We start from the raw sequence: 230,686 nt of genomic DNA on the forward strand, positions 1-230,686 counted from the left end.
TGGGACACCTGCCTCGCTATGCCAGAAATTCGGTGGTTGCGTCGTTCTCAGGTCAGCGCGGGTCGCCAGCCTGCACGCCGGCGCGGTACCGGCGCTGCTTGCAATACGGTCAGCACCGGCACGCCGATCGCGGAGATCAGGTCCTCCGTCGACCGCACGCGACGGTTGCGCAGCTCCAGCACCAGCGCCATCGCGATGCCGATCAGCAGGCCGATGATGCCGCCCATGCCGGTGCTCGCCACGACATTGGGGGCCGCCGGGAAGGTGGGCGGTTCGGCACGCGTCAGCACGACGATGTTGGTCTGCTGCGTCTGGCTTTCGAGGTTGCTCTGCGCCAGCCGTTGGGTGACGACGTCATACAGCCTCTGGGCTGCCTCGACGTCGCGCTGGAGCACGGCGATCTGGTCCTGCTTGCCGCGCAGTTGCAGCACGCGACGACGCTGCGCCTCGAGTGCGCCGCGCACCTCGGCCTCGCGGCTCTGGTTCACCCGGTTGGCCGCGCCGATGGAGCTCGCCACGCGTTGCGTCTCGGTCGCCAGGCGCGAACGCACGGCGGCGAGTTCCGCCTCGTTGCGACGACGCTCCGGGTGGTTGGCGCCGTAACGCGATGCGATCTGGTCACGCTCCGCTTCCAGGCGGGACATTTCTGCCTTGAGGCTCTGCACCAGGCTGTTGCCGACGACTTCCGGCAAGGAGTCCGGCGAAGCGCTTTCACGCTGGCGCGAGCTGGTATCGGTGCGCTGCGCCTGCACGGCGCTCAGCTGGCTGGACAGTTCGTTGAGACGCGCATTCTCGATGTCGAGACGTTCGTCGGCAGTCGCCACGATGCCGTTCTCGCGCTGGAAGGCGGACAGGCGTTGCTGGGCTTCCTCCAGGTTGGTCTTCAGCGTGCGGGTGCGCTCGTCGAACCACACGGCGTACTGCCGGGCCGGCTCCACCTTCAGTTCGAGGTTGACGTCGATGTAGGCCTGCGCGAAGGCATTCGCCACGGCAGCCGCGAACTTCGGATCGTTGGCGGTGAATGCGATGCTGATGACGCTGCTTTCCCGCGAGGGGCTCACGCGCAGCTTGCTCTTGAGCATCTGCACCAGCCACATGTCGATGCTGCCTTCGCTGCCGGTCGCCTTGTCCCATTGCTCGCGGATGTCCGGAGACTGCGCGAGCTTCAGGGCCTGCACCACCTTCAGCGCCACGCGGTCGCTGTTGATGATGTCGATCTGCGTGGGGATGTAGCCCGGCAGCAACTGCGCCGACAGCGCCGTGCCGGACACCGGGTCCGCACCCTTGATGTCCACCACCACGGCGGAACTGGCGACGTAGGTCTTGGGCAGGCTCAGCGCGTACAGCGCCGCCGTCACGGTGACGATGGCGGCCACGCCGATGATCAACCATCGCCAGGCCCGCAACATTTGAATGATCTGCTGGATGCTCATGTTTCAGTCCGCTCCGCTCAGAACAGCGCTTCCTTGACGTAGATGACGTCGTTTGCCTGCAAGGGATCGTCGAGGGACGGCGTCAGCACCTGCACCTTGCTGCCCGCTCCGCGACGGTGGATGACGAGGCCGCGAGGCGTTCCCCGCGCAGAGATCCCGCCGCCGGTGGCCAGGCCCTGCATGACGCTCATGGCGCGCTCCAGCCGGTAGGCTCCGGCGCGCTGGACCTCGCCGTAGATGTAGAAGACGGGTGCGCGGTCGACGAAGATCACGTCGCCGCCACTGAGCACCTCGTCCGCCTCGACGCCCTGCTGGAACATCACGGGCAGGTCGATGAGCTTGGAACTGCGCTTGCCGTTGCGGGTGGTGATGAGGGTCACCACGTCCGAGCCGGTGGTCGCCACGCCGCCGGCGTTTGCCAGCATGTCCGACACACGGGTGCTGGCCTTCTCGATCGGATAGCGGCCCGGCCGGTTGACCTGCCCCAGCACCGCGATCTGGTTGCCGCGCATGGATACCGGCAGGATGGTCACCTGCGGCTGCAGGACAAGATTGCCTTCGCGCAGGAGCTTGCCGATATGCGCCTCGGCTTCCTGCACCGACAGGCCTCCGACTTGCACTGCGCCGAGCAAGGGGAAACTGATGACGCCCGTCTCGGAGACGCGGGCCTCGGTCGTCAGGTCCGGGTTGCGGAACACGGTAATGCGTACGACGTCGCTGGCACTCAGGCGGTATTCGTCCGTGGCGGCGACGTCAGCCGCCTTCGCCGGCAGCATCAGGCCGCTGCACAGCAGGCAGAGCGTCAGGATCACACGCGACAGCGTCTGGGTCATGGATCTTCGTCCTCTCTCGTTGTCTCTTGTCTGTTATTCGTTCCAGCGACGGGCGCCTTCAATCAAGCACCCGTCACCGCTGGCGTCTCGACGCCTTTGTTCCACTGCCACTACTGCCACTACCGCCACTACTGCCACCACAGGCACTGCCAACGCAGTTGCCACTTTTCAACGCAAACCGAGCGCCGCCTTTTCCACCGCGACAGGCGCCGTCACATCGCTTGGCGTCGCGGGCCGCAGGCTCGGCGCTGTCCTGGCGAACTCGCCCACGTATTCGATCCTGGCCTGCTCACGCAGGCGCTTCAGCTCCGCTTCCGTCGTCTCGAGCTTCGCGCGGTTGACGAGGAACTGCTGGATGTAGGCAGCCGCCGAATCGAAAGGAAGTGGCTGCTTGTAGCTCGCATTCATGCTCACCACGGTGGCGCCCTGCCCCACCGGCATGACCATGAGTTCGCCGTCCTTCATCGCGACGAAACGCGGCAAGGCCTCCATCGGGATCTGCTCGGCCGGCCGTACGTTGCTGGCGGCCGTGAAGGCAAACCGCTCGGCCCGCAACCAGCTGGCGACTTCGCCGAGATCCCGGGCATGCGCGACCTTCTGCTCCAGCGCCGCGAAATTGCCATCCAGCTGGGGCACGAGCAGTTCGCTGAAGTTGAACACCCTGCGGCGCTCGAACAGGTCGGGGTGGCTCTCGTAGTACTCGCGGACGGTGGCGGTGTCGGGTCTGGCGACCTGGCCCGTGATGCGCTCGGCATACGCGCGCACCAGCACCTCGCGACGGGCGGCCTCCAGGGCCTGCAGCACGCGCGGGTCGCGATCCAGTTTCTTTTCTACCGCCTGCGCCAGCAGCAGTTCCTGGTCGATGAGGCGATCGAGCGCGCCGGAGAGCGCGACCTTCTTCTGTTCCGGTCCCATGGCCGGTGCCCGGGACAGGACGTGGTTGAGTTGATGAACGGAGATTTCGCGGGAATCGACCTTGGCTGCCACCTGCGACGCGGGAACCGCATCGGCTCCCTGCTTTCCGCAGGCAACAAGGGAGGCTGCCAGCGCTACGAGCGCCAGGCACTTGGGTACATCAGGGGACATGACGGCTTCTCCACGGCACCGAACCGCCGCACACGGGCACAAGTGCGCTGCACCTGCGCCCGCAAAAAGCTATGCAGGCAGCTCGGGCCTAGAAAGGATCACGAGAGACGGCGCCTGACCACCAGACCGATCATGCCCAGCCCAGCCAGGAACATGAGGTAGGTCTCGGCCTCTGGCACCGCCGCGGCGATGGTCGAAGTGAAGTTGGTGCCGCCAAGCGAGAAGCCCTGCAGCGAGTAGTAGTAGGAGCCCGGGGCCAACGAGGCAAAGGAGTAGCTGTTGCCGGCCGTGTCCTGGCTGAACAGGTAGCCGCCACGCATCACGTCTGCGGCGCCGTCACCGAACACGCCCGAGAACAGGCTCACGATGCCCAGCCCCAGGAAGTTGCTGTAGGCCGTGGACACGATGTCGGACGAGGACAGCAGCTCGAAGGAGTAGATCTCCGACATCAGCCCGCCGTCCAGTGAGGCAGATTCAAACGAGTTGTGCTGCCCCCAACTCACGGCCTGTGCATTGAGACTGGCGCCTGCGGTGAGGCCGACCGCAACCAGAACCGCAAAGAACCTGTTCGCGAATTTCTTGGTAATCATGGCAGTACTCCTGAACTCTTTGTTATTAAGGGGGAGGCGCGATTCAAATCGCTGCTCGATTTTGTGCAAGAAACATGCCGAAGCACTATCAACTATCGATCCGGCACGATCTCCAACTGCAAAATGATGCGTCGCAACATCAATCAGGCAAACGAATGAAGCACTTGGCGCCTGGTCCAGTCTTTTATACGGAGCAAGCGTTACAGCGGTGCTTCAGCAAATAGGTACTCACGCTGCCGGCCCGTCTGCACCAAACCATGCTGCCTCGCACCAATCTGATGATGCGGGATCTGTCATTTCTGAAAAATCCGGCAGATGGCGTCTGAACTGTCTCGCCGGCAGGGCTTGATGACCCGATCAGCACAGCGAGGCATTCGACACCGGGCAACCTCCGGTCTCTGGAGGCAGGGCCGCAACTCTCTAACCAAGCATTGCACAACAGCCGGGCCGGATTATGTAGGTTTTTTCCTACAGTTCGTCCTCGCCATCCTACAAACAGCACACCGGCATCACAAGCAGGACAGTTTTTCTATATCTATCAATGCTATAGGTGCATGGCAAACACATCTATCCCGACGAACGGTCCGCGCTTCGTGCCGGGCCCGTATGGTATCCCGTAATTCACTTGTTGCGACGCACACATAATATGTTGTGGCTCGGCGACACCTTCCGGGAATCGCTATCCATTTATTCTTCAAGGCATTCACAACAAACAGAACGGCCGCGGTTATTTATATGTCGCCGAATGGCGACACCCCTGCAGGCGCGTGGTGAAACGTGGCACCCGTTCCGAAACCCTCACCAATGCTGGCGATCAGAGTTTTTTTATGCGCACATAGTTTGTATTTATGAATATAAGGCTTACAGAAACCTGACGATTAACAGGCTCCTCCGATACCGAAACACCGACCGTCCAGGCATAGAACTTTTTGAGGCCGATATATATCTGTACGCTGACACCAGTCATTCCGCTTTTTTGCTACTCTGGAAATGTGGCAGCGCAGCACATGCAGCCGAAGCAGATCCTGAAGCAGGTACGAAAATGCAGAGCACAATCGACAGACGCCCCCTGATCTCCCGCAGCAGCTTCTCCACGGCCAGCCTGGTGGAGTCCTTCCTGGACCCGGTGATCGTGATCGGCTTGTTGTTCATCTCGGCTGCGGTGCATGGCACCGAGGTGGATGCCGCTTACATCCTGCTGGGCCTGCTGTGTTTCCTGCTGACCTTCCCCGGCAGCCGCCACCTGCGCGAGTCACCGACCCGCATGGTGGTGGGCACGCTGATGGACTGGAGCCTGGTTGCGGGACTGTTGCTGGTATTCGGTTTTGCCAGCGACTACATCGATTTCTACCCGATGCCTGTCGTGGTGACCTGGATGGTTGCGGTGCCGCTGGCGCTGATCGGCGCCAACCTCACCATGCGTCGCGTGCTGCCCCGCTACCTGGCGATGGAGGGCAACCAGAAGCACGCCATCATCGTCGGCTGCAACGAGTCGGGCGTCAGGCTAGCCGGGAGCTTCGCGCAGGATCCGATGCTGGGCGTGCGCATGCTGGGCTTCTTCGACGACCGCACGCGTGACCGCCTGCCCGGCATCGGCACCAACTCCCTGCTCGGTTCCCTGAGCGACCTGGCCGACTACGTGAAGCTGCATCGCGTCGACCACATCTATCTGGCATTGCCGATGGCGAGCCAGCCGCGAATCCTGAAATTGCTGGACGGGCTGAAGGACACGACGACGTCGATCTTCTTCGTCCCGGACATCTTCGTGACCGACCTCATCCAGGGACGCATGGACACTATCCACGGCGTGCCGGTGGTGGCCGTCTGCGAGACGCCGTTCACCGGTTTCAACGGCGTGCTGAAGCGTGGTTCCGACATCGTGCTGTCGGCGCTGATCCTGGCCATGATCTCGCCCGTGCTGGTAGCCTGCGCCATCGGCGTGAAGCGCTCCTCGCCGGGCCCGCTGATCTTCAAGCAGCGTCGCTACGGCCTCGATGGCAAGGAGATCATCGTCTACAAGTTCCGCTCCATGAGCGTCTGCGAGGACGGGTCGGTGGTGACGCAAGCCAAGAAGGGCGACCAGCGCGTCACCCCCTTCGGTGCGTTCATCCGCCGGACCTCGCTGGACGAACTGCCGCAGTTCGTGAACGTGCTGCAGGGACGCATGAGCATCGTGGGCCCGCGCCCCCACGCGGTGGCCCACAACGAGATGTACCGCAAGCTGATCAAGGGCTACATGGTGCGTCACAAGGTGAAGCCGGGCATCACCGGCTGGGCGCAGGTGAACGGTGCGCGCGGCGAGACCGAGACGGTCGAGAAGATGGAAGAGCGCATCGCCTTCGACCTGGAGTACCTGCGCAACTGGTCGCTCGCCCTGGACATCAGGATCATCCTGAAGACCGTGCTGGTGGCGTTCAACGATCGTCACGCCTACTGAGCGCCCTTGCTCCGCTACGCGTGCAGCGCCGTCGACAGTGGCGGCACAGCGCTTCACCCATCAGCGCCGCAACCCCAACAAAAAGGGCCGCAAGCTATGTTGCGACCCTTTCGACGAACCCGGAACTGTTGCGTACCTGGCGTACGCCCTCCCGGTTCAGGCCAGGGCGAAACTGCTCTTGGCAGCCGTCTGCAGACGCGGCTGGGTACGGTCCGTCTGGCTGCGGATAAGGCTGACGATCTGCTCACGGAACCAGCGGCATTCATCCGCATGGTGGCTACGTTCATGCCACAGCAGGTAGAAGGACATGCGCGGGAAGCTGATCGGCACTTCCTGGATCGACAGCGGCATCAGCCGGGCCGCGTGTTCGGCGAACATGCGCGGACTCGTGAACACCATGTCGGTCTGCAGCAGCATCGCCGGAACGAGGCTGAAGTACGGCACTTGCGCCACCACGTTGCGCTTCAGGCGCTCACGGGCGAGGTGCAGGTCGATCACGCCGCGGCGTCCCACCGAGTACGGCGTGGGAATCACGTGATCCGCTTCGAGATAGGCCTGCAGCGACAGCGGGCGACGCGTCAGCGGGTGATCCTTGCGCATCACGCAGACGATGTCGTCCTCGAACAGCGGCGCCATGCGGAGTTGCTCCGGCGGTTGCGGCCAGTTGGCGACAACCACGTCGTACTCGCCGGACTCCAGCGCCTCGGCGAAGTCATGGTCGGCGCCGAGGGAGTGGAACACGACCTGCGCCTGCGGCGACAGCTGGCGGAAGCGCGCGACGATCTCGGCCATCAGGCCGGCGTGAAGGTAGTCGGGCGTCGCGATGTTGAACACGCGACGCGACTGGGCCGGGTTGAAGCGCACCTGGCGCACGGCGATCGCCTCGATCTGCGACAGCGCGATCTTCACCGGCTCCAGCAGGCCCATGCCGCGCTCGGTCGGCGTCATGCCGTTGCGGCTGCGCACCAGCAACTGGTCGCCGGTGATGTCGCGCAAGCGGCGCAGCGCGGTGCTGACCGCGGGCTGGGACTGGTTGAGCTTGATCGCTGCCCGCGACACGCTGCACTCGGTCAGCAGCGCGTGCAGGACCCGCAGGAGATGAACATCTATGGATTCCCAGCCGGAGAGATTGGCCATCGTTAGCCTCACGTTCTTGTTGAATAACGTATATCAAGCAAACTCCGCACCATGCACCACAATAGTCTGACTTTGCGGCAAAAGCTGCCGCGCAGTCCCTACGGCCAGCACCATTGCAGGGCGTCTTTCGAGGCAAAATGCCTGCGTTGGGGCATTGATATGCGGCTACGCAATGTGTGTCCGGCATACTTTTCGCGTAGACGTGGAAGACAACATCCAGAGCATCTCCGGTTTCATGGCTGCCCTGCGCAACCAAAGGCCTGCGCCCGGCGTCCACTGCTGGATACCGGCGGCGCGATAGCCGCAATGGAACGGAAGGCAGCGGGGCCATCCCGCGCAACTGGCTGACGCAAGCTCTACCCCCGAACTACAACAGGAGAAAACGATGGCAAAAGCAATGATCCTGGCCGCAGGCCAGGGCACCCGCGTGAGACCGCTCACCAAGGACATTCCCAAGCCGATGATTCCCATCCTCGGCAAGCCGGTGCTGGAGTACATCATCGAGCACCTGGCGCGCTACGGCGTGAAGGAGATCATGATCAACGTGGCCTTCATGCACCAGAAGATCGAGGAGTACTTCGGCAACGGCCATCGCTGGGGCGTGGAGATCGGCTACTCCTACGAAGGCGCCTACGAACACGGCGACATCCTGCCCCGGCCCAAGGGTTCGGCCGGCGGCATGAAGCACATCCAGGACAACAGCGGCTTCTTCGACGAGACGACGCTGGTGCTGTGCGGTGACGCCATCATCGACCTCGACATCGGCGCAGCCCTGCACGAGCACCATTCCAAGAAGGCCATCGCCAGCGTGGTGGGCCTGGAGGTGCCGCTGGAGCAGGTGGTGAACTACGGCATCGTGGTGGGCGACGAACAGGGTCGCATCCAGTCCTTCCAGGAGAAGCCGAAGCCCGAGCAGGCGAAGTCCACCCTGGCCTCCACCGGCATCTACATCTTCGAACCCGCCGTGCTGGACCTCGTGCCGCCCGGCAAGGTCTACGACATCGGCGGCGAGCTGTTCCCCGCGCTGGTTGAAAAGCAGCTGCCCTTCTACGTGCAGAAGCGCTTCTTCAACTGGATCGACATCGGCCGCGTCACCGACTACTGGTCGGTCCTGCAGCGCGTGCTGCGTGGCGAAGTCGCGCAGATGGACATGCCGGGCAAAGAAATCCGCCCCGGCGTCTGGGTCGGCCTCAACACCCACGTCGACTTCGACAAGGTGCACATCGAAGGACCCGTCTACCTCGGTTCGAGCACGAAGGTGGAGCCGGGCGCCACCATCATCGGCCCGTCGTGGATCGGCCATGGCTCGCACATCCGCAGCGGTGCCACGGTGGAGCGCAGCGTGCTGTTCGAATACACCCGCGTGGGCGAAGGCATGCACTTCGCCGACATGGTGATGTCGCCGCGCTACTGCGTCGACAAGGATGGCGAGACCATCTACGTCGGCGACGACCGCTGCCCGCTGCGCTGGGGCGACGCACGCGCCTGAGCGCGGCACCACCGCGGCCGGACGTTTCCGGTGGACGACGCGCACACGCCACGACAGATCACTGTCGTGGCGTTTTTCATTGCCCCGCCGTTCAGGCAGCAGCCGCTGGCAGGGTTGCCAGCAAGGCCGCGCAACGTGCAGCGATGAACTCGCGCAACAGCCCCACCGCCGGTGACAGCAGGCGCCGGTCCGGGCTCACCAGGTACAACGGCGTCGGCTCCGTCTCCCACTCCGGACACAGGGCCACCAGGCGCCCGGCCGCCAGGTCGCCGGCCACGTCCAGCGCCGACTTGTAGGTCACGCCCTGCCCCGCTATCGCCCAGTGCCGCACCACGTGACCGTCGTTCGCCACCTGGCTCGCGCGCACCCGCACGCTGATCCGCTCCTCGCCACGCATGAAATTCCAGCGGTCGTGCACTTCATCGCCGAACATGAAGCACAGGCAGTCGTGATGCTGGGCCTGCGCTAGTTCGCGCGGATCGGACGGCGCGCCGTATGCCGCGATGTAAGCCGGTGAGGCGCACAGCACGCGACGGTTCCGTGTGGCCAGCGGAAGCGCCACGAGGCTGGAATCCGGCGGCTCGCCGTAGCGCAGCGCGATGTCCACCGGCTCGCGGTACACATCGGCCATGCGGTCGGACAGCATCAGCCTGAAACGCACCTCGGGGTACTGCAGACGGAATTCGTCCAGCCAGGGCAGCAGCACATGACGTCCGAAGTCCGAGGGTGCGGCAATCTGCAGGCTGCCCCGCACGGCACGGCGTCCGGTCGCCAGCTCTTCCTGTCCATCGCGCAAGGCCGTCAGCGCGATGCGGCAGTAGTCCAGGAAGCGCTCGCCGGCCGGTGTCAGCCGCAGGCTGCGCGTGGAGCGCACGAGCAATGGCGTCTGCAACTCGGCCTCCAGCCGCTTCAGGGAAGCGCTGGCGGCGGCAGGCGTGATGTCCAGGGCACGCGCGGTGGCGGACAGGCTGCCGCTTTCCACCGTGCGCACGAAGATGTCCAGATCCTGCAGGGCTTTCATTATCAAAAATCCGTTGAAAACGGATTCAATCTAGCGCCCGTTTTTCTTGTTGTCATGAAAATCCATCATGGCACCACCGTCCCGCCCTCCCACATCACCCCAAACCAGGAGCCCCGAATCATGAAAGCCGTTGCCTACCAGCAGTCCCTTCCCGTCGAGAGTGCCGAATCCCTCATCGACACCCTGCTGCCCGACCCGGTGGCTCAGGGCCGCGACCTGCTGGTGGAGGTGCAGGCCATCGCGGTGAATCCCGTGGATACCAAGGTGCGCCGCGGCGTCGCCCCGGAACCCGGCCAATGGAAGCTGCTGGGCTGGGACGCCGTCGGCGTGGTGCGCGCCGTGGGCGAGCAGGTCAGCCTGTTCAAGCCCGGCGACCGCGTGTGGTACGCCGGCTCCATCACCCGGCCCGGCGCCAACAGCCAGCTTCACCTGGTGGACGAGCGCATCGTCGGCCACGCCTCGGCCACGCTGAGCAATGCCGAGGCGGTCGCCCTGCCACTCACCACCATCACCGCCTGGGAACTGCTGTTCGACCGCTTCGGCGTCGCGCCGGGCAAGCAGGTCAGCGACGACGCCCTGCTGGTGATCGGCGCCGCGGGGGGCGTGGGTTCCATCCTCGTCCAGCTCGCCCGCCGCCTCACCGGCCTGACCATCATCGGCACCGCCTCGCGGCCGGAGACGGCAAGCTGGGTGCGCGAGCTCGGTGCCCACCACGTGATCGACCATCACCAGCCGCTGGCACCGCAACTGCAGGCGCTGGGCATCGCCGGCGTGCGCTACGCCGCCAGCCTCACCAACACCGCGGCCAACCTGCCGCAACTGGTGGAGGTGATCGCGCCGCAGGGCAAGCTCGGCGTGATCGACGACGCCCCCACGCTGGACGTGATGCCGCTGAAGCGCAAGGCCATCTCCTTCCACTGGGAGCTGATGTTCACCCGCTCGATGTTCGAAACGCCGGACATGATCGGCCAGCACCGCCTGCTGGAGGAAGTGGCCGCGCTGGTGGACGCCGGCGTCATCCGTACGACGCTGGGCGAGCACTACGGCACGATCAACGCCGCCAACCTGCGCCGCGCCCACGCGCTGATCGAATCCGGCAAGGCACGCGGCAAGATCGTGCTGGAAGGCTGGGCCTGAGCCACGAACCCCGCAGCAAGCGCGGGGTCGAACCTGTCCCTGCCATGGAGGCCCTGCCTTCATCGCAATTCCGCCATCCACGGAGGGACATCCCATGACAGGCATCAGCGAGGACGAAGAGCAGATCCGGCAACTCAAGCAGGCCATGACACTCGCGCTCCGGCGGAAGGACGTCGAAGGCGTCATGGCCTGCTTCGCGCCGCAGACGGTCATGTACCTGCTGGACCCGCCCCTGCGGCTGCGCACGGGCGTCAATGCGCCGGGCGAAAGCGGCATCAGGGCATGGTTCGATTCCTTCGACGGCCCGCTGGGCTACGAATACATCGAACTGGAAATCACCTGCGCGGAGGCAGTGGCCTTCTGCCACGGCCTGGACCGCATCAGCGGCAAGCGTAACGATGGCTCGCAGACGGACGTGTGGGTACGCGAGACGCTGGGCCTGCGCAAGACGGCCGGCCGCTGGCTGATCACCCACCAGCACCAGTCGGTGCCGCTCTACATGGATGGCAGCGAGCGCGCGGCGCTGGATCTCGAACCCTGAGACCAGACCGGTACCGACTACCGGTTCGAGCCCGGCTTCCGGCGCATCGGTAGCGTCACCGCGCCGTCTCAGTACAAGCTGCGCTGCACCCGCGCCGGCAGCTCGACGTCGTAGGCCACGCCGTCGAAGCCCTCGCTCAGCGCAGCCAGCACCTGGCCGGCACTGGGCAACGCGTCGCGCGGCACCTGTGCATCCGCGTCCCACAGGCGGGAACGCACCAGCGCGCGCGAGCACTGGAAGAACACCGTCTCGATGTCGATCAGCAACGCGGTGCGTGGCAACTGCCCGCCCATCTCGCACCGCTGCAGCAGCGCCGGGTCGGTGCTGATGCGGGCACGGCCATTCACCCGCAGCGTCTCGCGCACCCCCGGCACCATGAACAGCAAGGCCACCCGCGGATCGGCGAGGATGTTGCGCAGGCTGTCCAGCCGGTTGTTGCCACGGCGGTCCGGCAACAGCAGCGTGTGCGCATCCAGCACCTGCACGAAGCCCGGCGCATCGCCGCGCGGGGAGGCATCCAGTCCCCCCGGCCCGGCGGTGGCCAGCACCGCGAACGGCGCTGCCTCGACGAAACGCTGATACACCGGATGCAGGTACGCCACTTCCTTGCTCAGCGAAGCGCCCGCCGCCTTCGCATACAGCGATTCCAGCGCGGCCAGGTCGTCGATCCGGTACGCCTCGTCGCCCCAGGGTGTCGCCTGCGCCTGCTTCCCGACCGCCGCCACCTCCGCCTGTTCGGCCGCGGCCCGCACCACCTCTTCGTCCATTCCGTCGTCCCCTGCAGATCGTCGATACGTCCGGATGATGTTACGGCAGCCGCGGCCGGCGGCGTGCCACCCTGCAAATGTCTTTTTTCCGCAACCAGTCCTTAACACTGCATCCCTAACATCGCCGCCCATTACGTTTCGATAGGGGGTGTGCGATGACCGCCATCCAGGTCACCGGTCTGTCCAAGACATTCGGCAAGCGCAAGGCGCTGAACGATGTATCCCTGCAGGTCGGCGCGGGCGAGATGGTTGCGCTGATCGGCGCATCCGGCTCAGGCAAGTCCACGCTGCTGCGTCACCTGTCCGGCTTCGTCGGCAGCGATCCCGTGGCAGGCGCCACCGTGCACATGAACGGCAAGCTGGTGCAGAAGGACGGCCGCGTCGTGCGCGACATCCGCCGCCTGCGTACCGACATCGGCTTCGTGTTCCAGCAGTTCAATCTCGTGGGTCGCCTGACGCTGCTGACCAACGTGCTGACCGGCCAGCTGCATCGCGTGCCGCTGCACCGCTCGCTGTTCAAGCTGTTTTCCCGCGAGGAACGCGCGGCCGGGCTCAAGGCTCTCGCCGAAGTAGGTCTAGACGACTATGCCTTTCAACGAGCGTCCACGCTGTCCGGCGGCCAGCAGCAGCGTGCCGCGATTGCACGCGCGCTGATCCAGGGCGCCAAGGTGCTGCTGGCGGACGAGCCCATCGCCTCGCTGGACCCGGAGTCCTCGCGCAAAGTCATGGAGAACCTGGCCCGCGTGAACCGTGACCACGGTTGCGCGGTGCTGGTGTCGCTGCACCAGGTGGACATCGCCATCAAGTACTGCCCGCGCGTCGTCGCCATGCGCGACGGCCGCGTCGTCTTCGACGGCCCCTCCGCACAACTCACGCCGGCCTTCCTGCGCGAGCTGTACGGCAGCGAAGCCGCGGAGGAGCTGATGACCCCGCATGCAGCCCCGCAGGGCGAGCCGTCGATAGACCCCTACCCCGGCACGCACGCCATGCCGGCCGCGGCCTGAACGAAGCACCAGACCATCCACCGCCCCACCCGCCTTTTCAAGGAGAGCACCATGCTGCGCAAGATCCTCACTGCCTCGCTGGCGACACTGTCGCTGGCCACCCTCGCGCTGCCCGCCGCAGCCCAGGAAATCAACTTCGGCATCATCTCGACCGAAGCCGCCAGCCACCTGCGTGCCGACTGGGAACCGATCCTGGCCGACATGGAGAAGAAGACCGGCTACAAGGTGAAAGCCTTCTTCGCCAACGACTACACCGGCATCATCGAAGGCATGCGCTTCGGCAAGGTGCAGGTCGCATTCATGGGCAACAAGTCGGGCATGGAAACGGTCGACCGCGCCAACGGCGAAGTCTTCGCGCAGCTCACCTACGCCGATGGCTCGCCGGGCTACTGGTCGCTGCTGATCACGCACAAGGACAGCCCCTACAAGACCGTCGACGACGTGCTGAAGCGCGGCAAGGACATCAACTACGGCGCCGGCGACCCGCAATCGACGTCCGGCACGCTGGTGCCCGGCTACTACCTGTACGCGCTCAACGGCATCGAGCCGAAGACCCACTACAAGTCGATGCGCGTCGGCAACCACGAGACCAACCTGATGGCCACCTCCGCCAAGCAGGTCGACGTCGCCATCACCAACACCGAGGTGTGGACCAAGTTCCAGAACCGCGAGCCGGAGAAGGCCGCCAACATCCGCATCCTGTGGAAGTCGCCGCTGATCGCCGCCGATCCCATGCTGTGGCGCAAGGACCTGCCGGCCGACATGAAGGCCAAGGTGAAGGGCTTTTTCATGGCCTATGGCCGTGGCGACAGCGCCGAAGCCAAGCGCGAACTGGCCAACATGAACAAGCTGACCTTCGGCACCTTCAACGACTCCAGCAACGCCCAGCTGGTGCCCTTCCGCCAGCTCGAACTGTTCAAGGACAAGGCCAAGCTGGAAGCCGACGCCAACATGGACGCTGCCACCAAGCAGGCCAAGCTGGCCGAGATCAACAAGCAGCTCGCCGACCTGAACGGCCAGCTCGCCGCCGCCAAGTAAGTCCCTCGGCAAGCTTCATCTGCCGCGCCTCGTAGCACGCCACACCGCTGCCCGCCTGGCGTGTCCCCGCTGACACGCCAGGCGCGGCGCGAACGGACCTTCATCATGAACACCACTTCCGCCCCCCGCCCCTTCGATGCCAGCGGCGGCCAGCCGCGCACCAGCGTGCTCACGCTGCTGGTCTGGGGCCTCGTACTCGGCGCATTCGCCTGGGCCTGGCAGGGCGCCGACATCCGTCCCGGCGCGCTGTTCGCCGACTCCGCCAACATGGCCGAGTTCGCCGCCGACTTCTTCCCGCCGGACTTCACGGACTGGCGGGTGTATGTGGAAGAAATGATCGTCACCGTGCACATCGCCATGTGGGGCACACTGCTGGCGGTCGTCTGCGCCGTGCCCTTCGGCCTGCTGTGCTCCGCCAACATCGTGCCACCCTGGGTGTACCAGCCAGTGCGCCGCCTGATGGATGCCGCGCGCGCCATCAACGAGATGGTGTTCGCCATGCTGTTCATCGTCGCCGTCGGCCTCGGTCCCTTCGCCGGCGTGCTGGCGCTGTGGGTGCACACCACCGGCGTGCTGGCCAAGCTGTTCTCCGAAGCGGTGGAGTCCATCGACCCGCGGCCGGTGGAAGGCATCCGCGCCACCGGCGCCAGCGCGCTGGAGGAAATCGTCTACGGCGTCATCCCCCAGGTCATCCCGCTGTGGGTGTCGTACACGCTGTACCGCTTCGAATCCAACGTGCGCTCCGCCTCGGTGGTCGGCATGGTGGGCGCCGGCGGCATCGGCGTGATCCTCTACGAAGTGATCCGCAGCTTCGAATACGCCCACACCTGCGCGGTGATGCTGATCATCATCGCCTTCGTGACCGGCATCGACCTGCTCTCCTCGCGCATCCGCAAGGCCCTGCTATGAAAACCCCGCACACACTGAGCGCCGACGCCATCCAGTCGCTGTTCGAGCGCCATGGCGCCGCGTGGTACGGCGGCGAAGCCATGTCGCAACTGGAGCACGCACTGCAGTGCGCCCAGTTGGCCGAACAGGCTGGCGAGCCGCCGGCGCAGATCGTCGCAGCCCTGCTGCACGACCTCGGCCACCTCCTCATCGAGGAGAGCCATCTGGAGGACAAGCGCCACCAGGAACTGGTGGTGCCCGGCCTCAATGCCCTGGGTGATGCCGTCGTGCAACCCATCCGCCTGCACGTCGCCGCCAAGCGCTACCTGTGCGCGGTCGATGCGGACTACTGGGCTTCGCTGTCGCCTGCCTCGAAGCATTCGCTGGAACTGCAGGGCGGCATCTACGACACCGAGCAGGCCTGCGCCTTCATCGCCCAGCCCTACGCGGAAGAGGCCGTGCGCCTGCGTCGCTACGACGACCTCGCCAAGACACCGGGCCTGCCCACGCCGGACTTCGCCCACTACCGCCGCCTCATTGAAGCGCTTGGCGAAGCCCAGGACCGCTCCGTACGCGAGGCCCTGCCGCATGCCTGACCCCAGCCCGCTCACGCTGCGCCCCGTCACGGAAGAAGAGCTTCCCATTCTCGCCGGCTTCCTCGGCGAAATCGACGACCAGCCGCCGATGCCGCTGGAGCGAGCCCGCGCCGTGCTGGCGCGCATCGCGCAGCACCCGGACTACACGGTGTACCTCGCCGAGCACGAAGGCGGGATCGTCGGCACCATCAGCATGATCGTCTTCCCGGTGTTCTCCCGCGGGGGCAGCAGCGAGGCGATCGTGGAGGCCGTGGTCATCGGTGCGGCGCATCGCGGCAAGGGGCTTGGCCGCCTGATGATCGAGGAGACGATGCGCATGGCGCGCGACAAGGGCTGCTACAAGCTGGCGCTGTCCAGCAACCTGCGCCGCCTGGACGCGCATCGCTTCTACGACGGCATGAGCTTCGTGCGGCACGGGGTCAGCTTCAGCACCGAAGTCTGACCCAGCCGTCGATGGACACGTCGGCGAAGGCGTTCAGAATTTCGGCGCCGCGTCCGGATCGACCTTCGCACAACTCGCGTTGAAGTCGGCGAATCCACTGCTGACGGTCATCTGGCCGCTGACGCGGTCGATCTTCACCTTCGGCCGGTTGAGCAGGTTGAAGCGCACCCCACCGGTGATCTCCTTGTCACCGACGAAGGGCTCGCTCAGCACGTACCAGGCATCCTTGCCATCGCTCAGCGGCGGCACCAGTTGCTGCGGAAACTTCATCCGCACCGTGTCGCCGGACAACTCCACCTGCGCAGCGCCGGTGAAGGGCTTGCGCACGGTGGTCGAGCCCGAGGAGCTCTTCTCGAACTTGTGGCTCTCGTAGCTGTACTCCTGCGAATTGGTGATCTGCGTGTCGGACACCGATCCGCTGCCGTTGCACAGCAGCGTGGTTGCCGCGCGCGCCGGCATGCCGGCGATGGCCATCAGGAGGACTGCGACGGCGAACAGTTTTCCGGGGCGGGTCATGGGCATCTCCCTGTCTGCACCCCGCGACGCGAAGGCGGGGTGTCTGCCGCTAAGGCAGGCGGCAAGGCCGCAGGTTCCGCGGAGGGCGCTGGCAGTTGAGCCAGCGCAAGGAATGGAAGCGCACAGGGCAGGCACGCGCCCGCCCGCTCACCCCGCGATCAGCAATGCGCGGAGCTGCGGCTTAGCCAGTCGGAGAGTTCGGACACCGCGTCGCCCAGCGCACCGTCGTTGGCGATCAGCTTGTCCACCGGTGCATCCGCCAGGCCGGCGTTGCGACGCAGGCGTTCCACGATCTCATCGTGCGTCTCGCGCCCACGACCCGCCAGGCGCGCCGCGATGGTCTCGGGCGCGGCGGTGATACACACGGCGCGAAGTTGCGGAAAACGCCGGCGTGCTTCCGGCAGGTAGGCACGCGAACCATTGACCAGCACGGTGAGCCCCTGCGCCAGCCACAGTTCGATCTCCACGCCGACGCCGTAGTGCAGGCCGTGCCCCTGCCAGTGCAACGCGAAGCAACCGGCCTGCGCACGCAGCAGGAACTCCGCCTCGCTCAGCGCGATGTGGTTCTCGCTGTTGTCGCGCGGCAGCCGGGTGATGTAGCGATGGGCGATGACGACGCGGTCTTCCGGCCGCAGGGCGCTGCGCAGACGGGCCAGCACGCTGTCCTTGCCTGCGCCGGACGGGCCGACGACATAGACCAGCCGCCCGCTCACGAGGACCACCCCGCAAAGCGCGTGACGCTGCCGTCGAAACCGTAGCGCGCCGCGTAGCGGAAGTCCGCGCCCGGCGAGGGCTCCACGAACAGGGCCAGCGCGTCGAAGCGCAACGTCTCTTCGGCAAACGCGCGTGTCGCCACGGCCAGCGACGCCTGCACCGCAGCCAGTTCTTCCGTCGGCAAGGCGTCGGTCAGGGTCATGTGGAAACGGAATTCTTCCATCACGTACGGGTAGCCCCACTGCTGCAACAACGCATCCTGCCGCTCGCTGAGGCCGGCGCCGCGACGCCGCTGCAGCTCCGCCTCATCCGGCGGCGCGCGCAGGCCATCCAGCTCGCGCACGCAGGCCGCGGCCACGGCGGCGGTCTGTCCGGCGGCGTCTTCGGTAGTCGGACGCCAGGCCAGGAAGCGATGCAGGCTGGCCAGCTCCACCGTGAAATCGAAAGGCACCATGCCAGTGGCAAGGGCATGCAAGGCAGCGTCCACATCAGCCAGCGTGCGGCCTTCGCGCAGACGGAACGGCGGTTTCAAGGTGGCATGCAGGCCGTAACGGCGCGCCTGCTGCGCGATGACGCCTTGCCTCGCGGGATCAATGTCTGCAACGCGGTGCGCATCGAGCGCCGCACCGCTCACCGGATCGCGTCCCAGCCAGCGGCAACCGAAATCCCAATGCGCACTCTGCTGTGACGGTACGTAGTACACCGCGACGCGGTGCGGCACAACGGTGTCAGCCATGCAGGCGGCTTCCTTCACTGAGGTAGACCAGTCGCCCCGCCGACAAGGTGGCAACGAGACGCGGCTGTGCCGGCACACGCGGGTCGATCACCAGCAGGTCGGCACGCTTGCCGGCGGCAATCTCGCCACGGTCCTGCAAGGCGAGCGCCTGGGCCGGATTGCGCGACACGAGCTGCCAGGCCTGCGCCAGCGACAGCAGCCCCAGTTCGGCGAGCCTGAAGGCGGCGAACAGCGGTGCGGGGTAGTAGTAGTCGGACGCCAGGATGGAACACAGGCCGTCGCCCGCCAGCGTGGCGGCACTCGGCGCGCCGACGTGGCTACCGCCGCGCAGCACATTGGGCCCGCCACAGACCACCGGCGTGTTGCGCGTGCGGGCCATCTCGGCCACGTCGCGCGTCAGCGGGAACTCCGAGATGTGGCAGTGCAGGTCGTCGAAGTACTCGCGCACGGTCACGTCCGTATCATCGTGCGAGGCCATCGGCACGCCGTAGCGCCGCGCCTTCGCGGCCAGGCGCTTGATTGCCAGCGGCACTTCGCCGGCACGCTCCGCCGCCGACTCCATGCGCGCCAGGAAGCCCTCCACGTCCGTCTCGGCGCGATCGGCGTACTCCTTCATCTTGCCCAGGTTGGCCTGCTTCTTCCGCATGCCCGGCAGGTGATCGTTGAAGGCCAGCACGCCGACCTTGCCGGCTTCCATCCAGTGAGCGACGTCCGCCTCGCCGGCAAGGTTGTGGCATTCGAAGCGGATGTGCGCGCGATGCTCCACCAGGAAGTGCGTCTGCAGGCGTTCCATCGATTCGAAGAGCTGCAACGCGGTGTCACGCCCGCGCAGCCCGCCTTCCCAGGAATAGGTGATGCCGTGGAAGGCGGTGGTGATGCCATTGGCGGCGAGCTGGCGGTCGGTGTCCATCATCGCCACGTCCAGCGGAAAGCGCACGCCGGGTCGCGGCATGATCTGGCGTTCGAAGGCGTCACCATGGAAGTCCACGATGCCGGGCAGGACCAGGCAATCCGTCGTATCCAGCCAGCGCGCCGTGGTGCCCTGCGCGTCGGTGAGCAATTCTCCATCCAGGTGCAGCGGCTCCCGCGCCCAATGACCGTCGGCATGGAGATGGCTGCCGCCTTTGAGCGTGACGACGACGGGTGATGCAGACGACGAGGAGGATGCTGGAGTCATGGAGCGCTTATCCGCAGGTAACGATGGTGATCAGCCTAACGCAGCAGCTTTACAGATTCGTGTAGACGTCTACATCCGGACGCCGCGGATCGCCTCAGTCCGCCTCAGTCCCTCAGTCCACCTCGCAGCGAAGTCGTATCGGCAAGCCGCCCACGCTTCGCACCGCATCGAGAAGATCACCCTCCCCCGCATGATCCGGCGAAAAGCGCCTGAGCCTGATCCGCCCGCCGGCATGCAGGTGCAATACATGGTGATCCGGTCCGTCGCTGTCCGTGTCGACGATCCACTCGGCAACGTCGTTCCACGGAATGAACATCTCTCCGGTTGCGTCGGCGATCCACAACACGGCCAAGGAGTCCGGTACGCCCTGCACCGACAGCAACGTGTGGCGGGCGACGAGCACTCCCTCCACCCTCATTTCGATCCAGTCCTTGCCGCGGGAGAAGCGTACGGGCGGATCGAAGGCTGGTGCCCCTTCGGCCGGGATGAGGCGTCCGGCCCTCCACTCCTCTGCAATGTGAGGCGGCAAACGTCGCCACGCGGCCCAGCGCGATGTCGCGATCGCCACCAGCCCCAGCAATGGAAGCACTGCGACCCACATGCCGATGGCAAGCCCGGGAACGGCAACTTTCCCGTGAATGGCGAAGCCCACGAATGGACTGGACAGCAGCCCGAATACACACAGCATCAGCCAGCCCACTGGCGTCTGCGCGTGCTTCGGGAGTGCGGTGCGGCGGTAACCAGTAGAGGCCATCAGACCGTGCGGACGCTCAAGGAAATCTCACGACACTCACGATATCCATCATCGGGCCGACCCCGAGTGCCGGAGATCGGACCACGGCAGACATCCGGCTGCGTGCCCGCAGGATGGTTACTCACCGGCCATGCTCACGGCTGGCTCGGGTCGAAGACGAACTGCACCCAGTCGCCGGAGAAACTGGCCACCGAGAATTGCAGCGGCTCGCCATCCGGACCGAGGTTCACGGACTCCACGTGCAGCACCGGCCGGCTGCGCGGCTGCGCCAGCACGCGCGCGGTTTCCTCGTCCGGCAGGCGCGCGGTCACCTTGGTGGCGGCGCGGGTGTAGTCGGCGATGTCGAAATCCTTCAGTGCCTGGGTGATCGACCCGGTTTCGCGCACGCGTTCGCCGATGCCCGGGAAGCGCGCCGCTTCGAAATAGCTCTCCGCCAGGTTGATCGGACGACCTTCCGCCTTGCCGACCGTCACCACCTTCACCACCCGTGCACCGCGGCGCAGGCCGAGCGCCTTCGCCACCTCCGCGGGGGCCGGCAGCTCACCGCTGCGCAGCAGCTCCATGGACGGCGCCAGGCCGACGCTCTCCAGGTTCTGCGAAAAGCGCGTGCGACGACCGATGGTGTAGTCGATGGCGTAGTCCTGCACGAAGGTGCCGCGACCCTGCTCCACGCGGATCAGGCCGCCGCGCTCCAGTACACCCAGTGCGCGGCGCACGGTGTGACGGTTGACGCCGAAACGCTCGGCCAGCTCCGTCTCGTTGGGCAGACGCTCGCCCGGCGCGAACACCTGCTTCTTGATGTCCTCGGCGATCGCCGCTTCGATCTGGCGCCACACGGCCACGCCATTGCCTCTTTCCAGACTCATGTCTTCTGTCTTTCATCGAAATGAAGCCGCAAGAATACGAACGCTTCACGAAAGTTTCATGTACGCCACGCAAAATGCGACCGCACGCTGAATCCGGTTTATGCTTTGCGCTAAATCGTATAGACGACTATATCAATCAACAGGATTCGTCGCTACATGAATGAAGCCCTCGAACAACGGCGCAGCCAGCTTGGCCTGCTCGCCCGCAGCCCCCAGGCGGACATCGCCGGACACCTCGCCAGTCTCGGCGAAACGCCTGCCTGGCGCTGGTTGCGCAAGCCGGAAACCGGCATGGTCATGCTGCGCGGCCGCGTCGGCGGCACCGGTGCGCAGTTCAACATCGGCGAAGCGACGGTCACCCGCTGCGCGCTGCGCCTGAACGACGGCACGGTGGGCGTCGGCTACGTGCGTGGCCGCAGCGCCAGGCACGCGGAGCTCATCGCGCTGTGCGACGCCCTGCTGCAACAACCCGCCCTGGCCGCGCGCGTCGCATCCACCGTGCTGGCGCCGCTGGCCGAGGCGGAACGCCAGCGTCATGCGCAGCGCGCCGCGGAAGTCGCGGGCAGCAAGGTGGATTTCTTCACCCTGGTACGCGGAGAAGACAAATGAGCCAGCCGACCATGAACCCATCGTCCATGAACCTCTCCTCCACCTCCCCGCTCGATCTGTCCCGCATGCAGCCCGGCCTGGCTGACCCGGTGCACGACGCGCAACGCTGCTTCCGCACCGTGCTGGAAGCCCTGTCGCATCCCGGTCGCCTGCACACGCTGCCGGTGGACGTCGAGCACCCGGCCGGCCTGTCGCCGGCGCAGGCGGCCATCCTGCTGGCGCTGGCCGACTACGACACGCCCGTGTGGCTGCCGCTCGCCAGCCGCAACGGCGACGCCGGCCGCTACCTGCGCTTCCATTGCGGATGCCCGCTGGTCGATACGCAACAGGGCACGCCGATCGATGCCCCGATTGGTGTCCGGATTGATGCCCCGATCGATGCCCCGATTGATGCCCAATTCGTCGTCCTCGACGGCCTGTCCACGCTGCCGGCGCTGGATACGCTGCGCCTGGGGGACCCTGCCTACCCGGACCGTTCCGCCACCGTGCTGGTGGACGTCCCTGCCCTGCAAGCAGACGGTCCCCTCAAACTGCGCGGCCCCGGCATCCGCGACACACAGGCACTCGGCGTGGCGGGCTGGACGCCAGCCACCAGCGCCTGGCTCGCTGACAACCACGCGCGCTTCCCGCTGGGCGCGGACCTGATCCTGAGCTGTGGTGACCGCATCGTCGGCTTGCCGCGCACTACTCTCGTCGAGGTGTGACATGTACGTAGCCGTCAAAGGTGGCGAGCGCGCCATCGCCCACTCTCAGCGCCTGCTGGCGCAGGCACGGCGTGGCGACACCACGCAGCCGGAACTGTCCATCACGCAGATCAGGCAGCAGATGCGGCTGGCGGTCGCCCGCGTGATGACCGAGGGCTCGCTGTACGACGAGGACCTCGCCGCGCTGGCCATCAAGCAGGCCGCCGGCGACCTGATGGAAGCCATCTTCCTGCTGCGCGCCTACCGCACCACCCTGCCGCGCCTGGGCGACAGCCTGCCGCTGGACACCGGCCGCATGCGCATCGAGCGACGCATCTCCGCGACCTTCAAGGATGTGCCCGGCGGCCAGGTGCTGGGCCCGACCTACGACTACACCCAACGCCTGCTGGACTTCGCCCTGCTGGCGGATGCGGCGGGCAACGACGAAGTGCCGGCAGGCACACAGCCTGGCGAAGCACTGGTCGCCCCGCGCGTGACCGATCTCCTCGCCCGTGAAGGCCTGCTGGAGACCGAACTGCGCGACGAGGAAGACCCCGCGCCCACCGACCTCACCCGCACACCGCTGCTGTTCCCGGCCGATCGCGCCACGCGCCTGCAGAACCTCGCGCGCGGCGACGAGGGCTTCCTGCTGTCCATGGGCTACTCCACGCAGCGCGGCTACGCCACCACCCACCCCTTCGCCGCGGAGATCCGCCACGGCGCCGTGCCGGTGGAGCTGTACGTGGAGGAACTGGGCTGCAGCGTCGAGATCGGCGAGGTGATGCTGACGGAATGCCAGCTCATCACCGAGTTCGAAGGCGGCGCCGAGGCGCCGCCGCAGTTCACGCGCGGCTACGGCGTGAGCTTCGGCCACGGCGAGCGCAAGGCGATGGCGATGGCGCTGGTGGATCGCTCGCTGCGCGCCGGCGAGTTTGGCGAGGACACCACGCTGCCGGCCAACGATGCGGAGTTCGTGCTGTACCACAGTGACAACGTGGAAGCCTCCGGCTTCGTCCAGCACTTGAAGCTGCCGCACTACGTCGATTTCCAGACCAACCTGGAACTGCTGCGCCGCCTGCGCGCGGAGTGGGACGCCGGCGGTGAGCCCCGTTCTGCGGCCGCCGCGGCGGCCGACCATGAAGAGGAGAGCGAAGAATGAACGCCCCCCACCCCGTCACCGACGAACTGCTGCAACCCGGCTACAACTTCGCCTACCTCGACGAACATACCAAGCGCATGATCCGCCGCGCGCTGCTGAAGGCGGTGGCGATCCCCGGCTACCAGGTGCCCTTCGGCGGCCGCGAAATGCCGCTGCCCTACGGCTGGGGCACCGGTGGCATCCAGGTCACCGCCGCCATCATCGGCCGCGACGACACCCTGAAGGTCATCGACCAGGGCGCCGACGACACCACCAACGCGGTGAACATCCGCAGCTTCTTCCGCAAGGTGACCGGCGTCGCCACCACCGAGAAGACGCGCGAGGCCAGCATCATCCAGACCCGCCACCGCGTGCCAGAAACCCCGCTCGCCGAAGGCCAGACGATGGTGTACCAGGTGCCCATCCCGGAGCCGCTGCGCTGGCTGGAACCGCGCGAGACCGAGACGCGCACCATGCATGCGCTGTCGGAATACGGCGTCATGCACGTCAAGCTGTACGAGGACATCGTGCGCCACGGCCGCATCGCCACCACCTACGACTACCCGGTGATCGTGAACGAGCGCTACCTGATGCGGCCCTCGCCCATCCCCAAGTTCGACAACCCGAAACTGGACATGAGCCCTGCCCTGCAGCTCTTCGGCGCCGGCCGCGAGAAGCGCGTCTACGCCGTGCCGCCTTACACCCGCGTGCGCTCGCTGGACTTCGACGACCATCCCTTCGCGGTGGAACGCTGGTCGCAGCCCTGCGCGCTGTGCGGTTCCACTCACTCCTACCTCGACGAGATCATCCTCGACGACCAGGGCCAGCGCATGTTCGTCTGCTCCGACACCGAGTACTGCCACACGCGGCAGGAGGAAGGCCACCGCGGCACGCAGAGCGACACCGGCAAGGAGGTGGCAGCATGAACATGAGCCTGAAGCACGCCACGCCCCTGTTGCAGGTGCGCGACCTCGCCAAACGTTATGGCCGGCGCATCGGTTGCGAGCACATCGACTTCGACCTCTACCCCGGCGAGGTGCTGTGCATCGTCGGCGAATCCGGCTCCGGCAAGTCCACCCTGCTCAACACCCTGGCCTTCCAGTTGCGGCCGGACGAAGGCAGCGTGCGCTACGACCTGAAGGATCGCGGCGCCACCGATCTCGCCACGCTGACCGACGCGCAACTGCGCGAACTGTGGCGCACCGACTGGGGCTTCGTGCGGCAGAACCCGCGCGACGGCCTGCGCATGCGCGTCAGCGCCGGTGCCAACATCGGCGAACGCCTGATGGCCGTGGGTCAGCGCCATTACGGCGACATCCGCGACACCGCGCTCGCCTGGCTGAACAAGGTGGAGATCGACGCCAGCCGCCTGGACGACGCCCCCACCGCCTTCTCCGGTGGCATGCAGCAGCGCCTGCAGATCGCCCGCAACCTCGTCACCCAGCCGCGCCTGGTGTTCATGGACGAGCCCACCGCCGGCCTGGACGTATCGGTGCAGGCGCGCTTCCTCGACCTGCTGCGCAGTCTCGTCGCCGAACTGGGGCTGGCCGTCATCCTCGTGACGCACGACCTCGCGGTGGCCCGCCTGCTCGCCCACCGGCTGATCGTCATGCGCCAGGGCCGCATCGTGGAGACCGGCCTCACCGACCAGGTACTGGACGACCCACAGCATCCCTACACGCAGTTGCTGGTGTCGTCGGTACTGGCGGCTTAGTCGCAAGCCCCACCACCTCGCCGTCATTCCTGCGAAGGCAGGAATCCAGCGACGTTGAAGTAACGGAAAGAAAGACACTGGATTCCTGCCTTCGCAGGAATGACGATCTGAACGAGAGTCCTGTCATGCAGAAACCACCCATCCTGAAAGTCGACGCCCTGTCCAAGCACTTCGTGCTGCACACCCAGGGCGGCGTGCGCATCCCCGTGCTGGACCGCGTGTCCTTCGAGGTCGCCGCCGGCGAATGCCTGGTGCTCGACGGCCCGTCCGGTGCCGGCAAGAGCACGCTGCTGCGCTGCCTGTTCGCCAACTACCTGCCGGTCAGTGGCAGCGTGCAAGTACTGGATGCGCACGGCCAGCATGTAGACCTCGCCGGCGCCACGCCGCAGACCATCCTGGAATTGCGCCGCACCCGCGTGTCTTACGTCAGCCAGTTCCTGCGCGTCATTCCCCGCGTCGCCGCGCTGGACATCGTCGCCGAGCCGCTGCAGGCACTGGGCGTGACGCAGGCGGAAGCCCGGGAGCGCGCCGCGGCCCTGCTGGCGCGGCTGAACCTGCCGGAGCGCCTGTGGCACCTGCCCCCGGCGACCTTCTCCGGTGGCGAGCAGCAGCGCGTGAACATCGCGCGCGGCTTCATCGCCGACAAGCCGCTGCTGCTGCTGGACGAACCCACCGCCTCGCTGGACGCGACCAACCGGCAGGTGGTCATCAACCTGATCCGCGAAGCCTGCGCGCGCGGCACCGCCGTGGTCGGCATCTTCCACGACGCCGAAGTACGCGATGCCGTCGCCACCCGCCGCCTCACCGTCGCCCCGGCACTGGCCGTGGCAGCCTGACCAACGGAAAGCACGATGAAACAGTACTTCTACAACGCCCGCGTCGTCCTGCCGGACCAGGTGCTGGACCGCGCAGCCGTCCTCGTCGAGGACGGCATCATCCGCGCCATCTCGCCCGAGTCCGGCGGCGATGCGCAGCCGGTCGACCTGCGTGGCCAGTGGCTGCTTCCCGGCATGGTGGACCTGCACTGCGATGCCATCGAGAAGGAAGCCGAACCGCGCGCGAAGGTGATGTTCCCGCTGGACTTCGCCTGCCTGCAGGTGGACCGCCGCAATGCCGCCGCCGGCATCACCACGCCCTACCATGCACTGTCCTTCGCCAACACCGAATGGGGCGTGCGCAACAACGACACCGCGGCCGAACTGGTGCGCGAGGTCAAACGGCTGCAATCGCAGCTGCTGGTCGACAACCGCATCCACCTGCGCTACGAGATCACCGACGCGACGGCCTTGCCGATCATCATGGAGTTGCTGGACGAAGGCAGCGTGGATCTCCTGTCGATCATGGACCACACGCCCGGCCAGGGGCAGTTCAAGCACCTGGACGCCTACGTGGCCTACATGATGGGCAACCACGGCAGCAGCCGCGAGGAAGCGCTGCAAAACGCGCAGGACAAGATGGCCGCGCGGCAGGACGCCGACGACCGCGTGTTCGCCATCATGGAGCGCGCGAAGTCGCTGGGCATTCCCACTGCCAGTCACGACGACGACGATCCGCAGCGCGTCGCCACCATGAAGGGCCTGGGCGCCAGCATGAGCGAGTTCCCGATCAATCTCGAAACCGCGCGCGCCGCACACCAGCAAGGCCTGCCGACCATCCTCGGTGCGCCCAACGTGATGCGCGGGCGCAGCCAGTCCGGCTCCATGCGCGCGGTGGATGCCATCGTCGCCGGCGTCGCCGACTGCCTGTGCGCCGACTACGCACCGGCCACCATGCTCGCCGCGCTGTTCACCTTGCTGAAGCAGGAGGTGCTGCCGATGCACGAGGCCATGAAGCTCGTCGCCGGCAATCCGGCCCGCGCCGCCGGCCTGCATGACCGCGGCGAGATTGTCGTCGGCAAGCGTGCCGACCTGGTGGCCGTGACGGAAACCGGTGGCCTGCCGATGGCGACGGGCACCTGGGTGGCCGGCCGCCGCGCCTACGCCGCCGACTACCCGCAACACGGGTGAGCACGCCGGCCGCAGCCTTGCTGTGGCGCGTGGTGCCCGCGCTGGGCATCACGCAGATCGTCGGCTGGGGCAGCCTGTACTACAGCGTGGCGGTGCTCGCCGCGCCGATGGCGGAGAGCCTGGGCGTCGCGCAGTCGCTGGTGTTCGGCGCGTTCTCGCTGGCGCTGGTCGTGTCGGGAATGGCCGCGCCGCTGGCGGGACGCGCGATCGACCGCCTGGGTGGCCGCCGCGTGCTAGCAGCCGGGTCAGCCGTCGGTGCCCTCGCGCTGGCGGTGATCGCGCTGGCGGATTCGGTGGCGGTGTTCCTTGGCGGCTGGGCACTCGCGGGACTCGCGATGGCCGCCTGTCTCTACGACGCAGCCTTTCCGGCGCTGTCGCAGCTGGCGGGCACGCATTACCGCCGCGCGCTCACCGCGCTCACGCTGTTCGGCGGGCTCGCCAGCACCGTCTTCTGGCCGCTGGCCTGGGCGCTTCACGAAGCCTGGGGCTGGCGCAGCGCGCTGGGCGGCTTCGCCCTGCTGCACCTGCTGGTGTGCCTGCCGTTGCATCGCTGGGCACTGCCTGCCGCCACGCCGTCGGTGCCGACCCCGGGCAAGGCGGAGACGACGGAGACGACGGAGACGATTGCCCCCACGGCACCTCGCGGTCTCGTCTGGCTGGGTCTGGCGCTGTCCGGCAACGCCTTCGTGTTCTCGGCGATCGGCGCCCACGTGGTGGGCGCGCTGGGCATGGCCACCGGTGTCGCCAGCGAAGCCGTCTGGATCGCCGCGCTGATCGGCCCGATGCAGGTGGGCGGGCGCATCGTGGAGTTCCTGTTCGCCAGCCGCTGGAGTGCGATACGCGTCGGCGTCGCCGCGCTGTCGGCCACCGTGCTGGGCATGTTGCTGCTGTGGCAGGCGGGCAGCGCGGCCTGGGTGCCGATGCTCTTCGCCGTCTGCTACGGCGCCGCCAACGGTGTCATGACCATCGTGCGTGGCACGGTGCCGGCCGAGCTTTACGGCCGCGAGGCCTACGGGCAACTGATGGGGCGCCTGGCGCAACCCGCTTTCTTCGCCAAGGCGGCCGCGCCGCTGGCGGTGTCACTGCTGCTGGGCAGCGGTGCCAGCTACGCCGACATGGCGCTCGCGCTGGCCCTGCTGTCGGCGCTGGCCCTGGGCGCCTACGGCATGGCGGTAAGGATGCAACGCGGTCTGCAGGGGCAACCCGGGGGCGCGGCCGTCACACGCTGAGACGGGCGTGCATCACCGGGCCCGCCGGGCGCCGCGCTCGTACCAGTCCTTGCTGCGGTTGACGATGCGCACCACCAGCAGCATCACCGGCACTTCGATCAGCACGCCGACCACGGTAGCCAGCGCCGCGCCAGACTCGAAGCCGAACAGGCCGATGGCCGCCGCCACCGCCAGCTCGAAGAAATTGGACGCGCCGATCAGCGCCGAGGGGCAGGCCACGCTGTGCTTCTCACCCAGCCTGCGGTTGAGCCAGTAGGCCAGGCCGGCGTTGAAGAACACCTGGATGAGGATGGGCACCGCCAGCAGGGCAATGACCAGCGGCTGCGCCAGGATGGCACGGCCCTGGAAGGCGAACAGCAACACCAGCGTCGCCAGCAGCGCGGCGATGGACCACGGGCCGATGCGCGACATGACGGCATCGAAGTAGCCCTGCCCCTTCGCGAGCAGCGCGCGCCGCAGCAGTTGCGCAATGATCACCGGCAGCACGATGTACAACAGCACCGAGGTGAGCAGCGTGTCCCACGGCACCGTGATGCTGGAGATGCCCAGCAACAGGCCGACGACGGGTGCGAAGGCGAACACCATGATCGTGTCGTTGAGCGCCACCTGCGACAGCGTGAACAACGGGTCACCATTCGTGAGCCGGCTCCACACGAAGACCATCGCGGTGCACGGCGCCGCCGCCAGCAGGACAAGGCCGGCGATGTAGCTGTCGATCTGATCGGCCGGCAGCCAGGGCGCGAACAGTCCGCGAATGAACAACCAGCCAAGCACCGCCATCGTGAACGGCTTGACCAGCCAGTTGATGAACAGCGTGACGCCGATGCCACGCACATGCGCGCGCACTTCATGCAGTGCGCCGAAGTTCACCTTCATCAGCATGGGGATGATCATCACCCAGATGAGCAGGCCCACCGGCAAGTTGACGCGTGCGTATTCCATGCGCCCGATGGACTGGAACAGCGCCGGCAACATCTGCCCCAGGCCGACGCCGAGCAGGATGCACAGGAACACCCAGACGCTGAGATAGCGCTCGAAAAAACCGATGCCGGGCGTACCGGTGGGTGCTGCGTCGAGGACTTCACATTGCGCGGACATCTGCATGCACTCGGTCGCGTGAATCTGTTGGAATAGTCGGTTTCCTGACCCGGTTGCGTGGCTCAGTTGTGTGGCTCAGTTACGTGAAATCTCGCGCAGCGCGGTCTGCAACGCCGCATCACTCATCGTTTCCAGCGGCAATTGCAGCAACTGCAGCATGCGGTAGCCGATGGCCTGCCGCGTCAGTTCGAAAGCAGCACGCTTGCCGGCCTCGCCGCTTTCCGCATGCGACGGATCCGGGTAGCCCCAATGCACCCTGACCGGACTGCCCGGCCACACCGGGCAGCTCTCCGATGCCGCGCTGTCGCACACCGTGACCACCACCCGCATGACGGGTGAATCCGGTGTCGCGAAGGCGTCCCAGCTCTTGCTGTGGTAGCCGGCGGTATCCACGCCGGCATTGGCCAGCACTTCCAGCGCGAAGGGGTTGAGACGGCCGCTGGGTGCGCTGCCGGCACTATGGGCACGCACGTCACGCCCCATGCGCCGCGCCCAGTGGTTGAGCATGCCCTCGGACAACACGCTGCGTGCCGAGTTGTGGGTACACAGGATGAGGACGTGGATGGTCATGTCCGCGCCTCAGCAGCACGAGGTCGCAGGCGGGGCAGCCGGCTTGACGGGGATGCCCAGCGGTTTGCCGCGCACCGGCGGCGTGCAGCCACCGCTGTTGGCGGAACCGCCGACGACGTCGTTGAAGGTCGGGATGTCGCCCAGCGTATGGAAGTGCTCCCAGGCCACGCCCTGCGGATCGGTCACCCAGTGTTTGTCGGAGCGCGAATAGCAGCAGCCCGTCCCTTGCTGCGAGCGCGTCGCGAGATCGGCCGCCTCGAAGCGCGCCTGCAGCGCATCGAGCTCCTCGGCGCCGTCCACCTGGATGCCGAGATGGTCCAGCCCCGGCTTCGCACCCCGCGCCGAGATGGCGAAGTTGATGCGCGGCTCGTCCAGCATCCACTTGGCGTAGTCGGCGTGCTGCACCGTCGGCGCCTGGGCGAACAACCGGCTGTAGAAGTCGACGTTGTGGGCCAGGTCGGCCACGGCAATGTGGATGTGCAGGCGCTTCATGACGATTGTTCTCCAGGAGGGCAGCAGGACGTCACCGGCAGGCAGGGATTGCCGCCGCAACAGTTGTCGGTGAGGTAGCGCAGCAGTTCGTCCATCGTGGCGAACTGCGCGCTGTAGTAGATGAAGCGCCCTTCCTGCCGCGAGGCGATCAGCCCGGCGCGGCTGAGCTCCTTGAGGTGGAAGGACAGGGTGGCATTGGGCACTTCCAGCCGGGTGGCGATGGCGCCTGCGGCGAGGCCGGCAGGGCCGGCCTGGATCAACAGGCGGAACAGGGCAAGGCGCGTTTCCTGCGCGAGGGCGGCCAGCGCGGCCACGACTTGGGAGGCATCCATGAGGTCGACAATACGATATTTCCAACAATATGGAAATTAAGGTTTGATGACGAGCACCCGGCCCTGGGGCGGACATGCCATCGGCGGGGTGATGCGTGCCCTGCCGCTGGCAGGTTCAGTCCGTATCGTCGGCAGCCGGAGGCGCGACGCGCAGGACTTCTTCCAGCGAGGTGAGGCCGGCGGCGATCTTCAGGGCGCCGGAGATACGCAGGGGCTTCATGCCCTCGCGGATGGCCTGCAGGCGGATCGCCGACAGCTCGGCGCCGTTCTGCACCAGCTTGCGTATGGCGGCCGACATCAGCAGCGTCTCGTAGATGCCCATGCGGCCCATGTAGCCGGTGTTGCGGCATTCCAGGCAACCCACCGGGCGGTGGATCTGCTCGGGCACAACGGACTTGAAGGGCGCCACCATCTGGTTCCAGGCGACCGTTTCCTCCGGAGTGATCGGCCCGGGTTTCTTACAGTGCGGACACAGCGTGCGCACCAGGCGCTGGCCCATCACGCCCAGCAACGTGGCGTTCATCAGGTAGGGCGGCAGGCCCAGGTCCTTCATGCGGGTCAGTGCAGACGGCGCGTCGTTGGTGTGCAGCGTGGACAACACGAGGTGGCCGGTCAGCGATGCCTGGATCGCCATCTGCGCGGTTTCGAGGTCACGGATCTCACCCACCATGATGATGTCGGGGTCCTGCCGCAGCAGGGCGCGCACGCCTTCGGCGAAACCGAGGTCGATGGACGCCTGCGCCTGCATCTGGTTGAAGGCCGGCTCCACCATCTCGATCGGGTCCTCGATGGTGCAGACGTTGACCTCCGGCGTGGCCAGCAGCTTCAGCGTGGAGTACAGCGTGGTGGTCTTGCCGGAGCCCGTGGGACCGGTGACGAGGATGATGCCGTTGGGCTGGCCGGTCATGCCGTTCCAGCGCTGCTGGTCCTCGTCGGTGAAGCCCATGTCGGCGAAGCTGCGCACCAGCACTTCGGGGTCGAAGATGCGCATCACCAGCTTCTCGCCGAAGGCGGTGGGCAGCGTGGACAGGCGCAGCTCCACTTCGCTGCCGTCGGACGCGCGCGTCTTGATGCGGCCGTCCTGTGGCCGGCGCTTCTCCACGATGTCCATGCGACCGAGGATCTTGATGCGGCTGGTCATCGCGGCCACCACGCTCATCGGCAGCTGGTACACCTGGTGCAGCACGCCGTCGATGCGGAAGCGCACCAGGCCCACGTCGCGACGGGGCTCGATGTGGATGTCGGAGGCGCGCTGGTCGAAAGCGTACTGCCACAACCAGTCCACGATGCGCACGATGTGCTGCTCGTTGGCATCGAACTGCTTGTTCATCTCCGACAGCTCGACGAGCTGCTCGAAGTTGTTGAGCGTCGCGGTTTTCTCGGCCTGGGTGGCGTTCTTCACCGAACGGGCCAGGTTGTAGAACTCGATCTGCAGGTGCTCGATGTCCACCGGGTTGGCGAACACGCGGCGGATCGGCTTCTTGACCACCGGCTGCAGCTCGCGCTCCCACTCGCGCACGAAAGGCTCGGCGGTGGCGATCACCACCTCGTGGTCGCTGACCGACACCGGCATGATTTTCTGGCGCGCCGCGTAGGCGCTGGGCATCACCTCGGTGACCGCCGCGAAGTTGATCTTCAGCGGGTCGATGTGCATGTACTGCATGCCCAGCTTGCCGGCCAGCCACTCGGTCAGCACTTCCGCATGCAGCACCTTGTGCGGCGCCACCGCAGCGCGCAACTTGTGGTTGCCGACGATGGTCAGCGGATGCACCCCGGGCTTGTGCTGATGGCGCTCGGCCAGCACGGCCTCGGCCTCCTCGCGCGTCACGAGGTGATCTTCCAGCAGGTACTGCAGGACGTTCTTCAGGCTGAGGGGACGGTCCGGGCCGCCGGCAGCCGTGGCGTCGCCACGCGGCGGATGATGGGCAAGGCTGGACATGGGGCTCCTGCGCGGGATGCGGCAGCGCCCACTGTAGCCCAGCCCGCCATCACGAGGAACTGTCTGGCTGCGGCAACACAGGTAAACCGCGATGGACGGCGTCGGCGGCCTTCAGCGGTTCAGAAGCTGACGGCGATCCCCAGCGACCAGCCCGACACCCCGTCGCCCATCACGTGCCGAATCAGCATGCGCGTACGCGTCACGATGATGTCATAGGCACTGCTGTCGAACTCGATGCCGACACCCAGCGACACCAGCCGGTTGAAGCCCAGCTCCGTCACGTCGCCACCGAGGAAGTCGGAGTAGGCGCCCTCCAGCACGTAGCGCAGCGGCCGGTCCATCACCGTCGCCCCGGTGGGGGCGCGCCAGCGCGACCAGATGCTGAGGCTCTGCGCGGTGGAGTAGGCCTCCATGGCCTTGTTCTCGCTGAAGCTCTTCAGGCGGATGTTGGTGTAGCGGATCTCCAGGTCGATCTCGCGGTCCGGTCTCACCTGCTCCCAGTCCAGCATCAGCGAACCGCCCAGACCCCCGGCACTCATGTGGCCGTCGTCGAGGAAGTTCAGCTGCGTGTTCGTACGGTTCTCGATGTACCACTTGGCGATCGACAGGTCGCTGCTGACATAGCCGAGCGTGAAGTTGAAGATCGGACGCAGCACCCACTCGTCGGCAATGCGGAAGTCCCAGCCGATGCCGCCTGTACCGGTGACCGAGTTCCACTTGGTCGGCAGGTCGCGCGTCTGGATGCCGTCCGTGACGACGAAGCGCGGGTCGTAGCGGGCGTAGGCCGCGTTGCCCTCCATGTACAGGGGCGTCGTGCGGCTGATGGTGAAGCCACCGCCGAACTGCGTCATCGCCAGGCCGGGGCTACCCGTGCTGCCGTTGTTGATCGACAGCGAACTGGTGGTGACATCCGGCGTCACGGTGTAGGCCATCAGGCCCAGCAGGGCATCCGCATGTCCCGCCACGTTGGCCCCGATGACCCTGGGAGCCTCCTGTGCGTGCGCCTGGGCCAGCATGGCGCACAGGGATGCGACGACGAACCTTAGCCCGACCCTTCGCGTCAGGCACCCATCGGCGCGCCCAGATGCCGCGTCCGCAATACACTCCGCGGCCGTCAAGGCAGCCGCCACGCAGGTAGTCGCCCCCGGCTCTCCCGAACGCTGCGTCATAGTCCCCCCTGTCAGTACCCGCCCTGCCCCGAGGGCGGATACTGAGCATTATCATGCTATTTGGGATTCAGGTCCGCATCCTTCCAGTACTTGCGCCCCGCCGCCGCACCGCCGGCCGACAGGCCTGTCTTGGTCATAGGATAGATGTCGATCTTGTCGCTGACATTGCCGCCCTTCTCCGCCGTGCCGCCCTTGCCTTCGACGCCGGCCGAGGCCCCGCCGCTGCCGGTCAGCTCCCAGCCCTTGTCGACGAAGGCCTCCAGGGTCTGGCGGTCCTTGAACACCAGCACTTCGCGGTAGTCCTTGATGCTGATGTCAAGGCCGGCCGACACCTGGCCCATGTTCATGTAGGTGTCCTTCTTCGTGGCGGTGTTGTGCACCAGGCCCTTGCCGCCAGCGCCGCCCACCAGCAGGCTGACGCCGAAGCTGGAGAAGCAGCCGTAGCCGGCGGACTTGGCGATCTGCTCCTTCGCACCCGGTTTGGCCTTGTACAGCGTCGCCAGTGCCTCGTCGCACATGCTGCGCACCTCCGCGCGCTCCTTGGCCGCATCAGCGGCTTGCGCCGCTCCCATGGGCAGCGCCAGGACTCCCATGGCCGCGACCGTGGCGGCCGCTTTCGGATTTATCGTGAACATTGCATCGCTCCTCGTCACCGCAGCGCCTCGACGCGCCGGCTGCGAGAGCCGGACGCGCGCCGCGGGCCTGCGTGTCCCGTGGCGGAAGCGGCACGCCGATGCGCCGCCTGCTTCCGTTTTAGTCCACCGTTGTGACAAGTCGATCAGCACTGTCCTACAGGACGCCATGCTGCAGGCGAGGCCGGGCACGGCCAGACCACCGGAATACCGGCCGCCACGACGGCCGGATGCCGCCCGGTAGCACGCCAGAAGGCGGCTGGCGCGGGCGATGCGCCTCGGCAGCAGAAGGTGCCGACGGGAGGTTCCGACGGGAAGTAATGGCTCCCCGGATTCAGTGCACCGCGCTGATGAAGCTTTGCAGCTCCGGCGTCTGCGGGTTGGCGAAAAGCTCCTTGGGCGGGCCCATTTCATGCACGCGGCCCTCGTACATGAACACCAGCTTGTCGCCGACATCGCGTGCGAAGCGCATCTCGTGGGTGACCATGATCAGCGTCATGCCCTCGGCAGCGAGTTGCTTCACCACCGCCAGCACTTCGTTGACCAGCTCCGGGTCCAGCGCGGAGGTGATCTCGTCGCACAGCAGCACCTTGGGCTGCATGGCCAGGGCACGGGCAATCGCCACGCGCTGCTGCTGACCGCCGGAGAGCTGGTCGGGAAACGCATCGAACTTGTGGTCGAGGCCGACCTTCTTGAGCATCTGCCGCGCAATCGCCTCGCAGTCCGCCAGCGGCGTCTTCTTGACCACCTGCGGCGCCAGCATCACGTTCTGTCCGGCGGTGAGATGCGGAAACAGGTTGAACTGCTGGAACACCATGCCGACCTTCTGGCGCAGCGCGCGCAGGTCGGTCTGGCCGGCATGCAGCTTCTCGCCCGCCACCTCCACCAGGCCGTCCTCGAAGGTCTCCAGTCCGTTGATGGAGCGCAGCAGGGTGCTCTTGCCCGAGCCGCTGCGGCCGATGATGGCCACCACCTCGCCCTCCTTGATGCGCAGGTCGATGCCTTTCAGCACATGGTTGCTGCCGAAGTGCTTGTGCAGGCCGTCGATGCGGACGAACGAAGCGTCAATGTGCGCTGCCATGGAATTTCCTTTCGAGGCTGGCCGCATACAGCGACAGCGGATAACAGAGGATGAAGTAGCCCGCGGCCACCAGGCCGTAGACCAGGAAGGGCTGGAAGGTGGCGTTGGCGAGTGAGCCGCCGGTCTTGGTGAGCTCGGTGAAGCCGATGATGGAGGTCACCGCCGTGCCCTTCACCACCTGCACCGAGAAGCCCACCGTCGGGGCGACCGCGATGCGCAGCGCCTGCGGCAGCACCACGTAGCGCATCTGCTGCAGCCAGCTCATCGCCAGGCTGGCCGAAGCCTCCCACTGGCCTTTCGGGATCGCCTCCACGCAACCACGCCAGATCTCGGCGAGGTAGGCGCTGGTGAAGAAGGTGAGGCCGATGGCGGCCGCCAGCCAGGCCGGTACATCGATGCCCGCCAGCGAGATGCCGAAGAACACCAGGAACAGCTGCATCAGCAGCGGCGTGCCCTGGAAGAACTCGATGTAGCCGCGCATGGACTTGCGCAGCCAGGGCGTGTGACCCATGCGCCCGGCCAGCACCAGCAAGCCGACGATGCCGCCGAGCACGAAGGCGGTGACCGACAGGCCGAGGGTCCACAGCGCACCGAACATCAGGTTGCGCACGATGTCCCAGGTGGTGAATTCCATCATCATGCTGCGACCCTCCTGCGTGACACGAAGCGCTCGCCGAACTTCGCCAGCAGCCAGCGCACGAAGTACGCCAGCATCAGGTACAGCAGGGCGGTGACGACGTAGGTCTCGAAGGCGCGGAAGTTGCGCGACTGGATGAAGTTGGCCGCGAAGGTCAGCTCCTCCGCCGCGATCTGCGAACACACCGAGGAGCCCAGCATCACGATGATGATCTGGCTCTGCAGCGCCGGCCAAACCTTGCCCAGCGCCGGGCGCAGCACCACGTGCAGGAAGATCTGCGCACGCGTCATCGCCAGCGAGGCGGCGGCTTCGATCTGGCCGCGCGGCGTCGCCTGGATGCCGGCGCGGATGATCTCCGTGGAATAGGCGCCGAGGTTCAGCACCATCGCCAGGATGGCCGCGGTCCATTCGCTGAGCGACACGCCCAGTGCGGGCAGGCCGAAGAAGATGAAGAACAGCTGGACGAGGAATGGCGTATTGCGGATCGCCTCTACGTACACGCCGAAGATGTAGTTGAAGGGCTTGAGCTTCCAGGCCCGCGACACTGCCCCCAGCACGCCGAGGCCGACGCCGAGCACCGCGCCGATGGCGGTCAGCCCCAGCGTGCTCGCCGCCCCCGTGGCGAGCTGGCCGGCATACTCGCCGACCGCGAGAAAATCGAACTGATAGGCCATGGGCCCTCCCTGTTCATTCTTGTCTCTACACAGCGCCGGGCCGCTCACACGTCAGCGGGCGTGGCGCAATCGCTGCAAGCACTGGTCCCTCTGAAGTCGCCGGGCAGCACAGGCACGACGCGGGATCGCGCGGAGCGCAACGGCGAGGATGTCTGGGCGCGTGGCGCGACTCGGTTGCAAGCCTGGCAGCCGCTCGTCGTGGCGAGCAGCACAGGGAACCGCGCGTCCGCGGTGACGGAAGCGGGTCGCGATTCGCTGGTTACTTTCTTGCCGCGTAGCAGGAACGTAACTCGCCCGCCGGGCCGAACTCCCGGCAAAGGCCTTGCACCCAGCTCCTCACCATCGCGCGAGCCGTGGCAACACCCGCGCTTACAGGTCCGTCGGCAGCGGGTTCTTCAGCCACCGGGTGGCGATCTTGTTCAGCTCGCCATCCTTCTTGGCCTTGACTATGGTGGCGTTCACCGCGGCCACCAGGGCAGCCTCACCCTTGTTGGCGCCGACGAAGCACGGGGACTGCTTGATGATGAACTTGGTGGCCAGCGGGCGCAGCTTGGTGCGCTCGTTGAGTGCTGCCGCCACGACGTTGCCGGTCGCTGCCAGCTGGGTCTGGCCCGACAGGTAGGCGGAGATCGTCGAGTTGTTGTCCTCGAAGCGCTTGATGGTGGCGGTGGCCGGCGCGATCTTGGACAGCTCCAGGTCCTCCACCGAGCCGCGGGTCACGGCGATGGTCTTGCCGGCAAGGTCGGCCGCGCTGGTGACCTTCATGTCGCTGGGGCCGAACACGCCGTTGAAGAACGGCGCGTAGGCTTCGGAGAAATCGATGACCTTCTCGCGATCCGGATTCTTGCCCAGGCTGGAGATCACCAGGTCGGCGCGGCCGGTGGTCACGAAGGGAATGCGGTTGGCGCTGGTCACCGGCACCAGCTCCAGCTTCACGCCGAGATCCTTCGCGATCAGCGTGGCCATGTCGATGTCGTAGCCCTGCGGCTTCATGTCGGTGCCCACGGTGCCGAACGGCGGGAAATCCGTCGGCACGGCGATGCGGATCACGCCCGCCTTCTTCACGTTGTCGAGGACGTCTGCATGGGCCGGCGTGCTGACGACCACGCCCAGCGACAGCGCGGACACCGAGAGGAATTGAAGGATGCTGCGACGGTTCATGTTGATGCTCCTGTAGAAAACACGGGTCCCTTGTGGGACAAGATTCGGGGTTCGGTGACGGGCATGTCGAAGGCCAGCCCCACCCGCGCGGCAGCGCGCTCGATGTGGTGGCCCATGGCAGCCTCGGCGGCCGCGGCGTCGCGGGCCTGGATGGCGCGCAGCACTGCGCGGTGTTCTTCAGCGGGTGCCCACACGCTTTCGATGTCTGCGAAAGGCAGGCGCAGGCTGTAGGCGATGGGGGCTTCCATGGAGCGGATCACCGCGCTCAGCATCGGGTTGCCGGACAGGGCGGCGATGCCCAGGTGGAACGCCAGGTCCGCTTCCGACGCGGCGACCAGGTCCTGCGCGTGCAACGCGGCTTCCATCGCCGCCTGCGTGGCCGCCAGTTGCGCGACGGCCTCGTCGCTGCCCGTGCTGGCTGCCAGCGCCGCCGCCGGCGGCTCGACGATGGCGCGGAACTGGAACATCTCGCGCGGCGTGGCCTGCAGGCCACCGAACACGCTGGCGGCAATCGCGGTGCCGTCCCTCGTCTCGCCGGCACTCACGAACACACCCTTGCCCGGTTGCGAACGCAGCAGGCCCAGTGCCTCCAGCGTGGACACTGCCTCGCGCAGCGCCGCGCGGCTGATCCCCAGCGTCGCCGCGAGTTGTCGCTGCCCCGGCAGGGCGCTTCCCGCCGGCAGCGTTCCGTCGAGGATCTGCTGCTGAAGGCTCTGCGCGGCAATGGAAGACAGGCGTGGCATCGGGGCTGCGGGCTACGTGAAGCAAGTGATGCGAAGTCAGGCCGCCGGCAGGACAACTGGTCGAACCGGTCAGACCTGTCGTTCCCTTAGCAGAGGCCGTGCCACGCACGCGCCTGCATGCCGCAAAGCCGCGCCACTACGCGCTCCGCGCCCCTGCTCCGGTTGCGGCCAGGCGAAGCCCGGACGCCTGACCAGCGCGTCATCGCCCTGAAGTGGGGACGACGCGTGCAACCCCTGCATCGCTTTGGTGAAATCGGCCCGCGCCGAGGGGCAGCGCGGACGCATACCCGCCATACGCCGGAATGCGTAGCCGGACTCGTATGATTGTTTCAATAATCGTCATACCATTCCGCCGGCCGGTGCCTGCACCGCCGCCGGATCTCACCCCTCTCATATCAGCCCTCCCCCTTCCCGCCCCCGGTTCCCTCATCCCGACGACCATGTCCCTCCGCTTCCTGTCGCTCCTCCTTGCCACCACCTTCAGCCTCTCCGCCCCTGTCGCTCTCCACGCAGCCCCGAGGACCACGCTGGTGCTGGCCGTCTCCGGTGAGCCGGCCTACGGCTACGACCCGGTGAAAGGCTGGGGCCGCTACGGCAACACCCTGTTCCAGTCCACACTGCTGAAGCGCGACGCGAAACTGAACATCGTGGGTGACTTGGCCACCGAGTGGAAAGCGTCGGCCGACCGCAAGCTGTGGACGGTGAAGCTGCGCGAGGATGTGAAGTTCTCCGACGGCAGGCCGCTCACCGCCGAGGACGTGGCCTTCACCTTCGAGACCACCCGCAAGGAAGCCGGCACCGTCGACCTCACGGTGCTGGAGAGCGTGCGCGCCGTCGATGCCCGCAGCGTCGAGTTCCGCCTCACCCAGCCGCGCGTCACCTTCCTGAACATGATGGTCACCCTGGGCATCGTGCCGAAGCACGCCTACGGTCCCGACTACGGCCAGAAGCCCATCGGCTCCGGCCCCTTCCGCCTGGTGTCCTGGGCACAGGGCCAGCAACTGATCATCGAGCCGAACCCCAACCATCACGGCAGCAAGCCGGCCTTCACGCGCATCACCTTCCTGTTCACCAAGGAAGACGCCACCTACGCCGCCGCCCGTGCCGGCCAGCTGGACCTCGCCGCCGTGCCCGCCACGCTGGCCGCCAACGTGCCGCCCAACATGAAGCGGGTGGCGGTCGACACCGTGGACAACCGTGGCCTGCTGTTCCCCATGCAACCTGCCAAGGGCGAGAAGACACCCAACGGTGCGACCATCGGCAACGACGTGACCGCGGACCTCGCCATCCGCCAGGCGGTGAACCTGTCGCTGGATCGCAAGGCACTGGCCGCCGGCGTGCTCAACGGCTTCGGCTCGCCCGCCTGGGGCCCGGCCGACGGCCTGCCCTGGGACAACCCGGAGCAACGCCTGCCGGACACCAACCCGGCCGCTGCGCGCGAGCTGCTGCTGAGAGCTGGCTGGAAACCGAGTACCAGCGCGAGTACCAGCGCCAACGCATCCGGCGCGCTGGAAAAGGACGGCGTCATTGCCCGTTTCACCATCGTCTACCCGGCCAGCGACGGCACGCGCCAGGCACTGGCGCTGGCTGCGGCGGACATGATCCGCAAGTCCGGCATCCAGGTGGATGTGGCCGGCAAGGCCTGGGACGAGATCAAGCTGCTGGCCCACAGCAACGTGGTGGTGTTCGGCTGGGGCAGCCACGACCCGCAGGAGATCTACAACCTGTTCTCGGCGGGCGCGTCGGGCAAGGGCTACTTCAACGCCGGCTACTACCGCAATGCCACCGTCAACGCCAACCTGGAGAAGGCCCAGCAGGCCGCCAGCCTGCAGGAGTCGCTGCCGCACTGGCGTGCCGCCGCCTGGGACGGCAAGACCGGCTTCGGCATGAAGGGCGACGCCACCTGGGCCTGGCTGGTGAACCTGGACCATGTGTACTTCGTGAATCCCTGCCTGGACATCGGCCCCCGCCAGATCGAGCCACACGGCCACGGCTTCCCGGTGACCTGGAACCTGCAGGACTGGCGCTGGACCTGCAACTGAGCATGAACACTGGAACACGCGCGAAACGATGAACGCGGCATTCTCCTGGCGCGCCTTCGCGCTGCGGCGTGCCCTGCGCCTGGCCATCCTGCTGCCGCTGGTGGCCCTGTGTGCCTTCCTGCTCGTCAGCGCCTCACCCATCGACCCGGTGGGCGCGCTGGTGGGTGCGGAAGTCATGCACGTCGGCGTCGAGCAGCAGGCTGCCATCGCGCACAAGTGGGGGCTGGACCAGCCGCCAGCGGAGCGCTTCCTGCGCTGGTTCGGCAATGCGCTGCAGGGCGACCTCGGCCGCTCGATGATCTTCGATGACGAAGTCATCGACGTGATCGGCGAGCGCCTCCTCGCATCGCTGGCGCTGATGGCGCTGGCCTGGACACTCTCCGGCCTCATCGGTTTCGGGCTGGGCATCCTCGCCGGCGCGCTGGAAGGCAGCCTGTGGGACCGCCTGATCCGCGGCTATGCCTTCGTGCTGGCCAGCGCGCCCACCTTCTGGATCGCCATCCTGCTGCTGCTCTTCTTCGCGGTGCAGCTCGGCTGGGCGCCGTTCTGCTGCGCAGCGCCGCCCGGCGTGCTGCCGGACGAGGCGACGCTGCTGCAACGCCTGCACCACATCGCGCTGCCGGCCCTCACGCTGTCCCTGCTCGGCGTGGCGCAGGTGACGCTGTACACCCGTGACAAGGTGCGCGAGGTGATGGCCAGCGACTACGCGCTGCTGTCCTTCGCGCAAGGCGAATCACGCCTCGGCGTGGCACGCCGCCACGCACTGCGCAATGCCGCCCTTCCCGCACTGACGCTGCAGTTCGCCAGCCTGAGCGAGCTGTTCGGCGGCTCCATCCTGGCGGAGACCGTGTTCACCTATCCCGGCCTCGGCGCAGCCACGGTGGACGCCGGCACCCGTGGCGACGCACCGCTGCTGCTGGGCATCGCGCTGTTCGCTGCTCTCTTCGTCTTCGCCGGCAACACCCTGGGTGACGTGCTGGCACGCTGGCTGGACCCGCGCCATAGCCGCGCCGCCCGCAACGACATGGCGGCCGACGCATGAACATGCACGCGCCCACCGAGACTCGCGCACTCGCCGCGGCGTCCGCCCCGGATGCGCCGTTGCCGGGCTACCAGCGCCTGCGCACCCTGGTCGCCGCCGCCCTCGCGTTGGTAGTGCTGCTGTCCATCGCCCTCGGCGCCGCGCTGCTGCCCGACGATGGACTGGCCACCAACCTGTCGGCCCGCGCGCTGCCGCCGGGCGCCGACCATCTCTTCGGCACCGACCCGCTGGGCCGCGACATGTTCACGCGTACCGTCAAGGGACTCGCACTCAGCATGCAGGTCGGCCTGCTGTCCGCCGGCTTCGCCGCCCTGCTCGCGCTGGTGCTCGGCGTCAGCGCCGCGCTGCATCCGAAGCTGGATGCGGTGGTCGGCCTGCTGATCGACCTCGTCATGTCGCTGCCGCATCTCGTGCTGCTGATCCTCGTGTCCTTCGCGCTGGGCGGTGGCACACGCGGCGTCATCATCGCGGTGATCGTGTCGCACTGGCCCACGCTCGCACGCGTGCTGCGCGCCGAGATGCGCCAGGTGCTGGCGGCGGACTACGTGCAGGTCGCGCGCATGCTGGGCCGCTCGCGCCTGTATGTCGCGCGCCGCCACGTGCTGCCGCAACTGCTGCCGCAAGTGCTGATCGGCGCCTTGCTGCTGTTCCCGCACGCCATCCTGCACGAGGCCGCGCTCACCTTCCTTGGCTTCGGCCTCGCGCCGCACCTGCCGGCCACCGGCGTGCTGCTGGCCGAATCCATGCGCTCGCTGGCCGCCGGCCTGTGGTGGCTAGGCGTGCTGCCGGGCGTGTGCCTGCTGGGCATGGTGCTGATGTTCGGCCGCATCGCCGAAGGCCTGCGGCTGGTGCTCGACCCACGCCGGGCGCAGGACTGAGGCCGCAAGAGATGACGACAGACATGTTGCAGATACGTGACCTCAGGGTGAGCTTCTCGCGCTACCGCGGCCTGCTGGGCCGCGAGCGCATCACCGCGCTGGATGGCGTGGACCTGGACCTGCGTCCCGGCGAACTGGTAGCGCTGGTCGGTGCCAGCGGCGCGGGCAAGAGCCTGCTCGCCCACGCGGTGCTGGGCATCCTGCCGCGCAACGCGCAGCGCGAAGGCGAGATCCATTTCGAGGACGCGCCGCTGTGCGCAAAACGCAGCCGCGCGCTGCGCGGCAAGCGCATCGCCCTGGTGCCACAGGCGCTGACCTTCCTCGACCCGCTGGCGCGCGCCCACAGGCAGGTGCGCTGGGCCGCGTTGGCCGCGCGCCGCGACACGCCGCACGCACAGGCGCAGGCCGAGCTGTCGCGCTTCGCCCTTCGCGCCGACGCCCAGCGCCGCTTCCCGCACGAGCTGTCCGGCGGCATGGCACGCCGCGTGATGACGGCCATCGCCACCGTGTCGCAGGCCAGCCTGCTGATCGCCGACGAACCTACCACCGGCCTCGACCCGCAGGTCAGAAAACTGGCGCTCGATCAACTGCGCGCGCTGGCCGACGAAGGCAAGGGCGTCATCGTCATTACCCATGACATCGCCGCCGTGCTGCCGGTGGCCGACCGCATCGTGGTGCTCAATGAAGGCCGTAGCGTCGACCACCTGCCGGCCGGCGATTTCGCCACCGGCCGGATTCCGCACGCCTACACCGCCAGCCTGCGTCGTGCGCTCCCGGAACACGGCTTCGCAGCGCCGGGTACGCCCGCCTCGGCTTGCCTTCCGACACCCACCGCCTCGCCCACGGCCCCCACTGCAGGCGGAGAAGCAGCGCCCTGCTTCTCCGCCCGCCACATCCGCTGGCAATGGCCGGGCAACACGCAGCCCACGCTGGACGACGCGGCGATCGACCTCTCGCCCGACCGCATCACCGGCCTGCTGGGCGCCTCGGGCGGCGGCAAGACCACGCTGGCGCGCATCCTCGCCGGCTACCTGAAAACGGATTGCGATCTGCGGCTCGACGGCCAGCCACTGCCCACCCGCGGCGCACGCCCGGTACAGCTGATCGGCCAGCATGCCGAGCTGGGCCTGCACCCACGCATGAAGGTCGGCGCTTCGCTGCGCGAAGGCTGGCAACCGGACGCTGCCACGCTGGAACGCTTCGGCATCCGCCCCGAATGGCTGGGCCGCTACCCGCACGAGCTTTCAGGCGGCGAGTTGCAGCGCATCGCCATCGTGCGCGCGCTGGTGCCCGGCCTGCGCGTGCTGATCGCCGACGAGCTGACCGCCATGCACGACACCATCACCCAGGCACAGATCTGGCGCGCGCTGCGCGACACGCTGGCGCCCCGCGGCGTCGCCATCCTCGCCATCTCGCACGACGAGGCACTGCTGCGCGCGCTGGACGCACGCATCCTGCGCCTGCATGAAGGTCGCCTGATACCGCGGCCTGAGCCGGAACACCGACAACCCGCCCCGGCCCTCATGCGCTAAGGTGAGCCCCATCGACGCAGCTCACGAGGACGCCCCATGCAACGCCTGACCATCTCACTGGACGACGAGCTGGCCGAAGCCTTCGACCAGTTGATGCAGAAACGCGGCTACGCCAACCGGTCGGAAGCGGTGCGCGACCTGCTGCGCCGCGAGCTGGGCGAAAGCGATCTCGCCAGTGGTCACAGTAAGGAATGCGTGGCGGTGCTGAGCTACGTCTTCGACCATCACGAGCGCCAGCTCGCCTCGCGCCTCACCGGCCTGCAGCACGACCACCACGACCTGGCCATCGCCACCATGCACGCCCACATCAGCCACGAGGACTGCGTGGAGACGGTGATCCTGCGCGGTGCGACCCGCAAGGTGCAGGAGTTCGCCCACGCGGTGATCGCGGAATCCGGCGTGCGCCACGGCGAGGTGAAGCTCATTCCCGTGCAGAGCAAGCCGGGCACCGCGCTGTGGCGGCGCAAGTCCTGAGCCGGCGGGCGACGGTCGCCGCCGCCCCGCGACGCTGCTAAACTCCGCCGCGCCATGTTCCACCGCTCCAGCTTCCAGCGTTTCGTTGCCCGCCTCGCACTGCTCGCCGTGCTGCTGGCTGCGCTCGCGCCCACGGTCAGCCGCGCGCTGATCTCGGCCGGGTTGGACGACAACTGGGTGGAGATCTGTGCCGACGGCGGCTCACGCTGGCTGAAGATGGATACGAGTTCGGTCATCGACGAGCAGCACGGCCCGTCGCACACCGATCACACGCTGGCCTTCGAGCACTGCCCCTTCTGCACCAACCAGGCCACCCAACCCGGCCTCCCCCCGTCCGACCCGCCCGCCCTGCGCGTGGCGACCGGCACACCTGCAACGCCTCCGCTGTTCCTGCATGCGCCGCAGCCCCTGCATGCCTGGGCCGGCGTGCGTTCGCGCGCCCCGCCTTTCCTCGCCTGATCCGTCGTCCTGGGGTTTCCGCAGCGGGCTGATAGCCCGGCGCGGCCTTGCGACGTCCCACGCCATGCCGCCGGTCTTCACCAGCGGCCGCAGCGCATGCCGATGACCCGGCGTGCCTGCCACCCATCATCGAACCAAGGAATCACATCATGAAGAACAGCTTCAAGACCGCCCTCGGCCTGCTCGCCCTGGGCGCCACGCTCGCCAACGCTCCCGCCTTCGCGCAGGTCGCCGTCAAGGACGCCTGGATCCGCGCCACCGTGCCGCAGCAGAAGGCCACCGGCGCGTTCATGAACCTCACCGCCAGCAAGGATACGAAGCTGGTCGGCGCCAGTTCGCCGCTGGCCGAGACCACCGAGGTGCACGAGATGCGCATGGACGGCGACGTCATGCGCATGGGCAAGGTGGACAGCATCGCCCTGCCCGCCGGCAAGACCGTGGAACTCAAGTCCGGCGGCTACCACGTGATGCTGATGGGCCTGAAGGCACCGGCGAAGGAAGGCGACAGCGTGCCCATGACGCTGACCTTCGAAAGCGCCGACAAGCGCCGCGAGAACGTGGAAGTCAAGGTGCCGGTGCGTGCGCTGACCAGCAGCGGCGCTGCGCCGGCCCAGGGCGGCCACAAGCACTAGCACGCAACGGGAGCCAAGGCGCCCGGCGCCAGGCTCCAACCGGACCGAGCTGAACCGAACTGAACCCGAACATCACATCCAGACCCATGCCCATCATGACAATGAACCGATTGCTTGCCCCGCTTCTGGTTGCACTCCTCGCCGCAGCCCCTTCCTTCGCCTTCGCCCACGTATCGCTGGAACAGAACAGCGCCCAGGCCGGCTCCACCTACAAGGCGGTGTTCCGCGTGCCGCACGGCTGCGATGGCTCGCCCACGCGCGCCATCACCGTCTTCCTGCCGGAAGGTTTCGTCGGCGCCAAGCCGATGCCCAAGGCCGGCTGGAAGCTGGAGACGAAGAGCGAGAAGCTGGCCCATCCGTATGACTCGCACGGCACGAAAATCACCGAGCGTGTCGCCGTGGTGAGCTGGAGCGGTGGCAGGCTGCTGGACAGCGAGTATGACGAGTTCATCGTCCGCGCCTCGCTGCCGAAGGAAGCCGGCAGCACGCGCATCCGCGTGCTGCAGGAATGCGAGAAGGGCGCCACCGACTGGAACGCGGCACCCACGCCGGAGAACCGCGACCCGGCGCACCCCGCGCCGAAGCTGGACATCCTGCCCTCCGGCGCGAGTGGCGGCCATCACCACTGAGCCGTCGGCAGGTGTGCACCGCCGCCGTGCCCGAACGGGTGCGGCGGCGGTGCAGACATCCCATTGCGAAATGCCGCGAGAGATTCCGCCGTGGATGCGGCGGAATCTCCGCCAACTGCAGCTCAGCCAGTTTCCGTACGCGCCTGGACCGCTCCGGGACACCGTGAAGAAGCACGCTGACGGGCGTCCTCCGCCGATACGGCCTCCGCACTGACCACGCCTTGACTGGACGTCGTCGGCGAGTCGCCGGCTCAGACCGCCTGTTCGCTGGGGCGCGAGTCCCCCTCCCCTTGCATGGCGGGCCTTGGCGCATCCCACACGCTGCCACCGGCAGTCTCCCGCGCGCGGCACGCGACCTGCCGCGCCAGCAGCGCGAAGATCACCGCGCCTCCCAGTGCAGCCAGGTCCACACCGCTCAGCAGCAGCCCGCCATTGCCGGTGACGGCGACCACCGCGGTGCTGAGGGGAATGCAGGCGCTCGCCACGGCGGAGGCAGCCAGCAAGTCCCTGGCACCGAGAACCGGCTGGCGCATGGCACTCCACAGCAGCGCGAGCGCCACGCTTCCCCAGAAGGTCGGCAGCAAGGCGCCGCCCTGTGCAATCAGCGGGACGCGCGCCGCCACGAACAGCACCGATATGGCCAGGCAGCACCCGAGGCAGAAGCCCACGGTCAGCCGCGCCAGCGCCTGATGGTGCCAGGCGCTGGATTGCGCACGGCGTTTGCGGCGCGCCTCCAGCCACAGCAGGTTGCCGGAGTAGAAGAGGAAGGCGCCGGCCATGCCCAGGCAGAAGTAGATCCACGCCACCGGACTGCCACCGTAGTCGCCGAAGTGCAACGCCGCCAGGCTCGACAAGGCGGACATGCCGGTCGGCCGCTCGCTGGCTTTCTCGACGGCCAGCCTCTCGCCCGTCACCGACGACAGCACGACGCGCGAGGTGTGGCCCAGCACGCCCTCCTGGTCGCCCATGAGGACGGTGAAGCCGGCGCGATCGCCGGGATGCACGTAGATCAGGTGATGCGGCGTGAGGCCGGGAATGTGCTCGCGGGCATGCGCCAGCAACTCCGCCACCGGCAGCATCGGCGCAGCTTCGCCACGCGGCCGCGGCATGTCGATGGCCAGCGCCGTGCGCATCAGCATCGGCCTGCCCTGGTCCCCGTAGATCAGCGTGTTCATGCCGGCCAGCATGGGGTCGTGCAGGGACATGACGGCGCCGGTCAGCGCGAACAGGATGTGGAAGGGCAGGCTCAGCACGCCGATGCTGTTGTGCGCGTCCTGCCACCACAGCTTCAGGTTGCGGCCGGCGCGCAGCGCGAACAGGTCACGCCGCAACGCCGGCAGGTACAGGATCACGCCGGAGACCAGCGCCAGTCCGTAGATGCAGGCGATGCTGCCCAGCAGGACCTCGCCCGCCAGCCCGGGAATGCCGGCGGTGCGATGCAGGTTGTCGATGACCACCGACAAGCGGTGCGGCGCGGCATCGCCCGGCAGCAGATCGCCGTCGCTGCCGCGACGGGCATACGAGGGCTCGCCATCCGGCGCATACCAGACCGCCTCCGCACTGGACTCATGGCCGTCCGGAAGATTGACCATCACGCTGCGGCGCGCTTCCGGATAGGTCGCGACGACCTTGGCCACCAGCGGATCCACATCCTGCAGGGCGGCTTCCGTCGGTCGATGCGGCACCATGGCCTGCCACTCCGCGATGTCTTCGCGGAAGACGGTGATGGCACCGGCATAGAAGGCGAGGAACAGCAGCAGTCCTGCGACCAGCCCCGTCCACGTGTGGACGATCTTGAAGATGCGCAGGGTTTCAGCGCGAATGCCAGGGCTTCCCATATCTCTTTACCTCCGTCAGGCAGAAGCGGCCAGCCAGTGCCGCACCAGCGCGAGCAGCCCGAAGCCGGCGGCATTCCCCAGGATCAGCCAGCCCCAGGCCCTCAGGCCGCTGCGGCACACGAACGTCATCGACATGACGGCCGTCCACACCGGCAGCAGTAGCCAGAGCACGACCAGATAGTTGTCCTGCAGCGTGCCCGGGCCGAGGTAGCCGTAGAGCCCGCACAGGGCGAAGGCCAGCGGCATGCCGAGCATGATGCCGGCCAGCGTCTTGGCGGGAAGCTCATGCGCCATCGACAGGCCTCCGCCGCAGTAACCACCCGGCCAGCCAGGGGCAGGCCACCATGGCCAGCATCCACATCACCAGCACGGCAAAGAAGGCCGGCGCAACGCCGTGGTGGCCCGCCAGCAGCCAGAAGCCGAGGCCCATGAGCAGCGCCGCGACGACCACCGCCGTGGCGATCGGAAGCGGGCGCGCCACCACGCGCTGGCGCGGCGAGGCTACATACAGCGCACCACCTGCCAGCAAGGCGGCGCCAAGCGCCAGCGCGTGGCTCGCGAATGACGCCTCCATCTCAGAAGTCCACGCTGGCAGACAACTGGACGCTGCGCGGCGCGCCGACGGAGGCGTAGCCATTCCACACGCCCGACCAGTAGCGCTCGTTGAACGCATTGGTGATGCCGCCGCGCACGACGACGTTGCGGGCGGCAAGCTTCGTGGCGTAGCGGGCGCCGAGATCGACGCGCGTCCACGCCGGCAATTCCTGCAGGTTGTTGTTGTCGGCGAACTGGCTGCCGGTGTGGATGGCCGTCGCGTTCAAGGTCAGGCCCGGCAGCCACGGCAGATCCCACTCGGTGCCCAGGTTCACCTGCAGCGAAGGCACGCCGACGGGCGCCTTGCCATCCAGCGTGCCGCCGGTGGTGCGGGTGTTCTCGGCGTCGATGTGGGTCAGGCCGCCCAGCAGACGCCAACCCCGCGTCACCTCGCCTGCCGTGGTCCACTCGATGCCGATGTTGCGCTGCTCACCGTCCGGGCCCCAGGTATTGGTGCCCGCGTTGCGGATCAGGCTGGGGCGGGTGATACGGAACAGGCTGAGCGTGTTGAGGAAGCCGCTGGCGTCCCACTTCACGCCGAGCTCCACCTGCTTGCTCTTGTACGGCGCAAAGACCTCGCCGTAGTTGCTGGCGGAGGCATCCGTCACCGACCCGCCCTGCGACAGGCCCTCGATGTAGTTGGCATACAGCGACACCTGCGGGGTCCACGGTCTTGCCACGAACGCGACCGCCGGCGTCAGCGCCTGCTCGTCGTAACTGCTGAGCACCGCGCCGCTCACCGCGAAGTTCTTGCTTCGCACGCGTTGCTTGCGCGCGCCCAGCGTCAGCAGGTACTTGTCCTGGGCGAACGACAGGGTGTCGGCCAGCGCCACGCTGCTGAGCGTGCTCCCGGTCGACTTCGGCGCCACGGCCGGCTCTGCCGCCAGGACCGGGCGGGTCGGCGCGTAGAGGTTCGACTGCCACATGGCGCGGTTCGCCACGAGGCCGTATTCCTGCTCCACGATGTTGCCGCTGAGCACGAGCTGATGGCCGACCGCACCGGTGCGCACCCGGCCACGGATGCCCGCCTCCGCGGAGGTGACGTCGAAGTAGTTCTTCACGTTCATGGCCAACCCGGTATAGGCACCGGAGACCTGCGCGTTCATGCCGAGTGCATCGTTGATGTAGCCGCCACTTTCCTGGTTCTTCACCCCGCCCGCCACGAAGCCCGTCCACTCGCTCGTGAAGTCGAACTCGAACGAGCCGATGACGGCCTTGCTCGCGGAATCCGAGTAGGCGCCCGGCATCGTGTTGGTGCTGGCATCCGGCGCGTCCGGAATGCGGCTGCCAGCGAAGGTGGTCAGCAGCGGCATGCCGCCGTCCAGCTGCTCATTGACGCTGTAGGCGTCCAGCGAGGCACGCGCCCGTTCGCCCAGGTAGTCGAATGCCACGGCGCCCAGCAGGCGTTCCTGCGACTGGCCGTCCAGCGCGGTGTCGCCATTCGCGGCCGCCAGGTTGACGCGCACGCCGAACTCCTTGTCCACCCCGAAGCGACGCCCCGCGTCCACGTGCGCGCCCAGGTTGGCGTCCGACGCGTAGTTCGCCGTCAGCCGGGTCAGCGGCTCGGCCGCCGCGCGCTTGGGCACGAGGTTGATCACGCCGCCGACGGCACCGCTGACGGTCATGCCGTAGAGCAGCGCACCGGGGCCACGCAGCACCTCGACCCGTTCGAGGAACTCGGTGGCGATGCGGTTGTGCGGCACCAGGCCGAACAGCCCGTTCCACGCGGAGTCATGACTCTGCATGTAGAAGCCGCGCACGTTGAAGTGCTCTGCCGAACCGCTTTCCGGAAAGATGTCGCGTACCGACGCGTCAGCACGCAGCACTTCGCCGAGCGAGCTGGCCTGCTGGTCCTCGATCATCTTCGAGGTGTAGCTGGTGGTGCTGAACGGGGTTTCCATCAGGTCCCGGTTGCCCAGCAGGCCGACGCGCCCGCCCTTGCCGACCTGTCCGCCCGCATACGCGGCGGGCAGCTCATCCACCGTTCCCGCCGCACTGATCGTCACGACCGGGAGCGTGGCCAGCGCAAACGTCGCATCCGGCGCCTGTGCGGCCGACTGACCCGGTGCGACACGCAACGCATAACTTCCGCCCGCCTGGCGGACAGCCTCCAGGCCCTGCCCGCGCAGCAGCTCGCCGAAACCCTGCTCGACGGTGTAACTGCCCGACAGTCCGGCGCTGGCCTTGCCCTGCGTCAGCTCCGCCGGTGCCGACAGGAACACGCCGGCCTCTTCCGCAAAACGATTCAGCGCCGAGGTGAGCGTACCGGCCGGAATGTTGAAGCGCCGCGCCTGCTCGGCGGCCTGCGCGTGTGCGTCCGGCGCCCAGCCCGCTGAGGCGAACAGCGCGCCAGCGGTGGCGAGGTGCACGGCCAGTACCACGGGGCGCAAGGCGATGGCGGGAAGGCGGGTGGCGGCGACGGCGGACGGACTGGCACACCCGGCGGAATACCGGGGGGAAGGACTGCGGCGGGACATGGACGGTTTTTCCTCGAAGGTTCACGAACACAAACGGCGAGGCGACCATCGAGCGCGCAACCTGCATGCGACAACCGGCCCGTAGCCCGTTGCCTTGTGGATGCAGGGATGCGAGTGAAACCGCCGATCCGGATCGTCCTCTCTCATCCACTAGATCGAACGAGATAGGAAAAAGGGAACCTGGGGGAAACTGCCGGGAACCAGCTCGGTGGAATTTTTCTGCGGAACCGGCGCGAAGACCTAGCGCGCCTCGACCGTGGTCCACCACGGCAGGCTGCGGCGCACGCGGATGGGCAGGGTCTGCTCCAGCATCGCCAGCGCCTGGTCGGGATTGTCGGCCGGATACACGCCCATGACCTTGAGATCGGCCACCTCGGCCGCCACGCTGATGTGGCCGCGGTGGTAGCGACCGATCTCTTCCAGCAACTCGCCCAGCGACAGGTTGTCGGCCGGCAGGCTGCCGCGGCGCCAGGCCTCGCGCGCGCGGTCGGCGTCCAGCAACGCGGAGACGGTGCCGGCGTCGAACACGGCGGCCCGCCCGGCCGGCACACGCAGGCTCGCACCGCCGCTGCTGCGGATCTCCACCACACCGTCGAATACGTCGAGGCGGGTCCGGTCGTCCGTCTGGCGCACCGTGAAGCGTGTGCCCAGCGCTTGCAGGCGGCCATGACCGGTATCCACGTAGAACGGGCGCGACATGCCATCCGCCGCGGTATCGATCAGGATCTCGCCCGCCAGCAGGGCAAGCTGGCGCGCGTCCGCATCGAAACGCACCTGCAAGGCGGTGGCGGTGTTGAGCCACACGCGCGAGCCATCGGCCAGCACCAGCTCACGGCGCTCGCCGGTGCCGGTGTGGTAATCGGCACGCCAGGCCGACACCAGATCGGGCAAGGGGGTGTGCCGCCATCCCAGCCAGGAAAGCAGGCCCAGCCCCAGCACGCCGCCCAGCGCGTTGAGCGCCTGGCGACGGCCCAGCGCCGCGGACCGGCTGGCCTTGACGCTGGCGACCGCGGCGGCCGAGCCCTGCGCGCCATGCTGGCGCAGCGGCGCGAACTTGCGGCTCACGTTCTCGATGTGGGCCCACGCGGCCTGGTTCTCCGGCGACTGCGCATGCCAGGCCTGCCAGGCAAGCCTGTCGGTGTCGGCCGCGCTGGCATCGAGCAGGGTGGCGTACCACTGCGCCGCCTGCTCCAGGCTCTTCACGCCGGGTTTGAGGGCCGCGGCCGTGCGCTCGCCGAAACCGGCTAGGAGGTCGTCCGCAAGGGGTTTCACGTTGCTGGCCACGGGATCAGCCGGCCAGCCCGGCTTCGATCAGCGCGCACTGAAGCATCGCCTGGGCGATGTACTTCTTGACCATGCGTTCCGACACGCCCAGTTCGGCCGCGATGTCGCGGTAGCCCACGCCTTCCACCTGGGCCAGGATGAAGGCCCTCGCCGCCTTCTCGGACAGGCGGCTGAGCATGCTGCCGACTTCCATCAGCGCCTCGATGACGATGGCCTGGTGTTCCGGCGACGGCGCCACCGGCTCGGGCAGCGCGGCCAGCGTCTGCAGCCAGGCCTGCTCGATCTCGCGGCGACGCCACAGGTCGATGCACAGGCCGTTGGCCGCCGTGCGCAGGTAGGCGCGGGTTTCGGCCACGCTGGCGAAGCCGCGGCTGGCGGGCTTCACCAGCAGGCGGATGAAGGTGTCCTGCGCCAGATCGGCGGCGTCGGCGGCATTGCCCAGGCGGCGATGCAGCCAGCTCTTCAGCCAGCCGTGGTGATCGCTGTACAGCGCATGGACATCGTTCTGTGAGCAAGCTCGGCGGCCGACACGGCGCTCTCCCTGTCCATGGCTCGAAGCGGCAATGGATCGTTCTAATGAGAATCAATCTCATCTTAACGAATCCTTTGCCGGCGCGCCATGGCTGGCTGACCCGGGTTGGGTTGCCGTGCTGCCGTGACGGGAGGAGGAAGCGAGAACCATAGCCACCGCCGCTCAAGAGCGAAGCCCTCTCCTTGCGCACCTGCGCGTCAGCAAGGGAGCCACACACGCCCTCGCCGTACCCACGGCGAGGTGCGCCGCGCAGACCGGGCCTCCCGCGAAGTTCGCCCTAAGCGGGCTCGGCGGGAACCGGGATCGAGTCGGACGTAGTCGCCGCCTTGCCGGGTCTGCGAATCGACCAGACGCTGTCGGCAGGACCATTCCGGGTCCGGCGCAGGGTCGCTGCCGCCATCCATGCGAAGCACAGCGCGCCAATGAAGGCGACCACATCGACGCCGATCGTGGCGGCGCTGTCATGGGCCCACATTCCCAGCGCCGGAAACAGCAGCGCCATCAGTGTGGTTAACGGGATGGCCATCGTCGCGGCGGCCGACAGGCACAGCAGGTGCACGGCAGCGCGGGCCGCCCCGAAGGCGAAGGCCCACGCGACGGAAGCGAGGAACACGACGTAGTACACGACTGCATGCCAGTGGTTGAGATCGACCACGCGTCCGTGCAGCCACTTGGCGGCGACGATGGTGAGCGAAAGGCCCGCGACGCAGCCCAGGCACACGCCCACCGTCGCACTGCCCAGCAAGCGCGCCGAGCGCGATTGCGCGACCGCGGTACCGTCGCGCGCCTTCTTGCGGCGCGTCTCGATCCACAGCAGGTTGCCGGTATAGAACAACCACGCGCCAGCAAGACCCAGGAAGAAATACGCCCACTTGATCGTCAGGCCCTCGTACTGCCCGGTGTGCAGGCCGTACAAGGTCTCGGCCGCGCGCCGATCCGGATCCTGACGCGATGGCAGGGCGCCGTCCTTGATCACTTCGCCGGTCACGGCGCTGAGCATGACGCCCCCGAGATGGGTGTCTCCGACATGGCCACGCTCGGCGCCGGGGACTCTCACCGCAGCGGCGCTATCGCCGAAATTCTTGAAGACGAGGAAGCTGGGCTGCAGATCGGGCACCTGCTCTTCAAGTCTCTGCAGCAACTGCGCCGGGGCCATCATGGCAGCCGCCTCGCCGATCGGCTTCGGCACTTCGAAGGGCCCGTTGTCGCGGTCCATCAGGATCTCTTGCCTGGCGCCAAAGATAACGACTTCCTGCGCGGACCAGAGCTCGCCCTTCCAGCACAAGGCGATCGCGGTGATCGCCATTACCAGGTGGAACGGCAGTGCGGTAATGCCGACGACATTGTGGGCGTCCAGCCACATGCGCTTGAGGTTTTTGCCCACGCGCAGCGCGAAGAAATCCTTCACGAGCGTCGGCAGCAACACGATCACGCCGGCGATCAGCGCCACACCGTAGAGCAGCGAGACCAGCCCCATGAGAGGAAGCCCCGCCGCTTGCGGGATCCCGACGCTCATGTGGATTTCATTGATGAAGTCCGCCAGTTCGGACGGCTCCTCCGGCTGAGCCAGCAGCGTCCCGTCAGGCTTGAGCGTCGCCCACCAGTGGACATGGTCGTGGGGCTGCCCCGGCTGGTGGGGCGCGTCTTCTTCCCAGGTGACCCGCGCGGGCTCGTTCTCATGTCCCCGCAGATGCAGCTTGATGCCCTCCTCCCGCGCCTGTGGATGCGCGGCGGCGACCAGTTCGAGGAGGCGCAGCGCATCGTCCAGGGGCACTGCCGCCACACCCACCGCGGGCGGCGACGCCCAGCGCGCGACGGGCTCCTTGAACATGGTGAGCGCGCCCGCGTAGAAGGCGATGAACAGGGCGAAGCCGCAACTGATGCCGGTCCAGGTGTGGACGGTCTTGTAGAGCCTGAGGATATCGCTGCGGATCATGTCGCCCTCACGCGAAGAAATGAAAACGACAGGCGAACAGCGCCGCAAAGGCGATGAGGTTTGCCGCGCCCAGCCACACCCAGGCGGCGCGACCGCTGCGAAACAGGAAGCAGAAGCCGAACACCGCGATCCAGACGAAGGCCTCCAGGAAACGCATCAGCGAGTAGCGTCCGCCCGGCGCATCGATGCCGCCGGGGGCCAGGTAGGCGTAGAGGCCGGTCAGCGAGAGCGCCAGCCCCAGCCCGAGGATCGCGCCGGCGCTGGTCTTGCTCCACCAGTCGGGACGGATGTCGCCGGCCATGTCAGCGCTTCCGTCCCAGGCCGCCGAGGACGGCCGCGTAAGGAAAGACGAAGAGACAGACCATCACGACATGCAGTGCCACGACGAAGCCGACCAGGGGCCGCAATGCCGACACCCACGCGGCCAGGCCGGCCGCCAGCAGCAAGCTGCCGGCGGCCCGCAGCGGCGTTCGTGGCAGCGGCCGCGAACGCCATCCCTGATTCGGGCTGGCGAGGTAGATGCCGGCGCAACCGAGAATGGTCAGCGCCAGAGCCAGAAATACAAGCATCGCGATCAGAAGGCGAACGTCGCCGACAGGCGATAGATACGCGGCGCGCCCAGCTGGACATACCTGAAGTTCGCGCTCGCCCAGTAGTCCTTGTCGAACACGTTGTCGACGTTGAAGCGGATCGTGGTCGGCTTGTTGTTCCACGGCGAGCTCAGGACATAACGTGCACCGAGATCGAAGACGGTCCATGAAGGGATCTTCAGGTTCTCGTTGGAGCTGCTGACCACTTGATCGCCGGTGTAAGTGAAGCGACCAGTGAGCGTCAGGCTCTGCAGGAACGGCGTATCCCATTCGCCACCGATCACGGTCCGGACGGCGGGCACGCCAGCTTCCCTGTTGCCGTCATAGAGACCGCCCTGGGTCTTGGTCTGGATGCCGTCGAGCAAGGTGACGCCGCCCATCATGCGAACCCCGCGCGTGGGCTCGCCATAGGCGTTCAGCTCGATACCGCGATTGCGCAGCTCGCCGTTCAGGGCGAGCGTCGGCAGCCCTCCCGCCGGATTGGTGACGGAAATGGTGTTCGGCTGGGCGACCTGGAACACCGCCACCGTTGTCGTCACGGTGCCCGCGTCGATCTTGGCACCCGCCTCGTACTGCTTGCTGACATACGGCGAAAACACCTCGCCCGCGTTCGCGTATTGCGTGCCGACGATGGTGCCTGCCTGGAGGGCCTCGATGTAGTTGGCATAGAGCGACACGTTCGCCTGCCACGGCTTCACGACCAGCGCGACAGCGGGCGTCCACGCATCGCTCTCGTAGCCCGCCGTCTTGGCGCCGGTCGTCGTGTTGAAACTGCCGGTTTCCACTTCCTGCCGCCGGACACCCAGGGTGAGCTGGAAGCGCTTGTCCAGGGTCGACAAGGTGTCCGCGAAGCCGATGCTGGAAACGCGGGTTTCGCCTGTTTTCCGGGGGTCGCCGGGATCAGCGATGTAGGGCGCAGGGCCGAAAACCGGGTTGTAGAGGTTCGTGGTGTAGTTATACGGCCGCACCTGCGTTGCCGATTCCCTGATCTCCGTTTCGCTCTGCGACAGGTTCAGGCTGAGGGCATGCGCCACCGGTCCGGTCACCGCCTCCGCCCTCAATCCGCCCTGCACCGACAGTACCTCGTAGGCAAAATTGGTGTGCTCGAGGTAGTTCCATCCGAAAGTGCCGTCCGCTGCGCGCAGCGTCGGCTGGCTCGGGCCGATGAGCGAGAAGTCCAGCTTCTGCTTGCCCACGGCGGCATAGGCCGTGACCTTGTCGGAGATGTCGACTTCGCCGCGCAGCATGCCCAGCGTCAGTGTGCTGGGCTGGCTGCTCCATTCGGGATTGAGGTTGGTTCCGGCATCGGGAGCCTCCGGCACGAACACGTAGCCGCCGCCGACACCGCTGACGACGAGCTGCTGGACATTCTGGGGACTGGAGTCGTTCGACTGACGTACGAGATCTGCGGAGATCCTGACGCGCTCGTCACGGTAGTCCATGTTGAGCGCCGCCGACCCCACTTCGGCCGAGGTGGGGTCGACCGATGTTTCGCCATTGCGATACGCGCCGTTGAAGCGGATGCCGACCTGGTTCTCCGCGCCAAAGCGACGGCCGACATCCAGATGCCCGCCAAGCTGCGAGCGCGAGGCATACCCCAGGGTCAGCTCGGTCAGCGGTTCGTCGCGGGCCTGTTTGGTGACGAGGTTGTATGAGCCGCCGATACCGCCAGCCCCGGACGCCGCCATGCCGTTGAGCAGTGCGCTCGGCCCCCGGAGTACCTCGACGCGCTCGATGTAGTCCATGTCCGGCGAACGCAACGGCGACATGCCCACGACGCCGTTCAGGCTGCCGAAGCCGGATGCCAGGGTGTTCGAGAAGCCCCGGACGGTGATGGAACCGTCTTCATCACTCGCGTTGTTCTGCTTCGTCAGGATGGACGGGTCATTCGACAGGACGTCCTGGACGGTCTGCGCCTGCTGGTCCCTGATCGTCTGGTTGGTGTAGTTGGTCTGACTGAAGGGCGTGTCCATCACGTCCTTGTTGCCGAGCATGCCGACCTGCCCGCCGCGCGCGACCTGTCCGCCGGCATAGGGCTTGGGCAATTCGCCGGACAGCTCGGCGCTCGCCCTCACCTGCACGACCGGCAGCGTGGCCTCCGTTCCCTGCGGCGCAACCAGCGCAGCGCCCGCGGCCGCTGCGGCCGATCCCGCACGCAACACGTAGCCACCGTTGTCCAGCCGCACGGCCTGCAGGCCGCTCCCCTCCAGCAGCGCGGCCAGCGCCTGCTCCGGCGTATACGAGCCCTCGATGCCGCGCGTGGTCCTGCCCTCGGTCTGGTCGGCGGTGAAGGTGAGCAGCAGATTGGCCGAACTGGCCAGGCTGCGCAGCGCCGGTGCCAGCGGACCGGCCGGGACACTGAAGCGCTGGGCCGCGGCCTGCGGCTGGACAACCGCGCCCGGCGCCTGGGCGCGGGCCGGCTGCGCCATGGCCAGGCTGCCCGCTCCCAGCGCCATCCACACGGCGGCGGTCATCGCCGACAGCGCAAAGGCCTGTCGCGGCGCGCGCACATTGTCGTTCCCGGTCTCGTTGTTACCGACCCTGCTGCTGGCCATGGCAGCCGCGCCGCTGCGCGGGCTGTCGATGTTCGTTTCCATGCTGACCTCGTGAAGTGAGATGTTTTCTGACGTCTTCACTGGGTAGGTAGCGCGGGAAAGAAAATCGGGCAGTCCGGTCGACAAAAAAAGTGCGTGCGCCAGATCGCGCGTTGTCGTACGAGGACGGCTTGCCGCAGTGCCAAGGGCAAGAAAGGAGGGTGGGCGACAGCGGGACGCCCGGTGTGGAGCCCGCGTGAAAATACGCCTACGACTCGCTTGACGCGGCTTCCACCGTCACCCAGTAGCGGGTGCGCTGCATCACCTGCACCGGCAGTGCGGCGGTCAGCGTGGCGAGGATGCGGTCGGTGTCGGCCAGGGGAAACACGCCGGACACGCGCAGCTGCGCCACCTCGGGCGAGCAGCGCAGCAGGCCCGGGCGGTAGCGGCCCAGCTCGGCGATGAATTCATCCAGGCGCATTTCGTCGGCGACGATCTGGCCGCGCACCCAGGCGTCGGCCTGCTCGGCGACCGGGGTCGGGGCGTGGATGCCATGGCGGCTGAACGTGGCCTGTTCGCCAGCGGGCAGCACACGCGTCTGTCCCCCGGTCCGCGGCGCGATCTCGACGGCGCTTTGCAGCACGGTGACCCGCGTCTGCTCGCCCTGCTGCCGGACCGTAAAGCGCGTCCCCAGCGCACGCACCCGGCCCTGCGCGGTCTCGACGATGAACGGGCGCGGGTCTGCGGAGGCACCCGGGCGGCCCGCCGCGTGAGCAGTGACGACCATGATCTCGCCGGCCACCAGCCGGAGCTGGCGCTGCTCAGCGTCGAAATGCACTTCGATGGCGCTGGCCGTGTTGAGGGTGATCTCCGTGCCATCGTCGAGCGTGAGGTGGCGGCGCTCGCCGGTGGCGGTGCGGTGGTCGGCGGTGACCACCTGCCAGGTTTGCGTGCGGGAGGCCATCAAGCCGGCGGCGCTGCCCGCACCGATCCAGAACAATGCGCGCAAGGTACTGCGGCGCGAAAGGTTGGCGCCCGTGGCGTCCGCCCCACCCTGCCGCGCGAAAGGCGACAGGGCCTGGTAAGCCGCGGCGGGCTGCATCACCTTCAGCCGGCCACGCACGGCTTCGATATGCCGCCAGGCACGCTGGTGGTCGGGGTGGGCGCTCCGCCATTGCTCGAAGCGCTCATGGTCCGCGGCGCTGGCGTCGTCAGCCATCAATGCGGTGAGCCATTCCGCGGCGGCGTCGGCGACGGCTTCCGGGATGGGCAGGCCACCGGCGAGCGGTGGCGTCAGGGCCGGCATCGCAGCCTGGGCGTTGGGATGGCTCACGATGCGCGTGGCCTCACGGCGACAGCGCGAACAGGCAGTGCCGGTTCGCGCGCGTCAGGTATTGCTTGACCGAACTCGTGGAGACTTCCAGCCGCTCGGCGATCTGCGCATAGCTCAGCTCGTCCAGGTGGGCGAGCAGGAAAGCCTCCTTCACCTTGGGCGGCAGGCCATCCAGCGCCTGGTCCACCTGTCGCAGCGCTTCGAGGGCGAGGTACTGCACCTCGGGCGACGGTGTCACTTCTTCTGGCAGCGTGGCCAGCAGATCGAGGTAGGCGGTTTCGAGGAGCTGGCGGCGGTGCCGGTGGATCATCAGCCGCTTGGCCAGCGTGGCGAGGAAGGGGCGGGGCTGCTGGATGCCCGGCGCCGACCCCGCTTCGATCACGCTGACGAAGGTGTCCTGCGCCAGATCGGCAGCGACGACGGCATCGCCTCCCAGCTTGCGGCGCAGCCAGCCAACCAGCCAGCCGTGGTGATCGCTGTACAACGCATGGACATCGTTCTGTGAAGCAAACTCGGCGGCCGACACGACACTCTCCCTGCCAATGGCTCGAACCGGCCACGTATCGTTCTAATGAGAATCAATCTCATCTTAACCTATCTTGACGAATCGTCGACAGGCACGCCAACGGAAAGCCGAGGTCTTCCGTCGCCCGGCGCTCAGGCGCCCGGAGCTCCCCGGTCACGGTGCTCGGAAGGCAGGCCGAACAGCTCGCCGCAGAGCGCGGCCGCTGCGCCGGTCACGGCGTCCGGCACGAACACGAAGAAACGCCACAGCCCGGCATAGCGGTCCTGCAGGGCACGGATCTCGGCATGCGCTTCGTCGCCGGGATCGTCCAGAAAGGCCAGGCCGCGGCTGACCTCCACCGGCACGGCGGCCTCTTTCATGACAGTGAGCGCCGGGCAGTACAGCACCACGTCCTCGAAGGCGATGCCCAGCGCGGCGGCGATCTGCCGCTCCAGGCGCGCGCGTTCGCTGCGGCCATGGTGCAGGCGCGCCACCCATTCCTCCCGCACGTCTTGCGGCACGCTGCGCGCCGACACCACGTAGCCGCGCTTGAGCAGATCGCGCACCTGCACCTTGCGCGCAAGTGTCGCGGCGCCTGCGACACCGCTGTGGATCAGGCGGTCCAGCAAGGTCCAGTCGTTGAGTTCCAGCAGGTCCGCCTCGCCCAGCACGCCGTGGTCGACCGCCTGCTCCACCGCCTTGGAGATCATCGCCCCCGCCACCACCTTGGTGTGGTGGTAGTACACCCGCTCGGTCAGGAAGTAGCGCAGGCGCAGCACGCGCAGGATCTCGGAGCGCGCGTCGGGGCGGTCCATGCCGTGCTTGACCAGGCGCACGACGAGGCGGTCGTCGCGGATGGCGAAGGCGCGGAATATGCGGTCGTCGTAGTCGTGCGACAGCCCGGCAAAGAAGCTGTCGCGGCGCAGGTAGTCGAGCAGGTCGGCATCCACCGCGCCGGACACCATGTCCTGCATCCAGCGGGGCGAAACCAGCGGCGCCGCACCCAGCAGGCCGGCCACGACCTCGCGCAGGCCGACGCGTTCCAGCGCATCGCCCAGCTCGCCGGCCAGCAGCGCACCCAGGCGGGAACCCTTGTCATTGCGCGCGAACAGGCGTCGCTCGTCCTCCAGCGTGTGGCCGAACGGTACGTGGGTGACGTCATGCAGCAAGGCTGCCGCACCGACGGCAGCCTCCTGCTCCGCCGACACCGCGCAGCCGGCACGACGCAGGCCCTCCACCATGCGATGCGCCACCGCGCACACGCCGATGGAATGGTCGAAGCGCGTGTGCAGCGCGCCCGGATACACGAGGCAGGCGGTGCCGAGCTGCTTCACGCCGCGCAGGCGCTGCATCACGGGCAGGTCGAGCAGGCCGGCTTCGAGCGGGCTCAGCTCGATGTCGCCGTGGATGGGGTCGCGCAGCAGCATGGGAAGGTCGCGGCAGATGGGCGGGCTGCCACCTTACCTGCGCAACGGCCGGCCCGTCGACACGCTGCCGGCGCACGGACCGGGCACGCCCGGCGCGTCCCCGTCATATACCTCTGGCGCACACAACTGCGAACGATTATCATTTGCGAAAAACGCGTCGCAATGATGTTCGAACGCTATTACAGGGAGCTTCTCAATTTCATCACCGGCATGACCGGCGACCGCCATGGTGCGGCCGATGTCGTGCAGGAGACCTACGCGCGCGTGCTGGCGCTGCCCGAGGGCCAGCAGGTGACGGACCCGCGCGCCCTGCTCTACCGCACGGCGCGCAACCTCGTCATCGACGAGCACCGCCGTGGCGTGGTGCGGGCCGCCGTCGCGCTGGACGAGGCCGACGGCATTGCCGACCGCGCCAGCCAGCAACCCGACAACCGCCTGGCCGGACAGCAGATCGCCTTGCATCTTCTCGACGTCGTGGAGACACTGCCACCCCGCTGCCGCGAGGCCTTCGTGCTGTTCAAGTTCGAGGGCCTGGCGCAGGCCGACATCGCCGAGCGCATGGGCATCACCCGCAATGCCGTGGAGAAGCACATCATCGCCGGCATGGTGGCCTGCAAGCGGGCCATGGCGACGCTGGAGGATTCCGGTGATGCCAGTCGCGACGGTACTCAGGATTGAAGCCCGTCATGCGTCTTCACCGATGTGGCAAGCAGGCCGGATGGCGTAGTGGCGCCACGGGCCTGCTGGCGCCAGCCAGTCATTGCCCCGACAGTCGTTGCTCCCACACTCCTTGCCCGTAATGCACGACTCGCCCGCCTCCCTTCCCGCCGCGCAGGAGACCGACATCGACATCACCGACGCCGATGTCGACGCGACGGCGGCCGGCTGGTGGTTGCGCCAGCAGGCAGCGGACTTCGGCCCGTTGGACGCGCAGGCCCTGGCGGACTGGCTGGAGGCATCGACGGCGCACCTGGCTGCATGGGATGCGATGCAGCGCACGGCCACCGCGCTGGAGAGCATTCCCGCTGCGGACGCGGCACGCATCGGTGCCATGGCACGCGCCCTCACGCCCAGTCCCTCGGCAGCCACCCGCACATCCGCACTGCGACGCGTCGGCATCGCTGCCGCAATGGCCACCGTCGTTGCCATGGTGGCCTGGGGCGGCGCGATCTACTTCAACGCCCTGCCCCTGCACAGCGCGGAATACGTCACCGCCCGCGGCGCCTTCGACACATTGACGCTGCCGGACGGCAGCAGCCTTGAACTGGATACGGCGAGCCAGGTGCAGGTGCGTTACTTCCGCAGCCGGCGCGAGCTGCGCCTGATCGAGGGCCAGGCCTACCTGCAGGTCAGCCACGCGCCGGAACGGCCCATGCACGTGGATGCCGGCGCCTTGCGCGCCACGGTGGTGGGCACCCGCTTCCATGTCCGTCATGTCGGCGGCGCGGCCAGCGTGGTGGTCGACGAAGGCTGCGTGAAGGTCAGCGTGCGGGACGCGCACGGCGCCTCCGCGGCCGGCACGCCGGTACACATCCTCAAGGCCGGCCAGGCCGTCGCCCTGCGCCCGGACGGCAGCCTGACGACACAAGCCGCCACGGCGGCCGACTGGCGCGCCAAGCGCCTGTCCTTCGACAACGCGCCGCTGGGCGATGCGCTCGCCGAGTTCGCGCGCTACGGCGACAGCGGCTTCGTGGTGCACGACCCCAAGGTCGCTGCCATGCGGGTTTCCGGCTCCTTCCGCGTCGATGCCGTGGACGAGTTCGCGCAGGCCCTGCCGCTCATCCTGCCGGTCCGTCTCCGCGCCGACGGCGCCACGCAGGAAATCATCCCCCGCTGATTTTTTTCGCCGCGATGTCAGGATCGTGGCCGGTGCTGCGTCTTCTGTTGCGAATGCCTCGTGTTCAAACCAACAAGGACCCCCGCATCATGAAGTCGTTGCAGCGTCGTACCCCCTTCCGTCCGCGCGCCTCCCGGCTGGCACTGGCCATCGCGCTGGCGATCACCACGCCGCACTGGGCCATGGCCCAGTCAGCCGCCGCGCCGGTGCGCATCGACATCCCGGCACAGGGCCTGGGTTCGGCGCTCAACGAGCTGGCCCGCCAGACCGGGCAGCAGCTCATCGTGGCGCCCGAGCTGGTCGCCAACCGCCAGGCCCCCGCCGTCAGCGGCAGCCTGACGCCCGACCAAGCCCTGCAACGCCTGCTGAGCGGCAGCGGACTGGAAGCGGTATCCCAGGGGAATACGCTGGTCATCCGCCCCGGCCGTGGCGAAACCATGCTGCCCGCCGTGACCGTGACGGCCAGCGGCGAGGACCCCAACGGCCCGGTGGGCGGCTACGCCGCCACGCGCACGATGACCGGCACCAAGACCGACACGCCGCTGCGACTGGTGCCGCAAAGCGTGTCGGTGGTGTCCGCCGAACAGATCGCCGACCAGGACGCGCAGAGCGTGGCACAGGCTCTGCGTTACTCCGCCGGCGTGTTCACCGAGTATCGCGGCGCATCCAACCTGCATGACGAGATGTTCATGCGCGGCTTCTACTACGTGCCGCGCTACTACAACGGCCTGCGCTACGGCTCCGGCTCGTCGGGCCAGATCGACCCCTACCTGCTGGAGCGCGTCGAAGTCCTGCACGGCCCGTCGTCGGTGCTGTACGGCCAGGCCAACCCGGGTGGCGTGGTGAACCTCGTCGGCAAGCAGGCCGGCTTCACCCCGCACAACGAAGTGACACTGGGCACCGGCAACTACGACCGCATCGCGCTGGGCGCGGATGTCGGCTTCGTCGGCTCCGAGTCGCTGGCCTACCGCGTCGTCTTCAATGGCGAGAAGAGCAACACCCAGGAAGACGGGCTGGAGCAGGAGCGCTACTCGCTGGCGCCGTCGCTCACCTGGAAGCCGAACGCCGCCACCCAGTTCGACCTGTACGCGCTGTTCCAGCACGAGCCGCAGGCCGGCTACCGCAACTTCATGGAGAAGCTGGGCACCGTCGACCCCACGGTCTACGGCTACATCCCCAGCGACTTCCTGGTCAGCGATCCGAACTACGAGATCTCGGACCGCGACCAGCTGGCGCTGGGCTATCGCCTGCGTCATGACTTCGACGACAGCCTGAGCTTCCGCCAGAACCTGCGCTTCAGCAGCATCGACTTCGAGCACCGCACCCTGGTGTGGAACGCGCTGCAATCCAACCAGCGCACCATCACGCGCCAAGGCAGCGGTGGCTCGGAGAACCTGAACCAGTTCCTCGTCGACAACCAGCTGCAGTTCAAGACCGCGACCGGCGCCGTCAGGCACACCCTGCTCGGCGGCCTGGACTACACCTACTCGCAGCGCGACTACCAGTGGGGACGGGCCACGGCACCCAGCATCGACTGGCTGGCACCGGTGTACAACGTCAGCAACGTGAACCTGACCCCGAGCGACGACAGCGACACCACCGCGTGGCAGACCGGCCTGTATGCGCAGGACCAGATGGCCATCGGCCGGCTGAACCTGCTGCTCGGCGGCCGCTACGACTGGACGAGCACGACGATCGACGACAAGCTGGCCCGCAGCAACACCACCTACGACGACGGCGCCTTCACCGGCCGTGCCGGCGTGGTGTATGCCTTCGACAACGGCCTCTCGCCGTACGCCAGCTACAGCACTTCGTTCGAACCCGTGCTGCAGAGCGCGCCCTCCGGCCAGCCGGCCTTCGACCCGACCACCGCGCAGCAGGTCGAAGTCGGCGTGAAGTTCGCCCCGCCCGGCGCGCGCTACAACCTGACCGCGGCGGTCTATGAACTGGTGCAGCAGAACGTGCTGTCGTACGACTTCTCGACGCAGCGCAACTACCAGACCGGCGAGATCCGAAGCAAGGGCTTCGAGCTGGAAGGCCAGGCCGAGATCACCCGCGAGTTCAGCATCCTGGGCAGCTACACCTACATCGATTCGCGCGTCACCGAATCGAAGGACGTCAGCACCATCGACAAGCTGCAGGCGCGCACGCCGATGAACCAGGCTGCCCTGTGGGGTCGCTACGCCTTCGGTGACACCGGCCTGAAGGGCCTGGGCATTGGCCTGGGCGTGCGCTACATCGGCGAGAGCCAGGGTGACGGCGCCAACACCTTCAAGGTGGACGCCGCCACGCTGTACGACCTGATGCTGAGCTACGACTTCCGCTACCTCAGCCCGCGCCTGACTGGCGTCAGCACGCAGTTGAACGTGAGCAACCTGACCGACGAACGCTACGTCGCCTCCTGCGCCTCGCGCTGGGCCTGCTTCTACGGCAGCGGACGCGTCGTCACCGCCAACCTGAAGTACAGCTGGTGATGGCAAGGCGGTTGATGGCACGGCCGGTGAGGCACGGCGCCGGCAACGCAAGCGGCTGGCTGCGCAGGATCGCGCTGTGCGCGGCCATGCTCGGCGCCCCGTTCGCCTCCGGTGCCCCGGTGACGGGGCATCTGGCAGGCGCGGCAGGCGCGGCTGCGCAACACATCGCCCTGCCGGCGGCCGACGGCGACTACATCGAAGCCACGCTGGACAGCGGTGCGGTGCAGGTGGTGCTCGACCTGGTGGCCACCGACGGACGCCGGCAGCGCCGCCTGCTCGACGGCGCGCGCGGCAGCAATACCGTGCGCTTCGTAGCGGCGACAGGACAGCAACTGCAACTGAGCGCGCGACACGGCAGCGGTGATTACCGTTTCGAGATCGTCCGCCAGGTGCCGCGCGAACGGCAGCTCGCTCCGCCGGACACCTCGCTCAGCCCGCGTGTGGCGGCGCTTGCACGGACGCTGGCCGCAGGCGGCAACACGGAAGCCTTCTGGCAAGCGGTGGCCGCCGAAGGCACGCCGCTGGTCGAAGCCGTGCCCGACGCCCGAGACGACAGCAAGCGCATCGTCACCTTCCTGTGGCGCGGCGCGCGTCATGGCGTGCGCCTGCTCGGCGGCCCCGCCACCGATCACGACGAGCTGCAGCGGCTGGGCGACTCGGACGTGTGGTTCCGCAGCTACGTGGTGCCGGCCGATACGCGCGCGTCCTATCGCCTGGCGCCGGACGTGCCGTCCTTCGACGGCAGCCCGCGCGAGCGACGCGTCGCCATCCTAGCCACGCTGCAGGCCGATCCGCTCAACCGCCATCCCTGGCCCCAGGACGCGGTAGACGCGTTCGCCCGCGAATCCACCTTCGCATTGCCGGCCGCGCCGGTCCAGCCGGGGCTCGTGCCGGAACAGGGCCAGCGCGAGGTCGCCACGGGCCGCCTGACGAAGTGGCAGCAGACGAGCAAGGGGCTGGGCAATACGCGCGACATCACGCTGTATCGCCCGCCGGGTTTCAACCCGGCCGACCCGGCCACCGTGCTGCTGTTCGTCTTCGACGCGCCGCAGTACCTCGGCAAGGTGCCCACGCCCGCCATCCTCGACAACCTGCGCGCCGCGGGACGCCTGCCACCGGTGGTCGCCGTCTTCGTCGACAACGCCGACAACGCACGCGGGCGCGAACTGCCGGACAACCCGGACTTCGCCCGCTTCATGGCCGAGGAACTGTTGCCGCGCGTCGCCCGCGAAACCGGGCTGAAGCCGGATGCCCGCCGCACCGTGCTGGCGGGATCGAGCTATGGCGGGCTGGCCTCGACCAGCATCGCCCTGCGTTACCCGCAGCGCTTCGGCAACGTGCTGTCGATGTCGGGCTCGTACTGGTGGTCGCCGGACGGCACGCCGGAAGATCAGCGCGAATACACCGCACGACGCCTGTTGAAGCTGCCGAAGCTGCCGCTGCGCTTCTTCGTGTCCGCCGGGCTGTTCGAAGGACCGCACGCCTACACCGCCGCCATCCTCGACACCAACCGCCACCTGCGCGACGTGCTGGAAGCGCGCGGCTACCCGGTGCACTACCGCGAGTACGCCGGTGGCCACGACTACCTTGTGTGGCGCGGCGCACTCGCCGACGGCCTGCTCGCCCTCTTCGGCAACGGGAAGAACCCGCGATGATCCATCGACTCCTACGCTCGGCCACTTTGCGGGCGGCCACCCTGCATTCAGCCACCCTGCGCGCCGCCAGCCTCGCGCTGGCCCTCTGCTGCCTGCCCGCCCTCGCAACCGAGCCCGCAGCACTGCGCATCGAACATGCCAGCGGCGTGCTGGCGCTGCGCAGCCCTCCCGCCCGTGTCGTCGCGCTGGACCTCGCCGCGCTCGACATGCTGGACGCGCTGGGCGTCGAACCCGTCGCCGTGCCGGGCTGGAAGATGCCCACCGGGCTCGCGCGTTTCGACGACGCCCGCTACGTGAAAGCGGGTTCGCTGTTCGAGCCCGACTACGACGCCATCCGCGCCGCGCGGCCGGACCTGATCGTGGTCGGCGGGCGCATGCGCGAGAAGTACGCCGGCCTCGCGCAGATCGCTCCGACCCTGGACATCACGGCCAACGCGGAGGACGGCGACGGCGGCGTGGCGCGCAACGCGCGCGCTTTCGGCAAACTCTTCGGCAAGGAAGCGGAAGTCGAAGCGCGGCTGCGCAGGCTGGCGGACAGCACGGAGGCGCTGCGGCAGCTCGCCGCGCAAGCCGGCCCCGCATTGCTGATCCTCACCGTCGGCGACACCGTCACCGCCTACGGACGGCTCTCCCGCTTCGGCGCCCTGCACACCCGCTACGGCCTGCCGGAAGCGGACGCCTCGCTGCCACGCCAAGGCCGTCCGGTGTCGCCCGAAGAAATCGCGAAGATCGACCCTACCTGGCTGTTCGTCATCGACCGCGACGCCGGTGTCGGCAGCCCGGCCGCCGGCCTCGCCCGCCGCCTGTACGACGACCCGCTGCTCGCCGGGACGCGTGCCCACAAGGCCGGACGGATGATCTACCTGGAGCCCGTGCGCCAGTACCTCACCGCCGGCAGCCTGCGCACGGAACAGGCGGTGGTCGACGAGATCCGCGCGGCGCTGAACCGCTGAACCGTTGAACCATAAGGCCTACGCGTCGCGGTGCGTACGCGCCATGTCGACAAAGGCGCGCAGGTAGTCGATGTCGGCATCCGCCTCGCGGTAGCCGAGGAAGATCTGCTTCGCCACGCCCTGCTTGCCCAGTTTCACCGGAGCGACGTCCAGCTTGCTGGCGTACTCCTCCACCAGCCAGCGCGGCAGTGCGGCCACGCCGCGGCCGCTGGCGACCATCTGCAGCATGATGTCGGTGGTCTCGATGGGCTTGTGGCGTCGCGGCGCGATGCCCGCAGGCGTGAGGAACTGGGTGTAGATGTCCAGGCGGTCCACCGGCACCGGGTAGGTGATCAGCGTCTCGTCGGCCAGGTGCTTCGGCAGTGCATGCGGCAGCTTGCGCAAGGGGTGGTCGGGGCCGACCACCAGTACCTGCTCGTAGTCGAACACCGGCTCGAAAGTGAGCCCCGGTTTGTGCAGCGGGTCCGGCGTCACCAGCATGTCGATCTCGTAGCCGAACAGCGCGCCGATGCCGCCGAACTGGAATTTCTGCTTCACGTCCACGTCCACCGCCGGCCAGGCGCCCAGGTAAGGCGACACGATCTTCAGCAGCCACTGGTAGCAGGGGTGGCACTCCATGCCGATGCGCAGCGCCCCGCGTTCGCCACGCGCGAATTCCTTCAGGCGTTCCTCGGCGTAGCCCAGCTGCGGCAGCAGGCGGTTGGCCACGGCCAGCAGGTACTCGCCGGCCTGGGTAGGACGCAGGCCGCGGCCCTCGCGGTGCCACACCGGCAGCCCCAACTGGTCCTCCAGCTTGCGGATGGTGTGGCTCAACGCGGACTGCGTGAGGTGCAGCTTCTCGGCTGCGGCCGTCAGGGAGCCGTGCTCGTCGACGGCGCGGATGATGGCGAGGTGGGTGCGTTCGAGGATGGCCATGGCAAGCGGGACGGCTGCGTCAGTTCATGAGCAATGCTCATTGATGGATGAAACAATACCATTTTCGCTCATGAGTCATGCGACCTAGGATGGCGGCACTTCCACCCTCCCCACGGTCTGCATCATGGCAATCACCCACAACCTCGGTTTCCCCCGCATCGGCGCCAGGCGCGAGCTGAAGTTCGCGCTCGAGTCCTACTGGAAGGGCGAAAGCGCGCTGGACGCACTGAAGCTGCGCGGCGCCGAACTGCGTCGCCGTCACTGGCAGGAGCAGTCGGAGCTGGACTTCGCACCAGTCGGCGACTTCGCGTTCTACGACCAGGTGCTGGACATGAGCTTCACCCTGGGCAACCTGCCGGAGCGCGTGCGTGATTTCCATGGCGATGCGCTGGACAACTACTTCCGCGTGGCCCGGGGCCGCTCGGCCAGGTCCGCCGAAGACCACGCCCATTGCTGCGGCGGCGTGGCCGCCGGCGAAATGACCAAGTGGTTCGACACCAACTACCACTACATCGTCCCGGAGTTCACCGCCGGCACGCAGTTCAAGCTGGATGCCACGCGCCTGATCGCACAACTGGCCGAGGCACGTGCCCAGGATGTGAAAGCCAAGCCGGTGATCATCGGCCCGGTGACCTATCTCGCCATCGGCAAGGCCAAGGACGATTCCAACCGCCTCGCCCTGCTGGACCGCCTGCTGCCGGTGTACGCCGAGCTGCTCGCCACCCTGGCCGCCGAAGGCGCGGAGTGGGTGCAGATCGACGAGCCTGTTCTGGTCACCGAACTCGACGCCGACTGGCGCCATGCCTTCACCACCGCCTACCACGCACTGAAGACCGCACCGGTGCAGCTGCTGCTGGCCACCTACTTCGGCCAGCTGAAGGACAACCTGGAATGGGCCGTCAAGCTGCCGGTCGCCGGCTTCCACCTGGACGCGGTGAATGCGCGTGACGAAGTGCTGGTCGCGCTGAACCACCTGGCCAGCCACAAGGTGCTGTCGCTGGGCGTGATCAACGGTCGCAACATCTGGAAGACCGACCTGGACGCCGTGCTGGAGTGGCTGCAACCGGTGGCCGAGCGCCTCGGTGAACGCCTGTGGATCGCCCCGTCCTGCTCGCTGCTGCACGTGCCGGTGGACCTCGACAGCGAAGAGAAGCTGGATGGAGAGATCAAGTCCTGGCTGGCCTTCGCGAAGCAGAAGCTCGGCGAGCTGACGGTGCTGGCCCGCGCGCTGAACGAGGGGCGTGACAGCGTGAAAAACGAGCTGGCTGCCAACGCCGCCGCCATCGCCGCGCGCCGTGCCTCGCCACGGGTGAACAACCCGGCCGTCAAGGCCGCCGTCGCGAAGATCACCGCGCAACTGGGCCAGCGCAAGAGCCCCTACGCCCAGCGCGCCGCCCGACAGGCCGCGCGGCTGAAGCTGCCGAAGTTCCCGACCACCACCATCGGTTCCTTCCCGCAGACCGCCGACATCCGCCATGCGCGCAGCGAGTACAAGGCCGGGCGCCTCGGCGAGGACGGCTACCGCATCGCCATGCAGACCGAGATCGCCCGCAGCGTGCGCGAGCAGGAAGCACTGGGACTGGACGTGTTCGTGCACGGCGAGGCCGAGCGCAACGACATGGTGGAGTACTTCGGCGAGCAGCTGGACGGCTACGCCTTCAGCCAGTTCGGCTGGGTGCAATCTTATGGCTCGCGCTGCGTGAAGCCGCCCATCCTGTTCGGCGACATCAGCCGCCCGAAGGCGATGACGGTGGAGTGGATCAAATACGCCGCCTCGCTGACCCGCAAGCCGATGAAGGGCATGCTGACCGGCCCGGTGACCATCCTGAACTGGTCCTTCGTGCGCGACGACCAGCCGCGCTCGGTGTCCTGCTACCAGCTGGCGCTGGCCATCCGCGAGGAAGTGCAGGACCTGGAGCGTGCCGGCATCCGCATCATCCAGATCGACGAGGCCGCGCTGCGCGAAGGGCTGCCGCTGCGCAAGGCGCAGTGGAAGGAATACCTGGACTGGGCGGTGGAGTCCTTCCGCATCACCGCCAACGGCGTGGAGGACAAAACGCAGATCCACACCCACATGTGCTACTCGGAGTTCAACGACATCATCGCGTCGATCGCCGACATGGATGCCGACGTGATCACCATCGAGACCTCGCGCTCCGACATGGAACTGCTGGATGCGTTCAGGAACTTCGAGTACCCGAACGAAATCGGCCCGGGCGTGTATGACATCCACTCACCCAACATCCCGACCGAGGAATACATGGTCAAGCTGATGAAGCTGGCAGCCGAGCGCGTGCCCGCCGAGCGCCTGTGGGTGAATCCGGATTGCGGCCTGAAGACCCGTCAGTGGGCCGAAGTGACCCCTGCGCTCACCAACATGGTGAACGCCGCCAGGACACTGCGCAGCCAGCTGGCCTGATCACCCCGGCCCCCGGTCGTTGCACCATCCAGAGTCCCGGCCCCGTGCCGGGACTTTTTCTTGAGCGCCTGCCGGACTTGTACGCGCCCGCCACGCAGCATGCGATACCCTCACCGCGTGCCAGAAGCCTCCAGGACCGTCGAGCATGAAGATAACCCACCGCCGCATCCGCATCCGCGAGTACAGCCTGCCGGTCTCCATCGGCTTCTACGAAGTGGAGAAGCAGCGCCCGCAGCGCGTGCTCATCGACATCGACCTGCGCCTCGCGCCCCTCACGAAGGCCATCCCGGACGACGTGCAGGCAACCGTCAACTACGACCTCGTGCACAAGGCCATTCCCGGCCTGGTGGCCGGCCGCCACTTCAACCTGCAGGAAACCCTGTGCCACGAGCTGCTGGCCCTGTGCGCAGGCCTGGACGGCGTGACCGGCGCCCGCGTGTGGGTGCGCAAGCCGGACATCTATACCGATTGCGAGAGCGCGGGCTACGAGGCCGAGATCGACCTGGGCGCCTGACCCGCGGCGCTGATGCGCGCGGTCAATACCATTCCTGAAAATGAGCGGTGAGCCGGCGGAAAGCCGGCCGAAAACCCGGACAATGGCGGCCTGTTCCTGTAAGCCATTCCGGAAGCACCCTCATGGAAATCAAGGTCAACTTTCTCGACAAGCTCCGCCAGGAAGCGAAGTTCGACGACTTCACGGTCATCGCCGACCAGCCCATCCGCTACAAGGGTGACGGCTCGGCGCCGGGGCCGTTCGATTACTTCCTCGCCTCGTCGGCGCTGTGCGCCGCCTACTTCGTGAAGGCGTACTGCGACACCCGCGGCATCCCGACGGAGCACATGCGCCTGTCGCACAACAACATCGTCGATCCGGAGAACCGCTACAAGCAGACCTTCAAGATCCAGATCGAACTGCCGCCAGACATCTCCGAGAAGGACCGCGTGGGCATCCTGCGGTCGATTGACCGCTGCACGGTGAAGCGCGTGGTGCAGAACGTGCCCGACTTCATCATCGAAGAGGTGGAGAACCTGGACGCGGATGCGCAGGCGCTGTTGCTGCCGGGCGCCGAGGGCGTGAGCACCCGCATCGCCGGCAAGGACCTGCCGCTGGAAGACACCATCGCCAACATGTCGGCCCTGCTTGCCGGACTGGGCATCAAGATCGAGATCGCGTCCTGGCGCAACATCGTGCCCAACGTATGGTCATTGCATATCCGCGACGCGCACTCGCCGATGTGCTTCACCAACGGCAAGGGCGCCACCAAGGAAAGCGCGCTGGCCTCCGCGCTGGGCGAATACATCGAGCGCACCAGCTGCAACCACTTCTACAACGACCAGTACTGGGGCGAGGAGTTTGCCAACGCGGACTTCGTGCACTACCCGGACGAGCGCTGGTTCAAGCCAGGCAAGAAGGATGCGCTGCCGGCATGCCTGCTCGACGACTACAGCCTGGCGATCTACAACGAGGACGGCGAGCTGCGCGGCTCGCACCTGTACGACACGAACTCCGGCAGCACCGCGCGCGGCATCTGTGCCCTGCCCTATGTGCGCCAATCCGACGGCGAGGTGGTGTACTTCCCCACCAACCTGATCGACAACCTCTTCCTCAGCAATGGCATGAGCGCCGGCAACACGCTGGCCGAGGCACAGGTGCAGTGCCTGTCGGAAATTTTCGAGCGCGCGGTGAAGCGCGAAATCCTGGAAGGCGAGATCGCCTTGCCCGACGTGCCGGCCGAAGTGCTGGCGAAGTACCCGGGCATCGTGGCCGGCATCCAGGGGCTGGAGGAACAGGGCTTCCCGGTGCTGGTGAAGGACGCCTCGCTGGGCGGCGAATTCCCGGTGATGTGCGTGACCCTGATGAACCCGCGCACCGGTGGCGTGTTCGCGTCCTTCGGCGCACACCCCAGCTTCGAAGTGGCGCTGGAGCGCAGTCTCACCGAACTGCTGCAGGGCCGCAGCTTCGAAGGCCTCAACGACCTGCCCCAACCCACTTTCGCCAGCAACGCGGTGACCGAGCCGAACAATTTCGTCGAGCACTTCATCGACTCCAGCGGTGTGGTGTCGTGGCGCTTCTTCAGCGCGAAGCACGACTACGAATTCGTCGAGTGGGACTTCACGCGGGGTTCGAATACAGAAGAGGCGGCCGCGCTGTTCGGCATCCTCGAAGAGATGGGCAAGGAGGTGTACATGGCCGTGTATGACGAGCTGGGTGCCCAGGCCTGCCGCATCCTCGTGCCGGGCTACTCCGAGATCTACCCGGTGGAGGACCTGATCTGGGACAACACCAACAAGGCGCTGGCTTTCCGCGAGGACATCCTGAACCTGCACCGTCTCGACGACGACGCGCTGGCAGCGCTGCTGGAGCGCCTGGAAGAAAGCGAGCTGGACGATTACACCGACATCATCACGCTGATCGGCATCGAGTTCGACGAGAACACCGACTGGGGCCAGCTGACCATCCTGGAGCTGAAGCTGTTGATCAATCTCGCGCTGAAGCAGTTCGAGGAAGCGCATGAGCTGGTGCAGGCCTACCTGCAGTACAACGAGAACACCGCCGAGCGCGGCCTGTTCTACCAGGCCCTCAACGTGGTGCTGGAAGTGACGCTGGACGACGAGATGGAACTGGCGGACTACGAGGCCAGCTTCCGCCGCATGTTCGGCAATGCGCGCATGGATGCGGCGATCGGCTCCGTGGACGGCAGCGTGTGCTTCCATGGCCTGACGCCCACCAGCATGAAGCTGGAAGGACTCGACCGGCACCAGCGCCTGATCGACAGCTACCGGAAGCTGCACAGCGCCCGGGCCCGGGCCGTCGCCACCGCAACCTAGACCCCGGGGGTGTCAGGACTGGCGATCATGGCGACGCGGCGCTCGCCCGGCGCGAAGAATGCCTCGCGCCGCCTGACAGCCTGACGGCTCCTCTCGTCGTTTGTCGCGCGCCCGGGGTCGCGCGAACGGAATCGTGTCCTAAAGTTTCAGGACGCTGTGCAGCGACGGCTGGCTGCGCAAACGTCATAAACAACAAAGAACACGATTTCCGGAGACGATTCGATGAAACTGACCAAGCTCGCGTTCGGCCTCGTGGCCGCGACGCTGGCGAGCCTCACGCTCGCCGCCAACCGCCCGGCTGGCTACACGACCATCTGCAGCGAGAACAAGACCTGCTCGGTGGCGGCCAACACCAACGTGGCCTTCGGCCGCGCCGACCGCTTCTTCTACAAGGTGCTGAGCGGCAGCTTCGTCTGCAACCAGGCGAGCTTCGGCGGACGTATCGCAGGGGGCGTCAATGAGTGCTCCGTGCCCTCGTCCAGCGGCGGCGGCAGCTCTTCGTCGTCCAGCTCTTCTTCCAGCTCGTCATCGTCGAGTTCGTCGAGCAGTTCTTCCACGAGTTCGTCGTCCACCAGTTCGTCGTCCACCTCATCGAGCTCTTCCAGCTCGTCGAGTTCGTCGTCCACATCGTCGAGCAGCGGCACTGGTTCTTCCAGCTCGTCGTCCAGCTCCAGCGGCGGTGCTGCCTACGGTGCGGTCACCAACCAGTACGTGTATCGCAACATCACCACCAGCAACGCGCTGTATCGCGACTCCGCCCACTTCCGCGTGTACTACGGCGGCAGCGGTCGCGATGCCGCCGGCGTGCTGGGCCACCACACCGACGCGCAGGTCACCCAGGTGCTGGACTACCTGGAGGCCGCCTACGACTACTGGATCGTGCAGCGCGGCTTCCGCTCGCCGGGCCGTCCGGTGAACGGGCGCCCCGGCGGCCCGTTCAAGATGAACGTGTATGCGACGGTGGACCTCAACGCCGGCGGCGCGATGGGCTACGACGGCAACGCCGGCCTGCCCTACCTGGTGGTGCACACCAACCAGATGAGCGCGCCGAACGTGTACGTGCACGAGTTCGGCCACTGCATCACCCTGTCGGAGTACCTGTGGGTGGACAAGGCCAACACCGGCGCATGGTGGGAGACGCTCGCACAGTGGCACACCGACACCTTCACCGCCTTCGCGCCGCAGTACGTGACGACGCAGCAGCGCTACGGCCGTGGCGGTGCCAGCACCATCATCAACCTCAACAGCGTCATCGCACAGTCGCGCCTGACCCTGGTGCACGCCGACAACCGCTACGAGGCCTGGCCCTTCTTCAGTTACCTGAGCCACAACCCGGACAACATCGCCGGGCTGGGCGTGAATGCGGTGCGCACCATGTACCGCTCGCACCAGGGCCAGGAGACGCCGCTGCACACGGTGGCCCGCATGAGCTCGACACCGTGGCAACGCGTGGTCGGCCTGTACTGGGCACGCATGGCCTACCTGGACATCGCGCATCCGCTGGCGCAGGCACGCCTGAATGCGAGCATCAACAACGCGTCCTTCCGCGCCAGCGCCTACCGCAACCTGCAGGCCGCCGGCACCGACACGTATCGCGTGATCGCTGCGCGCCAGCCAATGTATGGCGGCGCCAACATCAACCCGCTGACCGTCACCGCCGGCACGGTGAACGTCACGGTGCGCAACCTCGGCAACGGTCTGTCGGGCAGCAACTTCACCGCCACCGTCGCCATCCGCAACACGACCAACGGCGGCGTGCGCTACGTGGCCCTGCCCGGCGGTGTCGGCACCGCCAGCATCGCCAGCGGTGAAGAGGCCACGCTGGTGGTTGCCAGCACGCCGGATGCGCTGCTCACCTACAACGCCTTCGAGAGCAACGCCGATGCGCCCGACCAGCGTGGGCTGAACTATGAAGTAGTGATCATCGGCGCGCGACCGCGCGACCTGTAGGACTGGCTAGCAGAATGATGCTGGCGTCGTTGCAACCGCTTGCCGTACTACTCGTACTGTCTGCGCGGTCGCACCTCGCCAGCACCGTTCCGCTTCGCTCCACTTCATCCTGCTAGCCACTCCGGGAGGCTGCGGAAGATGAACCGAGGCCCCATCCCGCCAGCGCGGGATGGGGCCTCGGCGTTTGCAGCGTGCGGCGCGTGGATCAGCGTGAAGCGATCACCGCGATCGGATCCAGCACCACCTCGTCGCAGTTCGGCCCTTCGCCCGCGCGGTCCAGCACGAGGAAGTCGCTCACGTCGTCCAGTGCCAGCAGCGGGTGATGCCAGGTGCTGGTGGCGTAGTTCACGCCCTGCCCCGGCTGTGCGAGGAAGCAGCGCAGCTCACGCGCCGTCGGCGGCTCGCCGGGCGGCGCTACCACCACCAGGTACGGCAGGCCGGACAAGGGCACGAAGGCCTGCGACCCGCGCGGGTGACGTTCCATCATCACCACGAAGAACGGCAGCGCGCGCGGAAGGCCGCGGAAGATGCTGACGATGACGCGACCACCCTCGCCCGGGTCCAGCGTGGCGAGGTCGTGGAAGCGCTCGGTGTTGCCGGCATTGATCGGGAAGTGACGCACCGCGTCGCTCGCCTCGATGACGTCACCGAAAGGCGCGAAGGCCTCGCGGGTCAGCGGCTCGACCGTGAGCGTCAGCGCCGTGTCCACCTGGGTGCTCATGCGCTGGCTACCTTGCCCCACAGGCGCAGGCGGCTGACGCCGCCGTCGGGGAAGACATTGAAGCGCACGTGCGTCACCGGCCCCAGCGCGGCGGACGGTGCGAAGGTATGCACCGCGTCCATCTGCAGCTTCTGCGGGCCCAGCAGCTCCTGCCAGAACATGCTCTGGGTGATCAGCGACTGGTCGGTGCCACCCAGCATGCGCGCAGCCTGCAGCGAGCACGCATCGGGGAAATTGCCCTTGAAGAAGGCGGTGTCGACTTCCACCTTCTCGATGATGCCCGGCGCGGCCAGCGCGACGATGCACCAGTCGTTGCCGGGTTCGCGGCGGCGGCGGGTCTCCCAGCCATCGCCCATGTTCACGCCACGGCCCGGCAGCAGCAGGGATGAGGCCAGGCCGAAGTGTTCGTTGTTGGCCGCCACGATGTAGGCGCCGTTGATCGAGGCCGCGAGGTCCAGCTCTGCCCCGCCGATGGCCCAGTCGCCGCTCGGGCGACCATAGACCCGCAGGCGGGCGACGCCACCGTCCGGGTAGATCGACAGGCGCACGTGGGTCCACGTGTCGGTGCTGTGCAGCGCATGGTAGTGATGGCTGTTGCCCTTCAGGGAGACGGTGCCCAGCAGCGAGGTCCAGCGCGTGCTGGCATCCGGCTCGCCATTCGTGACGTGGCAGGCCTCCAGCGACGCGCCGGGCGGGTAGTTGCCGGTGAAGTGGCGGGTGTCGATGTCCACGCCTACCAGGCGGCCGGGGCGCGCCAGGCGGATCACGCACCAGTCGTTGCCGGGCCCGCGCTTGCGACGGCTCTCCCAGCCATCCATCCACTTGCCGTGGTCGTCGTACTTGCCGGGGATGAACACCGGCTCTTCCGGCGCCAGCATGCGATCGCGCGGGGCGAAGAATTCGTCGCTGGCTGCGACTGCCTGCGCACCCAGGCGCGGGTCGGCGAGGTTGGTATAGCGACGGGTGAAATCGGGTGCATCGGGATCGAGAGCGACGACGGCCATGAAGTGAGTCCTTGTGTTGCCTGAATGTGTTGCTGGATGGCGGCGGGGCGGGTGGCGTACCTGGTGGCGTAGCTTGGCGTACCTGCAAGGCCCTGGAGAAAGCTTAGCGTCTGACTACCGCAGCCGGAGGAATGATCACTATTCCAGTTCTAACTGAATACAGTTTGATGTGGCAAACTGTACCGCAATCTGCGCTGCAGGTCTGCCACGACGCCCGGGATCTTTCGAGACCAACCGCATACACGACATGAAGCGACGCCAACCCATCGCCCCGCTGGATACCGACCCGCCCGCCCCCGGCAAGGCTGACGCCACGCGCCCGGCGACCGCCAAGGCCGGCCCGCGCAAGCGCGACAACGTGGGCGCCGCCGACGCGCGCATCTACGACGCGATCTTCCAGGCCGTGATGCTCCACCGCCTGAAGCCAGGCATGAAACTGCCCGAGCCGCAGTTGTGCGAGTTGTTCGGGGTGAGCCGCACGCTGGTGCGCAAGGCCCTGCAGCGCCTGGCCGGCGATCACATCGTGGACCTGCGCCCCAACCGTGGCGCAGTGGTGGCCTCGCCCACGCCGGAGGAGACGCGCGAGATCTTCGCTGCACGCCGCGCCATCGAGGCGGCCATCATGCCGCTGGTGATCGCCAACGCCACGCCCGCCAGCCTCCGCGCGCTGCGCGAGGCCATGGCGGCCGAGCACGAAGCCTTGCACCAGCCCTCGCAACGCGAGTGGGCGCAGCGGGCCGGCGGCTTCCACACGCTGCTCGCCGAGCAGGGCGGCAACCGCGTGCTGGCGGCCTTCCTCACACAACTGATGTCGCGCTGCTCGCTGATCGTCGCGCTGTACGAAGCCCCCGGCGATGCGCTGTGCGAACACGAGGAACACGCCGAACTGGTGGAACGCATCGCCGCCGGCGACGTATCCGGCGCCATCGCCCTGATGGACGCCCACCTGCACGCACTGGAAGCCCGCATCCGCCTGCCCAGGCCGGAAGAGGCCCCGGACCTGGCGGCCCTGCTCGGCCTCGGCAGCTGACGCTCGCCGGGCTGCACGCGATCTGTATACAGTAAGTTGCTGACGGCCTATCCGGCCGATCAGCCACGTTTCTGCACGCCCCCTGCACGTTCCCGCCCTGCCGCCCAGGCGTCGCTCCACCCCTGTAGTTCAAGCCTTTGCGACCCGACTCCACTCCTGGCAGCGCGCACCAAGCTCGCGCCGCGTTTTCATGATCCGTGCCCAGGCACAGTGCGTGGCGCGCCATCCGCGTCCCGACGGTTTCACGCAAGTCATTGATTCAACGTAATACAGGTCAAAGCCGCGAGGTGGACCGGATGTTGCGTGTATACACTTATGAAACGTAACGGATACGTTTCAGAGTTCACCGCATACAATCGACCCGGAGCACTGACATGGACCGTCGCAGTTTCCTGCTTTCCTCGCTGGCCGCCGGTGGCGCGCTGGCCCTGCCCTCGCTGGCCCAGGCCAGCACCACCTACAGCGCCAGCAACCCCTTGAAAATCGGTTTCTGCTATCCCGGCCCGATCGGCGACGTGGGCTGGACCTTCCAGCACGAGCTGGGCCGCCGCCTGGTCGACAAGACCTTCGGCAACCGCGTGAAGACGATGTACATCGAGAACGTGCCGGAGACGGCCGACGCCGAGCGGGTGATCCGCCAGTTCATCCAGCAGGGCTGCAACATGGTGTTCACCACGTCTTTCGGCTTCATGGAGCCGACACTGCGCGTGGCGAAGCTGTTCCCCAAGGTCACCTTCGAGCACGCCACCGGCTACAAGACCGCGCCCAACATGGGCATCTACCAGACGCGCTTCTACGAAGGCGCCTACCTGCTCGGCATCCTCGCCGGCAAGATGACGAAGACGAACACGCTGGGCTTCGTCGCCTCGGTACCGATCCCGGAAGTACTGCGCAACATCAACGCCTTCACGCTCGGCGCACGCAGCGTCAATCCGAAAATCCAGACCAAGGTGATCTGGGTGTACTCCTGGTACGACCCGGGCCGCGAACGTGAAGCGGCCGAAACGCTGGTCGCCCAGGGCGCCGACGTGATGTACCAGAACACCGATTCGCCGGCGATCGTGCAGGTGGCGCAGGACAAGGGCCTGTTCGCCTTCGGCCAGGATTCCGACATGCTGAAGTACGGCCCGAAGTCGCACCTCTCCGCCAACACCGTGAACTGGGGCGTGTACTACGTGAAGAAGGTGCAGGAAGTGCTGGACGGAAAGTGGGAGCAGGAAGACACCAAGTGGGGCATGAAGGAGGGAATGATCGAACTGTCCCCGCTCAACGCCGCAGTGCCTGCCGACGTGGCGAAGCTCTTCAACCAGAAGAAGGCAGACATCGTGGCCGGCAAGTTCAACCCCTTCAGCGGCGAGATCCGCGACAACGAAGGCAAGGTGCGCGTGGCCGCCGGCCAGGTGTTGCCCGAGTCCGAACTGTGGTCGCTGAAGTGGTATGCCGAAGGGGTGCAGGGCAAGGTGCCGAGCTAGTCCACCGCGTCTGCCGAAGGGCGGTAGGTTGGGTTGAGCGCAGCGAAGCCCAACACGAACTCGCGAAATCAGGACTCCGCAGCAGAGGCCGCTGTTGGGCTTGCTTCGACATGCTCAGCACAAGTCGCGTTGCTCAACCCAACCTACCGCGCTGAAAAACGCGCCGTCATTCCCGCACAGCGGCAGTGACGGCCAGTCAGGGACGGAACCAACGAATCATGGACATCGATTTCTCAAGCATCACCGAGTACCAGCGCTACAAGCTGATGGCGAGCCTCATCGTGCCGCGGCCCATCGCACTGGTGACCACTATCGGCGAGGACGGCACCATCAATGCCGCGCCCTTCAGCATGTTCAACATGCTGGGCGAAGAGCCACCGCTGGTGATGGTCAGCATCAACCGCGACAAAAGCGGAAAGCTGAAGGACACCGCGCGCAACATCCTCGCCAACGGCGAATTCGTCGTACACCTGGCCGACGAGGACATCGCCGAGCGCATGCACCGTTGCGGCGAGCGCCTGCCGGCGGACATGAGCGAACTGGACCACGTCGGCCTGACGCACTCGCCCTCGCGCGGTGTGCGCCCGCCACGCATCGTCGAAGCGCCCGTGGCCTTCGAATGCAGGCTGTGGGAAAAGCTGGAGACGCCCAGCCGCCACATCTTCATCGGCCAGGTGCTGTGGCTGCATGCGCGTGAAGGCCTGGTCGACACCGAGAAATGGCGCGTGCGACTGCAGGACTACTTCCCGGTCGGCCGCTTCGGCGCCAGCTTCTACACCACCACGCGCGACCGCTTCGCGATCAATGCCGATGGCGGCGAGAGCAGCGCGGACCGCAGCACCACCATCGACGAGATCTGACGGGAGCACACCATGAGCACGTCTGCGAGCACGCCCACGAACACTTCTCCGCGTCCCTCCACCCACGACGTCGACGAGCACTACATGCGCCTGGCCATCGACGCCTCGCGCGCGGCCGTCGCCGAGGGCAACTTTCCCTATGGCGCCACGCTGGTCAGCGCGGACGGCAAGACGGTTCACGTCTCGCGCAACAGCCAGGTGACTACGCAGGACTGCACCGGCCACGCCGAAGTGGTGCTGGTGCGCGAGGCTGCGCAGGCGCACGGCCCGGCAGTACTGCAAGGCGCAACCGTCTATGCCAGTGGCGAACCCTGCGCCATGTGCAGTGGCGCCATGTTCTGGGGCGGGGTATCGCGCGTGGTGTACGCCATGTCCGCGACCACCATCAATGAACTGGGCGGACCGCCCTGGATGAAGAGCCGCATCCATGACGTGCTGGCCGATGCTTCGCGCCCGATGACGATCGAAGGCCCGATCCTGGAAGAGGAGGCGACCCGCGTGATGCGCGAGTTCCTCGCACGCTGAGGCGCGGGAGCGGTGAACAGTGAAGGGCTGAAGGGGCTCGATTCATCCCCGGCTGCACGGCGCGGGGAACGCTCTTGGTAAGATCGCGTCTCAGACGACTCTGTCGCATCTGCCAGGAGGTTCCCGATGTCCCTGTCCCGTCGTCCGTCCCGATTCACGCTCTCCACGTTCTCCGCCTGTACGCTGGCGCTGCTGCTGGCAGCGCCCGTGGCCCGCGCCCAGGTCCCGCCACCGCAGGTACCTACCCTCGACCTCTCCGAAGAAGCCAGCCGCACCGTCTCCAACGACATGGCAGCGGCACAGGCCTACGTGGAGATGAGCGACCGCGATCCGGCCGCGCTGGCGCGCAAGGTCAACCAGCGCAGCACCGAAGTGCTGGCGCTGCTGAAACCCTACAGCCAGGTCAAGGTTCAGTCGGCCGGCATTTCCACCTACCCCGTGTATGCGCGCAATGGCGGCCAGATCGAAAGCTGGCGCATGCGCAATACGCTGAGCCTGGAGTCGCGTGACATCGCCGCGCTGTCCGAAGCAGTCGGCAAGCTGCAGGCACTGGCCGCCGTCGACCAGCTGCAGTTGCGCCCCTCTCCCGAGACCTTCCGCAAGGCCCGCGACGAGGCGATGGTCGATGCCCTGAAAGCCGTCGAAGCCCGCGCAGCGATCGCCGGCAATGCGCTGGGCAAGAAGGTGCGCCTGCGCAGTGTCAGCATCGGTGACAGCGGCGGCCGTCCGCCTGTCATGTACCGCCGCGCGCCGATGGCCATGGCTGCGGCCGAAGCGGCGCCTGCCCCCATCGAGGCCGGCGAGACGCAGGTGAGCGTCACCGTCAGCGGCAGCTTCGAACTGCAGTAGAGAAAGGGACGGCTTGATCGCACTCATCCAGCGTGTGCGCCACGCCAGTGTCAGCGTGGCGGGCGAAGAGATCGGCCGCATCGGCCCGGGGCTGCTGGCCTTCGTCGGCGTGCAGCGCGAGGACGACGAAGCGCGCGGCAAGCGCCTGCTGGAGCGTGTGCTGACCTACCGCGTCTTCGGTGACGATGCCGGCCGCATGAACCGTTCGCTGCGCGACACCGGCGGCGGGCTGCTGCTGGTGTCGCAGTTCACCCTTGCGGCCGACACCCGCAGCGGCACGCGGGCAAGCTTCACGCCCGCGGCCGAACCGGCACGGGCGCAAGCCCTCTTCGACCAGTTCGTGACCCAGGCGCGTGCCGCGCACGCGGACGTTGCCTGTGGGCGCTTCGGCGCAGACATGCAGGTCAGCCTGCTGAACGACGGGCCGGTCACCTTCTGGCTGGAAGCCTGATGGCGCGCCCGCCGTTCAGTCGTGTCGCCGCGCTGGCGTTCGTCTTCCTGTTGTCCGCATGCGGCACCGCGCCGAAAACCTCCACCCCCTCCAGCCCGGCGCCGGGCGTGCGGCTGGACAGCTTCCGCCTGCACGATACGGCGGACGCCAACGAGATCGTGCTGTACGCGCTCGGCTTGCTGGACACCGGCTACCAGTTCGGTGGCCGCAACCCGGAGGCCGGGCTGGATTGCAGCGGCATGGTGAGCTACGTGGTCGAGCAGGTGACGAAACGCCGCCTGCCGCACAACGCCGCGCAGATCGCGTCGCTGACGCGCACCATCCAGCGCAACGAGCTGCGCCCGGCCGACCTGGTGTTCTTCAACACCAGTGGCAAGCCCTATTCGCACATGGGGATCTATCTCGGCGACGGCAAGTTCGTGCATGCGCCATCCACGCGCGGCAAGGTGCGCGTGGAACGCATCGACATGGCCTACTGGAACAGCCGCTTCACCGGCGCACGCAGCCTGTTCTGAGCGCTCCGCGCGCCGTTGCTTCAGGCGAACATCGCGTCGTAGCGTCGCTGCATCTCTTCCGGCGTCACCCGCTCGATCTCGTGGCCGATCATCCACTCGTGGCCGAAGGGGTCGCGGATCTTGCACGAGCGTTCGCCGTAGAACTCGTCGGTGGGCGGCCGCAGCATCACCGCGCCCGCGGCGACTGCGCGCGCCGCCAGCGCATCGGCGTCATCGACGTGCAGGTGGATGGACGAGGCCACGCCGCCCACCGACGGCGGCGCGAGGCAGGAGAACTCCGGGTACTCGTCGCTGAGCATCAATACCGACGGCCCGATGTCCAGCTCGGCATGCCCGATCCGTCCGCCGGGTTCGACCAGGCGGAAGCGCTCGCGCGCACCGAAGACCTGGATGTAGAAATCGATGGCCGCCGCTGCGTCATGCACGCGCAGGTAGGGAAACACTTCCTTGATGCGGGGCGCACCGGATGGTGCAGCTTGCGATTCAGACATGGCAGACACTCCTCCGTGGAAGGCTTGCCTGCAGGTTAGCCGCCGGGACGCCGGTGGTCTTGGAAAATTTTCCCGCCCTGCCGCCCCGCTCCGTGCGCCCCCTGCCCGCCGGGCGACGTTCCCTGTTCAGGCAGTGTCCTCCGCGATACTGGTGCTGCCGGGATAGTGGCTGGCGGCGAGGAACTCGCGCGGCGTCAGCCCGCTGAAGGCGCGGAACTCCATGTTCATGTGCGACTGGTCGTAGTACCCCGCAGCCAGCGCCAGCTCCGCCAGGGACAGCGGCTTGCCGCCTTGCGACGCGGGCAGCGGGTCCCGCAGGCGCTCCAGCAGGTAGCGGAAGCGCAGCAGGCGTGCGTAGTGTTTCGGCGACACGCCTACGTGATGGCGGAAGGCCGCCTGCAGGGCATTGCGCGAATATCCCGCCTGTTCGCGCAACGCCTCGATGCCGTTGCCGCCATGCCCCGCCTCCATCTGCGCCAGCATCCAGCGCAGACCGGCATCGACGGACGCGGCGGCCTGCAGGCGCCCTGCCAGCCAGCGGGCGGCAAGGCGGATTCTCGTCTCCGCATCCGGCGCATCCTGGCAACGCTCGCCCAGCATGGCCGCTGCATCCCGCAGCACGTCGTCCAGGTCGAGGGTCAGGTCGGTGGCTTCGTGAAGCGGGTGGGCCAGTACCGCCTGCGCCGCCAGCGGCCGCAGGCGCAGACCCAGCACGCAGACACGCGAGGAAGGTGCCTGCACCACGAAGGCCCGGCTGTGCACGCCGGTCACGCAACTGCGGGGCGTCACCACGCTGCGTTCGCCGACGATGTCCTGGTAACGCCCTTCGAATTGCAGGATCAGTTCCACCGTGCCGCCCGGAAACACCCGCTCGCGCGCCTGCGCCAGGCAGCCGTCGAAGTGCCAGATCAGTTCGACCGCGCCAGCAAGTGGCGAGGCCGGCGGCGGCACCCACCAGGCGCTGTTCCAGCGGCCTTGGGCGGTGTCGATCTCGCTATGGACGATCGGGGATTGAAGGATCGGACACGATGCCACCACGGCCCTCCGGCACACAGACGAACGATGCCGCCCATGCTACGCCGGTCGCCACGGCTGCAGCTCAGGCGCGCTGGGCCTCGTTGCGCAACTGGGTGGCCGCCACACGGTTGCGGCCACCGTCCTTGGCCAGGCGCAGGCTCTGCTCGGAACGCCGCACCAGGGTGTCGGCATCGCTCACGTGGCCGTCGCGGCTGGCTGCGCCCACGCTCAGCGTGACCTGCACGTGGAGCATGCCGGAGACGATCTCGGCGCGTTCCACCGCTTGCCGCACCCGTTCGCCACAGGCCACGGCGGCCTCCAGCGGCGTGTCCGGGCAAACGACGAGGAATTCGTCACCACCGCTGCGCGCGATGATGTCCTGACTGCGGATGGCCTGGCGCATCGCCACAGATATCTGGCGCAACACCGAGTCACCGACCTCGTTGCCGTAGGTGTCATTGACCTTGCGGAACTGGTCCACGTCGATGACCAGGCAGGAGATGGGACGCTGCGTGCGGGTGGAGGCGCTCCACTCCTGCTGCAGGCGTTCGGCGATGAAACGACGATTGGGGAAACCGGTCAGCGCATCCAGCAGCGCGACTTCCTGCAGGCGCCGGTTGGTCACCGCCAGTTCGGCCGCGAAGTGACGGATCTCCTCGCGATCGTTCTCGATCTCGCGCTGCAGGGCGGACACGCGCTGGCCGGCGCGGATGCGGGCAATCAGCAGCTTGGCGCTGATCGGCCTGCCCAGCAGGTCATCGACCCCTGCTTCGAGCGCGGCCACCTGCGCACTTTCGTCGGCGCGCTCGGCCGTCGCCAGCACGTAGATGTGGCGGCCGATGCGGGTCTGGCGCAAGGTGCGTACGAGTTCTTCACCGCTCATGCCAGGCAGCGCCCAGTCGACGACCAGGATGTCCGGCTGAAAGTCCAGCGCAGCTTCGGCGGCCAGGTGGCCATCGCGCGCCTCGGCGACGTCGAAGCCAGCCTCCAGCAATACATGCATGACCTGGCGGCGCACGCCCTCGTCGTGCTCCGCCACCAGCACGCGCAAGCGCGAGCCGGCGGGCTGTTCCAGCGGGCCGGCGGCGCGGAAGGCGGCGCGGATCTGGGCGTCGTCCCGTGCTGGGGTTTCCACGTGCACGACGGCAGGCACTTCATTGGCGTCGAGCCCCAGCCCGTCCGGCAAGCCATCGGCATCCTCGGCGGCGGCATCTTCCTCGTCCTGCGAGGCCTGGCTCAGGTGGGTGAAGGGCGGCATCTTCTGCGCGTGGATGTTGAGCAAGGCGCCCCACTCCACCCATTCCCCGGCCACGTGGTCGCAGAGGGTGACCATCTGCGGCTCGTCGAAGGACAGGCGGGAGCCCTGAATCAACAGGCGCTTCATGTGCGCCGGCCGTTGCGCATCCGGCGCCACGCACAGCTCGCCGAGCTGGCGCGCGGTCGCCAGCGACTGGGTGATGACGTATTCGCGCGAACCTTCGGGCGCAGCGATCGTTGCCGGGTCCTCGTACTGGAACACGGCATCGGTAAACAGTTTGGGCAGGCCCCAGTCGGCCAGCATCGCCGAGCCCAGCTCGGCATGGCTCATGGCGAAGGCGCGGCGCTCGGCCTGCATCATCGCCAGCGGACCATCGCGTCCGTTCTGCTCGATGAGCTTCGAGTACTCCTGCGGATGCAGGGTCGCCAGCGCCAGTTCGCCCACCCGGGCCAGCAGGCCCAGGCAGTAGCTCTCGTCGGCGGCCGCCACCCGGGTACGCAAGGCCAGGGCCTGGCTGGTGACCGCCATGGCCAGCGACACCGACCAGAAGCGGCCATAGTCGAAGGCATCGCAGGCACCGGCGCGGTAATTGGTGAGCAGGGAAAAACCCAGCGCCATGGCGCGCACCGCAGGCAGGCCCAGCACGGTGAGGGCATCCTGCACCGAGGCGATGGGACGGCGGCCGTAGCCGATGACGCCGTTGGCGGCCTTGATGAGGCGGCCGACGAAAGCGGGGTCCGTGCGGATGACGCGGGCCAGTTCGGCCATGGAGACATCGTCATGCTGCGTCAGACGCATGATGGCCAGCGCGACGCCCTTGGGCGAAGGCAGATCGCCGGAGGTCTTGAGTTGTTCGAACTGGCTGAGGTCAATCGGCATGCTGCAACTCCGTGCGGGCCGGTCAGTGCCTATTGGGATTCGTTGGGGGGACACTGCCGGACCATCACCGGAAATTACGGATCGCCACGGGGGTAGCTTTAAGGCCAGGCGCGGTTAAACCGCCGTCGCAGGGGTGGAAACGCCGCTCGGAGCGGCATCCTTCCTCGCTTAATCAAAGGCTTAGCATCCGCCTGGCAAACCGGCACGAATCACTGCCCATGCGGGCAAATGGGCCCGTGGGCGTGCGATCAGGCCTTGTCCGTATGGGCGCGGGATCATTGCGGCCGCCATAATGCGGCCGCCCGTCCGGATCAGCGGTGGGCCCATGCCCACATGCCGTCAAGGCAGCCAGGGTCCGCGCAGCGTACGCGGGCCGCCTCAGGAGAACCAACTTGAAGCTCTTCTTGCAGTTGGCCCAGGCCATCGACCGGCTTACCCGCGTCTTTGGCTACGTGGCCGCCGCCCTGGTCATGCTCGCCTGCGTGGTCAGCGCGGGCAACGCCATGAGCCGCTACCTTTTTTCCATCAGTTCCAACGCCTGGCTCGAAGTCCAGTGGCACATGTTCGCCGGCATCGTGATGCTGGGCGCCGCGTGGACGCTGCGCCAGAACGAGCACGTGCGGGTGGACGTCTTCTACGGTCGCCTGGGGCCGCGTACCAAGGCCTGGGTGGACCTGCTGGGCCTGCTGGTCTTCCTGATGCCGGCCATGGTCCTGCTGCTCGAAATGAGCTGGCCCTACTTCGTGAATTCCTGGATCTCGCAGGAGACCCAGAACCCGGCCGGCGGCCTGAAGGTGTGGCCGGCGCGGCTGATGCTGCCGGTGGGCTTCGGCCTCGTCACCCTGCAGGGCATCTCGGAGATCATCAAGCGCATCGCCTACCTGCGCGGCGACATCGAGATGGATACCCACTACGAAAGGCCGCTGCAATGACCCTGCTCGAGTGGATGCCGCCGCTGATGTTCAGCGGCCTCGTGCTCTTCATGCTGCTGGGTTTCCCGGTGGCGTTCTCTCTGGCGGCGCTGGGGCTCGCCTCCGCCGCACTCAGCATCTACATGGGCTTCTTCCCGCCCGAGTTCATGCAGAGCCTGCCGCTGCGGGTGTTCGGCATCCTGTCGAACGACCTGCTGCTGGCGATCCCCTTCTTCACCTTCATGGGGGCGATCCTCGAACGCTGCGGGCTGGCGGAGGATCTCCTGGAAGGCACCGGCCAGCTGTTCGGCGGCGTGCCGGGCGGCCTGGCTTACGCGGTGATCATCGTGGGCGCGATCCTCGGCGCCATCACCGGCACCGTCGCGGCATCGGTCATCGCCATGGGCATGATTTCGCTGCCGATCATGATGCGCTACGGCTACAACATGCGCATCGCCACCGGGGTGATCGCCGCCTCCGGCACCATCACACAACTCATTCCGCCGTCGCTGGTGCTGGTGGTGCTGGCGGATCAGCTCGGTCGCTCGGTGGGCGACATGTATGCCGGCGCGATCGGCCCGTCCATCCTGCAGACGGCGCTGTTCATGCTGTTCATCTTCATGGTGTCGGTGTTCCGCCCGCAGTACGTGCCGCCGCTGCCGGAGGAGGTGCGCACCCTGCGCGGCTGGCCGCTGTGGCGCCGCGTGCTGTGGGGCATGGTGCCGAGCATCGTGCTCATCTTCCTGGTGCTCGGCACCATCTTCATGGGCGTGGCCACGCCGACCGAAGCCGGCGCGATGGGCGCGGTGGGCGCCATGCTGCTGGCCGCCATGCACAGGCGGCTCACCTGGCCGCTGGTCCGGCAAGGCATGGAGTCGACGATGCGCATCACCGCGATGGTGATCTTCATCCTCATCGGCTCCACCGTGTTCAGTCTGGTGTTCCAGGGCGTGGACGGCGGCCGCTGGATCGAGCACCACCTGTCCAGCCTGCCGGGTGGCACCACCGGCTTCCTGATCGCGGTGAACGTCTTCGTATTCTTCCTGGCGTTCTTCCTCGACTTCTTCGAGATCGCCTTCATCGTCATCCCGTTGCTGGCACCGGTGGCCGACAAGATGGGCATCGACCTCATCTGGTTCGGCGTCCTGCTGTGCGTGAACATGCAGACATCCTTCATGCACCCGCCCTTCGGCTTCGCGCTGTTCTACCTGCGCGGCATCGCACCGAAGGAGGTGAAGAGCAGCGACATCTATCTCGGCGCGCTACCGTGGGTCGGCCTGCAACTGCTGATGGTGGTGATCGTCATCGCCTGGCCGACGCTGGTCACCGCCTTCCTCGACAAGCCGCTGGACATCGACGTGGACAACGTGGAGATCAACCTGCCACCGAGTGACCTGGCACCCGCCGAGCAACCCATGGAATTGAACGCACCGGAAGAGGAATCCTCGCCCGAAGCCACGCCGGGAGCGGAAGGCGCGGTGGCGCCAGAGGGTGGATCGTCCCCCGCCAGTGACGACCCGCTTGAGCGCGCACTCGGCGGCCCGCAACGATGACAGGAAAACGGCCAGCCACCTCGAAGGTCGCTGGCCGTCGTGCGCCGAGCCGACTGGACCAGTAGTTGTCTTACTCGGGCGAGCCGCGCAACTGCCGCAGATGCGCCAGGTCAGCCTCTGCATGCGCGCCACGGCCCAGCAGGGCCAGGCGCTTGATGAGTTCCGACACGCCCTGCAGCACCAGCACCGCGAAGCCCAACGGCACCATGATGCGTGCAGGCCATATCACCAGCCCGTTGGCATGGCCGCCCGGCTGCGTGGCCTGGAAGGCATTGAAGACGACCTCGGAAGACAGCCACAGGATCATCACCGTCATCGGCACCAGGAACAGCAAGGTGCCCACGATATCGATCCAGGCGTGCGTGCGGCTCCCCAGGCGGCTGGCCAGCTCGCCCGGCGCGACCCGTGCGTTGTCGAGCAGGGCATAGCCGGCACACAGGAGGAAGATGGCCGAGAATACGTGCCACTGGACCTCCACCCAGATGTCCGGTGCCGTACCCAGTGCCTCGTGGATCACGGCATTGGTCACGCTGATGATGGTGACCACCAGCACCAGCCAGATGATGGCCATGCCGGCGCGCGCATTGAGCGCGTCGATGGTACGGGACAACTTCAGCAAAGTTCCCATGACCCCTCCTCGTGTGCAGCTTGGCGCAGCCATGACCGGCTGTCTGATTCTTCCGGTGCCTGGACGATGTCCGGCCCCTGTCGTGTGTGTTTCATTATTGGCCGGCATCCGCGCGAGCACCCATCGGGACAAACGCTAAGCTGCAGGGCACAATAGCCTTCAAACATGATTGCACCCACACAATTTTTCTTCGTACGCCACGGCGAAACCAGCTGGAATGCCAGCCGTCGCCTGCAGGGCCATGTCGACATCCCGCTCAATGCCAATGGCGTACAGCAGGCACAGGCCGCAGCGCGCCTGCTTGGCGTAAAGACCTTCGATGCAGTGCTGAGTTCCGACCTTGCGCGGGCCCGCGTGACGGCGGAGTTCATCGCCGCGGTGCGCGGCACGCCCGTGCAACTCGTCGCAGGCCTGCGCGAACGTAATTTCGGCATGTTCCAGGGGCTGAGCCCCGGCGAGGCCGACCTGCGTTACCCGATCGAGCAGACGCGCCTGCGCACCCGCCAGATCGACTTCACCCCCGATGGTGGCGAAAGCCTTGCGCAGTTCGCCACCACGGTCACCGAGACCCTGCAGGGCATCGCCGGCCGCTACGCCGGTGGCACGGTTCTATGCGTCACGCATGGCGGCGTCCTGGATGTGATCTACCGCCTCGCGACCGGCCGGCCGCTGGAGTCCGCCCGCGACTTCGCCATCAACAATGCCGGGGTCAGCATCGTCAGCCATGACAAAGAAGTATGGTGTATCGACGCCTGGAACGATTGCCGCCACCTCGACGAGAGCCGGGACGAATTGCCGATCTGAAACACCCTTTCCCACCGGCTGCGGCCGGCGCGGAGGCCCCGGCCATCACCGGGATGGTGGGCAAGTCCCTGCAGCTATAATCCCGGCTCCGTCGTGCCTGTCCCGGCAGCGGGCGGCCTCCACCTCTTTCCGGTTTTCGACACTCCGGCCTTCGGGCACCCCACGTGGCACGCGATCTCTCCACTCTTCCCCGACGTTTCCTGGCCTGGCTGGAATACCTGTTCGTCGACCACGGCCTGTTCCGTGAGCTCTACAACAACTTCTACGCCCTGCCCGGCGGCATGTTCCGCGCCAGCCAGCCCAGCCCGCGGCAGATCCGCAAGTACCAGCGCAAGCACGGCCTGCGCAGCATCATCAACCTGCGCGGCGAGGACGATTCGCTGCGCTATGCCATGGAGGCCGATGCCTGCAGCACCCAGGGCATCGCGCTGGTGGACTTCAAGGGCATCAAGTCGCGTGAGATGCCCACCCGCGAGACGCTGCACGAGACCAAACGCATCTTCGACAGCGTCGAATACCCGGCCCTGATGCACTGCAAGTCGGGCGCCGACCGCGCCGGGCTGGCGAGTGTGCTGTACCGGCATTTCCGCCTCGGCGAATCCATCGAGCAGGCCCAGCACGAGCTCGACTGGAAGTACGGCCACAACAAGGCCGCCAAGACCGGCATGCTGGATTTCATGCTCGAGACCTACATCGCGCGCAACCGCCGCGAGCCCATCGATTTCATGACCTGGGTGGACACCGAGTACGACCGCAAGGAGCTGGAAAGCCATTTCCACTCGCGCGGCTGGGCGGACTTCATCACCGACAAGGTGCTCAAGCGCGAATGAAGGACGCCAGCCAGCTCTACCTCCGCCTCCTCAGCTGGGTGAAGCCTTACTGGCGCACCTTGCTGATCTCCCTGGCCGCCATGGCCGTCGCTTCGGCCATGCAGCCGCTGCTGCCGGTACTGCTGCAACGGCTGGTCGACGAAGGCCTGATCGCCAAGGAGCCGCTGGCCGCCCTGCGCCTGCCGTTCTGGATCCTGCTGACCTTCATCGTCAAGAGCCTGGCCGAGTACGCCGCCAACGTCAGCAGCCAGTGGGTCGCCAACAAGGCCGTGGAGGACCTGCGCCGCGCCGCCTTCCATCACCAGATGCACCTGCCGCTGTCCGCGCACCATGCGGAGCAGCCGGGACGCATGCTGTCGCGCATCACCTACGACATTCCGCAGGTGAGCTCTGCCATGTCGTCGGCATGGATCGTGGTGGTGCAGGACTCGCTCACCGTCGTCGCACTGCTGGGCTACCTGCTGTGGCAGTCCTGGCAGCTCGCCGCCATCATGCTGCTGATCGGCCCCATCGTCGCGTGGATCATCCGCGTCGCCAGCCGCAAGCTGCGCAGCTCCAACGCCGCCATGCAGGAGAGCATGGGCCAGATGACCGGCGCCGTCGAAGAGTCACTGGCCGGGCTGCGCGAGATCAAGGTCTTCGGCACGCAGGCCTTCGAGGACAGGCGCTTCATCCGGATCAGCGAACGCCTGCGCAAGGAGACCATGCGCGTGGTGCGCGTATCCGCCGCCAACGTGCCGCTGGTTCAGGTGCTGGCCGCCGCCGCGGTGGTCGCGGTGATCTACGCCGCCACCCAGCTCGCCGCGCGCGAGATGCTCACCACCGGCAGCTTCATCTCCTTCGTCACCGCGCTGTCGCTACTGTTCGAGCCGATCCGCCGCCTCACCAATATCAACGCCGTGATCCAGCGCGGCCTCGCCGGCGCGCACAGCATCTTTGGCCTGCTCGACACACCGCCGGAGGCAGATCGCGGCGCCGCACACAGCGAGCGGGCCCGCGGCGACCTGCGCTTCGAGAACGTCGGCTTCACCTATCCCGGCCAGGAACGCCCCGCCGTCCAGGACTTCAACCTGCACGTCGCACCCGGCCAGACCGTCGCTTTCGTCGGCGCATCCGGCAGCGGCAAGACCACGCTGATGAGCCTCGTCGCGCGCTTCTACGACGTGCAGCAGGGCGCCATCCGCCTGGACGGCATCGCCCTGCCCGACTACGCGCTGACCGACCTGCGCCGCCAGATCGCGCTGGTGGGCCAGCATGCCGCACTGTTCGATGACACGGTGGCCGCCAACATCGCCTACGGCCGCGAGGATGCCTCGCGTGAAGCCATCGAGCAGTCGGCCCGTCACGCGCACGCCTGGGAGTTCATCAGCGCCCTGCCACAAGGCCTGGACACCCGCATCGGTCCCAATGGCAGCCTGCTGTCCGGCGGCCAGCGCCAGCGCCTCGCCATCGCCCGCGCCTTCCTGAAGGACGCGCCGGTGCTGTTGCTGGACGAAGCCACCTCCGCCCTCGACAACGAATCCGAGCGCGTGGTGCGCGAAGCCCTGGTGGAACTGCGCAAGGCCCGCACCGTGCTGGTGGTGGCGCACCGCCTGTCCACCATCCGCGATGCCCATTGCATCGTCGTCATGGAACGCGGGCGCATCGTCGAGACCGGCACGCACGACATGCTGGCCGCAGCGGGCGGTCCCTATGCGCGGCTGCTGGCGAGCGGTGAAGAACTGCTCGCGGATTGAAGCGCGGTCAGTCGCCGGCCAGCCGGCGACTGTGCTCCAGCAAGCCACGGTTTTCTTCGCAGATAGCGATCAGCATGTCCGCCACCAGGCGCACCCGCGGCGAGCGGCGCACGTCGGGATGCACCACCAGCCATAGCGAGCGGCCCGGCACGGGTTCGCCTTCCACCGGCAGTTCAATCAGGTCGGCCACCTCATCCACGCAGTAATGCGGCAGGGTCGTCACGCCCAGCCCGTGACCGGCCGCGCGGATCATCGCCGTCACATCGTTGCTGCGCAGGCTGAAAGCAGCGCCGCCGGCGAAGCGCTCCATCCATTGATACTGCGGCGTCTGGCTCAGGCTGTCGTCCAGCCCGATGTAGCGCCACTGCTCACGTGGCAACCGGGCGAAATCCGGGTGGCCGTAGAGGCCGTAGCCCACCTCGCCCAGCGGTCGCACCGCCAGGCTGAGGTCACCGGGCTGGCCCAGGCGCAAGGCGATGTCCGCTTCGCGGCGCGACAGGTTGGCCTCACGGGTCTCGCCCATCACCTCCAGCTCGATCCCGCGCCAGATGTCATGCCGTGCCGCCAACTGCGGCATGAGGAACACTGTGCCCAGCGATGGCGGCACCGAGATGCGGACCGTGCCGCCCAACGGGGATGCTCCCGCCGCCGCCCGTGCAAAGGCCAGCGCTTCGTCTTCCATGCGCGCAGCCTGTTCGACCAGTTGCTCGCCTTCCGGGGTCAGGCGCCAGCCGCGCGGCAGGCGGTCGAACAGGCGCAGGCCCAGCGCGCGCTCCAGCGCATCGACGCGTCGTGCCACGGTGGAGTGCTCCACCTCCAGCTTGCGGGCCGCTGCCGACAGGCTGCCCTGCCGGATCAATGCCAGGAAGTAGCGGACATCCTCCCAAACCAATGCCTGATCTGACGAATTTTGCACAACAGCTGTCCGCCCATAGGGAATTCCCGGGCAATTATGCCCAACGTAAGCTTGGCGCCCAAGTTTCACATTGCCGTTCGAGGTTGCCGCCATGCCTGCCCACGTTTCGTCCCTGAAGCCCACCGCCGGTGCGCTGCCCGCGCAGCCAGGCCCGCTCGCCTCCACCCGTCTGGTGGGAGCCCTGTGCATGCTGGTCGCGGCCGCAGCCTGGGGCGGCATGTTCCCGGTGGCCAAGTCGGCGCTCGTGCACATCGATGCCTACGCCATGACGGTGATCCGCTACGGCATCACCGCCGTGCTGATGGCGCTCCTGCTGTGGCAGCTCGAAGGCCGTGCCGCCCTGCGCACCGACGGCAAGCTGCTGCCCGCCTTCATCTTCGGCAGCATCGGCTTCGCCGGCTTCAGCCTGCTGGCCTTCAACGGACTGCGCCACACAACGCCGACGCATGCTGCCGTGCTGGCGGCGCTGATGCCGTTACTCACCGCCCTCTGCAATGCAGTGCTGGCGCGCAGCCTGCCGCCGATGGCGACACGGATCAGCATCGGTCTCGCCCTGGCTGGTGTGCTGCTGGTGGTCAGCCACGGCGACCTGCACAGCCTCGTCAGCGGCGGCAGTGCATGGGGCGATCTGCTGGTCTTCCTCGGCGGGCTGTCGTGGGTCGTCTATACGCTGGGCGCACGGCGCTTCCCCGGCTGGTCGCCGCTGCGCTACACGACGGTCACGGTGTTGGCCGGCTTCCTCGGCATCCTGCTGGTGAGCATCGCGGCCTGGTTGCTGGATGCGGCGCACCTTCCCTCGCGGGAGAGCCTTGCCGCCATCACGCCGGAGCTTGTGTACATCGTGCTGATCGGCTCACTGGCCGCGGTGCTGAGCTGGAACGCCGGCATCGCGCGGCTGGGGCCGGTGGATGGCGTGCTGTTCATCAACTTCGTGCCGGTCACCACCTTCGCGATCCAGGCCTCGCGCGGCGTGCCGATCACCGGCTGGGAAGTGGCAGGCGGCGTACTGGTTGCGGCGGCACTGCTGTTCAACACCGCCATGCAGAAGCGCAGCGCCCGTCGTGCCGGGTAGCCAGAACGCGCCTCAGTCCAGCGCCTCCACCCGCATCCACACCTCGTTGCTGCGCTGTCCGGCGCTGGCGCTGTAGCCTCCGAGTGAACGCCCGTCCTGCTGGCGGGTTTCGGCGGTGCCACCGAGCCTGATCCATTCGCCGAGGCGGCCGCTGACGGTGGTGGACAGGTTGCTGCCCTCGATGCCGCGGCTGCTCAGGCGTTGTGATTGCGGGCTGATGGTCACGGTGACGTTGTTGCCCGCCAGTTGCGGGCGCGCCTGGAAGCCGCTGCCGACATCCACGAACTGGGTGCCGGTGCCGACCAGCGCGCCGCCGGGGCCGACGGCCACCTGGGTCATCGGCAGCGCCAGGGAGGTGCCGAGGTAGATCGACGCGGTGCTGCCCTCCAGCGTCTGCACCTGGCTGCTGCCGTCGTTGCGCATCGTGCTGCTGCGAGCGCTGATGCCACCGCGCACGTCCGCATCCACGTTGCCGTTGCGGATCGCCACGTCGCCCGAGATGCTCGCGGCGCGGCGGTCGGACTCGCTCAGCTCGCCCTGCTTCACAGTGATCATCAGGCGCCGTGCCGGCTTGTCGATCTCGCCCAGCACCTGGCGGATCTGCGCCAGCACCTGCGGCGAGGCGCGCACCACCAGCTTGTTATCCATCGCGGAAATGGAGCTACCGGATGGCACCAGCGGCTGCAGCACGGGCAACACCTGCTCGGCCAGGCGGTGCTGCAACGGGATGATCTCCAGGCGCTGCTGGGCCTGTACGACCAGGCAGGATGCGCACAACAGCAGGCCGGCCAGCGTGAACAGGAAGGGGCGCAGGGGTCGTATCGCAGTGCGCATCGGCAGTCCTTCAGCCCGGAAACGGGCCGTTTTGTGTGCGGCGATTGTGCGCCGCTTGGCGCAGGACAGGAAATCAGGGCCCTCAAGGCTTCGCCGGACGGGTCCGAACCGGTAAAATCGCCGGTTTTCCCTTGCCGATCAGTCCCCTCCGCCACGCATGGCGCGTGGGTTTGGGCAAGCCGGTCGGCCGCAAGTTCAGGAACACTGCAATGTCTTCACCCCGCGTTCATGCCTATGACACCACCCTGCGCGACGGCGCACAGGCCCAGGGCATTTCCTTTTCGGTGGAAGACAAGATCAAGATCGTCCACAAACTGGACGAGCTGGGCATCGCCTACATCGAGGCCGGCAACCCCGGCTCGAACCCGAAGGACCTGGAGTTCTTCCGGCGTCTCGGCGAACTGAAGCTGCAGCACGCGAAGATCATCGCCTTCGGCAGCACCTGCAAGGTGGGCGCCAACCCGGCCGACGACGCGCAACTCGCATCGCTGCTGTCGGCCAACACGCCGGCCGTGGCGATCTTCGGCAAGACCTGGGACTACCACGCCACCGCCATCCTGCGCACCACGCTGGAAGAGAACCTGCGGATGATCCGCGACACCATCGCCTTCCTGAAAAGCAAGGGCAAGGAAGTGGTGTTCGACGCGGAGCACTTCTACGACGGCTACAAGAACAACGCCGATTACGCCATGCAGGCGCTGGGCGCCGCGGTGGAAGGCGGCGCGGATTGCGTGGCGCTGTGCGACACCAACGGCGGCAGCTTCCCGGACGAGATCTTCGACATCACGGCGGCGGTCGCGGAGCGCTTCCCGGGTGTGGCCATCGGCATCCACTGCCACAACGACTGCGAGCTGGCGGTCGCCAACTCCGTGCGTGCCGTGCAGGCCGGTGCCACCCAGGTGCAGGGCACCATCAACGGCATCGGCGAACGCTGCGGCAACGCCAACCTGTGCGCCATCATCCCCAACCTGCAGCTCAAGCTGGGCCGCGATGTCATTCCGCCCGCCAACATGGCGACGCTGACACCGGTGGCGCGCTTCGTGTCCGAAGTGGCCAACGTCGTGCACAACGACAAGGCCGCCTACGTGGGGGCCGACGCCTTCGCGCACAAGGGCGGCATGCACGTCGACGCGGTGAACAAGAACCCGGTCAGCTACGAGCACGTCACGCCGGACAGCGTCGGCAACGCGCGCAAGATCCTGATGAGCGAAGTGGCCGGCCGCGGCACCATCCTCGGCAAGATCCGCGAAGTGGACCCGACCGCCACCAAGGATTCGCCGCAGACCATCGCCGTCATCGAACGCCTGAAGGAGCTGGAGCACCGCGGCTACCAGTTCGAGAGCGCCGAAGGCTCCTTCGAACTGATGATCCGCAAGGTGCTGGGCCAGTTCAAACCCTCCTTCGACCTGAAGGAATTCAAGGTGATCGTGAACGAGCCCTCGCCCAATGGCATCAACTCGTCCGCGATGATCAAGGTGCATGTCGACGGCGAGGACGAGATCACCGCCGCCGAGGGTGACGGCCCGGTCAACGCGCTGGACCGCGCACTGCGCCGCGCGCTGGAGCGCTTCTACCCGGAGCTGAAGGAAATCCGCCTGGTTGACTACAAGGTGCGCGTGCTGGATTCGGACCAGGCCTCTGCGGCAAAGGTCCGCGTGCTGATCGAGACTGCCGACGCCGAGGACAGCTGGACCACCATCGGCGTGTCCGCCGACATCATCGACGCCAGCTGGCATGCGCTGGTGGATGCGATCGAGTACAAGCTGGCGAAGAAGTCGCGCTGAGCCACGCCATGACGGAGGCACGTATCCGCGCCAAGGCGCTCTGCGTGTTCCGTCACCACGACCGGATTCTGGTCAACGAGGCCTTCGACCCGGTCAAGAACGAGCGCTACTGCCGGCCACTCGGCGGCGGCATCGAATTCGGCGAAACCGGCGTGCAGGCCATCGTCCGCGAGATCGACGAAGAACTGGGGCTGGCGATCACCGACGTGCGCCAGCTCGGCACGCTCGAGAACATCTTCACTTACCTGGGCAAGCCGGGACACGAGATCGTGCTGATCTTCGACGCTGCATTCGTCGATCGTGGCGCCTACGATCGAGCCGTATTGCCGGGGTGCGAGAGCGACGGTACGCCTTTCGAAGCGCGCTGGATGACACTCGCCGATCTTCGCAGGACGGCGGCGCACATGCCGCTGTACCCGGACGGCCTGCTCGATCTGCTCGATCTGCTCGATCTGCTCGATCTGCTCGATCTGCTCGACGCGGCCGCGGCCCCCTGAGGCCTGGGCGACCAGACAGCTCGTAGCCGCTGGCCGGAGCCCACGCAAACGCCTCTCCGTTTGCGCACCGTCAGCCATCCGCGCGAACGCCACACAAGGCCGGACAAGGCGGGCATGCTATGACCCGCCCGCATGATCGCCGCTGCGCAGTCTTTCCTCGTGGCTGGAAACGACATGCCGTCCCTGCCTTCACGGAGATTGCCGAATGACGAAGCACGCCAACGCCGGTACCAGCCCTACCCGCTTCCTGCTGGACGAGGAGCAGATTCCCCGCCACTGGTACAACATCGCCGCCGACCTGCCCGTGCCGCCTGCGCCGCCGCTACATCCCGGCACCGGAGCGCCGATCGGCCCGGATGACCTGGCGCCGCTGTTCCCGCAGGCCATCATCGCGCAGGAGGTGTCGACCGAACGCTGGATCGACATTCCCGAGCCGGTGCGCGAAGTCTTCCGCCTGTGGCGCCCCAGCCCGCTGATCCGCGCGCGCAGCCTGGAGAAGGCACTGGGCACGCCGGCGAAGATCTACTTCAAGTACGAAGGCGTCTCGCCGGCCGGCAGCCACAAGCCCAACTCCGCCGTGCCGCAGGCCTGGTACAACGCGCAGGAAGGCGTGAAGAAGCTGTCCACCGAAACCGGCGCCGGCCAGTGGGGTTCGTCGCTGGCTTTCGCCGGCCAGCTCTTCGGCCTCGACGTCACCGTCTACCAGGTGCGCGTGTCCTACGACCAGAAGCCGTATCGCCGCGCCATGATGGAAACCTGGGGCGCACGCTGCATCCCCTCGCCGTCGGACACCACCGATTCGGGCCGCGCCGTGCTCGCCGAACACCCGGACCACATGGGCTCGCTGGGCATGGCGATCTCCGAAGCGGTGGAAGTGGCGGCGAAGAACGAGGACACCAAGTACGCGCTGGGCTCGGTGCTCAACCACGTGCTGCTGCACCAGACCATCGTCGGCCAGGAGGCCATCGCGCAACTGGAGATGGCCGGCGACGACCCGGACGTGATCGTGGGCTGCACCGGTGGCGGCTCCAACTTCGCCGGCATCGCCTTTCCCTTCCTCGGCCAGCAACTGCGTGGCGAACATGCAGCACGGCGTTTCGTGGCGGTGGAACCGGCGGCCTGCCCCAGCCTCACGCGTGGCAAGTTCGCCTACGACTTCGGCGACACCTCGCACCTCACGCCGCTGGTCAAGATGCACACGCTGGGGTCCACCTTCACGCCACCGGGCTTCCACGCCGGTGGCCTGCGCTACCACGGCATGGCGCCGATGATCAGCCACGTGGCGGAACTGGGCCTCATCGAGGCACAGGCCTACCACCAGCGCGCCTGCTTCGAGGCCGGCGTGCTGTTCGCGCGCACAGAAGGCATCATCCCGGCGCCCGAGGCGACGCACGCCATCAAGGGCGCCATCGAGGAAGCCCTGCGCTGCAAGCGCGAGGGCAAGGCGGAGACCATCCTGTTCTGCCTGTCCGGCCACGGTCACCTCGACATGGCGGCCTACCAGGCCTACTTCGACGGCAAGCTGGTCGACCAGGACTACGACGAGCAGGAACTGGCGATGGCGCTCAGCCTGTTGCCCAAGGTCGGCTGAGCATTTCCGGGGAAAGGGAACGACAGGGGCAGGCGGCGCGGCGCCTCCCTGTCCGCTCCGGATGACACGGCGTACAGCCGTGGCGTCCGGCGCAACTCAGGCGGTCAGCAGGCCCAGGCTCGCCCGGTCGATGCCGTGTTTCTTCAGCAGCTTGCCCAGCGCACGCCGCTCCTTGCCGGCCAGCTCGGCCGCGCGGGTGACGTTTCCTTGCGTGGTGCGCAGCAGTTCCGCCAGGTAGGCACGCTCCCAGGCAGCCATCGCGGCGTCGCGGGCGGTGCGGTAGTGGATGGCGACGGGGCCGTGGTCCGCCTCGCCAGGCTGCTCCGGCAGCAGGTCCAGTTCCGCGCCCTGGCACAGCAGCGTGGCGCGATGGATACGGTTTTCCAGTTCGCGCACGTTGCCGGGCCATGAATGCTGGCCCAGCCAGGCACGGCTGGTCGTCCCGAGCCTGCGTGAATCCATGCCGTAGCGGCGCGCGAAGCGCTGGGCGAAATGTTCCGCCAGCAGCAGCGCGTCGCCGGCGCGTTCGCGCAGCGGTGGCAGTTCGATGGACAGCACGTCGAGACGGAACGCGAGGTCGACGCGGAAGGCGCCTTGGGTGATCAGCGCGTCCAGCCGCGGACTGGCGGCGGCCACGATGCGCACGTTACCGGTCATCTCGCGGCTGGCGCCCAGCGGGCGGTAGGTCTGGTCCTGCAGGAAGCGCAGCAGCGACACCTGCGCGCGGGCCGGCAGGGCATCCACTTCGTCGAGGAAGAGCGTGCCGCCCTCGGCCGTGGCGATCAGACCGGTGCGACGGGTGTGCGCGTCGGTGAAGGCACCGCGCTCAGCCCCGAAGAGTTCGCTTTCCACCAGTGCTTCCGGCACCGCGCCGCAGTTGAGCGGCACGAAGGGTGCGTTGCGGCGTGCGCCCAGGTAGTGGATGGCGCGCGCGGCCAGCTCCTTGCCGGTGCCGGTCTCGCCCCGCAGCAGCACGGGCGCTTCGAAGCAAGCCGAGCGCTCGATGACTGCCAGCGCGCGTCGGAATGCGGGCGACTGCCCGATCAGGTGCGACAGGGCTGCGTTCATTTGTCTCTTCTCTCTTGGGTGGGCGCCGCCGGGGCAGGAACGACGTTGCGCACGTGCCGGCACATCCGGGTGACGGTGTGCCGCAAGGCGCTTGCTCCAGTTCATATTTGCCCACAACCAAGCAATACGCCAATGCCTACATGGGCAGGCCGCACGTGGGGGCAGGTGGCAGCGCCGACCCGCGCCGGGTCCGGCCCGACCCACCGGCGCAAATCACGGTACGGGCCTGCCGCATGGTCCTCACCGCCGGTTGCAGCGGCGTGACACCGGGTCGGCCACGACCCGCCCACCCTGCCCCGCAAGGCCCGGCGCCCCGCGCAAACCTCCGCGCATTCAAGGCTTTGCGAAGACCGCCGTGCGATGGCACGCCTTTCGCAATGAGGGCGGGACCGATCTTGCCGGAGGTCTTTCGTGAGCGACGCATCCGATGCGCATCTCGTCGATGTAGCGAGAGCCATCCAGCGCTATCTCGCGGAGCACCCGGGCGCGGCCGACAGCGAGACCGGCATCGCCGAATGGTGGCTGCCGACGCTGGGCGTCGAAGCCAGCGTGCTGGTGGTGCGCGGCGCGCTGGAGCAGTTGCTGGCGCAGGACAGGATCGAGCGGATCAACGTGTCGGGTGGGCAAGTGATCTGGCGTGCGCGCCAGGCGCTTGCCGACAACGGCGAGATGAACTGAAGCAGTACGGCGCAGCGGACAGAAACGCAGAAAGAGCAGCGGACCGACAGCATGGCCAACGTCTTCGCGGTGCACTCGGTGGGCAACTCGATTGCCACCTTCCTGCAGAACACCTACCCCGAGTCCAGCGGCGGGCAGGACATGCCGGCGTGCACCTTCGACCTGCTGTCCTCCGGCGCGCTCGCCGACGGCGTGGACGACACCGCCACCAGCCGCGTCACGCTGTACCTCTACCGCATCACCGTCAACGAACACAGCCGCCAGCAACGCCACGCGCACGCGCCGAATGCCAGCGTGGCACCGCTGTCGCTGGACCTGCATTTCATGTTGTCGGCCTGGGCGGGCAACGCGCTGGACGAACAGGTGCCGCTCACCTGGGCGATCCGCCAGTTGCACGAGCACCCGCTGCTCGACGCGTCCTCGCTGTCGCCCGAGGCCGGCTGGCACAGCGACGAAGTCATCCAGATCATTCCCGCCGAGCTGAGCACCGAGGACCTGATGCGCATCTGGGACTCGCTGTCGCCGACCTACCGGCTGTCCGCGTCCTACATCGCCCGCGTGGTGCGCATCGATCCCGACGCACGGCGCGATGCGCGCCCGGTCGTCGCCACGCGGCTGGCCTACGGCACCGAGGCCGTGTCTGCGGGGGGCACGTGATGAACCGGCATACGCCCCAACTGCGCGAGCTGGAACGCGCCGAGCACCGGGTACTCGCCGCCCTGCGCTGCGTGGACGCCACCACCGGCGCAGTCATCGGCAGCGGCCTGCAACTCAGTGCGCCCGGCGCACGCCTGGTGCGCAACCTCAGCGGCCTGTGGGTGGTGCATTCGGTGTCGACACCAGCATCCGTGGCAGCGCATGCAGAGAGCTTCAACACACCACCGGCAACGCCCGCCCTCGGCAGCGAAGACCTCATCATCACCGTGCGCGAAGCCAGCGGCCGCTACCTGCCGCGCATCGCCAGCGTCGCCCTGCCGCGCGACCCGGCCCCCGACAACGCGGAGGCGGACGACTCGCTGTTCCACCCGGTCGACATCCCGCTCTATCCCGCCAGCCATGCCCCGCTGGTCGCCAACTGGGCGGAGTTGCGCATCAGCCTGCGCGACAGCGGCAGCAACGACGCCCTGGGCGGCGCCCTGGTGCGCGTGGTGAGCGACGGCGAAGTGCTGGCGCGCGGCCTCACCGACTGGCGCGGCGAAGCGCTGGTGCCGGTGGCCGGCATTCCGGTCACCACCTGGTCCACCCAGCCCGGCGCCGTGATCGTCAGCGAGATCGACGCCAGCATCGAGATCTACTTCGACCCCGACAGCGGCCAGCGCACGCCCGCCACCCAGGTGCTGGCCGGTCGCGTGCCCGGCGCACTGCCGCTGGTGAACCCGAGCGACATCGAATCCGCCCGTGCCGGCCTGCCCCAGGTCAGCCAGGCCATCACGCTGGCGGCCGGTCGGCCGCTGCACCTCAACCTGGGCATCGCCCTGCCATGAAGCCGGAGATGCACCTCGTGTTTGTCCTTCTTTCCACCCACCCGCTCACGCATCCGATCTGCAAGGAGATGAACCATGCCTGAATACCTCGCACCAGGCGTCTACGTCGAGGAGACGAGCTTTCGCGCCAAGTCCATCGAAGGAGTGGGTACCAGCACCACCGCCTTCGTCGGCCCCACCCGCAAGGGACCCTACCGCACCGACGAAGACACGCCGGAAGCCTCCGAGCTGCTGACCAGCTACGGTGACTTCGAGCGCATCTACGGCGGCTTCGCCGATCTCGACCTCGGCGACGACGTGCCCGGCATCAACTACATGGCGCATGCCGTGCGTGCCTTCTTCAACGAAGGTGGCTCGCGCCTGTACGTGTCGCGCGTGGTCGGTGCGGATGCCGAACTGTCGGCCGTCGCCGTCGTCAGCTCTGCCACCGCATCGGAAACGGTGAGCTTCACCGCCCGCTTCCCCGGCGCCAGCGGCAACGGCAGCGTGATCGTGCGCGAGAACGTGTTGCCGGCTACCGACACCATGCTGACCAACAGCCCGGAGGGCACCCTGGTGCGCACCGGTAGCGGCGGCACCACCGCCTTCCACGTCAAGGTGGCCGGCACCTGGCGTCCGGCGGGCGACCTCGCCGGCACCGCCGTGCTGCAGAGCACGCTGACCACCACCCCTGCCGTCATCACGGTCACGGTGATCACGGTGGACGGCGATGGCGAATCGCTCAGCTACGAGGATCTCGGCGTCGCGCCGGGCCATCCGCGCGGCATCGGCCACGTGCTGGCCGCCGTGCCGTCGCGTCGCGCCGACTACCTGCAGAATCCCTTCGCCATCTCCATCGGCGGCACGGTATCGCCGGCTGAACTGCATACCGGCCTGTTCAACGCCGCCGTCGCCAACACGGCCGGCCAGCGCGAACGCGTATGGGCCCTCGCTGGTGGTGAAGACGGTGCCGCACCGACCTCCACCGAATACGCGCTGGCCCTGTCCGAGATCGCCTCGCTGGAAGACGTCTCCATCGTCGCCGCGCCCGGCAGCTCCGCCTATGGTGACGAGGACGATGCGCAGGCCATCGCCAACGTGCTGATCGCGCATGCCGAATCGCGTCGCGCCTACCGCATCGCCGTGCTGGACACGCCGCCGGCCAACCTGCCGTCGGACGCACGCACCTACCGTGGCCAGTTCGACTCCAAGTACGCCGCGCTCTACTACCCCTGGGTCGTCATCCCCAACCCGCTGGCCCGTCCCGGTCGCGACGACATCCCGAAGGAAATCGCGCTGCCGCCCTCCGGCTTCGTCAGCGGCATCTACGCGCGCAACGACGTACAGCGCGGTGTGCACAAGGCACCGGCGAACGAAGTCGTGCGTGGCGCGCTGCGCTTCGAGATCGACGTCAACTTCGCACAGCAGGAGATGCTCAACCCGCTGGGCGTGAACTGCCTGCGCTTCTTCAGTGGCCGCGGCAACCGCGTGTGGGGTGCGCGCCTGGCCTCCAGCGATCCGGAATGGAAGTACGTGTCGGACCGCCGCTACTTCAACTACCTGGAAGCCTCCATCGACCGCAGCACGCAATGGGCGGTGTTCGAGCCGAACGGCGAACGCCTGTGGGCCAACGTGCGCCAGACGATCACCGACTTCCTCTACAACGAGTGGCGCAGCGGCGCCCTGCTCGGCACCTCGCAGGAAGAAGCCTTCTTCGTGCGCTGCGACCGCAGCACGATGACGCAGAACGATCTCGACAACGGCCGCCTGATCTGCCTGATCGGCGTGGCGATCATCAAGCCCGCCGAGTTCGTGATCTTCCGGATCGGACAAAAGACCGCCGACGCCCGCGCCTGATCATGAATCCGCCTGCTGCGCGCACCGATCTCGTCACTGCGATGCTCGCCGTACCCCAGTACGGCTGCGCTTCTCGCGACGACCTCGGCACGCTCGCGACGGCGTCTTCACGATCATTCGATTCGAAATTCAGGAGCTAGAAAATGGCAAATCGCACTACACCCTACGGCGCGTTCAATTACCGCGTCGAGTTCGATGGCGGCGAGGTCTTCGGGGGCTTCTCGGATGTCAGCGGCATCGGCACCGAAGTCACCGTGGCCGAGTACCGCAACGGCAACGAGAAGGAAAACCACGTGCGCAAGGTGGCCGGCATCCACAAGGTGTCGGACGTGACGCTGAAGCGCGGCATCCTCAATTCCAAGTCGCTGTGGGACTGGCTGGCCGCCACCCGCACCCAGGGCCCGGCCGCGCAGCGCAGCGTGGTCATCACCCTGCTGGACGAAGCGCAGAAGCCGGTGCAGGCCTGGGTGCTGCGCGGCGCGATCCCGATGAAATACACCGGCCCGACGCTGGCCGGCAAAGGTGGCGGCGACGTGGCGATGGAGGAGATCGTCCTGTCCGCCGAAGGCTTCGAGATCGCGGCCTGAGGGCGGTGGAACGTGGAGGGTGAAACGTGAAATGTGAAAAGTGAAACGGGAAAGCGCCATGTCCGCCGGCGTGCCGCTCCCTACCCCGCCAGGGGGAGGGCCGGGGAGGGGGCATCGCGTTTCATCTTTCACTTTTCACCTCTCGCTTTCCCACCCAAAAACCCATCACCACTCACGCCTGTCCGCCTGACACCATGAGCCTCGTCTTCGAGACCGCCCAACCGCCCGACACCTCGGTGCTCGCACGTGCCGACGTGGCCTGCTTCGTCGGCTTCGTCGCGCGTCGTCGCCAGGTGCCGTTGCCACCGTCCGTGCGTGCGCAGCTCGATGCCGACGGCTGGGTGAAGGGGCCGTGGCGGCGTGGCGAGGACGGGCTGCATGCGCTGGACAACCTGCCGGTGGTGGTGGATAGCTGGGAGCTGTTCGACAGCCTGTTCGCCTGGGAGCGTCGCCCGCTGGGCCGCAAGCCGGACCCGGTGAGCGGCGCCATCGCGTACTGCGCGAGCTACATGGGCGCAGCCGTGCGCAGCTTCTTCGCGCATGGCGGCAAGCGCGCCATCATCGTGCGTGTCGGCGACCCATGGGCCTTCCTGGAAACCGGGGCGAACCGCGCGGCGAAACGCCGCGCGCGGCTGCAGCGCCTGATCCCGGACTTCACCGACGGCAATGCCGCCGAGCCCTTCGATCCGCTCGACCCGCGCAGCTGGGGCGGCATCCATCACCTGTACGGCCTGCGCCAGGTCAGCATGCTGTGCCTGCCCGACCTGCCGGACGCCTGTGCCACCGAACCGCTGGCACCGCCGACCACGCTGGAGATCGATCCACCGCCGGAAGGTTTCGTGGAATGCAGCGGCGTCGACCGCGAGCCGCCGAAGGACAAGGGCCTGCGCGAGGTCTACGCGCCGCGCCTGGACAGCCGTGGCTACGGCCCCTGGCGGATCGCCATCGCCGCCGTGCGTGCCTTCCTCGCCCGCCACCAGCGCGAGGTGATGTTCGTCGGCGCGCTGCCGCTGCCGCGCGAGGATGCCTACCGGCCGACCAGCCGCGGCCATGTGCATGCGCACAGCGACATGCTGGCCTTCCTGCGTCGCGCCGGCGTGTTCGAGAACGACGGCCAGTACGAGGCCAGCGCACTGTCCGCCGCCAGCGCCTTCGTCCAGCTCGGCTACCCCTGGTTGCGCACCCGCGCCAGCGTGGACCTGCCGGAGAACCTGGAGCCTGCCGACGGCACGCTGGCCGGCCTGATCGCCGCCAACGCGCTGGCACGCGGCAGCTTCCGCTCGGTAGCGGGGGACTTCTCGCAGCAACGCCTGCGCGACGTCGCCGGTGCGGAGCCGGTGCCCGCCTGGGGCATCGGCCCCGATTCGCCCGACGCGCAGCTCGCGCGCCGCATCTGCCTGTTCGCCCCGCAACCGGGCGGCTGGGCCCTGCAGTCGGACGTCACCACCTCGCCTGACGAAGCCTGGCGCTTCGGTGGCGCCAGCCGGCTCATCGCCAGCATCCTGCGCACGGCGCGGGCACGTGGCGAGGCGATGGTCTTCGAAGCGAACGGCCCGCAACTGTGGTCGCAGGTCCGCCGCGGCATCGAGGAATTGCTGACCCGCTACTGGCAACGCGGCGCCCTGCTCGGCCGCTCGCCGGAGGAGGCCTTCAGCGTGCGCTGCGGCCGCGACACCATGAACCAGAACGACCTCGACAACGGCCGCATCGTCGTGGAGATCAGCGTGCGACCCGCACCGTCCGTGGAACGCATCACCGTCGTGCTGGCGCTGGCGAGTGCCGGCGCCGGTGACAGCAGCCTGAGAGAGGTGACCTGATGCCCTTCGACGCCAGCTTCTCGGCCAGCGCATCGGCTTCCGCCAGCTTCGACATCGGCGGCAGCCCGGGCAACAGCGGCGCCAGCGGTGGCGGCATCAGGATTCCCGCCGCCACGCAGAACGAGCCGGAGAACCTGCTCGCCCCGCTGCACGTGTTCCGCTTCCACATCCGCTTCAAGAAGGATGGCAGCGAAGTGCCGGTATGCAGCGGTGCCTTCGCCGAATGCACCGGGCTCGAAGCCACCATGGAGCCGAAGCAGATCAAGGCCGGCGGCCACAACTACGGCACGATCCAGCGCGTCGGTCGAACCAGCTTCGCCACCGTGGTGCTCAAGCGCGGCATGACCAGCACCCGTGACCTGTGGCAGTGGTTCCACCTGGTCAACGGCCAGACGGGTTACGCGTATCGCATGAGCGTGGAAATCGACATGCAGGACGGCGCCGGCAACACCGTGCTGACCTGGGGCCTGGCCGGCGCGCTGCCGGTGAAGTTCAAGGCCGCCGACCTCAACGCCAAAGGCACTGACGTGGGCATCGAGGAACTGCACCTCGCCCACGAAGGGCTCAGCCTGCTGGGAGGCGCCTGATGTCCGAAGCCGTCGATACCGGCACCGCCGGCAACGAACCGGTGGCCCGCGCCACCTTCTCGGTCATCAAGGGCAGCGACGCCACCAAGGTGCTGGAGGTCGACTTCAACCCGGAGTCGCTGCAGTACACGCTGTCCAACACCATGAGCCAGCAGTCGCCGAACAGCCCCGGCACGCAGTACGTCAGCCAGAGCGTCGCCAAGCTGACCATGGAGCTGGTGTTCGACGCCACCATGGATGGCGTGGACGTGCGCAGCAAGACGGAGAAGATGCTGTCGCTGATGAAGCCGGAAGGCGCCGACAAGAAACAGGTGCCGCCGCGTGTGCGCTTCGCCTGGGGTGTGTACCGCTTCGACGGCACCATCGAGCAGTACAAGGAGACGCTGGACTTCTTCTCGCACGACGGCGTACCGCTGCGCGCCAGCGTCAACGTCACCCTCGCCAACGACAAGGCCGAGTTCGAGTCGCGTCATGCCGGCGGTTCGTCCATCGACAACGACGCCGGCGTGAGCCCCACCCAGGTGCCCAACCCCGGCAGCCCCTCCAGCGCCGCCAGTGCGATGGGCAACCCGCGCGCCGCCCGCGACATCGCCAGCATGAACGGCTCGGCCAGCCTGCGCTTCGATGCCAGCGCTTCGCTCGCCGTCGAAGCCAGCGTCAGCCTGTCCGGCCCGGCCGCCTTCGCCAGCGGTGGCGCAGGCCTGGGGATCGGTGGCGGTGCCGGTATCGGCATCGGCGGTGGTGCAGGCGCCGGCATCGGCGCAGGAGCAGGTGTGGGGATCGGCATCGGTGCCTCCGCCGGCGCCAGCCTGGACATCGGCGCCACCGCGGGCGCGGCCTTCGCCGGCCTGCGCGTCGGCACCACCAGCGCCTCGGCCTCCGTCTCCCTCAATCCGCGCGACCTGCTCCCCGGCCCGGTAGCGAACCTCAGCGTCAATGCGGGCGCCGGTGCGGGCATGGGTGTGGGGGCAGGTGTCGGTATCGGCATGGGTGCGGGTGCGGGCTTCTCCGCCGGCGGCATGGCGCAGGCCGGTGCCGGCGCCAGCCTCGCCACCGACGTCGGTGCCAGTGCCGACCTGCACGCCCGCCTGTCCTTCAGCGACTGAGGAGAACCACGATGCCCATCGTCTTCGAGGAAGTCACCGGCGAGATCGCCCCGCCGCCCGCGCCGGCCGGCAACAGCAGTCCCTCCGCCAGCGCCACCGGCCAGGCGGACGACGACAACGCGCTGCGTCACCAGCTCGCCCTGTTGGCCGAGCGCGCCCAGCGCCTGCAGGTCGACTGAACGGAACCGCCATGGCCGAGACCCCGCTCGCCGAGCAGATCTTCTACAACCCGCGTCCCACCCTGCGCATCGCCGGGCAGCCGGACGTGCGCATGAGCAACCTGCTGCTCGCCCTGCGCATGGACGAATCGGAAGGCGGCATGAGCCGCGCCGAACTGCGCTTCTCCAATCTCGCCAGCACCACCGACGGCGGCGCCGAGGCCGCCTTCGACGAGAGCTCCGACCTCAAGCTGGGTGCCGAGATCGCGGTGTATTGCGGCGACGCCAGCGCACCGCGCGAAGTCTTCCGCGGCAAGGTCACCGCGATGGAGCACCTGTTCAGCACCAGCAGCGCACCGCAACTCACCGTGCTCGCCGAAGACGCGCTGCAGGCCGCGCGCATGGCCCGCCGCAGCAAGGTGTACGACCAGATGTCGCCGGCCGACGTGGTGAACGCCATCGCCAGCGAACTGGGCCTGCGCCCCACCATCACCGGCCTCACCGCCGGCACCGGCACCTGGGCCCAGGTCGGCGAGAGCGACCTGTCCTTCCTGCGCCGCCTGCTCGCGCGCTTCGACGCCGACCTGCAGATCGTCGGCGAGGCGTTGCAGGTCTCACCGCGCGGCGACGTACAGCGCGGCACCGTCGAGCTGACGATGTTCTCGCAACTCGCCCGCGCCCGTGTCATCGCGGACCTCGCCGACCAGGTGACCGCCACCACCTGCAGCGGTTGGGACCCGGTGAATGGCAGCACCGTGAGCGGCGACGCCTCCGCCCCCACCCACGCCGGCCCCGGCAGTGGCAAGACCGGTGCGCGCGTGTTGCAGGAGACGCTGGGCGAGCGCAGCGAACACGTCGGCCACCTGGTCGCCAGCAACGACGACGAGGCACGCGCAATCGCGGAGGCCGCGTTCGACCAGCGTGCGCGTCGCTTCGTGCGCATCGCCGGCGTGGCGGAGGGCAATGCCCAGCTGCGTGTCGGCACCCACGTGAATGTCAGCGGCCTGTCGAGGCAGTTCGACAACACGTACTACGTGGTGCGGACCTGTCATCTGTACGACCTGGCGCAGGGGTATCGCACGGAGTTCGATGGTGAATGTGCTTACCTGGGGGGTGCGTGATGGGATACGTCGTTGCGCGCACCTTCCGTGACTGCAGCCGATGTGCGCCGTCACTCCTGACGGTCCCTGAGCTTGTCGAAGGGCGGGAATCCAGTGTCTTTGGATTTCGTTTTCGATTTCGTTCTTGGTTTTGTTCTGCCGGCTGGCGCCATGGGGCAGTGGTCGATCTTGAAGCTGATGCCGGGACTCGCCCCGGCGGGCGAGGTTCTTTCTTTGTGCGGACAAAGAAAGAACCCAAAGAAAGCCGCCCCGCTTCCGCCGCCGCCTTCGGCGGTGCCCTGCGCTGCTCGACAAGCCGAGCGGCTCCGCAACTCGCCCTCGCTACGCTCGGTGCTCAAACATGCTCGCCGTCGCGCTACGCGCGATCCCTCGGCTTGTCTGTGCTGCTCGGCGGCTACAGAGGGGATAGGGTGCCGTGCAGGATTGGTGGGCTGAACGATTGCGCGGGGCGACACGAACAACATCATCAGTCCGAATTTACGAAGGCCGCATCGCGGCCATGGGCCTTACGCCCAGTGGACATCGCGGCAAGGTTGGTACAACTCCCTCTCCCCTCTGCAGCCGCCGAGCAGCGCAGCGGTGGCGGGGTATCGCGCGAAGCGCGACGGCGAGGATGTCTGAGCGCGCAGCGCGAGTTCCGCAGCCGCCCGACACCGCGAGCAGCGCAGGGAACCGCGCTTCAGCGCGGCGGCGAAAGCGGGGCGCGTTCTTTGCCTACTTTCTGCCGCGCAGCAGAAAGTAGGTCGCCCGCCGGGGCGAACTCCCGGCCAAGCGCAACGAACAGCCACCGGCCCTTCGGCGGGAGCCAGCACGACATCCAAAACAAAAAACAACGTCGCTGGATTCCCGCTTCCGCGGGAATGACGGTGCGTGTGGGCAGTTGCAACGCGGTACGCGGGCAACGAGCGGCGCCCTTCCAGACAGAGGGGAAAAACGCATGAACCGCGACAACATCTTCGACCGCCCCGCTGCCTGGATGCAGGCCGCTATGCTCGCGCAAGTCGTTTCGCTGGACGACCCCGACCGCCGCAACCGCGTGCAGGTGCGCCTCCTCTCCCACGACTATTCCGAAACCCACGACGCCCCGATGTGGGCCCGCGTGGTCTCGTCCTTCGCGGGCAACGACCGCGGCGCCTTCTTCATGCCGGAGGTGGACGACGAAGTGCTGGTCGTCTTCGTGCAGGGCGACATGCGCCACCCGCTGATCGTCGGTGGCCTGTGGAACGGCGCATCGGCGTCGCCGGCGGACATCCAGAGTGGTGGCGACAACCGCTACAAGCGCATCAAGTCGAAGAACGGCATCGTCATCACCATGGACGAGCAGCAGGGCCAGGAGACGCTGACGCTGGAAACGCCCGGCGGCCAGACGGTGACGCTGAAGGACGGGCCCGGCGAGATCACCGTCGAGGACAGCAACGGCAACAGCGTGAAGCTGGAAGCGGCCGGCATCACCGTGCAGGCCTCGGCCAAGGTCAAGGTGCAGGCCTCGCAGGTGGAAGTGACGGCCGGCATGGTGAAGGTGGACGCGGCGCTGTCCAAGTTCTCCGGAATGATCAAGTGCGACGTGCTGCAGACCAACTCGGTCATCAGCACCAGCTACACACCGGGCGCGGGGAACATATGGTGAGCCCACTCCGCCTGCTCCACGAAACGAAGCAACTGTGCGCAACGCGCACGCGCCGCCACGTTTCACCTTTCACGTTTCACGTTTCACCTCCCGAAGGGAGCGCGCGATGAGCCACGACATCGTCCTCGCCCCGCCCGCCGAGCTCGTCAACAACGCGCTGCCGACACGTCATCGCAGTGCGCCGGCCATCCTGCAGCGCAGTGACGAGGACTTCCTGGAAGCGGTGCTGGAAGGCCTGCGCACCGACGCCAGCCGTCGCGCGCTGGTCGGCTCGCGTGCGGCGATGAAGCACAAGAGCGGCGCGCTGAAGCTGTTCCAGCCGGTGCAGCGCCAGTTCCACCTTGCGTTGCTGGAGGCCTTCTGCGACCAGCCCGGTGCACCGCGCCTGGACCCGAAGCGGGTGGAGTCCGCCGGCTTCGTCATCCGCCGCCTGCGCGGCACGGGCAACAACCGCTTCTACGAAGGCTGGATGCGCATGCGTGGCCGCGTGCGCGGCTGGATGCGCGTGGAGCGCCTGGGCGACGACGACGCCGACCCGCAGTCCGGCTTCCGCCTCGCGCGCCAGAGCACCGGTGTGGCCGACATCGACCGCGCGCTGCGCACGCTGGACGTGGGCACCGAGAGCACGCAGCTGGAAGAACACATCGTGCCGATGTTCATGGCGCCGCCCGACGTCTGCAAGGAGGCCGGCAAGACGCTGTTCTACGGCATGCTGCCGACCACCAGCAGCGAGATTGCCGAAGGGCCGGTGAGCCTGCAGCAACTGCTGGGCGAGAACGCCAAGCCCTTCGGTCCGCAGGACGCCGAGTTCCGCAATCACCTCGTGGAAGGCCTGCGCGGCGAGTCCATGGACTTCCCGCTGGATGGCGAGACCATGCACCCCGGCTGGTTCGACGCGGTCGAGTCTACGGGTGACGAAAGACCCGCCGGCATGAGCAACGCGCACTGGACCGCGCTGGTGACGCGCAGCGAGGTGAGCCCCGGCATCCATCGAAACCTGCCGAGCGGCGAAGGTCGCAAGCTGCAGCGGCTCATCGCGCTGCTGCGCCAGCTCGCGCTGGAGTTCAACGCCTTCGACGAGACGGTGGCGGAGTCGGCCCAACTGCGCACGGTGCTGCGCGAGATCCGCCTGCCGCTGAAGCTGCGACCGGTGAGTCCCGGCGTGCCCGGCTCGCCGATGAAGCCGCGCGAGTACGTCGATGCCGAGACCTTCTGCAAGCGCGCGGTGAAGGTGCTGCTGGAACGCGACACCAACGCCACCCGCCCCGAGATGCCGGAGAACTGGCCCTCGCTGGACAGCGCGCTGCGCACCCGCCTCGCCCAGAAACTCTCCGCCTCGCTGAACCGCCGCTTCACCGATGTGAAAGGCGCGCCGGGCCGCTATGACGAACCGGATGCGCAGTACGCGATCCGTGCCTTCGTGCGCGAGAAGCCGGCCTGCGGTTGCCCGGCGAAGGTGCACTGGAGCGATTACAGCGAGCCCTTCGTCATCGCCCCCTGGTTCGAGGGCGCCGGTGCACCGCCGACGCAGGTGACCCTGCCCGACCTGAAGGACATCAAGGGCCTGAAGCCCAACGTGTCCTTCGTGGTGCCGCCGTCGCTGCAGGGCCTGCTGGCCGGCAGCCCGAAGGACATGATGGAAGGCAAGGGCACGCCGGGCAGCGAGTGGGGCCTGACGTGGATCTGCAGCTTCAGCCTGCCGATCATCACGCTGTGCGCCTTCATCGTGCTGAACATCTTCCTGGGCCTGTTCGACCTGATCTTCCGCTGGCTCTTCTTCATCAAGATCTGCATCCCCTTCCCGAAGAAGGACTGACCATGGCCGATACCTTCCGCCCCCTGCTCGGCTGGCCCTGGCTGCCCCTTCCCGACGAACACGGCCGCATGGAATGGCCGTCGCTGGAACAGAGCGTGCGCGATGCCATCCGCATCATCCTGAGCACGCGCCCCGGCGAGCAACTGATGCGCCCCAACTTCGGCGGCGGCCTGGACCGCCTGCTGCACGCGCCCAACACGCTGGCGACGCGTCGCCAGATCCGCGACCTGGTGCAGGACGCGCTGTCGCGCTGGGAGCGCCGCATCCTGCTGGACGCGGTGGAGGTGTGGGAAGTCCCCGGCCAACCCAGCCACCTGCGCGTCGAGATCGGCTACCGCCTGGCGCAGAACGGCGCGCCCGCCAACATGAATGTCACTGTCCAACTTGAGGCCTGAGCGTCATGCCCATCCTGCCCCCGAGTCTTGACGATCGCCGCTTCGACGACCTGGTCGAAGACCTGATCGCCCGCATTCCGGCGCACACGCCGGAGTGGACCAACCCGCGCCTGGGCGACCCCGGCCGTTCGCTGATCGAGCTGTTCGCCTGGCTGGGCGACACCATCCTGTACCGCGCCAACCTGATTCCCGAGCGCCAGCGCCTGGTGTTCCTCAAGCTGCTGGGCATGGGCCTGCGCCCCGCCCAACCGGCGCGTGGCGTGGTGAGCCTGTCCTTCGCGCAGCCGACCGAACTGGGCGCGCACAGCATCGCGCCCGGCGCGCGCATCAAGGGCGCCGTGCCCTTCGAGACGCTGACAGAAACCACCGTGCTGCCGGTGACCGGCGAGGCCTACATCAAGCGCCGCCTCACCGATGCGGAATCCAGCCGCATGGCCGGGGTCATCTCCGGCCTGTCGCGCGTGCATCGCCTCAACGGCGCGGTGCGCGGCTACGAGACCACGCCGGTGTTCGCCGAAGGCCGCGCGGAGCCCGCGGGCACCGACGTGTTCGCCCGCAGCATCGACCGCGTGCTGTGGATCGCCCTGCTCGCCCCGCAGGCGCCCGACGAGACCGCGCAGCCCACCGTCAACGAAGCCGCCCGCAAGGCACTGGGCGGTGGCGGCACCGGTGCGCCCTCGCTGCTGTCGGTCGGCCTGGTGCCGGCGCTGAAGATGCCCACCCTGTTCGAGGAAGTGGACATCGCCACGCCGGTGCCGGTGATGTGGGAGATCGCGACGAAAGGCCGTGGCGCGCTGGACACCGACTACCTCACGCTGGAACCGCTGCCCGGCAGCGACAGCACGCGCGGCCTCACCCAGCCCGGCACGCTGCGCCTGCCGATGCCGGCCGACTCCTTCCTGTGGGTGCCGCCGAACAACGTCGGCGACAACCCGCGCGCCGGCGTGGGAGACACGCCGCCGCGCCTGGACGACAGCGCGCGGGCCGCCCGCCTCATCGGCTGGCTGCGCGTCCGTCCGCGCCCCGGCGCGCAGGTGTCCAGCCTGTCGCTGTCCTGGCTGGGCCTCAACGCGGTGGAAGCCGACCAGCGCGTCACGCTCTCCGGGCAAGTGCTGGGCGTGTCCACCGGCGCAGCCGACCAGGTCTTCTCGCTGCCGGCACGCAGCGTGGATCGCGAATCGCTGCTCATCGAAGTGGAAGAGACCGGCCGTGGCTACCAGCGCTGGCACCGCGTGGATGACCTCGCCGCCATCGACGACGACCCCAACGTGGCGCGCGATGCCGGCGTGTTCGAACTGGATGCCGAGGCCGGCACGCTGCGCTTCGGTGACGGCGTACGCGGCCGCGTGCCGGACCGCCAGATGCGCGTACGCCTGGCCAGCGGCCGCTTCGGCGGTGGCCGTGCCGGCAACCTCGCGGGCGGCAGCCTCGCCGAGATTGCCGCCACCCGCATCGACGGCCGCCCTGCACCGGCCATGAAGGTCAGCCAGCCCCTGGCGATGGATGGCGGCGAGGATGCCGAAACCCTCCCGGTGGCGGAGAAGCGCATCCCGGCGATGCTGCGCCATCGCGAGCGCGCCGTGACCGCCGAGGACTACAAGCTGCTCACCCAGCAGGTGCCAGCGGTGGACGTCGGCCGCGTGGAGGTGCTGCCGCGCTTCAAGCCGCGCGACCGTCGCTTCGACGTGCCCGGCGTGGTCAGCGTGCTGGCCCTGCCAGTAGCGCCTTTCGGGCCGGCGCCCAACCCGCGCCCCGACCGTCCCTTCATCGAACGCGTGCACGCCTACCTGTCGGCGCGCGTGCCGCTGTCGACCGAGCTGTACGTGATCGGCACCGAGTACGTGGCGCTGGGCGTGTCGGTCGCGGTGCGCATCCGCGAAGGCCACGCGCGCGACAAGGTGCTGTACGAAGTGCGCGAGGCGATCCGCCGCCTGCTGTGGCCGCTGGCGCCCGGCGGTGCCGAACAGACGGGCTGGCCGCTGGGCCGTGATGTGCGCGAACGCGAGCTGGAAGTGGAAGTGTCGCGCGTGGCCGGTGTGCTGGAAGTCGGCGGCCTCAACCTGTTCCGCCGCAATGGCGACGACTGGGCCATCCTGCCGCGAGCCAGCGTGGATGCCACCCAGACGCTGTCGCTGTCCGCCTGGCAACTGCCCGAGCTGCTGTCGGTGGTGGCCATCGAGTCCAGCGGTGGCGGCGCGCCCACCGACCTGCGCGCAGTGCCCAACCCCTTCGCGCAGAACAACGCCGTGGCGGTGCCCGTTGTGCCGGAGTTCTGCTGATGGATGCCAACGGCCAGCGCTTCTGGTTGCTCGCCGATGCGGCCCACTGGCCGCAGCGCAGCCACGTGCACTGGGACGCCGGCTGCCGCGCGCTGAGCCTCGCCTCGGAGCGCACACTGCCGGCACCTGCCGACCTTGCACTCAACGAGACCGATGCCCTCGCGGCCCTCGATGAAGTGCCGCGCGCGGTCGATGAATCCAGCGTCGTGGTCACCTGGTGGCCGGTCATTGGCGAAACACCGGAAGACATTACCCATACCCTCGTGGTGCGCAGCCACCTGCCGCAGGCCGCGCTGGCGCTCACCCTGGCCGCACAGCCGAGCGACCTCGCCATCGGTGGCGACGGCGTGCTCTACGTCGCCCTGCCCGACGGCGTGCTGATGCACGATCTGCGTGAGCGCTGGGCCGACGTGACGGTGCGCCTCAGCGGCTTCACGCCTTGGCGCCTGGCCTGCGATGCCAGCGGCGGCGCCTGGGTGCTGGAGCGCGACAGCGGCCGCCTCGCCCACCTGACCGGCTACCCGCTGCCGGCGCAGACGCCGCAACGCGAGGACTACGCCGGCACGGTGTTCCGCCCCGACCCCGAGAACTGCCACGCCCCGGCGCTGCGCCTGGTGCCCACGCCTGCATGGCCGGCTGGCGAGCGCGTGCAGGCGCTGGCCGCGCACGGCGAGGGCGGCCTCGCCCTGCTGTCGTGGAGCACGAACGCCGACGCACCGACCCGCCTGTGGCGGCGTGTCGCCGAAGCCTGGCAGGCACCCGTCACCCTGCAGGGCGCGGTGCATGCCTACTCGCTGGCCTGGCTGGATGCGACGCGCGTGGTCGTGCGCATGCCGGGTCGTCCGGACGCACCCGCCTTTTCGCTGGACGCCGCACTCGGCAGCGCGGCCCGGCTGCCGCTGGGCGAGATCTTCCCGCTGGCGAGTGATGCGGTGGAGGCCGGCTTCGCGCATCACATCGAAGGCGTGCACCCGCAACCGCAGTACCCGGTGCGCCACGACGCGGCCGAGCCGCTGCTGCCGCTGTCCCTGCCCAACCTCGCGCGCACCGGCAGCGCCGCCAACTACCGCATCGACGGCGCGGGCGACGCGGGTGAGGAAAATGAGGTGCTGCGTGCCCACCTCATCGACAGCGGCACGCCGGCCACCGTGTGGCACCGCGTGTATGCCGAGGCGATGATTCCCGCCCACGGCGCTTTCGTGCTGTGGCTGGCCGCCACCAACGATGCCCGACCGCCGGCGACCGACGACCTCGAAGCCTGGCATCCGCACCTGTTCGGTCGCGACCTCGGCGGACTGGGTGAGCTGGCGCGCTACCCGCAACTGCCACGCGCGGTGTGGGAGCCGCTGCCGTCCGAGTTGCCCGGCCATCCCGGCCTCGCCCGCTGGCAGCCGGAGCCTGGCACGCGTGGCCTGTTCTCGGTGCTGGTGCAGAACGCGCGCCAACGCGTGCGCACGCTGTCCGGCCGTTACCTGTGGGTGCAGCTCGCGCTGCAGGGCGACGGCCGCAGCGGGCCGGAGGTGGTGGCCCTGCGCGCCTACGGCAGCCGTTTCTCGTACGCCGAGCAGTACCTGCCGCGCGTGTACCGCGAGACGCTGTTCGGCGATGCTGCCCGCCAGCCCGGTGAATTGCTGGTGCGCATCGACGAATCGCACGCCATTCCGCTGGATGCCGGCGGCATTCCCGACGCGGCGCTGCTGGAACGCCTGGCGGAAGACGACATCCTGCCCGGCGCCGGTGCCCGCGTGGTCATCGAGAAGGCCGGCAGCAGCTGGCTGCTGTTCGACGGCACCAGCAGCCGCTGCTGGCGCCTGCGCCGCGAGAACCAGGCAGTCGGCGTGTATCGCCCGCAGAGTTCGCGCGCGGATTTCCTCGGCCGCATGCTGGGCAACTTCGAGGGCGTGCTGACGCAGATCGAAGACCGCATCGCCGCCGCCCACCTGCTCACCGACCCGACCGCCATCCCCGAGGAAAACCTCGACTGGCTGGCTGCCTGGGTCGGCATCGCCTTCGATCCGGCCTTGCCGGCGAAGCATCGCCGCGCCTGGCTGGAAGCCGCGCCGCAACTCGCACGCTGGCACGGCACCCGGCGTGGCCTCGCGCTGGCGCTGGACATCGCCAGCGGCGGCGCCGTGGCTGGCGGCGAGATCATCCTGCTGGAAGACTTCCGCCTGCGCCGCATCCTCGCCACGCTGCTGGGCGTCGACCTCGCCGACGAGGACGATCCGCTGCTGCCCGGCCTGCAACAGAGCGGAAATTCGGTGGTGGGCGACACGCTGGTGCTGGGTGATGCCGAACGCGCCGAGCTGATGGCGCTGTACCGCGAGGAGGCCACCAGCGCCGCCGAGGACCGCAACATCGCCGCCTTCTACGGCCGCCTCGCCCATCGCGCCACCGTGCTGGTGCATCGCGAGGTGGAGGCCATGGACTTCGGCCTGATCCGCCGCATCGTGGCGCTGGCCACGCCGGCCCACGTCGACACCCGCGTGGTGGCCGCCACCTGGCCCTTCCTCGTCGGCGTCGCCAGCCTAGTCGGCGTCGACAGCTACCTCGCCCGTCCGCTGAAGCGCCGCCCGGCCCGCGTGCAGGTCAGCGCCATCGGCATGGGCGACTACGTGCAGGGCCCCGGCTCGCTGGACCCGCGCCTGCGTGGCGAAGCCGCCCCGCCGGTGGATACCCGCGACGGCCCGCCCGCCCTGCCCGCGCCGGCACCCGAACCACGCAAGGCGCCCGCCGCCCGTCCTGCCAGCCGAGGTGCCACCCGAGGTGGCACCACCACCCGCCCATCCTCACCCGATGCCACCACGCGCAGCGGCAGCACGGACAGCAGCCCGCGCCCGCGCAAACCCCGCAAGAAAAAGGAGTAACGGCATGAGTACCTCCAGCGTCCTCCGCTCCCCGAAGGCCGACCCGCTCTACGCCCAGCCGCCGGCCGACCGCCCGGCCTACGCCACCGGCATGTTGCTGGACGCGCAGGACTTCCTCGACGAGCAGACCTACCACCGCGGCCGCCTGGCCCGCGCGCTGATGCTGCTGGCCGGCGGCGGCACCCTGGCCGGCCTGCGCGTGAGCTACCAGGCCGCCGTGGAAGCCGACGAGGAGACCGACACGCCGGCCGTGCCGGAAGAGATCCGCGTCGAGCCCGGCCTCGCCGTCGACCGCCTCGGCCGCCTCATCGAACTGCAGCGCCCCGCCTGCCTGCGCCTGGCACGCTGGTGGGACGCCACCGAGGAAGACAGCCTGCGCGTCGCCGCCTACACCGGCTTCACCGATCTGCTGTCGGCACGCGTGCAGCAAGGTGTCACCCTGCCCACGCGTGCGGTGGCGGCCGACATCTACCTGCGCTTCACCGCCTGCCCGCGCGGCCTGACGCCGGCCTTCGCCAGCGGTCCCTTCGACGCGCTGAACGCAGTGTCCACCTCGCGCGTGCGTGACGGCTACGAGCTGACGATGGTGCCGCGCGCCGGGCTGGCCGCCGGCACGCCCGGCCTGCCCTTGCCGGCCGGTGGCAGCGACATCGGCAGCGCCGATGCCGACGTACGCCGCGCCGCCCTGCAGGACGCCGTGTTCGACGGCTACCCCGCCACCGACGAAGGCGATGGCAGCGGCAACCTGCCCGGCCTCAGCGAGCACCCTACCGACGTCGGCATCGACACCACCTCGGTGTTCATCGCCCGCGTGCTGATTCCCGTCTCCGGCGGCGATGGCGACCCCGCCGAGCGCGATGGCGACGCCGTGCTGGTCGACAACTACAGCCGCCGCCTGCTGCCCGGCGTCGCGCTGCTGTCCCGCCTCGCCGGCTACTGAGCTGCCATGACCCGCAACACCGCAACCCACCCCTCCCTCCCGCTACGGAGCGCATCATGATCCTCACCAATGGCACCGCCCGCGAACAGATTGACAGCAGCAACGTCGCCGAGCTGCGCCGCGCCGGCGTACTGATCGAGGATGCACGCCGCGAGCGGCCGCGTTATTTCGACGGCCGCTTCCTGGCCGCCCGCGACCTGATCCGCGACCAGCAGTACTTCCTGACCCGCGAGGCCGATCTCGGCCGCGCCGCGGGCAGTGGTGTCGCAGCAGGACTCTTCGTGGACGAGGGCGGCAACGGGCAGACGCTGAAGGTCACCGCCGGTCACGGCGTGACCCCGGCGGGCGAGCTGGTGCTGCTGCCGCGCCCGCTGGACGTGCAGCTCGCCAACATTCCGGTGGCGGAGCAACTGTCGGCACGCTTCGGCCTGTCGCGCCAGCCCGCGCCCCCGCTGCGCAGCCGCACCGGCCTGTTCGTGCTGGCGCTGCGCCCGGTGGAGTTCACCGCCAACCCCATCGGTGCCTACCCGACCTCCATCACCGGGCAGCGCACCGTCGAGGATGGCGATGTCATCGAGGCCACCGCCATCGTGCTGGTGCCCTGGCAGGACGACGGCGCCGCCGACGCGCTGGATGCCCGCCGCGGCCGCGTGGCGCGCAACGTCTTCGTGTCCGGCAAGGACGAGGGCCTGTCGGCCAACGTGCTGCCGCTGGCGATGCTGGCGCTGCAGAACAACACCATCGTATGGATCGACGAAGCCATGGTGCGCCGCGAGCTGGGCGCCGACCGCGGCGACCTGCCCGGCCTCGGCTTCGCCCCGCGTGCGCTGCGCCTCGCCCACCTGATGCAGTACCAGGAGCACCTGCGCTACGTGGTGTCGAAGAGCAACAACCGGCCCTTCCCGGCCGGCGCGCATTTCCCCGCGCTGCCCAGCGCCGGCCCGCTGCCCAAGGGTGTCATCAACGTCGCCGACTTCACGCAGAATTTCTTCCCGGCCGAGATCGACGTCGACTTCACCATCGTGCCGGAGGACGAACTGCCGGCGCTGATCGAAGAGGCACTGGCGCTGCAGCCCATCGACCTCACCGTGCCGGTGGAGACGCTGGACTCCACCGCGGTGATGATCCTCGCCCCGGTGCCCCGTCACCAGTGGCGCGCGGTGGAACAGAAGCTGAAGTCGGTGGTGGTGCGCACCATCAAGCCCGCCGCCCCCAACCTGCTGGCGCAGCGCAAGCCGCTGGAAGTGCTGCAGCGCCTGCGCATCCCGCGCCCGGCCCTGGGCACGCTGGACACCAGCAACCCGGTGGATGCCGAGTGGCAGCGCCTGGCCGGCCTGCCCTCGCTGTGGTTCGTGCGCCGCCGTCATGTCGCCTACCGCGACGACTACACCGGCGCCTGGAAGCAGGTCACCGGCATCGACGAACGCGCCACCGAGGAAGTCCTGCGCTCGCGCCTGACCAGCCTCGGCCTGGACCGGAACTTCGACGCCATGTTGAAGAACACCACGCCGGCCGCCGCCGCGACCATCACCAGCCTGCTGGCCTCCACCAAGTTCTCGGAATCGCCGGCGCTCACCGCCGCGGCCATCGGTTCGCTGAACAGCGCCGTGAAGGCCAATGCCGAGGCCGGCAAGCTGGACGAAGCCAGCGTGCTGCAGGTGGCCTCGGACCTCAACGCGCCCGGCACCGGCGACGGCCTGCAGAAGGTGGAGCAGGTGGTCGGCAGCGACAAGGTGGCCAACGAGAGCCTGCAGGAGATCGCCAGGAACGACGAATGGAAGAAGACGGATGCCGCCGCCAGCCTGGCGACGAAGGAAGAGATCCGCGAGATCGCCATCGAGAAGATCAAGCTCAAGCCCGGTGTGGTGATCGACACCAAGCCTGTCGACACGAAGCCCGTGGTCAACGACGTCAAGCCGGTGGTGACGGACACGCGCATCGGCACGCCGGTGGCCGGGACACCGACGAAGGTCATTGCCTCGCCGGTTCTCACCAATCCTGCACTGCGCACGAAGCTGGACGGCGGCGTGTTGAAGCCGGGCGTCGTCGTCACGCCCAAGGCTGCGCCGAAGGTCACTGCCCGGAAGACCGCTGCGAGAACACCGGCCAAAGCACCTGCCAAAGCACCGGCCAAGGCGCCTGCCCAAACCAGCACACCCAAGGCGCCCGCGACGAAGAAGGCCACGACCGCCACCAGGAAGAAGTGATGAACCCGAGCGCCGCGGCGGCCCCGGGTCGCCCCTGCCACCAGACCGAACTGGAGCGATGACGTGAGCATCAACGAGATCAAGCAAGCATTGCCGGGCGAGCGCGTCGTCGCGCTGTCGCCGGAGGATGCCAGCGCCGCGGCCACCGACTGGCTGCGCCGTCCCAACCTGTTCGCCGGCCGCGCCCTGACGGCCCCCACGCTGGAGAATCGCCAGCGCTGGCAGGCCGGGCGCATCGCCCACCGCGGCCAGGCCTTCACGCCGGGCGTGGTGAACGGGCTGGAGCTGTCGCACGTCCTGCAACCGGACAACACCGACCGTCCCTCCGTCCGCGTCTTCGTGCAACCGGGCCAGGGCCTGGCGGTGAGTGGCGAGGACGTGTTCCTGCCGCGTGGCATCGAGTTCCTGCTGGAAGACCTGCCCCTCGTCGCACCCGCCGCCTGGACCGCGCCCGCGCAAGGCGAGGACGGCGGGAACGATGAAGGCGGCGGGGAAGGCAGCGACGAAGAGAACACCACGCCCCCCATCGTGGTGATCCCGTCGCCCCCTGCTTCCCTCGCTGCGGACGATGACGAACCGGCGGACGCGGAGTTCAGGACCCTGCATTCACGCGTGATCCGCGGTCGACTGCTGGACCTGTGGAACACCGCCAACATGCCGGTGGCCGGCGTGCTCCTGCTGCAGCCGGTGACGGTGGACACCTCCGACTTCGACCCGACCGACCCCTGCGACCGCTGCCCCTGCGGCGAGGAGGACAACCTGTCCTCCGTCGAGGACTGGCGCATCCGCGACGGTGCGCGCCTGCTGTTCTACCCCTGGCCGCAGGAATGGTCGCCGCTGCCGAACACGCAGCTGCGCCGCCGCAACGCCTTCGCCCACAAGATCTTCACCGCCGAGTCGCGCCTGCTGCACGGCCAGTGCCTGCCCTGGGAGCAGTACGGCGTGCCAGTGGCGTTCATCGGCCTCACCGACATGCTGCAGGTGAGCTACGTGGACCGCGCCGCGGTGGTTCGCCAGGGCGGCCGTGCGCGCGAGGCGCGCCTGCAGCTCGCCGGTGGCAAGGTGAGCGCACTGGCCGCCAACAGCCGCCTGCCCGCGTTGTGGCAAGCGCGCATCGAGCAGTTCGCGGAGCAGATCGCCGAACAGCAGGATGACGCCGGCAACCTGCCACCCGCCGAGACGCTGGCCGACCCCTTCCTGCACCTGCCGCCCTGCGGCCTGTTGCCCACCAGCGCGCTGCGCCTGGCGGACCTGCCCGCCGAGTTCATCCGCAGCGACTTCTTTCCGCCGCTGTTCACGTTGGACGCCGTGCCGGTGCCGATGGAACAGCTGGACCTGACGATCCGCGAAGCGGCGCCGCTGGCCCCCATCGACATCGGCGTGCCGGAGCGCCTGCGCCTGCTCGTGCCGGTGAGCCAGGCATCCTGGGAACCGCGCCTGCTGCAGCACGACGTGATCGACCCCGAGTTCGACGCCACCGTGCAGCGCTTCCTGCTCGACCGTGCCCGCGCCCTCGGCGCCCGCCAGGGCCTGCGTGGCAAGGCGGCCCTGCTGGCCCACGCACTGGACGGCCAGCAGCATCCGATCACGCCGTTCAACGAAGACCCGCTCGCCGTCGAGCAGGAAACCCTGTCGCCCTGGGGCGCACCGCCCGACGGGGGCGGTCACCGCAGCAGCCTGATGGCCGGCTTCCACCAGCACTTCTTCGACAGCACCAGCACCACCTTCACGCTGGGCGAGAAGGAGTCCTTCTTCGTGTGGGTCTATCTCGACCCCGAGAATCCGCCGCGCACGCTGATGTTCCAGTGGCATACCAAGAAGGGTTGGGAGCACCGCGTCTACCTCGGCGAGAACCTGATCGAGCTCGGCCAGGACGACACCCCTTCCCGCTTCCGGCTCAACGACAAGCTGCCCACGCCGGGCGCGTGGACGATGATCAAGGTGCCTGCCCCCAAGCTGGAGATGACGGGGCAGGAAATCGACGGCATGGCCTTCTGCCTGTACGACGGCCGCGCCGCCTTCGGCCAGTGCGGCGGCTTCACCAAGGACGTGCAGCGCAACTGGTTCTCCAACTTCATTCCGCCGGATGCCAAGCTGCAGGGCGACGAGCCCTGGGACCTGCTGACGCACAACAACCTGTGGGCGCCGTTCGAACGCGACAACGGTGTCACCACCAGCCTGCCGGACATCGAGGTCGCCATCGCGGGCCTGCCCGGCCAGAGTCAACAGGCCGCCGAGGCCGAGCTGGCGATCCCCAAGAGCGGCTTCAGCATCTATCACCCGCTCACGCAAGGTTGGCGTGGTCACCTGATCATGGTGCAGTCGGGAATGAACTCCGGCCCCGTCACCACCGGCCCGGTATTCGCCGCAATCAAGGGCAGCGAGACGCTGGACATCTGGGTCTATCTCGACGAACTCAATCCGCCGCGCTCGATCTGGGCCTACGTGGCCTGTTTCGGTCAGGACTCCAGCAACAATGCCCGCGGCTCCGCCCTCCGCCTGGCCTTCTGGGGCGAGAACCGGCTGGCCGAACTCAACAAGGTGCTGCCACTGGGCGACGGCATGCTCTCCCAGACCATCCGCGCCGGCGCCCTGCCGCGCACCGGCGCGTGGACCCGCCTGCAGATGCCGCAACCCGATGGCACCCAGACGGCGGAAGGCGCCACCAAGCTGCGCCTGTGGGGCGGCATCTTCATGGCCTTCGGCGGTGAGGTGGCTTTCGGCGACATGGCGGTGAATCCGGCCGCGGCCGGTGCGGCCGACATGCCGGCCTGGCCCCTGGAGGTGAAGGAAGGCGTGCCGGTCCCGCCTTTCACGCCTTACCTGAACGCCACCCCGGTGTTGCAGACCTCGCTGGAAGTGTTGTCACCGACGACCTCCGGGCGCATCGGCACCGTGCAGGTCATGGGGGACCTGGTCGCCGACCCGCTGATTACGCGCCTGTCGCAGCACGAACGCTCGCAGTTGCCCTTGCGTGGCCTGATGGGCTTCGCCGATTACCTGCGCATGCGCATCGACCGCGCCGACGACATCACCGACTTCGGCTTCGCCCACATGCAGGTCGACATGGCGCGCATCCGCAACATGATGATGAGCACCAGCGACGCCAGCCGCCTCGCCGTGTCGCCGGCGCTGGCCGCCATCGCCAAGTCCGACAGCGCGCTCAACGTGCAGGCGCAGATCAAGGAATACCTCGGCACCGTCAAGAAGGTGTCGACCGCCCGCGCCACCCCCGTGGCACCTGCGGCTGCGCCGCGTGCGGTGTCGATGGCGAAGGCCGTCGCCAGCGTCGGCGTGAGCAACGTGCAGTACGTGCAGGTCGCCGCACAGGCCAAGCTGATCCAGGCCCCCAAGGCACCGCTCAACATCGTGTACGCACGGCCGGTGATCGGCCTGTCGGAAGTGCGCACCACCGCCATCGCCGACCGCCTGCGCCAGCCACCTTCCACCGAGGCACGCGACTACGCGCTGTCCAACCGGCATCGCACGGTGTCCTCGCTGCTCGACCTGCTCGCCGCCTTCATGAAGGAAGACAGTGGCGAAGTGCCCGCCCTGCTGCAGGACTTCGACATCTTCGGCCTGGATGGAGACCCCTTCCTGGATGCGCTGGCGCCCCTCCCCGCCGCCACCGGCAAGCGGCGCAAGCTCACCGACTTCGTCGGCAACGGCACGCTGCTCGGCAAGCTGCTGAGCCCGCCTCCGTTCAAGAATGCACAGGGGCAGGTGGTCGATCCCGACGAAGCCGCGCTGTTCACGCAGACCGCCGATCTCTCCGACAACACCGTGGCGATCCTGCGCCAGCTCGAAGGCCGCCTCAGCATCTATCGCGATGCGCTGACCCGCTGCGACCGCGCCATCGACGACCTGGAGGTCGACGTCTCCGCCGTCAGCCAGCGCCTGCGCCACATCGAGGAAGTGCTGGCCGAGGCGCGCCATGACGTCGGCGTGGCGCGTGCGCTCACCGCCGAGGAACAGGCCCGCATCGACGCGGTGAACGCGCGCCGCAGGAAGGTGCTGGCCGACGAGGTGAAGTTCCTCGCCTACGTGCGCCCGCGTGCGACCAGCAACGTGCTGGCCGCGCCGCGCCGCGTCGTCGACCCGGCGCTGGCCGAGGCTCCGGTGCCGGCCTGCCTGCGCGACCACCACGACGTGCCGGACGAACTGGAGGACATGCTGCGCGTGGTGCGCGAAGCACCCGCCTCCTGGTTCATGCAGGTGCCGAAGCTGCTCGACAAACTGGATCGCCCGGAGCTACTGCTGCGTGCCGTGCAGAGCGCGCAACTCCGCCTGCCGCAGATCGCCCTGCGCGCGCCGGTCGCCGCTGCCGTGACCGGCAAGCTCGGCAACGCCGTCACCCAGGTGATCGCGCGGCAGCACACGCTGATCGCCCAGCGCGTGGAAGCCGTGAGCCGCATCAACCTCGCCACGCTGGCCGGTCGCACCTGGCAGAACCTGCGCAACCAGGTGCAGGACATCGTGTCGCTTGGCGACATCATCGACGGCGAGCACGGCAAGGGTGCGGTGGCGCGCGCCGCGGCCGACGAGTTCAACCGCATCGGCGCCGTGTGCAGTTGCCTGCACGCGGAGTTCTGCGGCGTGGCGGCGGCGATCCGCCTCGACTGGGCCGAGATGTTCAGCCAGTTCGACGACGCCCCCAACCTGCGCAACCTCGCCAGCCTGCCGCGCTGGAGCGAGATCGACTCCATCGACCGCCGCCAGATGCAGGCCTACGTCGACTGGCTGTTCAGCCAGCTCGAACCGAAGCAGGCGCAGGGCGAAGCACTGATCAACGACGTGATCCGCATGTGCCTGCTGCTGGCCAGCCACGCACCGGTGGGCCGCATCGTCGCCGGCCGCCTGCCGCGCCCGATCACCGCCGTGCGCCCCGGCATCCGCATCCCGCTGGTGGCGCTGGAGCCCGCAAAACTGCGCGTCGGCATGCAGGCCATGATCTACCGCGCCAACACCCTGGTGGCCCGCGCGGTGGTGGAGGATGTCGGCACCAGCGAAGCAGCGGCCAAGGTGGTACACACCAGCAGCACGCAGATCGACCTGGACGTCGACGTGCGGGTGCACTTCGACAACGCGGCAGTCGTCAGCGCCGCACCGGCGCGCGCCGGCGGCATCTTCAAGCGCTGACGCGGACGAGGGCACGACGACATGGGCGCCCCCGACCGCAGCATCCGCCACCTGCGCCTGCGTGCGCCGGACGAGGCCTCGGTGCGCCATGCCGCCCTGCAGCTGGAAGACGCCCTGCGCTGCGCCAGCCTGCCGGACGAAGGCGGGCGCCTGCTGTTCGTGCGGCGCCTGTCGCTCGGCCGCATGGAAGGCGAGGTCTCGTCCGCAGGCCTGTCGCGCCGCATCGAGGAACAGGTGCGCCAGCTGGGCCTGCAATGGGTGCATGGCCTCGCACCGCGTGCCATCGCTGCGCAGGCGGTGTGGTTCCGCGACCGCCACGAAGCCATCGAGGCGCTGGCCCTGCATCTGGCCGCCGGAAAAAGCACGGCGGCATGGTTCTGGCCGCTGGTGTTCCGCGGCCTGCGTGGCAGGACGGCGATGTCATCCCTCAAGGCACTGCTGCGCGAACTTGCCGGCATGCAGGGCGCACCGGCCAGCCTGCCCGCCACCATCGCCACCCTGATCGACGCGGGTCATGGTCCTCTGCTGCTGCATCTCTTAAGCCCCATCGAAGCACAGGCCCTGCTGCAGGCAGCCGGCATCGACCTGCCGCGCCCGATGACCGTCCAGGCATCGCCCGCCTCGCCGACGATGGAGGCCATGCGCTTCGATGCGCCGGCCACCACCACGGTGGTGCGCTACGCCCCGCCCCGCTCCGCGGCGCAGCGCGTGGTGGTGTTGCCCCGGCAGGAGAACGCGAGCTGGCTGCATCTCATGCTGCGCGCTGCTGGCTGGCGTGCCGAACCGTCACCGCCCGCGGACACTGTCCCGGACGCGGGACCGACGCTCACCACGGCGCCCGCCCCTTCTTCTTCCGGCGCGTCCCGCCACACCGGCTCGTCGCCAGCAATCGCGGACGTGCCCCCGATAGAGGCCGGCGCAAGCGATGTGCGACCCGACCCCGCGCGCACGGAAGATGCCGCCACGCCGGCGCCGCTCACCGACGTTCCGCCCGCCCCCATCGCCCCGCCTCCCGCCGCAAGGCACGCCACGGTGGATCGCCCCCGCGCACGACTGCAGCAGCAGCAGGCCTGCGACGACAGCGTGGCCACCCTCGCAGGAGGCCTGCTGTTCCTGCTGCCGGTACTCGCCCGCCTCGGCTACCCCGCCTGGCAGGCCGCCAACGACCCCGACGACGACGGTCGCATCGCAGCGCGCTGCCTGTCCCTGCTGCTGCAACGGCTGGGCGTGTGCGCAGATCCCGCGGCTGAACTGCTCGTCGGGCTGGCGGGCGCACCGGATGTGATCGTCATGCCCGCCTGCTCCACGCCCGCCATCTGGTCGGACCCACGCATCGGGCTGGCCTTCCCGGCGGGGCCGGTCGACGCGCAACAGGCCGCCGCACTGTGGCTCAGGGCCTGCCGTCGCTACCTGCGGCGCGTCGCCGGCATCGGCCCCGCTTCCCTCGCCTTGCGCCCGGCGCGGCTGGCCTGGACGAGGACGCATGTGGACCTGCGCTTCGCGCTGTCCGCCAGCGACCTGCGCATCCGCCGCGCCGGCCTCGACATCGACCCCGGCTGGCTGCCCTGGCTGGGGCGCGTGGTCGCCATCCACTACCAACAGGCCGAAGCGTTCCGATGAACACACCCCAACGTCCCCGCCTGATGGCTCCGATGCTGCACAGCCTGGCGATCGCCGCGCTGTGGCGCATGCAGGGTGCCGACCCGGCGGATGCGCCGGAGGCGCAGTGGCTGCGCGCCCAGCACGACGCCTGTGGCGACGACCTGCAGGGCGCGCTGATGCACTGGCTGCAGGCCGCCGCCCCCGGCGACGAGAAGCTGCATGCGCTCGGCCGCGAGATCGGCCTGTCGCCGATCGAGACCCTCACCGTGGCAATGGCCGTCGCGGTGGAGACCGACGCGATGGTCGGCCGGGTGCTGACGTGGTTGCAGGCGCCCGTGGGCGGTGCGCGTCCCACGCTCGGCCTGGTGGCTGCCGTGGCGGGCGTGCTCGGCCTGGAAGGCAGCTTCGGCTGCCTGATGGACGGGCCGGCGCGCAGTTGCGGCCTGCTGCAGTTCGAAGGCGAGAACCGCCCGCTGCCGGAAGTCTCCCTCCTCATTCCACCGCCGCTGATCCTCGCGCTGAAGGACGCAGGCGGGCAATGGCCCGGCGTGCGGCTGGCGCCGGTGACGCCGCCCGCGTTCCCGCCTTCCATCCGCGAAGCCGCCAGCCGCCAGGGCCATGCCCTGCAGACCGGCGCGCGCATCCTCGCGGTGCGCAGCGGCCACCCGCGCGAGGCCCAGATGGCCGCCGCACTGGTGGCCAGCGGGCTGGGCGCGCGCGCTGCCTTCATCGGCAACGACGTGCCGTCCGGGCTGGGGCCGTGGCTGTGGCTGTGGAATGCGGTGCCGGTGCTGTGCGCGGAACTGGCCCCCGGCGAGATCCGCCGCCTGCCGGAAATCCCCGGCTATCGCGGCCCGGTGCTGGTGGCCTGCGGTATCGACGGCAGCTTCGAACGCGATGGCGAGCCCGTCCTCCACTGGCGGGTGCCCCTGCCCGGTGTCGAGGAGCGCGTGGCGCTGTGGCAATCGCACACCGGCGACGCGGCACTGGGCGAAGAACTGGGCCGCTCGCTGCGGCACGGCACGCTGTTCGTCGACACCCTGGGTCGCGCGGCGCGCTACCAGGCACGCCTGGAAGGCAGCAGCACCCTGCAGCGCCGTCACGTCAGCATCGCCGCACGGTCCGGCGCGGCGGCCGACCTCGGCACCCTGGCGGAACTGATGCCGGAGTTCATCGCCGACGATGCGCTCGTCGTTCCGCCCAATCTGCGCACCGAGCTGGATGCACTGTGGCAACGCTGCCTGGTGCGCGAGAACCTGGCCAGTGCGCTGGGGCCGGCGGCGCGGACCCGTTACCGCCCGGGCGTCAAGGCCCTGCTGGTCGGCCCTTCCGGCACCGGCAAGACGCTGGCGGCCGGCTGGCTGGCGACGCGGCTAGGACTGCCGCTGTACCGGGTGGACCTCGCGTCGATGACCAGCAAGTACATCGGCGAGACGGAGAAGAACCTCGCCCAGCTTTTTGCACGCGCGGAGCACGCGGAGATCGTGCTGCTGTTCGACGAGGCCGATTCGCTGTTCGGCAAGCGCACCGACGTGAAGGAATCCAACGACCGGTTCGCCAACGCGCAGACCAACTACCTGCTGCAGCGGGTGGAGTCCTTCGAGGGCATCGCCATCCTCACCAGCAACAGCCGCGGGCGCTTCGACAGCGCCTTCACGCGCCGGCTCGACGCCATCATCGATTTTCCGCCGCCACGCGCCGAGGAACGCCGCGCGTTGTGGCTGGCGCACCTGGGCAACCATCATCGCCTGGACGCGGGCGAGCTGAACCGCCTGGCGGCCCTGTGCGAACTGGCCGGCGGCCACATCCGCAATGCCGTGCTGTATGCCACCGCGCTGGAGAACGGTGCCCCGGCGTCCTACGCCACGCTGGCACGCGGCATCGCCACCGAGTACACCAAGCTCGGCAAGCAGATTCCGGCTGGTTTGCTGCCCGCCCCCTGACCGGCCCGGCCCATGAGCGAGCGCCACTACGCGGCCCCGGTCACCCGCAAGCGCCTGGCGCGGGAGCCGGCGCCCGACCGCCCGGAATCCACATCCGCCGTCGCAGGCAACGCGACCGTGCGGGGTGTGCCGCGCTTCCTGCAGGCACCGGAGCGTGGCCTGGAGGATGCACCAAGGCAACTCGCGGAGGAGGAGGCCGACAGCCTCGCCGAACAGGTGCAGGAAGGCGCGGACACCGCGACCACCCACGCCGGCAGGCATGGCAACGGCATTTCCGCCAGTCCGCGCGCAGAAGCGGAAGCCGGCCAGCCGGCCAGCGAGGATCTGGAAGAAGCGGCCGGGGAAACGCCCGACGACGAAACGTCCGTGGAGTTGCTGGAAGCCTCGCGGGAAGAGAAGGATGCCGGCGTACAGGAAGATGCGTCGGCCGATGGAAGCAATGGCGCTGCGTCGACACCGGCCAACGCAGAGGGACCGGAGCGCGCAGCAGATCCTTCGCAGGCGGTGACCAGGCGCGATGCGCACGCGGCCAGCACCGGCCCATCCCGCACCACGGCGCCAGCTTCGCGCGCGGCGACGTCCAGGCGGCTGATGCCGCCCGACAGCGGGCATCGCCTGGCAGCTGCCGTCCGCCCGCACATCGAGGCGGTGCTCGGCGACGAGCAGGCATCACGCCTCGATGACATCCGCGTGCATGACAGCCGGCGTGCCCGCGAGACGGCGGCCGGCTTCGGTGCGCGCGCCTTCACGCAGGGCCAGGACATCTGGCTCGGCCCGCGGGCGTCCGCCGACGACCTGGGGCTGATGGCCCACGAGACCGCCCACGCGCTGCAGCAGGCACCGGCTGCCGCCGGGCCGGCCAGCCAGGCGCAGGCACCCATGCAGTTCGAGGAAGAGGCCGGCGCGGCGCGCACGCCGCAGAGCTTCGGCTTCTCGGAAGACGAGATGGAGAGCCGGCTGGAGAGCACGCCGGGCGGCAGCCGCAGCGAGGAGGTGGAGCTCCAGCCCGGCACCGAGGCCACGCTCGACGACGTGAGCCAGGACGGCGGCGGAGACGACGGTGGGGGCGGTGACGATGGCGGCGGTGGTGGCGAGAGTGGCGAGGGGGGGGCCGACGATGCGGCCGGCGCCGCTGGCGGCGCACCGGGTGGCCGTGACGGCAGCAGTGGCGGCGGGGGCCGGCGGGCACGCCCGGCAGCATCCACCGGCACGTCTGCCGGCGGCGCGCCCTCCGCACCGGCGGATGCCTACCAGGGCCTGGTCGACACGGAGGTGGCCGCCTACCTCAACGGCAACGTGGACCCGGCCGGGCTGAGCACGCTCACCGACACGACGCAGCCCCTGCTGGATGCCGCCAGCGGCTTCAGCCAGCAGCAGGTCGTCGAACCCGAGGGCAGCTTCCTCGGCAACATCACCGGCGTGTCGCCGCTGATCAACGCCTTCAGCCACGGCTCGCGCGGCTACGAGAACGAAGAGCCGTGGCTGCAGACAGTCGCGCAGATCCGCGAAGTCGTCGTGTCGCTGGGTGGCGTGGTCGGCATGATCGGCCTGGTCGCCACCGTCAGCGGTGCGATCCTGAGCCTGCTGGTGCCACCGGTGGGCGCCTTCCTGCTGACGGTGGGGCGCTTCTGCGACATCGCGGCCCTGGTGCTGGACATCGTGGGGCTGGCGCTGAACGTCTTCCTCACCGGCTACAACCTGTACCGCCTGAAGAACGCCACCGACCCGGAAGAGAAACGTCGCCTGCTCGGCCTGGTGAGATCCGATGCCATGCAGACGGTGATGAGCGGCATCGCGGTAGCCACGGCGGTGGCGCCCGGCGCCGCCCGCGCGCTCAGCCAGACCCGCGCCGGGCGCGCAGCGGGCAGTGCGCTGGCCCGCGTGGCCGCGCCGATCGGCCGGGCAGCCGGCGCGACCGGGCGTGCCCTGCACGGCGCGGTGGCCTCCACCCGCCTGGGGCGCGCCGCACTGGGCGGCGTGGCACGCACCGGCGCCGGCATGCGCGCCCTGCGTACCGCCGCCTCCACCCGCGTGCGCTCCGGGCTCGTCAGGCTGCGTGGCACGCGACTGATCCGCGGGGCGAACCGCGCCTCCAGCAGCCTGGAGCGGCGCGTGGCCGGCCACTTCGACCGCCTCGCCGCCGGACGTGGCCGGGTTTCCGGCTTCTACCGGCGTCGCGTCCGCGGCTTCCACGAACGCAACCGGCGTGTGGCGGAGATGATCGGCGAGCCGATAGAGCGCGCCCACTACCTTGAACGGGGCGCGGCCATGCGCAACCGGCTGGCCACGTTGCAGACGGACCCGAACATCGCCAACGTGCGCGCCACCCTGGAGCGCGAGTTCGGCATCGAGCACGCCAGCCCGGTCACCCTGCCCGGCGGCGGTGCCGCACGCACGCCGAACGGCGCGCCGCTGCAGCGTGGCGACTTCGCGCTGGACGGCGGCCCCGGGACGTACAACTTCGACCGCGTGGACGCCGACGTGCTGTACGACATGCGCCGTCGCGAGTTCGCCGAGATACAGAACATCCGCGCCACCTACCCGAACGCGTCGGACGCCGAGCTGGCCCGCCTGGTCAACGACAGCCCCTTCATCCGTGGTCGCTGGACCGACGACGAGATGCGCGCGCTACGGCAGATCCACACGGGCACCGACGTCAACGTCGGCGGCGTGCCCGGCACCGTCCCCAAGACCGCGCACCACACCATCCCCGCACAGATGGCGCCCGAGATCCATCGCGATCCGCGCTTCATGCAGATGGTGAACGACACGCGCTTCTACGACGATGCGCTGGGCAGCGGTGCCACCGCCGCCGACAACAACTTCCTGCGCGTCGCCTACCCGGACAGCGGCCCCAACGCCTACACGCGCCTGCCCAGCGGCCGCGCCAACATCGGCGCGGTGCGGGTGCCGGGGGCACGCCCGGGCAGCACGCGCGCCGCGAGGAACCTCACCGAGGTGACGGAGCAGTGGGTACGTGGCGGCAACGTGGCGGGCGTCAGCGACGTCGGCTTCTTCGAGAGCGATGCCTTCCGGCGCGAACTGCGCGACCAGGGCAGCACAGGCGCCTGGGTCAACCCGCGCGACGCGACCGGCGGGGAGCGGCGCCTGTTCAACCCCCACCTCGAACTGGGCCATGAAGGCGACTGGGCACGCGAGATCGACCGCAGCATCTTCGACCTGAACGGGCGCCTGGGCCTGCCCGGCGAAGTGGGACGCAACCTGGGCCGCGCCGCGCCGCGCGAAGCCGCGCGCACGGTGCCGCGCTACCTGGCCGGCATGTACGGCGACGACCCCGCCACCGACGCGGCGAGCGGTGCCGGCGCCGCTGCCGGTGCCACCCCTGCCGCCGGCAATGCGGTGGATCGCTTCGTCGACTCGCTCTACCAGCGCATGGGCCGCTCGGTGGTCACCGCCACTGCGGCCGCACCGGCTGCTTCACCCGGCGCGGCGGCGGCATCTGCCACGCCTGCCAGCCCACCCGCGACGGACACCGCCGCGCCGGCAACCGCCGCGGAGGCGCCGTCCCCCACGCCGGACGAGGCGATGGCCAAGGTGCCGGAAGCGCCGCCCTCGCCGGTCGCCTACAGCCCGGAATCGCTCGCCGGTATTTCGGAGCAGCGCGCCTCCGTCGCCGCGGCCATCGAGGCGGTGCAGGCCTACCTGCAGGCCGCCGTGCAATCGCAGGCGGACAACGAGGCCGCCCGCGAGACGGCCGAAGGCCTGCACGACAGCCACGAGACCCGCAGCGGCCACGTCGAGTCCGAACAGGCCGACGTGACCGACCAGCAGGACAAGCTGGGCCAGGCCAGTGGTGCGCAGGCCGAGATGGCCGCCGAGGGCGAGCACGCGTCCTCCGAAGGCGAACGCGGCCAGTCGGAAGGCGAGAACACCCGCAGCGAGGGCGACGCCACTTCGGTGGAACCCAAGGCCGAGGAACCGGAATCGAAGGGCTGGCTGGAGCGCGCCTGGGACGCCACCGCCGGTGCCTTGTGGGAAGAGCTGATCCGCCCCGCCGTCAACCTCGTGCGGCGCAAGGTCAACCAGGTGATGCAGGCCATCGGCGAGTTCATCACCAACATGATCAACCAGGTGCTGGGGCTGGACGAGATCGAAGCCGAACTGAACGCTGGCGGCGAGGACATCACGGCGCGTGACGGGTCGCTGGCGGAAACCGGCGATGGCCTCGGCGAGGAAGGCGAGCGCGCGGCCACCGGGATGGAGGACACCGCGGCGACGATGGAGCGCGCCGACGCCAACATCGCGGAAGCCGGCTCCGCGCAGGAAGAGGCCCAGACGCTGCTGGACGCACTGATGGACCACGACCAGGCGCTGGCCGGCGAGGAAGCCGCCGGCAAGGCCTACGTGCAGGAATTCGGCACCCAGCACGCCGGCTACTTCGCCTATGCCGCCGAGGTGGGCGAAGGCACCGACGGCAGTCCGGACGCCGGCGCGAGTGATGCCGCCAGCGCCACGGCCCCCGCCCCTGCTCCCGCCGCGGAGGACGCCGCCACCGACGACACCGAGCGCCTGCAGGATGCCCACCTCGCCCCGCTGCGCGGCATGCTGGCCGCAGTCCGCCGCGCGGATGCCGACAGCGCCACCGAACTGGCCGGCGTCGCCGCGCAGAGCGGTGCGCTGGCACCGGAGACCGCCGCGACCGCCAGCGGGGCCAGCGCGGATTTCCGCGCCGGCCAGGGCGACCGGCGCGGCCGGCTGGACCGCATCGCGGCGGAAGCGGCTTCGCTCGTCGGGCAGCCTGCCGACATGGCACATTCGCGTCTTGAACACCTCAGCAACGAAGCCGCGCTGATCGGCGACGAACTCGAACAGGCCCGCCAGCAGGCGCTGCTGGCGATCGCGGGTGCGCACGACGCCGGCATGGACGCTACAGCCCCCGGCGCAGCGGATGCCCCCGCGGACGAAGACAGCGCCATGGAGAACGTGTGAAGAATCGCCCCCACCCCCTCCGACCCACTCGTCTGCCTCAACCACCTGGCCCCGGCACACGGGCGGCGGCCGGCCGCGATCACTCCACGGCCGACGAAGCACGCAGGCACGCCGAACGTCTGATCGGGGACGTCGCCCTCACCCGCGCCCACCGCGACGCCGACGCCCCGGCGCACCTCGCCGCCCTGTACCGCGCAGCCATGTTCTACCCCGTCTTCATGGACTGGCCGGACCCGGTGGAAGGCTGGCTCGCCGACGCCACGACGCTGGCGCAGACGCTGGGCGAAAGCGAAGCCGCGGAGATGCTCGCCGTGCGCGGCGCGGCCTGCGCGATGCGCCGCCTGGCGCTGGACGACGCGCTGGCCCGCCTGGCGAAGCTGGCGCCTGCAAGCCTGCGCGCCCGCGCCTACCGCGCCGCGACCCAGGCCCGCGTGCTGACGCGGTTGCAACGCTTCGCCGACGCAAAGGCGGCACTCGACACGGCCGACGCCCAGGCGCTGACCAGCGACGACTGGCTGCTGGCCCACCTGTCGCTGGCCGAGGCCGAATGGATGCTGGAGTCGGGACAACAACAGGCGGGCGCAGCGCTTCCCCCGGCCCTGCCCGCCCGCTTCGCCGGCGTGCTTCGACGCCTGCAACCGCAGCAGCTCGAAGACCGCCTGCAGGCCCTGCAGGCACTCGGCTTCCTGGCGATCGCCGCGCGCAAGCCGCTGGATGCCCACGGCCGGCTGGACGAGGCACGCCGCCTGCTGCAGGGGCTGGCCGTGTGGCCCGAGCTGGTGCAGATGAACATCGCCTGCGCCAGCATGCTGACCATGCTGGGCCAGGATGAGGACGCACGCGCGCTCCTGGAGGAGGCGACCGCCATCGACACGGCGCATCTCGGCGACAAGTGGTCGCCACTGTGCCGGCTGTCGCTGGCCCGCAGCGACATGGCACGCGGCGAATTCCAGCAGTGCCTGCAGCAGGCCTTGCAGAGTGCCGCAGGCTTCGCCCGCCACGGCAACGGCCTGGGCTTCGCCGCCGCGCTGGGCTTCGCCGCCAGAACCTGGGAGGCGCGTGACGAAGCCATCGAGGCCTATCGCATCCTGTCGCTGGGCATCGGCATCGCCCGCGCACTGAAGGCCGCGGCCATGGAGCAGTTCGTGGTCACGCAGATGGAAGCACTGAAGGCCCGCCTCGGGCCGCAGGCCGTCACCCGCATCAGCCAGGCGCTGCTCGACCAGGCGCAAGGCAAGGCCCCACCCGTCGCCACGCCGCCGCACTGACATGCGCCGCACTCATGGCCGCGAGCACGGCCACTCGCCCGCCGCGCCGGACACCGGCGACACCGGCGACACCGCCAGGAAAACGGTGGCGCCCGGCCTGCCACGCTACCTGGGCATGCGCACCGCGGCAGACGCCGGCGTGTCCGGGGCCACGGCGACGGATCTCGAACAGCAGGCGCGGCAGGCCCAGGAACAGGCGCCCGCCGTGACGGGCACCTCTGCTGCCGCGGCGCCGGGCGAAGGCGGCGGCAACGGCAAGGGCCTGCCCGCGGCGGCGCGCACGTACCTGGAGCACAGCTTCGGGACCGACCTCGGCGACATCCGCCTGCATGACGACGCCGCGTCCGCCGCGACCACCCGCGCGCTGAAACAGCCGGCCTTCGCCTATGGCAACGGCATCTGGCTGGGGAGCCGCGAACAGGCAGGCGACCTGCCCACCCTGGCGCACGAAACCGCGCACGTGCTGCAGCAACGCAGCGCCGGCCAGGCTTTCCTGCAAGGCGAGGACGGACCGGTCTGCGAGCAGCCGCCACCGCTCAGCAGCATCGAGCCCATGAGCTGCCCCGCCGCGCCCACCACGGTGGAGACGGAGGTCGTCGTCTCGTCCCCGCGGGTGGACGGCGCACCGGCCCGGCCGGACGAACGCGTGATACTGAGCCAGCCGGTGAGCTCCAGCACCGGCATCGTGCTGTACGCCATCCCCCGCAGCGCGCTGGACTACGACCCGGACGCCGAAGCCGGCGGCGAATGCCCCTCGCCCGCCCCGGCCACGACGAACACGCCGCCACTGGCGCCTGCATCGACCGATCCGGCGGCCGGCCTGCCCGGTTCCGCCGACCGCGTACTGGGCGCACCGCTGCCCGCCACCCGCCCGGTGTCGGCCGGTGGCGTGACGCTGGAAGCCGTCAGCGTCACCGATGCCTACGTCATCACCACCCAGTACCACCATCTGGCGGTGGGTGCCGGCGCCCTGACCATTCTCGAAACGCCGGACGGCGTGCGGCTCATCGACGCCGGCGTGGGCCAGGAGGGCGGCAGCGTCCTGGCGGACGCCATCGTGGAGCGCGCGGCCTCGATCATCGGCAACCGGCCGATCGTGGAGGTGCTGATCACCCACCTGCACGCCGACCACACCGCGCTGCTGCCGCGCCTGGCCGGCCGCTTCGACATCGGCTCCCTGCGCGTCAATGCCCTGCAGTTCGCCGACCCCCGCTTCCAGACGCTGCTGGCCGACATCGCGCGCGAACAGGCGGCCGGCGTGCAACGTCGCGCCGCGGCCGAATTCGATGCGCGGCGCAGCACCTGGGACGCCGGGCCGGGTGCCGAGATCGCGGACCCCGCGTTGCGCGAGGCCCAGTTCGCCACCGCCCGCCAGGCGCACGTGGACCAGGCCCTGACGCGCCTGCGCAACAACCCCACGAGCATCGACCTGCTGGTGCCGGAACGCGGCGCCCTGGTGGCCGTGTCGGCGCCGATGGGCAGCATCGCCGTGCCCGGCACGGCGACCACCGACCCGCTGCTCAGCGGCCTGCGGCGGCCCGCTCCACCGGGCGGCCCGGCGATCACCGACGTGGGCGACCCGGCGCTGGGCCGCCACCTCGACCGCCAGCAGCGTGCCAGCGCCAGCGACCCCACCGCGCGCGTGCCGGATGCCGACATCGACGCCGCATCGTCCAGCTACATCATCGACCTGCCCGGCGGTAACCGCCTGATGGTGGTGCCGGATGCGCGCACCGACGACATCGGCCGCGTGCCGCGCGATGCACGGGGGCGCATCGTGCGTGACGCCTCCGGCGGCGCGCGCAGCAGCTTCGAGGCGGAGCTGGCGCGGCTGGGGCACGCCGCACGTTTCCAGGTCTGGAACATGACCCACCACATGCAGTCCGGCTGGGTGGCCGGCGGTGCGCCGCACGTGGTGGGCGTGGGCCAGCTGACGGCCTTCATCCAGCTGATGCAGAACCTGCGCGAAGTGCAGGCGCGCGGCCGCGCCGCCGGCAGCCCGGCGGCCGCCAACGCGGTGATGGTGTCGGTGCTGGGCGACCCCGGCAATCCGCTGGCACGCAGCCTGGTGAATCCGGGCATGGTGTGGTTCCTGCGCGCGCTGGGCTTCGAGACCATGCTGGCCACCTCGGGCCGCGACCTGCGCGTCATCGAGGCGATGAGCGCCAGCGGCGCCGTCATCGAGGGCGCGGCCGGCCTGCCCTACGAAGGCGCGCGTCCCACCGACGCGATCCTCAGCAACTCGGAACAGGCGCTGCGCTTCCTCGACGCGGAAATCGCACGCCAGCGGGCACGCAGCGCGCGCGGCCTGTCGCGTGCCGACAGCGCGGCGCTGGTCGCCGACCGCACGGCGCGGCTCGACAGCCTGACCACCGCGCACCGGCAACTGGAGACGGCGCGCAACGCCTACCTGGAGATCATGAGCCGCGAGTTGTGGCGTGGCCCCGACGACACCAGCCGGCCCGCCGTCGCGCCGGACCCGGCGGCCGGCACGCCCGCCGCCCTGGCGACCGCCGAGGCCACGCTGCGCACGGCCATGGCCTCGCCGGAACTCGGCACGTTCGCACCCGAGGCCACCACCGCGACGCCGATGCTCAACGAAGGCGCGATGGTGATCATGCGCCTGTCGGACAGCGCGGCCGACGCCAGCACGCGCCGCTACATCGAACTGCGCACGCGCATGGACGGGGCGCGTGCCCGCCTCGCCAGCGATGCCGGCAATGCGGTGCTGCGCACGCAGATGCTGGCCGACCTGCAGGACACCCAGGCCCTGCTGCGGCAGATGCTGGAGACGGCGCCGGAGGCCAGCCGCGTCACCCTCCGCGAAGAGCTGGTGTACAACCAGCGCGAGATGGAGGCGCTGCTGCGCCCGGTCAACCAGGGCGAGGCGATGTTCTCGCGCGAACCGGGAACCGGGCGCCTGGTGGAAAGCCGCGTCACGGTGTCCGCCCCGCCGCGCACCGCCGCCGATCGCGTGCGCGGCGTGACCGAGGGCGTCGGGCGTGGCCTGGGCGCATTGATGGTGGTGCAGACCATCCGCTCCGAGGGCGAACTGCTGGAGAAAGCCGAGGAAGGCCGCGCCAGCGCCGCGGAGACCGTCACCGGCACCGCCCACAATGCACTCGGCATTTCGCTTGGCCTGCGGATGGCGCGCGGCATCCACGTCCATCCCGGCGAGTTCGTGCTGCTGTCGGCGCTCGACATCGCGCACACCGTCGCCACCGAGCACGGCAGCCACGAAGCGAACACGGTCGCCATCACGCAGTCCGTCATGCGCAATGCGCTGACGCTGGGGCTGATGGTCATCGGCAACGCGATGATGCGTTCCGGCAACCCCTACGTGGTCGCCGCCGGCTTCGGCGTCACCCTGCTGACCGAGCCGATCATGATGGGCCTGGAGGCGGCCGGTGTGTTCGACGCCGTCGAGCGCGCCAGCGCCTTCCTGCCCTCCGAGGTGACCGGCACGACGCAGAGCCTGCGTCGCCTGATGGCCGAGTACGACGGCCTGGTGGGCGCACGCAGCCTGTCCGCGCGCTCCGACGAGGAACTGCGCGGACTGGGTGCCCACGACCCCGCCGCGCTGCGCACCGCGGCGAGCACCGACATCGCCACCTACACCCGCGGACTGGATGCCAAGGAGGTAGAGGTGCTGGATGCCTTCTCCACCGCCTACACCAGCGCGCGCACCGACTACGCCGGGCTGTTCGAGCTCGACCAGTTGCGCGACCAGTTCCTGCGCATGCGCAGGCAGGCCCGCGAGGGCGGCAGCAGCGACGCCGACCGGTTGTCGCGCGAGAACGCCCTGAGCCGCTTCGCCACCATGGACACGGGCCTGTCGATGGCCACCATGTCGGTCGAGGAGATCAACGCCATGCCGCAGTGGGAATCGCTGCGTGATGCCATCGGCGAATACGAGGAGGAAGCCGGCGACGACGAGCCGGACTGGGAAGACCTTCGCGACAGCCAGATCCAGATCGAGCAGATGCTCCGCAATGCCCGCTACCGCCTGGACCCGTCGACGCTGGGCCTGCGCTCCGCGTCGATGCTGCCGGAAGGCTCGCCCGGGCGCGGCGCCTACGAGACCAACCTGAGCCTGCTGTCGTCCCGCTGGCAGACCGTGCGCCGCAGTGGCCTGGAAGCCCTGACCGGCACCTGCATCGGCACCGTGACCAGCGCCGACCCTGCAGCCACGGTGGACCAGTACCTCGTCGCCTACCAGGCCATGCTGGATTCCGCCCCCAGCCATCCGTATACCGCCGCGGGACTCGTGCGCAGCTCCACCACCCTTGCCGTCGACTACCGCCGGCACGTGGAGTCGGACAGCGGGCTGGCCCGCTACCTGTTGCGGCTGGAGATCGCCGAACGCGGACTGCAGGGCACCCTCAACGAACTGCTGACCGGCAACGCCGTCGTGTCGGATGCGCCGGCGGTGCAGCGTCGCGTGCAGAGCGCGATCAGCCAGCGCCGGGCGATTCACGGCCTGTACTTCCTGGGCGAACTGGAAAGCAACGCCGCGCCGATACGCGAGCGCGAAGTGGCGACCCTGGCACCGCTGTTCGAGTCCTCTCCCACGCGTGCGCTCTCCGGTTCGGAGAATGCGGCGATGGCCGAAGGCGAACTGGAAGACCTGGACGTGCACCTGTCCACCGTCACCAACCGCCTGCAACTCGTGCCCAACCTCAGCCTGCCGGCCAACGCCGACGACGCCGTGCCCGGCCTGTACAAGGTGCTCGGCGGCACCACCTTCGTGGTCGGCCGCGGCTACGCACCGGTCAATACCGACGTCCTGGTCATCGTCGGACATACCGGCCGTACCCGCGAGGACCACGACCTCATGACCGGTGGCTTCCGCGAGACCGAAGTCATCCCGATCAACCGCGCCGCGGTCGGCCGCTTCGGCACCGCGCCGCGCTACCTGCGCAACGGCAGCTTCGCCCCGGTCACCCGTCGTGAGCTGGAGGCGGACCGTCCGCCCGCCCCCTGACGCCATGACCGACCACCTCGCGCCTGCCTTCACCGAAGAACGGGTGCTGCCCGGCTCGCGCACCTGGCAGCTGCGCCTGCGGCAACCTCCGGCCATCGGCGTATTGCCGCACCTGCTGCCACCGGAACGGCGCACGCCGTGGCAGCTGCGGGTGAGCCTCATGCTCGAATGCCAGGCGTTCATCGCCGCGATCGATGGGGCCTACGCGGGCGAGACACTCGTGCTGCAGATGCTGGACGATCCCGTGACGAGGCCGGCACTCCTGCAGTTGCGCCATGAGCTGTACGAGCAGTGGCCCCTGCATGGACAGATCGCTGCCGACTGCCCGCATTGCGGCCTGTCGGCAAGCCTGGGCCTCGCCCATTACTGGCTGTCGCTCGGTCTGCCGGCCTGGCAGCGCCTGGACGCACAGCAGTTGCTGCTGCCCCCCTGCACCGCCACACCCATGCCGACCGTCGCGCACACGGCCTCCGGGGCGGGAGGCAGCGTGCCCCTGGCACGCTGTCTGTGGGTCAGCTATCCACGCGCCGCCGGAGAGCAACCGCTGCGCTACGGGATCTTCCCCGGCACGCACGGCGAAGAGAACGCGGCATCCCTCCAGGACCTGCTGGCCGGAACGCGGGAAGCGGACACCGGGGAACTGCTGCCGCTCGACCTGCTGCCGACGGGCCCGGCCTGGCGCAGCATCGTTGGCATGGCGAACTGGCTGGGCAGACGGGATGCGCAGGGGGCGCTGGACGTGGCGGCCATGCCACTGGGCTGCTTCTTCCTGTGCGACCTGCTGTACTTCGCGGCCAGGCATCCGGCCGCCCGCCGCAGCCCGGGGCTGGTGGTCAGCTGCCCGTCATGTGGCCAGGATTTCCTGCCGGTGCAGTAGCGATGTCGTCGCGTGAAGGAGGCTTCCGATGAGATTCGTCACACCGCGCAGGGCGCGCCAGGCCCGCAACGCCGGACAGGGCGGTTCCTCCGGCTCCCGCAACGGGCTTCCGCGCTATCTGCAAGCCGGCCAGCCGGCGCCTCCCCGCCAAGCCCTGCCCCGCCAGGTCCTGCCCCGCAATGAAGCGGCCGAACGCGAGGCCCACGACAGCGCCGGACGACGCGAGCACCGGCCAGCCGAAGGGGCCGTGGACAGCAATCCGCTGTCGCGGGAGCTCTCGCGCAGCGTCGCGGCACAAGCCGGCAACGGCGAGCGCCTGCCCGACAGCTGGGCCGAACGCGCCGGCCGCATGGGCGCGCCCGCCACGCAGGTGCGGGTGCATACCGACGCACGCGCCCAGCGCTTCGCCGACCGCCTGGGCGCCAAGGCCGTGACCGTCGGCCGCGACATCTTCTTCGCCGGCAACCGCTATGCCCCGGACACCCAGGAAGGCGACCGGTTGCTTTCGCACGAGCTGACCCATGTGGCCCAGCAGCGCGGCGAGCCGCAGACGCTGCAATGCGACCAGCATGACGCGGCGAACTCCCTGCTCGGCGTGTTCAGCTACGACATGAGCACGACGACGCTGAACGGCAATCCGGCGATGGACGTGAGCCTCGGTTTCTTTCCCGATCCCTTCGGCCCTTATTCCACCCGGATCGGCATGGTGCAACTGGCCAACGTCACGGACCGCAGGACGGCCGCCAACGGCAACCCCGCCGACTGGTCGACCATCAACCGGGGTGAAGAAGCGGCGCGCGCCGACACCATGACCACGGGGGCCGGAACAGCAGCACGCGGCTGGTTCGTCGATGCGTTCTACGACCCCGCCGTGCATCCGCAATCCTCCAGCGTGGAGCCGAGCTACCAGGAACCGGATTCGACCAACCCGACGGCCGGCGCCTATGGCGACTACGGCTGGCTGCGTTCCCCGACCGACACGCACGAGGCCACGCTGCTGGACACGCCCAGCATGAGTTTCGATTGCGATTTCGACTTCCAGACCTTCGCCCGCGGCGTGGACAACCAGGTCGACTACGGCGCGCTGGAATGGGGCTTCCAGATCCGCGGCGGCGCCATCGGCAGCGACTACGCACGGGCTGCCACGTCGTCGTCGCCGGCCTTCGGCGAGGCCATGGACCGCTTCCGCGGCTACTTCTCGCACGAGAACCTGATCGTCTACTTCGACACCGCCAGCGACACCGTGAGCGCCGCGGAGGCTGCCAAGCTGGCGGGCGCGCGCGACTACATGGACCGCTACCCGGATTGCCGCATCGAGGTCAGCGGCTTCGCCGACTTCCGCGGCAACAGTGGCGACAATGCCGGGCTGTCGCTGCGACGCGCCGGATCGGTCGTCGCCCTGCTGCAGGCGCAAGGCATCGCCGCCGACCGTATCGACACCCCCACGGCTGGCGGCGAGACGACCGCCAACGCACCCGGCAGCGACGTCCGCTCACCCGGCGCCATGCAGGCCAACCGCCGGGTGGTCGTGCGTTTCGTGCGGACCGCCAGCTCGACCATCAACGCCATCTGAGAACCCCGCGCCGCATCATCTGTCCATCCTGCAACGGGCCGGGTTAGGATGGGCCTGAATTCGCCCACGACAGGCCGACACGACACGATGCCGCGCTGCCTCAACCGAATCACCCGGTTCCTTGCCCTGCTCCTCTGCGCAGCAGGCGCGCCCTCCGCCTTCGCGGCGCATGCCTATTCCCAGTTCGGCGACATCAAGTACCCCGCCGGCTTCACGCATTTCGAGTGGGCCAACCCGCAGGCCCCCAAGGGCGGCGAGGTGCAACTGGTGGCGCCGACCCGGATCACCCAGTTCGACAAGTACAACCCTTTCACGCTGAAGGGTACGGCGCCGCCCGGGCTCACCGGCCTGATGTTCGAGAGCCTGCTGACCGGCAGCCTCGACGAGCCCACCACCGGCTACGGCCTGCTGGCGGAAGACGTGACGGTCGCGCCCGACAGGCTGTCGGCCACCTTCCGCCTGCGCGCGGAAGCGCGCTTCAACGACGGCTCGCCGGTGCAGGCAGCGGACGTGAAGCACAGCTACGACATGCTGGTCAGCAAGCAGGCGGCACCGGTGTTCCGCTCGGTGTATGCCGACATCAAGCAGGTGACCGTGGTGGACGCGCGCACCGTGCGCTTCGTGTTCAACCGGCCGAATGCGGAAGCCCCGCTTGTGGCAGGCGGCATTCCGGTGTTCTCGCGCAAGTGGGGCGGCGGCAAGCCTTTCGACCAGATCGTCATGGAGCAGCCGGTAAGCAGCGGCCCCTACAAGGTGGGCCGGGTGGACTTCGGCCGCGACATCACCTACCAGCGCGACGCCAGCTACTGGGGCCGTGACCTGCCGGTACGCCGCGGGCTCTACAACTTCGACCGCGTGACCTACAAGGTCTACAAGGACAGCACCGCGCAGACCGAGGCCTTCATGGCCGGCGAGTTCGACTACGTGCAGGTGTTCTCCGCGAGGGAGTGGGCGCGCGTCTATCGCGGCAAGAAGTTCGACCGTGGCGAACTGGTCCGTGAAGAGTTGCAGACGGGCAACGCCGGCGACTTCCAGGGCTACCTCATCAACACCCGCCGCGCACGTTTCGCCGACCCGCGTGTGCGCCGCGCCATCGGGCTGGCACTCGACTACGAGTGGATGAACCGCCAGTTCTTCTACAACAGCTACACGCGGGTCCGCGGCTTCTTCAACGCCAGCGACTTCGAGTCGAAAGACCTGCCGACGCCGGATGAGCTCGCGGTGCTGGAGCCGCTGCGCGACAAGCTGGCGCCGGAAGTGTTCACCCAGCCTGTGCCCCTGCCGCCGGTGACGACGCCCCCCGACAGCCTGCGGGGCAACCTGCGCGAGGCGCGCAAGCTGCTGGCGGATGCCGGCTGGACCTATCGCGACGGGGCCTTGCGCAACGCGAAGGGCGAAGTGTTCACCATCGAGATCCTCGACAGCGGTGGCGGCCTCGCGCGCATCGTCACGCCCTACGTGCAGACGCTGGCCAAGCTGGGTTTCCGCACCGAGTACCGGGTGGTCGACTTCGCACTGCTGCAGAAGCGCCTGGACGTCTTCGACTTCGACATGACCAGCCTGCGCCTGCTGGGCAGCGAGGCGCCGGGCGCCGAACTGCAGGACCGCTTCACCTCGCGCGCAGCGGAAACGGAGGGCAGCAGCAACCTCATGGGGCTGCGCGACCCGGCGGTGGACCGCCTGGTCGACCTCGCGGTGTCATCGACCACGCGGCCGGAACTCGTCGCCCGCCTGCGCGCGCTGGACCGGGTGCTGCGCCACGGCCACTACACGGTGCCGCACTGGTATTCCGGCAGCTTCCGCGTGGCCTACCGCGCCAACAAGTTCGATCGCCCCACCGTCGCGCCGCGCTACTACCAGGCCGAGTCCTGGCTGCTCGCCACCTGGTGGCGCAAGCCGTGATCCACCACCCTGACTGACGACACACCATGTGGGCCTACATCCTCAAACGCCTGTTGCTGATGATTCCCACGCTGCTGGGCATCCTCACCATCACCTTCGTGGTCATCCAGTTCGTGCCCGGCGGCCCGGTGGAGCAGATGGTGTCGCAACTGCAGGGCCGCAATGCCGGCGGTGAAGCAGCGGGTGCAGGCGGAGGCGCCGACTACCGTGGCCGCCAGGGCGTGGACGCGGCGCAGGTGGAAGAGATCAGGAAGCTCTACGGCTTCGACAAGCCGGCCGGCGAGCGTTACCTGCAGATGCTCGGCCAGTTCGCCCGCTTCGACCTGGGCAAGAGCTTCTATCACAACAAGGATGTGTGGGAACTGATCCTGGAGAAGCTGCCGGTGTCCATCACGCTGGGGCTGTGGACCTTCCTGCTCACCTACCTGATCTCGGTGCCGCTGGGCATTGCCAAGGCGGTGCGCGCCGGCACCCGCTTCGACACCGGCACCACCCTGCTGATGCTGCTGGGCTACGCGATTCCCAGCTTCGTGCTGGGCGTGGTGCTGATGGTGCTGTTCGCTGGCGGCAGCTTCGTGCAGTGGTTCCCGCTGCGCGGCCTCACTTCGGCGAACTGGGACGAGCTCACGATGATGGGCAAGCTGCTGGACTACCTGTGGCACATCATCCTGCCGGTGACCGCGATGGTCATGGGCAGCTTCGCGGTCATCACGCTGATGACCAAGAACTCGGTGCTGGAGGAGATCCGCAAGCAGTACGTGCTGACCGCGCGCGCCAAGGGCCTGCCGGACCGCACGGTGCTTTGGCGGCACGTGTTTCGCAACGCCCTGATCCCCATCATGACCGGCTTCCCGGCGGCCTTCGTCGGGGCCTTCTTCTCCGGCTCGCTGCTCATCGAAACGCTGTTCTCGCTGGATGGCCTCGGCCTGCTGTCGTATGAATCCGCCATCCGCCGCGACTACCCGGTGGTGCTGGGCAGCCTGTTCCTGTTCACGCTGATCGGACTCGTCACCACGCTGATCCGCGACCTGGCCTACGTGTGGGTCGACCCGCGCGTGAGGTACGACTGAGATGACCGACGCTGCCAGGCACGCCACCCCCGACGCCATCGCGATGACACCTTCGATGTCCGCATCCCCGACGCCCTCCCCTCTTTCCAGCACCGTCACCCTCGGCCCCTGGCGCCGTGCCTGGCGTCGCTTCCGCGCCAACCGCCTCGGCTACTTCAGCCTGCTGCTGTTCAGCGTGCTGGTGCTGATCAGCGTCTTCGCCGAAGTGCTGTCCAACGACAAGCCACTGGTGGTGCGCTATGAAGGCCGCTGGTATTTCCCCATCGTGCAGACCCTGCCCGAGACGGAATTCGACGGCGACTTCGAAACACCGACCGACTACCACGACCCCTTCATCCGCGAGCAGCTGGCGAAGGGCAGCAACTTCGCAGTGTTCCCGCCCAACCCCTACCACCACAGCACGATCAACTACTTCGCCACCGAACCGAACCCGGCACCACCCACCGCGGAAAACTGGCTGGGCACCGACGACCGTGGCCGCGACCTGCTGGCGCGCCTGCTCTACGGCTTCCGCCTGTCGGTGTTCTTCGCGGTGGTGGTGGCCGGGCTGTGCACCGTGGCCGGCGTGCTCTACGGTGCCATCCAGGGCTACTTCGCCGGCTGGACCGACATCGCCATGGAGCGCGGCGCGGAAATCTGGGGATCGATGCCGCAGCTCTACATGCTGATCATCTTCTCCGCGCTGTTCGCGCCCAGCTTCGGCCTGCTCATCGTGCTGATCGCAGCCTTCGGCTGGCTGGGCATCGCCGCCTACGTGCGCGCGGAATTCCTGCGCAACCGCACGCTGGACTACGTGCGTGCCGCCCGCGCGCTCGGGCAGAGCGATCGCATCACGATCTTCCGCCACATCCTGCCCAACAGCCTGACGCCGGTCGTCACCTTGGTGCCCTTCGAGATGACGGCTGCCATCGGCGCGCTGACCAGCCTGGACTTCCTCGGCCTCGGCGTGCCGCCGGACACGCCCAGCCTCGGCGAGCTGCTGTCGCAGGGCAAGAACAACCTGGATGCCTGGTGGATATCGCTATCCACCTTCGTCGTACTGGTCGTCACCCTGCTGCTGCTGGTGCTGATCGGCGACGCCCTGCGCGACGCGCTGGACCCGCGCAAGGAACTGAAGGGGGACGCAGCATGAGCGCAGCCGGCCCATCCCCGCAGACCTCTCCGCTGCTGGAAGTCCGCGAGCTGTCCATCGCCTTCGGCGAACGCCGCGTGGTCGACCGCGCCTCCTTCAGCATCGCTGCCGGCGAGAAGCTGGCCCTGGTCGGCGAGTCCGGATCGGGCAAGAGCGTCACCGCGCTGTCGGTGCTGCGCCTGCTGGAAAACGCGCGCCTCGACGGCAGCATCCGCTTCGATGGCCGCGAGGTCACCAGCCTGTCGCAAAGCGAACTGCAAGGCCTGCGCGGCAATGACATCGCGATGGTGTTCCAGGAGCCGATGACGGCGCTGAACCCGGTGATGAGCATCGGCGCGCAGATCATCGAGGCGCTGCAACTGCACCGGCCGCTGTCGCGTGCGCAGGCCACCGAGCAGGCCATCGCCGCACTGCGCGAGGTCGGCATGCCGGAGCCTCAGCGCCGGCTGGACAGCTACCCGCACCAGCTTTCCGGCGGCCAGCGCCAGCGCGCGATGATCGCCATGGCACTCGCCTGCGAACCCAAGCTGCTGATCGCCGACGAGCCCACCACCGCGCTGGACGTCAGCATCCGCCGCCAGATCCTCGACCTGCTGGACCGCCTGCGCGCCGAGCGCAAGCTCGCCGTGTTGATCATCACCCACGACCTCAACCTGGTGCGCCGCTTCGCCGACAAGGTGGCGGTGATGGAGCACGGCGTGCTGGTCGAACAGGGTCCCGTCGCCGAGGTGATGCAGCGCCCACAGCACCCCTACACCCGCAAGCTGATCGACAGCCGGCCGCAACGCGAAGTCGGCCCGCCCGGTGACGGCATCGTGCTGGAAGCCAGCAAGGTGCGCGTCGACTACCCGGTGAGCCGCCCCGGCATCCGTGGCTGGTTCGGCAAGGACCGCTTCACTGCGGTGCAATCGGCCAGCTTCAAACTCTCGCCCGGCGAGACGCTCGGCGTCATCGGCGAATCCGGTTCCGGCAAGACGACGCTCGCGCTGGCCCTGCTCAGCCTGTTGCCTTCCAGCGGCGACATACGGGTGCATGGCCAGGCGTGGAATGACCTGTCACGCGAGCAACGCCGGCAATTGCGCCGCCGGGTGCAGGTGGTGTTCCAGGATCCGCTGTCGTCGCTGTCGCCACGCATGACCGTCGAGCAGATCGTCGGCGAGGGGCTGGAGGTACATGAACCCACACTGTCGAAACTGGAGCGACGCGAACGCATCCTGCAGGCGCTGCACGATGTCGGCCTGTCGGAGAACGGCCAGATCGAACCGCTGCTGGCCCGCTATCCGCATGCGTTTTCCGGCGGGCAGCGCCAGCGCATCGCGATTGCACGGGTGCTGATCCTGCGCCCTGACATCCTGGTGCTGGACGAACCGACCAGCGCGCTGGACGTGACCATCCAGCAGCAGGTGCTGCGCCTGCTCGCCGAGTTGCAGCGCAAGTACCGGCTGTCCTACGTGCTGGTCACGCACGACATCGAAGTGGTGCGCGCGATGGCGCATCGCGTGCTGGTGATGAAACAGGGTGAGGTACTGGAAGCCGGCAGCGTGGATGAAGTGCTGGGCACGCCACGCGTCGACTACACGCGCGAACTGCTGGCCAGCATCGCCGACTGATGCGCAAGCGTTGGACACGCTGCCTGCACCCACAAAAGCAAAAAGCCCGCGAAACGCGGGCCTTTTGCTTTTCTGCCTGTGGCCCACTCGCATTCGTCATGCGCGGCCACCCGGAAGAATGCTTACTTCTTGACGGCCTTCTTGGCCTTGCCGGAAGCCACCGCGGTCTTGAAACCGGCGCCAGCGGTGAAACGCGGCACGGTGGTCGCGGCGATCTTGATCTTTTCGCCGGTCTTCGGATTCTTGCCTTCGCGTGCGGCGCGAGCAGCAGCCTTGAAGGTACCGAAGCCCACGAGGGTCACGGTGTCGCCACCGGACACAGCCTCTTCGATCGCGGCGATGGCCGCATCGAGGAACTCGCCCGAAGCAGTCTTGGATTGGTTGGTCTTCTCAGCAATCGCTGCCACCAGTTCAGATTTGTTCATGAGTGTTCCTGTAGTGATTTGAGCGCATGTCAGCACCGGCAACCCCGCCGCGCTGTGGCGCAATGATTACACAGCATTCGGCCGGTGGGGCCATCTATCGCTTTTTCATCAGCATATGAAGGACAGAAGGAATTGGCTGGACACCGGAAGGCATCTGCCCGCTAGAATCACGCCAGCGCGCAACTTGCTGTGCACGCTGCAACGTTTCTGACAGCAGAGGCGATCTTTCTTTTCTTACTTTCTGGATACTTATGGCAACCACCAAGAAAGCAGTAAAAGCTCCTGTGGCCAAGGCCACCAAGAAGCCCGCAGCCAAGGCTGCGCCCGCCAAGAAGGCCCCTGCCGCAAAGGCCGCGCCGGCCGCCATCAAGCCGATCAAGGACACCTTCACCAAGGCTGGCCTGGCGACTCACCTGGCAACCGCTGCCGGCGTCGAGCCCAAGGCCGCCAAGGCCGTGCTGGCCGCGCTGGAAGCGACCATCCTGGGCGCCATCCACAAGAAGGGTGCTGGCGAATTCACGCTGCCCGGCCTGCTGAAGATCGGCGTGCAACAAGTGCCCGCCAAGAAGAAGCGCTTCGGCAAGGACCCGTTCACGGGTGAAGAGCGCTGGTTCGATGCCAAGCCGGCAACGGTGCGCATCAAGGCCCGCGCACTGAAGAAGCTGAAGGACGGCGCAGCCTGATCGCATCAGCCTGCAAGAAAACGGCCCGCCTGAGCGGGCCGTTTTTGTTTTGCGCGGGGGTTTGCGAACGATGCGTGGCGTGGCCACCACTCGCGGTAAACCACTAGCGCTAAACACGCGACGCCAATCCGGCGACAAAGAAAAAGGCCCGCTTGCGCGGGCCTTTTTCCTGAAGCTGGTGCTGCTGACCGGAATCGAACTGGTGACCTACTGATTACGAATCAGTTGCTCTACCGACTGAGCTACAGCAGCGAAGAGGCGCGGATTTTACCTGCCACCCTGCCCTCAGGCAAGCTCGGCAACAGTCTTTCCCGTCAGGCCGGCACCTCGTAGCCTGCATCGCGCACGGCCGCGGCGAGCTGTGCTGCGCCCACCTTTTCCGGATCGAAACGCACGGTGGCCTGGGCTTGCGGCAAGGAGACCGTGACTTCGGCGACGCCGGGCAGACCGCTCAGCACACGTGTGACGGCGGCCGAGCAACCGCCACAGGTCATGCCCTGTACCGGGAGGGTCAATGTTTCGAGTGCTGCCCGATCTGATGCCATATCCAGTGCCATGTCGATTCCTCCGGTGTGCAGATCACGCCTTGCCACAGCTCACCACCCAGCGTCCGGGCGTGCCACAGACCCCATATGCCGAAGCCGAGCACCAGCAGTCCGCTGACGATGCGCAGGGCGCGTCCCTGCATGAATTGCCTGAAGCGCAGCATCAGCATGCCGGCCAGCAGCAGGTTGGGCAAGGTGCCCAGGCCGAACGCCAGCATGAGTCCGGCACCGTTCAGGGCCGAGCCGCTGACCAGCGCGGTGCCCAGCACGCTGTAGACCATGCCGCAGGGCAGGAAGCCCCACAGCATGCCGGTCGGCCATGCGCTGACGAAGCTGCCGGGCTGCATGCCGCGCCGCGACACCCAGGGGCGCAGGCGCTGCCACAACCGGTGACCGAGCCGCTCCGGCCAGGCCAGGACGCGGGTGAAGCCGAGGAGGTAGAGGCCCAGCGCGACCAGCATCAGGTTCGCGGCGACGTACAGGCCGATCTGGACGGGCAGCAGGTCGTTGAAAAGCAGGCCGGCGGAACCGATTGCGCCCAGCAGGCATCCGAGCAACGTATAGGTAGCGATACGGCCCAGGTTATAGCCGAGGTGGATGGGCCAGCGCGCGCGTGACGCGGGCTGGCGTGCGCCCATGGCGGCCACGATGCCGCCGCACATGCCCGCACAGTGGGTGCCGCCAAGCAGGCCGACAAGGAAGACCGCGATGTAGCCGGAATCGAACATGGCGAAGGGCTGAGTCGGCGCAAGTGTAGAACATCTTCGCCGGCCTCCAAACGTCGCGCAGAAAGCGCGATAATCACCTTTGATGATGATCAACAGGGGTTCTGCAGTGGAACACAAGACATTTTTCTCGATCACCCCAACCACCATGCGCGCGGCATGCTCCCAGTGCAACATGCGCGAACTGTGCATCGCGGTCGGCCTCGAAGACCAGGACCTCCACAAGTTGGACCAGATCGTCGCGCGTCGCAAGATCAAGCGCGGCGAACACCTGTACCGCGCGGGTGACACCTTCACCGCGATCTACGCCGTGCGCACTGGCTTCTTCAAGACCGACCTGATCGGCGACGAAGGCCAGGAGCAGGTGACCGGCTTCCAGATGGCGGGCGAAATCCTCGGCATGGATGGCATCAGCACCGACACCCACGTCTGCAATGCCACCGCGCTGGAAGACAGCGAGGTCTGCATCATCCCCTACGAGAACCTCGAAACCCTGTCGCGCGAAGTACCTTCGCTACAGCACCAGTTCCACAAGTTCATGAGTCGCGAGATCGTGCGCGACCAGGGCCTGATGGTGCTGCTCGGCTCGATGAAGGCGGAAGAACGCATTGCCGCGTTCCTGCTCAACCTGTCCACGCGCATGAAGGCGCGCGGCTACTCCGCGTCGGAGTTCCACCTGCGCATGACGCGCGAGGAAATCGGCTCCTACCTCGGCCTCAAGCTGGAAACCGTGAGCCGCACGCTGTCGAAGTTCGATGCCGAAGGCCTGATCGGCGTGCAGCACAAGCACATCCGCATCCTCAACGGACAGGGCCTGCACGACCTGCTCGATCACGGCACCAACACCTGAGTCTCCTGAGTGGCATCCACCGAGTCGCCGGCCGCAACGGCCGGCGACGACAGTCAGAGATTGGCACGCAGCAGGCGGAATGACATCGCCATGCATGCTCATCGAGTGGCGTGTAGCACCGCCGCGTAGCCACCTGACACCGCAGCACCGCGCATGGACGGTAGACCCGCAGCGCTTGCTGCGCGCATGCACCGCTGGCACATCCCGCTTTCAGCGCAGTCCTACGCCGCACTGGCGTTGACTTGCGTCAGGATGGGCCGACCACGCTGGTCTATGTTCATAGAAGGCGGACGGTCCGTGCCACATGCGGCGGACCCTGTTCCGGACCGCGCGGTACCACGACAAGGAGGGCAACATGTACAAGCACATCCTCGTTCCCACCGACGGCAGCGAGCTGTCTTCCGACGCCATCGACCAGGCCTGCATGCTGGCCCGCTCGCTCGGCGCCCGCGTCACCTTGCTGTATGTCCAGCCTGACTATCCCCAACCCATCGTGGGGGAAGGCGCATTGATCGCGCCGGAGCATCGCGATGACTACCTGCGGGGCGCAGCCGAACTGGCGGAGAAAGTGCTGCGGGAGGCTGCCATGCGGGTAACCCTGCATGAGGTATCGGTCGACACCCACACCGAGGTGAGCGACCGTCCCTGGCAGGTCATCGTGCACGTGGCGGAGCAACGCCAGTGCGACCTGGTGTTCATGGCGTCGCACGGACGACGCGGGCTCGCAGGCCTGCTGATCGGCTCCGAAACCCACAAGGTGCTGACCCACTGCAAGACGCCGGTGCTGGTCTATCGCTAGCAGCCGGCCGGCACTCATACCGGCGGCCGGCTAGGCCGCCGGACCGTTCTCGTACAGGGGCCTGGACAGGAAGACGGTGGCCAGGCTCGATGCCGCGCAGATCAACCAGAACGCGAAGAAACCCAGGGAGTAGGTCGCCAGCGGTGACCACTCGACCGGCTGGCCCAGGAGGTACAACTCCTGCGGGTTGACCAGGGTGAAGAAGAGCGCTTCGGCCAGGCCGGCGACGAAGAAGGACGGCCACAACACCAGTACCAGTTTCATCCCGCGTCTCCTTTTCCGCGCGTGGCGGAAGCGTGTCCTTCCGCGTGCAGCGGAGGGGTGTAGCTGTCAGGGCATCACCGGCTGGCTGCGTCGATGCGCAGTGCTTGTTGCAGGGGCCAGACCAGGTTGCCATCCAGCCGCCATGCATGTGTTGCGTCTTCGATGATGACATGCCAGCGACCCGTCGCCAGCCCGTCGAGCGCTGCGCCATCCTGAAGACGATAAACGCCCCCGCCGTCCTGCGCCGTCGTGCGCACGAAAGTGATGCGCCGGTCCTGTCCCCCTCGCGTCGGATGGGCCAGCGTCAGGTCGATGGCCGCCGGCAGTTGCAGGCCCTCGCGGCCGGACAGCTGCACGCGCACACCTGCGCCCTCCCCCACCAGTTCCGCCGCCAGCCCCATGTCGGCTGCCATGCGGCCACGCGCCAGGGTGCGGTTGATGGTCAGCCCCTGCTTGTAATAGTCCTCGGCCACCACGCCATCGGTGCCGTTCGCAGCGATGACGAAGGTGATGATGCCGGCCACCATCGTCAGCGCCGGAATGCCGAAGAGGATCCAGGGCCAGGGGTAATGCCACCAAGGGTGGGCGTCTCGATCGAGGCGGTGGGCGGGCGCATTCATGGGCGGGTAGTCGTGGTGGCTGTTTGTGGGCGACGCTTTTTTTATAGGTTCTTCTGAAGTGACGGTCAGGGCATGGTGAAGACGGATTTCTCACGGGCGTGCAGGTCCGGGTCATCCAGGCCTTTCACCTCGAAGTAGATCGCATGCGAGCCCTTTGGTGCCGCGTCCATCGGGGTACGCACACGCAGGGTCAGGCTGCGGTTCTGCTCCGGTTCCATGCTCACCTCGCTGGTGCCATCGATGCGTGCGCCGTCGATGCCGGACACCTGTATGCCGAAGCGTTGCGCGCGCTCGGCCATGTTCATCATCTGCAGCGTGTAGACGTTCTCGATGAACTCGCCTTCCACTTCGCGCGCCAGCGTGCGGCGATCCTTGATGACGTCCACCCTCAGCACGGAGCGCGTGGACAGCGACCACAGGAACGCCACGCAGAGGATGAGCAGTGCAGTGCCGTAGATCAGCACGCGCGGGCGCAGCACGTGACGCAGGATCGCCTTGCCGTCCCACTTCTGGCGGATCGCGTTCTCGGTGGAGTAGCGGATCAGGCCTGGCGGATAGTTCATCTTGTCCATGACCTGGTCACAGGCGTCGATGCAGGCCGCGCAACCGATGCACTCGATCTGCAGGCCGTTGCGGATGTCGATGCCGGTCGGGCACACCTGCACGCAGATGCCGCAGTCCACGCAATCCCCCTTGCCCGCCGCGCGATGGTCCTCGCCCTTGCGGCGCGAACCGCGCGGTTCGCCGCGCAACGTGTCGTAGGTGATGGTCAGCGTGTCGGCATCGAACATCACGCTCTGGAAGCGCGCATAGGGGCACATGTACTTGCACACCTGCTCGCGCATCACACCCGCCATCAGGTAGGTGAAGCCGCCGTAGAACAATGCCCAGAAGAGTTCCCAGCCGCCGATGTCGAACTGGAACATCGCCTGCAGCAGTTCGCGGATCGGCGTGAAGTAACCGACGAAGGTGATGCCGGTCCACAGCGACACCGCGCCCCAGGCACCATACTTGGCGCCCTTGATGGCGAACTTGCGCGCCGAGGGCGGTGCGGCGTCGAGCTTCATGCGCCGCGCGCGGTCGCCTTCGATCTTCTCCTCGATCCACATGAAGATCTCGGTATAGACCGTCTGCGGACACGCATAGCCGCACCACAGCCGCCCGGCCACCGCGGTGAACAGGAACAGGGAGAACGCGGAGATGATCAGCAGGACGGCAAGGTAGAAGACGTCCTGCGGCCAGAACACCCAGCCGAAGATGTAGAACTTGCGCTCGACCAGATGGAACAGCACCGCTTGGCGGTCGTTCCACGGCAACCAGCACAGGCCGTAGTAGAGCAGCTGGGTGATCCACACCAGCGCCCAGCGCCAGCGCGCGAAGATGCCGCTCACCGCACGCGGGTACACCTTCTGCCGCACCTCGTACAGCGAGTCGTCGGCGGCAACGATCGGCACCACCCGCGCCTTGGCGCGGATGCGCGGCTTGGTGCTGGCTGAGTCCTCGCTCATGAGCGGTGCCCCCGCTGCTTACTGCTGTCTGGACAGGCTGAGGACGTAGGCGGAGAGCAGGTGCACCTTGCTGTCGCCCAGCAGGTCATGGAAGGCAGGCATCTGGTTCTGGCGGCCCTTGCTGATCGTCTCGATGATGACGGCCTCGGAAGAGCCGTAGAGCCAGGTCCGATCGCTCAGGTTGGGCGCACCCAACGCGACGTTGCCCTTGCCATCCGCGCCGTGACAGGCCACGCAGTTCTGCGCGAACAACTCGCGCCCGCGCTGGGCGCGCAGCGAGTCATGCGCCAGGCCGGACAGCGAACGCACGTAGTTGGCGACGTCCTTGGTGCCCTCGCCACCCAGCGCTGCGCCCAGCGGCGGCATCACGCCGGTGCGGCCCTGGGTGATGGTGGTCTTGATCGCCTCGGGAGTGCCGCCATGCAGCCAGTCGCCATCCGCCAGGTTGGGGAAGCCGCGCGAGCCGCGTGCGTCGGCGCCATGACATTGCGCGCAATAGGTCAGGAACAATCGCTGGCCCATCGCCTGGGCCTCGGGATCGGCGGCCACCGCCTGCAGGTCCTGCTTCAGGTACTTGTCGAAGATCGGGTCGTAGCGCTCGGCGGCGCGTGCCATCTCGGCCTCGTACTCGCCCTTCGATGTCCAGCCCAGCCGCCCGGCACTGGTGCCCAGCGCGGGGTACAGCAGGAAGTAGCCCAGCGAGAAGATCAGCGTGAGCCAGAACAGGTACAGCCACCAGCGCGGCAGCGGGTTGTTGTACTCCTGCAGGTCTTCATCCCAGACATGACCGTGCAGCTCCACCGGGCCCGCCTTGCGCCGGGTCATGTTGGAGGCCAGCACCCACGCGCAGTAGAGCAGGCTCAGGATGGTGAGACCCGCGACGTAGTAGTGCCAGAACTCGCTGACGAAATCACTCATGGTGTTCAGCCCTCGTTACGGGGTTCGTTGTGCGGCTGGCCGGAATGGGTGGCCTCCGCTTTGTCGTCGTCGAAAGGCAGCATCTCCGCCTCGCGGAAACCGCGCTGGGCACCACGGCTGTAGGCCCACACCGCGATCGCCACGAAGCAGATGAAGCCCAGCAAGGTCAGCAGGCTGCGCAGGATGTTCTGCTCCATGGCCGGCTCAGCGCGTGCTCTTGACTGCGGTGCCAAGGCCCTGCAGGTAGGCCACAATGGCGTCGAGCTCGCTCACGCCTTCCAGCTGCTTCGCGGCGCCCGCGATGTCGGCGTCCGAATACGGCACGCCCAGGGTCCGCAATGCCCGCAGCTTGCTCTCGATGTCGTCCGCATTCACCGGGCGCTGCAGCCACGGGAAGGCCGGCATGTTGGATTCCGGCACCACGTCACGCGGGTTGATCAGGTGCATGCGCTGCCAGGTGTCGGAGTAACGGCCACCGACGCGCGCGAGGTCCGGTCCGGTGCGCTTGGAGCCCCACTGGAACGGACGGTCATAGACGAACTCTCCAGCCACCGAGTAGTGACCGTAGCGTTCGGTCTCCGCACGGAAGGGACGGATCATCTGCGAGTGGCAGTTGTAGCAGCCCTCGCGCACGTAGATATCGCGACCGACGAGGCGCACGGGGTCGTAGGGCTTCACCCCTTCCACCGGCGTCGTGGTGGATTGCTGGAAGAACAGCGGCACGATTTCGACCAGGCCGCCGACGCTGATGACCAGCAGGGTCAGGACGATGAGCCAGCCGACGTGGCGTTCGATGATTTCGTTGTTCAGCTTCATGCGGACGCGCTCCTCAGTGGGCTGCTGCCGTAGGCGCCAGTACCGGCGCGTTGAAGGGCTTGCCGCTCCACATGGTGCGGAACATGTTGTAGGCCATGATGAACATCCCGGCGAGGAAGAGGACGCCGCCCAGCAGGCGAACGGTCCAGAAGGGATAGCTGGCCTTCACGCTCTCGACGAAGGAATACGTCAGCGTGCCGTCCGGGTTGGTGGCGCGCCACATCAGGCCCTGCATGACGCCAGCAATCCACATCGAGGCGATGTACAGCACGATGCCGATGGTGGCGATCCAGAAGTGCGCCGTGATGAGACGCACCGAGTACATCTCCTGCTTGCCGTACAGGCGCGGCAGCAGGTAGTAGATGGCGCCGATGGAGATCATCGCCACCCAGCCCAGCGCGCCGGAGTGCACGTGGCCGATGGTCCAGTCGGTGTAGTGCGATAGCGCGTTGACCGTCTTGATCGACATCATCGGACCTTCGAAGGTCGACATGCCGTAGAAGGACAGCGCGGTGATGAGGAACTTGAGGATCGGGTCGGTGCGCAGTTTGTCCCAGGCACCCGACAGGGTCATGATGCCGTTGATCATGCCGCCCCAGCTCGGCGCCAGCAGGATCAGCGAGAAGGCCATGCCCAGCGACTGCGTCCAGTCCGGCAGCGCCGTGTAGTGCAGGTGGTGCGGGCCGGCCCACATGTAGGTGAAGATCAGCGCCCAGAAGTGCACCACCGACAGGCGGTAGGAATACACCGGGCGGCCCACCTGCTTGGGCACGAAGTAATACATGATCCCGAGGAAGCCCGCGGTCAGGAAGAAGCCCACCGCGTTGTGGCCGTACCACCACTGGATCATCGCATCCTGCACGCCGGCGTAGGCCGAGTAGCTCTTCCACAGGCCGACCGGCATGGCTGCCGAGTTGACGATGTGGAGCAGCGCCACCGCGATGATGAAGGCCCCGTAGAACCAGTTGGCCACGTAGATGTGCGGCGTCTTGCGTTTGGCGATGGTGCCGAAGAAGACGACGGCATACGACACCCAAACCACGGCGATCAGGACGTCGATCGGCCATTCCAGCTCGGCGTATTCCTTGCCGCTGGTGAGCCCCAGCGGCAGCGTGATGGCCGCCAGCACGATGACCAGCTGCCAGCCCCAGAAGGTGAAACTGGCCAGCCAGGGCAGGAACAGCGAGGTATGGCTGGTGCGCTGGACGACGTAGTAGGACGTGCCCATCAGCGCACAACCGCCGAAAGCGAAGATCACCGCGTTGGTATGCAGGGGGCGCAGGCGGCCGAAGTGCAGCCACTCCGCGACGTTCAACTCGGGCCACACGAGTTGGGCAGCGATGAACACGCCGACGGCCATGCCGACGATGCCCCAGATCACTGTCATCACGGAAAACTGCCGCACTACCTGGTAGTCGTACGTCGCCTGTGTCTGCATGTATCGCCTCAGTGTTGGTGATGACGGACGCCACCAGAGCCGTGCGCGATCCAGCCTGCCACGGCGGCCGGCGGATAGCGGGCGCGAGACTACCGGAAGCAAACCCCGCGCCATTTGACGAGGATCAAACGACGCGAAGTCTCACGAAAAATTCTAGCAAACACATCTGGTCGTTGCTGGTCGAAATGCCACTGGCAAGCCCCGCTTATCGGTCTTCCGGACGATCCGGCGGACTCTCCGGTGGCCGATCGTCATCGTTCAGCATGCGCCAGGCCGGCCCTTCCATGTCGTCGAACTGGCCGCTGCGCAGGCACCACCAGAACACCGCGCCGATGGCGAACACCAGCAGGATGGAAATGGGAATCAGTATGTAGAGGCTTTCTTCCACGATGGCTTCTTCCGCGATGGCGGGCGCATTGGCCGCAAGGACAAGAGCCCTGCGCGATGACGGGGAGTGTGCGTGAGAAAGCGTTTCCGACGCGAGGTTCAGCGCGACAGGCGCAGGGCGTTGAGCACCACCAGCAAGGAACTCAGGCCCATGCCGAGCCCCGCCATCCAGGGCGTCACCCAGCCCGCCATGGCCGCGGGAATCGACAGCAGGTTGTAGGCCGCCGCCCAGCCCAGGTTCTGGCGGATGACGCGCAACGTGCGGCGCGCCAGCACACGGCCCTCGCCCAGCCGCGCCAGGCTGTCCTGCAGCAATACGATGTCGGCCTGCTGCCGTGCCAGGGCCGTGCCACCTGCCATCGCGACGGACACATCGGCGGTGGCGAGCACCGGCGCGTCATTGACGCCGTCCCCGATCATCGCCACCACCTTGCCTGCATTCTGCAAGCTCCGCACGGCTGCCTGCTTGTCCTCGGGCAACATCGCAGCGCGCGCGTCGGCGATGCCGAGCCGTTGCGCCAGTGCATTCACCGGGGCCACGGCATCGCCGCTGAACACCGACATGCCACCCCCCTCCGTGCGCAACTGCGCGACGAGCGCCGGCGCGTCCGGGCGCATGGCATCACCGACATCGAATGCCGCGATCCAGCCCTCCTCGCTGGCGAGCAGCACCTCGCTGCCACCGGACGGCATCCACGGTGCAGGCTCGGTCAATCCCGTTTGTGCCTGCACGAAACCGGCGCGACCGATGGCATGCAGGCGGCCGGCGATGCGCGCCACCACGCCCTGCCCTGCCACCGCCCGCAGATCCTCCACCGCGGGCCGCGCAGCCGGTGCCGCCTCGATGATCGCCGCGGCGATGGCATGGCCAGCATCACGCTCCAGCGCCGCGGCGATGGCCAGGGCATCGGCCTGCATGACACCCGGTGCGCAGGACAGGCCGCGCAGGTGCATCGCCCCATCGCTGAGCGTGCCGGTCTTGTCGAAGGCGAAATGCCCTGCACGGCCCAGCGTCTCGATGGCGTGCGCACGCGTGACCAGCAGGCCGTGCCGGCGCATCGCCTCGATGGCGACGGTGAGCGCCGCCGGTGTCGCCAGCGACAAGGCACAGGGGCAGCTGACCACCAGGACCGATACGGCGACCCACAGGGCGCGCCCCGCATCGTGCTGCCACCACCAGGCAAAGGCGGCCGCGGCGAGCAGCAGCACGCTGGCGACGAATACGCCGGCCACGCGCTCGGCCTGTTGCACTACGCGAGGCCGCTCCATCGCCGCACGCTCGATCAGGCGACGGATGGTGGACAAGCGTGTCTGGTCACCGACCCCTGTCGCCCGGATACGCAACGGGCTGGCGCTGTTGACGCTGCCGCACAGCACGGCGTCGCCCACGGCCCTCGGCAGCAGACGGCTCTCGCCGCTGAGCCAGGCTTCGTCCACCTCGCTGGCGCCCTCCACCACCACGCCATCGACGACGATCGTCTCGCCCGGCCACACGCTGATTTCGTCGCCCACCGCGAGCACGGCAACGGGCACCTGGTGCACCTCGCCCTGCCCGTCGACGCGCCGCGCGAACGCCGGCACCGCACGCGCCAAGGCTTCGGCACCGCGCTGCGCGCGCTGACGCGCCAGCATTTCGGCATAGCGCCCGGCGAGCAGGAAGAACACGAACATCGTCACCGAGTCGTAGTACACCTCCCCTGAGCCGCTCAGGGTCGACCACAGGCTGGCGACGAAGGCAGCGCCGATGCCCAGCGCGACCGGCACGTCCATGCCGAGTCGCAGCATCCACACGTCTCGCCAGGCGCGCCTGAAGAAAGGCGCCGCCGAGTACAGCACCACCGGCAGGGTGAGGATGAGGCTGGCCCAGCGCATGATGGCGGCCGCGGTATCCGACAGCTCGCCGTCGCCAGCGATGTAGGCCGGGTAGGCATACATCATCACCTGCATCATGCCGAAGCCAGCGATGAACAGGCGCCATAGCGCCTCGCGCCGCTCGCGCTTCGCAATGCCTTCCGCGTCCTGCGGGTCGTAGGGCCAGGCGCGGTAGCCGATGCGCGCCACGGCCGCGAGAATGGCAGAGAGGCGCTGCTCGCCGGCTGCGTCGCCGTCCTTCCAGCGCACCCGCGCGCGGCGCGTCGCGTAGTTGACGTGGACCGCGCGCATGCCGGGCAGGCCGGCGAGCGTGCGCTCGTTGAGCCACACGCAGGCTGCGCAGGTGATGCCTTCCAGCACGAGATCGGCCTCGCACTCTCCGGGAACCGGCTCACGCACGAAGCCTTCGCGGAATTCCCGTCTGTCATAGAGCGACAGCTCGTCGGGCAAGGCGGCGTCCGCCGGCGACTCCGGCAGCGCACTGCGCTGGCGGTAGTAGTCGGACATGCCGCTCGCGACAATGGTCTCGGCAACGGCCTGGCACCCGGCGCAACACATCGGCCGCATGCTGCCCTCCACCATCGCCTGCCAGGTGCTGCCCGCGGGTACCGGCAGACCACAGTGGTAGCAGGTTCCGGCAGCGCTCACCGGCGCCAGCCCTGCTCGAAGACGTCCAGCTCGGAGTCGGAGAAACCGGCCTTGCGCCGCGCATCCCGGTTGAATGGCGGACGCGGCGTCGGCGCCGCGTACTCGCTGAGCAGCATGCGGAAGGCGGCTTCCGGTTCGAGGCCACGCGCGTTGCAGGCAGCGCGGAACCAACGGTCACCGATGGCCACGTGACCGATCTCGTCGCGCAGGATGATGTCGAGGATGGCCAGGCTGGCGCTGTCCTTGATGGATTGCAGCTTGGCCTGTATCGGTGGGGTGGCGTCCAGTCCGCGCGCTTCGAGCAGCCGCGGCACCAGCGCCATGCGGGCCAGCAGGTCGTGGTCGGTCTTCACCGCCATTTCCCACAAGCCGTTGTGCGCATCAAAGTCCCCGTACGCATGGCCGAGTTCGGCAAGGCGCGCGGCCAGCAGGCGGTAGTGCTGGCTCTCCTCCAGTGCCACGCGCAGCCAGTCGTCGATGAACTCGCGGCCACACGCGCTGAAGCGATACACGCAATCGAGCGCGAGATTGATCGCATTGAACTCGATGTGCGCCACGGCATGCAGCAGCGCGGCGTGGCCTTCGCGTGTGTGCGGGCTGCGGCGCGGCACCGCATCGGCGGCAACCAGTGCAGGCTTCTGTGGCCGTCCGGGAACCGGCAGGCGGACATGCTCCGCCGGCGGCCGGCTCGCCAGTTCACCGCGGTGCCAGGCCTGGGACAACGCCTCCACCTGCAGGCATTTCTCTGCCGGTTGCTCGCACAGCAAGGCGCGCAATGCCGCCGTCTCGACGCCAGCATCGAGCGGAGCGGAAGGCTGCAGTGAGGGGGAGTTCTGGACTTGCATGGTCTGGCAGGGACGCCCGGGTCTTCATCACGCACACGATGTGACACCGGGCCGGACTTGCCGCGCCCCGGGCTTGTCGCCATTATGCCGCAGCGGCACCCGCTGTCCGGCCGCCCACCTGCCCGCCCACCTGCCCGCCCCAAGCCTCGCCCGGGAAGCCGCGCCATGCCGACCACGCTCAAGCACCATACCTATTGGCGAAGGAACCTCCGCGTCACCGCCGTGCTGCTGACCATCTGGTTCGCGGTGACCTTCGTGGCCTCGTACTACGCGCGCGAGCTCAACCACATCGTCATCTTCGGGTTTCCGCTCGGCTTCTACATGGGCGCCCAGGGCGCCCTGGTGGTCTACGTGCTGATCATCGGTTTCTACGCGCGGTACATGAACCGCCTGGACCGCGAGTTCGGCACCGACGACAACGCGGCCTGAACCCGCGAGTCCGACGCCACGTCAGGATGACGCTTCCCCGCGCGTGGCCTCCGCCAGTTCATCCCGCAGCAAGCGGGCCTGCGATGCATCGACCTGCTCCAGCCTTGCAAGCGTGATGCCGAAGGCATCACCCTGCCCTGCGTGGTGTTGCGCGAGGGCAAGTTGCCGCAGCAGCTCGCCATCGTCCGGCCGCAACGCCAGCGCGCGCACCAGGGCAGCTATGGCTTCGGCATGCGCACCCGAAGCAGCCTGGCAGATACCCACGCCATGCCAGGCTTCGGCACTGTCTTCCGCCTGTCGCGTAGCGCGTGTGAACCAGCCCAGGGCCTCCTCTTCCTTCCCCCTTGCCAGCGCGATGTGTCCAAGGCGCAGGGCTGCCTCCAGGTTCTGCGGATCGATCAGCAGCACCTCGCCCCAGGCGTGGGCGGCGAGCCTGCGCAGGCCGATCGCTTCAAGCAGGCGGGCTCGCTGGCGGCCCAGGGCGACGGCAATGCTCACGACGGACGTTCCTTCGGAAAGTGGAGAGGCTGCCTACAATAGGCGGGTTCTTTGTCCAGCGCGAGCGTGTATGAGGTTCTACGTGAAGTGGCCGGCATGGACCTCCTGATCAGCATCCTGCGCATTCTGGTGGAGGTGGCCGGCCTGGCGTTGCTCGGCCAGGGGGCGTTGTACCTGCTGGCGGGTGCGCGCCGGGACGACAATGTCATCTACCAGCTCCTGCGCCTGATCGCATCACCCCCGGTCAGGGCGATGCGCGCGGCACTGCCACGGGCGATCAGCGACCGGCATGTACCGGTGGTGACGTTCTTCGTATTGATGTGGGCCTGGCTGGGCCTGGCCTTCCTGCGTCACGCCCTGTAGCCGCAACGGCCGTCGTCAGGCAGCCATCAGCGGGGTGGGGGCAGGCTTCGCGAGATTGCGCAGCATGCGCACGCCGAACTTGAGCCGGCTGCGATCCCAAGGGGTAAAGCGGCGCAACTGCAGCACGTCGTCGCCAGCCTGCGAAGCGCCCCAGGCGGTGGACACCGCCGCATCGAAACCGAGCTCACGCACCATCCGCACGTGCTGCCCAAGGTAGTCTTCGCCCGGCTTGCCGTTGGGATAGGCAAACAGGCCGACGCGGGCACCGATGATGTCTTGCAGCATCGCACGCCCTTGCGCAATCTCTTCGCGCGCGGCCGCATCGTCCAGCCGTGCCAGGATGGGATGGCTGCAGGTATGCGCCCCGACCGTCATGCCCTGCCGGTGCAGGTCGGCCACCTGGGCGTCGGTCATCATCAGGTTGCCCGGCAGCGTCGCGCGGCTGCGCTGCGCCACCTCTTCCACCGCAGCCTGCCGGGCTTCGGGTTCCAGGTACTTGATGCGGCCGATGAGCGCCAGCGCCGCGCGACTGCGCGAAGCTGCGTCGTCCAGGCGATGACGGCCCCACTGGCCGAGATCCAGTTCGCCGCCGGGTGCCGTGCGCATGGATTCGATGAGGCCGTCATTCCACATGCGCCCACCGTTCAGGAAGCCGGTGGCGACGAAGAATGTCGCCGTCAGGCCGTGCTGCCTGAGGATGGGCAAGGCCACCGAGTGGTTGTCCTCGTAACCATCGTCGAAGGTGATGGCGAGCGCGCGCGCCGGCAGCGTGCCTGCGCGCAGCCGCTCCACCGCTTCCGGCAAAGGCAGCACGCTGTACCAGTCCTTCACCCAGCGCAGCATGGCATCGAAGCTGCGCGCGTGGATCTCGCCGGGAAACAGCGGGTCCGGCTGCGGGCACACGCGGTGGAGGATGAGGATGGAAAGACGGGCGCGGTCACCCGCCGGGGCCAGCAGCCCGGTCAGGTTGCGGATCATGTCGTCACCATTCCGGATTTCTTCTTTGCCTTTTCGGCATTGCGGGCTTCGGCCTCCTCGGCTTCCGCCTCCCAGCCACGCTTGACCATCCAGCGACGCGCCGCGGCCGTCAGGATGAGGATGTTATAGGGCAGGTCGAAGTAGGCCAGGCTGAGGAACGCGCCCCCCACCGCGTAGCCCACCAGCGCGACCTGGCTCATCGCCCCCAGCGTGGCGGCCCACTCGGTTTCCGGCCTGCCAGCCGCGTGCTTGCGCAGCCACCCGGCGTCCCGCCAGGTGAACAGCCACATCAGCATGAACAGCGTGAAACCGATCCAGCCATGCTCGCCCAGCACCTGGAAGTAGATGCTGTGCGCAGCCTTGACGTCGAGTGGATCCGGCGCGTAGCGCATGAAGACCGACACGTTGTAGATCGCATACCCGCCACCGAAGAAGTTGTCGTTGGCAAGGTTGAAGGCCATCCACCACGCGTTGATCCGCCCCAGCGCCGAACCGTCCTCTTCGTAGGTCTTGATGGTGTTCATGCGCTCCCAGTAGTGCTCGGGCATCAGCATCATCACCGCCGCGGCACCAACGACCAGCAGCAGGCCGAACATGAACTTGTGCTTGCCGCGCCACCACATCATGGCGCCCATGGCGGCGATCGCAACGAAGGCGCCGCGCGAGTGGCTACCGATGGCGGAGGCAGCGCACAACAGCATCGCCCCGGTCATCGCATGACGCTCCCAGGGTCGCTTGAGCTGGGTCTGCAGGAAGCGCATCAAGGGGATGGTCACGATGAGCGCGAGAGCCAGTTCATTGTTCCCCTCGATGAAAGATTCCATCGGCCCCCATACGCGGTGGTTGCCACCGGTGAGGATGGTGAAGATGCCGCCCTTGACGCCGTAGAAGGCCAGCGAGGCCACCGCCACGCCGGTCAGCGCAATGATTTGCGAACGCTTGTAGATGAGGGACAGCGCCACCAGCACCATGAAGTCGATCTTCATGACGCGGTCCCACATCGAGTATGCCGCGTCGGGGAAGAACGAGAACGGGAAGGTGATGCACATCCACACCATGAACAGCAGCAGCATCCAGGCCGAAGGCCCCGGCAGCGGATTGCGGCGATCCTTGGTGAGCAGGAAGCCCAGCAGCAGACAGGCCGCGATGATCAGCGCGACGGGCATTTCCTGGGTACGCCATCCCAGCCGGTGCGGGTTCATCAGGCTGATCCAGGTCCAGCCGAGAACGCCGATCCACGGGTGACGCAACGACACGAGCGCACAGGCGCCCACCAGACCGAGGATGATCAGGTCGGTCATGTCGTGGCTCCTGTCAGCGGCTGTCGGGTAGCCCGCTTGCGACCTGCCGCAATATCCTGGAACAGCTGCAGTTGCGCGCGGGTAGTCGCTTCCCAGGAGAAGCCTTCCGCGTATCGGCGTACCGCCGGACGGTCGATGCCAGACAGCAGCAAGGCCTCGATCGTCCGGGCAAAAGCGGCACCTTCGCGCTCCGCGACCAGCCGCCCGGCCACATCGTCCTGCACGACCTCCGGGGTGCCCCAGATCCGGGTCGCCACCACGGGCGTGCCACAGGCCATGCTCTCCAGCAGCACATTGGCCCAGCCTTCGCGGCTTGAGGCCAGCACCAGCACGTCGGCCGCGCTGTACCACTGGTAGAGCCGGGCATTCGGCACGGCGCCGATCAACTTCGCCCGGCCACCGAGGCCGGCGGCCGCGATGCGGGCCTCCAGCGCCTGGCGCTCCTCGCCTTCGCCCACGATGCACAGGCTGACATCGGCGGGCAGGCTCTTCAGCGCATCGATCGCAACGTGATGCCCCTTGCGTTCCACGAGATGCCCCACCGACAGGACCAGGCGGCCGTCAGCGGGCAGACCCAGTGCGGCGCGTGCTTCGTGCTGCGGCACGGGGCGGAAGCGCTGCAGGTCCACCCCGTTGCGCATGACGTGCAGCCTGGCCGGGGGCACGCCCATGTCACGCAAGACATCCATCAACGCGCCACACACCCCGATCGAACCCTGCGCCTGGCCAGCGGCCCAGCGGATCATGCGGCGCGGCAGCGCGTACTGCGGAATCAGGTTGAGATCCGTACCGCGCGCGGTGATGACCAGCGGCTTGTTGAACCAGCGTGCCAGCAATGCGGCGGCAATGCCATCCGGGTAATAGTAGTGGGCGTCGATGACGTCGAAGTCGTAGCCGTCGGCAAGCAGCTTCGCCACGGACGCGCGGGCACCGAGCGCCAGCGTCAGCGGCGCGGTGGTCATGCCCACCTTCGGCGCCAGCAGGTAACGGGGATGCAGCACCTCGATGCCGTTGTAGGTTTCAGCATGCGGCGTCGCAGCCATGCGGGCGCGATCACCGAAACGCGGATCGCGTGACGGAAACCAGGGTACCGGTGCCACCACGCGGGTTTCCACTTCACCGGACGCCAGCAGCTCGCGCAGGCGGGTTTCGACGAAGATGCCGTGCGTCGGCCGCACCGACGACGGGTACAGGGTCGAGAACAGCAGCGTGCGCAGTTTGCGGCCGGTGCTCACTGTCAGCGGCTCCCGGCGCGGGCCTGTGCGTCCGCGTAGACGTGACCGTAGCGGCTGACGCTGTTGCGCCAGTTGCGTTCGTTCTCGACGAAAGCACGGCCGGCGCTGCGCAGCGCCTCCCAGCGCTCCGGTGCGTTGAGCAGGCGCAATACGGCGTCGGCCAGTGCCGCCGCACTGCCGGCCTTGAACAGCACGCCGGTGTCCCCATCGCGGATCAGTTCCTTGTGGCCGCCGACATCGGACGCCACGAAGACGCGTTGTTGCGCCATCGCCTCCAGCGGCTTCAGCGGTGTGACCAGCTCGGTCAGTCGCATGCTGTGGCGTGGGTAGGCCAGCACGTCGACCAGGTCGTAATAGCGCTGCACGTCAGCGTGCGGCACGCGGCCGGTGAACACCACCTTGTCGGCAATGCCCAGGCGCGCCACCTGCTCTTTCAGCGCCGCGTCCTGGAAGCCGCCGCCCACCATCAGCAGGCGGGCATCAGGACGTGCAGCGAGAATCGCCGGCATGGCGGTGACCAGCAGGTCCAGACCTTCGTAGGCGTAGAACGAGCCGATGAAGCCGACCACCGCGCAGCCTTCGAGCCCGAGTGCACGCTTCAGGTCCGCATCCGGCGGACCGCTGGGCGTGAAGGTTTCGACGTCGACCGCGTTCGGAATCACCGTCACTTTCGCTGCATCGATGCCGCGCGCGACGATGTCGCTGCGCAGGCCCTCGCAGATCGTGGTGACGTGATCGGCATTCTTCAGCGCCCAGGTTTCCAGCGCGCGGGTGGCGCGGTAACGCAGGCCCCACTCCTTGCTGGTGCCGTGGTCGACCGCGGCGTCCTCCCAGAAGGCACGCACTTCATATACGACGGGGATGCCGAGCTTGCGGCCGACACGGATGGCGGGAATCGCATCGAGCACCGGCGAATGCGCATGCAGGGCATCCGGCTTGAGCTGGCGCGCGAGTTCCTCCAGGCGCTGCGTCGTCGCCTGCATCTGTTCCCACTCGCGCAGCACCGGCAGCGTCCGCTTCGGCGTGAAAGGCCAGGTGCGATGGAAACGCAGGCCATCCACTTCCTCCTCGCGTACGCTGCACTTCTCCTGCTTCGGCGACGTGAGGTGATGCGTCTCCCAACCGAGGGCGCGCTGCTCGCGCAGGATGGCCGCGGTGCGGAAGGTGTAGCCGCTGTGCAGCGGGATGGAGTGATCGAGGATGTGCAGGATGCGCATTCAGCGTGACTCTTGGCGTGGCGTGTTGGCGGTGGCTATGCGGACGGGCATCAGGCGGCGGCGAGTTCGGGCGCCGTGGCGATGCCTTGCGATTGCGCCAGGAAGGCCTCGAACATCAGCAGCGTCCAGATCGGTGCGCTGTAATCACGCGTGCCGGCCTGGTGGGCCGACACCAGGTGCTCCAGGTAGCTGCGGTCGAACAGGCCGGAGCCGGCCAGCGTGTCGCCCAGCAGGCTGTTGCGCACCCGTTCGCGCAGGGGGCCGCGGAACCAGCGCGACAGCGGCACCGCGAAACCCATCTTCGGACGGTACAGGATCTCCTGCGAGAGCTGCGGTTCCAGCGCCCGTTTGAACAACAGCTTGCCCTGCTGGCCCTGCAGCTTCAGCGAGGACGGCAAGGTCGCCAGCCATTCGACCAGCGGGTGATCCATCAGCGGCTCGCGCACTTCCAGCGAATGCGCCATCGATGCGCGGTCCACCTTGGTGTTGATGTCACCGACCAGATAGGTCTTCATGTCGATGTACTGCACCAGCGCCAGCGCGTCATCGGTACCGGCGCGTGCCGCGTGATGGCGGAAAACCTCCACCGCGTTGTAACCCGCCAGTTCCTTCTTCAGCGATGACGAGAACAGGCGCGCGCGCATGGGGTCACGCAGGATGGATACGCTGTGGAAGTAGCCCTCCACCGCGTCACGCGACAGGCCTTCGAAAGTGGTCTTGGCGCGGAACACGCGCGGCGCCCAGTCGGCCTTGGGATACAGCTTGCCGAGCGTACCGAACAGCGGCCGGCGCAGCGACAGCGGCAGCATGTTGCGGGCGCGCTCTTCCATCGCGTGCAGACGGTAGCGTCGGTAACCGCCCATGGCCTCGTCGCCGCCATCACCGGACAAGGCCACGGTGACCCGCTTGCGGGCAAGCTGGCAGACACGGTAGGTAGGCATCGCCGAGCTGTCGGCATAGGGTTCGTCGTAGAGACGCGCCAGGGTATCGATGAGATCGAAGTCGTCGCTCGCCACCGTCTCCACGAAGTGGTTGGTGCCGTAGCGCTGCGCCACTTCGCGCGCATAGGCGCCCTCGTCGTAGGCCGGATCGTCGAAGGAGATCGAACAGGTGTTGACCGGCGTGGCGGAAATGCCGGCCATGGTCGCCACCACCGCGCTGGAGTCCACGCCACCGGACAGGAAGGCACCCAGCGGCACTTCGGCGATCATGCGCAGGCGTACCGATTCGCGCAGGCGCGCCAGCAGTTCGTCGCAGGCGTCCTCCATGCTCATCGGGTTGCTCAGCGTAAAACGGACATCCCAGTACTCGCGCGTCGCCGGCATCGGCTGGCCGCGGCGCAGGGTCAGCGTGTGGCCCGGCGGCAGCTTGAGCGCAGCCTTGTAGATGCTGCGTGGCTCCGGCACGTAGCCGAGCGCGAAGTACTCTTCGATGGCCTGCGGCTCGATCTCGCGCGGCAGCGACGGATGCGCCATCAGCACCTTCAGCTCCGACCCGAACAGGAACTGGCCGTCGGCGAGCAACGCGTAGAACAGCGGCTTCACGCCGAGGCGATCACGCGCGAGGAACAGCGTGTCGCGATTGCGATCCCACAGTGCAAACGCGAACATGCCGCGGAAGCGACGCACGCAATCCTCGCCCCACTGCTCCCAGGCATGCACGATCACTTCGGTATCGCTGTGCGTGCGGAAGACATGGCCGAGCGCCTGCAGTTCCGGCACCAGCTCCTGGAAGTTGTAGATCTCGCCGTTGAAGACGACGATGACGGAGCCATCCTCGTTAGCCAGCGGCTGCTGCCCGGTGGACAGGTCGATGATCGACAGGCGGCGGTGCGCCAGTGCCACGCCAGGCTCGAAATGGAAGCCCCCTTCATCGGGGCCGCGGTGGAACTGCACGGTATTCATGCGCTCCACCAGGTCGCGCGGAAAGTCGCGACGGCCACGCAGATCGAAAAGTCCGGCGATGCCACACATGGGTATCTATCTCTTGTTCGTTGTCAGTTGCTGATACAGGCGGTCGTAACGCGCCACCATGCCCGTCAGCGAGAATTCTGCGTCGATGCGGGCCCGCCCCGCCCGGCCGTGCGCCTGCGCCAGCGCGGGTTGCCGCACATAGGTGAGCAGCGCCGCAGCCAGGGCATCCGGCTGGGCAGCCGGCACCAGCATGCCGGTTTCGCCCTCGCGCACCAGTTCCGGGTTGCCTCCCACCGCACTGGCCACCACCGGCAGGCCACAGGCCATCGCCTCCAGCACGGTGTTGGAAATACCCTCTCCCAGTGACGGCAGCGTGAAGCAATCCATCGCCTGCATGAGTTGCGGCACATCGCTGCGCTCGCCGGTCAGCCACAGCCTGTCAGCCACGCCCTCGCTGCGTGCAGTCGCTTCCACCTCCCCGCGCAGGGGACCATCGCCGACGATCATCAGGCGCGCCTGCGCGGCAGCATCGCCACCATCCCGCAGCAGCTTCGCAAAGGCCCGCACCAGGCCGACGTGATCCTTCACCGCCTGCACGCGGCCGACCGTCCCGATGACCCACAGAGCGGGATCGTTGAAGGGACTCCCCTCCACCGCGGCACGTGGCGACACCGGATGGAAGCGCTCCGCATCCACGCCGTTGCAGATCAGCTCGACGCGCTCGTCCGGCACCTGCACGGGGCCTTGCAGATATGACTGCAACTCGCGCGACAGCGCAATGTATTGCTTCACGAAAGGACGGTACAGCTTGCGTACGCGCTGGTAGCGCCGGTTACTGCCGTCCGGGTCGTCGACGTCCCGACCGTGTTCGCCATGCACGCGCACCGGCACGCCGGCGGCCCAGGCCGGCACGCTCATCTCCAGCGCGGCCAGGTTGCGGGTGTGCACCACGTCCGGACGCAGCGCGCGGAACAGCTTCCACATGCGCGGGTACAGCTTGACGCCATGGCCCGGCTGCTTGTGCAGCGAGATCACCTCGACGTCCTTGCGACGGATGCGACCGCAGAAGACGGGGTCGGCATCGGTCAGCGCGACGATGGTGTGGCGGTAGCGCTCGACCGGCAGGTTGTTGATGAGGTTCACCATGCCGTTCTCCAGCCCGCCGACGCGGAAGCTGTAGACCACATGGACGATGTGACGTGGCGACATCTGCAGCCTCAATCGCGTACGCGCGCCTGCTGCAGCATGGCATCGATGGCCGTGCCATGGTCACGCACGAAAGCCTCGGCCGCCGTCCGCGCTGCCAGGCCGCCGCGCGCGATGATGAACACCGCGGCGGAGTCGTCGTCACGCAGGCTCAGGCGTTTCAGGGCCAGGTCGAGCTTGGCGCGCGGCTCGCTGGTCGTCAGCGTGCCGTCCAGCCAGTACCAGTACCAGGCCTGCTGGTTCATGGCGCTCTGGAAACCGATCTCCGTCACGCCGCGCGTTCCCTGCGCCACTGGCAGGGTGCCGCCGCGCAGGCTCGGCAACTGCCAGGCCTTGCGCTGCGTTTCGTCCATCAACTGGTTGCTCCACTGCACCAGCTCGTGCCCCACTGTCTGGTGGGCGTAGTAGGCGACGTAGAGCGTGACCGGCTCGCCATCCTTGCGATAGCTGACCTGCAAGGATCCGCGCATGCCGTCGTAGTTCGGGATCCAGCCTGCCGCAGGCGCAGCGTCCCGCGTCCAGCCCGCCGCCGGCGCCGGTGCCTGCAGGGCCAGGCTGACTTCGCCACTCTGCTCCAGCGCAGAACGCAGCGGCAGCCACAGCACCGCAACGGCCAGCGCCGCCACGGCTGCCTGCAACACACCGTTGCGCACGACCGTCACGCCAGCCCAGTTGATCGATTCGCGGGTAGGTTCCGCGGCATCCTCGCGCCACCAGCCACCCACCCAGAACAGCGCGAACATGACGACGCCGAAGAACACCCAGCCGTAGATCAGGTGGTCCGCCCCCACGGCCAGCTTGTTGCCGGACAGGTGGCCCAGCATGACGATCATGTAGGCACGCAGCCAGTTCGCCACCAGCGGCACCAGCACGGAAGCCAGCAGGAACAGCGCGCGCCGCCACCAGCTGCGATAGCTGAGGTACGCAAACAAGGCCCCGACCATGATGGACGCGATGAGGTAGCGCAGGCCGCTGCAGGCCTCCACCACCGACCACTGGCCGCTGGGAATAACGAAGACCAGCCCTTCCCGATACACCGGGATTCCGGTCAGGCGCAGCGCCGCGACGGTGAAGTCGGCGGTGTGCGCCATCAACACCGGCAGCAGGAAGTCACCGGCCGGCACCATGAAGACCAGGAAGACCAGCGGAAACCAGGCCACGCGCGCGGCCGGCGTTCCGATCACGGCCCACAGGCAGCCGGCCAGCATGCCCACCAGGCCAAGGTGGGTGCCTACCGACGCCCCCGCCATGTCGCCCAGCAGCCACACGAAGCCGGATGCGGCAATCAGCGGCAGCGCCAGCCAGCCGGGGCGGAACCCCGCATGCAGGATGGCGACACGTTCGCGCCACATCAGCCACAGCGAGATCGGCAGGATCACGTAGCCGTGGGTATAGGTTTCCGATTCGTTCCACACCCGCACCATGTCCAGCACGGTCACATGGAAGACGAGCAGCAGTGCGACGGTGACGGCCAGTGCCAGCAACGGCACGATGAGGATGCGGCGGGATTCGGTGTTCATCGTCGGGCTCATCGCGATTCCGGCTCAGGTCGGCAAGGGTTGCAGCAAAGGGTCGATCTGCGCGAGATGCGCATCCCAGCTGTAGGAAGCCAGCACGCGTGCGCGTGCATGGCGGCCGAGCTCGGCCGTATCGCGACGGCCGTCCAGGCAGGCGCTCACGGCGTCCACGTATTCATCGACGCTGTCGGCCAGCAACAGGTCTTCGTCGGCACGCGCGTCGAGACCCTGGGCGCAGGTCCGCGAGGCGACAACCGGGCGGCCCATGGACATGGCCTCGAGGATCTTGTTCTGCACGCCGCGCGCGATGCGCAGTGGCGCCACGACCGCTGCGGCATGCTGCACATAGGGTCGCACGTCGGGCACGGTGCCGGTGACGGTAACCCCCGGAATTCCCGCCAGCGCGCGCACCTCTTCGCTGGGGTTCATGCCCACCGCGTAGAAGCGGGCCCGTGAAAGGCGCGTGCGCAGGGCGGGCCAGATGTCGCGCGCGAACCAGCACACGGCATCGATGTTGGGCCAGTAGTCCATCGCACCGGTGAACACCACGGCCTGCTCGTCCGCCGCATAGGGGCTGATCCGCTCGGCCTCCGGCGAGAAGAACTCGGCATTCACGCCGTTGCTGATGGCATGGGTGCGGCTGCTAGCCGCTGGCGCAACGGCGCGGAACAGCTCGGCCTCGGCCTCCGTCGCCAGCACGCTGGCATCCACCGCCTCGCCGATGCGGCGCTCGAAACCGGCGAGCAAGCGGCCCTCGCGGCGATACAGCCAGGCCATCGCGCCCACGTGGTCGGCGGCATAGCGGGTCCACTTGGCGGAGTCCACATCACAGAAATCCACCACCCGGCGCAAGGCCGGCTGGTCCGCCACGTACTGCGCCATCGACGACGAAAACACCACCGTGTGCCGGATGCCCTCGCGTGCGACCACCTCGTCCACCCAGCGCTGAATCGCGCCGTTGCGGTAGTACGGCAAGGTCAGCGCTTCCCCGGTCAGCAAGCCGCGCAGGGACAGCAGCTTTGCAGTACGCGGCTGCAGGCCCTCCACCTTTACCTCTGCACACCACTCCGACAGCGCCGCCACATGCTGCCAGTCGTCGGGATGATCGACGAAGGTGCCGAGATACACACGCCAGCGTCGCGACAGATGGCGCAGCAGGTTGAAGGAGCGCACCTTGTCGCCCTTGTTGGGCGGATAGGGAATGCGGTGGACCAGGTAGAGCAGCGGCGGTCGTGCGTCGGTGGCCGGCATGCTCAACCCAGATTGCGGACGATGAAAGGCCCCAGCGTGTTGGCCACCGGCAGTGGCAGGCGCTTCCACATGGCAATGAAGGCGCGGAACTTGGGGTTGTTGGGGTTGTTCTGCGGCACCGCTTCGCGCTTGTACAGGCGGTACTCGTAGGACAGTGGCTGCGGCGTGAAACCCCAGTTCTTCTTGAAGCTGTACGGGCCGGTACCGACCTTGCTGCGACCGTAGTCGAACAGGTGGCAATTGCGTGCGAGGGCGCGCTGCATCAGCGACCAGTACTTGAAGTCGTTGGCAGCCAGATCACGCGCAGCCGGCATGTCGCCGGCATAGTACGGGAGGATCTCGCCACGGAAGTAGAAGCTCAGCACGCTGCTGAGCGGCTGCCCGCCGGCGTCAGTGACGGTGAGCACCTCGCAGTCGTTGCCGAAGGTGTCGCACAGCGCGGCAAACCACTTCTTCGGCATCGCAGGCGTGCCGTGACGGCGCACGTTGTCGGCGTAGACCGCGAAGAAGCGCTCGACGTCGGGATCATGCGCGGCGATCAGGCCGTTCGAGATGCCCTTGCGCACCATCGCGCGCTGCTTGCGCGGAATCGCCAGCATGTTGGCCTCCTCGTCGGGCAGCAATTCCTTGCGGAAGGTGACGTAGAGATCCTGGCGCGGCCAGTCGGCGTGTGCCGGCTGCAGGTTGCGATATTCCAGATGTGCGACACCGAGTTGCTGCGCCAGGGCGTCGGCACTGGCCTCGAGCATCAGGCGGGCTTCCAGGTCGTCACCCGCGATGCCGCCGTACACGGCAAAGGGCAGGGACGTCAGGGCATGGCCGAAGAGACGGCTGCGGATCTCCACGAGCGGCAGCACCGCAACGATGGCGCCGTCGCGCTCGGCGTAGAGGTAATGCGGCTTGTGGCCGAACACCTCCGCGATCAGGTTGCGCCAGGCGGAAAGATGGAAGAAGGTCGCAGCCGGACAAGCCTGGACAAAGGCGTCCCAGCGCGGGCGATCACTGTCTGCCAGGCTGCGTACGTGCAGCCCGGCTGCGGCAACGGAAGTCATGGCGGGGATCAGGCGGCTTTCTTGGCCAGCGCGAACTCGGGCAGGAAGATGTCGTCTGCGCGGCCCCACTGGAAGTCGGTGAGCAGCTGGCGCAAGCGCGTTTCGGTCTTGGCCAGATTGATGTAGTGACGGAAACGCGTCTTGGCGGAAGCCTGCGTCACCCTGGGTTGTTCGTGGTCGATCTCCCAGGGGTGGAAATAGAAGATGGCCGGACGACCCTCGATACGGTTGAAGCGCTCGATCATCCAGCGCGACATGCCGTAAGGCAGCAGGCGGAAGTAGCCGCCACCGCCAGCCGGCCAGTTGCGGCCCGCAGCGCGCACCGTGGTGATCGGCAGTTCGATCAGGCCGTTCTCCATCTGGTAGGCAAAGCGCGGCGCGTCCGGCATGCCGTAGTGGTCGTGCACGACCGGGTAGACGCTGGAGCTGTACGCATAGCCCGCCTCACGCAGGCAATCGTGCGCCCAGGGATTGGTCTTGCCGAAGGAGAAGCTCGGCGCGCGATAGCCACGCACTTCGACGCCACCGATGTCCTCCAGCACCGCCTTGGCCAGCTGCACGTCGGCGAGGAATGCACCGCGCGACTGGTCGGAAGCACGCTCGTGGCCGTAACCGTGGCTGGCCAGCTCATGCCCTTCCATGACGATCAGGCGGATCAGCTTCGGATGACGCTCGGCAATCCAGCCCAGGGTGAAGAAGGTGGCCTTGGCGCCGTATTCGTGCAGCATGGCGAGGATCAGCTCCATGTTGCGCTCGATGCGGCATGGCACCTTGTCCCAGTCGTTGCGCGGGAAGTGCGGCGCCAGGGCAGAGACCTGGAAATAGTCTTCGACGTCGATGGTGAGTGCGTTGTTCATGATCGGACGTTGAATGCGTTGAGTCGTGGCGTTGGATCGATATGGATGGATCAGCTGCCGCTGGCGGTCTTCTTGCCGTCGCCGCCGATGGCTCGTGGCGCCACGGGCGCGGGACGCGGCGCCGCTTGCTGCAACAACCCGGCGAAGGCCGCGAAGGCTGTTTCCAGCCGTGCGATGCGTTCTTCAAGACGTGAAGCCTGGAAGCCCGCCGCCACGTCGCCCAGGGCTTTCAGCGTAGACGGGTCAGTCGGCAGACCCGGCAACGCGGCCAGCGAAGCCTGCAGTGCACTGAGGTCGGCGCGCGAAGCCACTGGGGCTACCGCCGCCGGGCCACGCGAAGCGCCCTCCTCGCGGATCTCGCGCACCACCTCCTCCACATGACCTTCGGTCAGGACATGGCGCTCGGCCAGGAAGGCGGCCAGCAGCAGGCGATCGCAGGTGGTGTTGATCCGGCGCGGCACCCCGCCGGAAAAGGTATGGATCGCGGCATGCGCAGACGGTTCGATGCGCGGATCGCCCCGCCAGCCGACATGCTTCAGGCGGTGTTCGATGTAGGCCCGGGTTTCGTCCGCGTCCATCGGCCCGAGGTGGTACGAGGCGATGACCCGCTGCCGCAACTGCTGCATGTGCGGGCTCTGCATGGTCTCGCGGAATTCAGGTTGACCGACCAGGAAGCTCTGCAGGAGGGCATGGTCTTCGAGCTGGAAATTCGACAGCATGCGTAGCTCCTCCACCGCCTGTGGCGTGAGGTTCTGCGCCTCGTCCACTATCAGCAGGGCACGCTTGCCGGACGCCGTCACCGATACCAGGAAACCCTCCAGCGCCAGTAGGAGATCGGCCTTCTCGACGCCCTTGGCCGGGATGCCGAAGGCCGCGGCCACCAGGCGCAAGATGTCATCGGCATCAATCTGCGTGCTGACCAGATGCGCCGCCACGACCGATGCCTGATCCAGCTTCTGCAACAGGCTGCGTACCAGGGTGGTCTTCCCCGCACCGACCTCGCCCGTGATGACGATGAAGCCTTCGTTCTGATGCAACCCGTATTCCAGGTACGCCATGGCCCGACGGTGACCGCGACTGCCGTAGTAGAAACTCGGGTCGGGGTTGAGCTGGAACGGTTTGGCGCTGAAGCCGTAGAAGGACTCGTACATGACTCGCCTCAGAAGCGGTATGCCAGGAACGCGGACACCGCATTCTCGGTGTATGTCGCGCTGCCGCTGGAATTCGAACGGCGGTACTGCAAGCCACCGTTGGAGTGGGAACCGAACGTGGTGTTCAGCCCCAGCGTGACATCCTTTTGCTGCCGGGATGTATCCGGCGATCCACTGTTACTACCCTCTGAATCGGTATAGGTAAGACCGGCGTTGACGCTGGTCCGTGGCGAAAGGCGGGTATTCCAGCCCACGAAGGCCACGTAGTCGATCACCCTGCCGTAACGCGAGAAATCATCGCTCACGGCGCTCAGCGCCTGATTGAAGAAAGTGTCCCGCTGCAGGCGACTGAGGCTCAGGCTGAAGTCGTTGCGTAGCCCGCTTGCCACCAGGGTGATCCGTCCGACCCGGTTGATCGTGCGCGTACTGCTCAGGCCGCCCAGCTGCGCGGCATTCTGTGGGGTAATGCCCTGCAAGGCGAGACGGAGGATGGCGACCTGGCGACGCTGCGTCACGTCGGGAATCTGCGACTCCAGCAGCCGTTCCTCCTGCTCCAGCAGCAGGAAGTAGCTGGAGCCTCCGTTGATCGCATCCGAATTGGAACTCACATCGCGCGAGAAATGCATGTCCACGCTGCTGCGCGGGCGACGATGGGAGAAGCGGATGTTGTAGCCGGTCCCGAAGAAGCGATCCTCCGCTTCTGCTGAAAACAGCGTCCGCTCACTGGGCCGCCATTCGACACCGCCGCCCCAGTTCGTATAGCTTTCCTGATCCCGCGAGGTGAAGTTGTTGCGCTCCTGCCCGCCGAACAGGCGCAGCTTGAGGGAGCCGCTCACCGTGTACACGAACGCGGCACGCAAGCGCGCCATCGACTGGTCACGGCCACGGTCGTACTCGTTGGAAGAGCCCAGACCCACCAGTTCCCAGCCCGCCCGTCCCCACGCAGATCCATTGCGCAGTGCGAGTGTCCAGTCATGGGTGAGCCGGGTGTCGTAGGCGCTGGTATCCGCACCGGAATATCCCAGGCGATAGCGCGCCTCCCCGGTGCCACTCGAACCGAGACGCCAGTAAGCCCGCGGGGTGATCGACAAGCTGTAGTACTGGGCGGAATTCTCGTTCGTATTGATGCCATCGGGCGAGGATGCGCCGAAACTCGACAGGACTTCCTGTGATGCCCGTGCATCGGCATCGACAAACAGCGTGTCTTCGATCGCCTCGACCGTCCCGCCGCCGAACAGATCCAGATTGGTATTGTTCGAGTCAGTGTCGGTCGTGTGGTAGTAGCTGTTGAGCCGCGCGTTCAGGTTGCCACGTACGCGTGCACTGCGTCCCGACAGACTGACGCCGGGCGCCACCTCGGTGACCCAGTCGGACTCGGGATTGGTACCCGACAGCCGAACGTTATCGGTGAACGCTTCGCGAACCCGCACATCCGCCCCCAGGCGCCACGACTGGGCCGCTACAAAAGTGGGGGTTGCGGTCAGCATCGCAATGCAAAGCAACCGCAGCCGGGGCGACGGTCGGGCAGCAGCCGGTCGGCGATGACGCTTAGCGCGCCGACGCATTGCCATAGCCGTATGGCGTGTAATACCCGTAAGCCCCCGCCCCGGCATCGCGCAACTTGTTGAGCAGCATCAGGCGGATCGGACAGGCTTCGATGGTCGCGAGAGCCTGCTTCACCATCGCATGCGTGGTGCGCGCGGCCTCCACGACCATGACGACCTGCCCCATGTGGGTGGCCAGTACGCGCGCTTCGGTGGTCGCCAACAGGGGCGGCGAATCGAAGATCACGATACGGTCGTGATAGCGGGTCGCGATCTGGTCGAGCAGACCGACCATCGCGTCGCTGGCGAGGAACTCGGTCGCGCGCTGGTGCGGGACGCCAGCCGGCAGCAAGGTGAGCTTGTCGATATTGGTCCGCAACAGCACCTCGCCCAGATCCTGGCCGGGGTTGAGCAGGACGTCCATCAAACCAGGCGCCGGCGGCAGGCCGAGATGGTTGAGCACCGATGGCCGCGACACGTCGGCATCCACCAGCAGCACGGTGTGGTCGAGCTCCATCGCCATGCTGATGGCTAGGTTGATCGAGCTGAAGCTCTTGCCCTCGCCCGGCACCGAACTGGTCACCATGATGAGGTTGGCATGTTTGCCGGCAACGCCACCGTCGATGTTTTTCAGGATGGGCCGCTTGATGACGCGGAACTCTTCCGAAATGATCGAACGGGAGTTGTTCGGGGTCACGAAGCCCTGCATTTCAAGGCGGGTGAGATCGATGTTGACGCGCTTGCTCTGACCAGCATCGTCCACCGGCCATTGAGGCGGCGCGACCTTCGCCACGGGCGCCGCAGGTGGCGGCGTCTGCACAACCGGAGCCGGCTGAGAGGGCTGCGCTTCGGCTGGCTGAGGGACGGAAACCGCCGGCACATCTACGCCAGCTTTCTTCAGTTGGTCGAGCCGTTCAACGGCTTTTTCGATGATGCTCATGCTGTCCTCACGCGCGTCCCATCCAGGCCGCCAGCCCCATCACGGCACCAAAGGCACCTATGTATGTGGCGACGGCCCCGAGGAAGGCGTATTTTTTCCGGAGATCGGCGCGCTTGCGGTCGGGAGTACGGTTAAGCGAGATTGATCCGAGGATCGGCAAACCCGTGGTTTCGCGAAGCGAGCGACTGTCGTGGAACGAAGGCCTGACCTGACTGATCAGGAAGCAGAGACCTGCCCCCAGGATCAACGCCAGGATTCCGACTGCAGGCAACAGCAGCATCCGGTTGGGTGCCGACGGCTTGCTGGGCACGCTGGGCGGATCGACCAGCCGGAATTCGGCCACGCCGGACGTTGCCTGCATCTCCACGGAAAGATTGGCGGATTCGCGACGGGAAACCAGGGTTTCGTAGTTGCGCTTGTGAACCTCGTAGTCCCGGTTCAGCTGCGCAAACTCCTGCTCGATCTGCGGTCCCAGCTTCACCATCTGCTGGATCTGCGCCAGCCGGGCGTCATATTCCGCGACCCGGGTCTGCAGCGAAGCAACGGCGGCCTCGGACTCTGCCAGGGACAGTTTCATCTGTTGGTAAACAGGATTGGTCTGCGTACTGATCGTCGAGCTGCCCGGCTTGCGACGTGCCTTGACCTCTTCGGCGCGCTGCGCCTCCAGCGAGGCCAGGACCTTGCGAGTGCCGACAACATCGGGGTGAAGCTCGGTATAGCTGCGCAGCAACTCGTCCAGCGACTTCTTCAGTGCCTCGATACGCCCATCGAGCTCCGGGATGGAAATGCCGGAAGTGCTGGGTGATGCATTCTCGGGCAACAGGACAGGCTCCTCGCCAACAAGTTGCCGCTTGAGTGCATCGCGTGAGTTCTCTGCCTCGCGCAACTGCAGGCGCGACTGACGCAAGGCCACTGTCACCTCGCCGATCTGCGCGAGGGAGTCCTTGCCGGATTCACCAAGCAGCGCTAGGTTTTTGAGGCGGAAATCCTTCAGACGCGTCTCGGCCTCATCCAGTTTCTGCTCGTAGTTCTTGATCTGCTCTTCGATGAAACGGCGGGCGCTGTCGGTGTCCTTGCGCTTGTCGCCCAAACCGGACTCCACGAAGATCGACACCAGGCTCTGGACGACGCGCTTGGCCCGATCGGCCTGGCCGTCCATGAAGCTCAGCGTGTACAGGTTGTCGCGCCCGGTTCCCTGGATGCGGACCCGCTTGGTGACGTCGGCAATCAGCGCCTCGCGCTCGACCGGCGTGCGCACCGCCAGATCCAGGTCCGCCATGCGGATGAGTTTCTCGACATTGGGACGACTGACCAGCGTCTTGGTCAGCATATTCACTTGCTGGTTCACATCAGTAGGAACCGCAAGACCAGCCATCAGCGGCGCCAGCACGGATTGCGTATCGACGTAGATGCGCGCAGAAGCCTCGTACTTGTCGGGCAGCATGTAGATGACCACGGCACCTACCGCACCAATCACCCAGGCGAGGGCCAACCCCCACCAGCGGTAAGCCCACATGGCACGCAAATGGGTCATCAACTGACGCAGCAACTCATCCATCGTCGTATCCGGTTTCTTTCAGGCGGGCTGGACGGAAGATGCCGTCCGGCGGAAGAACACGTGCCGACGCGAGCGCCGGCACGCAGGAGGGATCAGAACCAGCTTTGCGGAATGACCAGTACGTCACCCGGTTTGACTTCGACGTTGGCGGACACGTCGCCACTCTTCAGGAGGTCCTTCAGGCGGACGGCGTACTGCTTGGTGCCTTCTGACGTGCGCAGGATGCTCGCACCGTTGCCATTGGCAAAATCGGTGATGCCACCGACGGCGATCATCACATCGAGCAGGGTCATGTTCTGGCGGTACGGCAGGGTCTGCGGCTTAGCAGCCTCGCCGATGACGCGGATCTGCTCGCTGTAGGGACCAACGAAGTTGGTGACGATGACGGTCACCACCGGATCGCGGATGTACTTGGCCAGCGCCTTCTCGATATCACGCGCCAAGCTGACGGCATCCTTGCCGATAGCCGGCAGATCCTCCACCAGCGGAGCCGTGATCTTGCCGTCCGGGCGCACCGGAACCGCCATGGAGAGTTCAGGGTTGCGCCAGACCATGATGTTGACCGAATCGCCCGGCCCGATCACGTAGTTGTAATCGGGCGACGATGCCTTGGCGGGCGCGGGCGGATAGGACGAACTTGCGCAACCTACAAGCATGATCAGCAGCAAGGCCACAAATGCACTACGGCCGGACAAGTTGAGTGATTTCATTTCGAGGGGCTCCTGCAACGCCGGTTCCGCGGCGCAATAAACCTTACGGATGGTAATCAAACGCACCTCGGGCGGCTGGAAATACCGCACAGCGTGCCGCACACGACAACTCATGTCATCACTGCGGACGGTATGTTACCCGCTGATATTCCACAAACAATCTGTCCGCAAGGACAGGACGTCCGCCGAAAATACCAAAACAAAAAGGAACGCCGAAGCGTTCCTTTTTGCTGAAGCAGAATCTACTTAAGCAGACTTGCGACGACGCAACGCACCCAGACCCAGCAGGCCCAGACCGGCCAGAGCCAGGGAACCCGGCTCGGGGATCAGGCTGGCATCAGCTTGAGCGGTTTGACGCAGGGCGAATTGGTACGTGCCCGGGCCAAGGGTGTAATTGGCCGACAGGAAGCCGAGGTCATCACCACCGGCGCTGTACTCGTCGATGGTGCTATCCACGCCAACCACCAGATCGATTGCTTCGAGGTCGATGACCTTGGTGGCGCCTTGGCGGACTTCCAGGCTCCAGGCCAGGCTGGCCAGCACGCTGGTCTTCGGCTGATCCAGGTCGACACGAATGAAGTAGTCGTACAGGAAGCTCAGGTTGAAGGTCAGCGAGTCAGTCAGCGTCAGCGTGGCAAAGCCGGTCACGCCAGTGTTGGTCTGGGACGAGCCATCGCCGTTACTGTCCAGAACGACGGTTGCGTCGGTCAGGGCGCGAGCACCGGCAGCGGTACGGGCATCGCCATCACGCTCGGCGTAGGAACCGGCGTAGTACAGGTCGCCAGGGTTGGTGGTGTAAGCCACACCAGGATTGTAGGATGCGCCGTCTGCACCGATGACCGACAGTTCAGACAGGAACGAACCCGGGCCAGCGACCGCTTCCGGCGTAGCATCAACGGCGCCGTTCAGCTTGGCGCTGGAGTCGATGTTGTTGGTGAAGTTCAGCGCAGCCAGCGAACCACTGACAACGTTGATCTTGAAGTCGGTCACGTTCAGGTAAGCGGTGGCCACGGCGGCAGCGTTGGCAGCGGAGGCGCCGAAGGCACCCACCACGCCGACTGCGCACACGGCGGCAATCTTCTTCATTGCAAATTTCATCGTAAATCTCCTTGGAAGCAAAGCTATTGAGGCGAGCTCCTTTAAGCAACCCACGTGCCACAAGAATAACCAATTGATTTTTAAATAAAAAAACACGGTCGCCGGATAGCGTGCCGGACGGTTGTAAAGCATCTCGACACCGGACAACCACTGCTTGACGGCGTCACGGGGCACCGCGCAAAGTGGCGGCCCATCGTCTTTGGCTGCAAACGGTCACATGCCCGCCATCGCATCCGAATTCCTGAAGGGACTTGCCGTCAACGGTATCCGTTTCGAACCAGCGCTCGGCAGCGAGCCAGGAAATCTGACGGGGCACCAGACTTCTTCGAGCGGCACTATTTTCCCTGCCGCAACCGGGCAGGTTCGGTATCTGGTCAGCCTGGCCACGGCGACTGGTACGCCACTCTATCCAGTGAGCCGCGGCCTCAACTGGGGCTACGGCTCTCGGTGCGCGCCTCGCTCGGGGGCCGTTGCAGTCGACCTGTCAGCGCTGAGCGAAATCAAGCTGATGGAGGGGCAGCCGGTGGCAGTGGTCGGCCCCGGCGTCACCCAGCAGATGCTCTACGAGCACCTCCAGGCGCATGCGCCACAGTGGACTTTCAACGTGACGGGCTCTGGTCGGGACACGAGCCTGATCGGCAACGCGCTGGACCGCGGCGTGGGCTATCTGGGTCCGCGGCGGGAAGACCTGTTTGGCCTGGAGATCGTGACCGGGACCGGCGAGGTGCTTCATACCGGTTTCCGCAGGCTGGGCGAGAGCTCGCCGCTTGCCCATGCGCACCCGTATGGACTGGGGCCGATGCTGGACGGGTTGTTCTTCCAGGGCAACTTCGGCATCGTCACCAGCGCCTGCTTCCGGCTACAGCCACGCCGCCCCTGCGAAGTGGCCCTGTCTCTGACGCTCAAGGACCCTGCGCGGCTGTCCGAATTCATCGACGTACTGGCTGCCCTGAAGCGGGAGAAGATCATCAGCTCGGTGACCCACATCGGCAACCGTGCGCGTACGCACGCATCGCTTGCCGCAGGCGCCGCTCGTTATCTGATGGATCGCTGCCACATGCCGCGGGAAGCCGCCATCCGCGAAGCCGGGCAATGCCTGCAGATCGTCAGTCCCTCCGAGTGGGCCAGCCTGGGCGGCGCTTCCGGCAGCAAGGCGGAAGTCCGGGCACGCGTCCGGGAAGCGCGCGCCCGCACCCGCCATCTGGCCGGCCTGCGGGTGGTCAGTAGCGGTTTGCTCGATGCCGGCTTCGGCGTGATGGACAAACTGCGCGGACTACGCTGGGCGCGCGCGCAGGCCGCCGCCATTGCGGGCGTGCGGCCCTTGCATGGGCTGGCACTGGGCATCCCGACCGATGCGCCGATAGAGAACCTGCTGTTCAAGTTCGATGCGGAGCACCTGCCCGCCTCACGCCTCGACGAGTCCCCTTGCGGACTGCTGTTCATCAACCCGGCGCTACCGCTCAATGGTCGCGAGGCCGTGCCCATCGTCCAGGAATCGGAACGGATCGCGCGGGTCGCGGGCTTCGAGCTTTACATGACCCTCAACATCGAGACCGATACCTCACTGGTCGGCGTGTTCAACCTGCTGTTCGACCGTCGCGACGCCGAACAGACCCGGCGGGCACACCAGTGCGCAGACGACATGCTGGCGTTCTTCCAGCGCGTCGGTATTCAGCCCTACCGTGCGCGCGCCGATATGATGTCCAGCATCGTCGATGCCAACGACCCATACTGGCAGACCGTCCGCCGGCTCAAAGAGGTTTTCGATCCGCAGGACATCATTGCCCCTGGCCGCTACAACCTGTAGTCCGACCTGCGACAAGGACCCCCTGATCCATGATGCAAGTGCGGTGGCTGACCACGCTGCAACTCTGTGGGCGCAACCTGTTCCGCCATGGCAGGCGCTCCCTGCTGGCGTTGGGCACCATCGTCGGTGGCCTGGTGGCCTTCCTGCTTGCGGGCGGATTCATCCAGTGGATTTTCCTGGACATGCGGGAGGCAACGATCCATTCCCAGCTGGGCCACATCCAGATCGTCAAGCAGGGCTACTTCAAGGAGGGTGTTTCCGACCCCTACGCCTTCCTGCTGCCGGGCGACCCGTCGCGCATCGGCGTGCCGGCCGACCTGCCCGGACTGCGCGCCGTCTCGCCCCGCCTGTCCTTCAGCGGCATGCTGAGCCGCGGCGAGGAAACGCTGTCGTTTCTCGGTGAGGGGGTAGATCCTGCGCGCGAAGCCCTCATCTCCACGCGCGTGAATATCGTCGCCGGGCAGAACCTGTCCGCCGACGACGCCAAAGGCATTCTCGTCGGCGAGGGCCTGGCGGCGAATCTCGGCATCAAGCCAGGCGACACCATCGTGCTGCTTGCCAACACGGCGCGGGGCGGCATCAATGCGGTGGAGGGACAGGTGCGTGGCGTGTTCGCCACGATCACCAAGGCCTACGACGACAACTTCCTGCGCGTGCCCATCGGCATGGCCCGCGAACTGGTGCGCGTCGAGGGAGCGACCAGCTGGGTACTGCTGCTCGACGACACGGCGAAGACGGACACTGCGCTGGCGCAGCTGCGCAATACGACGCGCAATGCCGGTGTCGAACTGTCACCCTGGTATGAGCAGGCGGACTTCTACAACAAGACGGTCACGCTGTTCTCGCGCCAGGTCGACGTGGTGAAGCTGATCATCGCGGTGATCATCGTCCTGTCGATCTCCAATACGCTGACCATGAGCGTGCTGGAGCGCACCAGCGAGATCGGCACCATCATGGCCCTGGGCACGCGACGCGTTGGCGTACTCGGCCAGTTCCTCACCGAAGGCCTGTTGCTGGGCATCGTGGGCGGCCTGCTCGGCGTCCTCCTTGGCTGGCTGCTCGCCTGGGGCATCTCCCAGATCGGCATTCCGATGCCACCGCCACCGGGCATGGCGCGTGGCTACATCGGGCAGATACGCCTGACGCCCGCGCTCATGAGCGATGCGCTGTTCACAGCCCTGCTGACCACCCTGGCCGCCAGCCTGTACCCGGCCTGGAAGGCTTCCCGCATGAACATCGTCGACGCGTTGCGGCACAGTCGCTAGACCAGCCATGCTGACCCGGCTCGCCATCCGCAACATCTTCCGTCACCGCGTGCGCTCCGCCATGACGCTGGCCGCCATCGCGCTCGGCGTGGCCGGCCTCATCCTGGCCGGTGGCTTCGTGCAGGACATCTTCGTCCAGCTTGGCGAAGCGGTAATCCATTCCCAGTACGGCCACGCCCAGGTGAGCCGCGAGGGCTTCATGGAGAAAGGCACGCGCAATCCCACCCGTTACCTGATCGAGCAACCCGAGGCACTGACCAAGCGTATCCGCGGCATCGAAGGGGTGGACGACGTCATGGCGCGCATCAGCTTTGCCGGTGTCATCAACAATGGCCGGCGCGACTACGGCATCGTCGGCGAAGGTGTGGAACCCGCGAAGGAAGCGCGGCTCGGCAGCATGATCACCGTGCTGGCCGGACGCATGCTCGACGAAAAGGACCTCGACGGCATCATGATCGGCGAGGGCGTTGCCACCGCCATGGGGGTGACGCCGGGAGAGCGGATCAACCTCTTGATCAACACCGCCGAAGGGGCACTGAACACGCTGGATTTCGAGGTGATCGGCGTCTTCCGTACCTTCTCCAAGGACTTCGACGCCCACGCCGTGCGCATTCCCCTGGGCGCCGCGCAGGACCTGCTGCAGACGCCAGGCGCCAACGTGCTGGTGGTGTCCTTGCACAGGACCGACGACACCGACGCGTTCATGCCGCGCCTGCAGGCGTCGCTGGCCGGCATGCCGCTGGAGGCGCGTTCCTGGCGCAAGTTGTCCGACTTCTACGACAAGACCCGCGAGCTGTATGCCCGCCAGTTCGGCGTCCTCCAGCTCATCATCCTGGGCATGGTGCTGCTGGGCGTCTCGAACACGGTGAACATGAGCATCTTTGAACGCGTGGCGGAGTTCGGCACGGTACGCGCCCTGGGCGATCGCCCCATCGACGTGCTGCGCAGCGTCCTGCTCGAACACCTCATGCTCGGCCTGCTGGGCGCTGCGCTCGGCGTGGCGCTCGGCCTCGGTGCAGCCTGGCTGGCATCCTGGGTCGGCATCCCCATGCCACCGCCACCCAATGCCAATACCGGCTACCTTGCGCGCATCCAGGTACTGCCGATGAACGTGTTGCTCGCAGCCGTCATCGGCGTGGCTGCCACCGTCCTGGCAGCCCTGCTACCCGCCTGGCGGGTATCGCGTACACCCGTAGTCGATGCTTTGCGTCAAAGCGTCTAGACTGCAGACAGTGCCCCGAAAGGGCGGTGGCACGGCAAACCCTATGCACAGGTCATCGTGCCAGGTTCGGGAGGAAAACCAATGTTTGGTCCATTCAACCTCGGCGAAGGCTTCAAGAAGTACTTCGAGATCGTGCCCGCCATCGACGACGATGTGCGCCACGCGGTCTACCGCATCCGCCACGAGGTGTACTGCGAAGAGCTCCGCTACGAAGCGGAACGCCCCGACCGCATGGAAAGCGACGAGTACGACCAGTACAGCCAGCACTGCCTGATGCGGCAGTCTGGCCCGCCGCTGGATCTGGTCGGTTGCACCCGGCTGGTACTCGCCCGTCGTGACAGCCAGGACTGCATCCTGCCTTTCGAGAAGCTCTGCGAGGCAAGCATCAACCGCAGGATCGTCGATCCGGCAGCCTTGCCCCGCGAGAGCATTGCGGAAGTGTCGCGACTCGCCGTGCGAAGTCGCTACCGACGCCGCAAGGGCGACGAGAAGCGCGAAGTCGTGATGAACAAGGAAGACTTCGGCACCAAGGACATGCCTCGTTTCCCATACATCCCGGTCGGGCTGTACCTGGGCACGGTCGCGCTGGCAAAACGCCAGGGCGTCGAAACACTGTTCGTGCTGACCGAGCCTCGCCTGGCGGATCACTTCTCCAAGATCGGCGTGAAGATCCATCCCATCGGCGCGCCGATCCAGCATCGCGGCACGCGCCTGCCATCGATGATGAAGGTCGACGAGATCATCAAGGGCCTGCGGATGTTCATGAAACCGCTTTGGCGCACGATCAACGAACAGGTGGATGCCGCCTACGAAGCAGGCAAGCACCGGGAAATGGCCTGAACCGGCCTCGCGCTTCACGCAGAAACAAAAAACGCCGGCATCCGCGCCGGCGTTTTATTTTTCACTCTTCTTTTTCAACTCTTCTTCAGTTCTTTTCCCGCTTTGCAGGAGAGCCTGCTCAGAACGACTGCTGGAACTCCGTCCACACCCGGTCGTTGGCGTCGTAGCGCCCGAAGTAGCCGGTCGCCGGCCCGTAGAACCACTCCGCGCCGAAACGGATGCGCGAGTTCGGTCGCAGGCGATAGCTGATCTGGGTATTCACCCAACCCTCGTTGCGGTTCAGGCTGCTGGCCCACAACACGCTGCTTTCCCAGTTGCCCCAGCCGCGCTTCAACACCACGCTGCCGCCGCTCTCCACCTTGTCGTTATTCATCGACACGTCATGACGCGTGAGGACACGCTGCGTGAGCTGCAGGTACAGGTTGAGATCCGCCGGAAGCGTGAAGTCGGCACCCACCGCGTAATCGAAACTGTCGGCCGCCAGCAGGCCATCGGCATCGTCCAGCCGGTTGACGGTGAAGCGACGCCCGTTGGTGTAGACCCCTTCGGCCTTCAGGACGACGCCATCGAGATCCTTCGAGACCGTGCCCCCGAACTGGCGGATGCGGTCATGCACCGGCGTGTAGATCGTGGCAGGCGTCGGTCCGGTCACGACCTGTCGTTCGTAGGTCGGCGCCACGTCGCGGCTGATATACGCAAAGCCGGAGACGTCCCAGCCATTCTTGATGAATCCGCTGCGCAAGCCACCGCCCATATTCGAGGCGTTACGCTCCGGGCGTTGCTCGTCGTTGATGACGTAGGCATAACCCGGCGTGGGTGGCGTGGGGTACGGGTAGAAATCGGCCCCCGGCTTGCCGATCTTGTCGTAGGTCTGCACCGGGATCAGCACGACCTCGGAATGCCAGTCCCCGGCAAAGTGCTCGGCACGTGCCGCCCATTGCGTGCGACGGATCGGTTCGAGTTCCAGCGACAGGTAGTCGCGTCGGTCACGCGGCGACACCACGTCGGCGACGAACAGACCCACCATCTCGCCCCACACGATGTGCTGCTTGCCCAGACGCAAACCGACATCACCCAGCTCCACGTCGGCGTAGTTCTCGCGCAACTCGAAGCCCAGCTTCTGGTCCTTGCGCACCGGCGCGGGATAGATGTCCTCGTTCATGCCTGCATAGGCGGCATCGCCATCGGCGCGGGCACCCAGTTTCCACTTCACGTTGCCCGAGCCACCCTGCGCGTTGAGCAGGCCCCGCAGCCGCAGGTTCGACCAGTGCTCGGGCTTCGGCATGGTGTAGGCAGCCTTGGCTTCGAGCGAGCCGGAGAAGCGCAGCCCTCCTTCGGCTGGCGGCTTGGCAGCCGACGCGGCGGGAGCGGCCTTCTTCGGCAGATCGTCGCCGAACAGGTCGTCCATACTCTGGGCATTGGCCGTCGCCGTTGCCAGCATGGCCAGCAAGCTCAGCCCCCAGGTGGTTCGCGCACTCATTGCCGTGCCTCCGCGGCAGCACGCGTACGGCGGCGCTCGTTCACGTAGGTCCAGCCGCTGGCATTGCGGATACCGAGAATGGCGACCTCGCCATCCTCGATGCGCACCAGTCGGTTCGACATGGCCATCACGCGTTTGTCGTGGGTGGAGAAGATGAAGGTCGTCCCTGTCTGTTTGTTGATTGCACGCATGAGTTGCAGTATTTCGTCACCGGTCTTGCGGTCCAGGTTGGCGGTCGGTTCATCCGCCAGCACGATGCGCGGATGGATCGCCAGCGCCCGTGCAATCGCCACGCGCTGGCGCTGGCCGCCGGAAAGCTGGTTCGGCCGCCGGTTGGCGTACTGCGCCAGCCCGACCACCTCCAGATAATGCTTGACCCGCTTGGCACGCTCGGCCGCATCGATGTCGGCCCGGCGCAGCATCGGGTACTCGACATTCTCTGCGGCAGTGAGCACGGGAAGCAAGTTGAACGTCTGGAAAATGAAGCCGATCGTCCGGGAACGCAGGTCGGCGAGCTCGTCCGGCGTGTGGCCGGCCACGTCCTGGCCGTCGATGAGGATGCGCCCCTCGCTGGGTTCGTCGATGCAGCCGATGAGGTTGAGCAGGCTGGATTTACCGCTGCCCGACGGACCGGCGATCGCCATGAAGACACCTTCCTCGATGTCGAGCGACACGCGCTTCAGGGCAACGACATCCTGCTCGCCCAGGCGATAGCGCTTCACGACCCGATCGACCTGCACGACGCTCATGTTATGTCCCCATTTTTCCGTTGACTAGAATAGTCGGGCGGACAATGCCTCGTCCGCAGACTTCGACGGAGAACCACGATGTTGCGACCAGCGTTGCGGCCGGAAGCCCCCCAGCCCTTCCGACCCCTGTGGCGAGCTGCACGCGCAGCCAGTCTTATCGTCCTCGCCACCCTGTCACTGAACCCGCCCTTGCGGGCGCAAGCCCCCGCCGACGCGGACGCCGAGGCCCGGGCGATCGTCGAACGGGCCGACCGCATCCGCTTCCCCGCCGACGGCTTCCAGGTGGACATTGCCATCAGCTCGAAGGCTCCGGACCAGGGGAGCCCGGAAGCGCGCAAGTATCGCGTACTTTCGCGCGGCAACGAGAACACCATCGTGATGACCGTGGAGCCGGAAGCCGATCGCGGCCAGATCATGCTGATGCGCGGCCGTGACCTGTGGCTGTTCATGCCCAGCGTGTCGCAACCGGTGCGACTGTCGGTCGCCCAGCGCCTGACCGGCGAAGTCGCCAACGGCGACCTCGCCCGCGCCAACTTCGCCGGCGACTACAACCCCAAGCTGCTGCGGGTGGACGGTAGCGGCGCCGATGCGCAGCAAGTGCTGGAGCTGAGCGCGGTGGACCGCAGCGTCACGTATGCCAAGGTACTGCTGTGGGTGAAGCAGGCCAATGGCCAGCCGGTGCGCGCGGAGTTCTACTCGGTGAGCAACCGGCTGCTGAAGACCTGCAGCTACGAGAACTACAAACAGCTCGGTGGCGCCTTGCGGCCCACCCGGCTGGTCATGGAAGACGCCCTGAAGAAAGGCGAAGTGTCCGTACTCGAATACGACGACATGAAGCCACGCGAGCTGCCTGACCGGGTGTTCTCCAAGGAGTACCTGCGCAAGCTGCAGTAGGGCATTGTGCCAAAAGGCATCGGGCCGCTCCACCAGATGGTGGACCGGCCCGATCAATTTGTACGGCGCGGACAGTGGTCTTGCGACCGGCCGTCGCTCAGGTCCGCCAGACCGTACGCGAGCCCAGCGTAGACGTCGCGCCGACGGTGGACGTGGTCCCCATTTCCAGCGAGGTGAGCTGCGCCTTCTCGGCCAGCTCCATCAGCGGCATGCCGACACGGAACTCGTCCTCGATCATTTCCATCAACGGCATCAGGGTGTGGATCAGCTCGCGCAGGCGCTTCTTCGGCTCTTCGCGGGTACCGGAGCGCAGCTGTGTCAGCGCGTGGTCCACGCTGACCGCCAGGCGGCTGAAGCGGCCGACGTTGTCTGCCGTAACCTCGCCGGAATCCGACACCACGCGGTTGCCGCCCAGTGTCGTGCCCTCGGCCACACGCTGGGCCGCCAGCCCGAGCAGGTGCTCCAGGGTCATGGTCGGATCGCCCTTGGCACTGGCCAGGCCGATCGTGAGGCTCACACGGATGCGCGCCTCCTTGTAGGTCATGACGATGGTTTCGATGGCTCGCCGCAGACGCAGGGCGAACGCGCCACAGGCATCCAGGTCGGCGGACGGCGAAATGACGGCGAACTGGCCTTCCGCCAGGTGGGCGATGGTGTCTTCCTTGCGCACCTTGGCCGACAGCAGCTTGGACAGCTTGCGGTGTATCAGCTGGCCCACGCTGTGGCCGTACTGCTCGCAGAGCTTCTCGTAGAAATCGACCTGGATGACCATCACCGACACGTCGCCACGGTTGCGCTTGACGAGTTGCTCGCGGCTTTCTTCCAGTTCGCGGCGGGTCTGTGCCAGTTTGGCGAGGGCCTCGATGCGCGCCAGCAGTTCGACGCGCGGCGTGCCCTTGTTGATGAAATCGGTGGCGCCCAGCGCCTGTGCCTTGAGCCGGGCGTCCTCCTCGTCCTCGCCGGAAATGATGAGGACCGGCAGCGAATTGACGCGGGACAGCCGCGAACCGCGGATGCGCTGCAGCAAGCCGAAGCCGTCTAGGCGCGGCATGCCGATGTCGGAGATGACCACCTCGATGGTCGGGTCGAGCAGCAGGGCCTGCCAGCCGGCCTCGCCGTCCGCCTCTTCGCGTACGTCGAACTTGTCGCGGATCTGTTTGATGAGCGACGCGCGCACCATGCGCGAATCGTCGATGATCAGCACCCGCGGCAAACTGGCGTTGATTTCACTGCTCATCGGCAGATACCCCGTCCGCAGCGACTCATTGGCAGACCCCCACTCTCAGCTACGCTCACATACCTTCTCCGATGCGCACCACCGTACGGCCATGCGCATCGCCGGCCATGAGCTGCTCGCACACGGCCGGCAGTTGTTCAAACTCCACCACCCTTGTTACGGCATCGAGATGGCGTGGGCGCAGGTCACCCGCCAGACGGTCCCAGGCACGTTCTCGCGGCCCGAAACCGATATAGGCGGAATCAATGCCCAGCAAACTCACCCCTCTCAGGACGAAGGGCATCACCGTCGTGTCCAGTTGTGTGCCGCTGGCCAGGCCAATGCTGGCAATCAGGCCTTGCGGCTTGGTCGTGCTGGCAATCCAGGCCAGCACATGCCCGCCGAGATTATCGACCGCGCCAGCCCAAAGCCCCTTGTCCAGCGGGCGAGTGGTCGGCAAAGCAAGATCAGCGCGCAGCATGACCCGGGCTGCGCCGATCGACTTCAACCAGTCCGCCTGCTCGGCTTTGCCCGTCAGCGCGACGACTTCGTATCCCCGCCCGGCCAGCATGTCGATGGCCAGTGAGCCCACGCCGCCGGTGGCGCCGGTCACCAGGACCGGACCGCTTTCCGGCTTCAGCCCGTTGTCTTCCATGCGGTTGATGGCCAGGGCGGCGGTCAGTCCCGCCGTGCCCAGCGCCATCGATTGCGACAGGGACATGCCGTCCGGCAGCGGCAGCACCCAGCCACCCGGCACCAGGGCGTACTCGGCGTAACCGCCGTGATGGCCCACCCCGAGGTCATAGCTGGTGGCCAGCACCTTGTCGCCGGGGCGGAAACGCGGGGCGGCGCTGCGCACCACGGTGCCGGCCAGGTCGACGCCCGGCACGCAGGGGAAGCGGCGGACGATCGCGCCCTTGCCGGTCAGCGCCAGGGCATCCTTGTAGTTGACACTTGAATAGGCAACCTGGATCAGCACATCGCCGCCGTCCAGGTCCGATTCTTCCAGCGTGGTCAGCCGGCTGCTCACCTTGCGTGCGGCATCCTGTTCGACCAGATAGGCCCTGAAAGGCGTCACTGCCTGCTCCTGATTGGGCGATGGGGCAGCGATTATGGCACTGCGCCTGTTCAAGTTGCTGCGGCGGAAAGCCGTTGTATGGCCTGTCAATTGCGTCTGCTTGGCCATGATCAACAACGCTCTGCAAAACATCGACCGCTACATCGCTTACTTTAGCGCCACGCCGCTGCCGGTGCTGCGGCGCACCGTGCGCGATCTGGCGGCCCTGCGCCAGGAGGAAGAAAGCGTCAGCGGCCGCCGCATCGCCAGCGTGGTCCTGCAGGACCCGCTGATGACGCTGCGCGTGCTGCTGCACCTGGAAGCCAACCGTGGCCGCAGCCAGAACCACGACATCACCACCATCGAGCGCGCCATCATGATGCTGGGGGTGACGCCTTTCTTCGAGGCATTCGCGGAGTTGCCGACCGTCGAGGAGCGCCTCGCCGCCCACCCCAAGGCGCTGATCGGCCTGCTGCGCGTGATCGCACGTGCCAAACAGTCGGCCCACTACGCCCGGGACTGGGCGGTGATCCGTCACGACCTGGACGTCGACGAGGTCACCGTGGCAGCCCTGCTGCACGAGGCCGCCGAGATCCTGCTGTGGTGTTTCGCGCCCGCCATGATGATGAAGGTCACCCAGGTGCTGAACGCCACCCAGGGCCTGCGCAGCGCGGTGGCGCAACGTTCGGTGCTCGGGGCGCCGGTCAGCGAGATCCAGCTGGCGCTGGCCAAGGCCTGGCACCTGCCGGAGCTGCTGGTCAGCCTGATGGACGAGCGCCAGGCCGAGAATCCGCGGGTGCGCACGGTCTTCCTGGCCTGCAACCTGTCCCGCCACGTGGCCAATGGCTGGAACGACCCGGCCCTGCCCGACGATTTCTCCGAGATCAACCAGCTGCTGCGGCTGCCGCCGGAGAGCTTCATGCAGCGGTTGGGCGTGCCGCCGGAGTACTGGCCGCCCCTAGAGAAGCTGGAGGTCGCCATGACGCGCACCAGTTGGCGCGACACCAACCTCTTCTTCCGCGCCGAAGACGACAGCTAGGCGCTGTCGTTGATCCTTGATCGTCGATCGTCGGTGATCGACTGCCGTCCCCGTCGGCAGCCGATATAGCTATCTTCAATAGCCTTCATACTTTCTGGCGGTTCGGGCGGCTGCCTACACTTCCCTGCATGTGGGATTGCCGGGCGCGCTCGCCATGCTTCATCAACTTGTTGCACACCTGCCGGCGCCGATTGCCGAGCGCAGTATCGGCGCCCGGCTGGCCGACTGGACTGCTGAGCACGACATCCCGCTGACGCTGGAACTGTGGAACGGCAAGCAGTTCCACCTCGGTGCCAGCCCGCAGGTACTGATGCGCCTGCGCTCCCCCCGCGCCCTGCCCCACATCATGCGGCCGTCCCTGTCGTCGCTTGCCTCGGCCTACGTCGAAGGGCTGGTCGACGTGGAAGGCCCGGTGCAGGACGTGGTGCGACTGTCCGCCGACATGGCGTCGCGGGCTGGCGCGGCCGTACAGCCCAGGGTCGCCCGCCTGTCCCACTCCCGCAAGCTGGACGCAGATTCCATCCAGCACCACTACGACGTCTTCAACGAGTTCTACGGCCTGTGGCTGGACGCCGGCATGGTGTACTCCTGCGCCTACTTCCGTCGCGCCGACCAGACGCTGGAAGAGGCGCAGCTGCAGAAGATCGATCACATCCTGCGCAAGATCCGCCTGCAACCGGGACAAAGCCTGCTGGACATCGGCTGCGGCTGGGGTGCGCTGGTCCTGCGCGCGGCGCAGCACTTCGGCGCCCGCTGCGTGGGCGTCACCCTGTCGCACCGCCAGTTCGAGCTGGCCACGCAGCGCGTGCGCGACGCCGGCCTGCAGGACCGCGTCGAAATCCGCCTGCAGGATTACCGCGACGTCCCCGAGCGCTTCGACCGCGTCACCAGCGTGGGCATGTTCGAGCACGTCGGCCTGGCCAACCTGGGCGGCTCCTTCCACAAGGTGCACGACCTGCTGGAGGATGACGGCATCGCGATGAACCACGGCATCACCAGCAGCGACGCCGGCTCGGGCGGCACCCCGTTCGGCGGCGGCGACTTCATCGACCGCTACGTTTTTCCGAATGGCGAACTGCCGCACATCGGCCTGACCCTGCAGGAGATGTCGGCCGCCGGGCTGGAGGCGACCGACGTGGAGAACCTGCGCCTGCACTACGCCATGACCCTGCAGCACTGGAGCACCCGCTTCGAGGCGAATGCGGGTCGCCTGCGGGAGATCGCCGGAGAGAAGCGCTTCCGGGTGTGGCGCGCCTACCTGGCCGGCTGCGCGCACGCCTTCGACGCCAACTGGATTGCCTTGCACCAGATCGTTGCCACGCGGCCTGCCAGCCTCGGCCGTCAGAAGCTGCCCCTGACCCGCGACTACATGTATCGCTGATTCACCGCCAGCGGATTCCGCCGCGGGATGCGGCGGCGGAACCGCCCGGAAGCTCAAGGCTCGTCGCGTGCGACGGTCGCTCCCGCCTGTGTCTCCGTTGGCGTTCCGGTCGTCGTTTCCGTCTGCGCTTCCGTTCTCGCACCCGGCTTCGCCAGCGGCTGCGTCAGGAAGCGTGGCTCCAACCAGTTGGCATGGTCGGCCGTCATGCTGTCGAGTTCGTGCGCCACCAGTTCGACACGTCCCTTGCCGCGCACGTCCACCTCCACGTTGAACAGGCGCCCCTCCTCGCCGCGGACCGGCGGGCTGCGCCACACATTGACGCCATCCACGCGCACCTCGAAGGCAATCTCACCCTGCGGCGCGCCGGCATCCACGCCGACCCGTGCCGTGAAGGTGCTGGCGGAACGCGGCACCGGAATGTCGATGGTGGACGGCGCGTGGGTGCCGAAGCCACTCGAAAAGACACGCTCCCCCACGACCAGCGGCCGGTTGCCGACGTTGGCGTTGATCCGCAAGTCCCCCCAGCTCTGGCGGTGATGACGCCCGGGCACCAGGGTCGCATCGATCCAGCCGCGCGATCCGGACAGCCGTTCGCGCTGTTCCACGGCCACGTCGGCGTGGAAGGCCAGCATGCCGACCCATGCGACGACGCAGGCGCCCAGCCACACGCCCAGATGCTGGTTGAACCAGCGCGTGCGCAGCAGGCCATCGGGATTGCTGCGCACCGCCATGCCGATGGCCAGCAGGAGCGTCATCACCGACAGCACGTAAGGCGTGTGCGGCCCGATGCCGGGTGCCATGACGAACAGCAGGTGACCGGTGATCACCACGGTGATCACGATCGCGTGCAGGACGAAGCGCGAGTAGGCCGCCGCGGCGATCAGCGCGATGACCACCGCCGGGAACATGTAGCGCTCGTGCATCGCCGGCAAGAACAGGAAGAAGCCGACGGTGCTCAGCATGGCGTTGCGCCAGTGACGCTCCGGCCGGTTGTTGATGAAGCCATCGACGGTCAGCCACAGGCACCACAGGGCGAACAGCACGAGGCCACCGTACTGCGCGGTGAACAGCTTTTCGGCGCCCTGGGCGTCCCGCGCGATGTCGAACAGGAAGCGGCTGTGGTGCACATCGTTCAGCCCCAGCAGGTACCAAAGGTTGGTGGCGTTCAGCGTCGCCACCGGATACATCGACGAAGCCTGCAGATAGGCCTGCTCCAGCATCAGGCTGAAACTGCCGGCGCGCAGGTAGGGCAGCAGCACCAGCAGCGCCACCCCTGCCGCGAGTAGCAGCCCGGCCCACAGCCGCTGGCTGCGGCGATGCGACCACACGAGCGGCAACAGCACCGGCGCGATGCAGATCGTCTGGAACTTGGTGAGCAGCGCCAGCGTGAGCATCGGCGCCACCAGCAGCAGGTAGTGGCCACGGATCAACCACAGCAGCGCCACGCCGATCCACAGCGAGAAGATGATGTCCACCTGCCCCCAGATCGGTCCGTCGATCAGGATGGCGGGGTTGAGCGCCGCCAACGCCATCAGGCCGTTCCACTCGCCATCGCTGATGTGCCGCTGCTTCATCAGCCGCGCCATGACCCCCATCAGGCCGAGATGACATAGCCATACCGGCGTATTGGCGAGGAAGCGCAGCAGGATGTCCGCCGCCGGCGCGATTTCCAGGAAGTCGTACAGGCGGCCGAGCAGCCACAGCCAGTGGATGTAGGCGGGTGGGTAGTTACCGCCGAAGTTGGCATAGCCGACCAGTTGCAGGTGGCGCGTCCAGTCCACCCAGTACTGGATGTCGGAGCCATAGCCGTTGCCGCCGGCCAGGAAGAGATTGAGGATGGTTGCCGCGAACAGCCAGAACCCCAGCGGACGGCGTGCCGGCAACGTGCGATCGGCGGCCCCCTGCCCCAGCCCGAGCGGGCTGGCCAGCTTCATGTTGTCGTACATCTTGTCTCCGTAGCACTGCTTTTTTTGTGTTGTGCTGCGCGGGCCCAAGGCCCGCCTGCCGCCGCGGATAGTGCAGCAGCTATGCCGGGTGCAAGTGCAGCAAGCACCGCTACCGGGCGCCGCACTGCATTGCCAGACAAAGTTGTTCGCTACGGGACAAATACACCGGTCGGACCAGGAATGCAGCGGCCGGCAGCGGGAGGCAGGAGAACGTTTTTCCGCCTGGCCGGTGACGAAGCCAGCCGGACGGCATGTGCACCGGGCGCGTCAGGCACAAGAAAAAGCCCCGCATCTGCGGGGCTTTTCGTGGGGTGATGCAGGCGTATGCGGAGCGGGTCAGCCCGCCGCCTTCTTCTCCAGCAGCTCCCAGCGTTCGAGCAGGTTCAGCAACTCTTCATCGATGGCTTCCAGCCGCGCATTCATGGTCACGACTTCGCTGCCGCGGTTCTTGTAGACGTCCGGATCGGCGAGTTGCTGCTGCAGGGTGGCCTGTTCTGCCTCCAGCGCGGCGATCTTGCCAGGCAGTGCTTCCAGCTCGCGCTTCTCGTTGAAGCCGAGCTTCACCGTGCGGCCGGCGGGCGCCTTCGCGTCCGCGCGCGCGTTTTCCGGCTTGTCTTCCCGTCTGTCCTCGCGCGCCGCCGGCCTGTCACCGGCCGCCGGGCGCTGGCGCAGCCAGTCGCTGTAGCCGCCGGCGTATTCCTTCCACTGGCCGTCGCCTTCGGAGGCGATGGTCTGCGTCACCACGTTGTCGAGGAAGGTCCGGTCGTGGCTGACCAGGAAGACGGTGCCGTCGTAGTCCTGCAGCAGCGACTCCAGCAGCTCCAGGGTTTCCACGTCGAGGTCGTTGGTCGGCTCGTCCAGCACCAGGATGTTGGCCGGTCGCGCGAACAGGCGCGCCAGCAGCAGGCGGTTGCGCTCACCGCCGGACAACGACTTCACCGGCGAGCGCGCCCGCTGCGGCGCGAACAGGAAGTCGCCGAGGTAGCCCACCACGTGCTTCTTCGTGCCGCCGATCTCCACGTAGTCCGAGCCGGGGGAGATGACGTCGGCAATCATGGCCTCCGGGTCCAGCACGCTGCGGAACTGGTCGAAATAGGCGATCTGCTGCTTCGTACCACGGCGGATGCTGCCGGCATCCGGCTCCAGCTCGCCGAGGATCAGCTTCAGCAGCGTCGTCTTGCCGGCGCCGTTGGGGCCGATGAAACCGATGCGGTCGCCACGGATCAGGCGGGCGGAGAAATCACGCACCACCCAGCGGTCGCCGAAACGCTTGCCGACATCCGTCAGCTCCGCGATGAGCTGGCCGCTCTGATCGCCACGCTCCACCTGGAAGCCCACTTCGCCGACGCGATCGCGCCGTGCCGCGCGTTGCAGGCGCAGGGACTCCAGGCGGCGCACGCGTCCCTCGTTGCGGGTGCGGCGGGCTTCCACGCCCTTGCGGATCCACACTTCTTCCTGCGCGAGGAATTTGTCGAACTCGGCATTGGTCTTCGCCTCCATCGCCAGCATGTCCGCCTTGCGCTGCTGGTAGGCGGTGAAGCTGCCGGGAAAACTGGACAGCAGGCCACGGTCCAGCTCGACGATGCGCGTCGCCACGGCGTCCATGAACGCGCGGTCGTGGGTGATGACCACCACCGCACCGGCATGCGCGCGGATCAGTTCTTCCAGCCAGGCGATGGCGTCGATGTCGAGGTGGTTGGTCGGCTCGTCGAGCAGCAGCAGGTCCGGCTCGCCGGCCAGCGCCCGCGCCAGCGCCACGCGCTTGACGCCGCCGCCGGACAGGCTGGCGACCTGCGCGCTGCCGTCCAGGCGCAGGCGCGCGATGACCTGCTCCACCTTGTGATGCAAGGTCCAGCCGTCGCCGGCTTCCAGTTGATGCTGCAGTTCCGCCATGCGCACGAGGGCGGCTTCGTCGCCGTTCGCCACCGCGTGCGCGCAGGCGTGGTACTCGGCAATCAGTCGCGCTGCACCGCCGACGCCGTCGGCCACGGTGGAGAAGACATCGCGGTCCAGCGGGAAGTCCGGCTCCTGCGCCACGTAGGCAGCCTTGAGGCCGGGCTGGCGCCAGATGCTGCCGTCGTCCAGTTTCGCCGTGCCCGCCAGCGCGCGCATCAGCGAGCTCTTGCCCGCACCGTTACGGCCGATCAGGGCGATCTTCTCGCGCGCTTCCACCACCAGATCGACATGGTCCAGCAGGGCCGCGTCCCCGAAGGCGAGGCAGGCTTTATCGACAGTCAGCAGAGGCATGGCAGGAAGACGGAGAAGAAGGAAGGAGTCGCGGGGGACGCAGCGGGCAAAGTGGCCGGGCGGAGACGTCGGTTGGTGACGCCGGCTCGTGACGCTGGCTCGTGACGAACGGGCCGCGCGATCAGGGGCTGGATTCTACCGCGCCGCCGCACCACGCTCCCGCGCATGCGCGGCGACATGGCCAAACCGAGACGCCACCACGGCGGATGTTCATGCGTGCCGGTTTATTTCCTTCATGCCGGGCGCGCCCGCCAGGTCGCCGGCCATTGCGCGCAATGGCGCACTGGATGGTCGATTGCGGGCGAATGACACCCCGCGCCACGCCTCCGCCGCGCGATGCGGACGTCCCGGGGAATTTTGCGATGCAGCAAATGCGCGCCGCGCAGGGCCTCCGATGATCTCCTCACCCCGCTCTTCCCTTACGAGAAAAAGGAGATCCTGCAGTGACTTTCGTCCGCCATCACCCGGCCATCCGCGTCGTCCACTGGCTGGTCGCCGGGATGATCATCGCGGCACTCGCGATGAGCACGCTCATCATGTCGCACATCCCGAACACCGACCCCGCCAAGGCCTCGGCGCTGTTGCGCCACATGAGCGTCGGCGCGCTGATCTTCATGTTCAGCCTTCTGCGCCTGTATATCCGTCGCAATGTCCGCCGCCCGCCCGCACTGTCCTCCGGCATGGCCTGGGCCGATCGCATCGCGCGCGTCGCCCACCGGCTGCTGGACCTGCTGGTGTTCGTCATGATCGGCAGCGGTATCGGCATGGCGGTGGTGGCCGACCTGCCCGCCGTGCTGCAGGGTCACGGCAACCTGGCCGTGCTGGACCAGCTAGCGCTGCGCACGGTGCACGTGTGTGCGGCGTGGCTGCTCATCGGCGTGCTGGCGCTGCACGCCTGCGGTGCGCTGTATCACCAGTTCGTGCTGAAGGACGGCCTGCTGTCGCGCATGTGGTTCGCCTTCGACCGCGAGCCGCGCGACTGAGGCCACTCAGGCCTCTGAGGCGACTAAGTCGTCACGCCGCGCACCGCCCGGATGCGAAGGGCGGGTGCGCGGCGAGGCTCACTTCTTGGCCAGCGCGTCCAGGTCCTGCAGCACCTGCTGGGCGTGGGTGTCGGGGTCGACCGAGGTGTAGGCCTTGCGCAACATGCCCTGCGGGTCGATGAGGAAGGTCTGGCGCTTGGCGAACTTCACGACCTTCCAGTCCGACAATGCGCCGTAGCGCTGCGCCACCGTGCCTTCCACGTCGGCCAGCAGCGGGAAGGGCAATTGATACTTGGCGATGAAGGCCTGGTGCGAGGCGGTGTCGTCGACGCTCACCCCGATCACCTCCGCGCCACGCGACTGGATCATCGCGTGACCATCGCGGAAGTTGCAGGCCTCCGTCGTGCAGCCGGGCGTGTCGTTTTTCGGATAGAAGTACAGCACCAGCCACTTGCCACGGAAGTCGTTGAGGCTGCGCGTGGCGCCGTTCTGATCCTTCAGGCTGAACGCGGGCGCCGGTGCGTTGACGGGTGGCGTCGCCGCCGGTGCCGCCAGCGGCAGCAAGGCCACCAGGGCTGCACCCAGGCGTGACAACAGGCTGCGCGCCGGGCGCGTCTGCGCTGCCGTCGCGGGCGCGGCCTCCTCGTGCGACGCCGCCTTGCGCGATTCGTGTGACTGCATGACGCTCTCCTCGTTGTAGCTGTGGCTCCGGGGACGCCCCGGCCTGCACTCGTTCCACGCCTGTCGTACCTGAGACCCGCCCGGTTACGGAACGATCCCGCCTCCCGCACGTAGCTGCCTCCCGCGTGCCACGGCTGCCCAGGCATTCCGGCCAGCATCAGAACAGTCCTGACGGGCCTTGCCAAGCGACCCGATACAATTGACAATAATTCTCATTTGCAAAACAGGGCCTGGTATGCGCCACTACTTTTGCCGGCTGACTCCCGTGGAGAAATGGCGCTGGATCGGCATGCGCTTGCGCCTGGCGCTGTACGCCAACGAGCCGCGGCTGCTGGACGAATACCTCGCGATCGGCGAATGGCTGGAGTGCAACGGCTTCCATTCGCGCTGGCAGGTGGCACTGGAAGCCTGCCGCCTGCTCCTCGCCACGGCCGCCGACCCGGCCCTGCCGATGCACTGGCGGGCGCTGTGCCTGGACCGCATCCACGAACCGATGGATCAGTTGGCCAGCCTCGCCCCCGGCTGCGCCGATCACGAACTGGCCGATCGCCAGCTGGCCGGACTACGCTGGAAGCTGGCGCACCTGGACATGAGCACCACCGACGACAGCCTGCGCGACTGACATCCGGGGGTGTATTCCACTCCCTGGATCGCCGCGCCAACACCTCCCACCGCCGCCTGCATGACGGGCGCCACTCCTCCGACAAACACTCCGAGAACCCCATGAGCACACGTTCCGAACGCGACACCTTTGGCCCCATCGACGTCCCCGCCGAGCGCCTGTGGGGCGCGCAGACCCAACGCTCCCTGCAGAACTTCGACATCTCCGGCGAACAGCAGCCGCGCGAGATCATCCGCGCGCTGGCGCAGGTCAAGCGTGCGTCCGCCAAGGTCAATCACGCGCTGGGCCTGCAGGAAGCGAAGAAGACGGACGCCATCATCGCCGCTGCCGACGAAGTGATCGCCGGCAAGCACGCCGGCGAGTTCCCGCTGGTGGTGTGGCAGACCGGTTCCGGTACGCAGAGCAACATGAACGTCAACGAAGTGCTGGCCAACCGCGCCAGCGAGTTGCTGGGTGGGGAGCGTGGCGAGGGCCGCCTGGTGCACCCGAACGACGACGTCAATCGCAGCCAGTCCAGCAACGACGTATTCCCGACCGCGATGCACGTCGCGGCGGTCGAGGCGCTGACCCACAAGCTGCTGCCCGCCATCGCGAAGCTGCGTGCCACGCTGGAGCAGAAGTCGCGCGACTTCGACGACATCGTGAAGATCGGCCGCACCCACCTGCAGGACGCCACGCCGCTGACCCTGGGCCAGGAGATCTCCGGCTGGGTCGCGCAACTCGCGCAGGGCGAACGCCATGTGCGCGCCGCGCTGCCACACCTGTGCGAACTGGCGCTGGGTGGCACCGCCGTCGGCACCGGGCTGAACGCGCCCAAGGGCTATGCGGAACAGGTGGCCGCCGAACTGGCACAACTCACCGGCCTGCCCTTCGTCACCGCGCCCAACAAGTTCGAGGTGATGGCCGCCTGCGACGCCTTCGTGCATGCGCACGGCGCGCTGAAGACACTGGCCGCCAGCATGATGAAGATCGCCAACGACGTGCGCTGGCTGGCCAGTGGCCCGCGTAGCGGTATCGGCGAGATCAGTATTCCGGAGAACGAGCCGGGCTCGTCCATCATGCCCGGCAAGGTGAACCCGACGCAGAGCGAGGCCGTCACCATGCTCGCCGCCCAGGTCTTCGGCAATGACGTGGCGATCAACTTCGGCGGCGCTTCCGGCAACTTCGAGCTGAACGTGTTCCGCCCGATGGTGGCGCACAACTTCCTGCAGAGTGTGCGCCTGCTGGCCGACGGCATGGTGAGCTTCAACGACCACTGCGCGGTGGGCATCGAACCGAACCGCGCGCGCATCGAGGAACTGGTGGCCCGTTCGCTGATGCTGGTGACCGCGCTCAACACCCACATCGGCTACGACAAGGCCGCCTACATCGCCAAGAAGGCGCACAAGGAAGGCAGCAGCCTGCGCGAGGCCGCCGTCGCGTCCGGCCATGTCAGTGGCGAGGACTTCGACCGCTGGGTGATACCCGGCAACATGGTCGGCCGCTGAAACCGCGCAGCGCCGCAGGGCGCTGATGCAGCAGATCGTCAGGCCGTCATGCGCTCGCGCATGACGGCCTGATTGCTTTTACGCCCCACCGCCTCATCCGTCGTGACGCAGCACGGCGTCTCCCAGTCGCCCCTCCCCCGCCCCCGCCCGCAGCCCTCGCTTTTTCTCGCACGCCTTCGCGCCCCGCCTTGGCGGCCTGACTGAACCGTCGCCCACAAGTTACACGATTACTTTTTATCGCAACGATACAAGCAGTTACCCGGAAAACAGGGTGGCGACCAGGAAACAAGGCACTCAGCGTTTTCATGGATAACCCCAGATTGACAGGCCCGGGGCATGAGCCGACCATGAAAAGGTAATCGTTTTCCTTTGTCGCAAACTAAAACGATTACGGAGGAAGACAAAGACGGCGCGGGCCATGACCTACGCCGACAAGACACGAAAACCAAAGGAGTCTCCAGTGAGAATCAAACCGAACCGGTGCCGCCTGTCATGGGCCGGCACCCTGCTGGCCTGCGCGGCCATCGCAACGAGCGGCGCCCATGCCGGCGTCCATAGCACCCTCCCCGACTGGTCCAAGGCCGGCTACAAGGGCGGCCAGGCGCTGCCCACCGGCGGCACCGTCATCAACATGACCAGCCGTGGCGTCACCGCTGGCGACGGCGTGGATGACAGCAATGCCATCCAGGCCACCATCGACGCCATCCGCAACGGCACGCTCACGGTCAATGGCGCGCCGGTCAGCGACAGCAACCGCGCCGTGCTGCTGTTCCCGGCCGGCCAGATCGACATCAACAAGCAGATCCGCGTCGACGCCAGTTTCATCACCCTGCGTGGCGCAGGCAACTCTGCCACCAGCGGTACGCGCTTCGTGTTCAAGCCGGCGGCGACCTACACCAACGACGATGGCCTGCCGGTCATCGACGGCAAGCTGTGGCCGGGCTACGCCGCCTTCCGCGTCGAGGACCGCACCAAACACAGCGGCGACACCACTTACGACGGCAGCATCAACTTCCACTGGCTGGCCGGCGAACGCGTCGCCTCCGGTGGTGGTGGCGTGAAGGGTGGCAGCACCGTCACCGTCGCGTCCGGCAAGGGCGCCAGCTTCGCAGTGGGCGACACGGTGTACGTGGGCGCCGCCAACACGGTGGCCTTCTACGACCAGATGCAGGCGCCGCAGCAGTACCGCTACAACGCCCACATGCGCACCCAGATGTTCAAGGTGACGGCGAAGAGTGGCGACGTGCTGAGCCTGGACCGCCCGCTGGAATTCGACGTGCCCTTCAACAGCACCGGCCTGCCGACCGATCCGGGCGGCAGTTCCAACAGCACCTACTACAGCAAGGTCATGAAGGTGACCGCGGTGCGCGGCGTGGGCTTCGAGGACTTCTACTTCACGCAGGACCTCTCGTACACGCCGTACGCCAGCAGCGTGAACGCCAACGACTACGACGCCACCACCAACCCCGGCGGCGTCGGCCTGAAGTACAAGAACATGGCGCCGGAGTACGCACTGCACGGCATCCTGTTCAAGTGGGCGCAGGACGGCTGGGTGAAGGGCGTGCGCACCTACATGACCGGCTCGCACCCGATCGTCACCGAGTTCGCACGCAACATGGAGTTCCGCAACAACGTGATCTTCGGCGCCTGGAACAAGGGCAAGGGCGGCCACGGCTACTTCCGCGGCTCCAAGCTCTATGACAGCAAGATCATCGGCAACACCATCGACCGCGTGCGCCACCTGACGCTGCAGTGGTCCGCCACCGGCAACATCGTGCAGGGCAACTCCCTGTCGGCGGACATCAACCTGCACGGCGGCTGGGAGCGCCGCAACCTCATCGAGGGCAACACCGTCGCCATCCCCTTCGAGCACAGCAGCTGGGGTGAGGGCGAAGGCGGCCAGGACGTGCTGGAAGGCACCTGGTTCCCGCTGTGGTGGGGCGCCGGCCCGCATGCCTCCAAGTGGTCCGGCGGCACCGGCGAGCAGAACGTGGTGTTCAACAACACGCTGTCCAAGCAGAAGACCAAGGGCGGCGCCTACATGCCCTACATGCAGTACAACGCCACCGGCACCATCTACCAGATGGGCTGGGACGGCACGGCCTGGGCCCACCTGCAGAAGCCGACCGGGACATTCATCCAGTCCTGGGGCAGCAACGAAGAGGTGTACTTCAACCTGTCGCCGAACAAGGGCGTCTACACCTGCCTGAGCTACGCCGGTGCCTCGCTGCTGGACAACGGCACGGCGACGAATACCTGCGGCGGCTCGTCGAGCAGTTCGTCGTCCTCTTCGAGCTCTTCCAGCTCCGGAGGCTCGTCGTCGAGCAGCTCTTCCAGCAGTTCGTCCTCTTCGTCGTCGAGTTCCTCCAGCTCATCGAGCTCCAGCAGCAGCTCGTCGTCCTCTTCCTCTTCCTCTTCCTCTTCGTCCTCCTCCTCCAGCTCCTCGGGCGGCGGCACGGTGACGCTGAACCCCAGCGAGGACAGCTACGTGCATGAGAGCAACGCCAGCAGCAACTACGGCAGCGCCACCAGCCTGTTCCTGAAGAACGACAGCGGCGCCACCCGCGTGGCCTACCTGAAGTTCAACCTGGCAAGCGTCGGCTCCGTCACCAGCGCGAAGCTGCGCATCTACGGCAGCGCCAGCGCCAGCAGCACCCTGGTCGCGTCGCAGACGACCGATGGCTGGACCGAGGCCGGTCTCACCTGGAGCAACCGTCCCACGGCCGGCAGCAGCGTCGGCAGCGTGGCGATCACCGCCACGGCGGCCTACTACGAGATCGACGTCACCGCCTACGTGCAGGCGCAGGCGGCGGGTGACGACCTCGCTTCCTTCGTCCTGACGGAAACGGCCGGCAAATACACGACGCTCAACAGCCGCGAGAACGGCAGCAACAAGCCGCAACTCATCATCAACTAAGCCTCGCGCTCGCCCTGAAGCCCCCGCCGGATCGCTCCGGCGGGGGCTTTCTCATGCGGGCCAGCGTCCCGCCGCGCCTGCTACAATCCGCCCCGCCTCATCGGCCCGCCTCATCGGCCGGCTTTACCGTCCCGATTCCAGTCCGGACTCTCGCCGTAGTTCAATGGATAGAACGGCCGCCTCCTAAGCGGCAGATACAGGTTCGATTCCTGTCGGCGGGACCAGCCCCGGCCTCTCCTCCTGCCTGATACCGACGCCCATGTCCGGGCTGACGGGAGGCGCCCCCCAAGCTATAATTCCGCCTTTTTCCTCAGGCAGTTATGCGGGTCTTTCGCGGCATTCCCAAGCTTGGCGCACAGCCTTGCGTGCTGACCATCGGCAACTTCGACGGTGTGCACCTTGGCCACAAGGCATTGCTCCAGCGCCTGCGCGAACGCGCACGCTCACTGGGCCTGCCTGCCGCCGTGCTCACCTTCGAGCCGCTGCCGCGCGAATTCTTCGCGCCGGCCTCCGCCCCGCCCCGCCTCGCCGGCATCCGCCGCAAGCTGGCCCTGCTGCAGGAAGCCGGCATCGACGACGTGTACGTGCAGCGCTTCGACGCGCGCTTCGCCGCACTGGACGCGCAGCAGTTCATCGACCAGATCCTGGTGCGTGGCCTGCACACCCGCTACCTGATGATCGGCGACGACTTCTGCTTCGGCCGCGGCCGCAGCGGCAACTTCGCGACCCTGCAGGAAGCCGGTGCGTTGCGCGGCTTCCAGGTGGAAGCGATGCACACGCTGGAAGTGCAAGGCGAGCGCGCCTCCAGTTCCGCTGTGCGCGAGGCCTTGCAGAAAGGCGAGATCGAGCACGCTACGCGCCTGCTCGGCGAGCCCTTCGCGCTGGAAGGCCGTGTCATGCACGGCGACAAGATCGGCCGCACCCTGGGCTTTCCGACCGCCAACATCCAGTTGCGCCAGCCCTCGCTGCCGCTGTCCGGCATCTTCGCGGTGACGGTGGACGGTGGCCCGCTGCAGGACGCCATCGGCGCGGCGAGCGTGGGCGTGCGCCCCACCATCGGCGACAAGCTGGCCCTGCGCCTGGAAGTGTTCGTCATGGATTTCGAAGGCGACCTGTACCACCAGCGCCTGAAGCTCAGCTTCCACCACAAGATCCGCGACGAGGCCAAGTACGACGGCCTCGACGAACTGAAGGCCGCGATCCGTCGTGACTGCGACGAAGTGCGCGCCTTCTTCGCCGCACAGTCATCCCTCACGCGCTGAGCGTCAGCGCGCCACACGCAATTACAGCTTCCGAGTACAGACCGAGAAAATGGCCGAATACAGACAGACCCTGAACATGCCCGATACCGCGTTCCCGATGCGCGGTGACCTGCCCAAGCGCGAGCCGGGCTGGGTGCAGCAATGGCAGCAGAAGAAACTGTACGAGAAGATCCGCGCCGCGGCCAAAGGCCGCCCGAAGTTCATCCTGCACGACGGCCCGCCGTATGCAAACGGCAACATCCACATCGGCCACGCGCTGAACAAGATCCTCAAGGACATCATCGTCCGCTCCAAGACGCTGTCCGGCTTCGACGCGCCCTACGTGCCGGGCTGGGACTGCCACGGCCTGCCGATCGAACACAAGATCGAAGTCACCCACGGCAAGAACCTGCCCGCCGACAAGGCGCGCGAGCTGTGCCGTACCTATGCCACCGAGCAGATCGAAGGCCAGCGCAAGGACTTCATCCGCCTGGGCGTACTGGGCGACTGGCAGAACCCGTACCGCACCATGGACTACGCCAACGAGGCCGGCACGATCCGCGCACTGGCCGAGATGGTGAAGCGCGGCTACGTGTTCAAGGGCCTGAAGCCGGTGAACTGGTGCTTCGACTGCGGCTCGGCGCTGGCCGAGGCCGAGGTCGAGTACGAGGACAAGAAGTCCGACGCCATCGACGTCGCTTTCCTCTGCGCCCAGCCGGCGCAGCTCGCCACAGCCTTCCGCCTGGACAGCCTGCCGAAGCCCGCCTACGTCGTCATCTGGACGACGACGCCCTGGACCATCCCCGCCAACCAGGCGCTGAACATCCATCCGGAGTTCGACTACGCGCTGGTCGACGTGGGCGACAAGCTGCTGCTGCTCGCCGCCGAGCTGGTGGAAAGCTGCCTGAAGCGCTACGACCTGCAAGGCACGATCATCGGCACCGCCAAGGGCGCGCGCCTGGCCAGCATCGAGTTCAGGCACCCGTTCTACGAGCGCGTGTCACCGGTGTATCTGGCCGAGTACGTCGGCGTGGACGCCGGCACCGGCATCGTTCACTGCGCGCCCGCCTATGGCGTGGACGACTTCAACGTGTGGCGCGCCAACGGCCGCAGCTTCGACGACATCCTGAACCCGGTGCGCGGCAACGGCGTGTATGTCGACGGGCTGGAGTTCTTCGGCAACCAGTTCATCTGGAAGGCCAACCCGAACATCGTCGACAAGCTGCGCGAGGTGGGTGCCCTGCTGAAGCACGAGACCATCACGCACAGCTACATGCACTGCTGGCGCCACAAGACGCCGGTGATCTACCGCGCCACCGCGCAGTGGTTCGTCGGCATGGACATCACGCCCAACGGACAAGCGAGCCTGCGCGAGATGGCGCTGAAGGCCGTGCAGGACACCGCCTTCTTCCCCGCCTGGGGCCAGGCTCGCCTGCACGCGATGATCGCCAACCGCCCGGACTGGTGCATCTCACGCCAGCGCAACTGGGGCGTGCCGATCCCCTTCTTCCTGCACAAGCAGACCGGTGAGTGGCATCCGCGCACCGTCGAGCTGATGGAGGAAGTCGCAAAGCGCGTCGAGGCTGGCGGCATCAACGCCTGGTTCGACCTGCAGGCGGCCGATCTGCTCGGCAAGGAAGCCGCGGACTACGACAAGATCAGCGACACGCTGGACGTGTGGTTCGATTCCGGCACCACGCATTTCCATGTCATGCGCGGTTCGCATAAGGATTCGCACGCCTACCCGGCAGACCTGTACCTCGAAGGCTCCGACCAGCACCGCGGCTGGTTCCACAGCTCGCTGCTGACCGGCTGCGTCATCGACGGTCGCGCGCCGTACAAGGGCTTGCTGACCCACGGCTTCGTCGTCGACGGCCAGGGCCGCAAGATGAGCAAGTCGCTGGGCAACACCGTCGTGCCGCAGGAAGTGTCGGACAAGCTCGGCGCCGAGATCCTGCGCCTGTGGGCCGCCAGTACCGACTACTCCGGCGAGGTGTCGATCAGCAAGGAGATCCTCGACCGCGTGGTGGAAGGCTATCGCCGCATCCGCAACACGCTGCGCTTCCTGCTCGCCAACACCTCGGACTTCGACTTTGCGAAGGACCGCATCGCGCCGGGAGAATGCTTCGACGTCGACCGCTACGCCTTGTGGCTCACCGCCAGGCTCAACGAGAGCTGCCAGCAGGACTACCAGACCTACGAATTCCACAAGGTCGTGCAGCGCCTGCAGGTGTTCTGCTCGGAAGACCTCGGCGCCTTCTACCTGGACATCCTGAAGGACCGCCTCTACACCACCGCGCCGAAGTCCGTGGCGCGTCGTTCCGCGCAGACCGCGCTGTACTACATCACGCACACCCTGGTGCGCCTGATGGCTCCGGTGCTGTCCTTCACGTCGGAAGAAGCCTGGCAGGTCATGCACCCCGGCCGCGAGGACGACAGCGTGCTGCTGCACACCTGGTTCGAGCCGGCCGCGGCACTGGCGGCCGTCACCATCGGGCACACGACGAGCGACTACACGGCGGACGCCGAGCGCTGGGAGATCATCCGCGGCGTGCGTGCCGAGGTGGTGAAGCAGATCGAGGCCGTGCGCACCGAAGGCAAGGTCGGTTCCTCGCTGCAGGCGGAAGTCAGCCTCAAGGCCGGCACCGCGAAGTACCGCGCGCTGGCCTCGCTGGGCGACGACCTGCGCTTCGTGTTCATCACCTCGCAGGCGAAGGTCACGGAAGCCGCGGAGGACGCCATCACCGTCACGCCGAGCACCCAGGTGAAGTGCGCGCGCTGCTGGCATTACCGCGCCGACGTCGGCCGCAACCCGGCCCACCCGGAACTGTGCGGCCGCTGCGATGACAACCTGCACGGCGCCGGCGAGGCGCGGAGCCACGCATGACGAAGCGATTCGCCCTCTGGCTGCTGCTCGCCGCCGTCGTGGCGGGGCTGGACCAGCTCACCAAGCAGGTGGTGCTGGCCAACTTCGCCCACGGTGAAGTGCGCCCGGTGACCAGCTTCTTCGATCTGGTGCTGGTGTACAACCCGGGTGCGGCGTTCAGCTTCCTGGCGGATCACTCCGGCTGGCAGCGCTGGTTCTTCCTCGGCCTGGCGGTGATCATCTGCTCCTGGCTGCTGGTGCTGGTGAAGCGTCACCAGGCCGAAGTGCTGCAACCGCTGGCCTTCAGCCTGATCATCGGCGGCGCCATCGGCAACGTCATCGACCGCCTGCTGCATGGCGCGGTGGTCGACTTCCTGTTCTTCCATGCCGGCCGCTACGGCTGGCCGGCCTTCAACCTGGCGGACTCGGCGATCGTCCTCGGCGTCGGCCTGATGATCCTCGCGCAATGGCGCGAATCCCGCAGCCAAAACAAGGAAGCGCAAGCATGAGCGGCACCATCCAGACCGGCAGCCTGGTCACCCTGCACTTCCGCGTGATGCACCCGGTGACCGGCGTGAGCCTGCTGTCCACCTTCGAATCCACGCCCGCCACCATGCAGGTCAGCGCAGGCGAGCTGATGCCCGCGCTGGAGGCACGCCTGCTGGGCCTCGGCCCGGGTGCGCGCGAGGTGTTCGATTTCGCGGAAGGGGAAGCCTTCGGCCCCTACAATCCGCAGCTGGTCGAACGCGTGAAGCGCAGCGACATCCCGGACACGCTCCATCTCGAAAAAGACACGGTGCTGAGCTTTCCCGCACCGGACGGCACCAGCTATCCCGGCCTGGTGCGCGAACTGAACGACCATGACGCCCTGATCGACTTCAACCATCCCCTCGCCGGCAAGCCGGTGAAGATGGAAGTGTCGATCATCGGGGTGATCTGAAGACCCGGACGAACGACATGAGCGAATCCATCCAGAAGCAGGACGGCACGGACGCCGAAGTCCTTCTCGCCAACCCGCGCGGTTTCTGCGCCGGCGTCGAGCGCGCCATCGGCATCGTGGAGCGTGCGCTGGAAATCCACGGTGCGCCGATCTACGTGCGGCACGAAGTCGTGCACAACAAGTTCGTCGTGGAGGACCTGCGCAACAAGGGCGCCATCTTCATCGAGGAACTGGACGACGTGCCGTCGGGCAGCACCCTGATCTTCTCCGCCCACGGCGTGCCGCAGAGCGTACGCCGCGACGCCGAAGCCCGCGGCCTGCAGGTGTTCGACGCCACCTGCCCGCTGGTCACCAAGGTGCACGTCGAGGTCGCCAAGATGCGCGGCCAGGGCCGCGAGATCATCATGATCGGCCACAAGGGTCACCCGGAAGCCGAGGGCACCATGGGCCAGTCGGAAGGCGGCATGTACCTGGTGGAGACGGTGGACGACGTCGCCGCCCTGCAGGTAACCGACCCCGAACTGCTTGCCTACGTCACCCAGACCACGCTGTCGGTCGATGACGCGCAGGTCGTCGTCGACGCGCTGCGCAAGCGCTTCCCCAACATCGTCGGTCCGAAGAAGGACGACATCTGCTACGCCACCCAGAACCGCCAGGACGCGGTGAAGTTCATGGCACCGCAGGTGGATGCCGTGATCGTGGTCGGCTCGAAGAACAGCTCCAACTCCAACCGCCTGCGCGAAGTCGCCGCCGCCCGCAACGTGCCCGCCTGGCTGGTCGACAATGCCGACGGCATCGACCCCGCCTGGCTCGAAGGCAAGCGACGCATCGGCGTGACCGCCGGTGCGTCGGCCCCCGAGGTACTGGTGGCCGACGTGGTGGCCCGCGTGAAGTCGCTGACCAGCGCCAGTGTGCGCACGCTGGAGGGCGTCACCGAGAACGTCGTATTCCCGCTGCCGAAAGCGCTCCAGACGACAGCCTGAAAATCCGGCCGGCGTAGCTATGCTTCACAGGCTGCGCCGGCTTTTTTTGTATTCACAACATTACATTTTTTTGACAAGTCACAATCATGTTCGGACGCTTCATGCCCCGCGAGGGCCGCTTCTTCGAGTTGTTTGATGCCCATGCGGAACAGGTCGTGCTCGCCGCGCGCGAGCTGGTCGCCCTGATGACCGAGAGCGAAGATACGGCCGCCCGTATCGCAGCCATCGACGAGATCGAAACCCGTGCGGACAAGATCAACCACGACTGCGTGGCCCTGCTCCATCGCACCTTCATCACGCCCTTCGACCGCGACGCCATCCATGCGCTGATCTCCAGCCTGGACGACATCGTCGACACCATCCAGGACGTGGCCGAATCGATCACGCTGTACAACGTGAACCGCATGACGCCCGACTTCAAGCAGATGGCCGAGTTGTCGCTGTCGGCCTGCGAACGCGTCAAGGCCGCGGTGAAGCTGCTGGGCAACATGGAGAACGCCCGCGACATGCTCAACACCTGCCGCGAGATCGACCGCCTGGAAAGCGACTGCGACCGCGTGATGCGCAGCGCCATCTCGCGCCTGTTCCGGTTCGAACGCGATGCCCTGCAAGTCATCAAGCTGACCGCGATCTATCAGGGGCTGGAGAAGATCACCGATCACTGCGAGGACGTGGGCAAGGTCATCGAAGGCATCGTGCTCGAAAACGCGTGAGCTGAACCATGGATCCCGTTCAGATCAGCTTCACCGTCATTGCGGCGCTGGTGGTGCTCGCGCTCATCTTCGACTTCCTCAATGGCTTCCACGATGCCGCCAACGCCATCGCCACGGTGGTGTCGACCGGCGTACTCAAGCCCACGCAGGCCGTCGCCTGGGCAGCCTTCTTCAACTTCATCGCGATCTTCGTGTTCCACCTCAGCGTGGCGGCGACGGTCGGCAAAGGCATCGTCGATCCGGCGGCGGTGGACCACATCGTGGTGTTCGGGGCGCTCAGCGGCGCCATCGCCTGGAACATCATCACCTGGTATTTCGGCATTCCGTCCAGCTCGTCCCACGCGCTGATCGGCGGCATCGTCGGCGCCACGCTGGCCAAGGCCGGCACCGGCCCGCTAGTGTGGAGCGGCATCGCCAAGACGGTGGCCTTCATCATCATCTCGCCGATGCTGGGCATGCTGCTTGGCGCGGCCATGATGCTGGCCGTGTCGTGGATCTTCTTCCACAAGCAACCGAGCAAGATCGACCGCTGGTTCCGCCGCCTGCAACTGGTGTCGGCAGCCGCGTACAGCCTGGGCCACGGGGGCAACGACGCACAGAAGACCATCGGCATCATCTGGCTGCTGCTGCTCTCCGGCGGCTACCTGGCGCACGGTGACGAACTGCCGTACTGGGTGGTGGTGAGCTGCTACGTCGCCATCGGTCTGGGCACGCTGTTCGGCGGCTGGCGCATCGTGCGCACCATGGGCCAGGGCATCACCAAGCTGAAGCCGGTCGGTGGTTTCTGCGCGGAAACCGGTGGCGCGATCACCTTGTTCCTCGCCTCCGCGCTGGGCATTCCGGTGTCCACCACGCACACCATCACCGGTGCCATCGTGGGTGTCGGCTCCTCACACCGCGTCTCGGCGGTGAACTGGGGCCTGGCCGGCAAGATCGTGTGGGCCTGGGTGCTGACGATTCCGTGCAGCGCGCTGATGGCTGCCATCGCCTGGTGGTTCGGGCACTACGTCCTGTAGCACCTCTACCGGACGCATGAAGAACGGCCCGCAACTGCGGGCCGTTTTCGTTTTGTGCTCCCCCCGTTGCGGCCGGAGTCACGCCTCCGTATCGCCACGACCACCACAAGAAAAAGGCCCGCCATCACTGGCGGGCCTTGCTCATACCGACTGCGTGGTGTTCAGAAGCCGGTGACGTCCGACTGCGTCACGTCGCAGGTCGCCGTGCCCCAGCCCAGGCCCAGCTCGCTGCTCTTGCCGCTGCCCTTCTCGACGCCCTTGTACTCCATGCAGATCTCGGAGCCACCGGCGTTCCAGCCCTTGATGCGCATGTTGCGGATGGTCACCTTGTCACCGTAGTTGCGGTTGGCGCCGGCGATGAGGCCGGCCGAGCCGTTGATGGTGGTGTTGGTGATGACCGCGTTGCGGGGACCGCCGTTGTTGGTGCAGTCGCCACACGAACGCCACAGCTTGCCGATGCGGCCGTAGGTGTTGAAGCCGTCGATGTAGTAGGTGCTGTTCTTCGAGTTGTGCTGGAACACCTTGTCGTCGGCCGCGTTGGCCGAACCCCCGACGATGGTCAGCGACACGCCGTTGTCCTTCAGCGTGGCGGCGTCTTCGCAGACGTCTTCCCACACGGCGTTCTCGATGCGGCAGTTACCCGCCACGCAGTGGATGCCGTCAGCCGCCGCCGCATTGATGCGCACGTTCCTGATCGTCGCGTTGTTCAGCGTGATCACCGGTTGCTGGCTTTCGCTGCCACCGGAACAGGTCGTGCCCAGCGTGATGCCACCGCAATCCACCGTCGCGTTCACCAGCACGTTGCCGGCCTTGCACATCTCTGCGCCCGAGGCCGTGCCGTACACCTGGAACTCGGTGACGTTCGGCTTGCCGGCCTGCACCGCCGGGAAGTACACGCGGATGGCCGTGGTGCTGACCAGCGCGAAGTCATGCGACTTGTTGGCGCGGATGATGGTGCCGGAGGACACGGTCTGCCAGGCGCCATTCACCAGCACCTGGATGTCGTGCGTGCTGGACGGCTCGCCACTTTCGCTCAGCACCACGCGGCCCAGCGAACGGGCGGTCGGGAAGCTGACCTGCAGCCAGGTGCCGGCCACGTTGGTGGCGGAAGCCCAGCGTGTGGAGAAGCTGTTGTCGATGGCCAGCGCCGCCGGCTTCGTGGCGTCGTCACCGCTGGAGCTGGCCGTGCCTTGCGCCGCGATGTTGGTCAGTACGGCGCCGCCGCTGCTGGTGCTGGAGCCGGTGCCACTGGACGAGGAAGAGCTGCTCGACGAACCGACGCCCGAGGAGCTCGAAGAACTCGACGAGCTGGAAGAAGACGAACTGCTGCTCGACGAGGAACTGGAAGAAGAGCTGGAGGAGGACGAGCTCGACGAGCTGGAGCCGCCCGAGCTGCTGGACGAGGAGCTGACCGGGCCGCTAGGCACCGAGCATTCGTTGACGCCGCCACCGATGCGGCCGCCGAAGGTGGCTTCGCTGCACACGAAACTGCCGGCGAGCTGCTTGTAGAAGAACTGGTCGGCACGGCCGAAGGCCACGTTGGTGGTACTGGCCACCGAGCAGGTCTTGCCTTCCGAACACAGGGTGACATAGCCCGCAGGGCGGTTGGCCGCCCAGGCGCTGCTGGCGAGTGCCGCCGCCAGCATGCCGGCGACGAGGTGTTTCGATTGCATGTTTTGTCTCCGTCTTGTTTTGAAAAGGGCCGGCATGCTGTGCATGCCGGCCCCGTACTGCATCAGGTCATCGAAACGATCAGAAGCGGGTCACGTCGGACGGCGAAACATCGCAGTTCGCCGTGTTCCACTCCAGGCCCACTTCGCTGCTGCCGCCGCTGCCCTTCTCCACGCCGATGTGGGTCAGGCAGATTTCGCCATTGCCATCCGGAAAGTTGAAGTTCTTCATGCGCAGGTTGCGGATGGTGGCCTTGTCGCCGTAGTTCTTGTTGATGCCGGCGACCACGCCATTCGAGCCGTTCATTTGCACGTTGTTGATGTTCACGAAACGCGGACCACCGTTGGCCGTGCAGTCGCCACACGAGCGATACAGCTTGCCGATGCGACCGAAGGTCTGGAAGTCCTGGATGTTGATCGTGCTGTTCTTGGAGTTGTGCTGGAACACCTTGTCATTCGCCTCGTTGGCCGAGCCGCCGACGATGGTCAGCGTGACACCGGCATCCTTCAGCGTCGCAGCGTCCTCGCACACGTCTTCCCACACCACGTTCTCGATGCGGCAGTTGCCGGCCACGCAGTGGATGCCATCGGCCGCGTTCTTGTTGATGCGCACGTTGCGGATGGTGCCGTTGTTCAGCGTGAAGACCGGCAGCTGGCTTTCCGAGCCGCCGTTGCAGGTCGTGCCCACCGTGATGCCGCCGCAATCCACCGTGGTGTTGCTGATGACGCTGCCGGCCACGCAGGAGTTGGGCGGCACCGTGCCACCGGACGAGCTGGAGCTGCTCGACGAGCTGCTGGAAGAGCTGGACGACGACGAACTGGAACTGCTCGAAGAACTGGAACTGCTGGAGGAAGATGACGAGGAGCTGGAAGAGCTGCTCGACGATGAGCCGGACGGCACCGAGCATTCATTCACGCCGCCGGAGGTCTTGCCACCGAAGGTCGCTTCGTTGCACACGAAGCTGCCGGTGATGACCTTGTAGAAGAACTTGTCCGCACGGCCGAAGGCCACGTTGGTGGCGTTGGCGACGGAACAGGTCTGGGCTTCCTTGCAGATGGTCACGTAGCCCGAGGGGCGGTTGGCGGCGGACGCAAGGCCGGTTGCTGCCAGCAGCACGCCGGCGATCAGCAGTTTTGCTTTCATGGTTCTGTCTCCTTGATTCTTGTGTGTGTCCCGCACCGCCACAGGCGGCGCGGGGTTCATGCAGTCGATGGACGGACGATCAGAAGGCCGTCACGTCGCTCGGGCTGACATCACAGTAGGCGGTGTTGAAGAACTCGCCGTACTTCTCGGTCGAACCTTCACCCTTCGAGATGCCGCGCCACTCTTCGCAGATGCGCGGCTTGGTGGTCGTCGCCGTCGGACGGGTCAGGCCCTTGATCTTCAGGTTGCGGATCGTGGCCTTGTCGCCGTAGTTGCGGTTCACGCCCACCACCGTGCTGCTGATGGTGCCGTTCACGGTCACGTTGTTGATGTTCACGTAACGCGGGCCGCCATTGTTCGAGCAGTCACCGCAGGAACGGTAGAGCTTGCCGACCTTGCCGAAGAGCGCGAAGTTCTCGATCACGAAGGTGCTGTTCTTGGCGTTGTGCTGGAACACCTTGTCCTGCGCCTCGGTGGCGGAACCGCCGGAGATGGTGAAGGTGACACCGGCATCCTTCAGCGTCGCAGCGTCTTCGCACACGGCTTCCCACACGACGTTCTCGGCACGGCAGTTACCGCTCACGCAGTGGATGCCGTCGGCGGCCGACGCGTTGATGCGCAGGTTCTTCACGGTGCCGCCTGCCAGCGTCAGCACCGGCAACTGGCCTTCGCTACCGCCACCGCAGGTGGTGCCCAGCGTCTTGCCACCGCAATCCACCACGCCCGTGATGGTCGCGCCAGCTTCACAGACGTTCACCAAGCCACCGCCGGACGAACTGCTGGAGGAAGACGAAGAGCTGGAAGAACTGCTGCTCGATGAACTGGAGCTGCTGGACGACGAGCTGGAGCTCGACGACGAAGAGGATGAAGAAGAGGACGAGGACGACGAGGAAGACGAACCCGACGAACTGCTGCTGGACGAGCTGCCGCCGGCAGGCACGGAGCACTCGTTCACGCCGCCCGAGGTCTTGCCACCGAACGTCGCTTCGTTGCAGACGAAGCTGCCGCTCAGCACCTTGTAGAAGAACTTGTCGGCGCGACCGAACGCGACGTTGGTCGAGCTTGCCACGGAGCAGGTCTGGCCTTCCTTGCAGATGGTCACGTAGCCGCTGGGACGGTTGGCCGCAAACGCAGTGCTGGCCAGGGATGCGGCGATGACGCTCGCCACCAGGTACTTCATCTTCATGCTGTGTCTCCTGTTATTGATGTGTGCCATCGCCTGCTGCACGGAGGATGGCGCTCCGTCGATGGGTGACATGCAGGCCCAGACTGAATGTCACCCGTTGCCACAACTTCACGCAGCGGCGGCACCGCGTCCAGCACGGCGCCGTCGCTGCAGTGCTGCACTTACTGCGCTGCGCCCGGACCCGTGTTGCGGTATTCGGCGAGGTACGGATTCTCGGCCGTGCCCACCTGCACCGGGTTGCTGCTGCTCCAGTCGGCCCACGGCGGGTTCTTGATCTCGCCGCCGATGTAGGACTCGCGCACGATCATCTTGCCCAGCGTGCCGCCGTTGCTCGACGACTCCGGCCACTGGCGCGCGAACGACACCGACACCTGGCCCGGATCGACCGTGATGGTGCTGCGCGTCACCAGGAAGCCATACGCATGCTGCGCGTTGGTGCTCGGCGCGCCGATCGTGCTGGTCTGCTTGCGCACTCGCGTGAAGTGGATGCGGCTGTTGTCGAACACCGCGACACCACGACCGAAGATGAAGTCGGTATCACCCTCGATGTAGGCATCGTTGAAGTAGCTACGCGAGATGACGTCCAGCGACGGCGACTTCAGGTACAGCGTGTCCTGATTGGCCAGCACGCGCACCTTGGTGAAGAGGTTGCGATCGCCCTCCACCATCAGCGCGACGGCTTGCGTCTCACCGTTGGCGGACTCGTCCCAGCCGTTGATGAAGCTGAGATTGGTCGCCTCGAAGTTGTTCGCCTTGATGACCGTGGTGGACGAACAGGTCGTGCCGATGCTGCCCGACTTGCTGGCGCAGGCGTCGTACACCGACTTGATGCCGGCCGGCGTGCTGCTGTTGTAGACCGCGCCACCCGGGTTCACCAGCGCGGCGAGCTGCGGGCCGGTCGTCTTGGCGCCAACGCGATGGCCAATGACCACCTGCGAAGGATCGCTGCCACCACCGTACAGCGTGATGGTGCTGCCCAGCGGCACGATGACCAGCTCTTCGTAGTTACCCGGCTGCACCTTGATGTACTGGCGCGTCGTCACGCCGCTCGCCGCCGCCGCGGTCACCGCAGCCTGCACCGTGGTGTGCGTGCCACCGCCGGTCTTGCTGACGGTGTAGTTCGGGTTGGCCGGCATCTGCACCACCGTGCTGCGCGGGTCCCAGTTGTCGGTCACCAGCGAACCCAGCGTGCCGCCCTTTGCCAGGAACTGCGGAACGTCATAACGCGCGGCGACGGTGTCGCTCAGCTGGATGCGCTGTGCGCCACCACCATTCGACGAGCTGGAGGAACTCGAGCTCGACGAACTGGACGAAGAGCTGGACGAGGAAGAACTGGAACTGCTCGACGAGCTGGAAGAGCTCGTCGACGAGGACGACGAACTCGAAGAGCTGGAGGAGCTGGACGACGAGCTCGAAGAAGAGCTTGAAGAAGAGCTCGACGATGACCCGGCGCCCGAGCTGCTAGAGGAGGAGCCGCTGCTACCCGGTGCGGAACACTCGTTGACGCCACCCGCGGTGCGCCCACCGAAGGTCGCCTCGTTGCACACGAAGCTGCCGGTGAGTTGCTTGTAGAGGAACTTGTCAGCGCGGCCGAAGGCCACGTTGGTCAGGGTTGCGACCGAGCACGTCTTGTTCTCGGAACAGATGGTCACATAACCACTGGGCCGGTTGGCCGCACTGGCGCTGCCGATCAGCGCGAGTGCCGCGAGGCCCCACAGATACTTCGCCTGCATGTCTCTTGTCTCCTTTGATTCGGGTTGTGCGACGCGGATGGCCGGGATCGTGTGCCCCAGTGTTTGCTCATCTCCGCGACGGGACTGCTGGCTCCAGTATCAAAAACCAGGCACCTGCAACGCAGGCGCCCTGCTGCTCGATTCCAGCCTGCGGACAGGCCGGGCACGCACACGCCGACTGCCCTCCCGGGGCATGACAGGCGGATGCACGGGACCGACGCCCTGCTCAGACGTCGGTGCGCGTATTCGATGGATATGCGGAAAGAATGGCCGTCGCCGTCAGCCAGCGAGGCGAAGGGATGCTGCGTGTCATGTTTGTCTCCTGCTTTTTGTAGGTATGACTACTTGCTACATGCACTGCTACAGCTTGTTATCGTGGCCGGCGCGCGCGGATTCATGGCGAATCGGGCGATCGGCCCACCTAAATTAGCATTTCCCGACATCAGTGCAAGCTGCATTGCAGTAAGACAAAGCCAGCAATTGCACTGTAAAAAAGCGCCAAAATGTCAGACATGCCGCCGACACATGAACACGGCGGACAAATAAAAAAGCGCGGCCAGAGCCGCGCTTTTTTTGTCGGGTGCTGCAGGGGTTCAGGCGACAGCCTTGCCCGGCGCAGCTTCCGCCACGTAACGGTGGCGATTGACGATGCGCTTGTCGCGCGGGTGAGTCCCCGGAACAGCCGAGATGAGCGCCTTGGTGTAAGGGTGCTCGGGCGTGGAGCAGATCAGCCCTGCTTCGCCGGTCTCGACGATCTGGCCCTTGTACATCACGGCCACGCGGTCGCAGAAGTAACGGATCACGCCGATGTCGTGGCTGATGAGGATGTACGACAGGCCAAGCTTCTCCTGCAGGTCCAGCATCAGGTCGAGCACCTGCGAACGCAGCGTCACGTCCAGCGCCGAAGTCGCTTCGTCAGCGATGATCAGGCGCGGGTTCAGGGCCAGCGAACGGGCGATACCGATACGCTGACGCTGACCGCCCGAGAACGCATGCGGGTAGCGCTCCATGGCGGCGGACGGGATGCCCACGGTTTCCAGCAGCTTGCCGACGCGGTCGCGCAGCTCCTTGCCGGACGCCAGGCCGCTGACCAGCAACGGCTCGCCGACGATCTGACCGATGGTCATGCGCGGGTTCAGCGAAGCGAACGGATCCTGGAACACCATGCGGATCTCGCGGTGAACCTGGCGCAACTCGCTCTTGCCGGCCTTGGCCAGGTCAGAGATGTTGCCGTTGCTCTTCTTGAACAGGATTTCGCCCGAGGTCGGTTCCAGCACGCGGATCAGGCAGTTGCCCATCGTGGTCTTGCCGGAGCCCGACTCACCCACGATCCCCAGGTTCTCGCCCTCGTACAGATCGAGCGAGACGTTGTCCAGCGCCTTGAACGGATCGCTGGCCTTGCCCAGGAAGCTCTTGCGCGACGGGTAGATCTTGGAGACGTTGCGCACTTCCAGCAGTTTCTTGTCGGTGATGGTGGACTTGCGCATCTTGCGCGCGGAAGTCTCCAGCTTGCGCACCGAGTCGATCAGCTCCTTGGTGTAGTCATGCTGCGCCGTGTAGAAGATCTGCTCGGACGGTCCGAACTCCAGCATCTTGCCGTTCTTCATCACGCCGATTTCGTCGGCGATCTCGGCCACCACGCCCATGTCGTGGGTGATGAACAGCACGGACATGCCGTAGGCCAGCTGTAGTTCCTTGATCAGCGCCAGGATTTCAGCCTGGGTGGTCACATCCAGCGCGGTGGTCGGCTCGTCGGCGATCAGGATCTTCGGGTTGCAGGCCAGCGCCATGGCGATCATGGCGCGCTGACGCATACCGCCCGAGTACTCGAACGTGTACTTGTCGATGGCCACCGCCGGGTTGGGGATTTCCACGCGGCGCAGCAGCTCGATGGAGCGTGCGCGCGCTTCTTCCTTGTCCACGTTCTGGTGCAGCAGGATGGCTTCGGAGATCTGGCTGCCGATCGTGTGGATCGGCGACAGCGAGGTCATCGGCTCCTGGAAGATCATCGCGATCTCGTGGCCGCGGATGTTGCGGATCTGCTTGCTGCGCGGGTGCAACTGGGCGAGGTCCAGTGCCTTGCCGCTCTTCATTTGCTCATCGCCCCAGTAGAGGATCTCACCACCGTAGATCTTGCCGGGGTAGTCCACGATCTGGAGGATCGAGCGAGCGGTCACGGACTTGCCGGAACCGGATTCGCCCACGATACAGAGCGTCTTGCCACGTTGCAGCTTGAAGCTGATGTCGTCGACCGCGCGGACCGCCTTGTCGTCATCGCCGAAGTGCGTCTTCAGGTTGCGGACGTCAAGAATGACGTCATGGGCACCCCGGGGGTTGGTATTCACGTTATCTGCCATGTCAGCACCACATCAATGCGAGTAGGGGTCGGCGGCGTCGCGCAGGCCGTCACCCATGAAGTTCAGGGACAGCACCGCAAGCACCACGCAAGCGCCGGGAATGAAGAGCCACGGAGCCGAAGCGATCGAACGGATGTTCTGCGCTTCCTTCAGCAGCACGCCCCAGCTGATGGACGGCGGTTGCAGACCCAGGCCGAGGAAGGACAGCGAGGTCTCGGACAGGATCATGAAGGGCACCGCGAGCGTCACCGCAGCGATAATGTGGCTGGCCAGCGAGGGCAGCATGTGACGGAAGATCACGCGGCGTTCGCTGCAGCCATCCAGCTTGGCGGCGATCACGAACACTTCACCACGCATGGCCAGGAAGCGACCGCGCACCACGCGGGCCAGTTCGGTCCAGCCGATCAGCGAGATCACCACCGTGATACCGAGGTACTGCAGGTGTGGCGGCCAGTTCTTCGGCAGCGCGGCAGCCAGGGCCAGCCAGATGGGGATCGTCGGCAGCGAAATGATGTATTCCACCACCCGCATCACGACCCAGTCGATCTTGCCGCCGTAGTAGCCGGACAGACCGCCGAGGGTGATACCCAGCAACACGCTGATGCACACGCCGACCAGACCCAGCGACATCGTGAAGCGACCACCGTAGATGGTGCGCGACAACACGTCACGACCCATGCGGTCAGCACCGAAGATGAAGAAGCGCTCGTTGGGATCCTTGGGGCCGAGCAGGTGCACGTCGGTCTCGATCAGGCCCAGCAATTTGTACTTGTGACCACGTGCGAAGAGGGCCAGGTCCGTCTTGCGACCGTCGTCTTCGACGAAGATCGGCTTCAGCGTATGCGGATCACGTTCCAGGCGATAGCCGGTGACGTGGAAGCGGAAGCCATCCTTGTCGAAGAAGTGGATGGATTGCGGCGGATGGTAGGTCAGGCGCGAGTTGGCTTCTTCCGGGTCGAACGGTGCGAAGAACTCGGCAAACAGCGCGATCAGGTAGAACAGCGCCACCACCACCATGCCCGCCACCGCCAGCTTGTGCTTGCGGAAGCGGTGCCACATCAGGGTCCATTGCGAGGCGTACTCGATTCCGCCGCGCAGGTTGGCCATATTGACCGGAGCAGCGGTCGTCGTAGGAGTTTGACTCATTGTTATTGCACCCGGATACGCGGATCAAGAACCACAAGAAGGATGTCGGAGAGCAGCGTGCCGATGACGGTCATCAGGCACAGCAGCAACAGGAACGCACCCGAGAGGTAGATGTCCTGCGACAACAGGGATTGCATCAGCATCGGACCGGCGATCGGCATGTTCAGCACGATCGACACGATCACGGCACCCGACACCAGACGCGGCACGGTCCAGCCCAGCGTACTGACGAAGGGGTTCAGCGCGATGCGCACCGGGTACTTCAGCAGCAGCTTGGTTTCGGTCAGGCCCTTGGCACGTGCGGTCACCACGTACGGCATGTGCAACTGGTCGATCAGGTTGGCACGCATGATGCGGATCAGCGAGGCCGAGGCTTCGGTACCCAGGATGATCACCGGGATCCACATGTGGGCCATCAGGTCCTTGACACGACCCCAGGACCACGGCGCGTTCGCGTACTCGGGCGAGAACAGGCCGGTCACGTCGGCATTGAAGAGCTTGACGCTCATGTACATCAGGATCAGCGCGATCAGGAAGCCCGGCACGGCGAGGCTCACGAAAGCGATGAAGGTGAAGGAGTAGTCCAGCAGGGAGTAGCGGCGCACGGCGGAATAGATACCGACCGGCAGCGCGATACACCAGGACAGGATAAGGGTCGAAACAGTGACGACGAGGGTGAGACCCATGCGTTCGCCCAACAGGGTGGCCACCGGCGCATTCCACTCGAAGGAGTAGCCGAAGTTGCCCTGCACCACGCCACCGATCCAGGCGAAGTACTGGACGATCAGCGGTTGGTCGAGACCGAAGCGACGTCGCATCTCTTCCATCATCGCGGGGGTCACTTCCTCACCGGCTGCAGCAGCCTGGGCCGCCCAACTGGTCACGAAGTCGCCCGGCGGCAACTGGATGAGCACGAACACGGTGAGCGATACCAGGAACATGAACGGTATCGCCGAAAGTAAGCGCTTGAAGATGTAGTTAAGCACGGGACAGCTCTCGTCGTAAGAAAACCTGGGGAGCAAGGTTCTCCCGGGAGTGCCCTGAGGCACTCCAGAGAGACTCTTCTTCTAATGTTGGATCAGCTTAGCGGTACGACCATTGCTGCAGCAGGGCCGGGCCCGGAGTCGGGTAGGTCCAGCCGGACGGCATCTTGTCGTAGACGTTGATCAGCTTGTTGTTCACCACGCCGGTCTCGTACGCGGGGCGCACGGTACCGATCACTTCGAAGGCTTCGGCGGCTTCAGCCAGAATTTCCTTGAAGGTCGTGTCAGCCTGAGCCTGGCTGCTGGCCTTCTGCCACTTCTCGAACAGATCGAAGCGCTTCTTCATGCTGGCGCTCGGCTCTTCGCCTTGCTTGCCGTCGGTCGCCCACCAGCGCTGCCACAGCAGGCTCTGACGAGACTCTTGCGGGTGTTGCGACAGGTAAGCACGCGGGTTGAACGGAGCGTCCATGCCGCCAGGAGCGTTGTCGACCGAGATGTCGTACTCGTTACGCGCAGCACGATCGTAGAACAGCGTGCGCTCGGAGCTCTGGATCACCATGTCGATACCGGCCTTGGCCCATTGACGACGGATCAGTTCCAGACCTTCGATGTGGTGCGAGTTGGCGATCGAAGCGATGACGTTGATCGAGACACGGCCGCCAGTCGGATACAGACGGAAGCCGTCGTTATCCTTCTTGTTCAGGCCCAAGGCGTCCAGCATCTCGTTCGCCTTCTTCAGGTCGTACTGGATGTACTGGGTGCCGAGCTTCTCGTTGTACCACTTGGATTGCTTCAGCGGACCGACTTGCCACGGAGCGCCTTGGCCCAGGAAGACGATGTCGTTGATTTCCTTGCGGTCGGTCGCCAGCGACAGGGCGATCCGGAAGTCTTTCTTGCGGATCTGCTCACGCAGCTTGGCGTTCGGCGAAGTCTGGTTCACATACATGGCCAGCGAGCTGGCGTTGATGTTCGGCAGACTCACCAGGCGATAGCCACCCTTCGCAGCATTCTCGGCCAGCACCGGACGGTTCTGGATGTTCGAGATGTGACGCAGTTGCCAGTCGAGCGAACCGTTGATCGAGTTCAGCACGATGGTTTCGACTTCGGAGATCACCGACAGCTGGACGGTGTCGATGTAAGGCAGTTGCTTGCCTTCCTTGTCGACCTGCCAGAAGTACGGGTTGCGCTTCAGGACCACGCGGGTGGAGGAACCACTGTACGGCTCGGCAACGATCCACGGATCCAGCGTCGGACGGTTCGGCATGCTGAAACGAGTGGCGCCAGCCGGCGGCTCGATGTCGGCACACTCGCGACGGAACAGATCGGACCAGCCCTTCAGCTTGGCATCTGCCACGTCCTTGGCGACGTTCTGGTTGTACTTCGGGTGGAACTTCTGGCAGTAGTTCTTGGACCACAGGGTCGGGTGCTGCAGCACCGGGGTGGCCAGTTGCTCGATGAAGCCGACATAGGGGCCATCGAACTTGAACTTGACGGTTTCGTTGTCGACCTTGGTGACCGCAACATACTTGTTGTTGATCACGTAGGCGGGCGGCGGGCTGGACAGGAATTCCTTGTTGCCGACCACATCGTTCATGCTGAACACGACGTCATCAGCGGTGAACGGGGTGCCATCCGACCACTTCATGCCCTTGCGCAGCTTGAAGGTGTACTCGCTACCGTCCGGGGACAGGGTCCAGCTTTCAGCGACGTTGGGCTCAACCTTGTTGAAGTCCATGGACCAGCGCACCAGGCCTTGGTTGCCGACAACGCGCAGGATTGCATTCTGGTCACCGTTACCACGCAGCGCATTGCGCAGCGTGCCGCCATACTTGCCGCTACGCTCCAGCGGGGTAATGACTTGGGGCTTTTCAGGCAGGCGCTGCGCAACGGGCGGCAGCTTTTTCTCTTTCACCAGAGCAGCCAGCTCGGGCGCTTCGGAGTAGGTCTGGGCCATGGCGGGCATTGCCACCACGCCGGCAGACGCTACCGCCAGAGCGAACTTCAGAGAGGTCTTGTTCCTCATTGTGTCCTCCTAGTTTCAAGAAATGTGCGGGAATCCAACGGACTAACCGCCGCCACCCGACTTTGTCATCATACAAGTCGCTTATGTCGTCATACAAGCAACTTGTTACATGGCGGGCCGCAAGCTTGCCACAACTGCACCCCAGTTACATCACGTCCCTGAGCATTCGTTTCAGATTAAGCGCAGGCCGCGGATTGTTACCTGTCAATAATCAAAAACCCTAGCCTTAGTTACCCGCGGTTTGTGAAATTTCCCCGCTTGTCATGTCCCCGACCCCGGCGCAGCATTCCGTCAGCACCGAATCTTGTGCAACGCACAAAATCAAGCACTTAGCCCTGCCACTAGGGGTTCACCCTGAGCGTAGCGGTTCTGTTAGGAAAGATAAATTTGCACTGCAATGTAAACAACACAGACCTGCTCAAGGCGCGTTGGCACCCGGCCGATATGCCTGACAGAATCCGGGAATACGCTGCGCAGCGGCCCGCGTCAGGGGACTTCATGCAAATCGCCATCGTCGAGGACACGCCGGTCAACCTGGTGGTCATGCAAAGCCTGGTGGTCCGGCTGGCGACCGCCGAGCAGCCCATCGACTGCCAGGTATTTTCGGAACCGGAGGCCGGCCTGGCGTGGTGTCAGGCCAACCGTCCGGACCTGATCATCGTCGACTACATGATGCCGGGCATGGACGGCATCGATTTCATCCGCCATTGCCGCCAGACCGAGCACCTCAGGGAACTGCCGATCCTGATGGTGACCGCGGCAGCCGAGCGGGAGGTGCGCTATGGCGCGCTGGACGCCGGCGCCACCGATTTCCTCACCAAACCGATCGACCGCAACGAGTTCCTGCCTCGCGTCCGCAACATGATGCGGCTGCGCGCGCACATGACGGCAATGGGCGCACGGGCAGACGTCCTGGCCCGGGAAGTCCGCAAGGCCACCGAGGAAATCCAGCGGCGGGAAC

196 protein-coding genes and 2 tRNA genes (1 of these 198 cut by a window edge) are annotated in these 230,686 nt (G+C 67.2%); 104 read left to right on the plus strand and 94 right to left on the minus strand.

Translation table 11 applies throughout. The features are described from left to right. Positions 1-47: 47 nt before the first annotated feature. The 4 genes from epsF to VVD47_RS06565 form a co-directional block, all read right to left on the minus strand. Positions 48-1,433 (minus strand): chain length determinant protein EpsF, encoded by a 1,386-nt coding sequence (gene epsF / locus VVD47_RS06550; RefSeq protein ID WP_327602596.1) that lies wholly within the window; start codon positions 1,431-1,433, stop codon positions 48-50. 17 nt (positions 1,434-1,450) lie between these two features. Next, positions 1,451-2,266, minus strand: coding sequence for a polysaccharide export protein EpsE (gene epsE, locus VVD47_RS06555; RefSeq protein ID WP_327602597.1), 816 nt, complete (start codon positions 2,264-2,266; stop codon positions 1,451-1,453). 168 nt (positions 2,267-2,434) lie between these two features. Continuing rightward, on the minus strand, positions 2,435-3,352 hold the full coding sequence (locus VVD47_RS06560) for an EpsD family peptidyl-prolyl cis-trans isomerase (RefSeq protein WP_327602598.1): 918 nt from the start codon (positions 3,350-3,352) through the stop codon (positions 2,435-2,437). A 98-nt stretch (positions 3,353-3,450) separates the two neighbouring features. Then, positions 3,451-3,942, minus strand: a complete 492-nt coding sequence (locus VVD47_RS06565) for an FxDxF family PEP-CTERM protein (RefSeq protein WP_327602599.1) — start codon at positions 3,940-3,942, stop codon at positions 3,451-3,453. 1,042 nt (positions 3,943-4,984) lie between these two features. Between VVD47_RS06565 and VVD47_RS06570 the strand changes: the two genes are divergently transcribed. After that, positions 4,985-6,379: an undecaprenyl-phosphate glucose phosphotransferase gene (locus VVD47_RS06570; protein WP_327602600.1), complete on the plus strand. Its 1,395-nt coding sequence runs from the start codon at positions 4,985-4,987 to the stop codon at positions 6,377-6,379. Between the two features lie 156 nt (positions 6,380-6,535). On the opposite strand, the gene VVD47_RS06575 is transcribed toward VVD47_RS06570, so the two are convergent. Further along, positions 6,536-7,516 (minus strand): LysR substrate-binding domain-containing protein, encoded by a 981-nt coding sequence (locus VVD47_RS06575; RefSeq protein WP_327602601.1) that lies wholly within the window; start codon positions 7,514-7,516, stop codon positions 6,536-6,538. A 385-nt stretch (positions 7,517-7,901) separates the two neighbouring features. Between VVD47_RS06575 and VVD47_RS06580 the strand changes: the two genes are divergently transcribed. Continuing rightward, positions 7,902-9,005 (plus strand): NDP-sugar synthase, encoded by a 1,104-nt coding sequence (locus tag VVD47_RS06580; RefSeq protein ID WP_327602602.1) that lies wholly within the window; start codon positions 7,902-7,904, stop codon positions 9,003-9,005. 91 nt (positions 9,006-9,096) lie between these two features. On the opposite strand, the gene VVD47_RS06585 is transcribed toward VVD47_RS06580, so the two are convergent. Next, entirely contained in the window at positions 9,097-10,026 is a 930-nt protein-coding gene (locus VVD47_RS06585; RefSeq protein WP_327602603.1) for a LysR family transcriptional regulator, read from the minus strand. A 120-nt stretch (positions 10,027-10,146) separates the two neighbouring features. Here VVD47_RS06585 and VVD47_RS06590 point away from each other — a divergent pair, with 120 nt between their 5' ends. Together VVD47_RS06590 and VVD47_RS06595 are read left to right on the plus strand one after the other, a co-directional pair. Beyond that, the gene (locus VVD47_RS06590) at positions 10,147-11,163 is read left to right on the plus strand and encodes a zinc-binding alcohol dehydrogenase family protein (protein WP_327602604.1); all 1,017 of its coding nucleotides are present in this window, start codon (positions 10,147-10,149) and stop codon (positions 11,161-11,163) included. A gap of 94 nt (positions 11,164-11,257) precedes the next feature. Next, complete coding sequence (locus VVD47_RS06595) at positions 11,258-11,704, plus strand: YybH family protein (protein ID WP_327602605.1); 447 nt, start codon at positions 11,258-11,260, stop codon at positions 11,702-11,704. 68 nt (positions 11,705-11,772) lie between these two features. Here VVD47_RS06595 and VVD47_RS06600 read toward each other — a convergent pair whose 3' ends face one another. Continuing rightward, positions 11,773-12,471 (minus strand): pyridoxamine 5'-phosphate oxidase family protein, encoded by a 699-nt coding sequence (locus tag VVD47_RS06600; RefSeq protein ID WP_327602606.1) that lies wholly within the window; start codon positions 12,469-12,471, stop codon positions 11,773-11,775. Between the two features lie 155 nt (positions 12,472-12,626). Between VVD47_RS06600 and phnC the strand changes: the two genes are divergently transcribed. The 5 genes from phnC (at position 12,627) to VVD47_RS06625 (ending at position 16,439) form a co-directional block, all read left to right on the plus strand. Continuing rightward, on the plus strand, positions 12,627-13,475 hold the full coding sequence (phnC, locus tag VVD47_RS06605) for a phosphonate ABC transporter ATP-binding protein (RefSeq protein WP_327602607.1): 849 nt from the start codon (positions 12,627-12,629) through the stop codon (positions 13,473-13,475). A gap of 51 nt (positions 13,476-13,526) precedes the next feature. Beyond that, the gene (gene phnD / locus VVD47_RS06610; protein WP_327602608.1) at positions 13,527-14,513 is read left to right on the plus strand and encodes a phosphonate ABC transporter substrate-binding protein; all 987 of its coding nucleotides are present in this window, start codon (positions 13,527-13,529) and stop codon (positions 14,511-14,513) included. A 105-nt stretch (positions 14,514-14,618) separates the two neighbouring features. Beyond that, on the plus strand, positions 14,619-15,422 hold the full coding sequence (phnE, locus tag VVD47_RS06615; RefSeq protein ID WP_327602609.1) for a phosphonate ABC transporter, permease protein PhnE: 804 nt from the start codon (positions 14,619-14,621) through the stop codon (positions 15,420-15,422). Further along, the gene (locus VVD47_RS06620; protein ID WP_327602610.1) at positions 15,419-15,997 is read left to right on the plus strand and encodes a phosphonate degradation HD-domain oxygenase; all 579 of its coding nucleotides are present in this window, start codon (positions 15,419-15,421) and stop codon (positions 15,995-15,997) included. Before phnE ends, VVD47_RS06620 begins: the two co-directional genes overlap by 4 nt. Beyond that, positions 15,990-16,439 (plus strand): GNAT family N-acetyltransferase, encoded by a 450-nt coding sequence (locus tag VVD47_RS06625; RefSeq protein WP_327602611.1) that lies wholly within the window; start codon positions 15,990-15,992, stop codon positions 16,437-16,439. The genes VVD47_RS06620 and VVD47_RS06625 overlap by 8 nt, the downstream gene beginning before the upstream one ends. Positions 16,440-16,472: 33 nt before the next feature. On the opposite strand, the gene VVD47_RS06630 is transcribed toward VVD47_RS06625, so the two are convergent. The 6 genes from VVD47_RS06630 to phnF all read right to left on the minus strand — a co-directional run bounded on the left by VVD47_RS06630 (position 16,473) and on the right by phnF (position 21,202). Beyond that, a complete protein-coding gene (locus tag VVD47_RS06630) occupies positions 16,473-16,955 on the minus strand; it encodes a hypothetical protein (RefSeq protein ID WP_327602612.1) in 483 nt (160 codons plus the stop codon). Positions 16,956-17,113: 158 nt separating this feature from the next. Then, positions 17,114-17,668 carry a phosphonate metabolism protein/1,5-bisphosphokinase (PRPP-forming) PhnN gene (gene phnN, locus VVD47_RS06635; protein ID WP_327602613.1) on the minus strand — a complete coding sequence of 185 codons (555 nt, stop codon included), beginning with the start codon at positions 17,666-17,668 and terminating at the stop codon, positions 17,114-17,116. Continuing rightward, positions 17,665-18,405, minus strand: a complete 741-nt coding sequence (locus tag VVD47_RS06640) for a DUF1045 domain-containing protein (RefSeq protein WP_327602614.1) — start codon at positions 18,403-18,405, stop codon at positions 17,665-17,667. Before VVD47_RS06640 ends, phnN begins: the two co-directional genes overlap by 4 nt. Further along, a complete protein-coding gene (locus VVD47_RS06645) occupies positions 18,398-19,582 on the minus strand; it encodes an alpha-D-ribose 1-methylphosphonate 5-triphosphate diphosphatase (protein WP_327602615.1) in 1,185 nt (394 codons plus the stop codon). Before VVD47_RS06645 ends, VVD47_RS06640 begins: the two co-directional genes overlap by 8 nt. A gap of 112 nt (positions 19,583-19,694) precedes the next feature. Beyond that, a complete protein-coding gene (locus tag VVD47_RS06650; protein WP_327602616.1) occupies positions 19,695-20,282 on the minus strand; it encodes a hypothetical protein in 588 nt (195 codons plus the stop codon). A 188-nt stretch (positions 20,283-20,470) separates the two neighbouring features. After that, positions 20,471-21,202 carry a phosphonate metabolism transcriptional regulator PhnF gene (gene phnF / locus VVD47_RS06655; RefSeq protein WP_327602617.1) on the minus strand — a complete coding sequence of 244 codons (732 nt, stop codon included), beginning with the start codon at positions 21,200-21,202 and terminating at the stop codon, positions 20,471-20,473. A gap of 156 nt (positions 21,203-21,358) precedes the next feature. Between phnF and phnG the strand changes: the two genes are divergently transcribed. From phnG to VVD47_RS06695, 8 genes are all read left to right on the plus strand, one after another. Beyond that, on the plus strand, positions 21,359-21,811 hold the full coding sequence (phnG, locus tag VVD47_RS06660; RefSeq protein ID WP_327602618.1) for a phosphonate C-P lyase system protein PhnG: 453 nt from the start codon (positions 21,359-21,361) through the stop codon (positions 21,809-21,811). Beyond that, entirely contained in the window at positions 21,808-22,515 is a 708-nt protein-coding gene (phnH, locus tag VVD47_RS06665) for a phosphonate C-P lyase system protein PhnH (RefSeq protein ID WP_327602619.1), read from the plus strand. Before phnG ends, phnH begins: the two co-directional genes overlap by 4 nt. Position 22,516: 1 nt before the next feature. Then, on the plus strand, positions 22,517-23,653 hold the full coding sequence (locus tag VVD47_RS06670) for a carbon-phosphorus lyase complex subunit PhnI (protein WP_327602620.1): 1,137 nt from the start codon (positions 22,517-22,519) through the stop codon (positions 23,651-23,653). Beyond that, entirely contained in the window at positions 23,650-24,558 is a 909-nt protein-coding gene (locus VVD47_RS06675; protein WP_327602621.1) for an alpha-D-ribose 1-methylphosphonate 5-phosphate C-P-lyase PhnJ, read from the plus strand. Before VVD47_RS06670 ends, VVD47_RS06675 begins: the two co-directional genes overlap by 4 nt. Next, on the plus strand, positions 24,555-25,346 hold the full coding sequence (phnK, locus tag VVD47_RS06680) for a phosphonate C-P lyase system protein PhnK (RefSeq protein WP_327602622.1): 792 nt from the start codon (positions 24,555-24,557) through the stop codon (positions 25,344-25,346). The genes VVD47_RS06675 and phnK overlap by 4 nt, the downstream gene beginning before the upstream one ends. Before the next feature lie 125 nt (positions 25,347-25,471). Continuing rightward, the gene (gene phnL, locus VVD47_RS06685) at positions 25,472-26,182 is read left to right on the plus strand and encodes a phosphonate C-P lyase system protein PhnL (protein WP_327602623.1); all 711 of its coding nucleotides are present in this window, start codon (positions 25,472-25,474) and stop codon (positions 26,180-26,182) included. A gap of 15 nt (positions 26,183-26,197) precedes the next feature. Then, complete coding sequence (locus tag VVD47_RS06690) at positions 26,198-27,352, plus strand: alpha-D-ribose 1-methylphosphonate 5-triphosphate diphosphatase (protein ID WP_327602624.1); 1,155 nt, start codon at positions 26,198-26,200, stop codon at positions 27,350-27,352. Beyond that, complete coding sequence (locus tag VVD47_RS06695; protein ID WP_327602625.1) at positions 27,349-28,581, plus strand: MFS transporter; 1,233 nt, start codon at positions 27,349-27,351, stop codon at positions 28,579-28,581. Before VVD47_RS06690 ends, VVD47_RS06695 begins: the two co-directional genes overlap by 4 nt. A 12-nt stretch (positions 28,582-28,593) precedes the next feature. Here the strand turns inward: VVD47_RS06695 and arsB are convergent, their stop codons facing one another. The 12 genes from arsB to VVD47_RS06755 all read right to left on the minus strand — a co-directional run bounded on the left by arsB (position 28,594) and on the right by VVD47_RS06755 (position 39,109). Continuing rightward, entirely contained in the window at positions 28,594-29,679 is a 1,086-nt protein-coding gene (gene arsB, locus VVD47_RS06700) for an ACR3 family arsenite efflux transporter (RefSeq protein WP_327602626.1), read from the minus strand. A gap of 75 nt (positions 29,680-29,754) precedes the next feature. After that, positions 29,755-30,249, minus strand: a complete 495-nt coding sequence (locus VVD47_RS06705) for an arsenate reductase ArsC (protein ID WP_327602627.1) — start codon at positions 30,247-30,249, stop codon at positions 29,755-29,757. 9 nt (positions 30,250-30,258) lie between these two features. Further along, positions 30,259-30,741 carry an ArsI/CadI family heavy metal resistance metalloenzyme gene (locus VVD47_RS06710; protein ID WP_327602628.1) on the minus strand — a complete coding sequence of 161 codons (483 nt, stop codon included), beginning with the start codon at positions 30,739-30,741 and terminating at the stop codon, positions 30,259-30,261. Continuing rightward, on the minus strand, positions 30,738-31,073 hold the full coding sequence (locus VVD47_RS06715) for an ArsR/SmtB family transcription factor (protein WP_327602629.1): 336 nt from the start codon (positions 31,071-31,073) through the stop codon (positions 30,738-30,740). The genes VVD47_RS06710 and VVD47_RS06715 overlap by 4 nt, the downstream gene beginning before the upstream one ends. A gap of 115 nt (positions 31,074-31,188) precedes the next feature. Further along, positions 31,189-33,012 (minus strand): GspE/PulE family protein, encoded by a 1,824-nt coding sequence (locus tag VVD47_RS06720; protein ID WP_327602630.1) that lies wholly within the window; start codon positions 33,010-33,012, stop codon positions 31,189-31,191. A 119-nt stretch (positions 33,013-33,131) separates the two neighbouring features. Further along, positions 33,132-34,028, minus strand: coding sequence for a hypothetical protein (locus VVD47_RS06725; protein WP_327602631.1), 897 nt, complete (start codon positions 34,026-34,028; stop codon positions 33,132-33,134). A gap of 209 nt (positions 34,029-34,237) precedes the next feature. Then, entirely contained in the window at positions 34,238-34,816 is a 579-nt protein-coding gene (locus VVD47_RS06730) for a YSC84-related protein (RefSeq protein ID WP_327602632.1), read from the minus strand. A 331-nt stretch (positions 34,817-35,147) separates the two neighbouring features. Further along, positions 35,148-35,894, minus strand: coding sequence for an amino acid ABC transporter ATP-binding protein (locus VVD47_RS06735; RefSeq protein ID WP_327602633.1), 747 nt, complete (start codon positions 35,892-35,894; stop codon positions 35,148-35,150). After that, positions 35,878-36,534, minus strand: coding sequence for an amino acid ABC transporter permease (locus VVD47_RS06740; RefSeq protein WP_327602634.1), 657 nt, complete (start codon positions 36,532-36,534; stop codon positions 35,878-35,880). The genes VVD47_RS06735 and VVD47_RS06740 overlap by 17 nt, the downstream gene beginning before the upstream one ends. Next, positions 36,531-37,205: an amino acid ABC transporter permease gene (locus tag VVD47_RS06745; RefSeq protein WP_327602635.1), complete on the minus strand. Its 675-nt coding sequence runs from the start codon at positions 37,203-37,205 to the stop codon at positions 36,531-36,533. Before VVD47_RS06745 ends, VVD47_RS06740 begins: the two co-directional genes overlap by 4 nt. A 369-nt stretch (positions 37,206-37,574) precedes the next feature. Then, positions 37,575-38,366 carry a transporter substrate-binding domain-containing protein gene (locus tag VVD47_RS06750; RefSeq protein WP_327602636.1) on the minus strand — a complete coding sequence of 264 codons (792 nt, stop codon included), beginning with the start codon at positions 38,364-38,366 and terminating at the stop codon, positions 37,575-37,577. Next, a complete protein-coding gene (locus tag VVD47_RS06755; protein WP_327602637.1) occupies positions 38,363-39,109 on the minus strand; it encodes a FadR/GntR family transcriptional regulator in 747 nt (248 codons plus the stop codon). Before VVD47_RS06755 ends, VVD47_RS06750 begins: the two co-directional genes overlap by 4 nt. 440 nt (positions 39,110-39,549) lie before the next feature. On the opposite strand from VVD47_RS06755, the gene VVD47_RS06760 reads away from it, so the two are divergent. The 8 genes from VVD47_RS06760 (at position 39,550) to VVD47_RS06795 (ending at position 46,797) form a co-directional block, all read left to right on the plus strand. Continuing rightward, positions 39,550-41,151 (plus strand): ABC transporter substrate-binding protein, encoded by a 1,602-nt coding sequence (locus VVD47_RS06760; RefSeq protein ID WP_327602638.1) that lies wholly within the window; start codon positions 39,550-39,552, stop codon positions 41,149-41,151. A 28-nt stretch (positions 41,152-41,179) separates the two neighbouring features. Next, positions 41,180-42,193 carry an ABC transporter permease gene (locus VVD47_RS06765; RefSeq protein WP_327602639.1) on the plus strand — a complete coding sequence of 338 codons (1,014 nt, stop codon included), beginning with the start codon at positions 41,180-41,182 and terminating at the stop codon, positions 42,191-42,193. Then, complete coding sequence (locus VVD47_RS06770; protein ID WP_327602640.1) at positions 42,190-43,071, plus strand: ABC transporter permease; 882 nt, start codon at positions 42,190-42,192, stop codon at positions 43,069-43,071. The genes VVD47_RS06765 and VVD47_RS06770 overlap by 4 nt, the downstream gene beginning before the upstream one ends. 23 nt (positions 43,072-43,094) lie before the next feature. Next, positions 43,095-44,603 (plus strand): ABC transporter ATP-binding protein, encoded by a 1,509-nt coding sequence (locus VVD47_RS06775; RefSeq protein ID WP_327602641.1) that lies wholly within the window; start codon positions 43,095-43,097, stop codon positions 44,601-44,603. A gap of 36 nt (positions 44,604-44,639) precedes the next feature. Beyond that, positions 44,640-45,077 carry a nickel-responsive transcriptional regulator NikR gene (gene nikR / locus VVD47_RS06780; RefSeq protein ID WP_327602642.1) on the plus strand — a complete coding sequence of 146 codons (438 nt, stop codon included), beginning with the start codon at positions 44,640-44,642 and terminating at the stop codon, positions 45,075-45,077. Between the two features lie 54 nt (positions 45,078-45,131). Then, positions 45,132-45,536, plus strand: coding sequence for a DUF2946 domain-containing protein (locus tag VVD47_RS06785; protein ID WP_327602643.1), 405 nt, complete (start codon positions 45,132-45,134; stop codon positions 45,534-45,536). Positions 45,537-45,685: 149 nt separating this feature from the next. After that, complete coding sequence (locus VVD47_RS06790) at positions 45,686-46,168, plus strand: copper chaperone PCu(A)C (RefSeq protein WP_327602644.1); 483 nt, start codon at positions 45,686-45,688, stop codon at positions 46,166-46,168. Positions 46,169-46,269: 101 nt separating this feature from the next. Further along, positions 46,270-46,797 carry a YcnI family copper-binding membrane protein gene (locus tag VVD47_RS06795; protein ID WP_327602645.1) on the plus strand — a complete coding sequence of 176 codons (528 nt, stop codon included), beginning with the start codon at positions 46,270-46,272 and terminating at the stop codon, positions 46,795-46,797. 251 nt (positions 46,798-47,048) lie between these two features. On the opposite strand, the gene VVD47_RS06800 is transcribed toward VVD47_RS06795, so the two are convergent. The 13 genes from VVD47_RS06800 to VVD47_RS06860 all read right to left on the minus strand — a co-directional run bounded on the left by VVD47_RS06800 (position 47,049) and on the right by VVD47_RS06860 (position 61,847). Beyond that, the gene (locus VVD47_RS06800) at positions 47,049-48,635 is read right to left on the minus strand and encodes a PepSY-associated TM helix domain-containing protein (RefSeq protein WP_327602646.1); all 1,587 of its coding nucleotides are present in this window, start codon (positions 48,633-48,635) and stop codon (positions 47,049-47,051) included. 15 nt (positions 48,636-48,650) lie between these two features. Further along, complete coding sequence (locus tag VVD47_RS06805; protein WP_327602647.1) at positions 48,651-48,929, minus strand: hypothetical protein; 279 nt, start codon at positions 48,927-48,929, stop codon at positions 48,651-48,653. Then, a complete protein-coding gene (locus tag VVD47_RS06810) occupies positions 48,919-49,209 on the minus strand; it encodes a hypothetical protein (protein ID WP_327602648.1) in 291 nt (96 codons plus the stop codon). Before VVD47_RS06810 ends, VVD47_RS06805 begins: the two co-directional genes overlap by 11 nt. A 1-nt stretch (position 49,210) precedes the next feature. Then, positions 49,211-51,706, minus strand: coding sequence for a TonB-dependent receptor (locus VVD47_RS06815; protein ID WP_327602649.1), 2,496 nt, complete (start codon positions 51,704-51,706; stop codon positions 49,211-49,213). Positions 51,707-51,946: 240 nt separating this feature from the next. Continuing rightward, on the minus strand, positions 51,947-52,978 hold the full coding sequence (locus tag VVD47_RS06820) for a FecR domain-containing protein (RefSeq protein WP_327602650.1): 1,032 nt from the start codon (positions 52,976-52,978) through the stop codon (positions 51,947-51,949). A 16-nt stretch (positions 52,979-52,994) separates the two neighbouring features. Beyond that, entirely contained in the window at positions 52,995-53,480 is a 486-nt protein-coding gene (locus tag VVD47_RS06825) for a sigma-70 family RNA polymerase sigma factor (protein WP_327603196.1), read from the minus strand. 319 nt (positions 53,481-53,799) lie between these two features. Further along, complete coding sequence (locus VVD47_RS06830) at positions 53,800-55,458, minus strand: PepSY-associated TM helix domain-containing protein (protein WP_327602651.1); 1,659 nt, start codon at positions 55,456-55,458, stop codon at positions 53,800-53,802. A 7-nt stretch (positions 55,459-55,465) separates the two neighbouring features. Then, positions 55,466-55,759, minus strand: a complete 294-nt coding sequence (locus VVD47_RS06835) for a hypothetical protein (RefSeq protein ID WP_327602652.1) — start codon at positions 55,757-55,759, stop codon at positions 55,466-55,468. Between the two features lies 1 nt (position 55,760). Further along, a complete protein-coding gene (locus tag VVD47_RS06840; protein ID WP_327602653.1) occupies positions 55,761-56,027 on the minus strand; it encodes a hypothetical protein in 267 nt (88 codons plus the stop codon). A 5-nt stretch (positions 56,028-56,032) separates the two neighbouring features. Further along, positions 56,033-58,729 carry a TonB-dependent receptor gene (locus VVD47_RS06845; RefSeq protein ID WP_327602654.1) on the minus strand — a complete coding sequence of 899 codons (2,697 nt, stop codon included), beginning with the start codon at positions 58,727-58,729 and terminating at the stop codon, positions 56,033-56,035. A 121-nt stretch (positions 58,730-58,850) separates the two neighbouring features. After that, positions 58,851-59,915 (minus strand): FecR domain-containing protein, encoded by a 1,065-nt coding sequence (locus VVD47_RS06850; protein ID WP_327602655.1) that lies wholly within the window; start codon positions 59,913-59,915, stop codon positions 58,851-58,853. Positions 59,916-59,928: 13 nt separating this feature from the next. Next, positions 59,929-60,441: a sigma-70 family RNA polymerase sigma factor gene (locus VVD47_RS06855; protein WP_327602656.1), complete on the minus strand. Its 513-nt coding sequence runs from the start codon at positions 60,439-60,441 to the stop codon at positions 59,929-59,931. A gap of 131 nt (positions 60,442-60,572) precedes the next feature. Further along, positions 60,573-61,847: an HD domain-containing protein gene (locus VVD47_RS06860; RefSeq protein WP_327602657.1), complete on the minus strand. Its 1,275-nt coding sequence runs from the start codon at positions 61,845-61,847 to the stop codon at positions 60,573-60,575. Positions 61,848-62,009: 162 nt separating this feature from the next. On the opposite strand from VVD47_RS06860, the gene VVD47_RS06865 reads away from it, so the two are divergent. The 5 genes from VVD47_RS06865 (at position 62,010) to VVD47_RS06885 (ending at position 68,766) form a co-directional block, all read left to right on the plus strand. Further along, on the plus strand, positions 62,010-62,525 hold the full coding sequence (locus VVD47_RS06865) for a sigma-70 family RNA polymerase sigma factor (RefSeq protein WP_327602658.1): 516 nt from the start codon (positions 62,010-62,012) through the stop codon (positions 62,523-62,525). 121 nt (positions 62,526-62,646) lie between these two features. After that, on the plus strand, positions 62,647-63,684 hold the full coding sequence (locus tag VVD47_RS06870; protein WP_327602659.1) for a FecR family protein: 1,038 nt from the start codon (positions 62,647-62,649) through the stop codon (positions 63,682-63,684). An 89-nt stretch (positions 63,685-63,773) separates the two neighbouring features. Beyond that, a complete protein-coding gene (locus VVD47_RS06875) occupies positions 63,774-66,158 on the plus strand; it encodes a TonB-dependent siderophore receptor (RefSeq protein WP_327602660.1) in 2,385 nt (794 codons plus the stop codon). Positions 66,159-66,172: 14 nt separating this feature from the next. Continuing rightward, the gene (gene fes, locus VVD47_RS06880; protein ID WP_327602661.1) at positions 66,173-67,813 is read left to right on the plus strand and encodes an enterochelin esterase; all 1,641 of its coding nucleotides are present in this window, start codon (positions 66,173-66,175) and stop codon (positions 67,811-67,813) included. After that, complete coding sequence (locus VVD47_RS06885; RefSeq protein ID WP_327602662.1) at positions 67,810-68,766, plus strand: siderophore ABC transporter substrate-binding protein; 957 nt, start codon at positions 67,810-67,812, stop codon at positions 68,764-68,766. Before fes ends, VVD47_RS06885 begins: the two co-directional genes overlap by 4 nt. Positions 68,767-68,784: 18 nt before the next feature. Here VVD47_RS06885 and VVD47_RS06890 read toward each other — a convergent pair whose 3' ends face one another. Next, on the minus strand, positions 68,785-69,681 hold the full coding sequence (locus VVD47_RS06890; RefSeq protein ID WP_327602663.1) for a LysR family transcriptional regulator: 897 nt from the start codon (positions 69,679-69,681) through the stop codon (positions 68,785-68,787). Between the two features lie 124 nt (positions 69,682-69,805). Between VVD47_RS06890 and metE the strand changes: the two genes are divergently transcribed. The 4 genes from metE to VVD47_RS06910 all read left to right on the plus strand — a co-directional run bounded on the left by metE (position 69,806) and on the right by VVD47_RS06910 (position 76,879). Continuing rightward, complete coding sequence (metE, locus tag VVD47_RS06895) at positions 69,806-72,100, plus strand: 5-methyltetrahydropteroyltriglutamate--homocysteine S-methyltransferase (RefSeq protein ID WP_327602664.1); 2,295 nt, start codon at positions 69,806-69,808, stop codon at positions 72,098-72,100. Positions 72,101-72,245: 145 nt separating this feature from the next. Further along, a complete protein-coding gene (locus VVD47_RS06900) occupies positions 72,246-72,614 on the plus strand; it encodes a dihydroneopterin aldolase (RefSeq protein WP_327602665.1) in 369 nt (122 codons plus the stop codon). A gap of 122 nt (positions 72,615-72,736) precedes the next feature. Further along, positions 72,737-74,929 carry an OsmC domain/YcaO domain-containing protein gene (locus VVD47_RS06905; RefSeq protein WP_327602666.1) on the plus strand — a complete coding sequence of 731 codons (2,193 nt, stop codon included), beginning with the start codon at positions 72,737-72,739 and terminating at the stop codon, positions 74,927-74,929. Positions 74,930-75,151: 222 nt separating this feature from the next. Further along, complete coding sequence (locus tag VVD47_RS06910; protein WP_327602667.1) at positions 75,152-76,879, plus strand: DUF6055 domain-containing protein; 1,728 nt, start codon at positions 75,152-75,154, stop codon at positions 76,877-76,879. Between the two features lie 205 nt (positions 76,880-77,084). Here the strand turns inward: VVD47_RS06910 and VVD47_RS06915 are convergent, their stop codons facing one another. Both VVD47_RS06915 and alc read right to left on the minus strand, forming a co-directional pair. Continuing rightward, a complete protein-coding gene (locus VVD47_RS06915) occupies positions 77,085-77,600 on the minus strand; it encodes an ureidoglycolate lyase (protein WP_327602668.1) in 516 nt (171 codons plus the stop codon). Next, on the minus strand, positions 77,597-78,604 hold the full coding sequence (gene alc, locus VVD47_RS06920) for an allantoicase (RefSeq protein ID WP_327602669.1): 1,008 nt from the start codon (positions 78,602-78,604) through the stop codon (positions 77,597-77,599). Before alc ends, VVD47_RS06915 begins: the two co-directional genes overlap by 4 nt. Before the next feature lie 247 nt (positions 78,605-78,851). Between alc and VVD47_RS06925 the strand changes: the two genes are divergently transcribed. The 7 genes from VVD47_RS06925 to VVD47_RS06955 all read left to right on the plus strand — a co-directional run bounded on the left by VVD47_RS06925 (position 78,852) and on the right by VVD47_RS06955 (position 84,306). Then, a complete protein-coding gene (locus VVD47_RS06925) occupies positions 78,852-79,634 on the plus strand; it encodes a GntR family transcriptional regulator (protein ID WP_327602670.1) in 783 nt (260 codons plus the stop codon). A gap of 374 nt (positions 79,635-80,008) precedes the next feature. Continuing rightward, positions 80,009-81,106: a BMP family ABC transporter substrate-binding protein gene (locus VVD47_RS06930; protein WP_327602671.1), complete on the plus strand. Its 1,098-nt coding sequence runs from the start codon at positions 80,009-80,011 to the stop codon at positions 81,104-81,106. A 218-nt stretch (positions 81,107-81,324) separates the two neighbouring features. Beyond that, positions 81,325-81,966, plus strand: a complete 642-nt coding sequence (locus VVD47_RS06935) for a flavin reductase family protein (protein ID WP_327602672.1) — start codon at positions 81,325-81,327, stop codon at positions 81,964-81,966. A 12-nt stretch (positions 81,967-81,978) separates the two neighbouring features. After that, positions 81,979-82,491 (plus strand): nucleoside deaminase, encoded by a 513-nt coding sequence (locus VVD47_RS06940; protein ID WP_327602673.1) that lies wholly within the window; start codon positions 81,979-81,981, stop codon positions 82,489-82,491. A gap of 126 nt (positions 82,492-82,617) precedes the next feature. Next, positions 82,618-83,340, plus strand: a complete 723-nt coding sequence (locus VVD47_RS06945; RefSeq protein WP_327602674.1) for an SIMPL domain-containing protein — start codon at positions 82,618-82,620, stop codon at positions 83,338-83,340. 13 nt (positions 83,341-83,353) lie between these two features. After that, on the plus strand, positions 83,354-83,791 hold the full coding sequence (gene dtd / locus VVD47_RS06950) for a D-aminoacyl-tRNA deacylase (RefSeq protein WP_327602675.1): 438 nt from the start codon (positions 83,354-83,356) through the stop codon (positions 83,789-83,791). After that, the gene (locus tag VVD47_RS06955; protein ID WP_327602676.1) at positions 83,791-84,306 is read left to right on the plus strand and encodes a C40 family peptidase; all 516 of its coding nucleotides are present in this window, start codon (positions 83,791-83,793) and stop codon (positions 84,304-84,306) included. Before dtd ends, VVD47_RS06955 begins: the two co-directional genes overlap by 1 nt. 20 nt (positions 84,307-84,326) lie before the next feature. On the opposite strand, the gene VVD47_RS06960 is transcribed toward VVD47_RS06955, so the two are convergent. From VVD47_RS06960 to VVD47_RS06970, 3 genes are all read right to left on the minus strand, one after another. After that, a complete protein-coding gene (locus tag VVD47_RS06960; protein WP_327602677.1) occupies positions 84,327-84,797 on the minus strand; it encodes a VOC family protein in 471 nt (156 codons plus the stop codon). 126 nt (positions 84,798-84,923) lie between these two features. Next, complete coding sequence (locus VVD47_RS06965; protein ID WP_327602678.1) at positions 84,924-85,835, minus strand: helix-turn-helix domain-containing protein; 912 nt, start codon at positions 85,833-85,835, stop codon at positions 84,924-84,926. Between the two features lie 61 nt (positions 85,836-85,896). Further along, complete coding sequence (locus tag VVD47_RS06970) at positions 85,897-87,951, minus strand: HDOD domain-containing protein (RefSeq protein ID WP_327602679.1); 2,055 nt, start codon at positions 87,949-87,951, stop codon at positions 85,897-85,899. Between the two features lie 392 nt (positions 87,952-88,343). On the opposite strand from VVD47_RS06970, the gene VVD47_RS06975 reads away from it, so the two are divergent. Both VVD47_RS06975 and VVD47_RS06980 read left to right on the plus strand, forming a co-directional pair. Next, the gene (locus tag VVD47_RS06975) at positions 88,344-88,883 is read left to right on the plus strand and encodes a TRAP transporter small permease subunit (RefSeq protein ID WP_327602680.1); all 540 of its coding nucleotides are present in this window, start codon (positions 88,344-88,346) and stop codon (positions 88,881-88,883) included. After that, positions 88,880-90,415: a TRAP transporter large permease gene (locus VVD47_RS06980; protein ID WP_327602681.1), complete on the plus strand. Its 1,536-nt coding sequence runs from the start codon at positions 88,880-88,882 to the stop codon at positions 90,413-90,415. The genes VVD47_RS06975 and VVD47_RS06980 overlap by 4 nt, the downstream gene beginning before the upstream one ends. 70 nt (positions 90,416-90,485) lie before the next feature. Here the strand turns inward: VVD47_RS06980 and VVD47_RS06985 are convergent, their stop codons facing one another. Next, positions 90,486-91,043, minus strand: coding sequence for a TRAP transporter small permease subunit (locus tag VVD47_RS06985; protein WP_327602682.1), 558 nt, complete (start codon positions 91,041-91,043; stop codon positions 90,486-90,488). A 165-nt stretch (positions 91,044-91,208) separates the two neighbouring features. Here VVD47_RS06985 and VVD47_RS06990 point away from each other — a divergent pair, with 165 nt between their 5' ends. From VVD47_RS06990 to msbA, 3 genes are all read left to right on the plus strand, one after another. After that, positions 91,209-91,847, plus strand: a complete 639-nt coding sequence (locus VVD47_RS06990; protein WP_327602683.1) for a histidine phosphatase family protein — start codon at positions 91,209-91,211, stop codon at positions 91,845-91,847. A gap of 164 nt (positions 91,848-92,011) precedes the next feature. After that, on the plus strand, positions 92,012-92,677 hold the full coding sequence (locus VVD47_RS06995; RefSeq protein ID WP_327602684.1) for a fused DSP-PTPase phosphatase/NAD kinase-like protein: 666 nt from the start codon (positions 92,012-92,014) through the stop codon (positions 92,675-92,677). Continuing rightward, complete coding sequence (gene msbA / locus VVD47_RS07000; protein WP_327602685.1) at positions 92,674-94,413, plus strand: lipid A export permease/ATP-binding protein MsbA; 1,740 nt, start codon at positions 92,674-92,676, stop codon at positions 94,411-94,413. The genes VVD47_RS06995 and msbA overlap by 4 nt, the downstream gene beginning before the upstream one ends. Before the next feature lie 7 nt (positions 94,414-94,420). On the opposite strand, the gene VVD47_RS07005 is transcribed toward msbA, so the two are convergent. Next, a complete protein-coding gene (locus tag VVD47_RS07005; RefSeq protein ID WP_327602686.1) occupies positions 94,421-95,305 on the minus strand; it encodes a LysR family transcriptional regulator in 885 nt (294 codons plus the stop codon). Between the two features lie 115 nt (positions 95,306-95,420). Here VVD47_RS07005 and VVD47_RS07010 point away from each other — a divergent pair, with 115 nt between their 5' ends. Next, complete coding sequence (locus VVD47_RS07010) at positions 95,421-96,401, plus strand: DMT family transporter (RefSeq protein ID WP_327602687.1); 981 nt, start codon at positions 95,421-95,423, stop codon at positions 96,399-96,401. A gap of 12 nt (positions 96,402-96,413) precedes the next feature. Here the strand turns inward: VVD47_RS07010 and VVD47_RS07015 are convergent, their stop codons facing one another. After that, positions 96,414-97,235: a secretin N-terminal domain-containing protein gene (locus tag VVD47_RS07015; protein WP_327602688.1), complete on the minus strand. Its 822-nt coding sequence runs from the start codon at positions 97,233-97,235 to the stop codon at positions 96,414-96,416. A 209-nt stretch (positions 97,236-97,444) separates the two neighbouring features. Here VVD47_RS07015 and cimA point away from each other — a divergent pair, with 209 nt between their 5' ends. From cimA to VVD47_RS07030, 3 genes are all read left to right on the plus strand, one after another. Then, entirely contained in the window at positions 97,445-99,019 is a 1,575-nt protein-coding gene (gene cimA, locus VVD47_RS07020; RefSeq protein WP_327602689.1) for a citramalate synthase, read from the plus strand. Between the two features lie 8 nt (positions 99,020-99,027). After that, positions 99,028-99,516: an NUDIX hydrolase gene (locus VVD47_RS07025; protein WP_327602690.1), complete on the plus strand. Its 489-nt coding sequence runs from the start codon at positions 99,028-99,030 to the stop codon at positions 99,514-99,516. A 205-nt stretch (positions 99,517-99,721) separates the two neighbouring features. Continuing rightward, a complete protein-coding gene (locus VVD47_RS07030; protein WP_327602691.1) occupies positions 99,722-101,107 on the plus strand; it encodes a TrpB-like pyridoxal phosphate-dependent enzyme in 1,386 nt (461 codons plus the stop codon). Positions 101,108-101,203: 96 nt separating this feature from the next. On the opposite strand, the gene VVD47_RS07035 is transcribed toward VVD47_RS07030, so the two are convergent. Further along, positions 101,204-102,175, minus strand: a complete 972-nt coding sequence (locus VVD47_RS07035; RefSeq protein ID WP_327602692.1) for a sigma-54 dependent transcriptional regulator — start codon at positions 102,173-102,175, stop codon at positions 101,204-101,206. Between the two features lie 411 nt (positions 102,176-102,586). Here VVD47_RS07035 and VVD47_RS07040 point away from each other — a divergent pair, with 411 nt between their 5' ends. From VVD47_RS07040 to VVD47_RS07180, 29 genes are all read left to right on the plus strand, one after another. Continuing rightward, positions 102,587-102,853, plus strand: a complete 267-nt coding sequence (locus VVD47_RS07040) for a hypothetical protein (protein ID WP_327602693.1) — start codon at positions 102,587-102,589, stop codon at positions 102,851-102,853. A gap of 51 nt (positions 102,854-102,904) precedes the next feature. Next, positions 102,905-103,510 (plus strand): DUF4255 domain-containing protein, encoded by a 606-nt coding sequence (locus VVD47_RS07045; RefSeq protein ID WP_327602694.1) that lies wholly within the window; start codon positions 102,905-102,907, stop codon positions 103,508-103,510. Continuing rightward, the gene (locus VVD47_RS07050) at positions 103,510-104,337 is read left to right on the plus strand and encodes a hypothetical protein (RefSeq protein WP_327602695.1); all 828 of its coding nucleotides are present in this window, start codon (positions 103,510-103,512) and stop codon (positions 104,335-104,337) included. Before VVD47_RS07045 ends, VVD47_RS07050 begins: the two co-directional genes overlap by 1 nt. Before the next feature lie 75 nt (positions 104,338-104,412). Further along, positions 104,413-106,173 (plus strand): phage tail sheath subtilisin-like domain-containing protein, encoded by a 1,761-nt coding sequence (locus tag VVD47_RS07055; protein ID WP_327602696.1) that lies wholly within the window; start codon positions 104,413-104,415, stop codon positions 106,171-106,173. A 143-nt stretch (positions 106,174-106,316) separates the two neighbouring features. Next, on the plus strand, positions 106,317-106,760 hold the full coding sequence (locus VVD47_RS07060; protein WP_327602697.1) for a phage tail protein: 444 nt from the start codon (positions 106,317-106,319) through the stop codon (positions 106,758-106,760). A 194-nt stretch (positions 106,761-106,954) separates the two neighbouring features. Then, complete coding sequence (locus VVD47_RS07065; RefSeq protein ID WP_327602698.1) at positions 106,955-108,577, plus strand: phage tail sheath C-terminal domain-containing protein; 1,623 nt, start codon at positions 106,955-106,957, stop codon at positions 108,575-108,577. Further along, complete coding sequence (locus VVD47_RS07070; protein ID WP_327602699.1) at positions 108,577-109,164, plus strand: phage tail protein; 588 nt, start codon at positions 108,577-108,579, stop codon at positions 109,162-109,164. The genes VVD47_RS07065 and VVD47_RS07070 overlap by 1 nt, the downstream gene beginning before the upstream one ends. Beyond that, positions 109,164-110,270, plus strand: a complete 1,107-nt coding sequence (locus tag VVD47_RS07075; protein ID WP_327602700.1) for a CIS tube protein — start codon at positions 109,164-109,166, stop codon at positions 110,268-110,270. The genes VVD47_RS07070 and VVD47_RS07075 overlap by 1 nt, the downstream gene beginning before the upstream one ends. A gap of 11 nt (positions 110,271-110,281) precedes the next feature. Beyond that, entirely contained in the window at positions 110,282-110,449 is a 168-nt protein-coding gene (locus tag VVD47_RS07080) for a hypothetical protein (protein WP_327602701.1), read from the plus strand. 11 nt (positions 110,450-110,460) lie between these two features. Continuing rightward, positions 110,461-111,549, plus strand: coding sequence for a phage late control D family protein (locus tag VVD47_RS07085; protein WP_327602702.1), 1,089 nt, complete (start codon positions 110,461-110,463; stop codon positions 111,547-111,549). Between the two features lie 937 nt (positions 111,550-112,486). Further along, positions 112,487-113,176, plus strand: a complete 690-nt coding sequence (locus VVD47_RS07090) for a phage baseplate assembly protein V (protein ID WP_327602703.1) — start codon at positions 112,487-112,489, stop codon at positions 113,174-113,176. Positions 113,177-113,282: 106 nt separating this feature from the next. Further along, positions 113,283-114,992: a hypothetical protein gene (locus VVD47_RS07095; protein ID WP_327602704.1), complete on the plus strand. Its 1,710-nt coding sequence runs from the start codon at positions 113,283-113,285 to the stop codon at positions 114,990-114,992. Positions 114,993-114,994: 2 nt separating this feature from the next. Then, positions 114,995-115,387 carry a GPW/gp25 family protein gene (locus VVD47_RS07100; RefSeq protein WP_327602705.1) on the plus strand — a complete coding sequence of 131 codons (393 nt, stop codon included), beginning with the start codon at positions 114,995-114,997 and terminating at the stop codon, positions 115,385-115,387. Positions 115,388-115,392: 5 nt separating this feature from the next. Then, on the plus strand, positions 115,393-117,666 hold the full coding sequence (locus VVD47_RS07105) for a putative baseplate assembly protein (protein WP_327602706.1): 2,274 nt from the start codon (positions 115,393-115,395) through the stop codon (positions 117,664-117,666). After that, complete coding sequence (locus VVD47_RS07110; protein ID WP_327602707.1) at positions 117,666-120,533, plus strand: phage tail protein; 2,868 nt, start codon at positions 117,666-117,668, stop codon at positions 120,531-120,533. The genes VVD47_RS07105 and VVD47_RS07110 overlap by 1 nt, the downstream gene beginning before the upstream one ends. A gap of 4 nt (positions 120,534-120,537) precedes the next feature. Further along, positions 120,538-121,473 carry a hypothetical protein gene (locus VVD47_RS07115; RefSeq protein WP_327602708.1) on the plus strand — a complete coding sequence of 312 codons (936 nt, stop codon included), beginning with the start codon at positions 120,538-120,540 and terminating at the stop codon, positions 121,471-121,473. A gap of 56 nt (positions 121,474-121,529) precedes the next feature. Continuing rightward, the gene (locus VVD47_RS07120; protein WP_327602709.1) at positions 121,530-123,680 is read left to right on the plus strand and encodes a hypothetical protein; all 2,151 of its coding nucleotides are present in this window, start codon (positions 121,530-121,532) and stop codon (positions 123,678-123,680) included. Positions 123,681-123,743: 63 nt separating this feature from the next. Continuing rightward, positions 123,744-128,819 (plus strand): hypothetical protein, encoded by a 5,076-nt coding sequence (locus tag VVD47_RS07125; RefSeq protein WP_327602710.1) that lies wholly within the window; start codon positions 123,744-123,746, stop codon positions 128,817-128,819. A gap of 21 nt (positions 128,820-128,840) precedes the next feature. Beyond that, entirely contained in the window at positions 128,841-130,439 is a 1,599-nt protein-coding gene (locus VVD47_RS07130) for a hypothetical protein (protein WP_327602711.1), read from the plus strand. Next, entirely contained in the window at positions 130,436-132,364 is a 1,929-nt protein-coding gene (locus VVD47_RS07135) for an ATP-binding protein (RefSeq protein WP_327602712.1), read from the plus strand. The genes VVD47_RS07130 and VVD47_RS07135 overlap by 4 nt, the downstream gene beginning before the upstream one ends. Positions 132,365-132,376: 12 nt before the next feature. Continuing rightward, positions 132,377-137,314 (plus strand): eCIS core domain-containing protein, encoded by a 4,938-nt coding sequence (locus VVD47_RS07140; protein WP_327602713.1) that lies wholly within the window; start codon positions 132,377-132,379, stop codon positions 137,312-137,314. A 200-nt stretch (positions 137,315-137,514) separates the two neighbouring features. Continuing rightward, complete coding sequence (locus tag VVD47_RS07145; RefSeq protein WP_327602714.1) at positions 137,515-138,582, plus strand: hypothetical protein; 1,068 nt, start codon at positions 137,515-137,517, stop codon at positions 138,580-138,582. Between the two features lies 1 nt (position 138,583). Beyond that, positions 138,584-143,566 (plus strand): eCIS core domain-containing protein, encoded by a 4,983-nt coding sequence (locus VVD47_RS07150; protein ID WP_327602715.1) that lies wholly within the window; start codon positions 138,584-138,586, stop codon positions 143,564-143,566. Between the two features lie 4 nt (positions 143,567-143,570). Next, on the plus strand, positions 143,571-144,443 hold the full coding sequence (locus tag VVD47_RS07155) for a hypothetical protein (RefSeq protein ID WP_327602716.1): 873 nt from the start codon (positions 143,571-143,573) through the stop codon (positions 144,441-144,443). Between the two features lie 28 nt (positions 144,444-144,471). Next, positions 144,472-146,016 carry an eCIS core domain-containing protein gene (locus VVD47_RS07160; RefSeq protein WP_327602717.1) on the plus strand — a complete coding sequence of 515 codons (1,545 nt, stop codon included), beginning with the start codon at positions 144,472-144,474 and terminating at the stop codon, positions 146,014-146,016. 87 nt (positions 146,017-146,103) lie between these two features. After that, entirely contained in the window at positions 146,104-147,918 is a 1,815-nt protein-coding gene (locus VVD47_RS07165; protein ID WP_327602718.1) for an extracellular solute-binding protein, read from the plus strand. A 26-nt stretch (positions 147,919-147,944) separates the two neighbouring features. After that, the gene (locus VVD47_RS07170) at positions 147,945-148,988 is read left to right on the plus strand and encodes a microcin C ABC transporter permease YejB (RefSeq protein ID WP_327602719.1); all 1,044 of its coding nucleotides are present in this window, start codon (positions 147,945-147,947) and stop codon (positions 148,986-148,988) included. 1 nt (position 148,989) lies between these two features. Next, the gene (locus VVD47_RS07175; protein ID WP_327602720.1) at positions 148,990-150,120 is read left to right on the plus strand and encodes an ABC transporter permease; all 1,131 of its coding nucleotides are present in this window, start codon (positions 148,990-148,992) and stop codon (positions 150,118-150,120) included. Continuing rightward, the gene (locus VVD47_RS07180) at positions 150,117-151,730 is read left to right on the plus strand and encodes an ABC transporter ATP-binding protein (protein ID WP_327602721.1); all 1,614 of its coding nucleotides are present in this window, start codon (positions 150,117-150,119) and stop codon (positions 151,728-151,730) included. Before VVD47_RS07175 ends, VVD47_RS07180 begins: the two co-directional genes overlap by 4 nt. Positions 151,731-151,852: 122 nt before the next feature. Here VVD47_RS07180 and VVD47_RS07185 read toward each other — a convergent pair whose 3' ends face one another. Next, positions 151,853-152,173 carry an HU family DNA-binding protein gene (locus VVD47_RS07185; protein ID WP_327603197.1) on the minus strand — a complete coding sequence of 107 codons (321 nt, stop codon included), beginning with the start codon at positions 152,171-152,173 and terminating at the stop codon, positions 151,853-151,855. Between the two features lie 266 nt (positions 152,174-152,439). Between VVD47_RS07185 and VVD47_RS07190 the strand changes: the two genes are divergently transcribed. Beyond that, entirely contained in the window at positions 152,440-152,838 is a 399-nt protein-coding gene (locus VVD47_RS07190; protein ID WP_327602722.1) for an HU family DNA-binding protein, read from the plus strand. Between the two features lie 176 nt (positions 152,839-153,014). Here the strand turns inward: VVD47_RS07190 and VVD47_RS07195 are convergent. The 3 genes from VVD47_RS07195 to VVD47_RS07205 form a co-directional block, all read right to left on the minus strand. Next, positions 153,015-153,090 (minus strand) — tRNA-Thr (locus VVD47_RS07195). Positions 153,091-153,152: 62 nt separating this feature from the next. Further along, entirely contained in the window at positions 153,153-153,353 is a 201-nt protein-coding gene (locus tag VVD47_RS07200; RefSeq protein WP_327602723.1) for a heavy-metal-associated domain-containing protein, read from the minus strand. Continuing rightward, entirely contained in the window at positions 153,350-154,111 is a 762-nt protein-coding gene (locus tag VVD47_RS07205; protein WP_327602724.1) for a sulfite exporter TauE/SafE family protein, read from the minus strand. The genes VVD47_RS07200 and VVD47_RS07205 overlap by 4 nt, the downstream gene beginning before the upstream one ends. A 145-nt stretch (positions 154,112-154,256) precedes the next feature. Between VVD47_RS07205 and fnr the strand changes: the two genes are divergently transcribed. Together fnr and VVD47_RS07215 are read left to right on the plus strand one after the other, a co-directional pair. After that, positions 154,257-154,958: a fumarate/nitrate reduction transcriptional regulator Fnr gene (gene fnr, locus VVD47_RS07210; protein ID WP_327603198.1), complete on the plus strand. Its 702-nt coding sequence runs from the start codon at positions 154,257-154,259 to the stop codon at positions 154,956-154,958. A 355-nt stretch (positions 154,959-155,313) separates the two neighbouring features. Next, a complete protein-coding gene (locus tag VVD47_RS07215) occupies positions 155,314-155,757 on the plus strand; it encodes a universal stress protein (protein WP_327602725.1) in 444 nt (147 codons plus the stop codon). A 30-nt stretch (positions 155,758-155,787) separates the two neighbouring features. Here the strand turns inward: VVD47_RS07215 and VVD47_RS07220 are convergent, their stop codons facing one another. The 10 genes from VVD47_RS07220 to VVD47_RS07265 all read right to left on the minus strand — a co-directional run bounded on the left by VVD47_RS07220 (position 155,788) and on the right by VVD47_RS07265 (position 165,073). Beyond that, positions 155,788-156,021, minus strand: coding sequence for a hypothetical protein (locus tag VVD47_RS07220; protein ID WP_327602726.1), 234 nt, complete (start codon positions 156,019-156,021; stop codon positions 155,788-155,790). A 74-nt stretch (positions 156,022-156,095) separates the two neighbouring features. Continuing rightward, entirely contained in the window at positions 156,096-156,641 is a 546-nt protein-coding gene (locus VVD47_RS07225; protein WP_327602727.1) for a FixH family protein, read from the minus strand. Between the two features lie 65 nt (positions 156,642-156,706). Beyond that, complete coding sequence (gene ccoG / locus VVD47_RS07230) at positions 156,707-158,149, minus strand: cytochrome c oxidase accessory protein CcoG (protein ID WP_327602728.1); 1,443 nt, start codon at positions 158,147-158,149, stop codon at positions 156,707-156,709. An 18-nt stretch (positions 158,150-158,167) separates the two neighbouring features. Then, the gene (gene ccoP, locus VVD47_RS07235) at positions 158,168-159,067 is read right to left on the minus strand and encodes a cytochrome-c oxidase, cbb3-type subunit III (protein ID WP_327602729.1); all 900 of its coding nucleotides are present in this window, start codon (positions 159,065-159,067) and stop codon (positions 158,168-158,170) included. Positions 159,068-159,072: 5 nt separating this feature from the next. Continuing rightward, positions 159,073-159,264 (minus strand): cbb3-type cytochrome oxidase subunit 3, encoded by a 192-nt coding sequence (locus VVD47_RS07240; RefSeq protein ID WP_327602730.1) that lies wholly within the window; start codon positions 159,262-159,264, stop codon positions 159,073-159,075. 7 nt (positions 159,265-159,271) lie between these two features. Further along, positions 159,272-159,883: a cytochrome-c oxidase, cbb3-type subunit II gene (gene ccoO / locus VVD47_RS07245; protein WP_327602731.1), complete on the minus strand. Its 612-nt coding sequence runs from the start codon at positions 159,881-159,883 to the stop codon at positions 159,272-159,274. Between the two features lie 13 nt (positions 159,884-159,896). Beyond that, the gene (gene ccoN / locus VVD47_RS07250) at positions 159,897-161,321 is read right to left on the minus strand and encodes a cytochrome-c oxidase, cbb3-type subunit I (RefSeq protein WP_327602732.1); all 1,425 of its coding nucleotides are present in this window, start codon (positions 161,319-161,321) and stop codon (positions 159,897-159,899) included. A gap of 205 nt (positions 161,322-161,526) precedes the next feature. Further along, a complete protein-coding gene (gene ccoS / locus VVD47_RS07255; protein WP_327602733.1) occupies positions 161,527-161,709 on the minus strand; it encodes a cbb3-type cytochrome oxidase assembly protein CcoS in 183 nt (60 codons plus the stop codon). A 98-nt stretch (positions 161,710-161,807) separates the two neighbouring features. Continuing rightward, on the minus strand, positions 161,808-164,228 hold the full coding sequence (locus VVD47_RS07260) for a heavy metal translocating P-type ATPase (RefSeq protein WP_327602734.1): 2,421 nt from the start codon (positions 164,226-164,228) through the stop codon (positions 161,808-161,810). Further along, positions 164,225-165,073: a ferritin-like domain-containing protein gene (locus VVD47_RS07265; RefSeq protein ID WP_327602735.1), complete on the minus strand. Its 849-nt coding sequence runs from the start codon at positions 165,071-165,073 to the stop codon at positions 164,225-164,227. The genes VVD47_RS07260 and VVD47_RS07265 overlap by 4 nt, the downstream gene beginning before the upstream one ends. A 165-nt stretch (positions 165,074-165,238) precedes the next feature. On the opposite strand from VVD47_RS07265, the gene VVD47_RS07270 reads away from it, so the two are divergent. Further along, a complete protein-coding gene (locus VVD47_RS07270) occupies positions 165,239-165,502 on the plus strand; it encodes a DUF4212 domain-containing protein (RefSeq protein WP_327602736.1) in 264 nt (87 codons plus the stop codon). 21 nt (positions 165,503-165,523) lie between these two features. Here VVD47_RS07270 and VVD47_RS07275 read toward each other — a convergent pair whose 3' ends face one another. Further along, on the minus strand, positions 165,524-166,000 hold the full coding sequence (locus VVD47_RS07275; RefSeq protein ID WP_327602737.1) for a tetratricopeptide repeat protein: 477 nt from the start codon (positions 165,998-166,000) through the stop codon (positions 165,524-165,526). Positions 166,001-166,096: 96 nt separating this feature from the next. On the opposite strand from VVD47_RS07275, the gene VVD47_RS07280 reads away from it, so the two are divergent. Next, a complete protein-coding gene (locus tag VVD47_RS07280; protein WP_327602738.1) occupies positions 166,097-166,363 on the plus strand; it encodes a hypothetical protein in 267 nt (88 codons plus the stop codon). 15 nt (positions 166,364-166,378) lie between these two features. Here VVD47_RS07280 and VVD47_RS07285 read toward each other — a convergent pair whose 3' ends face one another. The 16 genes from VVD47_RS07285 to VVD47_RS07360 all read right to left on the minus strand — a co-directional run bounded on the left by VVD47_RS07285 (position 166,379) and on the right by VVD47_RS07360 (position 185,879). After that, a complete protein-coding gene (locus VVD47_RS07285; RefSeq protein WP_327602739.1) occupies positions 166,379-167,341 on the minus strand; it encodes a polysaccharide deacetylase family protein in 963 nt (320 codons plus the stop codon). Then, on the minus strand, positions 167,338-168,642 hold the full coding sequence (locus tag VVD47_RS07290) for a putative O-glycosylation ligase, exosortase A system-associated (RefSeq protein ID WP_327602740.1): 1,305 nt from the start codon (positions 168,640-168,642) through the stop codon (positions 167,338-167,340). The genes VVD47_RS07285 and VVD47_RS07290 overlap by 4 nt, the downstream gene beginning before the upstream one ends. Continuing rightward, entirely contained in the window at positions 168,639-169,877 is a 1,239-nt protein-coding gene (locus tag VVD47_RS07295) for a glycosyltransferase family 4 protein (RefSeq protein ID WP_327602741.1), read from the minus strand. Before VVD47_RS07295 ends, VVD47_RS07290 begins: the two co-directional genes overlap by 4 nt. A gap of 2 nt (positions 169,878-169,879) precedes the next feature. Continuing rightward, the gene (locus tag VVD47_RS07300; protein WP_327602742.1) at positions 169,880-171,094 is read right to left on the minus strand and encodes a TIGR04063 family PEP-CTERM/XrtA system glycosyltransferase; all 1,215 of its coding nucleotides are present in this window, start codon (positions 171,092-171,094) and stop codon (positions 169,880-169,882) included. Between the two features lie 50 nt (positions 171,095-171,144). Next, complete coding sequence (locus tag VVD47_RS07305; RefSeq protein ID WP_327602743.1) at positions 171,145-173,067, minus strand: XrtA/PEP-CTERM system amidotransferase; 1,923 nt, start codon at positions 173,065-173,067, stop codon at positions 171,145-171,147. Between the two features lie 6 nt (positions 173,068-173,073). Continuing rightward, positions 173,074-174,216: a TIGR03088 family PEP-CTERM/XrtA system glycosyltransferase gene (locus VVD47_RS07310; protein ID WP_327602744.1), complete on the minus strand. Its 1,143-nt coding sequence runs from the start codon at positions 174,214-174,216 to the stop codon at positions 173,074-173,076. Between the two features lie 8 nt (positions 174,217-174,224). Then, positions 174,225-175,733: an exosortase A gene (xrtA, locus tag VVD47_RS07315; protein WP_327602745.1), complete on the minus strand. Its 1,509-nt coding sequence runs from the start codon at positions 175,731-175,733 to the stop codon at positions 174,225-174,227. 24 nt (positions 175,734-175,757) lie between these two features. Further along, positions 175,758-176,981 (minus strand): TIGR03087 family PEP-CTERM/XrtA system glycosyltransferase, encoded by a 1,224-nt coding sequence (locus VVD47_RS07320; RefSeq protein ID WP_327602746.1) that lies wholly within the window; start codon positions 176,979-176,981, stop codon positions 175,758-175,760. A gap of 2 nt (positions 176,982-176,983) precedes the next feature. Next, positions 176,984-178,033, minus strand: a complete 1,050-nt coding sequence (locus tag VVD47_RS07325; RefSeq protein ID WP_327602747.1) for a FemAB family XrtA/PEP-CTERM system-associated protein — start codon at positions 178,031-178,033, stop codon at positions 176,984-176,986. Between the two features lie 8 nt (positions 178,034-178,041). After that, positions 178,042-178,890, minus strand: coding sequence for an XrtA system polysaccharide deacetylase (locus VVD47_RS07330; protein ID WP_327602748.1), 849 nt, complete (start codon positions 178,888-178,890; stop codon positions 178,042-178,044). A gap of 50 nt (positions 178,891-178,940) precedes the next feature. Further along, positions 178,941-180,041 carry an XrtA/PEP-CTERM system-associated ATPase gene (locus VVD47_RS07335; protein WP_327602749.1) on the minus strand — a complete coding sequence of 367 codons (1,101 nt, stop codon included), beginning with the start codon at positions 180,039-180,041 and terminating at the stop codon, positions 178,941-178,943. Positions 180,042-180,049: 8 nt separating this feature from the next. Next, positions 180,050-181,528 carry a TIGR03016 family PEP-CTERM system-associated outer membrane protein gene (locus VVD47_RS07340; protein WP_327602750.1) on the minus strand — a complete coding sequence of 493 codons (1,479 nt, stop codon included), beginning with the start codon at positions 181,526-181,528 and terminating at the stop codon, positions 180,050-180,052. A gap of 61 nt (positions 181,529-181,589) precedes the next feature. Continuing rightward, positions 181,590-182,525: an XrtA-associated tyrosine autokinase gene (locus VVD47_RS07345; RefSeq protein ID WP_327602751.1), complete on the minus strand. Its 936-nt coding sequence runs from the start codon at positions 182,523-182,525 to the stop codon at positions 181,590-181,592. A 7-nt stretch (positions 182,526-182,532) separates the two neighbouring features. After that, on the minus strand, positions 182,533-184,083 hold the full coding sequence (locus tag VVD47_RS07350) for an XrtA system polysaccharide chain length determinant (protein ID WP_327602752.1): 1,551 nt from the start codon (positions 184,081-184,083) through the stop codon (positions 182,533-182,535). A 92-nt stretch (positions 184,084-184,175) separates the two neighbouring features. Further along, positions 184,176-184,793 (minus strand): XrtA/PEP-CTERM system exopolysaccharide export protein, encoded by a 618-nt coding sequence (locus VVD47_RS07355; protein WP_327602753.1) that lies wholly within the window; start codon positions 184,791-184,793, stop codon positions 184,176-184,178. A 246-nt stretch (positions 184,794-185,039) separates the two neighbouring features. Beyond that, positions 185,040-185,879 carry an EDSAP-1 family PEP-CTERM protein gene (locus tag VVD47_RS07360; protein ID WP_327602754.1) on the minus strand — a complete coding sequence of 280 codons (840 nt, stop codon included), beginning with the start codon at positions 185,877-185,879 and terminating at the stop codon, positions 185,040-185,042. A gap of 229 nt (positions 185,880-186,108) precedes the next feature. On the opposite strand from VVD47_RS07360, the gene VVD47_RS07365 reads away from it, so the two are divergent. The 4 genes from VVD47_RS07365 to VVD47_RS07380 all read left to right on the plus strand — a co-directional run bounded on the left by VVD47_RS07365 (position 186,109) and on the right by VVD47_RS07380 (position 191,025). After that, on the plus strand, positions 186,109-187,698 hold the full coding sequence (locus VVD47_RS07365) for an FAD-binding oxidoreductase (RefSeq protein ID WP_327602755.1): 1,590 nt from the start codon (positions 186,109-186,111) through the stop codon (positions 187,696-187,698). 29 nt (positions 187,699-187,727) lie between these two features. Beyond that, positions 187,728-188,963: an ABC transporter permease gene (locus tag VVD47_RS07370; RefSeq protein ID WP_327602756.1), complete on the plus strand. Its 1,236-nt coding sequence runs from the start codon at positions 187,728-187,730 to the stop codon at positions 188,961-188,963. A 7-nt stretch (positions 188,964-188,970) separates the two neighbouring features. Then, complete coding sequence (locus VVD47_RS07375) at positions 188,971-190,185, plus strand: ABC transporter permease (protein ID WP_327602757.1); 1,215 nt, start codon at positions 188,971-188,973, stop codon at positions 190,183-190,185. An 81-nt stretch (positions 190,186-190,266) separates the two neighbouring features. Continuing rightward, positions 190,267-191,025 (plus strand): PEP-CTERM/exosortase system-associated acyltransferase, encoded by a 759-nt coding sequence (locus VVD47_RS07380; protein ID WP_327602758.1) that lies wholly within the window; start codon positions 190,267-190,269, stop codon positions 191,023-191,025. A 118-nt stretch (positions 191,026-191,143) separates the two neighbouring features. Here VVD47_RS07380 and VVD47_RS07385 read toward each other — a convergent pair whose 3' ends face one another. Together VVD47_RS07385 and VVD47_RS07390 are read right to left on the minus strand one after the other, a co-directional pair. Next, positions 191,144-192,505, minus strand: coding sequence for a DUF1302 family protein (locus tag VVD47_RS07385; RefSeq protein WP_327602759.1), 1,362 nt, complete (start codon positions 192,503-192,505; stop codon positions 191,144-191,146). Beyond that, complete coding sequence (locus tag VVD47_RS07390) at positions 192,502-193,254, minus strand: ABC transporter ATP-binding protein (protein WP_327602760.1); 753 nt, start codon at positions 193,252-193,254, stop codon at positions 192,502-192,504. The genes VVD47_RS07385 and VVD47_RS07390 overlap by 4 nt, the downstream gene beginning before the upstream one ends. A gap of 78 nt (positions 193,255-193,332) precedes the next feature. Here VVD47_RS07390 and VVD47_RS07395 point away from each other — a divergent pair, with 78 nt between their 5' ends. Beyond that, positions 193,333-194,148: an outer membrane lipoprotein-sorting protein gene (locus VVD47_RS07395; RefSeq protein WP_327602761.1), complete on the plus strand. Its 816-nt coding sequence runs from the start codon at positions 193,333-193,335 to the stop codon at positions 194,146-194,148. 97 nt (positions 194,149-194,245) lie between these two features. Here VVD47_RS07395 and VVD47_RS07400 read toward each other — a convergent pair whose 3' ends face one another. Both VVD47_RS07400 and VVD47_RS07405 read right to left on the minus strand, forming a co-directional pair. Continuing rightward, on the minus strand, positions 194,246-195,385 hold the full coding sequence (locus VVD47_RS07400; protein ID WP_327602762.1) for a GGDEF domain-containing response regulator: 1,140 nt from the start codon (positions 195,383-195,385) through the stop codon (positions 194,246-194,248). A 55-nt stretch (positions 195,386-195,440) separates the two neighbouring features. Continuing rightward, entirely contained in the window at positions 195,441-196,442 is a 1,002-nt protein-coding gene (locus VVD47_RS07405) for an oxidoreductase (RefSeq protein ID WP_327603199.1), read from the minus strand. Positions 196,443-196,548: 106 nt separating this feature from the next. On the opposite strand from VVD47_RS07405, the gene VVD47_RS07410 reads away from it, so the two are divergent. Together VVD47_RS07410 and VVD47_RS07415 are read left to right on the plus strand one after the other, a co-directional pair. Then, entirely contained in the window at positions 196,549-197,460 is a 912-nt protein-coding gene (locus VVD47_RS07410; protein WP_327602763.1) for an HDOD domain-containing protein, read from the plus strand. A 154-nt stretch (positions 197,461-197,614) separates the two neighbouring features. After that, a complete protein-coding gene (locus tag VVD47_RS07415) occupies positions 197,615-198,841 on the plus strand; it encodes a class I SAM-dependent methyltransferase (protein ID WP_327602764.1) in 1,227 nt (408 codons plus the stop codon). A 53-nt stretch (positions 198,842-198,894) separates the two neighbouring features. Here the strand turns inward: VVD47_RS07415 and VVD47_RS07420 are convergent, their stop codons facing one another. Both VVD47_RS07420 and VVD47_RS07425 read right to left on the minus strand, forming a co-directional pair. Next, positions 198,895-200,787 carry an NPCBM/NEW2 domain-containing protein gene (locus tag VVD47_RS07420; protein ID WP_327602765.1) on the minus strand — a complete coding sequence of 631 codons (1,893 nt, stop codon included), beginning with the start codon at positions 200,785-200,787 and terminating at the stop codon, positions 198,895-198,897. A 336-nt stretch (positions 200,788-201,123) separates the two neighbouring features. Next, complete coding sequence (locus tag VVD47_RS07425) at positions 201,124-203,034, minus strand: ATP-binding cassette domain-containing protein (RefSeq protein WP_327602766.1); 1,911 nt, start codon at positions 203,032-203,034, stop codon at positions 201,124-201,126. Between the two features lie 443 nt (positions 203,035-203,477). Between VVD47_RS07425 and VVD47_RS07430 the strand changes: the two genes are divergently transcribed. After that, complete coding sequence (locus VVD47_RS07430; protein ID WP_327602767.1) at positions 203,478-204,017, plus strand: cytochrome b; 540 nt, start codon at positions 203,478-203,480, stop codon at positions 204,015-204,017. 78 nt (positions 204,018-204,095) lie between these two features. On the opposite strand, the gene VVD47_RS07435 is transcribed toward VVD47_RS07430, so the two are convergent. Continuing rightward, a complete protein-coding gene (locus VVD47_RS07435; RefSeq protein WP_327602768.1) occupies positions 204,096-204,698 on the minus strand; it encodes a peroxiredoxin in 603 nt (200 codons plus the stop codon). 235 nt (positions 204,699-204,933) lie between these two features. On the opposite strand from VVD47_RS07435, the gene VVD47_RS07440 reads away from it, so the two are divergent. The 11 genes from VVD47_RS07440 (at position 204,934) to VVD47_RS07490 (ending at position 217,483) form a co-directional block, all read left to right on the plus strand. Then, complete coding sequence (locus tag VVD47_RS07440; protein WP_327602769.1) at positions 204,934-205,320, plus strand: hypothetical protein; 387 nt, start codon at positions 204,934-204,936, stop codon at positions 205,318-205,320. Between the two features lie 101 nt (positions 205,321-205,421). After that, positions 205,422-206,807, plus strand: a complete 1,386-nt coding sequence (gene fumC, locus VVD47_RS07445) for a class II fumarate hydratase (protein ID WP_327602770.1) — start codon at positions 205,422-205,424, stop codon at positions 206,805-206,807. Between the two features lie 460 nt (positions 206,808-207,267). Further along, a complete protein-coding gene (locus VVD47_RS07450; RefSeq protein ID WP_327602771.1) occupies positions 207,268-209,724 on the plus strand; it encodes a CBM96 family carbohydrate-binding protein in 2,457 nt (818 codons plus the stop codon). Between the two features lie 149 nt (positions 209,725-209,873). Next, positions 209,874-209,948: transfer RNA gene (locus tag VVD47_RS07455), tRNA-Arg, on the plus strand. A 96-nt stretch (positions 209,949-210,044) separates the two neighbouring features. After that, positions 210,045-210,986, plus strand: a complete 942-nt coding sequence (locus VVD47_RS07460) for a bifunctional riboflavin kinase/FAD synthetase (RefSeq protein ID WP_327602772.1) — start codon at positions 210,045-210,047, stop codon at positions 210,984-210,986. Positions 210,987-211,035: 49 nt separating this feature from the next. Beyond that, positions 211,036-213,852 carry an isoleucine--tRNA ligase gene (gene ileS / locus VVD47_RS07465; protein WP_327602773.1) on the plus strand — a complete coding sequence of 939 codons (2,817 nt, stop codon included), beginning with the start codon at positions 211,036-211,038 and terminating at the stop codon, positions 213,850-213,852. After that, positions 213,849-214,340, plus strand: coding sequence for a signal peptidase II (gene lspA / locus VVD47_RS07470; RefSeq protein WP_327602774.1), 492 nt, complete (start codon positions 213,849-213,851; stop codon positions 214,338-214,340). Before ileS ends, lspA begins: the two co-directional genes overlap by 4 nt. Beyond that, positions 214,337-214,771 carry an FKBP-type peptidyl-prolyl cis-trans isomerase gene (locus tag VVD47_RS07475; protein WP_327602775.1) on the plus strand — a complete coding sequence of 145 codons (435 nt, stop codon included), beginning with the start codon at positions 214,337-214,339 and terminating at the stop codon, positions 214,769-214,771. Before lspA ends, VVD47_RS07475 begins: the two co-directional genes overlap by 4 nt. 17 nt (positions 214,772-214,788) lie before the next feature. Next, complete coding sequence (gene ispH / locus VVD47_RS07480) at positions 214,789-215,754, plus strand: 4-hydroxy-3-methylbut-2-enyl diphosphate reductase (protein WP_327602776.1); 966 nt, start codon at positions 214,789-214,791, stop codon at positions 215,752-215,754. 101 nt (positions 215,755-215,855) lie between these two features. Beyond that, positions 215,856-216,467 carry a DUF47 domain-containing protein gene (locus VVD47_RS07485; RefSeq protein WP_327602777.1) on the plus strand — a complete coding sequence of 204 codons (612 nt, stop codon included), beginning with the start codon at positions 215,856-215,858 and terminating at the stop codon, positions 216,465-216,467. Positions 216,468-216,475: 8 nt separating this feature from the next. Then, complete coding sequence (locus VVD47_RS07490; RefSeq protein ID WP_327602778.1) at positions 216,476-217,483, plus strand: inorganic phosphate transporter; 1,008 nt, start codon at positions 216,476-216,478, stop codon at positions 217,481-217,483. Positions 217,484-217,644: 161 nt separating this feature from the next. On the opposite strand, the gene VVD47_RS07495 is transcribed toward VVD47_RS07490, so the two are convergent. From VVD47_RS07495 to VVD47_RS07530, 8 genes are all read right to left on the minus strand, one after another. After that, on the minus strand, positions 217,645-219,156 hold the full coding sequence (locus tag VVD47_RS07495; RefSeq protein ID WP_327602779.1) for a pectate lyase: 1,512 nt from the start codon (positions 219,154-219,156) through the stop codon (positions 217,645-217,647). Positions 219,157-219,235: 79 nt separating this feature from the next. Continuing rightward, the gene (locus tag VVD47_RS07500; RefSeq protein WP_327602780.1) at positions 219,236-220,297 is read right to left on the minus strand and encodes a pectate lyase; all 1,062 of its coding nucleotides are present in this window, start codon (positions 220,295-220,297) and stop codon (positions 219,236-219,238) included. A 79-nt stretch (positions 220,298-220,376) separates the two neighbouring features. Then, the gene (locus VVD47_RS07505; protein WP_327602781.1) at positions 220,377-221,483 is read right to left on the minus strand and encodes a pectate lyase; all 1,107 of its coding nucleotides are present in this window, start codon (positions 221,481-221,483) and stop codon (positions 220,377-220,379) included. 161 nt (positions 221,484-221,644) lie between these two features. Beyond that, positions 221,645-223,216, minus strand: coding sequence for a pectinesterase family protein (locus VVD47_RS07510; RefSeq protein ID WP_327602782.1), 1,572 nt, complete (start codon positions 223,214-223,216; stop codon positions 221,645-221,647). A gap of 593 nt (positions 223,217-223,809) precedes the next feature. Beyond that, positions 223,810-225,561, minus strand: a complete 1,752-nt coding sequence (locus tag VVD47_RS07515; protein WP_327602783.1) for an ABC transporter ATP-binding protein — start codon at positions 225,559-225,561, stop codon at positions 223,810-223,812. 24 nt (positions 225,562-225,585) lie between these two features. Then, positions 225,586-226,719: an ABC transporter permease gene (locus VVD47_RS07520; RefSeq protein ID WP_327602784.1), complete on the minus strand. Its 1,134-nt coding sequence runs from the start codon at positions 226,717-226,719 to the stop codon at positions 225,586-225,588. Between the two features lie 2 nt (positions 226,720-226,721). Beyond that, positions 226,722-227,768 (minus strand): ABC transporter permease, encoded by a 1,047-nt coding sequence (locus tag VVD47_RS07525; protein ID WP_327602785.1) that lies wholly within the window; start codon positions 227,766-227,768, stop codon positions 226,722-226,724. Between the two features lie 34 nt (positions 227,769-227,802). Then, the gene (locus VVD47_RS07530; protein ID WP_327602786.1) at positions 227,803-229,725 is read right to left on the minus strand and encodes an ABC transporter substrate-binding protein; all 1,923 of its coding nucleotides are present in this window, start codon (positions 229,723-229,725) and stop codon (positions 227,803-227,805) included. 498 nt (positions 229,726-230,223) lie between these two features. On the opposite strand from VVD47_RS07530, the gene VVD47_RS07535 reads away from it, so the two are divergent. Beyond that, on the plus strand, positions 230,224-230,686 hold the beginning of the coding sequence (locus tag VVD47_RS07535) for an HD domain-containing phosphohydrolase (protein ID WP_327602787.1). Its footprint extends 581 nt past the window's final position; 463 of the gene's 1,044 nt are visible here — the first part of the coding sequence; it begins with the start codon at positions 230,224-230,226; its stop codon lies beyond the right edge, outside the window.

The sequence above is a fragment of the Uliginosibacterium sp. H1 genome (assembly GCF_036017065.1).
Classification (GTDB): Bacteria; Pseudomonadota; Gammaproteobacteria; order Burkholderiales; family Rhodocyclaceae; genus Uliginosibacterium.

Coding starts and splice junctions, on each gene's coding strand:
- VVD47_RS06590 (WP_327602604.1), top strand. CDS start 10,147: ATGAAAGCCGTTGCCTACCAGCAGTCCCTTCCCGTCGAGAGTGCCGAA.
- VVD47_RS06725 (WP_327602631.1), bottom strand. CDS start 34,028: ATGCTGGCCCAGGCGCACGCACAGGAGGCTCCCAGGGTCATCGGGGCC.
- xrtA (WP_327602745.1), bottom strand. CDS start 175,733: ATGAACACCGAATCCCGCCGCATCCTCATCGTGCCGTTGCTGGCACTG.
- VVD47_RS06570 (WP_327602600.1), top strand. CDS start 4,985: ATGCAGAGCACAATCGACAGACGCCCCCTGATCTCCCGCAGCAGCTTC.
- VVD47_RS07425 (WP_327602766.1), bottom strand. CDS start 203,034: ATGCCTCTGCTGACTGTCGATAAAGCCTGCCTCGCCTTCGGGGACGCG.
- VVD47_RS06980 (WP_327602681.1), top strand. CDS start 88,880: ATGACCCTGCTCGAGTGGATGCCGCCGCTGATGTTCAGCGGCCTCGTG.
- cimA (WP_327602689.1), top strand. CDS start 97,445: ATGTCTTCACCCCGCGTTCATGCCTATGACACCACCCTGCGCGACGGC.
- VVD47_RS07130 (WP_327602711.1), top strand. CDS start 128,841: ATGGGCGCCCCCGACCGCAGCATCCGCCACCTGCGCCTGCGTGCGCCG.
- VVD47_RS06990 (WP_327602683.1), top strand. CDS start 91,209: ATGATTGCACCCACACAATTTTTCTTCGTACGCCACGGCGAAACCAGC.
- VVD47_RS06935 (WP_327602672.1), top strand. CDS start 81,325: ATGGACATCGATTTCTCAAGCATCACCGAGTACCAGCGCTACAAGCTG.
- VVD47_RS07415 (WP_327602764.1), top strand. CDS start 197,615: ATGCTTCATCAACTTGTTGCACACCTGCCGGCGCCGATTGCCGAGCGC.
- VVD47_RS07215 (WP_327602725.1), top strand. CDS start 155,314: ATGTACAAGCACATCCTCGTTCCCACCGACGGCAGCGAGCTGTCTTCC.
- VVD47_RS06940 (WP_327602673.1), top strand. CDS start 81,979: ATGAGCACGTCTGCGAGCACGCCCACGAACACTTCTCCGCGTCCCTCC.
- VVD47_RS07085 (WP_327602702.1), top strand. CDS start 110,461: ATGGCCGAGACCCCGCTCGCCGAGCAGATCTTCTACAACCCGCGTCCC.
- VVD47_RS07120 (WP_327602709.1), top strand. CDS start 121,530: ATGATCCTCACCAATGGCACCGCCCGCGAACAGATTGACAGCAGCAAC.
- VVD47_RS07500 (WP_327602780.1), bottom strand. CDS start 220,297: ATGAAAGCAAAACTGCTGATCGCCGGCGTGCTGCTGGCAGCAACCGGC.
- phnH (WP_327602619.1), top strand. CDS start 21,808: ATGAGCCAGCCGACCATGAACCCATCGTCCATGAACCTCTCCTCCACC.
- VVD47_RS07520 (WP_327602784.1), bottom strand. CDS start 226,719: ATGAGTCAAACTCCTACGACGACCGCTGCTCCGGTCAATATGGCCAAC.
- VVD47_RS07435 (WP_327602768.1), bottom strand. CDS start 204,698: ATGCAGTCACACGAATCGCGCAAGGCGGCGTCGCACGAGGAGGCCGCG.
- epsF (WP_327602596.1), bottom strand. CDS start 1,433: ATGAGCATCCAGCAGATCATTCAAATGTTGCGGGCCTGGCGATGGTTG.
- ccoN (WP_327602732.1), bottom strand. CDS start 161,321: ATGCAGACACAGGCGACGTACGACTACCAGGTAGTGCGGCAGTTTTCC.
- VVD47_RS07010 (WP_327602687.1), top strand. CDS start 95,421: ATGCCTGCCCACGTTTCGTCCCTGAAGCCCACCGCCGGTGCGCTGCCC.
- VVD47_RS07105 (WP_327602706.1), top strand. CDS start 115,393: ATGCCCATCCTGCCCCCGAGTCTTGACGATCGCCGCTTCGACGACCTG.
- VVD47_RS06930 (WP_327602671.1), top strand. CDS start 80,009: ATGGACCGTCGCAGTTTCCTGCTTTCCTCGCTGGCCGCCGGTGGCGCG.
- VVD47_RS06955 (WP_327602676.1), top strand. CDS start 83,791: ATGGCGCGCCCGCCGTTCAGTCGTGTCGCCGCGCTGGCGTTCGTCTTC.
- msbA (WP_327602685.1), top strand. CDS start 92,674: ATGAAGGACGCCAGCCAGCTCTACCTCCGCCTCCTCAGCTGGGTGAAG.
- VVD47_RS06910 (WP_327602667.1), top strand. CDS start 75,152: ATGAAACTGACCAAGCTCGCGTTCGGCCTCGTGGCCGCGACGCTGGCG.
- VVD47_RS06765 (WP_327602639.1), top strand. CDS start 41,180: ATGAACGCGGCATTCTCCTGGCGCGCCTTCGCGCTGCGGCGTGCCCTG.
- fumC (WP_327602770.1), top strand. CDS start 205,422: ATGAGCACACGTTCCGAACGCGACACCTTTGGCCCCATCGACGTCCCC.
- VVD47_RS07510 (WP_327602782.1), bottom strand. CDS start 223,216: ATGCAGGCGAAGTATCTGTGGGGCCTCGCGGCACTCGCGCTGATCGGC.
- VVD47_RS07205 (WP_327602724.1), bottom strand. CDS start 154,111: ATGTTCGATTCCGGCTACATCGCGGTCTTCCTTGTCGGCCTGCTTGGC.
- ccoO (WP_327602731.1), bottom strand. CDS start 159,883: ATGAAGCTGAACAACGAAATCATCGAACGCCACGTCGGCTGGCTCATC.
- VVD47_RS07530 (WP_327602786.1), bottom strand. CDS start 229,725: ATGAGGAACAAGACCTCTCTGAAGTTCGCTCTGGCGGTAGCGTCTGCC.
- VVD47_RS07460 (WP_327602772.1), top strand. CDS start 210,045: ATGCGGGTCTTTCGCGGCATTCCCAAGCTTGGCGCACAGCCTTGCGTG.
- VVD47_RS07025 (WP_327602690.1), top strand. CDS start 99,028: ATGACGGAGGCACGTATCCGCGCCAAGGCGCTCTGCGTGTTCCGTCAC.
- VVD47_RS07060 (WP_327602697.1), top strand. CDS start 106,317: ATGGCAAATCGCACTACACCCTACGGCGCGTTCAATTACCGCGTCGAG.
- VVD47_RS07075 (WP_327602700.1), top strand. CDS start 109,164: ATGTCCGAAGCCGTCGATACCGGCACCGCCGGCAACGAACCGGTGGCC.
- VVD47_RS07310 (WP_327602744.1), bottom strand. CDS start 174,216: ATGTCGCCACGTCACATCGTCCATGTGGTCTACAGCTTCCGCGTCGGC.
- VVD47_RS06760 (WP_327602638.1), top strand. CDS start 39,550: ATGTCCCTCCGCTTCCTGTCGCTCCTCCTTGCCACCACCTTCAGCCTC.
- VVD47_RS06785 (WP_327602643.1), top strand. CDS start 45,132: ATGTTCCACCGCTCCAGCTTCCAGCGTTTCGTTGCCCGCCTCGCACTG.
- VVD47_RS07380 (WP_327602758.1), top strand. CDS start 190,267: ATGTTTGGTCCATTCAACCTCGGCGAAGGCTTCAAGAAGTACTTCGAG.
- ileS (WP_327602773.1), top strand. CDS start 211,036: ATGGCCGAATACAGACAGACCCTGAACATGCCCGATACCGCGTTCCCG.
- VVD47_RS06870 (WP_327602659.1), top strand. CDS start 62,647: ATGCACGACTCGCCCGCCTCCCTTCCCGCCGCGCAGGAGACCGACATC.
- VVD47_RS07505 (WP_327602781.1), bottom strand. CDS start 221,483: ATGAAGATGAAGTACCTGGTGGCGAGCGTCATCGCCGCATCCCTGGCC.
- VVD47_RS06625 (WP_327602611.1), top strand. CDS start 15,990: ATGCCTGACCCCAGCCCGCTCACGCTGCGCCCCGTCACGGAAGAAGAG.
- VVD47_RS06900 (WP_327602665.1), top strand. CDS start 72,246: ATGAAGATAACCCACCGCCGCATCCGCATCCGCGAGTACAGCCTGCCG.
- VVD47_RS06770 (WP_327602640.1), top strand. CDS start 42,190: ATGAACATGCACGCGCCCACCGAGACTCGCGCACTCGCCGCGGCGTCC.
- VVD47_RS07170 (WP_327602719.1), top strand. CDS start 147,945: ATGTGGGCCTACATCCTCAAACGCCTGTTGCTGATGATTCCCACGCTG.
- VVD47_RS07370 (WP_327602756.1), top strand. CDS start 187,728: ATGATGCAAGTGCGGTGGCTGACCACGCTGCAACTCTGTGGGCGCAAC.
- VVD47_RS06985 (WP_327602682.1), bottom strand. CDS start 91,043: ATGGGAACTTTGCTGAAGTTGTCCCGTACCATCGACGCGCTCAATGCG.
- VVD47_RS07360 (WP_327602754.1), bottom strand. CDS start 185,879: ATGAAGAAGATTGCCGCCGTGTGCGCAGTCGGCGTGGTGGGTGCCTTC.
- VVD47_RS07475 (WP_327602775.1), top strand. CDS start 214,337: ATGAGCGGCACCATCCAGACCGGCAGCCTGGTCACCCTGCACTTCCGC.
- VVD47_RS07165 (WP_327602718.1), top strand. CDS start 146,104: ATGCCGCGCTGCCTCAACCGAATCACCCGGTTCCTTGCCCTGCTCCTC.
- VVD47_RS06675 (WP_327602621.1), top strand. CDS start 23,650: ATGAACGCCCCCCACCCCGTCACCGACGAACTGCTGCAACCCGGCTAC.
- VVD47_RS06945 (WP_327602674.1), top strand. CDS start 82,618: ATGTCCCTGTCCCGTCGTCCGTCCCGATTCACGCTCTCCACGTTCTCC.
- VVD47_RS06755 (WP_327602637.1), bottom strand. CDS start 39,109: ATGCCACGCCTGTCTTCCATTGCCGCGCAGAGCCTTCAGCAGCAGATC.
- VVD47_RS07110 (WP_327602707.1), top strand. CDS start 117,666: ATGGATGCCAACGGCCAGCGCTTCTGGTTGCTCGCCGATGCGGCCCAC.
- VVD47_RS07155 (WP_327602716.1), top strand. CDS start 143,571: ATGACCGACCACCTCGCGCCTGCCTTCACCGAAGAACGGGTGCTGCCC.
- VVD47_RS07270 (WP_327602736.1), top strand. CDS start 165,239: ATGCCGACCACGCTCAAGCACCATACCTATTGGCGAAGGAACCTCCGC.
- VVD47_RS07045 (WP_327602694.1), top strand. CDS start 102,905: ATGGCCAACGTCTTCGCGGTGCACTCGGTGGGCAACTCGATTGCCACC.
- VVD47_RS07225 (WP_327602727.1), bottom strand. CDS start 156,641: ATGAATGCGCCCGCCCACCGCCTCGATCGAGACGCCCACCCTTGGTGG.
- VVD47_RS07065 (WP_327602698.1), top strand. CDS start 106,955: ATGAGCCTCGTCTTCGAGACCGCCCAACCGCCCGACACCTCGGTGCTC.
- VVD47_RS07320 (WP_327602746.1), bottom strand. CDS start 176,981: ATGCCGGCCACCGACGCACGACCGCCGCTGCTCTACCTGGTCCACCGC.
- VVD47_RS07345 (WP_327602751.1), bottom strand. CDS start 182,525: ATGAGCATCATCGAAAAAGCCGTTGAACGGCTCGACCAACTGAAGAAA.
- VVD47_RS06730 (WP_327602632.1), bottom strand. CDS start 34,816: ATGTTCACGATAAATCCGAAAGCGGCCGCCACGGTCGCGGCCATGGGA.
- fnr (WP_327603198.1), top strand. CDS start 154,257: ATGCGCGCGGCATGCTCCCAGTGCAACATGCGCGAACTGTGCATCGCG.
- VVD47_RS06875 (WP_327602660.1), top strand. CDS start 63,774: ATGAAGTCGTTGCAGCGTCGTACCCCCTTCCGTCCGCGCGCCTCCCGG.
- nikR (WP_327602642.1), top strand. CDS start 44,640: ATGCAACGCCTGACCATCTCACTGGACGACGAGCTGGCCGAAGCCTTC.
- VVD47_RS07090 (WP_327602703.1), top strand. CDS start 112,487: ATGAACCGCGACAACATCTTCGACCGCCCCGCTGCCTGGATGCAGGCC.
- VVD47_RS06865 (WP_327602658.1), top strand. CDS start 62,010: ATGATGTTCGAACGCTATTACAGGGAGCTTCTCAATTTCATCACCGGC.
- VVD47_RS06805 (WP_327602647.1), bottom strand. CDS start 48,929: ATGGCGCATGAGCTTCCCGCCAAGACGCTGGCCGGCATCATGCTCGGC.
- VVD47_RS07140 (WP_327602713.1), top strand. CDS start 132,377: ATGAGCGAGCGCCACTACGCGGCCCCGGTCACCCGCAAGCGCCTGGCG.
- VVD47_RS07280 (WP_327602738.1), top strand. CDS start 166,097: ATGGACCTCCTGATCAGCATCCTGCGCATTCTGGTGGAGGTGGCCGGC.
- VVD47_RS06745 (WP_327602635.1), bottom strand. CDS start 37,205: ATGGCCTATCAGTTCGATTTTCTCGCGGTCGGCGAGTATGCCGGCCAG.
- VVD47_RS06710 (WP_327602628.1), bottom strand. CDS start 30,741: ATGAAGCGCCTGCACATCCACATTGCCGTGGCCGACCTGGCCCACAAC.
- VVD47_RS06600 (WP_327602606.1), bottom strand. CDS start 12,471: ATGGACGAAGAGGTGGTGCGGGCCGCGGCCGAACAGGCGGAGGTGGCG.
- VVD47_RS06670 (WP_327602620.1), top strand. CDS start 22,517: ATGTACGTAGCCGTCAAAGGTGGCGAGCGCGCCATCGCCCACTCTCAG.
- ispH (WP_327602776.1), top strand. CDS start 214,789: ATGAGCGAATCCATCCAGAAGCAGGACGGCACGGACGCCGAAGTCCTT.
- VVD47_RS07355 (WP_327602753.1), bottom strand. CDS start 184,793: ATGAAATCACTCAACTTGTCCGGCCGTAGTGCATTTGTGGCCTTGCTG.
- VVD47_RS07095 (WP_327602704.1), top strand. CDS start 113,283: ATGAGCCACGACATCGTCCTCGCCCCGCCCGCCGAGCTCGTCAACAAC.
- VVD47_RS07220 (WP_327602726.1), bottom strand. CDS start 156,021: ATGAAACTGGTACTGGTGTTGTGGCCGTCCTTCTTCGTCGCCGGCCTG.
- VVD47_RS06560 (WP_327602598.1), bottom strand. CDS start 3,352: ATGTCCCCTGATGTACCCAAGTGCCTGGCGCTCGTAGCGCTGGCAGCC.
- VVD47_RS07400 (WP_327602762.1), bottom strand. CDS start 195,385: ATGAGCAGTGAAATCAACGCCAGTTTGCCGCGGGTGCTGATCATCGAC.
- VVD47_RS06630 (WP_327602612.1), bottom strand. CDS start 16,955: ATGACCCGCCCCGGAAAACTGTTCGCCGTCGCAGTCCTCCTGATGGCC.
- VVD47_RS07135 (WP_327602712.1), top strand. CDS start 130,436: ATGAACACACCCCAACGTCCCCGCCTGATGGCTCCGATGCTGCACAGC.
- VVD47_RS07395 (WP_327602761.1), top strand. CDS start 193,333: ATGTTGCGACCAGCGTTGCGGCCGGAAGCCCCCCAGCCCTTCCGACCC.
- VVD47_RS07115 (WP_327602708.1), top strand. CDS start 120,538: ATGAGTACCTCCAGCGTCCTCCGCTCCCCGAAGGCCGACCCGCTCTAC.
- VVD47_RS06790 (WP_327602644.1), top strand. CDS start 45,686: ATGAAGAACAGCTTCAAGACCGCCCTCGGCCTGCTCGCCCTGGGCGCC.
- arsB (WP_327602626.1), bottom strand. CDS start 29,679: ATGTCCGCGCAATGTGAAGTCCTCGACGCAGCACCCACCGGTACGCCC.
- VVD47_RS06595 (WP_327602605.1), top strand. CDS start 11,258: ATGACAGGCATCAGCGAGGACGAAGAGCAGATCCGGCAACTCAAGCAG.
- VVD47_RS06735 (WP_327602633.1), bottom strand. CDS start 35,894: ATGGCAGCGCACATTGACGCTTCGTTCGTCCGCATCGACGGCCTGCAC.
- VVD47_RS06840 (WP_327602653.1), bottom strand. CDS start 56,027: ATGCTTGTATTTCTGGCTCTGGCGCTGACCATTCTCGGTTGCGCCGGC.
- VVD47_RS06705 (WP_327602627.1), bottom strand. CDS start 30,249: ATGACCATCCACGTCCTCATCCTGTGTACCCACAACTCGGCACGCAGC.
- VVD47_RS06620 (WP_327602610.1), top strand. CDS start 15,419: ATGAAAACCCCGCACACACTGAGCGCCGACGCCATCCAGTCGCTGTTC.
- VVD47_RS07365 (WP_327602755.1), top strand. CDS start 186,109: ATGCCCGCCATCGCATCCGAATTCCTGAAGGGACTTGCCGTCAACGGT.
- VVD47_RS06810 (WP_327602648.1), bottom strand. CDS start 49,209: ATGGAGGCGTCATTCGCGAGCCACGCGCTGGCGCTTGGCGCCGCCTTG.
- phnD (WP_327602608.1), top strand. CDS start 13,527: ATGCTGCGCAAGATCCTCACTGCCTCGCTGGCGACACTGTCGCTGGCC.
- VVD47_RS06860 (WP_327602657.1), bottom strand. CDS start 61,847: ATGCTGCTGCGCGACCCCATCCACGGCGACATCGAGCTGAGCCCGCTC.
- VVD47_RS07420 (WP_327602765.1), bottom strand. CDS start 200,787: ATGTACGACAACATGAAGCTGGCCAGCCCGCTCGGGCTGGGGCAGGGG.
- VVD47_RS07290 (WP_327602740.1), bottom strand. CDS start 168,642: ATGACCGACCTGATCATCCTCGGTCTGGTGGGCGCCTGTGCGCTCGTG.
- ccoP (WP_327602729.1), bottom strand. CDS start 159,067: ATGAGTGATTTCGTCAGCGAGTTCTGGCACTACTACGTCGCGGGTCTC.
- VVD47_RS07330 (WP_327602748.1), bottom strand. CDS start 178,890: ATGAACAACGCACTCACCATCGACGTCGAAGACTATTTCCAGGTCTCT.
- VVD47_RS07015 (WP_327602688.1), bottom strand. CDS start 97,235: ATGCGCACTGCGATACGACCCCTGCGCCCCTTCCTGTTCACGCTGGCC.
- VVD47_RS07375 (WP_327602757.1), top strand. CDS start 188,971: ATGCTGACCCGGCTCGCCATCCGCAACATCTTCCGTCACCGCGTGCGC.
- VVD47_RS06565 (WP_327602599.1), bottom strand. CDS start 3,942: ATGATTACCAAGAAATTCGCGAACAGGTTCTTTGCGGTTCTGGTTGCG.
- VVD47_RS07490 (WP_327602778.1), top strand. CDS start 216,476: ATGGATCCCGTTCAGATCAGCTTCACCGTCATTGCGGCGCTGGTGGTG.
- epsE (WP_327602597.1), bottom strand. CDS start 2,266: ATGACCCAGACGCTGTCGCGTGTGATCCTGACGCTCTGCCTGCTGTGC.
- VVD47_RS07035 (WP_327602692.1), bottom strand. CDS start 102,175: ATGAACGCAGCCCTGTCGCACCTGATCGGGCAGTCGCCCGCATTCCGA.
- VVD47_RS06750 (WP_327602636.1), bottom strand. CDS start 38,366: ATGAACCGTCGCAGCATCCTTCAATTCCTCTCGGTGTCCGCGCTGTCG.
- phnE (WP_327602609.1), top strand. CDS start 14,619: ATGAACACCACTTCCGCCCCCCGCCCCTTCGATGCCAGCGGCGGCCAG.
- VVD47_RS06815 (WP_327602649.1), bottom strand. CDS start 51,706: ATGTCCCGCCGCAGTCCTTCCCCCCGGTATTCCGCCGGGTGTGCCAGT.
- VVD47_RS06925 (WP_327602670.1), top strand. CDS start 78,852: ATGAAGCGACGCCAACCCATCGCCCCGCTGGATACCGACCCGCCCGCC.
- VVD47_RS06640 (WP_327602614.1), bottom strand. CDS start 18,405: ATGGCTGACACCGTTGTGCCGCACCGCGTCGCGGTGTACTACGTACCG.
- VVD47_RS07175 (WP_327602720.1), top strand. CDS start 148,990: ATGACCGACGCTGCCAGGCACGCCACCCCCGACGCCATCGCGATGACA.
- VVD47_RS06645 (WP_327602615.1), bottom strand. CDS start 19,582: ATGACTCCAGCATCCTCCTCGTCGTCTGCATCACCCGTCGTCGTCACG.
- VVD47_RS07145 (WP_327602714.1), top strand. CDS start 137,515: ATGTTCTACCCCGTCTTCATGGACTGGCCGGACCCGGTGGAAGGCTGG.
- VVD47_RS06715 (WP_327602629.1), bottom strand. CDS start 31,073: ATGGATGCCTCCCAAGTCGTGGCCGCGCTGGCCGCCCTCGCGCAGGAA.
- VVD47_RS07340 (WP_327602750.1), bottom strand. CDS start 181,528: ATGCTGACCGCAACCCCCACTTTTGTAGCGGCCCAGTCGTGGCGCCTG.
- VVD47_RS07385 (WP_327602759.1), bottom strand. CDS start 192,505: ATGAGTGCGCGAACCACCTGGGGGCTGAGCTTGCTGGCCATGCTGGCA.
- VVD47_RS07055 (WP_327602696.1), top strand. CDS start 104,413: ATGCCTGAATACCTCGCACCAGGCGTCTACGTCGAGGAGACGAGCTTT.
- phnF (WP_327602617.1), bottom strand. CDS start 21,202: ATGAGTCTGGAAAGAGGCAATGGCGTGGCCGTGTGGCGCCAGATCGAA.
- VVD47_RS06835 (WP_327602652.1), bottom strand. CDS start 55,759: ATGGCCGGCGACATCCGTCCCGACTGGTGGAGCAAGACCAGCGCCGGC.
- VVD47_RS07030 (WP_327602691.1), top strand. CDS start 99,722: ATGACGAAGCACGCCAACGCCGGTACCAGCCCTACCCGCTTCCTGCTG.
- VVD47_RS07180 (WP_327602721.1), top strand. CDS start 150,117: ATGAGCGCAGCCGGCCCATCCCCGCAGACCTCTCCGCTGCTGGAAGTC.
- VVD47_RS06575 (WP_327602601.1), bottom strand. CDS start 7,516: ATGGCCAATCTCTCCGGCTGGGAATCCATAGATGTTCATCTCCTGCGG.
- VVD47_RS06915 (WP_327602668.1), bottom strand. CDS start 77,600: ATGAGCACCCAGGTGGACACGGCGCTGACGCTCACGGTCGAGCCGCTG.
- VVD47_RS07265 (WP_327602735.1), bottom strand. CDS start 165,073: ATGCAAGTCCAGAACTCCCCCTCACTGCAGCCTTCCGCTCCGCTCGAT.
- ccoG (WP_327602728.1), bottom strand. CDS start 158,149: ATGAGCGAGGACTCAGCCAGCACCAAGCCGCGCATCCGCGCCAAGGCG.
- VVD47_RS07285 (WP_327602739.1), bottom strand. CDS start 167,341: ATGATCCGCAACCTGACCGGGCTGCTGGCCCCGGCGGGTGACCGCGCC.
- VVD47_RS06800 (WP_327602646.1), bottom strand. CDS start 48,635: ATGGGAAGCCCTGGCATTCGCGCTGAAACCCTGCGCATCTTCAAGATC.
- VVD47_RS06740 (WP_327602634.1), bottom strand. CDS start 36,534: ATGATGATGGAATTCACCACCTGGGACATCGTGCGCAACCTGATGTTC.
- phnL (WP_327602623.1), top strand. CDS start 25,472: ATGCAGAAACCACCCATCCTGAAAGTCGACGCCCTGTCCAAGCACTTC.
- VVD47_RS06830 (WP_327602651.1), bottom strand. CDS start 55,458: ATGATCCGCAGCGATATCCTCAGGCTCTACAAGACCGTCCACACCTGG.
- alc (WP_327602669.1), bottom strand. CDS start 78,604: ATGGCCGTCGTCGCTCTCGATCCCGATGCACCCGATTTCACCCGTCGC.
- VVD47_RS07440 (WP_327602769.1), top strand. CDS start 204,934: ATGCGCCACTACTTTTGCCGGCTGACTCCCGTGGAGAAATGGCGCTGG.
- VVD47_RS06960 (WP_327602677.1), bottom strand. CDS start 84,797: ATGTCTGAATCGCAAGCTGCACCATCCGGTGCGCCCCGCATCAAGGAA.
- VVD47_RS07160 (WP_327602717.1), top strand. CDS start 144,472: ATGAGATTCGTCACACCGCGCAGGGCGCGCCAGGCCCGCAACGCCGGA.
- VVD47_RS06585 (WP_327602603.1), bottom strand. CDS start 10,026: ATGAAAGCCCTGCAGGATCTGGACATCTTCGTGCGCACGGTGGAAAGC.
- phnG (WP_327602618.1), top strand. CDS start 21,359: ATGAATGAAGCCCTCGAACAACGGCGCAGCCAGCTTGGCCTGCTCGCC.
- VVD47_RS07080 (WP_327602701.1), top strand. CDS start 110,282: ATGCCCATCGTCTTCGAGGAAGTCACCGGCGAGATCGCCCCGCCGCCC.
- VVD47_RS06690 (WP_327602624.1), top strand. CDS start 26,198: ATGAAACAGTACTTCTACAACGCCCGCGTCGTCCTGCCGGACCAGGTG.
- VVD47_RS07495 (WP_327602779.1), bottom strand. CDS start 219,156: ATGCAATCGAAACACCTCGTCGCCGGCATGCTGGCGGCGGCACTCGCC.
- VVD47_RS07100 (WP_327602705.1), top strand. CDS start 114,995: ATGGCCGATACCTTCCGCCCCCTGCTCGGCTGGCCCTGGCTGCCCCTT.
- VVD47_RS06580 (WP_327602602.1), top strand. CDS start 7,902: ATGGCAAAAGCAATGATCCTGGCCGCAGGCCAGGGCACCCGCGTGAGA.
- VVD47_RS07070 (WP_327602699.1), top strand. CDS start 108,577: ATGCCCTTCGACGCCAGCTTCTCGGCCAGCGCATCGGCTTCCGCCAGC.
- VVD47_RS07150 (WP_327602715.1), top strand. CDS start 138,584: ATGCGCCGCACTCATGGCCGCGAGCACGGCCACTCGCCCGCCGCGCCG.
- VVD47_RS07390 (WP_327602760.1), bottom strand. CDS start 193,254: ATGAGCGTCGTGCAGGTCGATCGGGTCGTGAAGCGCTATCGCCTGGGC.
- VVD47_RS07050 (WP_327602695.1), top strand. CDS start 103,510: ATGAACCGGCATACGCCCCAACTGCGCGAGCTGGAACGCGCCGAGCAC.
- metE (WP_327602664.1), top strand. CDS start 69,806: ATGGCAATCACCCACAACCTCGGTTTCCCCCGCATCGGCGCCAGGCGC.
- VVD47_RS06795 (WP_327602645.1), top strand. CDS start 46,270: ATGAACCGATTGCTTGCCCCGCTTCTGGTTGCACTCCTCGCCGCAGCC.
- VVD47_RS06905 (WP_327602666.1), top strand. CDS start 72,737: ATGGAAATCAAGGTCAACTTTCTCGACAAGCTCCGCCAGGAAGCGAAG.
- VVD47_RS07300 (WP_327602742.1), bottom strand. CDS start 171,094: ATGCGCATCCTGCACATCCTCGATCACTCCATCCCGCTGCACAGCGGC.
- VVD47_RS06890 (WP_327602663.1), bottom strand. CDS start 69,681: ATGGCCATCCTCGAACGCACCCACCTCGCCATCATCCGCGCCGTCGAC.
- VVD47_RS06970 (WP_327602679.1), bottom strand. CDS start 87,951: ATGCCGATTGACCTCAGCCAGTTCGAACAACTCAAGACCTCCGGCGAT.
- fes (WP_327602661.1), top strand. CDS start 66,173: ATGGCACGGCCGGTGAGGCACGGCGCCGGCAACGCAAGCGGCTGGCTG.
- VVD47_RS07485 (WP_327602777.1), top strand. CDS start 215,856: ATGCCCCGCGAGGGCCGCTTCTTCGAGTTGTTTGATGCCCATGCGGAA.
- VVD47_RS07240 (WP_327602730.1), bottom strand. CDS start 159,264: ATGGAGCAGAACATCCTGCGCAGCCTGCTGACCTTGCTGGGCTTCATC.
- VVD47_RS06720 (WP_327602630.1), bottom strand. CDS start 33,012: ATGTCCAGCCTTGCCCATCATCCGCCGCGTGGCGACGCCACGGCTGCC.
- VVD47_RS06885 (WP_327602662.1), top strand. CDS start 67,810: ATGATCCATCGACTCCTACGCTCGGCCACTTTGCGGGCGGCCACCCTG.
- VVD47_RS07335 (WP_327602749.1), bottom strand. CDS start 180,041: ATGTACGAGTCCTTCTACGGCTTCAGCGCCAAACCGTTCCAGCTCAAC.
- VVD47_RS07305 (WP_327602743.1), bottom strand. CDS start 173,067: ATGTGTGGCATCGCCGGACTTTTCGATCTGCGTGGCCGTCGCGACTTT.
- phnC (WP_327602607.1), top strand. CDS start 12,627: ATGACCGCCATCCAGGTCACCGGTCTGTCCAAGACATTCGGCAAGCGC.
- phnK (WP_327602622.1), top strand. CDS start 24,555: ATGAACATGAGCCTGAAGCACGCCACGCCCCTGTTGCAGGTGCGCGAC.
- VVD47_RS06775 (WP_327602641.1), top strand. CDS start 43,095: ATGTTGCAGATACGTGACCTCAGGGTGAGCTTCTCGCGCTACCGCGGC.
- VVD47_RS07410 (WP_327602763.1), top strand. CDS start 196,549: ATGATCAACAACGCTCTGCAAAACATCGACCGCTACATCGCTTACTTT.
- VVD47_RS07350 (WP_327602752.1), bottom strand. CDS start 184,083: ATGGATGAGTTGCTGCGTCAGTTGATGACCCATTTGCGTGCCATGTGG.
- VVD47_RS07325 (WP_327602747.1), bottom strand. CDS start 178,033: ATGACTTCCGTTGCCGCAGCCGGGCTGCACGTACGCAGCCTGGCAGAC.
- lspA (WP_327602774.1), top strand. CDS start 213,849: ATGACGAAGCGATTCGCCCTCTGGCTGCTGCTCGCCGCCGTCGTGGCG.